The sequence below is a fragment of the cyanobacterium endosymbiont of Rhopalodia gibberula genome, assembly GCF_003574135.1.
In the GTDB taxonomy this organism is placed as follows: Bacteria; Cyanobacteriota; Cyanobacteriia; order Cyanobacteriales; family Microcystaceae; genus Rippkaea.
In genome coordinates, this window is sequence record NZ_AP018341.1 from 2,422,202 (window position 1) to 2,652,887 (window position 230,686).

The 230,686-nt window shown below is 34.2% G+C and carries 164 protein-coding genes, 2 tRNA genes and 3 pseudogenes (1 of these 169 only partly in view); 91 read left to right on the forward strand and 78 right to left on the reverse strand.

Annotated elements, in window-relative coordinates; genetic code table 11:
- The 8 genes from RGRSB_RS07815 to RGRSB_RS07850 form a co-directional block, all read left to right on the forward strand.
- A protein-coding gene (locus RGRSB_RS07815; RefSeq protein ID WP_119260559.1) for a hypothetical protein crosses the window boundary here: on the forward strand, positions 1-72 show its 3' portion. Its footprint begins 141 nt before the window's first position; only the last 72 of its 213 coding nucleotides appear in the window; its start codon lies off the left edge, out of view; the stop codon is at positions 70-72.
- Positions 73-363: 291 nt separating this feature from the next.
- Positions 364-996, forward strand: a complete 633-nt coding sequence (locus RGRSB_RS07820; protein WP_119260560.1) for a FeoB small GTPase domain-containing protein — start codon at positions 364-366, stop codon at positions 994-996.
- Entirely contained in the window at positions 962-2,428 is a 1,467-nt protein-coding gene (locus RGRSB_RS07825) for a nucleoside recognition domain-containing protein (protein WP_119260561.1), read from the forward strand. The genes RGRSB_RS07820 and RGRSB_RS07825 overlap by 35 nt, the downstream gene beginning before the upstream one ends.
- A gap of 1 nt (position 2,429) precedes the next feature.
- Positions 2,430-2,681, forward strand: coding sequence for a FeoA family protein (locus RGRSB_RS07830; RefSeq protein ID WP_119260562.1), 252 nt, complete (start codon positions 2,430-2,432; stop codon positions 2,679-2,681).
- Between the two features lie 85 nt (positions 2,682-2,766).
- The gene (gene modB, locus RGRSB_RS07835; protein WP_119260563.1) at positions 2,767-4,713 is read left to right on the forward strand and encodes a molybdate ABC transporter permease subunit; all 1,947 of its coding nucleotides are present in this window, start codon (positions 2,767-2,769) and stop codon (positions 4,711-4,713) included.
- 14 nt (positions 4,714-4,727) lie between these two features.
- On the forward strand, positions 4,728-5,018 hold the full coding sequence (fdxB, locus tag RGRSB_RS07840; RefSeq protein WP_119260564.1) for a ferredoxin III, nif-specific: 291 nt from the start codon (positions 4,728-4,730) through the stop codon (positions 5,016-5,018).
- 3,304 nt (positions 5,019-8,322) lie between these two features.
- On the forward strand, positions 8,323-8,811 hold the full coding sequence (locus tag RGRSB_RS07845) for a hypothetical protein (protein WP_119260565.1): 489 nt from the start codon (positions 8,323-8,325) through the stop codon (positions 8,809-8,811).
- A gap of 47 nt (positions 8,812-8,858) precedes the next feature.
- Positions 8,859-9,110, forward strand: a complete 252-nt coding sequence (locus tag RGRSB_RS07850) for a hypothetical protein (RefSeq protein WP_119260566.1) — start codon at positions 8,859-8,861, stop codon at positions 9,108-9,110.
- Between the two features lie 2,043 nt (positions 9,111-11,153).
- Here the strand turns inward: RGRSB_RS07850 and RGRSB_RS07855 are convergent.
- Positions 11,154-12,722 (reverse strand): photosystem II high light acclimation radical SAM protein, encoded by a 1,569-nt coding sequence (locus RGRSB_RS07855; RefSeq protein ID WP_119260567.1) that lies wholly within the window; start codon positions 12,720-12,722, stop codon positions 11,154-11,156.
- Positions 12,723-13,189: 467 nt separating this feature from the next.
- On the opposite strand from RGRSB_RS07855, the gene RGRSB_RS07860 reads away from it, so the two are divergent.
- On the forward strand, positions 13,190-13,573 hold the full coding sequence (locus RGRSB_RS07860; RefSeq protein ID WP_119261014.1) for a DUF1830 domain-containing protein: 384 nt from the start codon (positions 13,190-13,192) through the stop codon (positions 13,571-13,573).
- A gap of 582 nt (positions 13,574-14,155) precedes the next feature.
- Here RGRSB_RS07860 and RGRSB_RS07865 read toward each other — a convergent pair.
- The 8 genes from RGRSB_RS07865 to dapF form a co-directional block, all read right to left on the reverse strand.
- On the reverse strand, positions 14,156-14,689 hold the full coding sequence (locus tag RGRSB_RS07865) for an NAD(P)H-quinone oxidoreductase subunit J (protein ID WP_119260568.1): 534 nt from the start codon (positions 14,687-14,689) through the stop codon (positions 14,156-14,158).
- Entirely contained in the window at positions 14,682-15,434 is a 753-nt protein-coding gene (ndhK, locus tag RGRSB_RS07870; RefSeq protein WP_119260569.1) for a photosynthetic/respiratory NAD(P)H-quinone oxidoreductase subunit K, read from the reverse strand. The genes RGRSB_RS07865 and ndhK overlap by 8 nt, the downstream gene beginning before the upstream one ends.
- A 51-nt stretch (positions 15,435-15,485) precedes the next feature.
- Positions 15,486-15,848 (reverse strand): photosynthetic/respiratory NAD(P)H-quinone oxidoreductase subunit C, encoded by a 363-nt coding sequence (gene ndhC, locus RGRSB_RS07875; protein WP_119260570.1) that lies wholly within the window; start codon positions 15,846-15,848, stop codon positions 15,486-15,488.
- A 370-nt stretch (positions 15,849-16,218) separates the two neighbouring features.
- The gene (locus tag RGRSB_RS07880) at positions 16,219-17,631 is read right to left on the reverse strand and encodes an MlaD family protein (RefSeq protein WP_119260571.1); all 1,413 of its coding nucleotides are present in this window, start codon (positions 17,629-17,631) and stop codon (positions 16,219-16,221) included.
- An 80-nt stretch (positions 17,632-17,711) separates the two neighbouring features.
- A complete protein-coding gene (locus tag RGRSB_RS07885; RefSeq protein WP_119260572.1) occupies positions 17,712-18,497 on the reverse strand; it encodes an ABC transporter ATP-binding protein in 786 nt (261 codons plus the stop codon).
- Positions 18,498-19,992: 1,495 nt separating this feature from the next.
- Positions 19,993-20,847, reverse strand: a complete 855-nt coding sequence (locus tag RGRSB_RS07890) for a M56 family metallopeptidase (protein ID WP_119260573.1) — start codon at positions 20,845-20,847, stop codon at positions 19,993-19,995.
- A 4-nt stretch (positions 20,848-20,851) separates the two neighbouring features.
- Entirely contained in the window at positions 20,852-21,271 is a 420-nt protein-coding gene (locus tag RGRSB_RS07895; protein ID WP_044107668.1) for a BlaI/MecI/CopY family transcriptional regulator, read from the reverse strand.
- A gap of 74 nt (positions 21,272-21,345) precedes the next feature.
- Positions 21,346-22,185 (reverse strand): diaminopimelate epimerase, encoded by an 840-nt coding sequence (dapF, locus tag RGRSB_RS07900; RefSeq protein WP_119260574.1) that lies wholly within the window; start codon positions 22,183-22,185, stop codon positions 21,346-21,348.
- A 430-nt stretch (positions 22,186-22,615) separates the two neighbouring features.
- On the opposite strand from dapF, the gene RGRSB_RS07905 reads away from it, so the two are divergent.
- The 3 genes from RGRSB_RS07905 to RGRSB_RS07915 all read left to right on the forward strand — a co-directional run bounded on the left by RGRSB_RS07905 (position 22,616) and on the right by RGRSB_RS07915 (position 24,157).
- Positions 22,616-23,290: a response regulator transcription factor gene (locus RGRSB_RS07905; RefSeq protein WP_119260575.1), complete on the forward strand. Its 675-nt coding sequence runs from the start codon at positions 22,616-22,618 to the stop codon at positions 23,288-23,290.
- Positions 23,291-23,346: 56 nt separating this feature from the next.
- Positions 23,347-23,556, forward strand: a complete 210-nt coding sequence (locus tag RGRSB_RS07910) for a glycogen debranching protein (RefSeq protein WP_119260576.1) — start codon at positions 23,347-23,349, stop codon at positions 23,554-23,556.
- A 127-nt stretch (positions 23,557-23,683) separates the two neighbouring features.
- The gene (locus RGRSB_RS07915) at positions 23,684-24,157 is read left to right on the forward strand and encodes a DUF4079 domain-containing protein (protein WP_119260577.1); all 474 of its coding nucleotides are present in this window, start codon (positions 23,684-23,686) and stop codon (positions 24,155-24,157) included.
- A 101-nt stretch (positions 24,158-24,258) separates the two neighbouring features.
- On the opposite strand, the gene RGRSB_RS07920 is transcribed toward RGRSB_RS07915, so the two are convergent.
- Positions 24,259-25,392 (reverse strand): glycosyltransferase, encoded by a 1,134-nt coding sequence (locus RGRSB_RS07920; protein WP_119260578.1) that lies wholly within the window; start codon positions 25,390-25,392, stop codon positions 24,259-24,261.
- 951 nt (positions 25,393-26,343) lie between these two features.
- Here RGRSB_RS07920 and pyrF point away from each other — a divergent pair.
- From pyrF to RGRSB_RS07935, 3 genes are all read left to right on the forward strand, one after another.
- On the forward strand, positions 26,344-27,045 hold the full coding sequence (gene pyrF, locus RGRSB_RS07925; RefSeq protein WP_119260579.1) for an orotidine-5'-phosphate decarboxylase: 702 nt from the start codon (positions 26,344-26,346) through the stop codon (positions 27,043-27,045).
- On the forward strand, positions 27,009-27,590 hold the full coding sequence (locus tag RGRSB_RS07930) for a hypothetical protein (RefSeq protein ID WP_420822986.1): 582 nt from the start codon (positions 27,009-27,011) through the stop codon (positions 27,588-27,590). Before pyrF ends, RGRSB_RS07930 begins: the two co-directional genes overlap by 37 nt.
- Positions 27,591-29,026: 1,436 nt before the next feature.
- Positions 29,027-30,118 (forward strand): AI-2E family transporter, encoded by a 1,092-nt coding sequence (locus RGRSB_RS07935; protein ID WP_119260581.1) that lies wholly within the window; start codon positions 29,027-29,029, stop codon positions 30,116-30,118.
- Between the two features lie 114 nt (positions 30,119-30,232).
- Here RGRSB_RS07935 and RGRSB_RS07940 read toward each other — a convergent pair whose 3' ends face one another.
- Positions 30,233-32,572 (reverse strand): ATP-dependent helicase, encoded by a 2,340-nt coding sequence (locus tag RGRSB_RS07940; RefSeq protein WP_119260582.1) that lies wholly within the window; start codon positions 32,570-32,572, stop codon positions 30,233-30,235.
- Between the two features lie 1,410 nt (positions 32,573-33,982).
- On the opposite strand from RGRSB_RS07940, the gene RGRSB_RS07945 reads away from it, so the two are divergent.
- Complete coding sequence (locus RGRSB_RS07945; RefSeq protein WP_119260583.1) at positions 33,983-34,654, forward strand: ester cyclase; 672 nt, start codon at positions 33,983-33,985, stop codon at positions 34,652-34,654.
- 1,180 nt (positions 34,655-35,834) lie between these two features.
- Here RGRSB_RS07945 and RGRSB_RS11185 read toward each other — a convergent pair.
- The 4 genes from RGRSB_RS11185 to RGRSB_RS07960 all read right to left on the reverse strand — a co-directional run bounded on the left by RGRSB_RS11185 (position 35,835) and on the right by RGRSB_RS07960 (position 38,594).
- The gene (locus RGRSB_RS11185) at positions 35,835-35,951 is read right to left on the reverse strand and encodes a DUF924 family protein (RefSeq protein ID WP_119260584.1); all 117 of its coding nucleotides are present in this window, start codon (positions 35,949-35,951) and stop codon (positions 35,835-35,837) included.
- Positions 35,952-35,969: 18 nt separating this feature from the next.
- Complete coding sequence (locus tag RGRSB_RS10605; RefSeq protein ID WP_232014499.1) at positions 35,970-36,080, reverse strand: DUF924 domain-containing protein; 111 nt, start codon at positions 36,078-36,080, stop codon at positions 35,970-35,972.
- Positions 36,081-37,117: 1,037 nt separating this feature from the next.
- Positions 37,118-38,062, reverse strand: a complete 945-nt coding sequence (gene era, locus RGRSB_RS07955; protein WP_119260585.1) for a GTPase Era — start codon at positions 38,060-38,062, stop codon at positions 37,118-37,120.
- A gap of 61 nt (positions 38,063-38,123) precedes the next feature.
- On the reverse strand, positions 38,124-38,594 hold the full coding sequence (locus tag RGRSB_RS07960; protein ID WP_119260586.1) for a CYTH domain-containing protein: 471 nt from the start codon (positions 38,592-38,594) through the stop codon (positions 38,124-38,126).
- 1,363 nt (positions 38,595-39,957) lie between these two features.
- On the opposite strand from RGRSB_RS07960, the gene typA reads away from it, so the two are divergent.
- Entirely contained in the window at positions 39,958-41,751 is a 1,794-nt protein-coding gene (typA, locus tag RGRSB_RS07965) for a translational GTPase TypA (protein WP_119260587.1), read from the forward strand.
- Positions 41,752-43,462: 1,711 nt separating this feature from the next.
- Here the strand turns inward: typA and RGRSB_RS10205 are convergent.
- Positions 43,463-43,618, reverse strand: a complete 156-nt coding sequence (locus tag RGRSB_RS10205) for a hypothetical protein (protein WP_172582076.1) — start codon at positions 43,616-43,618, stop codon at positions 43,463-43,465.
- A gap of 245 nt (positions 43,619-43,863) precedes the next feature.
- On the opposite strand from RGRSB_RS10205, the gene RGRSB_RS07970 reads away from it, so the two are divergent.
- Positions 43,864-45,234, forward strand: a complete 1,371-nt coding sequence (locus RGRSB_RS07970; RefSeq protein ID WP_119260588.1) for an AAA-like domain-containing protein — start codon at positions 43,864-43,866, stop codon at positions 45,232-45,234.
- Positions 45,235-45,601: 367 nt separating this feature from the next.
- On the opposite strand, the gene queA is transcribed toward RGRSB_RS07970, so the two are convergent.
- On the reverse strand, positions 45,602-46,687 hold the full coding sequence (gene queA / locus RGRSB_RS07975; RefSeq protein ID WP_119261015.1) for a tRNA preQ1(34) S-adenosylmethionine ribosyltransferase-isomerase QueA: 1,086 nt from the start codon (positions 46,685-46,687) through the stop codon (positions 45,602-45,604).
- 149 nt (positions 46,688-46,836) lie between these two features.
- Here queA and RGRSB_RS07980 point away from each other — a divergent pair, with 149 nt between their 5' ends.
- From RGRSB_RS07980 to RGRSB_RS10210, 3 genes are all read left to right on the forward strand, one after another.
- The gene (locus RGRSB_RS07980) at positions 46,837-47,226 is read left to right on the forward strand and encodes a hypothetical protein (RefSeq protein ID WP_119260589.1); all 390 of its coding nucleotides are present in this window, start codon (positions 46,837-46,839) and stop codon (positions 47,224-47,226) included.
- Between the two features lie 322 nt (positions 47,227-47,548).
- The gene (glmU, locus tag RGRSB_RS07985; RefSeq protein WP_119260590.1) at positions 47,549-48,910 is read left to right on the forward strand and encodes a bifunctional UDP-N-acetylglucosamine diphosphorylase/glucosamine-1-phosphate N-acetyltransferase GlmU; all 1,362 of its coding nucleotides are present in this window, start codon (positions 47,549-47,551) and stop codon (positions 48,908-48,910) included.
- 868 nt (positions 48,911-49,778) lie between these two features.
- A complete protein-coding gene (locus RGRSB_RS10210; protein ID WP_172582077.1) occupies positions 49,779-49,931 on the forward strand; it encodes a hypothetical protein in 153 nt (50 codons plus the stop codon).
- A gap of 1,682 nt (positions 49,932-51,613) precedes the next feature.
- Here RGRSB_RS10210 and RGRSB_RS07990 read toward each other — a convergent pair.
- On the reverse strand, positions 51,614-52,054 hold the full coding sequence (locus tag RGRSB_RS07990; protein ID WP_119260591.1) for a hypothetical protein: 441 nt from the start codon (positions 52,052-52,054) through the stop codon (positions 51,614-51,616).
- A gap of 1,484 nt (positions 52,055-53,538) precedes the next feature.
- Here RGRSB_RS07990 and RGRSB_RS07995 point away from each other — a divergent pair.
- On the forward strand, positions 53,539-54,639 hold the full coding sequence (locus RGRSB_RS07995; RefSeq protein WP_119260592.1) for an NAD(P)/FAD-dependent oxidoreductase: 1,101 nt from the start codon (positions 53,539-53,541) through the stop codon (positions 54,637-54,639).
- Between the two features lie 431 nt (positions 54,640-55,070).
- Here the strand turns inward: RGRSB_RS07995 and RGRSB_RS08000 are convergent, their stop codons facing one another.
- The 3 genes from RGRSB_RS08000 to RGRSB_RS08010 form a co-directional block, all read right to left on the reverse strand.
- On the reverse strand, positions 55,071-55,817 hold the full coding sequence (locus RGRSB_RS08000) for a TIGR00297 family protein (protein ID WP_119260593.1): 747 nt from the start codon (positions 55,815-55,817) through the stop codon (positions 55,071-55,073).
- 1,701 nt (positions 55,818-57,518) lie between these two features.
- Positions 57,519-59,516 carry an ABC1 kinase family protein gene (locus tag RGRSB_RS08005; RefSeq protein WP_119260594.1) on the reverse strand — a complete coding sequence of 666 codons (1,998 nt, stop codon included), beginning with the start codon at positions 59,514-59,516 and terminating at the stop codon, positions 57,519-57,521.
- A 132-nt stretch (positions 59,517-59,648) separates the two neighbouring features.
- Entirely contained in the window at positions 59,649-59,939 is a 291-nt protein-coding gene (locus RGRSB_RS08010) for a YggT family protein (RefSeq protein ID WP_119260595.1), read from the reverse strand.
- Positions 59,940-60,215: 276 nt separating this feature from the next.
- Between RGRSB_RS08010 and RGRSB_RS10970 the strand changes: the two genes are divergently transcribed.
- From RGRSB_RS10970 to RGRSB_RS10980, 3 genes are all read left to right on the forward strand, one after another.
- Complete coding sequence (locus RGRSB_RS10970) at positions 60,216-60,569, forward strand: aldehyde dehydrogenase family protein (protein ID WP_338063331.1); 354 nt, start codon at positions 60,216-60,218, stop codon at positions 60,567-60,569.
- A gap of 245 nt (positions 60,570-60,814) precedes the next feature.
- Entirely contained in the window at positions 60,815-60,928 is a 114-nt protein-coding gene (locus tag RGRSB_RS10975) for an aldehyde dehydrogenase family protein (protein WP_338063332.1), read from the forward strand.
- 285 nt (positions 60,929-61,213) lie between these two features.
- On the forward strand, positions 61,214-61,453 hold the full coding sequence (locus tag RGRSB_RS10980) for an aldehyde dehydrogenase family protein (protein WP_338063333.1): 240 nt from the start codon (positions 61,214-61,216) through the stop codon (positions 61,451-61,453).
- Positions 61,454-62,222: 769 nt separating this feature from the next.
- Here the strand turns inward: RGRSB_RS10980 and RGRSB_RS08020 are convergent.
- Positions 62,223-62,294, reverse strand: a tRNA-Val gene (locus RGRSB_RS08020).
- A gap of 64 nt (positions 62,295-62,358) precedes the next feature.
- Between RGRSB_RS08020 and RGRSB_RS08025 the strand changes: the two genes are divergently transcribed.
- The gene (locus tag RGRSB_RS08025) at positions 62,359-62,943 is read left to right on the forward strand and encodes a metal-binding protein (protein ID WP_119260596.1); all 585 of its coding nucleotides are present in this window, start codon (positions 62,359-62,361) and stop codon (positions 62,941-62,943) included.
- A 9-nt stretch (positions 62,944-62,952) separates the two neighbouring features.
- Here the strand turns inward: RGRSB_RS08025 and nuoK are convergent, their stop codons facing one another.
- From nuoK to nuoH, 4 genes are all read right to left on the reverse strand, one after another.
- Entirely contained in the window at positions 62,953-63,264 is a 312-nt protein-coding gene (gene nuoK / locus RGRSB_RS08030; RefSeq protein ID WP_119260597.1) for an NADH-quinone oxidoreductase subunit NuoK, read from the reverse strand.
- A 31-nt stretch (positions 63,265-63,295) separates the two neighbouring features.
- Positions 63,296-63,922, reverse strand: coding sequence for an NADH-quinone oxidoreductase subunit J (locus RGRSB_RS08035; protein WP_119260598.1), 627 nt, complete (start codon positions 63,920-63,922; stop codon positions 63,296-63,298).
- A gap of 101 nt (positions 63,923-64,023) precedes the next feature.
- Positions 64,024-64,605, reverse strand: coding sequence for an NAD(P)H-quinone oxidoreductase subunit I (gene ndhI, locus RGRSB_RS08040; protein ID WP_119260599.1), 582 nt, complete (start codon positions 64,603-64,605; stop codon positions 64,024-64,026).
- A gap of 38 nt (positions 64,606-64,643) precedes the next feature.
- On the reverse strand, positions 64,644-65,762 hold the full coding sequence (gene nuoH / locus RGRSB_RS08045) for an NADH-quinone oxidoreductase subunit NuoH (RefSeq protein WP_119260600.1): 1,119 nt from the start codon (positions 65,760-65,762) through the stop codon (positions 64,644-64,646).
- Positions 65,763-67,393: 1,631 nt separating this feature from the next.
- On the opposite strand from nuoH, the gene RGRSB_RS08050 reads away from it, so the two are divergent.
- Both RGRSB_RS08050 and RGRSB_RS08055 read left to right on the forward strand, forming a co-directional pair.
- Positions 67,394-67,504: a delta-aminolevulinic acid dehydratase gene (locus RGRSB_RS08050; protein WP_084220210.1), complete on the forward strand. Its 111-nt coding sequence runs from the start codon at positions 67,394-67,396 to the stop codon at positions 67,502-67,504.
- A 150-nt stretch (positions 67,505-67,654) separates the two neighbouring features.
- Positions 67,655-68,470, forward strand: a complete 816-nt coding sequence (locus RGRSB_RS08055; protein ID WP_119260601.1) for a Cof-type HAD-IIB family hydrolase — start codon at positions 67,655-67,657, stop codon at positions 68,468-68,470.
- On the opposite strand, the gene panB is transcribed toward RGRSB_RS08055, so the two are convergent.
- From panB to psaB, 3 genes and pseudogenes are all read right to left on the reverse strand, one after another.
- Positions 68,467-69,240, reverse strand: coding sequence for a 3-methyl-2-oxobutanoate hydroxymethyltransferase (gene panB / locus RGRSB_RS08060; RefSeq protein WP_119260602.1), 774 nt, complete (start codon positions 69,238-69,240; stop codon positions 68,467-68,469). The two genes, RGRSB_RS08055 and panB, sit on opposite strands and share 4 nt — an antisense overlap.
- Before the next feature lie 41 nt (positions 69,241-69,281).
- Complete coding sequence (bchM, locus tag RGRSB_RS08065) at positions 69,282-69,968, reverse strand: magnesium protoporphyrin IX methyltransferase (protein WP_119260603.1); 687 nt, start codon at positions 69,966-69,968, stop codon at positions 69,282-69,284.
- A gap of 177 nt (positions 69,969-70,145) precedes the next feature.
- A pseudogene (psaB, locus tag RGRSB_RS10780) lies at positions 70,146-70,794 on the reverse strand (photosystem I core protein PsaB); the annotation flags it as partial.
- Positions 70,795-71,525: 731 nt separating this feature from the next.
- On the opposite strand from psaB, the gene RGRSB_RS08075 reads away from it, so the two are divergent.
- From RGRSB_RS08075 to RGRSB_RS10610, 3 genes are all read left to right on the forward strand, one after another.
- Positions 71,526-72,071, forward strand: coding sequence for an alpha/beta hydrolase (locus RGRSB_RS08075; protein WP_119260604.1), 546 nt, complete (start codon positions 71,526-71,528; stop codon positions 72,069-72,071).
- A 2,339-nt stretch (positions 72,072-74,410) separates the two neighbouring features.
- Positions 74,411-75,145: a transporter substrate-binding domain-containing protein gene (locus RGRSB_RS08080; protein WP_420822987.1), complete on the forward strand. Its 735-nt coding sequence runs from the start codon at positions 74,411-74,413 to the stop codon at positions 75,143-75,145.
- Positions 75,146-75,197: 52 nt separating this feature from the next.
- Positions 75,198-75,365, forward strand: coding sequence for a hypothetical protein (locus tag RGRSB_RS10610; RefSeq protein WP_232014500.1), 168 nt, complete (start codon positions 75,198-75,200; stop codon positions 75,363-75,365).
- 1,384 nt (positions 75,366-76,749) lie between these two features.
- Here RGRSB_RS10610 and trmB read toward each other — a convergent pair.
- Complete coding sequence (gene trmB, locus RGRSB_RS08090) at positions 76,750-77,406, reverse strand: tRNA (guanosine(46)-N7)-methyltransferase TrmB (protein ID WP_119260606.1); 657 nt, start codon at positions 77,404-77,406, stop codon at positions 76,750-76,752.
- Positions 77,407-77,462: 56 nt separating this feature from the next.
- Here trmB and RGRSB_RS08095 point away from each other — a divergent pair, with 56 nt between their 5' ends.
- The 3 genes from RGRSB_RS08095 to RGRSB_RS10615 all read left to right on the forward strand — a co-directional run bounded on the left by RGRSB_RS08095 (position 77,463) and on the right by RGRSB_RS10615 (position 80,783).
- Positions 77,463-78,557 (forward strand): metallophosphoesterase family protein, encoded by a 1,095-nt coding sequence (locus RGRSB_RS08095; protein ID WP_119260607.1) that lies wholly within the window; start codon positions 77,463-77,465, stop codon positions 78,555-78,557.
- Between the two features lie 256 nt (positions 78,558-78,813).
- Positions 78,814-80,421 (forward strand): glutamine-hydrolyzing GMP synthase, encoded by a 1,608-nt coding sequence (gene guaA, locus RGRSB_RS08100; protein WP_269460812.1) that lies wholly within the window; start codon positions 78,814-78,816, stop codon positions 80,419-80,421.
- Positions 80,422-80,564: 143 nt separating this feature from the next.
- The gene (locus RGRSB_RS10615; protein ID WP_232014501.1) at positions 80,565-80,783 is read left to right on the forward strand and encodes a methyltransferase domain-containing protein; all 219 of its coding nucleotides are present in this window, start codon (positions 80,565-80,567) and stop codon (positions 80,781-80,783) included.
- 940 nt (positions 80,784-81,723) lie between these two features.
- Here the strand turns inward: RGRSB_RS10615 and hisB are convergent.
- Positions 81,724-82,362: an imidazoleglycerol-phosphate dehydratase HisB gene (hisB, locus tag RGRSB_RS08110; protein ID WP_119260609.1), complete on the reverse strand. Its 639-nt coding sequence runs from the start codon at positions 82,360-82,362 to the stop codon at positions 81,724-81,726.
- Positions 82,363-82,580: 218 nt separating this feature from the next.
- Between hisB and RGRSB_RS08115 the strand changes: the two genes are divergently transcribed.
- A complete protein-coding gene (locus RGRSB_RS08115) occupies positions 82,581-83,111 on the forward strand; it encodes a DUF4330 domain-containing protein (protein ID WP_119260610.1) in 531 nt (176 codons plus the stop codon).
- 1,002 nt (positions 83,112-84,113) lie between these two features.
- Here the strand turns inward: RGRSB_RS08115 and RGRSB_RS08120 are convergent.
- From RGRSB_RS08120 to RGRSB_RS11190, 9 genes are all read right to left on the reverse strand, one after another.
- Complete coding sequence (locus RGRSB_RS08120) at positions 84,114-84,782, reverse strand: DUF4079 domain-containing protein (protein WP_119260611.1); 669 nt, start codon at positions 84,780-84,782, stop codon at positions 84,114-84,116.
- Between the two features lie 1,239 nt (positions 84,783-86,021).
- Positions 86,022-87,959 carry an FAD-dependent oxidoreductase gene (locus tag RGRSB_RS08125; protein WP_119260612.1) on the reverse strand — a complete coding sequence of 646 codons (1,938 nt, stop codon included), beginning with the start codon at positions 87,957-87,959 and terminating at the stop codon, positions 86,022-86,024.
- Positions 87,960-90,443: 2,484 nt separating this feature from the next.
- A complete protein-coding gene (locus RGRSB_RS10785; protein ID WP_269460779.1) occupies positions 90,444-90,566 on the reverse strand; it encodes a hypothetical protein in 123 nt (40 codons plus the stop codon).
- Positions 90,563-91,123, reverse strand: a complete 561-nt coding sequence (locus RGRSB_RS08130) for a gamma-glutamylcyclotransferase (RefSeq protein WP_119261016.1) — start codon at positions 91,121-91,123, stop codon at positions 90,563-90,565. The genes RGRSB_RS10785 and RGRSB_RS08130 overlap by 4 nt, the downstream gene beginning before the upstream one ends.
- A gap of 140 nt (positions 91,124-91,263) precedes the next feature.
- Positions 91,264-91,911, reverse strand: a complete 648-nt coding sequence (locus tag RGRSB_RS08135) for a cofactor assembly of complex C subunit B (protein ID WP_119260613.1) — start codon at positions 91,909-91,911, stop codon at positions 91,264-91,266.
- Between the two features lie 1,711 nt (positions 91,912-93,622).
- The gene (locus RGRSB_RS08140) at positions 93,623-99,205 is read right to left on the reverse strand and encodes a translocation/assembly module TamB domain-containing protein (RefSeq protein ID WP_145961893.1); all 5,583 of its coding nucleotides are present in this window, start codon (positions 99,203-99,205) and stop codon (positions 93,623-93,625) included.
- Between the two features lie 39 nt (positions 99,206-99,244).
- The gene (locus RGRSB_RS08145) at positions 99,245-100,810 is read right to left on the reverse strand and encodes an NAD(P)H-hydrate dehydratase (RefSeq protein WP_172582078.1); all 1,566 of its coding nucleotides are present in this window, start codon (positions 100,808-100,810) and stop codon (positions 99,245-99,247) included.
- Positions 100,811-103,228: 2,418 nt separating this feature from the next.
- The gene (locus tag RGRSB_RS10215) at positions 103,229-103,399 is read right to left on the reverse strand and encodes a hypothetical protein (protein WP_172582079.1); all 171 of its coding nucleotides are present in this window, start codon (positions 103,397-103,399) and stop codon (positions 103,229-103,231) included.
- 42 nt (positions 103,400-103,441) lie between these two features.
- A complete protein-coding gene (locus RGRSB_RS11190) occupies positions 103,442-103,576 on the reverse strand; it encodes a HupE/UreJ family protein (RefSeq protein ID WP_420823012.1) in 135 nt (44 codons plus the stop codon).
- A 394-nt stretch (positions 103,577-103,970) separates the two neighbouring features.
- Here RGRSB_RS11190 and RGRSB_RS08155 point away from each other — a divergent pair, with 394 nt between their 5' ends.
- Together RGRSB_RS08155 and sipA are read left to right on the forward strand one after the other, a co-directional pair.
- Positions 103,971-104,942: a cysteine synthase A gene (locus RGRSB_RS08155; protein WP_119260616.1), complete on the forward strand. Its 972-nt coding sequence runs from the start codon at positions 103,971-103,973 to the stop codon at positions 104,940-104,942.
- 384 nt (positions 104,943-105,326) lie between these two features.
- Entirely contained in the window at positions 105,327-105,551 is a 225-nt protein-coding gene (sipA, locus tag RGRSB_RS08165) for a regulatory protein SipA (protein WP_119260617.1), read from the forward strand.
- 78 nt (positions 105,552-105,629) lie between these two features.
- Here the strand turns inward: sipA and metK are convergent, their stop codons facing one another.
- Together metK and RGRSB_RS08175 are read right to left on the reverse strand one after the other, a co-directional pair.
- Positions 105,630-106,898 (reverse strand): methionine adenosyltransferase, encoded by a 1,269-nt coding sequence (gene metK / locus RGRSB_RS08170; protein ID WP_119260618.1) that lies wholly within the window; start codon positions 106,896-106,898, stop codon positions 105,630-105,632.
- 1,062 nt (positions 106,899-107,960) lie between these two features.
- Positions 107,961-108,833 (reverse strand): tRNA (5-methylaminomethyl-2-thiouridine)(34)-methyltransferase MnmD, encoded by an 873-nt coding sequence (locus tag RGRSB_RS08175; protein ID WP_119260619.1) that lies wholly within the window; start codon positions 108,831-108,833, stop codon positions 107,961-107,963.
- Between the two features lie 229 nt (positions 108,834-109,062).
- Here RGRSB_RS08175 and pyrR point away from each other — a divergent pair, with 229 nt between their 5' ends.
- The 4 genes from pyrR (at position 109,063) to RGRSB_RS08195 (ending at position 114,493) form a co-directional block, all read left to right on the forward strand.
- Positions 109,063-109,587: a bifunctional pyr operon transcriptional regulator/uracil phosphoribosyltransferase PyrR gene (pyrR, locus tag RGRSB_RS08180; protein ID WP_119261018.1), complete on the forward strand. Its 525-nt coding sequence runs from the start codon at positions 109,063-109,065 to the stop codon at positions 109,585-109,587.
- A gap of 293 nt (positions 109,588-109,880) precedes the next feature.
- On the forward strand, positions 109,881-111,134 hold the full coding sequence (locus RGRSB_RS08185; protein ID WP_119260620.1) for a competence/damage-inducible protein A: 1,254 nt from the start codon (positions 109,881-109,883) through the stop codon (positions 111,132-111,134).
- 1,209 nt (positions 111,135-112,343) lie between these two features.
- Positions 112,344-113,330, forward strand: coding sequence for a permease (locus RGRSB_RS08190; protein WP_119260621.1), 987 nt, complete (start codon positions 112,344-112,346; stop codon positions 113,328-113,330).
- Between the two features lie 425 nt (positions 113,331-113,755).
- Positions 113,756-114,493 (forward strand): dienelactone hydrolase family protein, encoded by a 738-nt coding sequence (locus tag RGRSB_RS08195; protein WP_119260622.1) that lies wholly within the window; start codon positions 113,756-113,758, stop codon positions 114,491-114,493.
- 1,662 nt (positions 114,494-116,155) lie between these two features.
- Here RGRSB_RS08195 and ligA read toward each other — a convergent pair.
- The 4 genes from ligA to lipA form a co-directional block, all read right to left on the reverse strand.
- Entirely contained in the window at positions 116,156-118,174 is a 2,019-nt protein-coding gene (ligA, locus tag RGRSB_RS08205) for an NAD-dependent DNA ligase LigA (RefSeq protein WP_119260624.1), read from the reverse strand.
- A gap of 2,675 nt (positions 118,175-120,849) precedes the next feature.
- Complete coding sequence (locus RGRSB_RS08210; RefSeq protein WP_119260625.1) at positions 120,850-121,728, reverse strand: lipid kinase; 879 nt, start codon at positions 121,726-121,728, stop codon at positions 120,850-120,852.
- Between the two features lie 306 nt (positions 121,729-122,034).
- Positions 122,035-122,859, reverse strand: a complete 825-nt coding sequence (gene larE, locus RGRSB_RS08215) for an ATP-dependent sacrificial sulfur transferase LarE (RefSeq protein WP_420822988.1) — start codon at positions 122,857-122,859, stop codon at positions 122,035-122,037.
- Positions 122,860-125,067: 2,208 nt separating this feature from the next.
- The gene (lipA, locus tag RGRSB_RS08220) at positions 125,068-125,937 is read right to left on the reverse strand and encodes a lipoyl synthase (RefSeq protein ID WP_119260626.1); all 870 of its coding nucleotides are present in this window, start codon (positions 125,935-125,937) and stop codon (positions 125,068-125,070) included.
- Between the two features lie 85 nt (positions 125,938-126,022).
- Here lipA and RGRSB_RS08225 point away from each other — a divergent pair.
- Together RGRSB_RS08225 and RGRSB_RS08230 are read left to right on the forward strand one after the other, a co-directional pair.
- A tRNA-Pro gene (locus tag RGRSB_RS08225) sits at positions 126,023-126,096 on the forward strand.
- Between the two features lie 803 nt (positions 126,097-126,899).
- On the forward strand, positions 126,900-127,205 hold the full coding sequence (locus tag RGRSB_RS08230) for a hypothetical protein (RefSeq protein ID WP_119260627.1): 306 nt from the start codon (positions 126,900-126,902) through the stop codon (positions 127,203-127,205).
- Between the two features lie 1,032 nt (positions 127,206-128,237).
- Here RGRSB_RS08230 and RGRSB_RS08235 read toward each other — a convergent pair.
- Genes RGRSB_RS08235 through rimK form a run of 3 tightly spaced genes read right to left on the reverse strand, consistent with a single transcriptional unit; the run spans position 128,238 to position 130,883 of the window.
- Entirely contained in the window at positions 128,238-128,951 is a 714-nt protein-coding gene (locus RGRSB_RS08235) for an LmeA family phospholipid-binding protein (protein ID WP_119260628.1), read from the reverse strand.
- Positions 128,952-129,001: 50 nt separating this feature from the next.
- Positions 129,002-129,997 (reverse strand): succinylglutamate desuccinylase/aspartoacylase family protein, encoded by a 996-nt coding sequence (locus RGRSB_RS08240; RefSeq protein ID WP_420822989.1) that lies wholly within the window; start codon positions 129,995-129,997, stop codon positions 129,002-129,004.
- Positions 129,978-130,883 (reverse strand): 30S ribosomal protein S6--L-glutamate ligase, encoded by a 906-nt coding sequence (gene rimK / locus RGRSB_RS08245; protein ID WP_119260629.1) that lies wholly within the window; start codon positions 130,881-130,883, stop codon positions 129,978-129,980. Before rimK ends, RGRSB_RS08240 begins: the two co-directional genes overlap by 20 nt.
- A gap of 1,420 nt (positions 130,884-132,303) precedes the next feature.
- On the opposite strand from rimK, the gene pheT reads away from it, so the two are divergent.
- On the forward strand, positions 132,304-134,742 hold the full coding sequence (pheT, locus tag RGRSB_RS08250; RefSeq protein WP_119260630.1) for a phenylalanine--tRNA ligase subunit beta: 2,439 nt from the start codon (positions 132,304-132,306) through the stop codon (positions 134,740-134,742).
- A gap of 1,032 nt (positions 134,743-135,774) precedes the next feature.
- Here pheT and RGRSB_RS08255 read toward each other — a convergent pair.
- Genes RGRSB_RS08255 through RGRSB_RS08265 form a run of 3 tightly spaced genes read right to left on the reverse strand, consistent with a single transcriptional unit; the run spans position 135,775 to position 138,303 of the window.
- Entirely contained in the window at positions 135,775-136,707 is a 933-nt protein-coding gene (locus RGRSB_RS08255) for an NAD-dependent epimerase/dehydratase family protein (protein ID WP_119260631.1), read from the reverse strand.
- A 2-nt stretch (positions 136,708-136,709) separates the two neighbouring features.
- Entirely contained in the window at positions 136,710-137,474 is a 765-nt protein-coding gene (locus tag RGRSB_RS08260; RefSeq protein ID WP_119260632.1) for an ABC transporter ATP-binding protein, read from the reverse strand.
- A gap of 7 nt (positions 137,475-137,481) precedes the next feature.
- Positions 137,482-138,303 carry an ABC transporter permease gene (locus RGRSB_RS08265; RefSeq protein WP_119260633.1) on the reverse strand — a complete coding sequence of 274 codons (822 nt, stop codon included), beginning with the start codon at positions 138,301-138,303 and terminating at the stop codon, positions 137,482-137,484.
- A gap of 154 nt (positions 138,304-138,457) precedes the next feature.
- Here RGRSB_RS08265 and petP point away from each other — a divergent pair, with 154 nt between their 5' ends.
- The 3 genes from petP (at position 138,458) to chlG (ending at position 140,843) form a co-directional block, all read left to right on the forward strand.
- A complete protein-coding gene (gene petP, locus RGRSB_RS08270) occupies positions 138,458-138,652 on the forward strand; it encodes a cytochrome b6f subunit PetP (protein WP_119260634.1) in 195 nt (64 codons plus the stop codon).
- A 26-nt stretch (positions 138,653-138,678) separates the two neighbouring features.
- Positions 138,679-139,776, forward strand: coding sequence for a Get3/ArsA fold putative tail anchor-mediating ATPase NosAFP (locus tag RGRSB_RS08275; RefSeq protein ID WP_119260635.1), 1,098 nt, complete (start codon positions 138,679-138,681; stop codon positions 139,774-139,776).
- Positions 139,777-139,862: 86 nt separating this feature from the next.
- A complete protein-coding gene (chlG, locus tag RGRSB_RS08280; RefSeq protein WP_119260636.1) occupies positions 139,863-140,843 on the forward strand; it encodes a chlorophyll synthase ChlG in 981 nt (326 codons plus the stop codon).
- 66 nt (positions 140,844-140,909) lie between these two features.
- Here chlG and pgeF read toward each other — a convergent pair whose 3' ends face one another.
- Positions 140,910-141,749, reverse strand: a complete 840-nt coding sequence (pgeF, locus tag RGRSB_RS08285; protein ID WP_420823013.1) for a peptidoglycan editing factor PgeF — start codon at positions 141,747-141,749, stop codon at positions 140,910-140,912.
- An 84-nt stretch (positions 141,750-141,833) separates the two neighbouring features.
- On the opposite strand from pgeF, the gene RGRSB_RS08290 reads away from it, so the two are divergent.
- Positions 141,834-142,652, forward strand: coding sequence for a biotin--[acetyl-CoA-carboxylase] ligase (locus RGRSB_RS08290; protein WP_119260638.1), 819 nt, complete (start codon positions 141,834-141,836; stop codon positions 142,650-142,652).
- Between the two features lie 121 nt (positions 142,653-142,773).
- Here RGRSB_RS08290 and RGRSB_RS08295 read toward each other — a convergent pair whose 3' ends face one another.
- Positions 142,774-143,148 (reverse strand): hypothetical protein, encoded by a 375-nt coding sequence (locus tag RGRSB_RS08295; RefSeq protein WP_119260639.1) that lies wholly within the window; start codon positions 143,146-143,148, stop codon positions 142,774-142,776.
- Between the two features lie 538 nt (positions 143,149-143,686).
- Positions 143,687-143,935: a hypothetical protein gene (locus RGRSB_RS09905; RefSeq protein WP_145961894.1), complete on the reverse strand. Its 249-nt coding sequence runs from the start codon at positions 143,933-143,935 to the stop codon at positions 143,687-143,689.
- A 945-nt stretch (positions 143,936-144,880) separates the two neighbouring features.
- Between RGRSB_RS09905 and RGRSB_RS08300 the strand changes: the two genes are divergently transcribed.
- A complete protein-coding gene (locus RGRSB_RS08300; RefSeq protein ID WP_119260640.1) occupies positions 144,881-145,639 on the forward strand; it encodes a circadian clock KaiB family protein in 759 nt (252 codons plus the stop codon).
- 155 nt (positions 145,640-145,794) lie between these two features.
- Here the strand turns inward: RGRSB_RS08300 and aroF are convergent, their stop codons facing one another.
- Positions 145,795-146,856 carry a 3-deoxy-7-phosphoheptulonate synthase gene (aroF, locus tag RGRSB_RS08305; RefSeq protein WP_119260641.1) on the reverse strand — a complete coding sequence of 354 codons (1,062 nt, stop codon included), beginning with the start codon at positions 146,854-146,856 and terminating at the stop codon, positions 145,795-145,797.
- A 316-nt stretch (positions 146,857-147,172) separates the two neighbouring features.
- Positions 147,173-147,304, reverse strand: a complete 132-nt coding sequence (locus tag RGRSB_RS10985) for a photosystem II biosynthesis protein (protein WP_338063349.1) — start codon at positions 147,302-147,304, stop codon at positions 147,173-147,175.
- On the opposite strand from RGRSB_RS10985, the gene RGRSB_RS10620 reads away from it, so the two are divergent.
- Complete coding sequence (locus tag RGRSB_RS10620) at positions 147,261-147,512, forward strand: hypothetical protein (protein WP_232014503.1); 252 nt, start codon at positions 147,261-147,263, stop codon at positions 147,510-147,512. The two genes, RGRSB_RS10985 and RGRSB_RS10620, sit on opposite strands and share 44 nt — an antisense overlap.
- Positions 147,513-147,671: 159 nt before the next feature.
- On the opposite strand, the gene rpsO is transcribed toward RGRSB_RS10620, so the two are convergent.
- The 4 genes from rpsO to RGRSB_RS08330 form a co-directional block, all read right to left on the reverse strand.
- Complete coding sequence (gene rpsO / locus RGRSB_RS08315) at positions 147,672-147,941, reverse strand: 30S ribosomal protein S15 (protein WP_119260642.1); 270 nt, start codon at positions 147,939-147,941, stop codon at positions 147,672-147,674.
- A 120-nt stretch (positions 147,942-148,061) separates the two neighbouring features.
- Positions 148,062-148,841 (reverse strand): uroporphyrinogen-III C-methyltransferase, encoded by a 780-nt coding sequence (gene cobA / locus RGRSB_RS08320; RefSeq protein WP_119260643.1) that lies wholly within the window; start codon positions 148,839-148,841, stop codon positions 148,062-148,064.
- A 41-nt stretch (positions 148,842-148,882) separates the two neighbouring features.
- Positions 148,883-149,698, reverse strand: a complete 816-nt coding sequence (locus RGRSB_RS08325) for a sirohydrochlorin chelatase (protein WP_119260644.1) — start codon at positions 149,696-149,698, stop codon at positions 148,883-148,885.
- A gap of 112 nt (positions 149,699-149,810) precedes the next feature.
- Complete coding sequence (locus RGRSB_RS08330) at positions 149,811-150,215, reverse strand: NIL domain-containing protein (protein ID WP_119260645.1); 405 nt, start codon at positions 150,213-150,215, stop codon at positions 149,811-149,813.
- A gap of 224 nt (positions 150,216-150,439) precedes the next feature.
- On the opposite strand from RGRSB_RS08330, the gene RGRSB_RS08335 reads away from it, so the two are divergent.
- The 3 genes from RGRSB_RS08335 (at position 150,440) to RGRSB_RS08340 (ending at position 154,449) form a co-directional block, all read left to right on the forward strand.
- A complete protein-coding gene (locus RGRSB_RS08335; RefSeq protein WP_119260646.1) occupies positions 150,440-151,033 on the forward strand; it encodes a thioredoxin family protein in 594 nt (197 codons plus the stop codon).
- 89 nt (positions 151,034-151,122) lie between these two features.
- Positions 151,123-151,251, forward strand: coding sequence for a hypothetical protein (locus tag RGRSB_RS10790; protein WP_269460780.1), 129 nt, complete (start codon positions 151,123-151,125; stop codon positions 151,249-151,251).
- Positions 151,252-152,445: 1,194 nt separating this feature from the next.
- Complete coding sequence (locus tag RGRSB_RS08340; protein WP_420822990.1) at positions 152,446-154,449, forward strand: FAD-dependent oxidoreductase; 2,004 nt, start codon at positions 152,446-152,448, stop codon at positions 154,447-154,449.
- A gap of 462 nt (positions 154,450-154,911) precedes the next feature.
- Here RGRSB_RS08340 and RGRSB_RS10795 read toward each other — a convergent pair whose 3' ends face one another.
- The gene (locus RGRSB_RS10795; protein WP_269460781.1) at positions 154,912-155,037 is read right to left on the reverse strand and encodes a hypothetical protein; all 126 of its coding nucleotides are present in this window, start codon (positions 155,035-155,037) and stop codon (positions 154,912-154,914) included.
- A 430-nt stretch (positions 155,038-155,467) separates the two neighbouring features.
- Between RGRSB_RS10795 and RGRSB_RS11195 the strand changes: the two genes are divergently transcribed.
- The 6 genes and pseudogenes from RGRSB_RS11195 to RGRSB_RS08365 all read left to right on the forward strand — a co-directional run bounded on the left by RGRSB_RS11195 (position 155,468) and on the right by RGRSB_RS08365 (position 158,846).
- The gene (locus RGRSB_RS11195; protein ID WP_420822991.1) at positions 155,468-155,626 is read left to right on the forward strand and encodes a hypothetical protein; all 159 of its coding nucleotides are present in this window, start codon (positions 155,468-155,470) and stop codon (positions 155,624-155,626) included.
- A gap of 67 nt (positions 155,627-155,693) precedes the next feature.
- Positions 155,694-155,774 (forward strand): hypothetical protein, encoded by an 81-nt coding sequence (locus tag RGRSB_RS11200; RefSeq protein ID WP_420823014.1) that lies wholly within the window; start codon positions 155,694-155,696, stop codon positions 155,772-155,774.
- Between the two features lie 625 nt (positions 155,775-156,399).
- Positions 156,400-156,493 (forward strand): annotated as a pseudogene (locus RGRSB_RS08350) (photosystem II reaction center protein T).
- Between the two features lie 188 nt (positions 156,494-156,681).
- Positions 156,682-157,221, forward strand: a complete 540-nt coding sequence (nrdR, locus tag RGRSB_RS08355; protein ID WP_119260648.1) for a transcriptional regulator NrdR — start codon at positions 156,682-156,684, stop codon at positions 157,219-157,221.
- Positions 157,222-157,553: 332 nt separating this feature from the next.
- Positions 157,554-157,829: a hypothetical protein gene (locus RGRSB_RS08360; RefSeq protein ID WP_145961895.1), complete on the forward strand. Its 276-nt coding sequence runs from the start codon at positions 157,554-157,556 to the stop codon at positions 157,827-157,829.
- Between the two features lie 15 nt (positions 157,830-157,844).
- A complete protein-coding gene (locus tag RGRSB_RS08365) occupies positions 157,845-158,846 on the forward strand; it encodes a 30S ribosomal protein S1 (protein WP_119260650.1) in 1,002 nt (333 codons plus the stop codon).
- A gap of 362 nt (positions 158,847-159,208) precedes the next feature.
- On the opposite strand, the pseudogene RGRSB_RS08370 reads toward RGRSB_RS08365, so the two are convergent.
- Positions 159,209-159,594 (reverse strand): annotated as a pseudogene (locus RGRSB_RS08370) (efflux RND transporter permease subunit); the annotation flags it as partial.
- Between the two features lie 475 nt (positions 159,595-160,069).
- Positions 160,070-160,198 (reverse strand): hypothetical protein, encoded by a 129-nt coding sequence (locus tag RGRSB_RS10800; protein ID WP_269460782.1) that lies wholly within the window; start codon positions 160,196-160,198, stop codon positions 160,070-160,072.
- Between the two features lie 2,425 nt (positions 160,199-162,623).
- Here RGRSB_RS10800 and RGRSB_RS08380 point away from each other — a divergent pair.
- The 4 genes from RGRSB_RS08380 (at position 162,624) to RGRSB_RS08395 (ending at position 169,444) form a co-directional block, all read left to right on the forward strand.
- On the forward strand, positions 162,624-164,822 hold the full coding sequence (locus RGRSB_RS08380) for a lytic transglycosylase domain-containing protein (protein ID WP_119260651.1): 2,199 nt from the start codon (positions 162,624-162,626) through the stop codon (positions 164,820-164,822).
- 1,877 nt (positions 164,823-166,699) lie between these two features.
- Complete coding sequence (locus tag RGRSB_RS08385; protein ID WP_119261022.1) at positions 166,700-167,731, forward strand: hypothetical protein; 1,032 nt, start codon at positions 166,700-166,702, stop codon at positions 167,729-167,731.
- A gap of 370 nt (positions 167,732-168,101) precedes the next feature.
- A complete protein-coding gene (locus RGRSB_RS08390) occupies positions 168,102-168,803 on the forward strand; it encodes a helix-turn-helix domain-containing protein (protein ID WP_119260652.1) in 702 nt (233 codons plus the stop codon).
- Positions 168,804-169,030: 227 nt separating this feature from the next.
- The gene (locus RGRSB_RS08395) at positions 169,031-169,444 is read left to right on the forward strand and encodes a hypothetical protein (protein WP_119260653.1); all 414 of its coding nucleotides are present in this window, start codon (positions 169,031-169,033) and stop codon (positions 169,442-169,444) included.
- Between the two features lie 77 nt (positions 169,445-169,521).
- Here the strand turns inward: RGRSB_RS08395 and hypE are convergent, their stop codons facing one another.
- Entirely contained in the window at positions 169,522-170,568 is a 1,047-nt protein-coding gene (gene hypE / locus RGRSB_RS08400) for a hydrogenase expression/formation protein HypE (RefSeq protein WP_119260654.1), read from the reverse strand.
- 3,005 nt (positions 170,569-173,573) lie between these two features.
- Between hypE and rseP the strand changes: the two genes are divergently transcribed.
- The 7 genes from rseP (at position 173,574) to RGRSB_RS08435 (ending at position 178,470) form a co-directional block, all read left to right on the forward strand.
- Positions 173,574-174,632, forward strand: a complete 1,059-nt coding sequence (gene rseP, locus RGRSB_RS08405) for an RIP metalloprotease RseP (RefSeq protein ID WP_119260655.1) — start codon at positions 173,574-173,576, stop codon at positions 174,630-174,632.
- A gap of 43 nt (positions 174,633-174,675) precedes the next feature.
- Positions 174,676-175,332 (forward strand): endonuclease III, encoded by a 657-nt coding sequence (nth, locus tag RGRSB_RS08410; protein ID WP_119260656.1) that lies wholly within the window; start codon positions 174,676-174,678, stop codon positions 175,330-175,332.
- A gap of 379 nt (positions 175,333-175,711) precedes the next feature.
- Positions 175,712-175,849, forward strand: coding sequence for a 50S ribosomal protein L34 (gene rpmH / locus RGRSB_RS08415; protein ID WP_044106898.1), 138 nt, complete (start codon positions 175,712-175,714; stop codon positions 175,847-175,849).
- A gap of 106 nt (positions 175,850-175,955) precedes the next feature.
- Entirely contained in the window at positions 175,956-176,339 is a 384-nt protein-coding gene (gene rnpA, locus RGRSB_RS08420) for a ribonuclease P protein component (RefSeq protein WP_119260657.1), read from the forward strand.
- Positions 176,311-176,703 (forward strand): PH domain-containing protein, encoded by a 393-nt coding sequence (locus RGRSB_RS08425; RefSeq protein ID WP_119260658.1) that lies wholly within the window; start codon positions 176,311-176,313, stop codon positions 176,701-176,703. The genes rnpA and RGRSB_RS08425 overlap by 29 nt, the downstream gene beginning before the upstream one ends.
- A 110-nt stretch (positions 176,704-176,813) precedes the next feature.
- A complete protein-coding gene (yidC, locus tag RGRSB_RS08430; RefSeq protein ID WP_119260659.1) occupies positions 176,814-177,947 on the forward strand; it encodes a membrane protein insertase YidC in 1,134 nt (377 codons plus the stop codon).
- A gap of 34 nt (positions 177,948-177,981) precedes the next feature.
- Positions 177,982-178,470 carry a Jag family protein gene (locus RGRSB_RS08435; RefSeq protein ID WP_119261023.1) on the forward strand — a complete coding sequence of 163 codons (489 nt, stop codon included), beginning with the start codon at positions 177,982-177,984 and terminating at the stop codon, positions 178,468-178,470.
- A gap of 93 nt (positions 178,471-178,563) precedes the next feature.
- Here RGRSB_RS08435 and RGRSB_RS08440 read toward each other — a convergent pair whose 3' ends face one another.
- The 3 genes from RGRSB_RS08440 to RGRSB_RS08450 form a co-directional block, all read right to left on the reverse strand.
- Entirely contained in the window at positions 178,564-179,130 is a 567-nt protein-coding gene (locus tag RGRSB_RS08440; RefSeq protein WP_119260660.1) for an RDD family protein, read from the reverse strand.
- A gap of 32 nt (positions 179,131-179,162) precedes the next feature.
- Positions 179,163-179,834: an N-acetylmannosamine-6-phosphate 2-epimerase gene (locus tag RGRSB_RS08445; RefSeq protein WP_119260661.1), complete on the reverse strand. Its 672-nt coding sequence runs from the start codon at positions 179,832-179,834 to the stop codon at positions 179,163-179,165.
- Between the two features lie 391 nt (positions 179,835-180,225).
- Positions 180,226-182,517, reverse strand: coding sequence for a hybrid sensor histidine kinase/response regulator (locus RGRSB_RS08450; protein WP_119260662.1), 2,292 nt, complete (start codon positions 182,515-182,517; stop codon positions 180,226-180,228).
- Positions 182,518-182,627: 110 nt separating this feature from the next.
- On the opposite strand from RGRSB_RS08450, the gene cobN reads away from it, so the two are divergent.
- A complete protein-coding gene (gene cobN, locus RGRSB_RS08455) occupies positions 182,628-186,401 on the forward strand; it encodes a cobaltochelatase subunit CobN (protein ID WP_119260663.1) in 3,774 nt (1,257 codons plus the stop codon).
- A gap of 158 nt (positions 186,402-186,559) precedes the next feature.
- Here the strand turns inward: cobN and RGRSB_RS10805 are convergent, their stop codons facing one another.
- Positions 186,560-186,694, reverse strand: coding sequence for a hypothetical protein (locus RGRSB_RS10805; protein ID WP_269460783.1), 135 nt, complete (start codon positions 186,692-186,694; stop codon positions 186,560-186,562).
- A 21-nt stretch (positions 186,695-186,715) separates the two neighbouring features.
- Between RGRSB_RS10805 and RGRSB_RS08460 the strand changes: the two genes are divergently transcribed.
- From RGRSB_RS08460 to grxD, 3 genes are all read left to right on the forward strand, one after another.
- The gene (locus RGRSB_RS08460; RefSeq protein ID WP_420822992.1) at positions 186,716-187,009 is read left to right on the forward strand and encodes an SLOG cluster 4 domain-containing protein; all 294 of its coding nucleotides are present in this window, start codon (positions 186,716-186,718) and stop codon (positions 187,007-187,009) included.
- 726 nt (positions 187,010-187,735) lie between these two features.
- Entirely contained in the window at positions 187,736-187,996 is a 261-nt protein-coding gene (locus tag RGRSB_RS08465; protein ID WP_119260665.1) for a BolA family protein, read from the forward strand.
- Between the two features lie 122 nt (positions 187,997-188,118).
- Positions 188,119-188,442, forward strand: coding sequence for a Grx4 family monothiol glutaredoxin (grxD, locus tag RGRSB_RS08470; RefSeq protein WP_119260666.1), 324 nt, complete (start codon positions 188,119-188,121; stop codon positions 188,440-188,442).
- 66 nt (positions 188,443-188,508) lie between these two features.
- On the opposite strand, the gene RGRSB_RS08475 is transcribed toward grxD, so the two are convergent.
- Entirely contained in the window at positions 188,509-188,754 is a 246-nt protein-coding gene (locus RGRSB_RS08475; RefSeq protein ID WP_119260667.1) for a DUF6761 family protein, read from the reverse strand.
- 301 nt (positions 188,755-189,055) lie between these two features.
- Here RGRSB_RS08475 and RGRSB_RS08480 point away from each other — a divergent pair, with 301 nt between their 5' ends.
- On the forward strand, positions 189,056-189,865 hold the full coding sequence (locus tag RGRSB_RS08480; protein WP_119260668.1) for a response regulator transcription factor: 810 nt from the start codon (positions 189,056-189,058) through the stop codon (positions 189,863-189,865).
- Positions 189,866-189,925: 60 nt separating this feature from the next.
- On the opposite strand, the gene crtD is transcribed toward RGRSB_RS08480, so the two are convergent.
- A complete protein-coding gene (crtD, locus tag RGRSB_RS08485; protein ID WP_119260669.1) occupies positions 189,926-191,431 on the reverse strand; it encodes a C-3',4' desaturase CrtD in 1,506 nt (501 codons plus the stop codon).
- A gap of 111 nt (positions 191,432-191,542) precedes the next feature.
- On the opposite strand from crtD, the gene RGRSB_RS08490 reads away from it, so the two are divergent.
- Positions 191,543-192,232, forward strand: coding sequence for a diacylglycerol/polyprenol kinase family protein (locus RGRSB_RS08490; RefSeq protein ID WP_119260670.1), 690 nt, complete (start codon positions 191,543-191,545; stop codon positions 192,230-192,232).
- Between the two features lie 195 nt (positions 192,233-192,427).
- Entirely contained in the window at positions 192,428-192,571 is a 144-nt protein-coding gene (locus tag RGRSB_RS09910) for a YdcF family protein (RefSeq protein WP_145961896.1), read from the forward strand.
- A 320-nt stretch (positions 192,572-192,891) separates the two neighbouring features.
- Here RGRSB_RS09910 and RGRSB_RS08495 read toward each other — a convergent pair whose 3' ends face one another.
- Positions 192,892-194,025, reverse strand: a complete 1,134-nt coding sequence (locus RGRSB_RS08495) for a DegT/DnrJ/EryC1/StrS family aminotransferase (RefSeq protein ID WP_119260671.1) — start codon at positions 194,023-194,025, stop codon at positions 192,892-192,894.
- A gap of 2,097 nt (positions 194,026-196,122) precedes the next feature.
- On the opposite strand from RGRSB_RS08495, the gene RGRSB_RS08500 reads away from it, so the two are divergent.
- The 4 genes from RGRSB_RS08500 to RGRSB_RS08515 all read left to right on the forward strand — a co-directional run bounded on the left by RGRSB_RS08500 (position 196,123) and on the right by RGRSB_RS08515 (position 201,406).
- A complete protein-coding gene (locus tag RGRSB_RS08500) occupies positions 196,123-196,800 on the forward strand; it encodes an ATP-dependent Clp protease proteolytic subunit (protein ID WP_119260672.1) in 678 nt (225 codons plus the stop codon).
- A 38-nt stretch (positions 196,801-196,838) separates the two neighbouring features.
- A complete protein-coding gene (locus RGRSB_RS08505; protein WP_119260673.1) occupies positions 196,839-197,438 on the forward strand; it encodes an ATP-dependent Clp protease proteolytic subunit in 600 nt (199 codons plus the stop codon).
- A gap of 1,870 nt (positions 197,439-199,308) precedes the next feature.
- The gene (locus RGRSB_RS08510; protein ID WP_145961897.1) at positions 199,309-200,691 is read left to right on the forward strand and encodes a hypothetical protein; all 1,383 of its coding nucleotides are present in this window, start codon (positions 199,309-199,311) and stop codon (positions 200,689-200,691) included.
- Positions 200,692-200,842: 151 nt separating this feature from the next.
- Positions 200,843-201,406 (forward strand): hypothetical protein, encoded by a 564-nt coding sequence (locus RGRSB_RS08515; RefSeq protein ID WP_119260675.1) that lies wholly within the window; start codon positions 200,843-200,845, stop codon positions 201,404-201,406.
- Between the two features lie 152 nt (positions 201,407-201,558).
- Here RGRSB_RS08515 and hisD read toward each other — a convergent pair whose 3' ends face one another.
- Complete coding sequence (hisD, locus tag RGRSB_RS08520) at positions 201,559-202,863, reverse strand: histidinol dehydrogenase (protein ID WP_119260676.1); 1,305 nt, start codon at positions 202,861-202,863, stop codon at positions 201,559-201,561.
- A 191-nt stretch (positions 202,864-203,054) separates the two neighbouring features.
- Here hisD and RGRSB_RS10220 point away from each other — a divergent pair, with 191 nt between their 5' ends.
- The 4 genes from RGRSB_RS10220 (at position 203,055) to RGRSB_RS08530 (ending at position 206,077) form a co-directional block, all read left to right on the forward strand.
- Positions 203,055-203,228 carry a hypothetical protein gene (locus RGRSB_RS10220; protein WP_172582080.1) on the forward strand — a complete coding sequence of 58 codons (174 nt, stop codon included), beginning with the start codon at positions 203,055-203,057 and terminating at the stop codon, positions 203,226-203,228.
- A gap of 413 nt (positions 203,229-203,641) precedes the next feature.
- Positions 203,642-203,779: a hypothetical protein gene (locus RGRSB_RS10225; protein ID WP_172582081.1), complete on the forward strand. Its 138-nt coding sequence runs from the start codon at positions 203,642-203,644 to the stop codon at positions 203,777-203,779.
- 53 nt (positions 203,780-203,832) lie between these two features.
- Positions 203,833-204,768 (forward strand): acetyl-CoA carboxylase, carboxyltransferase subunit beta, encoded by a 936-nt coding sequence (gene accD / locus RGRSB_RS08525; protein WP_119260677.1) that lies wholly within the window; start codon positions 203,833-203,835, stop codon positions 204,766-204,768.
- Positions 204,769-204,922: 154 nt separating this feature from the next.
- Positions 204,923-206,077 (forward strand): NAD-dependent epimerase/dehydratase family protein, encoded by a 1,155-nt coding sequence (locus tag RGRSB_RS08530; RefSeq protein WP_119260678.1) that lies wholly within the window; start codon positions 204,923-204,925, stop codon positions 206,075-206,077.
- Between the two features lie 1,054 nt (positions 206,078-207,131).
- On the opposite strand, the gene ychF is transcribed toward RGRSB_RS08530, so the two are convergent.
- Positions 207,132-208,223 (reverse strand): redox-regulated ATPase YchF, encoded by a 1,092-nt coding sequence (gene ychF / locus RGRSB_RS08535; protein ID WP_119260679.1) that lies wholly within the window; start codon positions 208,221-208,223, stop codon positions 207,132-207,134.
- A gap of 817 nt (positions 208,224-209,040) precedes the next feature.
- Here ychF and RGRSB_RS08540 point away from each other — a divergent pair.
- The 4 genes from RGRSB_RS08540 to RGRSB_RS08555 all read left to right on the forward strand — a co-directional run bounded on the left by RGRSB_RS08540 (position 209,041) and on the right by RGRSB_RS08555 (position 215,702).
- The gene (locus RGRSB_RS08540) at positions 209,041-209,958 is read left to right on the forward strand and encodes a PhzF family phenazine biosynthesis protein (RefSeq protein ID WP_119260680.1); all 918 of its coding nucleotides are present in this window, start codon (positions 209,041-209,043) and stop codon (positions 209,956-209,958) included.
- Between the two features lie 1,298 nt (positions 209,959-211,256).
- Positions 211,257-212,792: a SagB/ThcOx family dehydrogenase gene (locus RGRSB_RS08545; RefSeq protein WP_119260681.1), complete on the forward strand. Its 1,536-nt coding sequence runs from the start codon at positions 211,257-211,259 to the stop codon at positions 212,790-212,792.
- 808 nt (positions 212,793-213,600) lie between these two features.
- Positions 213,601-213,813: a transposase gene (locus RGRSB_RS08550; protein WP_119260682.1), complete on the forward strand. Its 213-nt coding sequence runs from the start codon at positions 213,601-213,603 to the stop codon at positions 213,811-213,813.
- Between the two features lie 1,007 nt (positions 213,814-214,820).
- Positions 214,821-215,702, forward strand: a complete 882-nt coding sequence (locus RGRSB_RS08555; RefSeq protein WP_119260683.1) for an N-acetylmuramoyl-L-alanine amidase-like domain-containing protein — start codon at positions 214,821-214,823, stop codon at positions 215,700-215,702.
- A 1,713-nt stretch (positions 215,703-217,415) separates the two neighbouring features.
- Here the strand turns inward: RGRSB_RS08555 and isiD are convergent.
- The 4 genes from isiD to dnaK form a co-directional block, all read right to left on the reverse strand.
- Complete coding sequence (gene isiD / locus RGRSB_RS08560; protein ID WP_044106871.1) at positions 217,416-217,628, reverse strand: protein IsiD; 213 nt, start codon at positions 217,626-217,628, stop codon at positions 217,416-217,418.
- Between the two features lie 3,746 nt (positions 217,629-221,374).
- Positions 221,375-222,568 (reverse strand): 4-hydroxy-3-methylbut-2-enyl diphosphate reductase, encoded by a 1,194-nt coding sequence (locus RGRSB_RS08565; RefSeq protein WP_119260684.1) that lies wholly within the window; start codon positions 222,566-222,568, stop codon positions 221,375-221,377.
- A gap of 178 nt (positions 222,569-222,746) precedes the next feature.
- Positions 222,747-223,640 carry a DnaJ C-terminal domain-containing protein gene (locus RGRSB_RS08570; RefSeq protein WP_119260685.1) on the reverse strand — a complete coding sequence of 298 codons (894 nt, stop codon included), beginning with the start codon at positions 223,638-223,640 and terminating at the stop codon, positions 222,747-222,749.
- An 82-nt stretch (positions 223,641-223,722) separates the two neighbouring features.
- Positions 223,723-225,882, reverse strand: a complete 2,160-nt coding sequence (gene dnaK / locus RGRSB_RS08575) for a molecular chaperone DnaK (RefSeq protein ID WP_119260686.1) — start codon at positions 225,880-225,882, stop codon at positions 223,723-223,725.
- 2,473 nt (positions 225,883-228,355) lie between these two features.
- Here dnaK and prfC point away from each other — a divergent pair.
- Positions 228,356-229,978 carry a peptide chain release factor 3 gene (gene prfC / locus RGRSB_RS08585; protein WP_119260687.1) on the forward strand — a complete coding sequence of 541 codons (1,623 nt, stop codon included), beginning with the start codon at positions 228,356-228,358 and terminating at the stop codon, positions 229,976-229,978.
- 190 nt (positions 229,979-230,168) lie between these two features.
- Positions 230,169-230,486, forward strand: coding sequence for an HU family DNA-binding protein (locus RGRSB_RS08590; protein WP_269460813.1), 318 nt, complete (start codon positions 230,169-230,171; stop codon positions 230,484-230,486).
- Positions 230,487-230,686: the final 200 nt, after the last annotated feature.

The window sequence follows — 230,686 nt, forward strand, 5'->3', positions numbered from 1 at the left end:
GCTATTCTTAAATTGATGCTAAGTATTTGGATTATTTGGTTTTTTAAACCTGGTCAAATAGTAGAAGAATAATTCTAGTTAAATTAGAGATAAAATATCAATGAAATTAACTAACTAAAGTATATTAATCAGTCTTACTAATATAGTGATGCTATAAGTTGAGTGGGTAATGCCCACTTTTTTTTATTTAATTTTTAAATTGGCATAAATTTTATGTCCGATTATTATCCCAATATCTATAAAAATAAATTTTATTTAGCTATGATTTTCTCTTTAAAAGAGATTGGTATTGTGTATCTCAATTGACTGTTTATAAAACAAAAATTAACTATCCTGAGAATAGGCTTCAGTTAAATATAGAAAATGACGTGCAATCACTGTCGGGATTCTTGCCAAATATCCCCAGGTAAATTGACAGCTATCTGGGATCGTTTTTGGACAAGAAATCAGTTCAAGAAATCCTCTGACCCCTTAATTGCTCCTCGAGCTACTATTGCTTTAGTCGGTTCTCCTAATGTTGGAAAAAGTCTTCTATTTAACCTGTTGACAGGTAGTTACACAACTGTTTCTAACTATCCTGGGACGACCGTTGATATTTCCCAAGGTCAGGCAATTATTGCTGGACAGACAGTGTCTATCATTGATACTCCTGGGATGTATTCTTTGATTCCCATGACAGAAGAAGAACAGTGTTCTCGGGATTTTTTATTGACAGAATCAATTGATTTAGTTATTCATGTTATTGATGCTAAACATCTTAGTCGAATGTTAGCTTTGACATTTCAACTTATGGAAATACAACTTCCAGTTTTATTAGCAGTTAATATGCTTGATGAAGCTGAAAAGTTGGGAATTTGGGTCAATGAAAAACAATTAGAAGCCTCTCTTGGTATTCCCGTTGTCACTCTATCAGCCTACCAGAAAAGAGGCATTGAAACGTTAAAGTCCAAGGTCGGTAATTATGTCACCACTCCTGCGCTATCCTACAGCTATTGAAGAAGGGCTGACAAGAATTGAGTCCCTGCTGACACAAGACCATCAAGGATCTTCTAATTCGTGTAAATATCCGATTGCGAAGCGCAGTTTAGCCCTATTACTTATTCAAGGAGATCCCGTTTTTTGGGAAAAGGCTAAAAAACTAGAGCCCCATTTTCCAGAAATTCAAACTGTTATTGATTATGTTAAGTCTCAGTTTAGTGATCCTTTGGTGTTAGTAGTTGCAAAAAGTCGCCATCAATTATCCAGAAAAATAGCGGAATCATCGGTGGTTAATATAAGAAAAAAATCCCAAGAAAGTGAGGAATTTTTTCATCAGCTGACTGTGAATCCCATTACTGGCTTTCCCCTAGCAATAATCATTCTTTATCTTGGAATATATCAGTTTATTGGCAACTTTGGCGTAGGAGTATTGGTCAGTAATCTCGAAGTTTTTTTTACTAAAACTATTAACCCTCTGGTTAATCAGATAACTGCAACTCTTTTACCCTGGACAATTTTGCAGAATTTGATTGCTAATGAGCATGGCATCATTACCTTGGGATTAAGATATGTTATCGCTATTATTTTCCCTATTGTTACTACTTTCTTTTTGATGTTTTCTCTATTGGAAGATAGTGGCTACCTACCTCGACTTTCTCTATTAGCTGATCGCTTGTTGAAAGCTTTAGGTTTATCAGGACGTTCCATTACTCCTCTAGTTTTAGGATTAGGATGTGGAACGATGGCCACTATGGTTACTCGTACCTTAGAAAGTAAACGAGAAAGAGTGATTGCTACCCTATTATTAGCCTTAGTTGTTCCCTGTTCGCCTCAATTAGGAGTCATTTTAGGATTACTATCTCAAAGTCCTACTGCTCTAATTGTTTGGGTGGGAACGATTAGTTTGATCTTTGTTATTGTAGGATTATTGACCGCCAAAATATTACCTGGTGATAGTGCCTGTTTTTATTTAGAAATTCCCCCATTAAGGATGCCTAGAGTTCAGTATGTTTTGAGTAAAACTTATGGAAGAACTCTATGGTATTTAAAAGAAATTATTCACATATTTATTTTAGTATCAGTATTAATTTGGCTAGGAAAACTATCTGGACTTTTTGAAATATTGCTCAAGGGGTTAGAACCAATTATGATTTGGTTAGGACTTCCTCCCGCAACCTCCGCCATTTTTCTCTATGGATTTTTTCGTCGAGACTATGGAGCGGCAGCTATGTTTGACCTTCATCGTTCAGGTATTTTGATTGGTCGTCAATTAATCGTAGCGGCAGTTACCTTAACTTTATTTATTCCCTGTTTAACTCAGTTCAAATTAATTTTGAAACAGCACGGGCTCAAAATCACTTTAGCCATGACAAGTTTTGTTATTGTACTTGCCTTTTTAATGGGGTATTTGCTCAATCAACTCTTATCCATTCTGGAGGTCACGTTCTAAAATGTTTGCCCAAAGTTTCACCGTTGAGTCTTTAGCTCTGAATCTTCTCAAAGAGAAGGATACAGGGATTATTACTCAAGTTAGAAAAAATGATGAGAATCTCTTGCGAAAACTGATCGCTATGGGTATTATGCCTGGACTTAGAATTACCTTGGAACAACGGTTTCCTTCATATGTTATTAAAGTTGGAGAAATGCGAATTGCCATTGATCGTACCTTAGCCCGTGCCATTTATGTAAGACGAACTCGGTAGAAGACGGTTAAGCAACTTCATTCATTATGAGTTGAGAAATGCCCAACTACAGGTAAAAAGTCAAAAGAAAAAGACAAAAATCATGATGCATCTTGACCTCTCCCCAGTATGGATTTCCTTAAAAACAGCCTTAACAGCAACACTAATTGCCTCTTTTTGCGGTGTGATTGCAGCCCGTTGGATGTTCAAATATCGGGGAGTAGGTAAAGGTTTAATTGATGGGTTATTAACTGCTCCTTTGGTACTGCCACCGACGGTAATGGGGTTTGTTTTATTACTCTTATTAGGCAAACAAGGGCCGATTGGACGGTTGTTAGCTCTATTGAATATCAGTGTCATTTTTACCTGGTATGCTACTGTTATTGCCTCAGTTGTTGTTGCCTTTCCATTAATGTATAGAACCATGTTAGGGTCCTTCAGACAAATTGATACTAATTTGTTAGCTAGTGCTAGAACTTTGAGAGCATCGGAAGGGCGAGTTTTCTGGCAAATCTTGCTACCCCTAGCGAAACCTGGTCTTATTGCTGGAATTTTGTTGTCTTTTACCAGAGCGTTGGGAGAATTTGGGGCAACTTTAATGTTGGCTGGTAGTATTCCAGGGAAAACCCAGACAATTCCTATTGCCATCTTTTTTGCTGCCGAAAGTGGAGCAATGGATCAAGCATTGGCTTGGGTTGGAATTATCTTAGTGTTGTCCCTTAGCATTATGAGCATTGTTAATTATTGGTCTGATTGGCAGCCCAAACGAAAAAGTAAAGAAGCAACCTCTTTAAAACAATCCAATTTGTTAAGAGAAAACCTCGATCCTCATGCGTTAGGTTTAACTTGGGACACTACTGATTACCCGGTTCCAAAAGCGAAAATTGAGCTAATTGTTGACATTCAGAAGCAATTACCTGGATTTTTGTTAGATGTGTCTTTTCATACCGATGGACTTCCCTTGGGTTTATTAGGGGCTTCTGGGGCAGGAAAAAGCATGATTTTACGCTGTATAACAGGGTTAGAAACTCCTGATCGTGGACGTATTATCCTGAATGGCCGGGTTTTATTTGATTCTCGTCAGGGGGTTAATATACCCATTCATGAACGTCGCGTGGGTTATCTGTTCCAAAATTATGCCTTGTTTCCCCACCTCACAGTTGCTCAGAATATTGCTTTTGGTTTACCTAAAGGCCTCTCGGCAAGTGCCACTCGCGCTAGGATTAAAAGGCATTTGAGCAGTGTTCAATTGGATGCCTTAGGCAGTCGCTATCCAGCAGAACTTTCAGGAGGACAACAACAAAGAATTGCTCTAGCCCGTGCATTAGCCAGCGAACCGGAAATATTGTTACTTGATGAACCATTTTCTGCTCTGGACACCTACTTACGAGATCAACTCGAAAAACTCCTCAGGACTAGTTTAATTCGTTATCCAGGTGTTACTTTATTTGTCACTCATAACCTAGAGGAAGCATATCGAGTTTGTCCTAATCTTTTGATTCTCGAAGAAGGAAAAATTATTGCTCAAGGACCCAAACAAGCGATTTTCGAACATCCCCAAAGCTTCAGGGTGGCTCAATTGACTGGCTGTAAAAATTTCTCCCGTGTCAGACAAGTTGCCAAACGCAAAATTACGGCCATTGATTGGGGATGCACCCTCGAGGTATTTGATCACATTGCCCCTAATTTAGTACATGTCGGGATTCGTGCCCATCAACTGACTTTTCCCGATATTGAAAGATTTTCTACTCTTCACGACACTAATATTTTTCCCTGTTGGTTAACTACTATTAGTGAAACCCAACATCGGATGACTCTTTATTTAAAGCTGAATTGCGCTCCTACCAGTCCCTACGATTACCACTTACAGGTGGAGGTGTTGAAGGATAAATGGCAGCAACTTAAAGATCGCCCTTTTCCTTGGCGGGTTCAGCTTCATCCGCAGCGTCTGCTGCTATTACAGAATTCAAGTGGATATCATACCCTTGAATACTCGCCTAGTGAACCTTTAAGGTTAACTAGCGAGGATCACTCAAAGCCAAAATCATCTTAAAAAGGAGAACACACATGGCAACTGCAACTGCTTTAACTTTTGGTGGACTCGAATGGATTCCCCAATTTGTTGACTCTATCAACAAAGATACTTGTCTAGGTTGTGGACGTTGTTTCAAAGTCTGTGGTCAGAAAGTATTAGCCTTAATGGGGGTTAATGAAGACGGAGAATTCGTTGACGAAGATGAAGATGAGGACGATATCGAACGTCAAGTTATGACAATTGCTAATAAGGAAAATTGCATTGGTTGTGAAGCTTGCGCTCGTATCTGTCCTAAAAATTGCTACACTCATGCTCCTGCCTAGGACAGTTTTTTGTTTGGTTGCGCCTAGGGCGCAACCCTAACTTTTATATGAAATTAGTTTATTTTTTCAATAGGAAGCTCCACACATTCCTTATTTAAGAAGGCAGGAAAATATATAAAATCATACATTTCATTCAAAGATTTTTGCACTATAGTAGCATCGACCCGAGATACTGAAAAATTAAGTTCTTGATTTAGGAGTTGTGGTGCAAATTTTTAGATAATGAGGAAAAATAATTACCAGGTTCATTTTTAATAAAGTAGAAATCAGCATATTACGATTTTTATATAGATTTACATTATCGTTTTTTTACTACTTTTAATTGTTCACGATAACAGAGTAAATAGCATGTTAGTAAAAATACTTATATTACTCAATGTATCTGATAAAAATTTAAATCTGGTGTGTTGTGACAAAATAACTCCAACTTAAAAGTACTCAAAACTGAAGTCAGTGAACTAATTAATCGAGTATTTACGATATGTCTTGAGAATAGAAATTCTATAGATAAATTTTTCTAATAAGCAATATCTAGAAAAAAACAAATTCTTGATAATTCTGTCATCTCAACCATTATTACTACGACTTATAAGCGTCAATAATTTATATCAGGTTTACTGGGAATAAATATTAATTTATTAATTAACAACTATCACCCCTAATAGAAGACTTTATTGAAATTACCATCTAATTCTGTATTTTCTATTTCCTTAGCAAGTTCCGTTTTTAATACAATAGAATTGTATATATTTTTTACAAATAAAATTTAATCAATTTAATCGCATGAATACCTCCTCTTTATAGATTTTTGTAAAAGGCTATTTGCTAATAAAACATTAAGTAACGTGAGTTTAATAGAAACTTATAGGAAAAAAGAGAAACAGCAGTCTAATACTAGAAGTGACATTTATTGATTTAGGTCCGTTGCTATTGATATTAAATATCATCTCTATTTTACAAAAAAAATTTTGTTGTCTAGATCGTTCGCATCAAAGATTTGAACAGTAATTTTTTCTCGATTAATCGTGTTTTTTTTAAAAAATACTGTTCTTGTTTGAAAACAGGTAAATTTATGATCATCATAATTGCTTTTTGCTGGTCGAGATATAAAGCCTTTAAAAAATTTGGTGTATTATAGATTCTTTCTCATTAGAAAACAGTATTTCTTAGTCTAGTCAACTATAATTGTTTTATGGAGCTTATATCCTAGGAAATGATGTTACTGTACTGTTTTTTACAGACTTGCAAAGAAGAAATTACAGGGATTTGTTTTGCTAACGCTACTCTGACAAGAGTCATTAGAGTCATTCATCATACTTACAGTATAAAACACCGAGTTTTTAAAAAATTAGTTAGATGACTTCAAAATTTTTTAAGTTGACATTAAAGATTCAAACTAAATGCTATTAAGCAGCTTAAAATAAATAATAAAAAAATAGATTGTTTTATATCTATATATTTAAGTAGTTAAAATTAAGTTTACGTTGCTTTAATTGATATTTTTTAGAAAATTTTTTCTAAAAAACTTTATTCAACTGCCTGAGTTAAATCATATTTACTTCAAAGATTATCCTAGCAATTTAATTATTTTTTATTTTACTTTAAATTATTCTCTTGTTATTTAGTTTACCTCCAGGCTATATGTTTATATAACATATAGATATATTTTTTGCATTACTACTATTTTAGTTTAGTTTTAACTAAATTACTTACATACACTAAGTTATTATTAATAATAATTGCTATATTTATTTCTTTATTTCTGTATTTTTTAGCTTTATATCGTGAATCTTTATTTATGATTTTTTAGTTTTTTAGTTCTTTTTTAAAAGATATATATGAATTCTTATCTTCACTTCTTTTTCTCTTAAAAAGAATATATAAAGGATTCTCTACAATAATTAATTTTACTTTTTACTATTTTTCAATACTCATAATTTTTTTTATTCTACTTCCATTTTTCAGAAAAACTCACAATTCTTATATTTATAAGATTATTTATCTAGGAATCATTCTTCTAATTAAATTTTATGAGAGTTTCACTTAGTGATTGCAATTTTAGAGAAAAGAATGACTCAATTCTCTCTATTTAGCTAGAAAAGTAACTTAAAAATATAACTAACCATTTTAAATCATTTTTTTGTAAAAAACTAAAAATATTTTTGCCTAGTAATTAGTTGATTTACCTACTAGTATTTTTCACTACTATTGGTTTTTTAACTTATTAATTTTTATTGATAAATTTATTACTTAATAATATTGGATATATAATTATGACTAATTTTAAAATTATTTATATTTAACTAAATCTCTATTTTTTTATAAAATAGTTTTTTTATATGATTTAATTTAGACTTTAAGGTCTAGCTTATTCACTAATAATAAGACGTTATAAAAAAGAAAAATCAGTGAGATTAAATACAGTAGTTTTTTCTCATAATTATATTCTAAGTTAAATTCTTAATTTAGAATATAATTATTATTTTTAATTTATTTTTTTCTGTAAACCTGAGTTATCATACTTTATGATATAATTTATTTTCAATAATCTAAACATTAGAAATAAATTATTATTTTTTTAGCGTCATTATAAATTTTTACTGCATATAAAATAACTCTTTAAAAGAGCCTACTATTTGTTAGTAACACATTTTGATATACTTGTATATATATTAGATTAATTTGTTTTTAAATATTTTTTAACTGAGGTTAAATCCATCGCCTTATAAATGTATTTTTATAGCTAAAATATTACAGTCTTAATGAGTCTTTTTGTATTATTTTATAGTTAACTATATTTTTATATTTATGATATATCTTCAGTTAAGATCTGAATGAATTATAACAAAAGATAAACACCGCATGTATAACCCTGTCTTATATTGTGTATATTGTATCTAACTCTTTACTTTTATCTAGTAAATCATTCAACTCTGACGGCAAAATATAAATAGTTAACTCTTTAAGAAAATTGTATATTTTAATATCTTATGCACTTTCTTAAAAAGACGAGTATAATTTAACTATATTCCCTGTATTTTATTTATTTTAACTATAAATATCCGTACTAATTTCTTAAAAATTAGTACGGATATTCTATCTAAAGTAGAGAACTAAGACTCCTATTTTCTATATAATTAGGATTACTGAAATCTTGTTATTGAAAAGTTTTTGTGTGTCAAGATAGGATGACACGTCTTACCTTAATTTTAAGATGCACGTTGTAAACAGTCTCAAAATTGGACATGCCAACACTTATTTTAGGTACAAATGCTAAAATTATAATAAAATTTCAGGATGCATTATGGCAGCAAGTCAAGATCAACTATCCTGGTACGACGTATCGGAAGATGTAAAAACTTTATTAATTTTAGCCTCTAACAATTGGGAAAATACAATATTAGCAGAACAATATGTACATGAAGCCATAAGTAAAGCCAAAAATAATCTTGATGTTTTAATAGGAGCTTATCGTTTCTTTTTTTATAAAAAGAAACCTGAAATTGCTCTCAAGATTGCAAAGAAAATCTTAAAAATTATCCGAGAGACAGAAAATCTTCCGCTACAATGGGAGCAACTAAAGCCTATATTAGTAACTCGTCAGTCTGATTCATCTATCCGACTGTATCTGAATGCCTATGCAGCGCAAGGGTTTATTTTAGCTAAACTTGGGCAACTCGAAGAGGCTAAACTAATAACTAAAAGGGTGAAAGAAATTGATAAAAATCGAGAATCTTGTGCTACAACGGTGTTTGAAGTTTTAACAAAATCCCCTGATAAAGACGACGATTAAGTAAGTTAAGTCTAACTCAGGATATTTACCTAAGGAGAACTATTCCCATGACAGAATCTCGTCAACAGCAATATTTTCAACTAATTCAGGATTTAGTCGGTTGTCCTAATGGACAAGAGCCGGAGGTGTTAGATGCTAACAAGAGTTTAATTGATGCAGATTTTGTTCAAACCCTAATGGAAGTTGCCACTGCACAAGCTCATCAAGGAAATCAAGATGGAGCCAAATTTCTAATCTTTCTTGCTCGTCAGTTATCTAAAGAATTAGGATTATATCCTGAAATTGTGACTGGAAGTTAGACATTTAAAGTTACACATCTTTTTAAGAAGTAAGTTGTTCAGAAAATTGGCAGTTTTCTGAACAACTTACTTCTTAGCCGGGCAGTAAGGTAACTTTTCTATCTTGATTTATTTTTCAAAAAAGTTAATTTAATCTAAAATCTATTTTGATCAATTCTTGACCTTAAACGATTCTAGAAAATTGGACAGAGAAGATATTTGGACAAAAAATTAGTTCACACCTACAATGGAGAAAATGATCGTACTAAGTTAATTAGTGATCAGTTACAATAAACAAGTATTTTTATATTAATTAGCTAATTTCAATACTGCTATATACCCAGTCTCAGTCTTTCTCAAAAGATAGTTAAAAGTTAATTTCTTAATCAGTGTTTTTTATAAGTAAACTGGTAATCTTATTTTTGCTATAATCCCTACAATTACTTCTTTGTTTAAGAGAACTAACACTAAATAAGAACTTTATTATCATTGAATAATACTAAATTTAGTAGTAACAATTCACTTATAATAAAAAAAATATGTAGAATAAAGAAGATAATATAGACTTTTAATAATATCTCATAAGTAGTATTTTTGCCAGAAAAATATTTTTTAAAAAAATAGAATAAATTAGTAAAATAGTGGGTTAAAAATTAGTTGTTTAATAATTAAAATAAAATAATTTAAAGAGAATATAAAAAAATTTTTATAAACTGATAAATAACGTTAAAAATCAAAACACAAATTAAAACTAATAGGGAGTTTAGATTAAGTAGTTCATAATCAAAGCAGTAGATAAACCAGCTAATTATTCTTTTATATAAAACTCTAGAATCATAAAATTCTAGAGTTTTATATAAAGTGATTGATTTAGTAACAGACAGTTGTCAATAGAATTAAACATCAAAGAATAAAAGGATAAAAATACGACTTTTGTTTATATAAATTGAATCACTTTTCTAATTTTTTTATACTTTATAAGCCGGTAAATTTTTGATGACTACATAAGCCCTCGTCCATAATTATATTATTAGCACTTCTGTTTCGTTAGTGAGCAAAGCTTCTTTATTTGTCCATTGTTCAAAAGTAAAAGAGGGAAAACCTTCAATGTGTTATCTAAACATTCCCGTCTCGATGTTTGACCTCTGTCTGCGTAAGCTTCCAAGGTGTAAAGTGTTTTTTGGGGATTAACTTTATTTTTTGAACAAAACTACATAAAGTTCTTTAATCTATAATTTTTTACCTAAATTATGAATATTGTTTTTCTTAAGGTAAATATCCAATAGTTAATTTATTATTTTGATAAAATTTTCTAGTTATTTGACTACAATAAAAACTTGTATATATTGAGTATATTTTTTAGATCAATCAAATAATTTCCATTAATAAATGATGCTAAGTATTTCTAAATTTAGAACCTTATTCATTAAACCAAATTGAGAATTTGATCTCATAAAAATGAGTGAAGTAAAGATATCGATCTTAATAGATTTTGATAAGTCTATGATTGATAATCAAACTTTATATCTTTTTTTAAAAAGAGATTTACTATAGTTAATGTTATTAATTTACTGATCATTACCTTTACTAAATAATATCTAAATCTAAGAAAAAATTTTAAGATATCTTCCCCTGATAAGGTTAAAAAATTAACTAGCACTTGTTTTAAACCACAAATTACAGTTATATTAATAGGATTAAAACGTATAGTTGTTTATACTAAAAATATCATATTCAATGATAAAAGCAGTAATAAAAAAGTAATACAATCAAACTTAATAATTAGAAAATAATTGTAATAATCAAGAAATAAAAGATCTTAATCCTAAGTTGAGGGTAATAATATTAGTTTTTAAAACTGTTATCCTAAACCATGTCTGTTTGTCCACTCTAAAAAATAGTTATTTATTTAAATAATGACAGGATTATAGAAGAAATATATAGTTATATTAAAAGTATAATACTAATTATAATAAAATTTGAGCTACTTAATCTATATTGCTTATACTGCCCTTAATGATAATTGATAAAGATTTAGGTATTTCCTCTACATTAAGTTATAAACTAAGCTACTATCAACTGTTTTTTCTTCTTTTCTATAGGAGCAGTTAAAGCCTCTTCTAAATCAGCTTTCCCTAACTTTTTTTCTAAAATTTTCATAACTTCCTGTCCAAAGTTATTAGGATTTTCTTTCCATGCTTGCAGACAAACTTCTCCAAAAAATGATCCCAAGGGTTCAGGATTCCAAAGTAACTTTTTGGCTGTCCAAGGCATTAAACTCATGGGATTATACCCAGGTTTAAGAATTTTATTTTCCAAAGCATATTCTTCGAGATGAGTATGGGGTTGTAACCCAATAAAGAAAATAGCAGGTTCTACTTTATCAACTCCAAAAATATTTTCTAATTCTCGATGATAAGCAATAGTTTGCCGGATGGTATCGAAGGTTTCATCAATTACATTGAAAGAATAATTGACTGATACCATATCATTAAATCCTGCCCTTTTAAGATCACGACAATTTTGTAAAACTGTCCGTAACTTATAGCCCATTCGCATCTTACGAACTAATTCTTGTGAGCCACTAGTGATGCCAATTTCAAAATAATTCATCCCCGTTCTAGCCATCAAATTGCACAAATTTGGAGTTAAATTATCCGCCCGAATATAAGCTGCCCAATGAATATCCGTCATCTCAGAATCAAGAATTTTTTGTAATAATTCTTCGGTATTTTTAATGAATTTACGGGCGGGAATAAACTGGGCGTCAGTAAACCAAAAATTACGAATTCCTCTATCATAAAGTTGGCGCATTTCTTTGACAACTTCATCAGCAGAGTTGATCCTAACTTGTTTTCCTTCTACTACTGTATAAACACAATAGCAACAGTTATGGGGACAACCTCGCTTAGTTTGTACTCCGATGTAAAAGTCATTTTCTTGAAAATAATAGTCAAATTCTTGCCAAATACTCTGAATATATTTGTAATTACAAGCCGTTTTTTCAATAGGTGTTGGGGGTTCATGAATTAATTTTTCGCGAAGATCATTCTCTCCCACAACATAACAACGCTCCTCCGAAAAATCTTTCCCTTGCAACAGTTTTTGAAGCAAAGTTTCTCCTTCACCCACCGAAACAATAGTCCCTTTGGGAAGATCGGATTTTAACTGCTCGTAAAACACACTTATTGCACCACCTCCTACAACCAGACGTGCTTTTGGATTATATTGTTTTGCCCGTTTAAGTCCACGCCGAATTAGCCCTATATTTCGCCATATTTCACCGTAGTAAGCTATAGTAACTTTTAAGCCACCTAATGCTCCTCTTAAACGAATTAGAGGATTTTTAGCGTAATAAAACTCAAAAGCATTTTGTAGGGGATTGCCTCCTCTACCACCAACAGGTGCATAAATTTGGATATCTCGCCAAGAAAAGACTAACAAAGTTGGTTTAAACTCATCGATACAATTATCTAAAGTTTCTCTGAATTCTAATGGTGGAATTGTTCCAAAATCAAGAATTTTTTGCTTAATTTCAGGGAAAAGTTTATGAACGTGATCAGATAAATAAACAACGCCAATAGGAAAAATAGGATTACAGGGGAGACGAACATAGAGAATACGCTGTGTCATTGTAAAATCCGTCTTAAACATTAGTTTAGCAGAGCTAGTCACTTGCAAATGGGGGATTAAGAACAGTTCAGGCTAGGCAACAATAGACGGTATCAGGATTACTTTAGTATCTAATGAACTTTTTAAGGGTGATAATTACTTTGTAACATATCTTTAACCCTAACGAAATTATGAGCAGATAGCAAGGGTGAATTTAAATTTAAAAATAGAGAGTATAAATTTAACTCAGCTAGTCCTAAACAAAATATTTCTTTAAATTAACAAAAATAAAGGATTTTAACGAATAATTCAACAAAATTTAAAGAAAATTTTGTTGAATTTGGAAGTATATTACTTTTTTAATATGTCCTGATTTTAGGATATAAATATTGAATGTAATATTAATTACAGCCGGTCGAGATCGATGAATGTTAGGGTATAGAGGAGGTAATAAATCGGACTTCAACATTGCCTTACTTACCATTATTATGGACCAGATCCTCGATTCCCTTCCAACCGAACAAAGGAAAATTATCCTTTGTTGCTATGTAAACGCGACAAGTCGAATTCAAGTTGTTCGGATTACAAATATTCCGAATTGGCATTTTGAGAGAGTTATCTTTTCTGGACAACAGCTGATGTTTAAAGCTATGCCTCAAGCATTATTAGAAATTCATACTGGAATGATGGCAAGTGCCATTCTCTCAGATACCATTCTTTGTGAACGTTTAAGTGTAAATAAAGAGAATAATAAAAAAATCGACAAGAAACATATTGTTGTTTATGTTCCGACTGTTAGTAACATTACGATAGAAGCAAATGAAAATTATACTCAAAATATATCTTCCTCTTCAAGAATTACTTTAATTTAAAAACCTAGATTGTGAAATCTATGGGCTGTCTAGAAAGATAACTTGTTCTTATTAAGAAATTTATTTTTTTTCTTTAACTTTATAAAAATATGACTTGGTTCATATATTTATCCTTGAAAAGTTCCACTATTTTAGGGATTTTTATAAAATGAATTTTTTATTCTTATCAAAAAAATGTCTTTGTCCTTTGCAGTTAAAATCATTGCATTATACTATTGGCACATCGATAGGATTATGGTGAGTCTAGTACTATTGTCACTAAGTATTAGTTTGGTAAAACCTTTCTTTATTAAAGAAATTTAGGTTATTTATTGTATTGAGTTACTAAAATTTTTGTTGTTATATTAGTCTTTATTTCTGCTATTAGTGCTACGCAAATAGAGTAAAAACAACCTTGAATGTGATCGTTATACGGTTTTAGTAACGAGAAGTCTTATAAGTTTCTTCTCCACTTCTTGTATCTATTTGATAGAGAACATTAGTTTTGATGATATAAAAAGTTAAATTTTTTACAAATTACCCTTCTGATTGTTAGATAAACTGAACAAAACAGAAGGGGATTAACAATCTGTTAATGAGACTTTAATAAGCGTCTTGTAACTCGTAAAAGTCTGGGGAAACGTAATCTTTTCGTAATGGCCAACCTACCCAATCTTCAGGCATTAAAATTCGTTTTAGATCAGGATGTCCTTCATAAATAATGCCATACATATCATAACTCTCTCGTTCCTGCCAATCTGAGGCTTTCCAGATCCAGTAAACTGAAGGAACACGAGGATTATCCCTAGGTAAGAAAACCTTAATCCGAATCTCTTCAGGGCGATCACTATTATCAGCAACCTTAATGAGATGATAGAAACTTACTAACTCTCTTCCTGGTCCTAAATCAAACGCTCCTTGACATTGAAGATAATTAAACCCGTAGGCATAGAGCGCAGTAGCCAGAGGAATCAAGAATTTTGATTCCACCTTGATCAATTCTACACCTAGATGATCTGGCTCAAGGGCTTCATGCTCAAAGCCATTTTCCATTAACCAACTGGAAACTGGACCAGTTTTAACAACAGCTGTTTCTTCAGATTCAGGGGTATTATCTGGCTTATCTTCTTCAACCACGTTCAATTTCCTCCTTTTGTTTCTGGGATGCTAAAGCGGGGGGAATAGGCATACCGATCGCATCAGTTAATTCTTTGGGGGGAGCCTGACGATTCTCAGTTTGTAGATATTTACCCGTTAGAATTGGGTCGACCGCTTTCATATTGTGGGTTGTACTATAGTAGCGGTGAGTTTGCTCCATTAGAGTCGCTCGTTCTTGAATAGTTTCGTTTGAGATTTTTTTACGAAGTTTGATGATTGCATCAAAAATCGCTTCCGGACGAGGAGGACAGCCGGGAATGTATACATCTACAGGAATTAACTTATCAACTCCTCTCACGGCTGTCGTGGAATCACTGCTGAACATTCCTCCTGTAATGGTACAAGCACCCATAGCAATCACATATTTGGGATCAGGCATTTCTTCATAGAGACGCACTAATGCCGGAGCCATTTTCATCGTGATAGTTCCAGCGGTAATAATTAAATCTGCTTGTCTAGGACTAGAACGGGGAACTAGACCAAAACGATCAAAATCGAAGCGAGAGCCAATTAAAGCAGCAAATTCGATAAAACAGCAGGCTGTTCCGTATAATAGTGGCCAAAGACTTGATAAACGCGCCCAGTTATGGAGATCATCTACAGTAGTAAGGATGACATTTTCTGAGAGGTCTTGAGTCACTTGACTGCGAGCAATAGGGTTGAGAATTTTTTCTTTTTGTTGCTGCTCAATAGCAGCTAAATCGAGGGTAGTATTAGGACTCATGGTTTGATAATTATCAATGAACAATGAACAATTCTCAATTGATCGCTGATGCTAGGACCATTCGAGTGCGCCTTTGCGCCAGGCATAAACGAGGGCGATTACTAAAATCGCAATAAAAATCAGGGCTTCCACAAAAGCTAACAGTCCCAATTGACTAAACGCTACTGCCCAGGGGTACAAAAAAACGGTTTCTACGTCGAATACGACAAACACCAACGCAAACATATAATAGCGAATGTTGAATTGAATCCAAGCACCACCGATAGGCTCCATTCCCGACTCATAGGTCGTAACTCTTTCGGGTCCTCCTCCACTAGGACGCAAAAGTTTTGAGGCGGTAAGGGCAAGAATGGGGACTAAACTAGATGCCAGTAAAAATCCGAGTAAATATTCGTAGCCATTGAGGACAAACACTGTTTTTTGGTAACTCCTCTCAATACAAAACAAAATCTGCTAAGGTTAACCAACTTTCATTATAAGGGCAATATTGGGATAGGTTTTCTAAAGTATGGTTAAAAAAAAGGTAAATTGATAGTAATCTCTTTAGGAAACTAAGGAGTTAAATAGCGTTCTTTAACTTTATCTAACCAATTTTCTGTCATTTCAACAGCAATTGAAATCAAAGTCCGTTTTTACTGTCCTTAGAGTCCTTCCATTACTTATTTTAGAAATGGATATGGAGATTAGTTAGGATTCAAGGAGGAATTAAGCAGACAGTTGTCTAAATTCATTAGAATTATCTTGCATCATTATTAATCCTCAAATTTAAGCTAATATTTAAGTTTTATTCTTCTTGGATTTCTTTTGAATTCTTTGCTGGAGACACTATCTCAAGGGAATTATTGAATTGTTTAGCTGATGTTGTAGCGGGAGACATAAGAAAAACTCTAGAGACAGGTTTTCCAGAGAAAAAACTTTTCTCTTGATTAGGGACATCTGAATTAGCTAAACGCCTTTGCACATCTATGTGATGTTCTAACTGTGCTGTTACTGATTCCATTAGTTGAGCAGTGTAGAGTTGTTGTTCAAATTGATTAGTAAAAGAAACCAAGTTACTCAATCCATTCATTAACTTACGCACATTATTTCTAAAGGTAGGATCTCCGGTCAGTTCTTCTACATCTGAGGTAATTTTTTGGGCATTTTCAAAAGTAACTCTTGCTGAATCCAGGGTTTTTTGAACAGTTAAAATGACTTGAGGATCACTAATCGATTTTGAAACATCCCGTAAATTTTCTGACATTTCAGCTGCATTAGCCATTAAAAATTCTAAATCTCTGGCAATTTGTTGGGTGTCTATTGAATCGAGTCCTTGGTTCACTTGATTAACGGCTTTTCCTAGATCAATGGCAACGGTTCGCACTTGGTCACTAGTTTTTCCCAAACTATTTAACGTGTTAATAACATTTTCCCTACTTTCTACCACTAATCCATCTAGATTAGCCACTAAGTTTGCCGTATTATTAATCACTCGATTGAGATCATTACGGTTTTCAGAAACTATTGTATTAACATTACGCATTAATTGAGAGGCATCCCCAGCCGCCTGATTAATCTTTCCAATGGCCTCAGAAGTGCCTCCAACTTCTTGACGGGCAGTTTTGGAAAAAAGACTTATTTCATCAGTTACCTTAGCCACTTTGCTCCCAGCAAGAGAAACACTAGCAAAAGCATCACTGAGATTTTTGACAAATTTGGGATCACTATAAGCATTACTAAGTTTAGTTAACGCCTCTACTAATTGAGAACCGGTTTCTCCTGTAATTTCATCGCTGTCACAAATAATCAGACTTTTGTCGGGACATTCAGCACTGGTAGGATCAATAGCTAAGGCCTGCTCAGACAAGTTTATCGATGGGGTAATATCGACTGAAGCTTCCCCAATCAATCCATAGCGGTTAATCTGTATTTTAGAATTCTTGGGAATCCGTAAGTCAGTAGAAGAAAGTTCAAGCAATACCTTGACCCCATTGCTTCTAGGCTGAAGTCCAGCAATTTTTCCCACTGCCACCCCTCGATAACGCACAGGAGCCCCAATTTGTAGACTACTTACATCTTTGAAAGTCGCCTGAATTTGATAGCTTTTTTGACCTAAGACCCCCCCGCGTAACCAGATTACCAGTCCTCCAAACAAAACTAGTCCCAAGAGAGCAAATAAGCCCACCGAGCCTTCTTGAATGGTTCGCATTCGTAGCATGGTTTCTCCTCACTTTGTCTAAGAATATGAAGGACAATTACTTAGATATGTTTCATTGAATAAATTTCCTCCTATATAGCTTAATCGATGACTCGAATTGGGCCTTGAACACTAGCACTAAAAAATTGTCGCATCAGAGGGTTATCATTACTATCGATCTCGTCAACCCCGCCTTCCCATTGGATTTTGCCGCCATAGAGGAAAATTACGCGATCAGCAGTCCGACGAATGGTACTATCTTGGTGACTGACCATAACATACGTATCACATCCCCCAGGACTTTTTTGAAGACGGCGTACTAAATCTTCAATAATAGTGGAGGAAATCGGGTCTAATCCTGCCGTTGGTTCATCATAGAGAACAATTTCAGGGTTATCAGCTGGATTATCAGGATCAGCGATCAAAGCCCTAGCAAAACTGACTCGCTTACACATTCCTCCAGAAAGTTGAGAAGGGTAGCGATTAGCTATTCCCTGTAATCCCACCATCGCTAATTTTTCTTCAACCAATTGACGAATTCTTTGACGAGGGAGTTTAGAATGTTCGTAAAGGAAAAATCCTACATTCTCATCAACATTAAGGGAATCGAAAAGAGCTGCTTGCTGGAAGACGAGAGCGATTCTCATGGGTTTGTTGCCATCATCGATTAGCCCCTTGCGTAGTTTTCCTTCGATATAAACTTCCCCAGTATCTATCGGGATCAATCCAGCTATAAGCCTCAAAATTGTCGATTTACCAGTTCCTGACGGTCCAATAATCACAAGTGCTTCCCCTCGATAAATAGTCAAGTCAATTTGATCGAGAATAACTTGATCACCAAAGGTTTTACTTACCCCTTTAAGTTCAATTAATGGTTCTTTTGCCATCGGTTAGACACGATACTACGGTTAAATGACTCACTGACCTGTCGTGGAAAAGACTAGGACGTTGACCTTATTATGACTCACCTCATCATTGACTGCTAGAATCTGTCGTCAATCTATAATTAGGTTTGATTGAGATATGCTAAGTTGACTGTGAATTAATAGGGTTGAACTGGACTGGTTATCTCTGTTGCTTAGACCATTATTGCGTCTTCAAAAGAGCAATCACTACATACTGGACCGCCTAAAAATTAGGCTAATAGAATTAGGATAAAAAGAACTATTAAAGTTCACTAGTAATCTAAAAAAATACTCCAGAACAAGAGCAAAAGCAAAAGAATTATGTTAAAGTACGACAAAATAAAATTTTTTAAAAATTATAGATTAGGTAAAAATATCAGCAAATAAAAAATATCATCAAAAAAAAAATGTATAGCTTATTTAAGCAAAAGAAAGATTGTAATATTTTTCTATATTTCGAAAAATAAGAGGTTTTAAAAAAGCTACTAAATATTCTTAAAAGCTTTAAGAAAACAATAAATAATTGTAATAATAAGCAACTATTTAGTAGTTTAAAAAAAAGATAAATAAAATTAACTCTCAGAAGAATTGGTTAAAATAAAAAAATTATACATATCCTAAAAAAATACAATATAAATATCAATTCTAATTTCTTAGAGATAAAGATAAAAACACAAAACAATTTACGATTTTAATATTTATTTAGAGCTGTCTACTATAGCTAACAAAATGCTAAATTATATTTATTTCTATAAATTGAGCTTTTTCTATCTTCAAACTTCTAAAATAAATATAGATACCAAAAAATATTCTGGAATTATCGTTTATGCTTACTTGTTATTTTATTTTTTAAAAATTGAAAATAATCAATTATATTGTAAAAAATTAAGTGGTTTTAGTAGTAAATACTATAGATTTAAATATTTTTAAAAATCTGAAAGTACTTTACACAAATAACAGTGATAGATCGTTAAAATTTTATAAAGTGTTTAAAAACAATAGAGTCTTAATATTATCCCACTTAGGGAATCGTTGATATTGAAAATATTTACATTTTTTCTTTATTTAAAGGATAAAATTCTGCTAAATAAAAAACAAAAGATTTACTCCTAAAACCTAAAAATTTTTAGAAAAAAATACAAAATATATCAGATAAATAATTTTAAATTCTCTACCAATTTGCAATCATGGAAAATTACTATTTGCCAATTTTATAAAAAGTTGGACTCTCAATTAATTAGAGATATAGCAATAAAGTCTATATAGTGTCAATAATATTGTTTATTTTATTAATGTTAATAACAAAAGGTTGCCCAAAAAGTTTTTAATATCTTGACTTTACTTAACTGAAGCTATATTTCTATATTACCGCTAATTTTTTAGAATAAAAAACTAGAACTATAGAGCCATGTGTGTTAAACAGTTTAAATCTTTAAAGATTTTAATAACAAAAAAAATATTTCTGAGATTTATTAATCTAGCCATGAAAAGGAATCAAAATCAACGGAGCTAAAGTTAATAAAATACAACTCAACTTCCAAGAAGTATCAATTGGATTTTTTGATTCACTTAATAAAGCATCAATTCGTTCATTTATACGACCAGAAATAGCTTTATCATGGAAAGCAACTTCCATAATTCCCGTTGTCATATTTTCTGAGATTGTATGTATTTTTTGAGCGACAATTACTAATGATTCGGCAATCAATAAGGGATCGACCTGTTGAGAAGCTCGTCGGTCAGCCCGAATTTCTCGTAACAATAATAAATCTTGCCACAGCTCATCAGTATTGGGCAACCAAGGACTAATATAGCCTAGCCAACCTAATATAAAAAACCAAAAAGTATCCCGGTATTGAGTATGAGCCTCTTCATGGGCAACAACAGCACTTAAATGTTCCTTGTCTAGGGTGTCTAAAAGTCCTTGACTAATGACCAATTTAGAATTCCAAAAACCAACTTGTGCACTGTAGGGGAAAGAAGTCTCAAGAAGTCTTACAGTCTTTCCTTCGATAGTTTTTTGGGGATAATTATTAGTTGTTTGGATAGATTGCCACCCTTGAAAAGCCAATTTTATGATGGAAGTGGCAGTAAAGATAAGAAAGCCTATTGCGAATAAGTAACCATACCAACCGGACTGCCATCCTAACATTTTTCCGTGACATCCCATCACCATGACTGCGATCGCAGTCATTAATAATAACAAAGGAGAAAATACAAAAGAAAATAGTGATCGCTGCCAGCGAGTTGTCCAAGGAATGTGAGATAAGGGAGTACAAAGACGAACACTCCAAGCCAAAATTAAGGCTACTACTATCATCAATAAGTGCATAACTTTAAGTCTCCTCTCGTTGACGACGAATAGTTTGCAAACGAGACGCAATCGCGTCTAACTGTTCTAGACTAGCTGTATCTAAACTATCCGCAAAGGCCGCCACGATATCAGGATTGCTAATGGCTAAGAATTGCTGCAATTGCTCATAAGCCTGAATGGCCCGCGCTTGTTCGCGAGATACAAGGGGATGCCAAGAAAAAGCTCGCCCTTTTTTAGAGTATTCTAACCATCCTTTTTGGGTGAGACGATGTAAAACGGTCGTAACAGAGGCATAAGCTAACTCTCGTTCAGGATCAGATAAAATGCGATCATGAATCTGCTTTACCGTTGCCGTTTCTAAATCCCAGATAATCTCTAAAATTTCGGCTTCGAGATGACCGAGGGAAAGTTTTTGGGGTCGATAGTCAGGTAAGGGAGACATTAGTCTATTTCTTTTTTATAAACAGATTCTCATCTTAACATTTCTGAAATTAATTATATCTTTAAAAATTTCTTTTAATAGCTTCCCGTAAACACCAGTTGAGCTGGGCCCGTCATATAGAGTCGATTATCCGCTTCAGACCATTCAATCATCAGAGAGCCTCCTGGCAGTTCTACTGTAGAGTTGCGATCACAGTTTTTGGTCAATACCCCAGCCACCACGGATGCACAGGCCCCCGTTCCGCAGGCTAAGGTAGCCCCTGCACCTCTTTCCCAAACCCGCATTTTCAGATAATCAGGACGAACTACCTCAATAAATTCGGTATTGATACGCTCAGGAAACATCTGATGGTATTCGAATTGAAGTCCCAAGACAGCTAAATCAATCGCTGATACATCTTCAACAAAAGTAACACAGTGGGGATTACCCATACTCACGCAGGTGACTAACCAGAGTTTTCCGGCTACAGTTAGGGGTTGATTAATCACTATTTCGTTAGGATTTCCTAAAGTGGTGGGAATTTCATGGGCAAATAGATAAGGTGGTCCCATCTCTACTCTCACTTGTCCTTCAGCTTCTAAACGAGGGTAAATCACTCCAGTTGGGGTATTAATAGAATAAATTTTTCCTAAGGTTTCTTCCCCTTCTAGCTGAGCAATGAAACGAGCTAGACAGCGAATCCCATTACCACACATTTGTGGTTCAGAACCATCAGGATTAAAAATACGCATGGTGTAGTCAGTATTGCCTGTTCCTGGGAGAGCAAAAATAACCCCATCTGCCCCGATTCCAAAATGGCGATCACACATTTTAACGGACTGCTCTGGAGACACTAACGGTGAATTACTCAAACGATTGTCAATCAAAATGAAATCGTTACCCAATCCATGATACTTAGTAAATTCAATAGCCATGTTTAATTTCCCATTAATATCAATGATTATGAATCAATCAGGGAACAATCGACAAGGGTTTCCTTAGTTACAACTGAAAAGATTAATTAATTGCTTTTTTACAAAAAAATGACTGAATTGATGTCGGGTTAAATAATGTCGGTCTAGTGACGAAATACCGGTCGATACTGATACTACTTGTTGGATAATATCTCCAGTCTCTCTAACTCATAACGCGAAACAAAGCCTCTTAAATTTTGCTACAAGCCCTTGTTTCGATATAAACCCGAAACCTAAAGTAATCCAATGTTTCTTTGATTCAATCAAAGGTCATGGACCGAGTTCCCTCAAGGCTTTTCTGTAGATTCTCCACCGCCAATGGTAAGATAACTCTATAAGCTGACTACTTCTAGATTGTTAGTAAGAGTAAAGATTAAACTGCTTTGTATCTATGCCATTATTAATCTTAATAGCTGATGATGATCCAGGAGTTCGATTGGCTGTAAAAGATTATTTAGAACTTTACAGTTATTCTGTTATAACTGCCCGAAATGGACAAGAGGCCTTGTCTCTTTTGGGGGCCTATCGTCCTCATTTGTTCATATCTGATATTAAAATGCCGCAAAAGGATGGCTATACTTTGGTTCGCCATCTACGGCAGTTACCAGAGTTCCGTCTTTTACCAGTGATTTTTCTGACTGAACGAGATAGTACAGTAGAACGAATTCAAGGATATGAGGTGGGGTGTGATGTTTATCTTCCTAAACCCTTTGAAATGGAAGAACTCAGGGCGGTAGTCCGCAATCTTTTAGAACGAACTCAAATGATCCAATCTGAATTGGGTTTCTCGAAACAGAAGTCTTTTGGAAAACCCAAAAACGATTATTCTCAAGAAACAGAGGAGAAAAATAAGTCTCTTCCCAATCATCTCCACTTTACTCCACGGGAAATTCAAGTCCTTAACTTACTGACAACTGGGTTATCTAATGGAGACATTGGACAGAAACTACATTTAAGTCCCCGAACAGTAGAAAAATATGTTAGCAGCTTACTTCGAAAAACCGAAACCAATAACCGCGCTGAATTGGTGCGGTTCGCCCTCGATCATCACTTAATTGATTCTTGAAGGGTAATAAACTAATTGATTATAGATATCAATAAACATTGGGATAATTCTTGAATATGACAATTTGGGTTAATGAACAAATCGATCCCTGTGGGATTGTTTATTCTTGTATTGCTTGTTGTGATGAAGCAACAGCAGAGGAATGTCACCAAACTTGGCTTAAGAACTTAAGTGAGCAACAAAAACAAGAAGGTTGGATCGCCATCCTCAGAATCGTAGACTCTTGGGACGAAGTCCCGGTTAATGCTCTCAAGCTAAGTGTTTAATAAACTAAGCGTTTAATTTAGACTGAAAACATTGCCATTAGTTGTACCAACTTTCCGTGCAGATTGTGATAAATTAGGTAGTGAGTTAAATTGTATAAAGTATTTATTTTAGGCAGAAGAACGATCCATGACAGTAGATATTCCAGAACATATTAAAGTCTGGTCGCAGTTTGGACATCCTATTCTAATGTGGTTATTATTCGGATTGACCGTTTATGCTTCATATTTAGGCATTCAATGGCGACGAACTCGGACAGCAGATAAAGATCTTAAAAAAGAATTACTACTAAAAGACTTTAAGACTCGACACTATCAACTAGGATCATTACTATTGGCCTTAATGGTAATAGGTAACATGGGCGGAATGGCCATTACATATATTAATAATGGGAAATTATTTGTCGGTCCCCATTTATTAGTTGGGTTGAGTATAACCACAATGATCGCTGTTTCTGCTTCCCTTTCCCCTCTCATGCAGAAAGGTAATGAATTAGCCCGTTATACCCATATAACCTTTAATATTTTAATTGTTAGTCTGTTTGGTTGGCAAGCAATCAGTGGCATGAATATTTTGATAAAAATTCTTGATAGAATGTCCTAATTAGTTTTTGTAATTTTAATCTTTTTTGTGTTGAATAACCTTTGTAGAGACGTTTGCTCAAACGTCTCTTGCTCAAACTTCTTCATTTACTTAGAGTTTATCTAAGCTGCAGTTGATAAAGACTCTTTATGAAGAATCTTTTGATAATAGTCGCGTAACTGGCGAGTAGCTGCTCCCCAACCCCAACGTTCTGCCTCAAGACGAGCATTTTTTCGTAATTTTTCTCGTTCTTCTTTTGCTGCTAACAAGCGTTGAGTTGCGAAAATAGCTCCATCAGCATCAGCCGGCTCAAATAAATATCCGTTAACTCCATCAGTAATAATATCGGGTATTCCCCCAGAATTAGCAGCTACTACAGGACATCCTGCAGCCATGGCTTCTAATAAGACTAACCCTAGGGTTTCCGTCCTTGAAGGAAAAATAAAGGCATCTGATGAAGCAAACGCGGCAGCTAATTCTAACCCCTGGAGATAACCTACAAAATTTGTCTGAGTCCCTGCAAAATGAGCTTTCAACGCCTCTCGATGAGGTCCATCCCCTACAACAGCTAAACGAGCGTCAGGAATAGCTTCCAGAACAGGTTTAATGTTCTCAATTTGTTTTTCTGGGGAAACTCGCCCGACATACAACAATAAAGGATATTCAGGGTGTCCCTCTGATAACCGTGATCGCATCTGTTGAGAGCCTAAATGGGGTTGAAACATTTCTGTATCTACCCCCCGTTGCCACAAGTCAACTCGCTCAATACCATGGGTGACTAATTCATTCACCATCGCGGTTGAGGTACAGAGGTTTAATTGTGCCTGATTATGTCCTAATTTTAATAATTCCCAGAGTAACCCTTCTAATGATCCTAATCCGTAATGTTGTAGATATTGGGGTAAATGGGTGTGATAAGAGGCAACAAGCGGAATATTCATTGTTTTAGCATAATAAATTCCCCCTAATCCTAAAACAGCAGGATTTACAACATGAACTAAATCGGGTTTAAATCGTTCTATTGCTTTACCGACAGTGGGGGTAGGGATGGCTAATTTTAATTCTGGGTACAGAGGAAGAGACATTCCTTTGACTCCATGAACTTTGGCTCCTTTGTGTTCAGTGACACCTCCATCAGGACAGAAGACTAATACTTGATCGCCGTTACGCTGCAAATGTTCAACGGTATGACGCAGACGGGTGACAATTCCGTCAATTTTAGGTAAAAATGTCTCTGTGAATAAGGCAACTCGCATAAGATTCACTATTCGGGGACAAGTAGTAATATAGGTGATCGCGGTACCTCCAAGTAAGTGAGCTTAAATTAAGTGTAAAATAGAAAAAAGCGATCAAACGATCATTTTAGATGCCAATGTGCATAAAAATTCGGATAGTGCAATTAGAAGAGCAATTACTATCAAAGTTTACTAGCAATCTAAAAATTTTCTCCATGACAAGAGTAGAAATATTGTGTTTAAATCCAAGAAGAAAGAAAGATAAAAAAATTGCAGATTAGATAGAAATACCATCTTCTAGAAATAGAGTTGTAATAACGATTCCTAGATAGATTTCAAAAAAAACTGTATTTTTCAAAAGATGAAATAAAATAAATTAATTCCACAGAATTACAAAAAAAAAGTAAATATAATAATAGAAAAATACAAACAATATAAAAATTTTTTTTATTATGGAATAACAATAAGAATCTAAAATAAAGAAAATTTTGTAAAAGTTTAAAATAAAGAGGTAGATAAAGCTAAAAAATTATGTGAATAGAAAAGAATAGATAAGATAATTATTTTTGATAATGACTCAGTGAATACAGGCAGTAATGAGAAGAAAATGCTGTGTCTATGTTTTTTGACAACTCATAATCTAGGACTAAATGTAATAAAAGAGGAGTGGCACCAAACAAAAGACAAAGAAATCGATGAAAAAATTAAGGAAATTGACGTAAGGATGTTTTAAAAAAAATAGTTAAGGTAGTTAAATTACCTAAAAAAAGTTACCATACAAAATATAGATTAAAGCAATATTAATTTAACTCTAAGTGTTTAAGGTATAGAAATACAAAATAATTAGCTTTTTCGCGTTTATTTATAAACACTTATCTAGGTTAGATTATAAGGAGAGAAAGAGAATAATAAACGACAATTCGCAACTTTTCAGATTCAATATATTAATTACATTGATGTAATCTAAACATAATGTCACCAGCTAATCAGGTTATTGTTCCCCTAGATGTTCCCAATTTAACTGAGGCGATCACGCTTTTAGATAAGTTACCTCAAGTCAGTTTCTGGAAGGTAGGATTAGAATTGTTTGCAGCTACTGGACCAAATATTCTAACTATTCTTAAAGAACGAAAAAAACGTATTTTTCTAGATCTCAAATTTCACGATATTCCTAACACTGTAGCGGGGGCTTGTCGTAGTGCCAGTGAATATGGGGTAGATTTTCTCACCATTCATGCCACAGCCGGACAAACCGCCCTACAAGCGGCTACAAAGGCTATTAATAATACTGCATATCGTCCCCAATTATTAGCCATAACTTTGCTGACCAGTTTAAATTCACGAGAGTTAGCTTTTGACCTTAAAGTTTCCCTTAATTTACCAGAATATATTCTAAAGATGGCTATTTTTGCCCAAAAATTTGGTGCTAATGGAGCAGTTTGTTCTCCTAGAGAAGTGAGTCAACTACGACAGATATGTGGGGATGATTTCTTACTGGTTTGTCCAGGAATACGACCAAGTTGGTTTGATAATGGAGACCAGCGACGGGTAATGACTCCTTCGGAGGCAATGAAAGCAGGGGCAGATTATTTAGTTATTGGCCGTCCTATTACAATGGCAAATGATCCAATAGCAGCATGGGAAAAAATTTGCGAAGAATTAGAAATGGTATGATGAGACGAACATTGATAGGATTGTTAATAACAGTAGGGTGCTTAAGCCAACTATCAGGGGTTCATTCTCAGAACAATCCTCAGTCAACCTCTTGCCCATCCGATCTTCAAAAGTTGACTGAGTTAATGTTGAAGGATTTACCTAGTTACGCTAACAGGGTGATTCAACGAGAAAGATTACGTGATCGCCCTTTTCCTCCATCCCTATATATTTTGGTGGCAGGGAGGCCAGAATTTGAACCGTTACCCTTGACTAAGCTGCAATATCAACCTGTTTTTGAAGATACAGCTCAACAAGTCTTTTTTACCACCTTGGAACGTCAATATGGGGACAAAAATCTGGTTAATCTAGAAAATTATTATTGGCTATTTCTAACTCAAACCGAAAAAGGATGGCGAGCAGTAATGTTATTCTCCCAATTAGCGTCTCTTAATGATGGAGGTCCTCCCTTACCTCCTGAAGACGCCAGTCATGGTCCAATTGGGCAAGGTATTCGTTTATGGTTACGAGATTGCCGTGCAGGAGCTGTAAAAATTGATGATTAATGAGAAGTGACAATTAAAATAAGGAGAAAGATAGAAATATTCAAGTTTAAAATAAGCTTTTTTATCTCATGAAAAAATCCGTCTGTTGAAAAAAATTGTTTCACCGTATAAAATAATTGGGAGTAATCAATATGACTTTAAAGTCTAATGCTTAATTGGAAAAAGTTTACGATGTTTTAATTATTTGGATATGGCCCAGTGAGATTAGTAGCAGATACTAGTTTACAAAATTAGTCATCGATAAAATTAGTGAATTCTATTAAGTAGAAAATCTCAATCTAAAAAAGATACTGGTGTTTGAAAAACCTTCAAGGAGAAATTTTTGGCAAGATTTCTTTGTACTTTGAAACTTATGTAAATTAGTATGAGGAAGGTCTCTTTTCTATTCCTTTGCATCAGTTGCAAACAACCTCAATAAATTTCTTATTGCCAAAATTGATTAAGACAAACAGTCGTTGTGTAAATCTAGAAAAATAGTTCAATTATATCAAGGTTAGTTGTGTTTCAGATATGATTAGAAACTACTTATGGAAAGTTAGAACAGAAAAGAACTTAAAAATTTTAATGGTCTAGAAAATAAAAAGTTTAAAGCAAAGTCAATGGCAGCAGCGGATGGAATTAATTCAACAGTTTTTCAGGTTGTTTATGAGAATAAAAAATTGGATTAATGTACAAAATTTTAATATTCTAGTTGAAAAGGTATTCGTTGCTGTTCCCTTAACAACATTTCTATGTCTATTACAGAAAAATTGAAAACTAAATATTTTCAACATTCAACAATACTCAATAGCAACAGTAACTAATGATAAAATTAACAAAAATATTACATTAAATGATTCACACGAGATTGTTTCAACTTTTTTTAAAACCAACCATACATATCTATTGGTTATTTTTTTATATGTTTTTAACCTTAGACTCTTTGCACCATAAATTATAAAATAATCTGATAACATTAAAGATACAAAAATTAGAAAAAATAGCTTTTCTATTAGTTATTAAACAATTATTCAGTTTATCTAATCTTGAAAACCTGCTAAAGTGTCTTTAATTATGTTTACCCAGCTAATATTGTAAATTATAATCACTCAATTTTGGGTAGGAGAAGAATTGTTTTAGTAAGATATACAGCCTATGGAATGCTTCCTCATTATGGACTAAGAAGCACATCAATGGTTAGAAGAGACTCCTGTTATTACTCCTTTAATTGCTGATGTAGTTCATGCAAAGGGGCTAGATGGTTAAATATTTATCTCTAGATAATAGACTAAATATTAACAAATTTGCCGTCCGTTTATGTAAAAAATTCAAGAGGCAACGATGGAAAACCATCACTGGTTACAAAAACAATAAGATAATTATGGTTGGATGACCCATAGTCGTAGCTTGGAATACCTAACTAGCTCCTTATAAGCCAATTTAAGTTTAATAAAACTATGATACCTAAGCGACTAATTTCTATTTCTCCATCTAGCTTACTACTCCTAGTGGGATCTGGTGTTCTGCTGATCATATTATGGCAATTGCGAAATCTTTTGGTAATTTTGATGATTGCGGTGGTTATTGCTTCGACTCTAGCTCCTTTGGTAAAAAGTGTAGAAAAACGAGGGATTCCTTCCTGGCTAGCTGTGATTCTTGTCTATTTAGGTTTATTAACCTTGATGACTGGAATTAGTTTAATCCTAGGTCCAACAATTATTGCCCAAATTCAACGATTGTTACAGAAATTACCTGGATATTTAGATATTTTAGAGACGGAATTCCAAAACTGGGCTACTAGACGGGGTTTTACTCAACCTGAAGTTCTCGATTTCATTAACCAACTGTTAGATCTTCAGTCTCTGGTGTCTTGGACATTGAGCTACAGTCAAAAATTTCTCATCGGTGTCGGTGGTGTGACGCGGGGCATTCTGGGAGGAGTTTTCAACGTAATTTTAGCCGTTTTGCTCTCTGGTTATATGTTATCAGGATCAAAAAAATTAATTAGGGGCATTGTCAATTTATTTCCTCACCCTTGGGATGAACGTTTAGAAGCTCAGGTAGTTCCCATTAGTCAACGGATGGGAGGTTATATTCAAGGGAGGCTTTTAGTCTCATTCATTTTGGGGTCAGCTATTAGTTTAGCGCTAAGATTCTTAGGTATTTCCGAGTTTGCTTTAGGTTTAGGAACTATTGCTGGAATCACTAATTTAATACCTTTTTTCGGTCCAGTTTTAGGTTCAATCCCCGCCTTGATTGTAGCAATCGCCCAAGGAGGGTGGGTTTTTCTTTGGGTTCTGTTACTATTTTTATTTGTTCAGAATGTAGAAACCTATGTGCTTGATCCTCTGTTAGTGGGATCTTCGGTCAATGTTTCTCCTCTATACCAATTATTGGCGGTGTTGAGTGGAGTTCAAATCTTGGGAATTTTGGGGGCATTGATTGTTCCTCCTTGGGTAGCTGGTGCAGGAGTTTTACTGCACAATCTTTATTTAACTCCTAAATTGCAATCTCAAGGACGAGCGATTGCTATCTCAGAACCTAAATAAATCCTTATAATTTCTGCTTCTCAAAAAATATCTTAACGTATTTATTTAGTGCTATAGACAATTTGATTATTATAATGGTTGACGGATTTAAGGAATTTAAACGGGGTAACTATATTACATAACTGATTCAGGAAATTGTTCTTTTAAAATTGGTATAATGGGGCAGGGAACTTTGGATTGTAAATTGATTGTTTTATTCCCTTGAAAAACATTCCAGCGAAAGGGACCCAGATGAGCAGCAGACATCCATAATAAGCGTTTTGCCCTTGTCATTGCTACATAAAGTAAACGGTATTCTTCGGCTTTCTTCAGTTGTGCCGCTTCTTCCCAAGCTTTCTTAGGTTCAGGTATTTCGCATACTGATCCTTGGGCGATATGTTGTCCGTGGACTGCTGCTCGAATTTGAGTGCGGGCGACTTCTGCAAAAGTAAAATCTCCTAGAAATTTAGCCGCAGTAGGAACCCGAGAATTACCAGGTAAAACATCTTCATGTAGGAAAGGAATAAAGACATAATCCCAATCTAATCCTTTGGCTTTGTGCATAGTAATAATTGTCAATTGATTAGCTTTGGTATAACGATCCTCATTGTCTTCTTCTACTCCTTCAAATCCTTCAACACTAACAATTTCTTGAAGAGTTTTGATAGTTTCTTTTAAAGAATTATTTTCTATAATTTGTCGATTAATACGATCAGAAAGTTTTTGAACTGTAGCTAATTCTGATCCTGTATATTTAAGAGTCATTCCTAAAAATGGAATCAGTTGATGGGATGGTAATTCTAATTTAGCCCGTAAAAGATTACAACAGTAGTGACGGGCCTGCAATACTTCTTGTTTTTGTTTCTTAATTAAGGGATTAGGATAGAGAAAATTTTCTGGATAGGTAACCAATACATTAAGATCTTGGGTCGTAATTAAATCTCGTTTTTCTAAAATTTCTAAGGCTGATTTTAAATATTCCGCAGAATGAGGACGATCAATAAATTGTAATATTTTAAGTATTTCTTCAGGGATTTTAGAAAATCGTTCTACTTCTACTACTTCATATATCTTAATTCCGTGATCTTTGCTTAAATGAGCTAGATTTTCTGCTAAAAATCGACTTTGACGGTTTTCTCTAACTAAAATAGCTGAATTATACTTATGGTTGTTTTTAAAAAGTTTTATAACTCTTTTTTCTATTAATTCGACGGTTGCATATATATCTTTTGGGGTATAAATTTCCAACCCTTTTCCTACAGATTTAGGGTTAAGCTGAAGATCATTTTCTTTTACTGGATAAATATACTGTTGACGAAAAGGGATATGTTCTTTGGTTAAATCTAAAGAGGTTTTATTTGACTCAATTTCCTTACCATCTTTTATTTTATTTATCCATTGACTATTAACCCAACTTAAAGTGAAATTAGCTGCATCAATAATAACTTTACTACTACGTCCAGCTTGATTCATAATGGCTAAATTATTTTGATTTTCACAGCGTTTACAAAACCAATTAAAATAAACAGGATCAGCAGGAGTAAAAGTAGAATTAATCGCTTGATTAGGATCACCCACTCGAATTAAATTGGATTGATTATCAAAATGTTTGGGATCTTGAGCTAATAAGTTAATTAATTTTTCTTGAAGGGGGCTAGAATCTTGAGCTTCATCTTCAAAAACAGCAAAAGTTTCTTGTTGCCAACGATTACGAATATTTGTATTTTCTAAAACACGTAAAGATGCTAAAGTTATGTCATCATAATCAATAAAATTGAGTGACCGCATTACTTTTTCATACTGTTTATATAATCCCGCTCCTATTCCTAAAATATTATAATGATCTGCCGAATATTCACTGAATAGTGCTACCTCTTGGGGAGAAAGTCCTGAACTTTTAGCTTCACGGATAATAATATGAGCTAGTTTAGGTAAAACTTCAGTACGTAATACCGATTGACGACGTAGTTTTTCCGTCTCTTCTCCATCAAATTGGAATCCTTGTAATAAAACTTTATATTGGTAAGGGTTAGCACTAATCCACTCTTCTACGGAAGTACGAATAATATGATGACTAGGGGTAGGAATAACAATAGTAGTAGTGTCTAAGTTAAGCTGAGATAACTGAGGATTGCGACTAGCAATATTGAATGCTAAACCATGTAAAGTTTGTACCGTAAAACCTGTTTGAGATAATCGTAATTTCTTCAAACATTTTTTAATCTTAGCTTTAATGCCAGCTGCCGCAGAACGGGTATAAGTTACGATAATCAGTTGTTTTTTAGAATGTAATTGATAGCGTCCGATAATGATAGTCGCCGCAACTGCCAAACTATAAGATTTACCTGCACCAGGAACTGCAGATATTGCCATTTCTCCTCTTTCCCAATCTGCTAACTGTTTTTGTCCAGGGCGTAAACTATTGCGAAGTTGTTGTAATTCTTCCGAAAGGTCTAAGTCTAATAAAATAGTCATGTTAAAGTTATGAACGATTTACTTGTTAGCCATTATCTATGATTTGTTTTGTATGGTTTTAAAAAATTAAAAATATCCATTTTTATAGATTATATTTAAAATCTATAAAGTCATATTTTCTTTGTTAAGTTAATTTTATTAAATTGAATATATAGCCATTTTAGCTAAGTTTTTCTGAGTTTAAATGGAGAAAAAATTAAAATTTTTAATTTTGTATTTACCTCTCTGTTATTCTGTCATGACACCAAGATTATTTTTGTAAATAAAACTAGTTTCGGGAAGATAAGCTTCGTTAAATAATAAATATTCCGTAATTTCTTAAACATAATTTCAGATACAGTACATTTTATCTCAAATAGAATTAATATGAAGTAACTGTTATTACCAAAGAATGAGAATGTTCTAAGTGGGTTAAACAATAGGAGACTTAAACAATGAAACTTTTTGGCTTGTGTCCTGCTCGAAGTAAAACATTGTTCTGGACAGGTATTGCCTTGACAGTAACCGTTATTTTGTAACCCAGAAACAGACAGAAAATAACTTATCTTCTGACCCTGATGTACTTATATGTCTCTGGTTCCTTCTCAGTGCCAATTTCCAGGCGCAGAGAATGGAGGCAATTGCATTATCTTAGATTCCTAAGTTAGTTTTAGTTGGCTTAAACAGAAAACAAGCTAAGTATTGTTCTTAGCTTGTGAGATTAATTAATTGTTATGATCAGAGGGTTCAAAACTTCACTTGAGTATCTGAGTGGTATTTTAGTAGATGGGCTTAAAAAAGTAAAAAAATTTTAAAAAAAAAACGAGCGCTAGGTACCAGACTGCCTAAAAATATAGCCAACAGAATTGGAAGAGCAAAAAATACTAAATTTTACTATTAACCTCAAAATTCTCTATTTATTAAGCATAATATAGAATAGAAAAAAAAGCTACTAGTAGGGAAATCAAGACTGACCATAACTGATAGAAATAAATACTCAAATGTATAATTTTTATTATATATCTATAACGATTCGTAATTGTTAGTAGTGATTTTCCATGAAGAATCATTACTAGAAAACCATAAGATTCTATAAATTTAAAACTAATACATTTATCAAAAGCTATATGTGTATACGTATCGATTTTACAGATCTCCCGTTCTTAATAGTGATAAAAAAATATATTTCGTAAGGTAGGTTAGTTACAACTTTAATTTTGAGGAGAAATCAATTGTAATTCGTTAAGTAACCCATCAGATTAATTGTTGGAACTAAAAAACTTAGCATTGTAATGCATAATCTAAGAATTAAAAAAATTAATATTTTTTCACATCAAGATCTTAATCTAAAATTAATAGTTACCATAGAGCCTTTCCAATAGACTCTTAGAGGAGAGTTTTAGCTTAAAGTCATACGATAGGAGAAGTTGAATGAATTACGATGATCCAGCTAAATTACCACTTTGGGTACAAAGCCGCGACAGAGTGATTGCTAATGATGAAGGGGTGCAATGGCGCGAGGGCGAACGTCCAGATTATTCCTACACTGATCAATTTCTTGAAGTAGAAAGCCAATTTAATCATCCTGAAGGGTCATTAGAAGCAATCGTTGAAAATTTGGTGAGGACTTTTGAAATGGAAGCCTCCCATAAGACTAATCCTGAACAATGGCTATCAATCGTAACAGATAAATTTCGGATGAGCAGCAATGGCGGACAGTTTTATACAGCCCAAAATGTGTCTGATCAAGGAACTTACAATTTATTTATTAGTGATAACGAAAAGTATAATACCACAGAAGAAACTTTCGAATCTTCCTTTGAACTATTTCATAAGGCTTTTCCTAATGGCTTTCTTTGGGAATTAACCGAAGTGTTATCGGGACCACCTAGTATTACTTTTAAGTGGCGGCATTGGGGAACATTTAATGGTCCATATAAAGATCATCAACCCACAGGACAAACTATCGAAATTGTAGGTTTAAGTATTGCTAGGGTCACAGATGACTTAAAAATCATAGAAGTTGAGCATTATTTTGATAATAGTACTTTTCTCCAGAAATTAACCTCTGGTTGTCCTTTTAATCATGGCAAGGAAAAGTGATGGGAATCTGTCGTCAGTCAAGTCAAATGATAAATATTTACCTTGAGGAGGGATATGTAAAGCTTAATCTAAAACCTTATTCAACTTACCTGTTTTTCCAGTAGTTTCTGATTAGAATAAATTACTGGAAAATAATTTTTTTTCGGCTCTTTGTTAAGATTTTCTTATGTCTAGTGGACTGGATTAGTTATTTAAAGAAATAGAACCCATATTCGATCCTATCGAGGAACCAATTGCTCTCATTTTACTTTCCCAGAGATTAGAAGGGCATGTTCGTCTCTCCACTTTTAAGGACTTAGATCCTTAAGGCATCAGATTTTAACATTCGGGTAGTAAGATTTCCTAATGCAGTTAAAGTGGTCAAAAGTCTAAATTACACTCAGGTAACATCTCTTTGCTGTGAAAAAACTCACACCTCCGACGACATTTTTAAAGTAAAAGCGGTTTCTGGTTCTTTCACTAGTCCTCAATTAACGGAAAATTGCTATATAGTTTGCAGATTCAGTTAATCAAAATCGTTTTTATTACGAACCTCATGGTCATTATAGTCCCATTTTGAAACATTAAATCCCTATTGATAGGGCAATTTCTCCTTGGGAACTAGTATTCTTCATTTATTACCCGTTCTTCAATAACAAAAAAAGATATTAGAACTCTGTCAGTGGCTAAAAACCCAGAGTTATTCTTTCAGCAGTAGCTGCAGGAAGTGTGCAATACGAAGGGGTGTTAACGGTGATATTTAGAATAGGAAGAACGATAGAAGAGTTCCAAGAAATGTTGGCGCGATATAAACTATAAACTCAAATCTTGACTCCTAAACTCAGTTAATCTATAGATTTAGCCTTAGAAAAAAGCAGATTAATGTTTAAATTAAAAGTAACATTAAAGGACAATTAAAGTGTAATTTTTAAAAATTAAAAGAAAACCGTTGTTATTAACTTGAAAGACAAATGCGAACTTTAATGTGTAACTATACTTCAGGAAATTGGATGTAACCAAAAAAGAAGATCTAGGTTATTGTAGAAAGTCTAATTTTTCTATAGAGCAAATTTTTACTATATTAAAAATAGAGATAAATAAACCACCTTTGTACAGAAAATAATTGATGATTAAATTTTTGACAGATAGTATATCTGACTAATTCTAAAAGTTGAGTGTCTGCTACAAATAACTGGGGGTATTAACTAAAGATATTACGAAGAAATTGATCTAGTAAAATGATTAAAACTAGACAACTAAATGGAGATTTATTCCAATTATCTAATTGATGAGAAGAAGCTAATGTATAGGTAGACAAAAACTGAAATCACACAGCTTAGTTAACCTTAATATCTCTAACAAACCACAATTTTTGGGGATTCCCATAATCAATGGAAGTCGGTTGGTCGAACCAAAAATATAAAATATCTTTATAGTTGTTATTCATTAGTAACAATTTACTGTTAATTTCCTAAACTTTTTTATCACAATTTTTCTAAATAGAGGAAGTAAAATAGGGAAATAAATATTGACAAACATATTTGTGCCATCGGAAAAAACACACACCCGACAAACTCACTATTATTTAATCGATTAAAGACTAAACGATAATATTTTACCTCAGGGGCAATACCCCTCAGAAATTACTCTTCTGTTCTGTCCTCATAAACAATATAAATCATTAAAGGGAGATAAAATAGAATCATCTTATTTGGACATTATGATATCTCTTTCCCTAGATATTCTACAAATAGACTAATTGTCTCTTCTACAACATTAGAGCGAAAACCTTGACCTTTTATTGCTTATCCTTCACCGGTGAAATTTAAGTGAAATTCAAGTAAGATTCCCTCTTGCTAAGAAAAATATATTTTTCTCTTTTTAAGATAGCTATCTCTTTATTTTGTGCTTTATAATAGCTTCATAATATATGAGTATCTTGTTCGTTATTTATTTTTTAAAGTTTAATCGACTTAACTGATTTAGGTTTATTTCAATAGAAATTAATGCTATTATTAAGTTGTTTATATCTATCCAATAACTTATACGTCGAGAGTATCACCAACTTCTAAATTTCCTGGTTTATTGAAGCGAAAACGATAAGAACAACGGTTACTCTGGACTAAATCTGATAAATTAGTAGCTAATAACTCCTGAAACTCTTATAAGGGCTAAATTCTTATTTATAAAGACAGTTAAAACTAGTAGAAACAGAGGTTAGATTACTCATGGGTATTCTTCCCTGGGAACTAATTCGATATTGTAACCCTTGAGGAAACTCTAAAATACTGTTAGGTCAATCTTAACCGAATTTCCAAACTCTCTATATACTGATAAGATTTTGTTCACTAGCAACACGAGCACATTAACTTTTAGCAGAAATATATATAATTTCTACGACCATACTCAAACCAGCTAAGAAAAAAACTGTCGGGATAAATATATAATCGTCAACCACTTTTAATTTTTTAAAAAAAACAAGATTTAAGATTCAATGTGATAACCAAATTCTGACAAATATAAACTTGATTGTCGCCATTTTGGTTTTACTTTTACAAAAAGTTTTAAATAAACTTCTCCCATGATTAGTTTCTGTATTTGTTCTCTTGCAGCACTTCCTATAGCTTTAAGCATATTCCCCTTTTTGCCAATAATAATCCCTTTTTGAGAGTCCCTTTCCACATTAATTGCAGCGAAAACACAAGTTAGATTAGAAGTTTCTTCAACTTTTTCAATAAAAATTGCAACAGAATGAGGAATTTCTTGGCTAGTTTGCTTTAAGATTTGTTCTCGAATCAGTTCCCCCATAATGAAGTGTTCAGGTTGATCAGTAACTAGATTTGGCGGGTAATAATAAGGACCAGGAGCAAGGTTATTTATCAATGCCTTTTGTAACAGATCTAATCCTTCTCCAGTTAACGCTGAAAACTTAATAACTGGCCAGTTATAGGGTCGAGCTAGAATTGAATAACTTTTATCTAAAGAATAGTAATCTGAGGGTTGTTGATCCGTTTTATTGAGTCCTAAAATAACTGGATTGGTGGAGGTTCCTAATAGTTCAGAAACATAGTGATCACCTCCTCCTGCTGGAACAGAACTGTCAACAATAAAGAGAACAATATCAACAGAGTTAATTGCAGATTTAGCATTTCGTACTAGAATTTTTCCGAGTTGATGGTGAGGTTTATGAATTCCTGGAGTATCAATTAAAATAATTTGTGCTTCTTCAGTGGTTAGAATTCCTCTTAAGCGGTTACGGGTAGTTTGGGATATAGGAGAAGTAATGGCAATTTTTTGCCCTACTAATTGATTCATTAGGGTTGATTTTCCCACGTTTGGACGACCAATAATCCCGACAAAACCAGACTTAAATCCTGCTGGTGCAGTTGGGACAGTTGATAGAGAAATCAGCTCGGATTCATGACTCATTTGAGAGATAAAAAACGGTAAACAGCTGATAGCATTATAACTAACAATTTATTATTAAAATTTATTTCCAAATTAGATAAGGATATTTAGCTAAATTAACATTATAAAATCTTAAATCTTGGGTTACCTCTTCACCAATCCAAGCTGGCAACTCAAAAGATTGGTCCTCAGAACTTAATTCTACCTCCGCTAAAACTAATCCTTCATTTTCTCCTTGAAATTCATCAACTTCCCAAACTAAATTTCCTAAGTGTATTCGGTATCTTATTTTTTGAATCAAAGGATGATTACATAGATTTTCTAACATTATTTCTGCATCTTCTAAAGGAATAGAATACTCAAATTCTTCTCTAGAAAACCCTTTAGTTTTGCCTTTAAACGTTAAAAAAGCACAATCCCCCACAATTCTTACCCGAACGGTAGTCATTTCATTTTGGGTTAAAATATACCCCTGTCGATATATTTTTCCTTGTCCCCAGGAGCGCCAAGCATCTCCCTTAACTAAAAATTTGCGCTCAATTTCAATAGCCATAAAATTAAAATTTTCTCCTGATATCAATGAGTAAGTAGTGTTTAACAAACGATGATGGCTCCAATAATACTACGTTTCTCATATAGATGAGGTTTATGTTTGTGAGCCGGAGAGAAGATTTAAATCATATTTAATAAATGATTTTGATTATTGCTATATCAGGGTTTATAGAGGTTTTCAATCAGACAGCTCATAATAACAACAGTTGGGCAAACTAGTAGATTATATCTTCATCGTTTGCTAAATTAATCGCTTCATTGATAGCTTTATGAAGACCTATACAATTGTGGTATTTGTTAGTTAACCAATATTTTTTGATTTTTGTAACAACAGTTTTAAATTTAGTTTAAATAAGGAAAATAAAAAGATAAAAATACGATTTATTTTTTCATTTATTCTATTTTTTACAGCCTTTATTTCTTGATAAGATCACAAGTTATTTATGATAATAAAAACTTATGGCTATATTTGTAGCATCATTTTTTTATTTTATCAGTAATTTTTTATTTATCTATAATCTATAAAATTAAATAAATTAAAAAAAATTTATATAAGAAACACTTTGATTAAAGTAATACTTTTCTCTTGATTGTTGAGATGTTTTTTATGAACTCTTTTTCCTTGAGTTGCTTTAGCGACGTAGATAGTTATGGCTAGGCAAACTCCAGTTTTATCAATGAAAACTAAGCCTTATAGTTTGAGTCATCCAAGTCTCGTCGAATATTTATGTATCAAAATTTTAATTTATATGTGTAAACCTCTTAATATATGAAATATTTGTTTTTAATTAAAATTAAGTTATTAGAGTAAACTATATGATTAATTCTTCCAATAATTATATTTTTAACAATAAAACTTGATATTTAAATTGTATTTAAATTTTAATTATGACAGGTTTTGTGGAACTCTGTATTTCTACATGTTTTTAAGTCCATGATAATTTAATATTTTAGTTTTTAAATCAGTGCTTAAAGAAGATTTTTATACTAAAAATTGCTAATAACTATCTAACTATAACTATATTTTTCTAGTTTTTATACAGTATTAAGTTAATATGAGTTCAACAAGATATAAAAACAAAGTTATTGTTTTTAACAACTAATTTAAAATTCAATAAAGTTGACTATTTATTTTAAATAATGGTTACCAACAATCAAGACCGTTATAGTTTTTTTAAAAAAACAGCAGACGAAACAAATCTTTTCCCTAGGGTAGCCATTATTCTCAATGATAAAACCCTACTATTATGTCTCTTCTTCATCCTACTCCTAAAATTTAGCCGACTGCTACTATAATTATGTAAGCTAGAGTCGTTAAGAAATCTATAGTAACATTTCTAAACTTTTTTACCATTTCATTATCTATGTCTCTTCCCATACGCAACGTTGCCATTATCGCCCACGTCGATCACGGTAAAACTACCTTGGTTGATGCCCTTCTAAAACAGTCAGGTATCTTCCGCGAAGGGGAAGAGATCCCAGACTGTGTAATGGACTCCAATACCCTAGAAAGGGAGCGAGGAATCACCATTTTGTCTAAAAACACTGCAGTTCGCTATGAAGATACCCTAATTAACATTGTAGATACCCCTGGTCACGCAGACTTTGGGGGGGAAGTAGAACGGGTTTTGGGGATGGTAGATGGCTGTATTTTAATTGTGGACGCCAATGAGGGTCCAATGCCTCAAACTCGTTTTGTTCTTAAAAAAGCCTTAGAAAAGGGGTTACGTCCCATTGTGGTCGTTAATAAGATCGACCGTCCCCAAGCTGACCCCAATATTGCCGTAGATAAAGTTTTCGATCTGTTCGTGGAACTTGGAGCAGATGATGATCAATGCGATTTCACGACCCTGTTCGCCTCAGGTTTATCCGGTTTTGCGAAAAATAGCTTAGAAGATGAAGGGGTAGACATGAAACCGCTATTTCAAGCAATTTTGAACCATATCCCCCCACCGGCTGGCGATCCAACTAAAACCCTACAATTACAAGTTACTACCCTGGACTATTCTGAGTATCTAGGGCGGATCATTATTGGTCGCATCCATAATGGGGTGATTAAAGCAGGCCAACAAGCGGCTTTAATGAAAGAAGACGGCAGTATGGTTAAAGGAAAAATTAGTAAATTACTTGGGTTTGAAGGACTGCAACGGGTGGAACTTGAAGAGTCAAGTGCTGGTAATCTGGTTGCAGTGGCCGGGTTTGCAGATGCTAATATTGGGGAAACCTTGACCTGTCCTAATGAACCACAGCCTTTACCTTTAATTAAAGTTGACGAACCTACCCTACAAATGACCTTTTCCGTCAACGATTCTCCTTTTGCCGGTCAAGAAGGAACTTATGTTACCTCACGACAAATCCGTGATCGCTTAATGCGAGAATTGGAAACTAATGTTGCTTTACGAGTTGAAGAAAACGAGTCCCCCGATAAATTTGAGGTATCTGGACGGGGAGAATTACATCTCGGTATTTTGATTGAAACCATGCGTCGGGAAGGTTATGAATTCCAAGTCTCCCAACCCCAAGTTATCTATCGGGAAGTGAATGGCCAACCCTGTGAACCCTTTGAATATTTAGTCTTGGATATTCCTGAACAAGCAGTTGGTTCTTGTATTGAACGCTTAGGACAACGTAAAGGGGAAATGAAAGATATGCAAACTGGAATCAACGGACGAACTCAATTAGAGTTCGTGGTTCCAGCCCGAGGTTTAATTGGATTCCGTGGAGATTTCATCCGTATCTCACGGGGTGAGGGAATTATGAACCACAGTTTCTTGGAATATCGTCCTATTTCTGGAGATTTAGGAACTCGTTACAACGGAGTGATTACTTCCTTTGAAGAAGGAGTTGCAACATTCTATGCTTTGAAAAATGCCGAAGATCGCGGTATCTTTTTTATAACCCCTGGAACCAAAGTATATAAGGGAATGATTATTGGAGAAAGTAACCGTCCTCAAGATGTGGAATTAAACGTCTGTAAAACCAAGCAATTGACAAACCATCGTTCTGCGACTGGAGATGAATTAGTCCAATTACAGGCCCCCGAAGAAATGAGTTTAGAACGGGCATTAGAATATATTGGGGCTGATGAATTAGTAGAGGTAACACCTGAATCTATTCGTCTACGGAAGGTAACAACTAAAAAATTAGCCAAACGCTAAATTCCAAACTTGAAATACTCGAAATAATCTAGGGTGGGCAATATCCACCTTTTTTTTACAAAAATTTTAGTGTAGTATTATGCGCAAAATGAGACCGCTTTTTTAAAGGCAATTGTAGATTTTTAGTCCAGTCATCTACTTCGTTAAAGGGCGGCTTTGTGTTTATTTGTTATTATTTTAATTCTAATAATGCTGTGATATGGTGTGCAGTAGTGCAGTGTTAAGGTGTTTGTACTTCGTCTTCAGGTACAGGACAGAACTACATCAAATAGTAAGTTATGTTTTAATAAAAAAATAAGTACAGCTCAGTTCGTCCACAATAGAGTTATTCATTATTGGGTAGATAATCCTGAAGTTAACAGAACAAAATGATTCATATATCATATGAGACTTAAAAAAAAGTTTAAAATTGTTAATGCTCGTAACTCTCATGTTTGCCAGACTTTAGTTGAAAGAAATTTAAGAACAATCCCTTATTTTGATAATTTTTGTAAAAAAAAGGAAAAAAGGATATCTTAAGTTTCAAAAAAATTCTCGCTCAGGAGAGTTTAAATTCTTTAAATCAAAACTATCAGATAATAAATTTTCTATTACTTTAATAGACAAAAAAAGTGTTAATGAATTAAAGTTAAAACATTAATAGTACGACAAAAAATCGTCGTTCATCTAAATCGATAACAGATGTGACATAAACTTCTTTGAGACAATTGCTAAATATTTTTGGGATAAATACAGTACGATAACTATCGTAGTAGGTACTCAAAGTACTTTTCATGATTTTCTAGATTAAAGTCTAAAAGTTTAGAAGTCTTTGTTAACTAGAATCTATAATTGTTCTTCTTGCAGTTATATAAAATATAGAAATTGAAACGTTACCTTAATCATTGTCAAACTCAAGCATTATGGAGAAACTTCCTTGTGGTCAAATAAAAAAATATTACTGATTGATAGAGACTCATTTTGTAAAAATGGTTAAGTAGGTTAGACACAAAATAAAGTGTATAATCTACGAATTTACAAATTAAGTCAAATATTTGTTTACCAGAATAAATAAAGTTATCACTATATATTTGACTAACTAAAAATTGCTTAATACTAACTAGCTATGTTAATAAAAATTTTAGAAAAAGATAACTACCTCTCAGTCTAAAGACTATGGAATTACAATTGATTTAAAGAGATAATCATCTTTGTATTTTATATCAATTATTAATTAATTACTTGACTCTCATTAACTTACACCTATCTATAGGCTTTAAAACGAAAGGTATTCCCTTTTTTTGATTGAGACTTATCGATTTTTAACTATTCCTAATCATGAAATTTAATTTCTGATCACTAGATAAATCGTCAAACGTCTCAAATGAATAACATTAGATATTGGGATTTAAGGATAAAATATTAAATGTAGAGGTTTGAAATGATACTCAGACGTAGATTTCTTCGTAAGAGTTTTAATAGCCATCTTCTATTTTGACAACCTTCTCTATTTTATTAGTTTTCTGTTCTTTATTTTTAGCGACAGTTTAATGTGTTAAGATAAGTCATATTTAAGTTTATCTATCAATGCGTAATTCCCATAAGCAAAACTGGGAAAAAATACCTCATCGAGGTATTGATATTACTTAGACAAATTAGGGAAAAAGCCAGGAATTTGCCTAGCTTTCCGATAAAAATTCTTGAGTAGACACTTCAGGAGTTGCGATGTTCTTTAACATTCATCATCCTTGTCTCCTCCACAATCATTGTTAGTAATTATATTTCCAGGCATAATATGAGGGATAGCGATTGCTATGGTTTCCATGCCAACAATGGTGAGTAAGACGATAGCGGTTCCCAAAGCTAATTGACATTTGATAGGTTTCATCGTTAATTTTCTCCTGGCCGTTCACACCAATTTAGTTAGTTTTAAGGATTTTTAACCCTCCACTTTTAGGATAAAACTCCTTACATTAAATGTCAGTCCCACAATTGAATTTTACGGCTGAGTAACATGGAACTAAAGCGAAAATAGTAGAATTGGGAATAAGTATGTATTAAAAACTACACTTGATACTAACGGACATTGTTGCCAGTATAAATACTAGATTGAATATTCTTAAGGCAATCGCCATGAAACCAAAAGGCTGGGATCAATTCCTCAAAGAAGTGGCCATCGATCAAAATCTAAAAGGAAGACTTCGAGAAATTTTTTTAGTTCGGTTTGCTTATGAAAATTGGCGTAAACCAGATACAGAGGTTTGGGAACTAGCTGAAGCAGCTAGTCATGAGACATATAAGAAACAAATGACCGAACTCTACAGTTGTTTTGCCAATGATCAGCCTAATGGCTGTCCTGAATTGGATCCTCGTAGTAAAGGTCCTGGGAAATTCCAAATTTTACGAGAATGGCTCAAAGATATTAAATATCCTGATTGGAAACAAGCATCAGCAATACCAACGTTTTCGAGTCTTCCGATGATTGATCTCCAAACGCGCATCAAAGTTGACTCTCCCATTTATATTCAACGTCCTCCGGTTGAAGTAGATAGTTGCCAAGAAATTCTTAAACCTGGTGCGTTAATTAGGATTAAAGCCCCTGAAAAAATGGGGAAAACGTCCCTTCTTAATACTATTCTTGTCTATGCTGAAGCTTCTGACTGTCACAAAGTGTATCTTAATCTCCGTGGTGCAGAAGGGGCAATGTTTACCACCTTAGATAAATTTCTTCGCTGGTTTTGTGCGAACATTAGTCGAGAGTTAGGCATTAAACCTAAACTAGATGATTATTGGGATGAAGAATTATTTGGTAGTTTAGTAAGTTGCAAAACTTATTTTCAAAGTTATTTATTAGAACAGATTGACCGCCCTATAGCGTTAGGTTTAGACAATCTTGATCGCATCTTTGAATATCCCGATATTGCTAAAGATTTTTTACCTATGCTTCGCTATTGGCATGAAGAAGCCAACAATTTAGAAATTTGGCAAAATCTTCGTTTAGTGATTGCTAATTCTACAGAGGTTTATATCAAACTTGACGCTAATCAATCTCCTTTTAATGTAGGAAGACAAGTTAAATTACCTGGGTTTAAGCTAGAACAAGTACTAACTTTGGCTAAATATTATGGATTTAGTTGGTCAGAAGATAAAAAACAACAAGAGTTTGCCAAATATTTAATTGAGATGGTAGGGGGACATCCCTATTTAATTCGTCTTGCTTTTGATGCCCTTACTTATAAGAATATTCCTCAAAATAAGCTCTTAGAAGAAGCTTCGACCCAAGGAGGAATTTACGGGTCGCATTTACGCCGTCATTGGAATAATTTACAATCTTCTTCTAAGTTAGCTGAGGCCATGAAACAAGTGGTGAAAACTAAAATAGGAGTACAGTTAGAACCATCTGTAGCTTATAAATTAGAGAGTATGGGACTAATTAATTTAGTAGGAGATGAAGCCCAGCCCAGTTGCAAGCTATATCATAGCTATTTTCTGGATAATCTTTAAACTCTAATTTTACTGAATGGTATAAGTTGATTTTTCTGCTTTTTCTAATGCTAGGCGCAAATACTAACTCTTTCTGAATTTTAAGCCTTTTTAAGACTATTTGTGTTCTCACTTATACTCATAATCTTTAGAAGACATAACATATTTATAGTTTTTTTGTGATTTTAACCACAAAAACTTAAATAATTTAGTAAAAATTTATCTCTAAAAACAACAAAATAGATGTTTCAAAAAATCCTAAATGAATTAAATTGTATAGATGTATAAATTAACTCAAAATAAGATGTTTTAATTTGCAATTTTACTTAAACAATATATGTGTGATCTCAATTGCTAATTGGTGATATTAACCATCAAGTTAAAATTACTAGATTATAATTAGCATCCCATCTCCAAAAGAATAAAATCGATAACGTTGTTCAATCGCTTCTTGATATAAATTCATCAATCTTTCTCGTCCTATTAAAGCACTCACTAACATTAATAAACTTGATCGTGGCAAGTGAAAATTCGTAATCATTCCATCAACCACTTGCCAGGAATACCCAGGATAAATAAATAGATTAGTCTTACCTTGAAATGGTACTAATCCTCGTTTACCTTGAGTTTTAGCTATTTGCACTGCCCCTTCCAAAGATCGAACCACTGTTGTTCCTACTGCAATTACTCGTCCCCCATTCTTTTTTGTCTGAGCAATCATCTCCACAGTAGTTTGGGGGACCTCCACCCATTCCGAATGCATATCATGTTGGGTAATATCTTCCGCCTCCACAGGACGAAATGTTCCTATCCCCACATGGAGAGTGACATAAGCTTGAGCGATTCCCTTATCGGTCAACCTTTGTAGCAACTCTGGGGTAAAGTGTAGTCCTGCTGTGGGAGCCGCCACCGCTCCAGGTTTTTGAGCATAAACGGTTTGATACAGAGCACAGTTATCTTCAAAACCAGTGATATAAGGAGGTAGAGGAATCTTCCCCAGGTGTTTTATCGCTTGCCAAAATAAGTCCGGTGAAGATTTCTCAAACTGTAACAATCTTCCCCCTGTTGCTGAATCAACTTTAAGTACCTTAGCTTTTAAATAAACGGGGCTTTTTATCTTTCCTTCTGGAGAGTCAGGAAACCAAATTTCTGAACCAACTTTAAACCGTTTTCCTGGTTTAACCAAAGCCAACCAACACAACGGGGCTTTTTCTTCTAATAGCAAGATCTCAACAGGTGCGCCTGTCTGTTTATGTCCATAAAGTCTAGCCCGAATAACACGAGTATCATTAAGCACTAATAAGTCTCCTGGCAATAACCACTGAGGTAACTCTCGGAACACACTATGAACTTGAGTCGTCAAGCAATTAACTACCAATAGTCGAGAACTATCTCTAGGGGTAACAGGTTTTTGGGCAATCAACTCAGGTGGCAATTGATAATCGTAACTCGATAATAAACAGTCATCAGTCATAGGGAAAACAAAAATCTGAAGAAATTGGGTAGTTTCCCCCATTGTAAAACGTCTAAAATGGGGGGGAGTCCCCTATGATAATTAGTTAGATTATTGTCACCCTAGAAAACGCAGGATAATTAATTAAGCAGATAACTTAGAGAGAAACAATGGACTATATTTACTTTCTTGGTAACGCAAGCTTAACCCTACGGGCCATCGAATACTTACAATCGACGAACGACTGGCCATCTTGTTCGATGACAGTTGTTCATCAAATTAATGGTTGGATCGTTAGGGTCAAGTTTAAACAGCCTTTAACTCCTTACCAACACGAGAATTTTAGGGCATTTATGAATGAAATCGGTATCCCCTACGAACTTGAAATCCGTCTTCAAATGGTTTTCTGGAGTTTAGAAACGGGACAATCTCCCATTGATGTCATGCGTCGTTATCAAGTGGCTATTGTTTCTCACGGCTCTCCCGATATTAATGACATAGAGGCATTTCGGCAACAGTTCACCAAAGGCTTAGGTTATTGCCCAGAAACTTTAGCTTAATTTGTCAAAAAATTTGGATAGAAATCCTTTCGTAGAACGATAGCCTTGCATCGGAGTATCATGTAGGTTAAGAGATCAATCCAAGATGATTCTTAAGTTAAAACAGCTTTTAGGGTAAAATCCAGTTAACCTAACTAACTGGTAGCGCAGACAATATCAAGTAGAGGCAGTTTTGTTGAAGCAGAAATATAAATTGTGAGGCTCAGGAGTAACTCCTGTTTTACGGCGTGTGAAGATGTTAAAACTATTCCTATTAATTCGGCACAAAAGAGGCCATGACACGGTATACTCCACCCAGGGATATTGATTAACTAGAAAAGTAATGGTAGCCGTAGCAATTCTCGCAGCAGGACGTGGAACACGGATGAAGTCAGACCTTCCTAAGGTACTTCATCAAGTGGGGGGGCGTTCATTGGTAGAACGGGTACTTGAAAGTTGTTACCTGCTCAATCCATCTCGAAAACTCGTCATTGTAGGTTATGAAGCTCAGCCAGTTCAACAGTCATTGCATCAAGTTGGTTTCTTAGAATTTGTTGAGCAAAGGGAACAATTAGGCACAGGCCATGCCATCCAACAATTGTTGCCCTATTTGAAAGACTTTGCCGGAGATTTATTAGTTTTAAATGGAGATGTGCCTTTATTAAGGCCTGAAACATTAGAAAATTTACTTAAGAGTCATCAACTTCATCGTAATGCTGCTACATTACTCACAGCCCATCTACCTAATCCAAAAGGATATGGACGGGTATTTTGTGATGGTGACAATTTAGTCAGACAAATTGTAGAAGATCGTGACTGTAACGCTGCCCAAAAACAAAACCATCGCATTAATGGAGGTATTTATTGTTTCAATTGGCCAAAATTAGCCGAAGTGCTGCCGAAACTCTCTCCTAATAATGATCAAGAAGAATATTATTTAACAGATGTGGTTAAATATCTATCTCCTGTAATGGCAGTAGATGTGGAAGATTATTTTGAGATTAGTGGGATTAATGATCGTAAACAATTGGCTATGGCCAATGATATCCTTCAAAATCGTATTAAAGATTATTGGATGGCTCAAGGGGTAACCATGACTGCTCCTGATAGTATCACTATTGACGACACCGTCGAATTACAACCTGATGTTGTGATCGAACCCCAAAGTCACTTAAGGGGAAATACTGTTATTGGGAAAGGGAGTATCATCGGACCAGGAACTCTAATTGAAAATAGTAAAGTTGGTGAAAACGTAATAGTACTCTATTCGGTCATCATTGATAGTCAAGTAGCTGATGGATGTCGTGTTGGACCCTATACACATTTGCGGGGTCAAGCTCGGGTGGGAGAGTCCTCTCGTATTGGTAATTTTGTAGAAATTAAAAAGTCAATCATCGGACAAAAAACCAATGTGGCTCATCTTTCCTATTTGGGGGATGCAACCTTAGGAGAAGGGGTTAACGTGGGGGCTGGGACCATTACCGCTAACTATGATGGAGTGCAAAAACATTCAACCATTATTGGTAATGGAACAAAAACTGGAGCTAATAGTGTGTTCGTGGCCCCAGTGACGTTAGGGGACAATGTCACTGTAGCTGCGGGGTCTGTTGTCACCGATAATGTCCCCGATCAAGCGTTAGTAATTGCTCGAGAACGGCAGCGAATTATTAAGGATTGGAAAATGAGTATTAAGAAGAAAAATTAGTAGTTTATTCTACTCAACGAGATAGATAATAACTGACGTAAAATTACTTAGGCTAGAAGCCCTACTTTTTAATTATAAGTAGTTGGACGTTAATAAATAACACTATGTCAGTAAATTACAAGAGAGTAGATAGATTGTTAATTTAACTTAAAAAAATCGAAAAGTATCCTAGCGTTAGAATCTAAAACAAAGCTAAAAATCAGTATAATATGGATATTTTTTAGTGTAAGTTTGACAGTTGTTTCTACCTGGTTAAACAAGATTTAGTCTTTTTTATTTTATTTTTAGTTGATCGACTTTTCCAAATTTCTAAGTCTTAATAATAAATCTTTTTACTTCTAAACTATTCGATGCCGAGCATGATTTAATGGACTCTGTCACTGCTGTCGTCAGTTTATATTTATCTTCCAACATCCTACTGGCCAATACATTCTCTTTCATTCTTTGCTATTTTTACTCAATTATGTTCAATTTTAGGGAATAAGCAGGCAAAAATGTATAAATCCTACTTTCTCTGTCTTTTATACTGTACTTTTGTGGCGCTACTAACATAAATAAGTTCATAGCCTTCAACAATCATTTTTTTTTAACAAAAAGTCTTTAATCTTTTTTTTATTTTGTTATCTTGCTAGTTCATTAACTTAATAATATCGAGTAAGTAGCTTTTAATTTTTATTTAAAAAAATTTTTCATCTCTAGACTTAAGCCGTTAAAGTTGAATTTATTGTGTACTACTTTAATTAATTTTTTTATAAAAATATCGATTTTGGTTGTGAAAACCTACTTCTAACAAAAAAGAAACAATCTAGGTAAAAGCAATTACTAGAAAACTTTATTTAGCTTTGCATATTAGTTAACTTAAACTAATATGCAAAGCCAAAATTATGTAGAATTAAGAACATGGTGTTTACTTTTAAGAGTATTTCAGGGATGGAATCTCAAAAATAGTGTTTTTGCTGTAGGAATAAATTATGATGACAGTGGGAGAATTGTCATAAGATATAATGAATCGGGAAAGTAAAAGGAGAAAAAAACCTCTACTAACTGACAAACCACTTCAAAAATTAGTCCACCAATTTAGAATTAAGACCAACCGACGAACGAATATGAACAGGCTCGAAAATCACGTCGAAAAAGTTTAGGAGCAGAAAGAATAAGATTACTTGAAAAAATTAAGATACTCTTGTCGAAATTAGAGACAAAAACATAGAAATAGAAAGTTTATTTAACAAAAAATATTCGTTAAAAATTAACTTGAATAATTTTAAAAGTAATAAAAATATCCAGAAGTTAGAATGAATAGTTAGCTTTCAACTATCAGTTAGCATGAAACGTAAATACAGTCATTTTTCTTACTATTGTTTAAATTTAGCTTTGACTAAATAACTTGTATTCACTGAGTAATTTTTATTAAAAATAATCGCATCTATTCTCTTGTATTTGCAGTATTTTTTAGCTTTATATACATTTTTATATAGGAATTTTACAAACTTTTTCTTTTTTAAGATCCTTATTGATAAAGTCTCATGAGAACTTTTATTTGGTTCCTATATTACTATTTAGTTGTTCACTCTTTTTTTAAACATGGAAGTAACCAATCACTAATAAATTTTCAGTATCCTATTATACTATTTTATTTTTTGCTTAGAACATATAGTTTTTTTCAATTGGGTAGCTCATGATAATAGCAGTGAGTAAACCAGCCAATTATATTTTCATCGATTGCTGAATCAATTGCTTTATTTATAGCTTGATTAAGTCTTCTAGAATTCGTAGATCCTGAGTTAGAAAATATTTTTAATTTTCGATAAATAGTTTTCAATGGGATTAAAACCAGAAAAATATGAAGATAACAACACAAATATTGCCCCTATAGATTTCATTAGTTCTCTAAACTTTTATGGCTTTATGAGATAAAAAATTATCCACGAACCATACAAATTACTGATTAGATTTGTGGTATTAGCACTTCTGTTTCATGAATGAGAAAAGATTCTTTTAATTTTTCCATCGTTCAAAAGCAAAGGAGGATAAAGAATCCGATATAGTGATCGCTTCAATTAAAATAATATTTTTTCCTCAGTATATTAGTCCATTTTTCATAAGCTCGCTTTCTTTTAGTTGCTCTTATTTCTTCAGTAAAAATTAGATCTTTAAAGTTTAAGTTGTTCAAGTATCGTTGAATATTCTCATACCAAAACCTTAACCATATCTATGTAGGATTACAAGGCATGAAATGGTTTTTTGAGTTAAGTTAAGTTCCTAGACTAAATGACATATAATTAAGTATTGTTTCGTATAGGCGAGTCCTTAATCCTTGTAAAGTAGCCTCGTTATCTCATTCTAGCAATTATTCAACAATAATAAGTTTTTATGCTCCAATTTAAGGGGTTCTTCTCAGCAATAAGAGAATAATCATATTTTTTTTGCTGTTTTCTAATGTCTAAGAAGTGATTGACAAAACTACAACTGACTCGAAAACGCCCTGCTAGTTATTGAGTTAATTGATCTTATTTCTCAGTTTCTGTGATTTTAGTAGGAATACCTATGGAGTATGGCCTCACTTTCTAGTGAAACTAGACATCTTTTTGATTCATTTACTTTAATCTATCCAAGCTGTAACACACTGGTGTCGGGGAATTGCTTAAGAGGAGAAAGTCTATAGTTTTTGTGGAGTGTAGGAATTAGTTTTCTTTCAAACAATCATGAAGGCAGAACCCCGCCATTTTGATTAAATAATTCAAAGACTTGACGACAGAAACATTTAAGTCTTTCCCCTACATCTGCGGCTGGTTGATAACTTCCCTCAAATTGCCAATCACACACTGTTGAAAGTCGCCAAGCCTGGCCTTGATAATTAAACGCTGCTGTGTCGACTCCAACTAATTTTTTGGAGTCATCCCCGGGATCTTGATGGAAACGAATTTGTACCAACAAACTACAACTTTGGAAACGAGGACTCCATCCAGGCAAATGAAACCCGATGTCAATGGAATCGGGATCAACTAATTCAAGGGTATCCTGGTCATCATACCAAGGTTTAAGATCTGCTTTGGCATCAGGAAAATGCGACTTAAATAGATGGACAATGACTGCAATCTTAGTAGCCACTTCTAGTCCTTGTGCTTTTTCCGACGCGTTCATAGTGTAATCTCCTCTCACATACAGATAGACCAACAGGTTTTAATTAAATCTTAGATGGTAAACTTAATGAATTTCCTCTGTTCTATGCCACGATTTTAATAAGTTTCTCCATAGATAATGACAACAAAACCAAAAGTTCATGACAGAGCATTTTCTGATCATTGGTTTTCTTAAGTAATTTTATCGGGAGATTCTCCCAATCTAATGAGACTAAAAAACCCTCTGTTATTCTTTAATCCATGGACTACTTTTCTATAGCTATACTTACTTACCGAGAAATAACACCTATCTTAGCGAAAAAAGGTTTTTTAATGATAGCCCCTGATTGAATTGGTTTTGGAAAATCCGTTTAAGATAAAGAAGGATTTACCTATACTTCCCAAGCTTAACAGTTAGAAGTTAGGAGTGTTTATTGAAGTCTTATATCTTAAGCAATCTATACGTCGTCCAAGGTTTTCTAGTCTCAGGGGGAATATAATATGCCTTTGCTCACCTTGGAAAAATTGATTGCCTGATTGTATTTAATACTCCCATGTCACCTGATGTAAAATTCTCATAGAGCACGAAACAGTAGGAAATTTCTCTCATGGCGGATATAATAACTCAAAATATACTAATTATCTATCAAAATATCAATAAAAGAAGTAAGTTTATTTTTTATAATAAAAAAACGGCAATGTGTCTACAACCGTAAAAGTTCAGCTGTGGGACGGTCTTGGCTGTCTACCATAATGATGGCTATTCGAAAAGGAGTTAATACTTGGGGCTATTGTCACCTTAATTGTTTGGAGAATGGCTGTTATCTGACTATTTTTAGAGATTTACTAAGGCTCAGCGGCTATTTTATGAAACCGTAAGATTGCTTAGTGTCGATGAGGATAAACACTATTCCCAAGAACATTGGGTGCAAGAAGTGAGCAATTTAATTGTGAATAGTAGCAATAGAATAACATCAAGTCCTAGGTCGATAATATCGACCTAGGACTTGATGTTCGTGACCGTCTTTTTAGTGAGTTGTAGTGGTTTCCAGGCGTCTATTTTCACCACCTCTTTCTTTGAAAAATTGAGCAACTGTAAGTTTTGATTGGACTGATTGCAGAAGTGTGGAAAAAATGTTAACCTTAAAGTTTAAAGCTTAAATTAATGAATCTTAAAGCACACTTGGGCAACAGATGAATAATTTACACTATTCTCTGCTGCCCAAGGACCAAAAGATAACTTCTAATTTAGTTAAGAAGTTATTTAATCATTTTGAACAGATCAATGCAGCGGCTAGAAATCTCAATAGATTAGCCGTTTACAACTAAAACTATCAGGCTGTTTGGGACTTTGATACCTTCTTATATCTGATTCTTCAATTTAGTTAAGTTAATTAATAGTTAACAGTAGTAGGTTATCCATTTTTAATCATTTTAATCGTTGACATATTAATTACTTTTTTATACCATTTACATTTTAATTTCATCCCTTATTTTTGAGTAAAAATGATTCATATAGCTATTATTGGAGCAGGTGTTATCGGAGCAGCAATTGCTTATGAATTGAGTTTAGTTAAAGGGTTAAGAATTACCTTAATTGATAAACAAATCCCTGCTTCAGGTTCTACGGGAGCAGCATTAGGGGTTTTAATGGGGATTATTAGCCGTAAAACAAAGGGAAGAGGCTGGAAACTTCGTCAAACTAGTCTAGAACGCTACAAAACTCTAATTCCCGAATTGGAAATTCTCACCAAACAAAGTATTCCTGTTAACCATCAAGGAATTTTGATGTTAAGGTTTGCAGAAGAACCGATAGGAGAATGGGAGAACCTAATAGAAATTCGTCAGTCTCAAGGCTATGATTTAGAAATCTGGGATCAAGAAACTCTAAAGAGAAAATGTCCCCAGATTGATAATCACAGGATTATTGGTGGAATTTATTCCCCCCAAGATTTACAAGTTAATCCCCAAAAATTAACGGAAGCTTTAGTTAAAGGAGCTTCTATAAATGGGGTTGACTGTAAGTTTGGAATTGAGGTTAAAAATATTATTTATGATACCTTAAAAGACTCAAATATACGCCAATGTTATGAAATTCAAACTACAGAAGATAATTTAAGAATTGATGAGTTAGTTATAGCTGCTGGGTTGGGATCAACTCCTCTGACCATTACGTCTAGTCAACCTCTAGACATTCGACCTGTTTTAGGTCAAGCATTACAAATTAAGTTGAATAAACTGTCAGGAAATAAAAACTTTCAACCGGTAATCACAGGGAACGATGTTCACATTGTTCCATTAGGAAATGGGGAATATTGGATCGGTGCAACGGTAGAGTTCCCTGACAGAATGGGGGAGATGATTTCACATCCAGAATTATTAGAAAAAGTCAAACAACAAGCGATTAGTTTTTGTCCTACTTTACAAGATGCTAAAGTAATAAAAACTTGGTTTGGGAAACGTCCTCGTCCCCAAGGCGAACCTGCTCCGATTATTCGAAGATTACCTCAATATAACAATGTTTTATTAGCTACGGGGCATTATCGTAATGGGGTTTTATTAGCACCAGCAACTGCATTAGCTATTCGAGAATATTGGTTTAGCTGAAGCTGTCATGTAAAACTAACCCTTTAAAAGAAGCGAATAGAAAGAGAGAAATATTTAATTTTTTAAATCTTTATTTAAAAAAAACTTACCTTAAGAACGTCTATGATTGGAATCATTATCGATGGTTGAGAAAAGGTCTATAATTTACTATTTTTATTTACAAATTAACTAGAATTATACAATTATATTCTATATTTTTAAGTAAAAATATTTTAAAGAAAAATTAAAGAATTATTGTATTAATTAATTTTGTTTCCTACTTGATGAACTTGGAAAATTCTGTGATATTCAATAATTTCAAAAATAGAACTTTATTGTTATAATATTGGGTTAGTAATTTAGACTAATCAATCTAGTATAACCGGTTTTATCATTATCAAAAGTATAGGTGAAACAAGTTGAATACTATAAATAATACTCATGATCACACATTAAATAAACTGAGTCCACCCCCAAGTGACAAAGATAGCGATAAACGCTCCAATAAAAGTATTAAAAATATTAACAATTTCATTAGTCATCCAGTCTAATTTTTCCTGTAAAGTTGCCCCAATTAAACTTTCTAAATTAGTAGCAATAAAAGCAGAGAAAATACACACAAACACCCCCGCTAGATTAATTAAGCCAATACTCCAAGCTAATAAAGCAATTACCCCAGAAGCAATCATTCCTGCCAAAGTTCCCTCAAAACTGACAGCCCCCTCAGTTCCTCGTGGTACAGGTTTTAGGGTAGTGATTAAAAATGTACTTCTTCCATAAGCTTTTCCTACTTCAGAGGCAGTTGTATCAGAAAGTTTAGTACTAAAACTAGCAACATATCCTAAAATCAATAATTGTTGCCAAGAAGAATCAGAAAATAAAGTCATCAAGGCACAAAGTATAGCTATTAATGCTGACCCCCAAACATTTTCTGGACCACGCATTCCTGAACGGTTTTCAGCAATCCCTGCTGCTTCTTTTTCTGATATTCCGATGCGGGTTACTGCTGAACCCATTAAGAAGTAAAACATAACGATGGTGTAACCTTGCCATCCGAGTGTTCCCCAAACCAAAATCCCTAATATCCAAGCATGGAGGTATCCAGCAGTAGTTAATAATTTTTTAGGTACAATGAAGGCGATAACGATTAAAAATGAATTTAGACCATTAGCAATGAACCAAGGGTTTGTAATTTCCATTTTAATTGAGAGTTAATAATTAATAGTTAATTAGTTTAACATAATCTAATTTTGCTTTTTTTTGCTGATAAAGCTTTTTCATAAGCAGCTTCAGTCTGAATAGAAAGTAAGATTAGAATATTTTAATGACCTTCTCTGATTTGCATTTTTTATTTTTAATACCCTCCGGCACAGTACTCACTTGAATTAAAGGAGTTGTCCCAAATTGCTACAGTTTTTGATGACCTAGATTTTCTATTTGAGAGATTGCTTTTAGGGATCCCTATAGAGATTCTACCTTATTATTAGGTTTAAGTTCTAATTTAGTAGTTAAGTCAGGATAATTAATTGAAAAATATTTTCCATATTTTTAATAAACAATAATAGTATAAATTATTGTTTATTTTTAAAAAATTAAGTTACTTTAATTTTAAAATTTTCATTTTTAAAAAAGTTTCTATCGCCTGATTACTTAATAAATATTGTGGCAAAACATCGACTATATTGTGATAGTAGTAATAAAACAAAGACTATATCTTATTTAATGAAAGCGTTATTAGAATTTAGCTAATTAGAGTTAGCTTATATTGGAAACTATTTATAGGAAATAAAGATAATTTACTAACGAGAAAAAAATATTTTTAATTAAAAAATAGAACTTATTATACTAAATACTATAGACATGCTCTTCTAAAAGATCACAGAAAATTTAGCCAAAAATAATAAGTTTAATTGTTAATTATTTTTTTGCTTTAACTGAGAATATTGTAATGATTAAGCAATACTTTTTACATTGTATCAATTATTTAAAAATACTCATTAAATCAAAACTCATAAACTAAATTCAGCCATTTTATATTCCCTCTTAGAATTTTATTTCATAAAGTTGCCCTTTTTAGTAGTTTGACAAATTCATAGACGTATGATCGACCATTTATAGCCCCGCTTCTCATAGCAATTGCTCTTTTCCGAGACTCCATACTTTTTTTTCTGATTGGTTTCAATCCTACTCTAAGTGCATAGAAACACATACCTATCTCAGTTTATAAATATCTTTTTTCTAGTTTTCATATTTTTTAAAGTTAATGTTCAATAAATCTTTCTCTTTTTAAGAGGTTCTCTCTTTCTATGTTGTACTCTCAGACTTTAACAAGAATGGCTAAGCTCTTTCAAGTAATCTCATCCTTTTTGGTCCCAAACTTTTTTAACACAATTTTCTTTGTCTATCTAACGAGCTACTTTCAGTCTTTTCTATATTCACCTATGCACTGGACTTAATTTTAACTAGTGAGCTAGTTTTTTAAGTAGTTTATCAATTAATAGAGATTTTTTTCTTCTCTTGATTTAAAATCCTTATTTTTGAGGTATTAACTATTTATTCTTCTATTTAATTAGATTTATTGCTGTAAGGACTATACTATTTTCGAGAATCTGTCCCTAAGATACTTTTAAAGGTAAATACTATCTTCTCAACTCTACAGAATCCTCACTTATTTAGCTTTATAATTTAGATTGTTTCCCTCTTATTATAACTGAGTTTTTATAGCAGAATTTAGTATAAGTTATGACTCTAGCGAATCTGCTACTCCAAATTTTCAGTTATTTATATGAAAAAAAAATCAAGTTTCATACCTAAATTTAGTCCCAACAAACAACCGAAGTGCGTTAAATCAACTAAACACATCAGGCAGTTATTTTAGAAATTTATTTAACCAAGATTCTCTAAGAGGCTGCAGGTAAAGATTTTTTAGTTGAAGATACAGGATTTTTCCTGTCTTGAGGTTTATCCAACTCTAGAAGCAAATTACGAATTAGACGAGCAACTGCTTTTTGCATTAACCCTTCAACAATTTCTCGTCCCATCTGTTGAATCTCTGGTTTAACTAATAGTTTTGTAGCTATGGGAACTAGGTGTATGGGATCAAATCCTGGGGTGTCCTGAAGGATCTGTAAAATATTTTTTAGATGTTCTGTTGTCTGAGCATTGTTGCTTAAGTCTGAAGGAGTTTCTCGAACGGCTAAACCTACTTGTTTTCTCACTATTGTAGAAGCAGTAAACCAGGTTTGACGACCCAATAAATCGATAGTATGAATTACTTCATCAATGAGATGTTCCCGAATAAATAATCCTCGTTCAGAGAAGATAAACTCAGTAGCTTGCTCGAGAACTTTATCAAAATCATAGTCCTGAGAATCTTTAGCATTTCTCAACAAATTTTCCAAACGATTCCATCGGAAACTTCCATTTTGAAATAATAAGTTTTTGAGAGAAGTTCGTAATTCTTGAGATGGATCAGTCAGGAGTCGTTTTGCAACATAAGGATAAGCTTTGCTGAGGACTTTAAAGTTAGGATCAATGCCAATTGCAATTCCTTCTAATGTTACCATTGATCGAATAATCAAAGCATAATAAGCAGGAACACGAAAAGGAAACTCGTACATCATTGCAGACATCTGATCAGTAATACTCTTGAAGTTTAACTCAGCAACACTTGCTCCCAAAGCATTACCAAAAACTTGACTTAAAGCTGGAATAATTGGAGATAAATCTGTATCGGGTTGGAGAAAATCTAGCTTCACATAATCATAAGCCAATGATTCAAAATCACGATTAACTAGGTGGACAACTGCCTCAATTAGACCATAACGTTGATAGGGCTTGATGTGACTCATCATACCAAAATCTAGATAAGCTAACTGCCCATTATCCATAGCTAATAAGTTCCCTGGATGAGGATCAGCATGGAAGAAACCATGTTCTAATAACTGACGCAAAGAACATTGAACCCCGACTTCTACCAGATGAGTTGCATTAATTCCTTTTGCTTGAACTTTTTGAATATCAGTTAACTTCGTTCCTTCTATCCATTCCATGGTTAAAACGCGTCTTCCCGTATATTTCCAGTAAATTTTAGGTACATAAATTTCAGGTAAATGTCCATAAAATTCGGCAAATTTTTCAGCATTTTTTCCTTCTTGAATGTAATTAATTTCTTCAAAAATACGACTGGCTAATTCGTCTGTAATAGAAACCAAATCTGAACGAATAAATTTGAATGCTTGCTGTGCCAAACTTGCTAGATTTCGCATTAGATAAATATCTAATGTTATGCGTCGAATCAAATCAGGACGCTGTACCTTTATAGCTACTTTTTCTCCATTTTTTAATTTTCCTTTATACACTTGTCCTAAGGAAGCTGCCGCCAAGGGTTTGGAAGAAATTTCTGCGTAAATCACTTCGGGAGATTCCCCTAATTCTTCTTCAATAAAACGGTAGGCGACCTCATTAGGGAAAGAAGGAATGTGATCTTGTAAAGAGGTTAATTCATCAAGATAATTGGGGGGAATTAAATCAGGACGTGTTGACAAAGCCTGTCCAATCTTAATATAAGCAGGTCCTAATCTGGTCAGTATTTCCCTCAACTGAATTGCCCGTTTGCGATTATCTTTAGGGTTGATCCCTCTTAATTTATCCCACCATAAACCTAAAAAAAACCAGGAAGATTGTGAAGCAATACTAATCAACCGATGTAAAACTGCTAAAAAACGTTTACTGTAATACTCCTCAATGCTCTCTGGGTGGTAACTCCAACTTTCAGGGGAAAAATCGCTAATGGGACCTAAATCTTCACCATGATTTTGGGGAATATGAATGGGTTGGGCTTCAATGGGAATCAAATCTGGAGACTCAACAACTGGTGATACAGTAAATTCAGGCATAGGAGCAATAGACTAGTGACGTAAAAAAATTTTTGTAAACTATTGTAATGAGTTTTGTTGGTCTAACTGAACTAGAGAAACCATTTAAAATCAGAGCTTTTAGTCGCCTAATACACGCAAAATACTATTTGTCTAATGAGTTTGTAAAGTCATCGTAATTAATCCTTGCTGTCCTAGTAAAATTTCTCGTAAAAAACTAAAAATCCCTACCCAAATAATCGGGCTAATATCCACACCACCCAAGGGAGGAATCACCTTACGAATAGGAGCTAATAACGGTTCTGTAGGATAAATAATTAATGTCCAAAGAAAATGATTCAATTCTACTTGAGGATACCAAGTTAGAATGATTCTTATGATGAATAAAAAGGTCATTAAAGCAAAAAATATGCCTAACACCCAACTTATGATGGTAATATTCATAGTCACAAATTATAGTTTGTACTTTGAATTATTTAAATATTAGCTTTCAGGACTATTCTCTAACTGAATATAATTTGGCTAAAAAGATAGACGCTAGCATGTACAGATTATATCTTACTTTTTCTAAGTCACCCATTTTTATTGAACTTAACCAGAGATATCATAAGAAAGCTTAACTTTCTCATGATATCTTATGCAGATCAACTTTTTTAGTCGTGTCAGTCAAGTAGTACTATAAATTGATAAAGTTGAATTGCTTTTTCTGAAAAAAAGTTAATGACCATTCAGGCAACAACAATTCCAATTGAGGATATAATCGAACAGCAAAGGGCATTGTTGGGAACTTGCCAGACGAAATCAGTAAACTTTCGTCTGACACAACTGGAAAATTTAAAACAAGGAATCATTGATCATCAAGAGGCAATTGTTGAAGTTACTAAAGATGATTTTGTCCGACCTGAATTTGAGTCCTATTTTGAAATTATAACTCCGGGAAAGATTAATCTAGCTCTTCAAAACCTGAAATTTTGGATTAAACCTCAACAGGTGCCCACCTCTTTTGATCAATTCCTAGCTTTAGCTGGGGTTCGACTAGAACCTATGGGAGTTGTGTTAATTATCGGTCCCTGAAACTATCTTTTCTAACTAATGATTTCTCCTCTAGTGGGAGCGATCACAGCTAGAAACTGTGCTATTCTCAAACTTTTTGAACAAGCTCCTTGCACTTTCTAAGTGGTGGCTAACCTGATTCAGTTCGCCTTCGATTCTTATTATGTCTCTGTTATAGAGGGAGATATTAGGGTTAACAAACAACTACTAGCCCACAAATTTGACCATATTTTTCACTAAAGGAGCATTTGTTGGACGCATTGTTTATGAAAGCGTCCGCTAAATATATGACACCAGTTACCCTAGAATTAGGAGGCAACAGTCCCTGTATTGTCGATGACAATATTAATGCAGATTGCGCTGCAAAGCGAATCGCCTAAGACAAGTTTATCAACGCTAGCCAGAACTAATATTACTCCAAATTATTTATTGGTAAACCGTGATATTCAACCAACTCTTTTAAAGCAACTTAAAAAATTTATTAAGGAATTTTATGGGGATAATCCTACTATTAGCCTTGATTATTGACAGATTGTTAATAAAAGATATTTTTTGCGTCTATCCGCTTTTCTAGAGACTGGAAAAACGGTGATTAGGGGACACCATGACCTTGTTGTTGTATTGATCCTACTGTTCTAGACGAAATGATTTGACATGATCCCATTATGGAGGAGGAAATCTTTGGTCTTATTTTGCTAGTCCTAGAATATGGAAGTTTCGAAGAGGCTATTACTTGGATAAATAAACAATCTAAACCCTTAGTCCTCTACTTTTTCCCTCAAAATCAGCAAAAGCAAAAACAGATTTTGAACTCAACTTCCTCTGGAAGAGTCTACTTCAATGATGCGGTAGTACGGTTTGGAGTTTGGGGCTTCCCTTTAGCGGCATCGGAAAAAGTGGTATGAGTAGCTATCATACAAGAGGGATCTTCTCAAGAAATCTTTCTGGTTCGATTTTCCCGGGTGTTATACTCCTTACAACTCTAAAAAGCTCAATCAAATTAAGCATGTTGTTACTGGTCGTCATTAAGTCGTCATTAATACTAACAAAAGTTAAGTTTTCAAGGAAAATTCTAAAATTAAAGCGCCAAGATATGAGTCAAGATTAGAAATGAAAGTTTAATCTAGATATTCACACTTCCCCATCGCATAATCAGCTTAACAGGAATTTTTTACCTAATAGGTTTTTGAGTAGATCAAAGTAAATAAAACAAGCCGAGTTAAATGCACTTATATAAAATAATTTCAGCAGGTAATTGACGATTTATCCCCCTTTTCTAGATTTAATAATTCGCTTAATGAAATTTATATAAATTCAGACAGTTTACTGCTTTATTCTTGTTTTAACAGAGGGAGTTGGCTGTCCTTGTGTGTTCCATAAGCGTGTCCGATAAGCCATCAGGACTTTTCAACAAATTAGGGAATGTAATAAATGTCTAGAACTTATTGATAGTTTATTTGTTTATATCCTTTCCAACTCTGCTTTTACTTTTGTAAAAACGACGAATTTACCAAGTCTCAGTTACAATTTTCACCGTCTCATTACTCAACCTAAAAACAAACCAGTGAGTTGCTGCTCGAAGTTTGTAGATAACCCGTCCAGACAATATTAGGAGTACATCATGTGTTTTAAAGATTTTTCTCTTCCAGTAAAGAGTCTCACCAGTTAAAGGAATGGGCGATACTGGATTTGAACCAGTGGCAGCCTGCTTGTAAGGCAGGAGCTCTACCGCTGAGCTAATCGCCCCAATTTACTCTTATGGGATGATAACATATCTTTTGACGATTCAACAACAAGAATAGATTTTTTTATGCCTTCTGGCCGTACCCATGATCATATTACGTTTTGGAGTTTACCTCTACTGGTTGGATTTACCTATTTTTTCAGTAGTGATAAAAGACTGACATTATTAATCGCGGGATCTTATCTCTTTAGTGGATTAATGTTTGGTCCTGATCTTGATATTCACTCGATTCAATACAAAAGGTGGGGAATTATTCGAGGGATGTGGCTTCCTTACCGATATCTCATAAAACATCGTTCCCTATTCTCTCACGGATTTCTGATTGGGACCATTTTACGTTTGTTGTATCTTTTTACCATCTTAATATTGGTAGCCATAATTGGAGTAGTGATTGTTCAGTTAATTTGGAGGTTTGACTGGAGTTTGCAACAGTTTATCCACAAGGTCATACAACTAATGACCACTAGATATTCCCAAGAAGTTATCTTCTTGGGAGTAGGATTAGAATTAGGGGCGATGAGTCACACCATTAGTGATTACGTCAGATCAGCGATAAAAAAATATCAGAGGCAAACGCAAAAGCAAACCAAAAACAAAAAAAATTCCCGACGGAGACGTTCATCTAGTTCGGGAAAATCTAAGGTCAAATAAGATAAGTTTTTACCATTTGAGAAGATTAAACTGTTCCATATCAATGGTGTCACGATTACGATAGATAGCCAAAACAATCGCTAACCCAACAGCTGCTTCAGCAGCCGCAACAGTAATCACAAATACCGTAAAAACTTGACCTTTAATTTCCACAGAATCGGAGAAATTTGAAAATCCCATAAGGTTCAAATTAACTGCATTGAGTAATAATTCAATGGACATTAAAACGCGAACTGCATTGCGACTAGTCACTACACCATAAATGCCAATACAGAATAAAGAAGCAGCCAATAGTAAGCAAAATTCTAATTGTAGTTGCATAATTTTTCTTGAAAGATGACTGATGACTAATTTACTGTTTACTTCCTTTAGATAAGGCTAGTTCTCGGGCTTCTAATTCACTAGGACGTTCGAGTAATTCTAGGGCTGTCTCAATTTCTTCTTGAGAGGCTAAGGATTCTGGGATTATATCACGACGAGCTAGAACAATTGCCCCTACCATCGCAATCAAAAGTAACACAGATGCCAATTCAAAAGGAAGCAAAAAATCACTAAAGAAATGCTTACCAATCTCGATAATTGTATTATCAATAACCTGAGAAGAAGGGGGATTAATTGACCATGGAGTAACAAAAATCATGGTTGTTAATAAGATAAAGATTCCCCCACAAACTAAAGCAGTTAAGCCTTTACGAATCCAATATCTGGGCAAAGTAGAAAAGTTTTCTTGCTTGTTAACCAACATAATCGCAAACAAAATTAAGACATTAATAGCCCCAACATAAATTAAGATTTGAGCCACCGCCACAAAATCAGCATTTAGCAGAATATAAATGCCAGAAATACTGATGAAAACTCCTCCCAATAAAAAGGCGGAGTAAACAATATTTGATAGTAAAACAACTCCTAGAGATGTCCCAATAACCATTGTTGCTAAAATAGCAAAGGAAACAATTTGAACGCCTTCCGCTAAATTCACTACTGTTAATTCTCCTTAATTTGGTTCAGTTTAGTTAATAGTTAATAGTTAATAGTTAATAGTTAATAGTGCTATTTTGGTACTATTAACTATCAATTGTTTTACTCGCTCTCTTTTACAATTTCTTCAGGAAGTTTTCCTGCTCGTTGACTTCCTGATGGTAAATCATGAGGGTCAAATACCCCTTTAGGTAGATATCCTAACTCTCGTAAGGGAGTTACCATTGAATCTTGGGTTACTTTATAAGGCAACCGTCCGAGGGCAACATTATCATAATTGAGTTCGTGACGGTCATAGGTCGCTAGTTCATATTCTTCCGTCATGGATAGGCAATTGGAAGGACAATATTCAACACAATTACCGCAAAAAATACAAACCCCAAAATCGATACTGTAGTGTTTGAGTTCTTTCTTCTTAACAGTTTTGTTAAATTCCCAATCTACTACCGGGAGGTTAATTGGACATACCCGAACACAGACTTCACAGGCAATACACTTATCAAATTCAAAGTGAATCCTTCCCCGGAATCGTTCTGAGGGAATAAGTTTTTCATAGGGGTATTGTACTGTAACTGGACGGCGACGCATATGGTCAAAGGTAACAGATAGCCCTTGACCAATATATCTAGCCGCCTCAACACTCCCTTTAGCGTAATCGCTGACTTGTTTGAGTAGGTTAAACATAACACTTGATTAGTGAGTTCTTAACAAAAAAAAAGAGATTAGCCGCCAAAAGCGACAGGAAAGATAAGTTTTAGGGCTGCCGTTAATAAAAGGTTAACCAAAGAAACAGGAAGTAAGAATTTCCACCCTAAATCCAATAATTGGTCAATACGAACCCGGGGAACTGTCCACCGTATTAAAACAGCGAGGAAAATCAAGAAATAGGCTTTAAGTACGGTCATCATGATTCCCAAGGAAGCGGTAATCACCTGTAACCAGGAATTTGTTTCGTTTACTCCAATCCAACCTGCTAGTTTCTCAAGAGGGACTGGAAATTCCCACCCCCCTAAGTAAAGGATGGCAAAAACCAAAGCCGACAACACTAAGTTAACGTATGAGCCTACATAGAATAAACCAAACTTCATCCCTGAATATTCAGTCTGATACCCTGCAACAATTTCCTCTTCTGCTTCAGGAAGGTCAAAAGGAAGTCTTTCACATTCAGCCAACGCCGCAATCCAAAAGATAATAAATCCTACAGGTTGCCGCCAAATATTCCAACCTAAAATGCCATATCCTGACTGTTGCTGCACAATATCAATAGTGCTAAGACTATTGGATATCATGACAACTGCTAAGACAGATAAAGCCAAGGGGATTTCATAACTAATGGACTGCGCTGCTGCTCTTAATCCCCCAAGAAGGGAATATTTGTTATTAGAAGCATATCCCGACATTAGTAAGCCAATGGGAGCAATACTGGCTAAAGCAATCCAGAGAAAAATCCCTACATTTAGGTCTGTAATCACCAAATTTTGTCCAAAGGGAACAATTAGGTAAGAAACAAACACTGGAAGTACCACTAGCACTGGACCTAGGGTAAATAACAAGGGGTCTGCTTTAGCAGGGATGATGTCTTCTTTAAATACCAATTTGATGCCATCAGCCACAGGTTGAAGAACCCCTAAAGGTCCTGCATATTCAGGTCCGATACGTTGTTGGGCTGCGGCAGAGATTTTTCGTTCTAACCATACCACTACCAATACGCCGACGGTAGCTACAATAATCATTAAAAATGAGGGTAAGGGAATCCAAAAGGCTTTGGCGAGCCCATCAGAAAGTCCCATTTGTTTGAGAGATTGAATAAAACTGCCTTGTAGGTCGATTCCTGTGTTCATCTTGATTGATACAAGTTGTAGGTTTAGGTCTATTGATTGATACTTTACGTATCTGATGGTCTTTGTTTGCTGGTTATTCTGTCAAGATTTTCTCTAATACCATTGCCTAGTATATCGCTGTCTGTAATATAGCTTCGGGAATTTTATAACAACTTCTACTTATAGTTGTCATAGACTGAATAGGATGGGGAGCTTGTTATTTAATGCTTACTCAAAATTTAAAGTAAACTAAATGAAAATCTGTAGACCTGCAATATCTATAACAACGGTGATTTAATCATTCTACCTGCAGTAAAAATAACAGCTGTAAAATTTCCTAGTCGAGAAATCACGTATGTTCAAGATTCTAAGTTGACTGGATATTTACTGTCTAGAACCCATAGAAATGGGAAATGTAAAGCAAAATTGCTGCGCGCTGTTGAATCTAATAAAGCACACATCGACATTCCAACTCACGATATTACAGAATTTATACAATCTCAAAAAAGAATATCATGGCTCTATAGTTCATTGCTACAGTGATGACAAAATTTATAAATTTAAATTTATTATGAAAATACAAATAAATCATCAATACCTATAGTAGGATACTGATATCATGAGTTTCAATGAGTAAAATAACAGAATATAAAAAACTACATTAGAATCTGAAGAGATTAGGAAATTATACAAAGATTTTATTGGTCTACAACGATGGTATGAAAAACATACATTCCTGAGATATTTTAAAATAGTTTTTGCAAAAGAAGAATTGTTTAGTGTGCCGTTTTTATTCACTTTGTGCCTAGGTCGTTATTTATTTTTTTTAAAAAAACACAGTGAAATTAACCAAGATAGGACTTGATAAATTAAGATAGTCTAAGTAGGTAAACTTAAAATAAGTGTAAAATATAAGAGTAGTTAAAAAAGAGTAAGCGTTAGATATTAGAATCTCTAAAAGATTTAGTTAACACAATATAGATATTTTTAAAAGAAAGTAAATTTAACTTTTAAGAGATGTTTCTGGAAAGAAATAAAGACAAGTGGCGACGTTGCAGTTGAAGAGTTTGTTAAACATAAACATGCTAGAATAACCTTGTTACACTTATGAAACTGATTTTAGTTCTGCAAACTTAATTATGACCTCATATAGAGGTCAACTTAGTCGAGAACCGCTTCGGTCTGACTATCTGACCAGTTGATTTTAACTTCAGACAGTTTGATAAAATTTTCAGTGGTGATTGGCAAAATGGTTATGATCGTAAAAACGTCGAAGATTACGCAATTTTAGGTATTTGGGAATATTCGGTTAAAGACTATATCTGGATTAGGGAGGACTCAAATATTTTGGGAAAACCAAACAACTCACTCTATCTATCTGAGTTTTATCACATGGAGTATATAAAATACAGCAATTTAGACGTAATTATACCATCTCTTCTCAAACCTTCCCCATGGGTAATTTTACTGTACTAACCTTGCAAGTTGAGTTAGGAAGAACTTAAACAATCGATCAAAACTAGAGAAAATAAGTAACTTGAGAAATATAGTTAAGACAACGGGTATCATAATAAGCAATACAAGGTATCTACACAATAGCTTGAGATGCCCTTTTGGATCGTCTAACCCAAAACACCCCTAAGCTTTTCAAGATGACCCTTATTGACTCTGATGCTTTTCACACCTTCGCTATTACCGTCGGGACATTGGTATTCCTGTCTATTGTCTTATGGGCGGTTTGGTTTGCCTTTAAAATGGACTGACAGCTACAGTCAAGGTTGATAGAATATTAATCTTGGTTTAGTTCAATTGTTATTAATCTATGAACAATCCATAGATTACCTTGCAATGGTTATGTCGACTCTCCAAACAAAATCTTCTTTCAGAAAACAAGAATTAACTGGGAATAATTTGTGAATATTCGCTTATTAATGCTAGATATTGATGGAACAATTGCAGGTGAATCAAATGAGGTTACTGAGCCAGTTAAACAAGCGATCTCTAAAGTTCAAGCTAACGGGGTTCAGGTTGCTATAGCCACAGGTCGTATGTATCATTCTGCGTTGCGTTTTCATCAGGCTATCGGTTCCAAATTACCGATAATCGCCTACAATGGTGCATGGGTTCAGTGTCCCATAACAGGGGCTCGTTATAAGCATTTTCCCGTGTCTACAGCCGTCGCTCTACAACTGTTGGAATATTTCGAGCGACCTCAGTGGAACCAAGAAATCGAGCTTCACTGCTATATTGAAGACTGTTTATACGTGCGTAAGGTTACTCCTCGTACCCGAGCTTATCAACAGCGATCAGGTGTAGAACCTTTGGTAGTAGGAGACTTACGAGATATTCTTGATTCACCAACCACGAAGATTTTAGCTATTGGTCAACCTCAGTTAATAAATACAATTCTCCGAGATTTACAAAAAGTTTACTCCCGTGATCAACTTTATTTAACCCAGTCTACTGAAATTTACTTTGAAGCTACCCATCCTCAAGCAAGTAAGGGTTATGCTACTCGTTTTGTGGCTGAGAAACTGTTGGGATTTGAAGCCAGCCAAATAATGGCTATTGGGGATAACTTCAATGATGCTGAAATGTTAGAATATGTAGGGTTAGGGGTAGCTATGGGGAATGCCCCTATAGAAGTGCAGAAGATGGCTAAATGGGTAGCTCCTACTGTAGAACAAAATGGAGTTGCTATTGCAATTAAAAAATTCTTATTAAATTAGGGAAATTCCCCATCGCGTACTTCCCTAGAAAACTCTTTTACTGCCTCAGTAATAATCTGCCGTAAATTGGTATAGGATTTAGCAAAAGGAGGTTTTTTTTCTGATAGTCCCAGTAAATCAGCAGTAACTAACACTTGACCATCACAGTCAGATCCCGCGCCAATACCGATAGTTGGTATAGGAAGTTTGCTAGTAATAATCTTTGCTAAATTAGACGGAATATGCTCAAGAACAACTGCAAATGCCCCCGCTTCTGATAGGGCGATCGCTTCTGAGATAATTCGTTTTTCATCAGTTTCAGTTTGTCCTTGTTGACGATATCCTAAGCGATGCACCGATTGGGGAGTTAACCCCACATGACCCATCACTGGAATACCAATAGCCGTCAATTGAGCAACTGTTTCTACCGCGGCTGGGTGTCCTCCTTCGAGTTTTACAGCTTGAACTTCTGTTTCTTTCAATACTCGCCCCGCTGTGTGAATAGCTTGGCTAATACTTTCTTGATAACTCAAAAAGGGCAAATCACACACTACGAAAGCCCGTTTTACTCCACGCTTCACTGCCCCTCCATGGTGTAACATCTCCTCAAGGGTAAGGGGTAATGTAGTTTTATGTCCCAAGGCCACCATTGCAAGGGAGTCCCCTACTAAAATAATGTCAACCCCTGCTATGTCCAGAAGTCGAGCAATGGCGTAATCCCAAGCAGTTAGGACAGTTAAGAGACGGCCTTGCCGTTTGGCCTCAATAAGGCATTGAAGGGTAATGGCCATAATAAACAAATATAAGTTAAAAGTTAAGTAAGATCGAGGAATTAACTTCGGGTCGTCTCTAGAATTCGAGAGTAATAAAAACGGGTACTGGTCATGGCTTCGCGTTGAACTCTTAGACCATTGTCTTTTAGAATGGCAATGACATCCTTTTCTCTATGTTGATAAGCACGAGTAGTTTTACTAGGCCCTGGAAAAAATTCGCCAATCTTTTTGAGGATAGTTAGACAAAGGTTTTTAGGAGCAAAGCTAAGAATTAGACGAGACTTTGCCAACGAGGCGAGATGGGCAATCATTTTAGCTGCATCTTCGGTGGGATAATGAATCAAGACATCAATACAAATGACTGTTTGATATTGACCCGACAATCCTTCTAAATCTTGAACCGTAAAGACAACATTGCTGACATCTTCCAGGGATTTTTGGGCTCTTCGGGTGGCTTCTTCTACCATTTTCGGGGAAATATCACTTGCAAGGATTCTAGCCCCTGTCCGAGCTAAGGGAATGCTTAAACTCCCCACACCACACCCCGCGTCACAAATAGACAAACCGCTGATATTTTCTTCAGCCTTTAGCCAGTCTACCACAGTATCAATGGTTTTCTGATGTCCGCGACGAATGTCCTTTTGAACTTTATTCACCTCTCCATCCCCATAAATCTTGCTCCAACGGTCAAACCCAGTAGCACTGAAATAGTCTTTAACAATTGCTTTATCGTTGATAGTGTTCATGGGTGTCAGATAATCGGAAATTATCGAAGACAACTTCTTATTGTACTGGTAAGCGCGGGTATAAACTGCTTTTACTATTCACTATTTAACAAAGTTAAAATTAACCCTTAAAATCTCGATTGAGTTTCTCCTAATTTTTTGTCCGATTCAGATTCTTCACCAATATCCGCCCCCACATATAAAAAAATTATTGTCACTGTTAATAGCGTCTAACCAACCAGGTAAGTAGGATGCACCGGTAAAAGCTAAGCTATCAGGATTAGACAGTAAAACATCAAAGCCATACAGTACTTTGCCAGAAGCTGTTTTAATAAACTGAGCAAACACAGGTTCAATGTAAGATTCGCTTTTCAGTAGTAACGAAAGCAACCACTAAATTGTTGTGAACGTATAGACCTAAGATGTGAAACCCAAGCAATAAAAACACTTAACTCAAATGAGAGATCAAGACCTCTTTGTGTCACAACATCCAAGACAATACGTCATCTTTGTTAGCTTCAGGATCGTAGTTACGAACAAAGAAAATAGCATCATTAGCAAACGTCCCAACTATGTAAGAACCCAGCGATGTACTGGTAATGGCTATAAAAAACAGCTTAGGTAGTATAGTCCTTTAGAGATAAAAGCATAAGATGGTAAGCATATATTATGTCGTGCTACAAAGAAATGATAACCCTTAAACTTGTCAACATTAAACCTAGTTAGAAGTGAAAAAAGTTATTAATGATGTCGTATAGCTCTTTTTGAACAACACTTAGCACACTACCAAAAGAAGTTCCTTTGGGGGATGATGGGTGTTGAGAATCTCTTCAATGCTATGACCTATATCTTTAGTATAAAAATACTATAAGTAATAGTTTATAATACGTGGTCACCCTCCAATCTGTTAGAGATGCTTAAAAAAGATTAAAATGTGCCTAGTTAAGAACTAGGCACATTTTCGGTTTAAATTCATAAACAGTAATGATCTTTTTTTTTGAAAAATAAACACAATAGAGAGAACATTTAATAATGGTATAATTATGATCTAGTGAGATTATTCTGTCAATTAGACTTTATCTTTAGAGACATTAAGCTGGTTTGGTTTTTGTATTTTTTAGAAAAGCAAGCTAATAGATTAGCTGTTTCTTTATAGAGTGTAAATCTATAATCTATACTCATGTACTCGGGAATGGGAAACATCGTCGTGAAATAAGTCAAACAGTAGGAAACCTAGTCACCTTTCTGATAATCTACGTTGGACTAAAAGTCTCATATAATTATTGGTTAGGATAAAGTCTTGATATACTGTAACGGTGGAGGCTAAATTAAGAGACTTAGTTAGATAAGCTATGTTTTTTTTACTAAACAAATAATAAGTTTTGCTAAACTCCTTATGATATTCCATTGAAGGAAATGACTACGACTGGGGATTCTACATAAAGAATATTAAAAGTCAAGGACGAAGGGAAACTTAACATCTCACTGAAATAAGAAGTATCAATGTACTTCTAAATTTTTCTTCTTTTTACCTAGTGTAAAATATATATTGAAAATTATTGAATTTAATTGATAGTGATGAAACAGTTCGTAAAACTTAGTCTAGTCTATCGGTTAAGCTTAAACTTAATCTTAGGAAATTTTGGAGCACTTTATGCTGCTTCGTCAGTCAAAGCAGCTAATAAAATTATATTAGAATATAGCATTTTACGAGAGTCAGTCTATATTTCTGAGTTGAGTACCTTAGCTAAAACAGGGGAAATCTCTTCTTCCCTAAATTCTTATCTCAAAATGGCAAATAAACAACCTGAAGATTTACGCCGTATTCTCAATCAGAATGTGAATGTCGACCCTGTATTTTTGTCCAAAATTCTGAAAAGTTTTGCTGGAGATTTCGTATTAGATAAAGTTAGCCAAGTAATCCATACTCCCTCAAGACGAGCTGATCGGGAATCATTAAGAGGGGCTTTAGTAACTTCTGCACTCTCTGATAGTAATATTCGGGTGATCGAAATCTTAGAAAATTACCCCACTTCTGAAATTCATGTAGATGGCGATCACCTAGCTGATATTTATCAACAAATTGATTCAGTAGTAAGTCATATCCCACATCTTCCCTTTTAACTTAACAATTTTCATACTAGTAATGATAAATGGAGTTTACTATTTAACAAATTAGTTATCTTAGTCTTTAAAAGAAATAATTGACGTCTAAAAATAAACAGAAGAAACTCCAAATGTGCGTTAGCTAGACGATACTCAGTAGAATTTTTAGGCAATTGTTTAAGCTGCCACTTTTTTAGAGATAGATTTTCTACTAAAGACAGTCGCCATTTGGATTGTACTTTACGATTGGAGTTTTTTTTAACCCATTGTAGTATTCATCGGTAGTATCTGTATTTAATTTGTTGTGAGAACATCTCTACGCTATTATCATCTTTACGAAAGAAACGATTTTTGTTGCTTTGTTAGTGCACCGTTGTCCTAATTTGGTTATACTCAATAGCTTGTATTGAATATTGATCGGGTCTTTATTAGTTGGAATATTTTACGGTTAAATTTTACTTGTTTCTAGTTTACAAACATGGTTGATTATGTTCAAATAATAGTTTAAATGCGAAATTAAAACAAGATTATAAATTGTTACTATCCAAAATTTAATATTAATTTTATGTGCAGTTACTCCAAAGTTTCCAATTATAACTAATAAGATATACTGCTATCAATTTATTTTAATTAAAAACTAAAATTAAATTCATAAAATAGATATTTATTTACGATTTTTAGTATGTTAACATCATCGATAGTCGGGGAAATGCGATTCAAGCTTATCCTCAGGTTAACCATAAAAGATTTCTTTTTATGAAAAAAAATTTAATTAGGTTCTCAAATAGTAAAACACGCACTCATTAGCGCTATTACAAAATGACGGGAGTTTACTGTGATAGCGCTGATGACATTCCCCACGGTAGCATTAAAGTACTTATCTTTGGGGGTTATAAGGAATAGCTTGTTGGAATTGTTTATGTTTCTCTTAGATTAAATAAAATTAACGAATCACTCAATAAGGATTTACTCACTTCAAGGGTTAATACTATCTCAATCGATAACAACAATCAGATTATTGCTGATGGTAGAGAAAAATTACAAAATTTAAAATTATTTAATCGAAAAGGCATAAATTCATTAAAAAATTAATAGTAGTAATTGATATAAATTGCTATAAATAGCTACTATAATCTGTTTTTAGTAAGTATTTCCAGGTCAAACAAGTTAACCTTAGATTAGACACTCTTAGTGTCTAATCATTTGTATCTATGCTATTTTATACGTAAAAAAACTAGAAATTATAGCTTTTCTAGTCCGAGTACTATAAATTAGTAGTTAATGATAATTTTAGTCTTTATTTATTAAAAGTTTACCATAGCTAGTCTAGAAAAGTTAAAATTATTTATATTAATAATTTAGCTATTATATTGATAATTATATCAATTTGTTTGCTTATTTAAATATTTTTTAGTAACAACTAAATTTCTGCTCTTTTAAAATTAAATAGGTAGCTATAAATGAACACAAAAAAATAAACCTCTATATTAATTACTTAAATATAAACTTTTATATTTAAGTAATTAATATTATTGTAGTAATTTTCTGATTTTTTTATTGAATGTTATTCCTCTTTTATTGAATCTAGTTGTAGACTATAAGTAAATAATGGTTCTTATTCTTATAATTCTGGTAGCCAAACTTGTGTGTAGGCTGGTATCTTATGCTCACTTTTTAAAAAGTGTTTTTTAGAAATTAAACTGATTTAAGTTAATCTATTTAATTCAACTGAATACTAATTTATCCAACAAAAATATAAGCATCTATTGAACAATAAAAAAATATACTAGAGACTAAGATCTTAGAGTATATAGACGTAGCTGTCCAAAGATGTTCAAGTCTAGTTAAATAGTTAAATTGTTAAATAGTTAAATTGTTGAATGGTGACATAACCTTTTTACAAATAGTTGATTGTTTAGTAAAATTTAGAATAAAATAATTCACAGTTATTGTGCCTAAAAACAATACATAAATAGCTTTACAAGCTGTTAACATATGAACCGTGGTTACATCTAAACCCCTAAAATAGGACAAGATGAGAGTACATTTACCGTTGGTATTAGTATTGCTACTTATACTTCACCAAGTGAAACTGTCGACTCGGTCGACCTGCGAACAGATAAACATCCGTATTATTTTGTACTAAAAATCACAAGCATAATCTATGGTTGCCCTTACTTAAAATTAAATTAACTAGTTATAGGACAATTAAACCGCTATAAAAAAATTCATGCAAAAAATTGAAAGAAACAATTAGCTTGATTAAAATTAAGATGGTAACTTATCTTTATTTTTAATAAATTTTTATGAGAAAAGTTTTCGTAACTTGTCTAATTAGTTTCCTTCTTACCCTTGGAATGAGTCCGGCTCGGACAGTGGAATTAGACGAAATTTTGCGTCGAGGTAAACTAATTATTGCCGTTAAAGATAATGTTCGCCCTTTAGGGTTTTCTCCTCAAAAAGGACAGCTTCAAGGATTTGAAATTGATGTCGCCCGTCAGTTAGCTGAAGAATTACTCGGTGATCGTCAAGCAGTTATCTTACAACCTGTTACTAATCAAGAACGTCTACAAATGATAATTGATGGCAAAGTCGATTTAGTGATTGCTAGGGTGACAGTAACAGCCTCTCGCAACCGTTTAGTTGACTTTAGCCCATATTACTATCTTGATGGGACAGGAATTGTCGCCAAACAATCCTATCTAAAAGGGTTACAGGGATTAGCTAATGGAAAAATAGCCGTTCTTAGAGCCTCTAGTGCCATATCTGTCATTCGTGAGGAATTTCCTCAAGCACAACTGGTTGGAGTAAATTCCTATCAAGAAGCCTTAACATTATTAGAAATTGATGCCGCCGATGCCTTTGCTGGGGACAATAGTGTTTTGGCAGGATGGGTACAAAATTATCCTTCTTATCGTCAGTTTCCTATCCGTCTATCGGCAGAAGCTTTAGGAGTGGTTATGCCCAAAGGTTTACAGTATAGTAGTTTACGCGATCGTGTTAATCAAGCGATCCTTCGTTGGCAAAAGTCGGGTTGGTTACAAAAACGAGCGGCATTTTGGGGACTTCCCTCGATAGTTAATAGTAAATAGTTGATAGTTAGTTTGTTCGTTCCAATGTCCATTATCCGTCACGTTAAGTCTTATGAATGAAATTCTTCTAAGAGTTTATTTATCTGGTATGGTCGCTTTTTTGGCAGGACTAACAATTTTTGTCTTATTTCAGATGGTTAAAACCAGCCATACAGAAAATCGTTTGTCTAAGTATCAAGAGAAGTTGAAAAAAAAGTGGATATCCTCAAAAGTATTATGAATTAGACAGTCTTTGCTTCGATAAAAATTCATATATCCAGTTCGTTAAACTTTTAGAAAAGACATTGAAAAGCAAAAAATAAACTAAACCTGAAAACTTAGTAATTCGTAACTATACTCTAAAAAGGCAATTAAACTTTATGAAGGATATACATTAGCTTTTAATAATTTGACTAATGCTTATGATAACAAGCAACTGATTAGTCAAACAGTGGAAGCCTACGAATAAACCTTATAATATAAAACCAAAAACAATATAGCAAAGTATCGTTCTAAGACATTAAAAAAGCGTTTATTTTGGATAAAACTGTTATGAATTACTTGTACTTATCAGATAATATCTTTATTTTATCCTCTACAAATAGAATCCTTTCAAACTAAAGACTTCATAAATTGTCTCAATAAGATCTTCGACAAGAAAAATAATAGCATGATTGACTAAAAATTAATAAATTTGCCAATTATTTTTCCAATAATTATTATTAATTTTCTATAAAAATATATATTTAATCATACGTTATTGACGCTTAAATCTAATAAAAAAACTAATATAGTTTTAATTAATTATTGTCAATTTATTCATTTTTTTATTACTTCACTTAAAGCGATTTATGCCGAATACACTAAAAACTAAAATAAATTAATATAACTAATTTTTTCTGGAAATAAGCATTATATTTAGGTTAAGTTTATCAGTAAAATGCGGACATTATCTTTCTGATTGAACATAATAACTATTTGACTATTTTTATTTGTATTTATAATCTAAAAAGATTTATTTTTTAACTAAACATACTAACTTAATCCTATTTTTTTACAAATACTTATACAAGAAGATTGAAATTTTCAATTTTTATAAATACAAAAAGAATTTTACAAACTCAAGTGAGTTAGCTTTTCCGAATTAAGTGTTATAATTAGTATGGTAAATACTGGTTTAATCAAACTCTACTTTTAAAAAAGTAAAAGTTAGTTACATAATAAGCTTATCTTCGTAATTAAATTGAAAAGCAGTTTCTAGCCACTCTTTTTAAAAAACTAAATACTCATTATTTGAGTTTTAAAATTTTTCTCATCTCCTCTCTTATTTGATATTTTTTTACCAAAATTGAGGACACTCTTTTAATTCTATCAAAATTTTATATTGACTGATACAATGATAGCTAGCTACTTTTACATTATCAAAATTAATTATCTAAGTAGTAAAATTAAGTAATAGGTTAAATTATATTTTTATTTAATTGCTAATTTTGATTATAAAATTTATTTTTCTTAATCCTATAATAGAATATTTGCTATTTATTCTTTGTAAGTAAGTGTTTCATCTGTTTATATTCGAAAGAATTTAGACTTATATCAATTTCGTTTATATAGTTTTACTACACCTAATAAAGAGAAACTAGTTTAGTTGAAGTTTTCAGCAATAATCGATAAATAGATTTGCCCTTATTAAGAGAAGCAATTTCTCTTTCTGTAGCAATATAAAATGGGTTTTTTACTAACCAATTTTCTGAATGTTGTTTCTTAAAATTAGGATGCTCTAAAAACCGTTCTTTCATTTCCTGAGCAACTATCTCTATATCAGATTGTAAAAAAACTGTTCCTCCATCAGCTAAATATTGTGCTAACGTATTAACCAATTCTGTCTGTACAATACGTCGTTTTAGGTGACGATGTTTAAACCAAGGGTCTGGAAATTGAATTGTCACCCATTGAAGAACATCTGGGTGTAAAGAAGCAAGTAAAGGACTCAAAAATAAGTTAATATTACAGAAGAAGAAGTGAAGATTTGTCAGTCCTAAGCGATCACGGTATTCATTAGCTTCTGTCACTAACGGTTCTCGAATTTCTATTCCTAAGAAATTTGTTTTTGGATACAAAGAAGCCATTTTTAATAAGAACTTTCCCCTTGCACATCCAATATCCAAATGAAGCTGTTGTGCAGAGTTGCCGTAGATACCTTCCCAATGAGGAAGTGTGATTGGTTGGCGATACTTATCACTAAGTGGATTAACGTGTTGACGAACACGGACTCGTCCCAAAATGAATCCCTCCTATACTTTTCTATAAAAAGAAGACTCTACCATCGTTATAGTATATGAAATTTCGCTTTGCCATTATCAGTGATACCCATTTAGCAGTTCCCTACACCATAAATCATGACCCTACCCGCTTTTCTATAGTAGAAATCAGTATTTTAGCTATAGAAAAGGTATTTAGTCATTTAGAACAACTTGATTTGGATTTTCTCTTAATTCCAGGGGATTTAACTCAGGATGGAGAACCTGACAATCATTCTTGGCTGCAACAACGTTTGGCGATCTTACCGTTTCCAGTATATGTCGTTCCTGGTAACCATGATGTTCCTACCCTGTATTCAACACAGAACACCATTGGTTTTCGAGAGTTTCCCAATTACTATCGTTCTCATGGTTACAATGATAGTCATCAATGTTACTATACCCATGAAGTTTTGCCAGGGGTGCAATTGATTGGACTTAATTCCAATCAATTTAATGGAGAGGGGAAACAATTAGGTTGTTTAGATGAAAAACAATTAACCTGGTTAGAAAAATTACTTCCTCAACTTAAAGACCAGTTAATTTTGGTAATGATTCATCATAATGTTGTTGAACATTTACCAAAACAGGCAAATCATCCTCTAGGTAAACGCTATATGTTGGATAATGCCTCTTTGTTATTAGACCTCTTAGAAAATGCAAGTTGTCAGCTTATTTTTACCGGTCATTTGCACGTTCAGGATATCGCTTATCATAATAATATTTACGAAATTACGACGGGTTCTTTGGTTAGTTATCCCCATCCCTATCGGATTATAGAAGTTGAACGAACATATCAAAGAAGTATTAATCTTAATATTAAATCCTATCGAGTCGACAAAGTCACTGGTTGGGAGAATTTAACCAGAATGTCTCGTCAGCTACTTGGAGAACGCTCTTTTCCTTTCATGATCAAATTATTGATTTCTTCACCCTTTGAAATATCTATGAAAGAAGCTGAAAAATTAGTTCCTTATTTAAAATATTTCTGGGCTGATATTGCTGAAGGAGATCACTTATTTGATTTTCCTGAATTTCCTACAGAGATTCGCAATTATTTCCAAAAATTTGGAGCAGTTAAATCTGATGGAACCTCTGCCTTAATCGATAATTACGCACACCTCAAACTATAAAGAAACAAATGATTTTTAATTAGGTAATCGTAATGCATCAACAGAAAGACTATTCTCAATTTTGATTGAGATCAAGATTTGAAACGACTTGCAATGGTAGAATGAACAATTAAAATAGTGCAAACACAACTTTTGATTATCGTCATCTGAAAAAAATAAATTGTTAGCTCACCTTTCAGTCTAATTTTAGCAACTTGCAACTACTTAGTCCTTATTGTATAGAATCGCCTTAAACGTGACTACCCAAACACCTGATATAAACCAACCCACAGAGACTTTGTTAGCAAAGCCTGTCGAAGAAAACATAAATCGCCAAATTATAGTTATTCTGGACTTTGGTTCCCAATATTCAGAATTAATTGCTCGTCGTATTCGTGAAACAGAAGTTTACTCAGAAGTTCTATCTTATCGAACTACAGTTGAACAGATAAGTCAGCTAAATCCCCAAGGAATTATTCTTTCGGGAGGTCCTAATTCTGTCTATGATAACCGCGCTCCTGAATGTGATCCCGAAGTCTTTCATCTAGGTATCCCTATCCTAGGGGTTTGCTATGGAATGCAACTTATGGTTCAAAAATTAGGAGGACAAGTAGAAAGGGCAAAAAAGGGCGAATATGGCAAAGCATCCCTACGTATCGATGATCCCACGGATTTACTCACCAACGTTGAAGAAGGTACAACCATGTGGATGAGTCATAGTGACTCCTGTACTAAACTCCCCGAAGGCTTTGAAATTTTAGCCCACACCGATAATACTCCTTGTGCTGCGATCGCCGATCATCAAAAGAAACTTTTCGGGGTTCAATTTCACCCAGAAGTTGTTCATTCCGTGGGGGGGATTGCCCTAATTCGCAACTTTGTCTATCATATTTGTCGATGTGAACCGACTTGGACAACCGAAGCTTTTATTGACGAATCTATTCGAGAGATTCGTGCTAAGGTCAAAGATAAGCGAGTTTTATTAGCTCTCTCTGGTGGTGTAGATTCTTCTACCTTAGCTTTTCTTCTCCATCGTGCCATCGGAGATCAGCTAACTTGTATGTTCATTGATCAAGGGTTTATGCGAAAAGGAGAACCCGAAAGATTAGTAGACATCTTTAATAAAGAGTTTCATATTAGTGTTGAGTATGTAAATGCCAGAGAACGATTTTTGGTACAACTTAGAGATGTCACTGATCCCGAAACCAAACGACGTCTTATTGGACACGAATTTATTCAAGTTTTCGAAGAAGAGTCAAATCGTCTAGGACCTTTTGATTATCTAGCTCAAGGAACTCTCTATCCTGATGTGATTGAATCTGCTGACAGTAATGTTGATCCGAAAACGGGAGAACGGGTAGCTGTAAAAATTAAAAGCCATCACAATGTAGGAGGACTTCCCAAAAATCTCCGCTTTAAATTGGTAGAACCTCTGCGGAAACTCTTTAAAGATGAAGTTCGCAAACTTGGCCGGGTGATAGGCTTACCTGAAGAAATTGTCCGTCGTCATCCCTTTCCTGGCCCTGGGTTGGCTATTCGTATCCTGGGGGAAGTTACTTCTGAACGTCTTAATTTAATGCGAGATGCAGATTTCATCGTGCGTGATGAAATTACTAAAAATGGAATGTATCATGAGTTGTGGCAAGCATTTGCTGTACTTTTACCGGTACGAAGTGTGGGGGTAATGGGAGATCAACGCACCTATGCACATCCTATTGTTTTACGGTTGATTACCAGTGAAGACGGGATGACCGCTGATTGGGCTAGGGTTCCCTACGACCTACTTGAAAGTATCTCAAACCGCATTGTGAATGAAGTTAAAGGGGTTAATCGTGTCGTTTATGACATTACTTCTAAACCCCCTGGAACCATTGAATGGGAGTAAAATGCTATGTGAAGACAAAGGGTAAACTTCCTTTCACCCCTCCCCCACTCTCTAAAAGACCTATTGGTAATCTCAGAAAAGTTTTGTCGTTCAACTTCTTTATGAGACCTATTCCTTTCTTACTAAACTCTTATTATATTAAGATGAACCGCCACCTGAATATAATTGACTATGAAGTTATGCTGCGACTTACAAGTTTAGGACCGGAACAAAATCTTCTAGACAAGACATTTGTATCTTACGATGCAGGGTGTGGAACAGGGGCAAGAATAAGGTATTTAATTATGCTGACCTCCGATACTGACATTGTGGGAATTGATTTGAGTAAAAAAGCCTTAGAAATTGCCCAGGAACGTTGTTAAAAGTCAGGAGTTGCTGCTAAAGTTGCTGCTAAAAACAAAGTATCCATTAATTTTAACCATATAAAACTAAAAAATGCCGTCTAATTACTAGGAGAATTTAAATTAATTAATTGTGTGGGTGACTTTAGCATTTACTTGATTCCATCACTAAAATTCAAGCACTATCTCAAGGAACTGGACCCAGGAGGAATCTTTCATATTTTTGTTTATACAGAATTGGAACATTGGAAAATTAAATTGATACAATGGGCGATTGCTCTCCTTCAAGGAAACAAACAAAAAAACTACAAGAATAAGATTTTTGTAGTCTAAAAACTTTTTAAGTTAATACCATAAAATAACTGAATTATTAAGTAATAAAAAAGACGATGATTATAAGAAAACCAACAGGTTAGGTTTGTTGTTAAGATATATATTCATACACAATAAATAGATTATGATACTGATATTTTGTTCTAATTAACTAAAGTATTTAGCTTAAATTTTATTAGGTTTTCTAATCTTAGATATTAGGGATTATACAAGTTAATTAAGAATACTGAAAAGTTAAAAAATGGCCAAATAATTTAAGTAATCGCCAACAATATTGATTAGCATAATTACTTGCTCCATAGAATATTACCCATTACATATTTTTCTTAGGAAGGCTATCATTAATAAAATAAAAATGGATTGGAAAAAGAATAAGTTACTATTAACCATAGTTCCTTAACTTCATCTGTATCTCTATGGTTGGCCTCTTCAGAGTTTACTCAATTATGATTATTAGTTCGTCAATTTAACAGGTCTAGAATACTATTCCCTGTAAGAGGGAAATGAAAAGACAACCGTTAAAGAACTATTAATGAATATTTCTTTGGACTTAAGAGCAGTCAGGTTATTACAAAAATGGGGATCACTTATCAAAAATTACTAGTGATTGTTGATAAGTGATGAAATCTTAAACTAACATTCCCTTAGAACTGGGAACAGCATGGGAACGACGGAGATCAATTTCTAAAGCCATTCGCATTGATCGCGCAAATGCTTTAAAAGTTGCCTCGATAATATGGTGAGAATTAATACCATCTAATTGACGAATATGTAGAGTTATTTGGCTATGATTAACCAATGCTACAAAAAATTCACGGACTAGTTGAGTATCATAGGTCCCTACTCGTTGGGTGAGAATTTCTAACCCATAATTTAAATGAGGTCGTCCCGAAAAATCTAAAGCTACTTGAATTAACGCTTCATCTAAAGGGGCGATAAAATGTCCAAAACGAGTTATTCCTTTGCGATCGCCTAATGCTTCAGCTAATGCTTGACCGAGGGTAATACCCACATCTTCATTAGTGTGGTGATCATCAATTCCTAAATCTCCTGTAGCCTTTACCTCTAAATCAATTAACCCATGAGAAGCAATTTGATTAATCATATGGTCTAGAAAAGGAATTCCCGTTGCTGCATGGCAAATTCCCTGACCATCCAAATTTAGGGACACTATCACATCAGTTTCCTTGGTGGTGCGTCTGACGAAAGCACTCCGAGTCGAGAAAGGAATAGAAATGGGAGATTGAGGGGAAGATTGGGGCTGCATAGATTCAAGTTAACAGTTTGATTTTATTGTTTTAGGATATCAATTCTAAGGGAATGTGGGATACTTTCCACCTGCCGATGCGTCTGGCTAGTGAAAGACAGTCAAAGATTATGGTAGAATTGTCGCGATTTGTAACATGTTAGCCTAGATATTCTAGAGCAAGTTTTTATAAAAACTCCCGACTTCTACTTAATTAAACCCTAAATTAAAGATTTATTATGAAGCTATTAGATTCTAAAGGACGTTTATTCGCTAAAGTTAGTATTTTGGATCTTGGTGCGGCCTTGATTATTTTCCTGGTGATTATAGGTATTTTTATCGTTCCTGGAAAATCAGGGGTAAGTACCATCGCGCAAGCATCAAAGAAACCTATCGAAGTTGATGTTATTGTTCGAGGTTTAGGCATACGCAATCCTGAGTCGTTGATACAGCAATTTGAAAATGAAAAAAAAACTAATATTGTTATTCGTAATCAACCAGCAGGAGAAGTTTATGTTAAGGATATTCAGCCTCTTCCACGTACAACAGTAGTTCCTCAACCTGATGGATCTGTTAAAGCACTTCCCGATCCTAGACCAGAAGTCGTATTTTTTAAAGATATGATTTTAACCTTAGGAGGAGAAGCTCAAATTACGAACACAGGAGCAGTGTTAGGGAATCAAAAGGTTAAAATTGGTACGTTAATTGAGTTAGAAGGAAAAGATTATAATTTCAACACTAGTACCATTGATGTACGGATTCTCAATTAAAACAGTTCACTGGCTACAGCCGAGTGGATCTTATAAACATCGCTACTTTTAATTTTTGACTCAACGAATCCACTTAAATTATATACTTGACAGTATGTAATTGTTTCTTATTTGTCCGTGGTGTTTTTTATTTACTTTGGGAAAGAATTTTTTGTCAAAAAAATAGAATACTTTCCAATTTTTTTGTGATTTGCTATTATAAATATAATACAAGGTGTGATCTCATAGGGGAGATTATATTATGCACTATATTTTACACTTAAATTGATTAGCATCGAGAATAAACGGCAAGAGTTCGTGATCACAAATCATTCGGGGTTGTCAGTTGTCATCGCAATTCATAACTATTTCGGACATTTGCAGTTTTATTAAAAAATAACCAGTGGTTATTTTTTCAATGGCACAGAATTTGACAGTGACGAGTTCAAAGTTAAGAAATTATAAGAAAAAATCCACAATATTGATGATAAATAGTCTTTTTTCATGTTCTTGAAACTCTATTTCTACCGTTGACACAATATTAAATACTAAAAAAATAATTGCCAGACTTAGTAAAAATCTAACTAAATAGTAAGTTAAAGTTTCAATAAGAATCTATGCGAAGTCATTAGGTCACAATTCACTTAGAGATTATTCATAAGACAAACTTTTTCTTAACTTTCATGTTGACTCTCAATTCGACGTTTATTTTTTAAGTTAAGGTTAAAATCATGTCGAATCTAGTGAAAACTATTCGACATGATTTTAACCGGAAACAACCTATTTCCCTGGTGAGATGATTTTTAATTCTGGAGACAAAGACTATATTTATGTATGGTGTTATTGAAGATGAGAAAATCATCGAAATAATTCACAAAGTGTGCGATAACTTTATTTTTTACCTCAAAATTTTTTCGCTCTAATCCTAATGCCTTATATCTAAAACTATATCTGAATTTAAAGCCGATTTTCAACTCGTGAAATCATTATACCCTAAATAATTTTTCTAGATTTAGTTTGAAATTATCCTCCGAGTTTATATCTACCAATTTCTAATAAATCTCTAATCCCTGTTATACCTTGTGCCATAAATAATAACAAAGCAAGACAATTTAAAATAATGTGAACACTGCGCCAACGATTAGAGCAATCTTGATAAATATTTTCAATAATAGCCAAAGAAAAAATCATCAGCAAAGCAGCTAAAATACCAAAATAGAAATGAGACATGTACCATTGATTATCTCGACGGAATACCCCATCTTGAAATCCTAAAATCACTAGTCCTATTCCAGTTAAAGTTGCAAAAACTCCTCGCCAGTGCTTATGTCGTGTTTTCTGAAGAATTACCAAAGCAGCAATGGTAACTACAAACATTATTAAAATAAAAATAAAGAGAAATAAATTATTTGACCAAAGTCGATTATCAATAATGTTTTTCTCAATGGGATATGCTAATCCTAACAAGCTAACTATAACTACCGAACCTGATAACAAACGTCCCATCAAAACATGCTCTCGTCCAACTACTAAAAAAATTTTACTTTTTTTTTTGTTTAGATTCTTATTTAAAGTTTGTAAACGTCTTTGACGGGTTTGTACAGCTAAATAAGACACAATACCAATTAAGGGAAAGATAAAAATAACAGCAATTGCTGGATGAATAATCAGGAGAAAATCAACTGGCTTCATAACTTCCTAGAGAAATAATTTGGGTGCACTATAATAATGGATATTCGATATATTAATCTATTCTTACTCTCCCAATTCTAGTACTTAATACTTAAAATTAAATGAGATAATTGAAGTTAAGAATATTAATCATAGAACCAGGATAGAAACTATTCTTGTTATTATCCCTGTTTGGAATGGAGAAGTTACTATAATTGATAGTATTTCCTTTCTACATAGTTTAGGGTCAAAGAACATTCGGATTGTAGCAAATGGTAATAGTAGTCACAGTTCAATTATCACTAAACGAGTATGGAATGAAGTTGTTTTTAAAGCCATATCTGGCTATGGAAAAGAGTATTAGACAGGTTTACACAATTTACCCATAGTATTTTAGCCAGAACGAGATAACTATGATCTTATTTTTGGTACTAGAACTTTTATATAGAAGAGTTCCTAATACAAAGATTCGGAAGTTAACTTGTCAGTTTTTCTATCCAATTAAGATGAGATTATACTTATTCTTATTTAGGTCTTTTGTGCCTAATCTACCGTTTTTATTTAAAAGCCTTTTAAATAAACTATTGTTTCTTCCCATGTATCCGGAGGATGGTGTCTGGTGAGATCCTAGGGAAGGATGCCTACAAACTCTAGAAATTCAGTAGTTGAACACAAAATAAACAACCTATGTTAATAACTATTAATTAAACAGATAAACTATAAACTCGTCCTAAAAAAATTAAAAAAAAGTTGGTACGATATACTCAAATAAAACCGTTAATTAATAGAGACATTAATTAACGGTTTTATTTGATACTAATTTTTAACTTAGTAGAATAATGTTTATATTGCTATACTTAGTTTTCAGTTAATTAACTTTACTTAGTTTTATAATTCTTGATTAGTTTTAATATTAGATAATTATTATCAGTTCAACTAAACTTATCCCACACAATTAATAGCAATAACAATTTTAGTTTTAACTTAAACTGAAATTGTTAGACAGTTTAGTATAGACTATATCTTTTTTTTCTTATTATTTATGCTTGGTATTATCCTTGGATAATTACTTTTCTTTATCCACACAAGATTTTGTAATTAAATTATTAGGTTTATCCAGATTTGTTTGTCTTGAAAAGTCCTAAAGCATTGGGAGAAACAGGCTATATATTAAATTACTAAAAAAAATTACTATTATAAATTCTCTTCTCATTAAAATATTTATAAAAAATATAGAAATAAAAAAAGAAATAAAAAACTCTAGATTTTTAATAATCCTGATGGTGCAACTGTTAGCAATATACGTCTTTGTAATCCTTCTTGATTTAAAATTTCATTAGCCGCTAAAAGTCCACTACTTACTGCACGTTCCATTAAACCACAGGGAAAAGGCATCTTAACCCAATCTCCAGCAAAGTATAAATTTTTGATTTCTGTTTTAGTTTTTGGACGATTATCATAACTATTAGGAGGATAACCTGAAAAATTCTTCTGGTTAACTAATTCCTTATTTAAGCAGTTAGCTCGTTTTAATTCTGGAACAATTTCATATAATTCCTGTTCAAACGCTATCAAGAGAGATTCTTGATTGGGAAAATCCTTTTCTTTATAAGAATAAGCATGTAACTCTATTACACTTCCTCCTGTGTGTTTTGACCACTCAATAAACTGATTTTGAATATGGTGATAAAGAGTAATACTATCAGTTAGTTTATATCCAGAAATAGAGGTAAAATCACTATATTTCCAGTCAAAATCTTGATCAAACCAAAACCGTCCGACAGCAAACGGATCAGCTGTTGTTAAAGTTACTACTTGTTGAGTAACTTTTGGATTGATATCTTCTTCTACCAACTCCCATAACTGTTTAATTCCAGGAACATCAGTAGCCATAACATAATAATCTGCTTTTAGCATTTTATCTTCTTTTGAAGATAAAGTAGGAATACCAATTAACTGAATTGATGTTTCCTTCTGCTGGACTATTTTATAATGGAGTAAATTTTGTTTTGCAGGACCTTTAAATACTTTGCCTTGATCATCATATAGCGTTCCATGACAAGGACATAAGAAAGTTCCATCCGTTTGTCTACTTACCGTACAACCTTGATGAGTACACGTTAAAGAAATTGCTTCTTGATGATTTGAAGTAACAATAAAAACCCGATCACCTGCACCATAGTATGTTATGTGACTATTCGTCAAATAATCATTACGTTCTACCCAAAAAGGAACTCCAGTTTGTGAGTTTCCCTGTTGATAGGTTAAAGAAATAATTTTTTCGCTATTACAGATAATTTGATTGACAATTCCTTCAGAAACAACTTGTCCCCCATTCTTTTGAATTGCTTTAATAAAAGGTTGAACTAAACTGGTTCCCATATCATCTTTAGTTCCACTAAAAGCTAAACCTTCAGGATTTCCAAAGAAATAAAAATGGAAAAATTGCAATAATTCTCCTGTACTTAAAATATCAGGTGCATTTAAAGTGGCCTTAGTAAAGGGAAGAAAATATAAGTTATAAATTCCTTTTGGAAACCCTTGCTTCACCCATTCAGTTACAGAGATTTTATCAAAAATTGTAAAAATTTTAGGAATTTGAACTCCTGTAATAGCTTTAAAAACTTTCCAGTGGGAAGGTTTTAGTAAGTTGATTCCCCATTGAAGACGATTAGAAGACCAAAACCAAAGATCAACAATATTCCAGGGGAAAGTTGAGTGACTTGGATAAAAATTCTCTGGTCTATAAATATTGTCTTTAAAGATAACAGAATAAAACTTTAACGATTGAAAATAATTTGTAATTGACAATTCTTGAGCAATACTATTCAGATTATAATACTGGGGGAAAAACCCGTGAAATCCATGTTCCATTTTGAAAGTTTCATTACCTACTTGAACCGTCCAACTGGCAATTTTACCTCCTAGATTGGGTGATTTCTCTAATAAAGTCACTTGAAACCCTCGTTGACTTAATTGGTAAGCACAAGCTAATCCTGCTAAACCTGCACCAATTATGACCACAGATTTAGGTTGAGTTAGTCGAGAAGGTAGACTTAAGCTATCTTGTTGATAGATAAAAGGTTGGGGTTTACTAAAACGAGAATAGCCTAATATTGCTCCAGGTACTGCAACTCCTAAAAATTTTAAGACAGCACGACGAGAAAGTTTATGGAAGATAAAAGAATTAGAAAGCATAACAATAGGATTTAACTATTTTATTAAATTCCTAGGAAAATGTTTTAAGGACATAATATCATTATTACCCTAAATTAGGATAATTAACTTTACTTAATCCTCCTAATAAACAAAAACAACTTCTTAAGACTTTAATCCTAACTAATTTTACAAAGACTATTTAAGTTTTAGGTCTATTTTCATAGAAATGAAGGACTGTAGTATCTTCGACATAGATAAGCTATTTTGCGTTTAAATCGCTTGTTATAAGTCTGATAAAACCAAGTTAGCTAAATGACTATTAATTCCTCATAGAGATTAATAGTCATTTAACTCCGAAAAATCAATAAAATTAAAGATAAGCTTGATTGTAGTCCCCTAAGGAAACTTTTGCTGTGACGATCACTTCCCCTATTCTAGGAGGAACTTCTTAAAGAAAAGCGCAAAGTTTAGCAATACTTTGTTATTTCATTACAATAGAAGTAGCGATCACTCTTAAAATTAATGTAAGCTCATACTTAACAAAGGCCGTTGTTAGAATTATCGGACCTGAGGAAAGCTGTCTAATAGATCACCTCACTGATAAATTCTGTGGAAGTTAGCTAATGAAACTTATTAACCATATCAAATTCTAAAAAAGGGATAATTCCTAATTCCCCTGAAAAAACTTCCTACTTCAAGAAAGAACTAGCTTAAAGGAATTAATAACTCTCTAATGTGTTATAACTCTCAAAAATTAAGAAAACTTAAAGTTTTCTACAGAATAGTTGTTAAAAAGTAAGTAAAAGGAGATTAGGTGTAAAACCTTTAAATTTTTCATAGAAGACAATCTGTTGTTGGAATGATAAAACCACAGTTTAGCCAGTCCTGCGACAATCGACTGTAGAAAAATACTGACTTAAGATAGTAAATTAATAAAAAAAATATAAACTGTGATTACCTAAGTAAAATTATTAGTTAGAGATTTCTTAATCTGGTTTCCAACAAATAACCAAAATAATCGCCGTAACCACAGGTAATACTAAATCTACTTGTTATGCCATTCTAAAAAATTAGAGAAAATTTAGCCAATTAAAATTTCAATAAAAATGAATTAAATTTATGAGGGTTTTAAAAAAAATAGTTTAGCAAAAAATCATTTCATTTCATCAAAAATTGATGCAAAATACTCATTAAATCGAGACTGATATACTAACTTCTATAATCTTTTTGTTGACCTTAATCTTGGAGAGTAAGCTAAAAAATATTCTCTAATGACTACTACAGGAATTTTTCTATTTTTGCTATGATGCCATCCGCTATGATTTTTTATGATCAAGAAAAATATTTTTTAATATAGCCCTACATCTATCTTTAGCCAAATGTTCGTCAACTAAATTCAGCTATTTTATATTTACTCTTGTAATTTAATTCCATATAATTTTTTCTGTGAGTTCTTTAACAAATTCATTAATTAACTTCGAATAGAATCGAAGTTTATTTTAAAAATATATACTTATTTTAGCTTATGAATATCTTTTTTTAGGGTAGAACTTTTGAATATAAATTTTTAATATTTTCTTATCTAAGAATTTTTTGTCTATATTCCTCAACTTTCTAATCTTAATTTTAATTAGCAGGTTAATTCTTTAAGAAGTTTATCAGTTCAATATAGTTTTATCTCTTCTTTACTTTTAATTTTTATTATTGATATTTTTAACTTCTTCTTTTCTTAATTTATTATTTTCTCTGAAAATCTCCTGATTATTATCATAACCTGTTACTATAGGGGCTTACTATTTTTGAGGAGTCATCCTTGAGATATTTTATAAAGTAAATATCATCTTCTTCCTCCTACATAATTTTGAACTTTTAGGTACTTCCTTTTTAGTTCAAGTGAATGAAGATACGGAGCTAAATAAGATTTAATAGAAATTGTTTTATCTAGATTGTTACTCTCTTATTTATTATTAAGTGAGTTTTTACAATTCGATTTAGTATGATTTCTTTGTAAAAAAGCATAAATTTGGGAGAATTTTTGAAACTAAAAGTATCCTTAACCCAGCATAAAAACAATTAAAAAAGCATAAATTTTAAAATATAGTTCGATAACTAATAAACCAATTTGTTTACCCAAAAGTATATAAAGTGCAAACCGCATATTTGCTCACCGCATAAACCCCACTCATCAAAAGAAACCAATAATTACTCATAAAATCAATGCTAACAATAGGCTACCCTCATCCTTCATATCCCCAACCACTTCACGAGTGCAAATGAACAAAGCCAATACATTCACGTCTATTATTTCTCAATATGCTTCAGTTTCCCAACTAATCAAAGACTCAAAGACTCTTTGTGTCCTAACCCGTAATTATTAGCCAATACATCTACGTCCGGCACTCCAAGTTTTACGGACTTTCTCAAAAAACTGTAAGATATTGACTTTTTGCTTATATAAACCAATTAAAAGAAAAATGAAGCCCCTAAACTTTATAACCCTTTGGCTAATTACCGTAACTTTTCCTAACTACAGGCGCAAATAGCTAAACAATAGCTACCAGTCGCTAAACAATGAGTGATCGCCTTGCCCATGCCACTAGATGAGCTGATTACTAAGGTAACTCTGAGAGATAGTTTTTTACTCATGAACAATTTGCAAGAATAACCTCTTGACTTTGTTGTAACTGGAGTCGGTGCATATGGTTAAATAACCACAAACAATATTCTTCCGATAAACCACAAGTGACCGCCCCTCGTAATACTACATTTAAATACCAATCATTGGGAGCTAATTCTTGAGGTAGTTTGTCAATAACGACATAAGTCCGCACATTTTCATAGAGTTTTCCTTCACTGTGAACATCAACATATTCGTGACGATATCCATTGCTAGGAACCTCTTCTCGAGCATCAAGGCGAGCGCTAAATCGCCAAGGAAGATGATATAAAACTCCTTCTACACGAGAATTGGGCTCACGAACTACATCCAATGCCCCACAATTACGTCGTAAGGAACGACGATAGAACCCTAACCGGTATCCTTTCAAGATAGCGGTTCCCACAACATATTGATAGGTGTTTTCGCCAAAAGTTCGTTTTAAGTCTACAGGACACATACAAGACCCATAGGCAAAATAATAAAATGACGTTTCCGGCAATACTTGAGGTTGGCGATGACTTTCTTGATGATAAGGATGAGTCATTGAACCTTTTATATCTGATAGGGTTCGGACTTGGGATAAGGGGTCAAGAGATAGGTTCATCGGATGTTTTCCTAGAAGGTAAATAGCGGTTGACTTGTCTTTACTGTTCCCTAGCCAAAATGATTGACAAAAATATAGACCTATTGTAAGTGGGTTTGTAAGGTATCTGCTAACTTGTCAGCGATTCCCTTAATCCAATTTTCGTCCTGTTTAGTATAACTTCGGGGGACATTTGCCCCTAAAATCAAAACCCCTTGGTTTCCCATAGGTTGACATATCACTCCCTGAGTATTTTCAGGGAGATAATTAAACTCGACTCGTCCTGGATAAAGGGGCAAATTAACCAGATAAACTGGCTTTTTACTTTCCAAAACTCTTTCTAAAATCTTGCCCGGAATCACTTGAGAGTTAATACCTAAAATCCCTCGTCTCAACACCACCACTCCATGATAGTAAACCACCAAAGATTTGGTAACGGTATTAGTTAATACTAAATAGGAGGCCCAAGCAAGTTCTTTTTTGATTTCTTCTGGTAAATCTGGAGCAAATTCGAAACCTTGTTCTCCAATGAGGGTAACAGCATCAGGTGATCGTGGTTGAACTTGGTGCCAGATTAACCCTACTAAAATCAAGACCCCATTGAGAATAACTCCTACCACATCAGAACGAGACTGGGATTCTGTTAAGGTTAATGTAGTAAAACGGTTAATTAATAAGAGAATGCTGCCAAGTCCTCCCGCAAAAAAGGGCAGTAATCGTAAAATCATATTCGGATCTGATTTTTTCATTAACTAGAACAGAATAAAGATCAAAAAAGAGAATATATTCAGTACTTTCTCATATCTTTTTCTATTAATCCATCTTATTTAGAGATAAATCGCCTCTCCATATAAAGTAATTTTAGCTAATTGTTCTCTTCAATGATGTTTTATATAAAGTAATTTTGTTACGTAGACGATTTTTCCCTATTGACTTGATGAGCTAAATAGGTTTACAATGCATAGTTTATTAAGCCTTGATAGTTTTTAAAAGTTACGCGTTGAGAGATAAGCTTAAATATAACAAGTCTGAAAATATAAAGTTATCGCTAACAATAGCGATAAAGAATTTATAAATATAGAAAATACTTTCAGAATAAAGATGAGTATAAAAAAATAAATCAACAACTAAATGTAATTTATTTTTTTATACTCATCTTTATCGCTAAATTTCAACATTTTGACTGTAATCGTTTATTCAAGAGTTTTAAGATTTATCTTATGGAAAGAAATTAGGTTTGATGATAGAAACAACTAAAAATGGACAAGTATCAATCAAAAAAGAAGATTACCAGTCAATTGCAATCTTAGAGATAGAGAAAAACAGGGCAATCGTTTATTTAAAAGAGTTAAGATAAGTTAAAATCTGGAAAAATAATCAAAAACGATATTGCACTATTTTATATTTTATTTTGCTAAGATAATTAAGACAGAAACGGAATAACTGAAAGTATATTTTTCAAATAAAAGAAACTAATTATGTTAGTAAACATTACTACTAGGGTTTAGATAAAAAATATAAAAATAATAGAATTAAGCTATAAAACATGAGGCGATATTAACTCACCTTCCTGGTGATATTTAGCTCTATATTCAGTTGAACTTGATAATAGCTAAAGATTTTGCTTAACCTAATTATTTAGATAATATAGGGCATAATACCTTTACGCTCACCGCTTTAGTAATTATTTAACTAAGTCTAAGTCAGTGATTATAAATAAGTCTAAAATATAAAAGTAATAAAAAAATAGTGATATTCAGATACTAACAACCTCAAAATTAAACTAACACAATTATAAGAGCAAGAACTATCAAAGTTGACTCGAGACCCAAACATTTACTCCAGAACAAAAACAAAAGTAAAAATATGATATTTAAATACAAGAAGATGGAAAGTCAAATAAATTGCAGATCCGGTTTAGCTCTCGGTAAATACAATTAGAAAGAATAATCTCTAGATAGACTATCTAAGAAAAAATAATTTTTAGGTTTTTAAAGAAGTGAAAAGAAAGAATATATAAATTTTTTAAAAAAATCTCATAAGATTATAAACTCAATTATAGTAACTATTTTTTTTACAAGCTTATAATATATAATTATTTTTAATAAAAGAAGAGAAGAATTTTATTACATTAGAGTTCATAAAATTATCAAAAATATATTTAAGAATAAATGTTATTTAGCTAAATGAGTTAAACAAAGTTCTGCTCAAAATAGTTACTATGAAAAATATCAACTAAAGCAATACGAATATGACTGCAATGACTTAAATACAGAGAGTAAAATAAGTCATTTTTTGACGTTTATTTGGAGCTATATACTAACTTTCATCCAAATACTATAACAACAAAGTTAAAATAGTAAGAAAACTAAAAAGTTTGATTTGACTTTAATTCAGTCACTATTTAGGGAAAATTTATACTGAAAAAGACTGCTATAACCAAGTTTACGCCCTATCCTATCAAAATCGCTGTTCAAATTGAATACTACCGCGACTATCATCAGCAAAATTGCTTGATCCTCGAATCAAAATATTATCGTTAATGCGATAGCGAATTCCCATATGAGAAGGAATATCACTATTCAATATCTTTTGCATGGAAACCGATAATTCATTGGTAATATCAATCCCTGCTTCTGCTACAACCCCAATAGATAGATTATTCAATTGTTCTTTTTCATCAATTAATTGTGTAGGAAAAACACGAAACTCACTTAATCCTAATGCTTTCCCAATCGTTCCTTGAAACGGTCCAAGTACGGCAGTTCCGGCTAGATGAGCTAACCCTAATTGGGTTTCCCATTTTTCTAAGGGACTAAGAAAACTGCCACCTAACAAGGTAATAATCTCAGCAGAATTCCGTTTGGGTTGACTAGTTAATTCAACCCCATTATTTAATTGACTGGCAAAGCCCTTAACGGTTGCTTGAATACGGACAGTTTGTAAACTATCAGCATTTGCACTAAAAGGGTCGTTAATTTCCGAGGAGATAGGATTGACATTCACCCGATTACGGGTTGTTTCTGTAGTAGAGGTAAATAATTGAATGTTTAAATATGGATCAAGACTGTGATTAGGAAAAAACTCGGCTGTATTTTTTTGACTTTCAGCTAAGCGTAATTGACTGGCAAATAAATTAACTAGGCCATTTTGTAGCGTAATAATTCCCTCCAGTCGGGGTTGGTTGACATTTCCATCAACGGTGACACTTCCTGTGGCTAAGAAACTCAGGAGAGGAAGACGAGAAATAGAAATATTTTCCACTAACGTTAATTTGAGCTTAGCAAATTCAAGATAAGTTGGTATTTTTTGCTTTCCTTCTTTCGTATCTCCTAGTAATACTTCTCCCTCAAATAATTCCAAACTCCCCCCAATTTTCGGTCCTAAAACCGTTCCTTCCACTTGAATTGTTCCTTTTGCTCCTCCTTGATAACGTTGAGGTAAATCTAAGGACAAATCATTAAAATTGACAGTTAAGGGTTGTTTCTGCTCGATAGTTTTAAGGATAGGTAATGATCCTTGGACGGCTACTTGACCCCCGCTAAATTTCCCCGTTAGCTTGGCAACGGTCAGGCGATCAAGATCAAACAAAATCTTGCCATTGATATTGGTTAAAGGTGTGTTAGGAAACATTTTAGCCCCAATGGCAGCATTTTCTATCTGGGCCACCCCATTGGCGTTAAGTTGAGTGGGAAGTCCACGTTTTTGATCCACCAATCCTGAGACATTAAGTTTAATATTGCCCTTTCCTCCCAACCAAGCTATCTGTCCTTTGGTGAGAAGATTTAAAATAGTTAAACCTTCGTTTTGAACATCTACCGTTAGGGAAAGGCGATCACTACTTGGTTGCACTTTTGCAAAGAGAAGTCGATAGGGAAAGGTTCCTTTGACAGTTAAGGGTTGAGTTCGCTTACCCAATAGACTACTAGCTGAAAAGTTTATACGTCCTCGATGATAGGTGAATCGACCTTCAGTAGATTGCAAAGTAGTTTTATTAATACTTGCTTTATTAATAGCAATTCTTCCTAAAATTTCGGGATTATCTCGATTTCCTGTTAGGCTAACGTTAGCATTAAGTTGTCCCCCAATATCGAGAATATCAGGTAAGGACCAAAATTTTGAGAACTTATCTAGAGGAATGTTGACCAATTGCAGTTTACCTTCTTGGTTTTTTTTCCCAATATGACCGGTAAAAGCAATTTGACTATTTCTGTCTTGTAAACTGATAGAACTTAAGGTGAGGATACCTTTTTGCCAATTTCCCTTAGAGTTAATTTGAGTGAGGTTAAAATCTCCCCAATTCCAATCCTGACCATTGAGATCAAAATTGGCTTTTAGCCCTAATTTAGGGGTTAATTGAACCGCTATGTTTCCATCAAACACCCCTTGTAATTTCTGTAATTCTGGTAAAGGTGATACTTTTTTACGAGTTTGTCTTTGTTGACTTAACCAGTCATTAATGACTAAGAAATGGAGCAGACGATCGCTAATGCTTGCCTTGTCATTTCCTACTTCTGCTAGAGGGGGTTGAGGAGTAGAGGTAACCAGGGAGGGTTTTGTTATTCCTAACTTATCCAAGACCGTTTCTTGTCCAGCATTTCCTATTGCCTTCATTTCATACAAGTCTTTAGCTTGAGCATATTGAGGAGGAGTTAATCCTCGTCTGATGTCTTTTAGTTCAAAAATTTGTAGGGTTTCAAAAATAGTTTGAATGTTTCCTTGATCGACAGTAACATTAGCGTTTAAATGGGGTCCTTGTGAAGTTGGAGTAAAATTCCCCTCGAAACTATATAAACTATTATTGAGCTTTAATTGACCGTTCCTGAGAGTAAGATTTCTCTTAACGTATTGAATATCCCCCGTAATTTTTTGTCCTTTGACCGTTCCCAGTTGAGGGTTAGTGATCGCTAATTCTTTTCCAGTAATCGCTCCTATATTTAAATCTAAGGTAAATTGTCCTGATAACTTTCCTGAGAGAGGTTGGGTAAGTAGATGAGTATAGAAACGAGAAACAGAGGAATTGGGAAAGGAATTTGTTGCACCTCCTGCTTTCAACATATAGTTTTGCAGTAAACTAATGGGAACTTGCCGAACTTCTAGATTTACCTTTCTCCCTTCGCGTGTTCCTTTTACCTGCATTTGTGTCTGCTTCAGGGAAATAGCCAGGGGTTGAGATTGATTATCGAACTTTAAGTGAAGGTGATCTTTTTGTCCATATAATGCTAATTCAAGCCCTTGTTTGGGATTAACATTTAATTTTCCCTCTAAAAGAGGTTCAAATCTTGAATTATCAATATTAAAGTTAATTAAAGATAATTTACCATCAATGTTTGGAGTTTTAGGCGTTCCCGTGACCACCCCGGTATAATCGACTTTTCCAGTGTAATTTATCCTATTACTCTTGAGGATAGAATTTACGCTTGATGAAATCGGAAGTAAACTTTTTAAATCAAGTCTTTTAGCTGAAATATATAGAGAAAATTCTTTAATTGTCTTTAGTTTGTTTTGAGTTTTTCCTAATGCTAGCCAATTAATCTTACTCCATCCTTTAATAAAAATTCCTGATGCGGTAGCTTTATCAATAGTTAAAGTATCGTCTTTCCAACTTAAGACCGTTTTAAAAGGACGTTTAACTGCCCCCAATCCTTGACTAAAGTTTAACTTGCCTTTAACTTCAATATTTTGAGGAGTAATACTATCTAATCTTCCAGTAATTTCAACTCTTCCGTCAATTTTATTATTTAAATCTGGACTAAAATGACTTAAGTCAACTCCCTTTGTTGAAATTATAGAAATAAATTTCATTTTAGAAAACTTTACTTTTTGTACTTCAATATTTCCTCCGGACAAAGAAAGTTCTGCATTTCCTTCACCAACTAAATTTTCTAAAGAATTATCTAGAGTTCCTGATAGGGTAAAATTACTGTTTAGTTTACCGGTAAACTCATTGGTTATCTTGGAGAATAGTTGATTGATGAAAACATCATTGACTACTAATTGAGTTGACCATTTTCCATTATTTAACTTTAATTTGTTGACATTGATTTTACCTTGGGATAGCTCTAAAGTTGCGTTTCCTTTCCCCTGAATATTATTTAACCCTAACGCTAAATCCCCAGTCAAGTTGAGAGTTCCATTCAATATCCCGTCTAAATTTGGAACATCTTTCAAAGATACGTCTTTTGTTTGGACATCGATAACGACTAAATTGGTATTCCATTTTCCATTATATATTTGTAAATCATTTACTGTTATCTTTCCATTGTTTAGAAAAACTTGGGCATTCCCTACCGCCTTTAATGTTTTCAATAATGGCTTGTTAACATTTCCTGATATTTTAAAAGCTCCCTGTAATATGCCATTATTGAACTCTTTAGGAACAGGTAAAATCAAACTATCTAAATCAATATTCAATGTCTCTATTGTTCCTTGCCAATCTCCTTGATAATAGTTTAAGTGATCAGCATTAACTGTTCCGTTCCCAATCTTTAAATTACTTTTTCCTCGTACCCGTAAAGTTTCAGGTTTATGAACAACTCCTGAAATAATTAATTCGCTAGATAAGTGTCCAATTTTTATGGGAAATTCAGTTTTATAAATTTTAGCCAGAGTTTCAATAGAAAGATTAGAACTTTGTATATCGAAAATAAATTCACCAAGTTCAGCAGAATTTCTTGCAACTATATCGACTTTCCCTTTTCCTGTTATTGATCCACCAAAACTTGGAACTGTTTTAAGTTGTTTAACCAATAAAGTAGATTTATTGACAATCAATTGAGCATAGAGTTCTTTAAACTCGAACTTATCAATTTTACTCAATTTAGTATTGGATACAGTCAAATGAACTTGGGGATCGTTTAACTTTCCTTTTATTTGTAATACTCCTTGAAAAACTCCTGAAATGGAAATAGTAGGTTTTTGTTTTTTAAAAGTTGTAAATATTTGATTAATGGAAGTAGGTTGAGTTTTAGCTGTTAAATTATATCCTGTCTTTAAATCAAGTTCACCTTGGGTCATTCCAGTAATGGAGCCGAAGCGAGTAGCCACCTGGTCAAATTTAATTTGAGTGCCTTGTAACCGAAGTTTTCCCTGAGTTTGTAAAGGATAAGAAAGAGAAGTAATAGAAGTATTAACTTGATGTAAATTGACGATTCCTCTTAATTGAGGAAGTTGATTTGGTTTAATGCTAACTTCTAAGTTAGTGTCAATTCTTCCTTGATTAAAAGTTAGTGGAAGCTCAATTAAATGTTCAATTTTTTTAATATCTAAGCGATGTACCCGGACTAATAAATTTGTTTCTTTGGTTGATACTTTTCTACTGCCAACAACTTTTAATACCCCTCCTTTTGCTAAATAACTATTGATTTTAAAGGTAATTATATCAAAGTTATTAATGACGTTGATTTTACCTGACAAGTCTTTAAATTTAGTAGCGACAGAAATTTTACCTCTAGCTAAATAAGGTAATAAAATTACATTAGCATCTTTAATTTGCAAACATTTTAGTTTAATTAAATTATTCTCTGTAACACTATCAAATTTTGTTAGTAACCAATCTCCCCGTTCCCCTTGTTCAAGATAAATATTTGGTTGAATAGCTGTTACTGTAATTTCTAATTCTCGTTTTAAAATTAATGTGAGAGGATTGTAGGCTACATCCAAAGCAGCCATAGTAACCTGAGCAGGATCAGTAGTAGTTTTAGCAATCTGACTTTTGCCAAAACGCACTCGACCTAATGAAAAATACTTAAGGGGTCCTAAATTGACTGGACGATTTAAAAAATCACTGAGTTCAGTTTCTACCCAAGGAGTTAGGTTTCGCTGCAAGAAAAACCATCCAGAGATTAAACTTGTACCCAGTCCTAGTAAGACAATCCCCCCCCCCCACATCAAGACGCGGTGATGCCAGGGAAGAGTTTTTACATGAAGTTTGGAGGGATAATTTAACTGAGGCTCCCGTGTTGTGTCTGAATGGGAGGGGTCTGTCATCATGACTTTTTTTCTCACACCACCAGTGGCTAACCGCTTTAACGATTTTTTCAACTACACTATAGAGTCTTCTTTATAGAGTTTTGTTTCTTCTCAATTATTCCAATTCACTTGGTGCAGGTAGTTGGACAGGGTAACAGCATCTACCCCTAACTCAGTACGTTCTTTTGCTGCTAAAACGGCTGCTTGAGCGTGCCACAAAGCGGCCGTTGCCACCATTGCTCCTCCGTCTATCTCTTTTTCATGGAAACTAGAAGTAGTTTGCCCTAATAACCCTCCAATCAACCCAGTTAAAATGTCTCCACTACCTCCCCGCGCTAAAGCGGGGGTACTTTCAGGAATTAACCAGACATGACCATGAGGGTCAGCGATCACTGTTTTAGCCCCTTTGAATAAAACGATTGTACCACTTGCTTTAGCCGCAGCTTGAACAGCCGCTATTCTATCTCCGCCAGGAGACTTAATATCAGGAAACAGCCGTTTAAATTCCCCTAGATGAGGGGTTAAAACCGTGAGGCTCTTTTTCTTTAATAAAGTGTCAATAGTTCCTAACTTAGCTAGAATATTTAACCCATCCGCATCCAAAACTAGAGGACACGGTGCTGTTAATACTTGTTCGACTACCGATGTTGCCTCCAAGGTTAACCCCGGTCCACAGGCAATGACATCATAGTTGTCAAAAGCTGTGGCTAGGGGGGGTAATTGAGCGATCGCCCCGGTTTCGGTTTCTGGACACTCAATAATTAACGCATCGGGTAACTGACTGACTAACAAAGGTTTTAGAGACTCAGGAATGGCAATCGATAGCATTCCCACACCACTACTACGCGCACCCAACCCTGTTAAAATACCACCCCCTGCATAGCGACGAGAACCACAAATAAGCAACAAATGCCCCTGCTTGTATTTATGGGTTAATAAGGGACGGCACAAAGGTAAAAATTGTCGTGCTAGCGTTAAAGTCAACTGTTTTACGGGGGCAGGTTTGGGTATAATTGCCCAGATATCTTGAGGAGGAATACCAAAATCAATCCGTTCTGCTTTGCCAATATAGTTTAAGGCTTGATCTTGAAAATAAACTGGCTTCCACAAGCCTAAACAAAAACTATAGGTGGCTTTGATAGCTGTTCCTAAGACTTCTCCTGTATCGGTATGTAAACCAGAGGGAATATCAATACTAATGATGGGAATATGGCCTTGATTAAGAATATCTATAGCCTTGGCAATATTTTCTGGGAGTAATTGTGTTAAACCAAACCCAAATAAGCCATCAATGATCAACTCACATTTTCCTAAACATTTAATGTCTTTATAACAGGTAATCCCTAGATTTTGAGCATAATTTGCATGTTGTAAAGTTAATTTTTTTGACTTAGAAAATGGCTGATATAAACAGATATCATAACCTTGTAAATATAACTCTCTAGCTATAACTAGAGCATCTCCACCATTATGTCCAGGTCCAACTAAAACTCCTATTCGTAAGGTTTGAAACAGGGGATAAAGTTCTTGTATTCGACGAGCTAATAAAATTGCTACTTTTTCCATTAAGGCTGCTACAGGCATTCCATTCTGAAAAATTCGGGCTTCAATTTCCCTCATTTGTTCTGCCGTAACAACAATATTATCTAGTAGTTTTAGTTGATTTATTATGGACATTTAAGTTTTTATGTTGAGATATAATTTCAAGAAAGTCGTTTATACCAAACTTGCAATCTAATGATCAAAGACATAAAGACAGAGTTTGATATCGAAACGATAAGTTTATAAAAAAACATAACTATTATACAGATAATATCATATTCAGATCTTGTATCTAAATTACACCATGTGTACTAAACTATTCGACTATTCGACTATTCGACTGGATTTGTACCTATAACATAAAATATTCGCCTTAGTTAAACAAATAAGATTCTAAGTTTAAGCTCGATCTCCACTACTGATTATCAAAATTTTGATTAGATAGAAGTATCTTTATTAAGATAAAATTACCAAAAGATTCATAAAAATAGTGAATTAAAGAATTGCGAATCTATAAATAATTAAACACTGAATAAATACGTCAGGACATACGTAGTCTACCTTTTATTTTCTTTACCCAAAGCAAATTATTAATTATTAAAAATAAATATCTTTTGAATTTAAAAATATTTATTAATTAACTCTTTATTTTTAATTAAATCCAAAGAGTTTTATATTAAACGGCATCATTTTTTAAAAAAAAATAAGAAAATTTAACTTTAAAACTCTTTTTAATAAACGATTATTTTATTTTTCTCTATCTATAAGATTTTAATCGATTAATGGTCTCTTTTTTTAACTGATACTTATTGGTTTTTGGATATTTTTTTATTAAATAAAATTTATAATCATAAGATATATTGTCAAATATTTTGCATAAATAATTACAACTCCAATGTCATGATTAAGTAAAAATACAGATTTGTATGTTAAAAAAACTTTTTTCATTTCATTAGTAAACTTACTTTTAAGGTTTACAAATTTAAGTTTTTCTGGCAATAACTAACTCTTTAAATTGACTATTATAAATTTGTATTAAGCAAAGAAGGCTATCTATCTCAAGATAAATTGTCGTTAAATAAAATTTAATCAACGTGGAAATAAATTCAAATAAAACTCAAGCTTTCTTAAAAAGAAAAGAATATTTTTTTTAAAGTTTAAGGCAAAAATCATTGAAAAGGTTTTTAATATAGAAATTAACAATGTATCTAAATACAAAAAAATAGACGTTAAGATAGTTGATATTTGATAAAATCACTGTTATTTAACAATAATTAATTATAAAAAAATATAAAAACAAGAAAATAATGGAATATTTATATGTTTTTTAAACAAATTTTTGACAATTTTTAAAAATATTTTTTCCTTAAACCATGTACAAAATTATTGTGAATAGATTAATACTGTAAACTAAAAACATAGAAACTATATCTCATGTAACTTCTATTAAACAAGTAAATAACTATTATTTCGCAACTAAACGAAAAGTATTAAATACTAACATAAAAATAATACAAAAAACTTATAAATAAAAAGCAAAAAAAATAAGATTTATTATTTAATAATAAATAGCAATTCAAGATATTTTAAGACAAAACTTAGATCAGATATTAGGAATATTATAATTAGTTTATTTGTACTAAAAACCTATTTATTAGTCTTGAAAATTTATTAAAAATAATGCATTAAATTTTAAAAAATATTGCCTATTTCTATTAAGTTTTAGTAAAAAATATTGATAATTAATAAAAGTTTATTAAAAGGAGAGTTTATGAGCTCAGAAACTTTGTTAATTTTTAAATCTAAAGTTTCTTAAATTTGTATTTTGTTAGTTAATTCTACATCACCAAGTTTCGTAAAGTCAGTATATATTACAAATAATTTCTTTTCTTGCTCTGAAGCTCACTACTCTTCTGTAGTCATTTATAGAAAATATTTAATATGAAACTATTAAATATTTTCTCAGCTTTTTTTACTGAGATCTTACAACTACTTAAAAATAATCTAAGGAAGAAAAACAAGATGCAAAATAAATAAAGTTTGACGCTTAATCATCTGAATTAGATTATAAATTATTTATCTATTTAATTTTATTGTACTGGTATAATATCTTAATTTTGTAATCTTTTATCTTTTTAAAGCTTGTCAATAGTCTAAACTTGTAAAAAAAATTAAGTTTTAAATATACTAATGATGCAAAAATGCTCTTTAAAATCAATATTGATCTTTTTAAGACAGAAAAAATAAGGAGTATTTATCAAAAATGTTACTCTATTTAATACTTCCTAATAGATCAGAAATGTTATGTAAAAATTTAGTTCGGTGTCCACACTAAGTTATTTGTGCTAATTAATTTCCACTTAAAGTGGTTAGATATAAGCATTAGTAGGTTATAGAATAAATTAGTTTATCATCAGAATTTAACCTGTATCTAACTAACTCTATAAAGAGATTAGAGCTATTTTTAACCAAGTATCGCTGAATTTTAAAAAACTATACCAGTATCAGTTACTTCCATTATGACAACTTGAAGGACAATTCAAGCAGTACTTCTTAATTTTTAAATAAAAACTTTTTTATAAAAAAATCATCTCCAGAAACCAAAAATTGAATCAAGTAAACATTGACTAAATAAGTAAATAAATGAAATATTTCCAAATCAATAATAGCTTCTCTATAAGTAAAATCATAAAAAATGTCTGCAATAACGGCTAAAGTTCCCATCGTGGTAGCTAACAAATAAGAAGCAATTAGGGGATAATTATTTCAAGCTAATAATCCACAAAAAAGAATGACTGAACTGGAGATAACTCTTTTAGGGAAAGGTAGGTCAATACTTCGCAAATGAATTACTATCCCTACCATTGTTACTAGTACAAAAGCAAAATATTTATCTTCTATAGATTATCTTCTATAAAGATACAATCTTAATATGTACCTCACAGACAGAATCAAAGTTTCCTAGTCTTCTAAAAAATTGGCGAATATCCTGACTAAAAAGCATTCTTTTTTGAGAAAATCATTTTTTATGTTATAAGGTTGTGTCTTATCAGAGTTGAGGTAAAATTTTGAACTCATTCCAAACTTTCTTCGTCGCCTTCAGTGGCTGTCTTCCGCTTAAACCAATAACCAAGTGACCGTAACACAGAAAGTCAAAAACTCCTGTAAAACTTAGATTTATCTACTGATTTCCTGATACTATCAAAGATAGTATTGACGATCAGACAAGAAAGAATAACGATTAAATCAACTAAAAGAAATCGCTATCTGCTGTCATTTGGCAAAATAGAGGATTATGGATATTAAAGACGGCTTTGTTGGGACAGTTGGCAATACACCCTTAATTCGGTTAAAGAGTTTTAGCCAAGAAACTGGATGCGAGATTTTAGGAAAAGCCGAATTTCTTAATCCGGGGGGGTCTGTTAAAGATAGAGCCGCCTTATATATTATTAAGAGCGCAGAAGAAGAAGGATTGCTCAAACCTGGGGGTACGGTAGTTGAAGGAACAGCCGGTAATACAGGGATTGGGTTAGCTCATATTTGCAATGCGAAAGGATATAAATGTTTAATTGTGATTCCTGAAACTCAATCCCAGGAAAAGATTAATCTTCTCAGAACCTTGGGAGCTGAAGTTAAAACTGTCCCTGCAGTTCCTTACCGTGATCCCGACAATTATATTAAAGTTTCAGGGAGACTAGCTCAAGAATTGAAGAATGCTATCTGGGCAAATCAGTTCGACAATATAGCAAACCGCCTAGCTCATTACGAAACAACAGGTCCTGAAATTTGGGCGCAAACCGATGGAAAAATAGACGCTTGGGTATCTGCTATCGGAACTGGGGGAACCTATGCAGGGTCTACCTTATTTTTTAAAGAACAGAATCCTAACATTAAATGTGTCGTTGCCGATCCCATGGGCAGCGGACTTTATAGCTATGTAAAGACTGGGGAAATTAAATCTCAAGGAAATTCCATTACCGAAGGAATTGGTAATAGTCGCATAACTGCTAATATGGAGGGAGTTCCCATCGATGATGCTATCCAAATTAATGATCGTGAAGCTCTTCGAGTTGTCTATCAATTATTGGACCAAGATGGTTTATTCATGGGGGGATCAGTTGGTATTAATGTAGGTGCTGCAATCGCTGTAGCCAAAGAGATGGGACCTGGTCACACCATTGTAACAGTGTTGTGTGATGGAGGAGCCAGATATCAATCCCGTTTGTACAATCAAGACTGGTTAAAATCTAAAGGGCTAGTTGATTAAATTTAAGTAGTGGACTCTTGGCGGCTGATGAAATCTTACATCAAGAAGGGTTACAAAGACTTAATATTGTTAGCAGTTGTACCAGATAAAAATTTATTCAGCAAGAGTTGACCTAGTTGGAACAATTCAAATTTAATAAATGACCCGCGAATAATCGTTGCCAGTTAATTTGACAGAAGAATATTCCCTTTACCTAATAGGAAGGTAGCAAATTCTATAATAGAAACCGAAATAATCGTCAGAACTAAAACCTTGGCGGTGGTTATATGTTATAGTTATTACTTCCTCTACTACTAATGATTCTAAATATTTAGTTGACGAATCACATCTTCTGAAGCTAATGTTTTTAGTTAAGTTCGTCTGAAATTTTGATTAGTTATTAATATGAATTCTTCAGAAATTACGGTAGGCTGCCAAGTTCTCTTGAGTGTTAGTCCTCCCTATCTAAAAACGGCTGATCCCATGCCTATGTTGCGCCCGGCTGATATTTTAGAAATTGGGTCCCAAGGCATTGTTATTGATCGCCGTCCGGGGGATTATTGGGGGGTTCGTTTTAGCAAAGGAGTTTTTTTAGTGGAAAGTCAGTACCTCGAAAAACTTGTCCCCTGAGCTAACTAAGTTGGATTAAAAAGAGAAAAGTGTACAATGACTCTTTTCTCCGATCGCCGTTGACGAACTAAACTCAATTTAAATCCCAACTGTCATCCTTGATAAAGGACTAGCAAAAGCATCTTTGAGTAAAGCAACTTTATCAGTCGCTTCCCAGGGCAAATCAAGATCAGTTCGTCCAAAATGTCCATAAACTGCCACATCTTGATAGAAACGACCGCCTCGTTGTGAAGGAAATTCTCGTAGGTTGAAACTTTGAAGAATGCCTGCAGGACGTAATTCAAAATGTTCTTTAACTAAATCAAGAAGTTTATCTTCATCAACTTTAGCTGTGCCAAAAGTGTCCACGAGGATGCTCACAGGGCGAGCTACTCCGATAGCATAACTCACTTGAACTTCGCACTTGTCTGCCAAACCAGCAGCAACGATATTTTTAGCCACATGACGACAAGCATAAGCTGCAGAGCGATCTACTTTGGTCGGATCTTTACCAGAGAAAGCACCGCCGCCGTGACGAGAGTAACCACCGTAGGTATCAACAATAATCTTACGTCCTGTTAATCCAGCATCTCCTTGAGGACCTCCAATAACAAATTTACCCGTCGGGTTGACTAAAAAGTGGAGGTCCTTACTAGGTTTAATCTGAGCATCGTTCAAGACGGGTAGAATGACAGCTTCCCACAGATCTGATTTAATCTTTTTTTGAACTTTATCGTTGTCTGTAATCGAGTCAATAATTTCAGTATGTTGAGTAGAAACAAGAATGGTATCAATCCCCACAGGTTTTCCATTTTCATAGATAATTGATACCTGAGTTTTACCATCAGGACGTAAATAAGGTAGTTCTCTCATTTTACGTACTACGGCCAAGCGACGAGAGATGCGATGGGCTAGACTAATTGGTAAGGGCATTAATTCGGGGGTTTCATTACAAGCAAACCCAAACATTAACCCCTGATCTCCGGCTCCAATGCTATCTAATTCGTCACTACTAAGAGATTGTCTCTGTTCATGAGCTTCCGTTACCCCTTGGGCAATATCAGGAGACTGCTCGTCTACAGCAACCAAAACGGAACAACTATCAGCAGAAAAGCCATTGGTAGCATCAGTATAGCCAATTTCAGTAATTTTCTTACGAGCTAAATCGACAAAATCAACATGAGCTTTGGAGGTGATTTCTCCAGTAATTAAAACTAAGCCTGTGTTAACGACCACTTCTGCCGCGACGCGACTGCGATCATCATGGTTAAGCAAAGCATCTAGAATAGCATCTGAAATCTGGTCGCAGATTTTATCAGGATGACCTTCGGTTACAGATTCGGAAGTAAACAGATAACGACAAGACAATTTTACTTACCCTCTCTTAGCAACGATAATGATAAAGATGACGTTTTATAGTCTACAACTATACATGAGAATTTACGAATTAGTAAAATTGAATTTGATTAAGTTCGAGGATAGTAATATATGCCTTTTTTGAATGACTAGCTTAAGAATTATTCTGAGAGATTCCGATAGTTCCGGCAACTCCTCTTTGCTGGTCTATCGCAATATACCTGTCATAATCTTCTATCATTAAAGTAGAAGTAGGATAAGTTTTCAAACATTGACAAGCTTGGATAAATAATTGGGGATTAGGTTTGGTTTATATTTTATTTGAGCCTAGAATTAGTTAACTATATTCAGACAGTTGATAAACCTTGATAAGGGTTTCCATGTTATAGATAAAATCCAATATTTAAATAAATCTAATATAGAAGTAATAATTATATTGAATGATAATCGCAAACAGTTCAGACCATAACAATTGTTAGAAAATAACAGTAAGAAAATAATTTTTGACCATTTAAATAAAATTATTTTGATGTATTAAATATTTCTTATTAAGAAATATTTTTGATTTTTAACCGTTAAATGCCTCGGCAAAAAATACTTATGTAGTAAAAAAGCTATCAATCAGGTTAATAGCTTTTAGTTTATTTTTTGTTAATTAACATTAATGGAAGTACTCTTTTAAAAGAATCTCTCAAAGAGCTTTTGAACAATATATTCTTGGTTTACAAATAATCTGCAAATTAAATCTTGTGTTAACTAACAAAAAAGTTTACCATATCTGTGTTGCCTGTAGTTAACTTAAAAACTAATATTCACCGCGTTCTTATACTATTAAATTTACTTCAAATATTTAATGTCATTTAATGTTATTTTTCAGAATTTTGTATCTAACTAACTAAGTCTAAGACATTTATACCTTTTAGCCAAATTCAGTATCAAACTAAAACTTAATTTATAATATTCACCATTACCATATCATCTGAATTAACTTTCTAATATCTTTAGAAAGACAATTAACTTTCGTAAGATTTTCCACGGGAACTATGCAGAAATTTGAGAGCGCCATTAATTAAATTACTGTGAATTTCGCACTAATTTTTTCCATCGTTTTTTCCAACGACTTGTAGATTCTAAGTCACTACTGATTTGTTCTGTACGTCGTCGCTGATTAATGACCATAGCAGAATCTCGAAGACTGGGGTCGCGATAGGGAATAGCGGCACGTGTTTTTAAGTGTTCTTGTTCCTGTAAAGACAAAGGACATAAGTCTTGACAATTGAAACTTGCTATAGTTCCAGGTGACCGCCGCCCTACTCCTTTGGTGGGGGACACAGTTAACCCGGCTGACCGTAGAGCAGTTCTCACTGCGGCAGCACTTGAATATGTTCCCAACTTTCCTTGTGGGTGTAAACACCCTGATACAAGTTTAATAAATTCTATAGTCCATAATTGGGGACATTTTGGAGGAGAAAAAGGGTCAAGAAAAATTGCGTCGGCTTTAAAACCAGACTGGTAAAGAGTTTGAATAGTATTTCTGGCATCCCCTATCAATAGGTTAGCTCTTAATCTTGGTATTTGTATCTCATGATTTTGGGCGAGTTGTGTTAGGGAATCTCTAATAAAAGAAGGCCATTGTTTAAGTAAATGGTAAACACCGGCTTGATAAGGGACATCAATGTCAGATTCTAGAGCAATTAATTCAATGTGACACTCCCGATTAATTGACCAAATTCCCTCTAAAGCTGCTGCACTGTTGTAACCGAGTCCATAGCAAACATCGAGAATTTTCAATGACTTGTGACGTTTTGCTTTTTCTTTAAGTTGACAAGGATCGACAAATTTTTGTTCTGCTTCGAGTTTTGCTCCAGAATGGGAATGGAATAGTTCTCCAAATTCCTCAGAAAAGAAGGTGTACGAACCGTCATCAGTAAGTTGGGGGGTGAACATAATTAAGGTAAGAGGTCTGGGGAGATAGGACAACAGTTTGACATTTGACTTTTAACTTTTATGAAGTCGCGCTCGTAGCCAAGCGAAAGCGAGAAACTTCCAACTTAATAAACAGAGATGTAGAATTAAATTCTAACTTCCGTATTAGGTTGATTTAAGATTAAGTTTTTACTGACTTAATGACTTTAAGTGATCTTTTAAAATGGAGGACGAATATAGGGGAGAGGGTATGATCAAAAAAATACTGACTACGGAAAACATACGTCGCATCATCACCCGTTTAGCTTCTCAAGTCATTGAAAAATCGGGAGATCTCTCTGAGTTAGTACTTTTGGGGATTTACACCCGAGGGGTGACTCTAGCTTATCTAATCGCTCAGCAAATTGAGATGTTAGAAGGTGTTAAAGTCTCAGTAGGAGCTGTCGATGTGACATTTTATCGTGATGATCTTGATCGTATAAAAACTCGCACTCCTGCTAAAACTAAAATTCCTTTTGATTTAACGGGAAAAACGGTGGTCTTAGTAGATGATGTCCTTTACAAAGGACGGACAATTCGGGCAGCCTTAAATGCGGTGACGGAATATGGACGACCCGAAGTCATTAGGTTATTAGTTTTAGTAGACCGTGGCCATCGAGAGTTACCTATTCATCCTGATTTTACTGGAAAAAAACTTCCCACAGCTTCCCAAGAACAGGTTAAAGTGTATCTGCAAGAGACTGACGGAAGGGATGCCGTAGAGTTAATTGGGTAATAAACTACCTCACAAACCATACAAAAGCAAAGCATGATAGCTACTTTATTAGTTATTAATAAGTGTAATATTTGTGGCTCTTCTAGACTGAGTATGATAAGTTGGTAGCCAGTAACTCCTAAAACTCTTCTTCTGGGTGTGTCCTGTAACTTAATTTTTTTATAGAGATAAAGTTTTTAAAATATTGAAAACCTTGTAAGACAGTACTTTGAGCTTTTATTCATTAAATTTTCGTGACAGCTAGTCTAGAAGAGTCATATTTATTAAATTTTAGGGACTTGAGTTAAACTATTATGAGTGCAGAAATTATTTGTGTGGGGACAGAATTGTTATTAGGAGATATCCTAAATACTAATGTTCAATTTTTGGCCAAAGAACTTGCCAGTTTAGGAATTCCTCACTTTTATCAAACTGTTGTTGGTGATAATTTGACCCGTTTACAAGATGTTATTGAAATTGCTAGTCAACGGGCTTCTATTTTAGTGTTTACAGGAGGGTTAGGTCCAACACCTGATGATTTAACAACGGAAACCATCGCCCAGATGTTTGAGACTCCCTTAGTAGAACATCCTGAAATTATTAGAGATATTACTCAAAAATTAGCTGCACAGGGGCGAACTATGGCAGATAATAATCGTAAACAAGCTTTACTTCCTAAAGGGGCTGATATTTTGCCCAACCCTTCTGGAACTGCTCCTGGCATTTTGTGGCAACCTCGTCCCAATTTAACTATAATTACCTTTCCTGGGGTCCCTTCGGAAATGAAACGTATGTGGAGAGAAACCGCCGTTTCTTACCTTAAAAGCCAAGGTTGGGGTAAAGAAATTATTTACAGTCGAATGTTATATTTTAGAGGCATTGGCGAGTCAGATTTATCTGCAAAATTAGCTAACTTCTTCGAATTGTCTAATCCTACAGTAGCCCCCTATGCTTCTTTAGGGGAAGTGCGTTTAAGAATATCTGCAAAAACTCAATCAAAAATAGAGGCAATCGCGCTGATCGAACCAATTGCTAAAAAAATCCAGGAAATAGCTGGATCAGACTATTATGGATCAGATGATGATACTTTAGCTTTGGTAGTAGGAAATTTATTGAAGCAAGCAGGAGAAACGGCAAGTGTTGCTGAATCCTGTACAGGAGGCGGTTTAGGTGCGATGTTAACCACAGTTTCAGGAAGTTCAGACTATTTTCTCGGAGGAATTATTGCCTATAATAATCAGGTAAAAATAGATTTATTAGGAGTTAATTCCAACGATTTAGAACAATATGGAGCTGTTAGCGAGCTAATAGCACAACAAATGGCCCTAGGGGTTAAAAAACGGTTAGGGACTTCCTGGGGAATAAGTATTACAGGAATTGCCGGTCCTGGAGGAGGGACAGAAATTAAACCTGTAGGATTAGTTTATGTTGGATTAGCTGATAATCAAGGAAGAGTGGAGAGTTTTAAGTGTCAGTTTGGGGTAATGCATGATCGTGATACCATACGATTTTTAAGTAGTTATGCTGCTTTGGATCAATTACGTCGTAAATTGTTACTTAGAAAGTAGTATAGAAAACAAGAAAAGGGAGTGTTTAAAGCACTTTCTATAACAGTCAAATTTTTGATGAAATAAAAGCTTAAAAATTGACAAACCTGAGTATTTGTAACTGTCTTTATGTTATACAGACGAGTTTAAAATAAAGGCAAATCCCAATGAATCAAGTCAAGAAACAATTTACAGTTAAAATTTTACGAAGGTTGGCATCATTGTAATATTTGTGTTTTTTAGTAAAATACAACTATTACCAAAATAAACAGCTTTTTGTTTATCCACATTCACAGATTGATTCTTGGTTAACTCACAAATAAGTTATACCATCCAGATCTATAGAAAAGTTGTTTTAACATATATAGACAGGAGATAAACAGGAGTTGAAATAAGTCCTACGGCAGACAAAAACATTGTAAATATACGTCAAATTGAGCTCTAAATACCATTAGAAGTAATGCCAGCAACAACATTCACTAGCATCTCCACCCATTCCAGGTAAGGCTGGAATGGGTGGAGATGCTATCGCATCAATAGCAAACAAGGCAAAGACTTAAAGAATTACTAGACCAATATTGTTCATTTATTCAAGAATCATGATACAAGTGCGCTTATAGATTACATTTGCTAAAGAAGAATAATGCCGCCGCTAACATCAAGGTACTGATCCCTAATGGAGGTCGTTATTGATTAACCAAAGCCCCTTTTTCTAAAAAATGATCTAGATATTAGGCAATCGCCTCGCTGCGCCCCGCATACATTAATACATCCGTCAGACGAAAATCAGTAGTATTGACTCATGCGCTTTGAGTAAGTAAGACCTTAACATCGTTCAAATTAGCTTGACGAGCCGCACTTACCAACTAAAAATCTAAGGACAAAACCATAGTATTTTTCTAAACTTATTCCTTTATTATGCTCAGATTACATTAAAACGTAAACACTAAACAAGAGTCTTATCGGTAAGAATCGATTAATGGGTGACGAATCAAAGTAGATTGACTATTAATAATTTTTTTCATGATTTAAAGCAACATGCCATAAATGCCAAAAGAGAAAAAGTTCTTAGGTTACTTGTTTGAGTTACGTCTTTATATTTTTTCATATAAAACTATATAGTCACAAGCACCCATTCGAACAAAAATAAGTCTGATAATGTTAGGTACGGAGTAGATTGTCTGTGAACGATCTACATTATTACTCAAAATCAATTAGAGATATATTGCTATGTCCGAACTTAGTTATGATGTTACCCTATTTATCAGTCATGTTCTCAAATCCTTGCCTTTTCTTCTGTGGGGAATTATTGTTTCGAGTAGTTTATTGGCTTTTCTTGATGAACATCAATTCGTAGCCAAGTTACCGCAAAATCGAATTTTAGGGGCTATTGTCGGCAGTAGTTTGGGGATAATGATTCCTGTAGGACAATACGGTAATATTCCTGTAACACGGAGATTATTGTTACAAGGTGCTTCTATTCCCCTGTCTATCAGTTTTTTGATAGCTTCCCCGACGATTAATCCTTTTGTAATTTGGGTTAGTTGGGGAGTGCTTGGCAATTATCCAAGACTTCTTTTTTTACGAATTTTAGGGGCTTGGCTTATTGGTATTATTCTAGGATTAATTTTTAGTGCTTATGCTGATAAACCGTCTGGAAAATCCAGAAATCTATCTACCTTGGCAATTTACTCAACTTTACTTCACTCAGGTACTTTATTACGTTCCCGTAATACTCCCCAAACCCTCCATAGGACAGGGAGTTTAATTTATGAGTATAAAGCTAATTCAGCGATTCCTGACCATTTGTGGGGGCGATGCCTGTTGTTTTTGGATAATCTCATTAAAGAATTTCTTGAACTCGGTAGTATCCTCTTGTTGGGATGTGCGATAACTACCGTGGCTCAAGTTTTTCTACCTCAAGCACAGTTGCTAACATGGGGGCAAACTCCTGTAACTCAAATCCTAGTAATGTCCCTTTTGAGCTTGGTTCTATCCTTTAATTCTTTGTGTACTCCCTATTTTATTAATCCTCTGACTAATAAGTTTCTGTATGGGTCAAACTTGGTTTTTTTGTTATTAAGTTCTCTAATTAATCTTAAAAGTCTTAGCTTACTTTTCATGACGATACGCCCTAAAGCAGCAATGTATATATTGATTTTAACCGCACAATTAATGATTTTATTGTGTTTTGCCCTTAATTTTTATTTAAGCTAGAGTCAAAAAACTACATAAATTTTTAAATCAAAATATAAAATTTTCTTAATATCATAGATATATAATTTAGTATTTAAAACTAATTTTTTGTTGATCAAAATATTATATCAATAATTAAAGTTAGAAAAAAGCTTCTTTGATAGACAGCTTGTAAGGTTAACAAAAAGTTAAAAAAAGAACATTCTCCACCAGTTTATATCTGTATCGTTAACTCACAATAGCAGTAGCCAATCTAGATGCTTTAAAGTAAGTAAAAGATAGCCAGGCATCTAAATTAAAATTCAGTGCAACTCTAGACAATTTTGAGCAAAATGGTAATTTTTTGAACTACTAGAATTAGGTTACTATTATTATTTAGGTTTTTTAATCATTAAAGATAAAATAAACCGCTAAAATAGTAATGGCAAAATCTAATTATTAGAAGTATGCAAGTAAAACGTCAGAACGTTAGCCTTCTTGTAGAAGATAATGCAATGAGGGTCTATATTGCTCGTCCGGATCAGGAAGGAACTTTCCCGGGGATTCTATTCTATAGTGATATTTATCAGTTAGGAAGTCCTATCACTCGACTAGCCGACCATTTAGCTGGTTATGGTTTTGTCGTGGCTGCTCCAGAGATTTATTACCGTCAGTTATCTCTAGGGACTATCATTGAACCAACAGATCTTGGACGTATTCAAGGAAATGAGGCAGCCCGAAAAACCTCAATGAGTGAGTTTGACTGCGATATTTCCGCTCTTATTGATTTCTTAAGTAATTACGAAGCCGTTTCCTCGCAACAAATTGGGACGATGGGTTTTTGTATTGGTGGACATCTGGCTTGTCGTGCAGCGTTTAACCCCTTGGTTAAGGCATCGGTTTATGTTTACCCTACTGGAATTCACAATGGTAAGTTGGGACGAGAAAAGGCAAATACCCTTGCAAGGATAGGAGAGATTCAAGGAGAAGCCTTACTAATTTTTGGAACTTTAGATTCTCATATTCCAGAAGATGGCAGAGTTATCATTAAGCAAACCTTAAAAAAACAGAACATCCGCCATAAAATTTTGGAGTATCAAGCCAATCATACCTTTATGCGAGATGATGGTTATCGGTTTGATCCAGTGGCAACGGATGAAGTTTGGAAAGAGGTTATCACATTTTTCCAGCCTATTCTGTCCTGAATCCTGATATCAGGTTTTTTTTGAAATCAGCACGAAAAAAACTAACAAAAAGAATTAAGATAATCAGTCTTCAAATCTATAACATCACACATTATGGTTAGAGAACTGATAGGATGACAAGAATTTATATGCCGATATGCTGCCCATCCGACTCATATATAAATTAGATTCAGGAGTAGTTTTTTTATTTGCTATGCTAATTCAGAATGATAATAACCTATTTCCAATAGAATTCTAATACTATTTATCTTCTCTAAAAGATTTGGATATTTGGAAAAATTTAGAGGCTACTGATAGTTGTAAAGGATGATTATTATTTTTTATATAAGAAGTACGTTCGTAATCGATTATGATAAAGTCGATCAGCATTGGTTTATGCTCTCTTATAAGATTGTCTCTTCTACAGAAGACACAAATAGTTTTCTCGAACTCTTAAACACAGTAATCAAAAACAAGTATTTTTTGATTATAAAACGTCGAGATAAAGAGAAAGTTACTTTTATTACGGAATCTGAAATTATAAATGAGTCTAGTAGAAAACCTATGTCTTTTGAACTTCTTTCCTAAGGTCTGTTATTAACTGGATGCTCTTGAATAATTAAAGATTGGTAAAACTTCTCTCCATACATTTAATGAGCGGCTTCGGTAGTTAAGACTTGGGCAAAAAAGAAAAAATAATAAAGAAGCTATTTTGTTAGTTGTTTAATGATTTCTTGATTTCAGTTTAAATAAAATTAGGCATAGGTAGTTTTAATTAGTACTGAAAATAGTTAAAAAAATTTAAATTTACTAACAAAATCAATAAAAAAAATTACTATTTATTGGTAATAGAAAATAATTTAAATATATAAGTTATTATTATTTATCAACGAACAATTAATTGGTCTCAAATTTTATTTGATTTGGTCTCTAACTAAGACGTGAGTTTATTTTATATACTGTCACTTTTATTATGATTAATATTGAATATAAATTCGAGCATGAGTAGATGAGTTTCAAGAAGTGCAAAATAGCAAATCAGTTTTAAAAAAGTAATCATATGAATATCAGGGTGTCTAAAAATTCATCTAATAGTATTAGAAGTTCAAGAACTATCAAAGTTAAAAATTTGACTCGCGATCTAACTTCAAACAATTACTTGTCATTAGCAGAATTTAAAGTAAAAGTTAGTAGAACTGACTAGTAAAATTTTACTTTGTAAGCATTCTTTGATTGAAACGATTAACAACTCACTTAATGATATTTTTTATATCGAATATTTGAGATATAAAACTGTTTTATCCACTTTTTTTGTTCGACTAAGAGCTTAATACCTAGGTACCTAAAAAACTTTCTTTCGATTTAAGCTGGCAAGGTAAACTTACCTTGCCTCCTGTTTTCTTAAAAAGATTGTAATACTGATTGTAGCAGTTACTATTTCAGATAGACATAAACTTCTTCAAATTTTGACTTAGACATTAAAAATAATACATATGTTCTTTGAACCTGTCGAATTTATGTTTACTAAAACAGTTAGAATAGAAAACACTAATTAATGTAACATTAATAAAACTCTAATTATTTAATAAAAATAAAAAAATGATTTCATATTTTTTCATAAATTTATTTGAAGATAAATATTTAGAATAAATTGTTTGTTCACTTTTTTAATTATCAATAATTTTATTTAAGTAAATTTAATAATTCTTTTTCAGTCAATAAACTAACTCCTAGAATTAGAGCTTTTTTTAGTTTTATTCCTCCGTTTTTTCCAACAACTAAATAATCAGTTTTACGACTCACTGAACCTGTGACTTTCCCTCCTTCCTTCTCAATCAAATCCTTTGCTTCACTCCGTGTTAAAGTTTGTAATTTCCCCGTAATAACAAATATTTTATCTAAAACTTTGTTTTGTGTTGATTCTGTCTTTACTACTGAATGATAAGAAGTTTGTAACTGTAGTCCTGTGTCTTCTAACCTTTTAATTAAAGTTACATTTTCAGGGATATTAAACCAATCATAAATAGATTTAGCGATTTCTTTTCCTACTCCATAAACTGAATTTAAAGAGGCTACTGATGCTTGGGCTAATTGTTCTACAGTATGAAAATTATTAGCTAATAATTTAGCCGTAACATTACCAACATGGCGGATGCCCAACCCATAAAGAACTCGTGCCCAAGGTTGCTTTTTACTATTGTTAATAGCGGCAACCAAATTATAAGCAGATTTTAGACCTATGCGGTCTAAAATAGTTAGATTTTCAGGTGTTAAATCATACAAGTCGGCAATAGATTTAACTAACCCATTATTAACTAATAAAATAACAATTTTTTCCCCCAACCCTCGAATATCTAAGGCATCACGGGAAGCCCAATGAACTAAACTTCCCCGTAAAATAGCTGGACAGGAAATATGAATACACCGTGTTACGGCTTCTCCCAAAGGATGGACTAACATTGAACCACATTCAGGACAATGACTAGGCATTTCATAGGGTTCGCTATAAGGGGGGTGTAATTCCGGTAAAACTCGTAGGACTTCAGGAATAATTTCTCCCGCTTTACGAATAATAACTGTGTCCCCCACACGAATATTCAACTCAGTCAGGCGATCACGATTATGTAACGTTGCACGTTGAACAATGGTTCCTCCCAAATGGACGGGCTCCATAATTGCTATAGGAGTAACAGCCCCTGTCCTTCCCACATTAACAATAATATCCTTAACCATCGTGAGTGCTTCTTCGGCGGGATATTTGAGGGCGATTGCCCATCTGGGAAATTTTTTGGTAAATCCCAATTGTTTTTGTAGTCTAAAATTATTCAGTTTAACCACCACACCGTCAGTCATATAGGGTAAGTAGTGTCTGGCAGTTTCCCAATGACGAAAGTACTTAACAACGGCTTCTAAAGAGGGGCATAATTGGCGGTGAGGGTTAACTAAAAACCCCTGATTTTTTAACCATTCTAAAGACTCCCATTGACTATTTAACGGGTTGTTTTGAGGCAGATGTAAAGTATAAGCAAAAAATTGCAACCGTCGTTGATTCACTACGTTTGGATCTAACTGTCTGAGGGTTCCGGCGACAGCATTACGGGGGTTAGCAAAGGGGGTTTCTTTTACTTCTTCTCGCTCCATATTTAAGCGCTCAAATTCATCGAGAGGTAAAAAAGCTTCGCCACGAATTTCAACTATAGCAGAGGAATCATTGAAAGCTAATTTTAGTGGAATAGACCGAATAGTCCGTACATTTTGGGTAATATCCTCTCCTATTTTTCCATCACCTCTGGTAATTCCTTTAATTAACTGTCCATTTTTATAGGTTAAAGCTAATGCTGCTCCATCAATTTTTAATTCGCAAACATAGTCGATCTTTTCATTATTTCTGACTTCATAACGACTTTGCCAGCGTTCTTGCCACTTCCTTAATTCATCGAGGTTAAACGCATTGTCTAGACTATAAAGGGGTATATCATGGGGAATAGAAATAAATTGAGAAGTCGGTTTCTCTCCCACTCGTTGGGTAGGACTGTCGGGGGTAATGAGTGACGGATGTTGACTTTCAATATTTTGTAGTTCTCGATAGAGTTGATCATAAATTGAGTCCTCTATAATGGGTTTATCGAGGACATAATAAGCATAATTAGCTTTTTGTAATTCTTGTCGTAATTTCGTAACTCTCTGTTGTATTTCCGGCATTACCACCTTAATTATACCTCAAAATACTAAGACAAATAATTCTTCTAGACCAAGAATAATAACTCAGTAGCTAATAACTTCTAAAACTTTTATCATAACCGTATTCTATAATCACAAAAACTTAGTCTTTATAAAAATTAAGTTTTTGTGATTATTAGGAACCTTGCAAAGTAAGATTTTTAGCTTTTTTTTATAAAAATTTCGTGATAACCAGTCTGCAAAAACCACTGAATAAACAAAGGTTGCGTAAACAACCTTTGTTTATTCAGTGGTAAATAATAAAGTATTCCTTAACTACTAACTAACCCCGCGCAATTGCCAGTTGTTTGTCTTGTTTCATAACAATACATATCCGTCTAGGCTTTTTAATGGACATATTTCATATTCTACTCAAAAAGACAACAAATGACTAATTTAGTGATTATTTTCCCATTTTCTCTAATTAAGAAATGAAAGTCTGGACCAAGGCAACGCTTTAGGAGGCATCAAAGACTTATCAGTAGTAAGTGGGATTATTTATATCATTGTTCAGCCATCACCAGAACACAGATACTGCCTTGGGCGGAGGAAAACAAAGCAGTTATTGAAGAAGTAAATAACCGCTTTATTATTGAAAATTTTTATTTAAAAAGTCAATTGTTTCTTGGTAAGATTTGCTTTTATAACTTCAACATCCTATTATCTACCAATTATTTACTGAGACTGATGCATAAGTAATCTGTACTGCCATCATAACCGATACTCAGTAGTGGTTTTATAAGTTAACCTCAGTTTTGCTGATCCTTCAACCGGTACTAAACAAGCTTCGAAGCAATCACTCATCAGCGATTAATTCATTTCCCCTGAGCAGACTTGTATTTTATAATCTATCTTTACCTTCTGATTCAGGTCAAGTTAGGTGGGGAATTAATTATTAATTGAGGTTTTTTAGTTTGCAATATAAGGAATAAGGATATTGGGAGGTAATTAACAACTTACTCGATAAACCGGTCTAAAATAGCCTATAAGCAAAACAGTTCCCTAATTATTGTTACCAACAAACTAATAAAGAACAAATCCTCGTTGAACTGCCTTTTGTAGTTTTCGGTAACTTTTCAATAATTTTTAAAATCGGCTCGAAAATATTTGAACTCTACCGTGGATAATTTCGAGGACGGGATAATTTTGATAAACTTCTTGAGCATTGGTATATTTTAAACAGAAAGAAATGAGTATGATAACCATAACTAATCCAATTGATTTCTTTTTTAAAGGTTTATACACAGTTTTAATCAAATTTAAAACCATTGTGATTTTTAATAAATTCAACGAGAGTTAAAGGAAAAGTTTTGGTAGTAGAGAAAATTGTAATCACTTGTTTTATATCAATCTATAATGATGATGGATGTTAAATAATTTAAGTATCGACAGTTTAAGTATCGACGAGATTTAAAATTATAGTCGTTACTTCTAACGTCTAAGTCAAAATACTACAAAGTAGACAATTGTATAAATAATAACTTCTAATAATCAAGACTACAATAGTTATTTAAAAACAGTAGAAAATAGAACCAGTCTACTTCCTGATCTTCAATCGAGAGAAGTTTTTTCTAGATAACTAAGTATAACTATATTTACTAACTTTTAATTTATATTCTGTTGATGGCAAGTTCTTGTTTATCAATATTTTCAAAGAGTTTGTTAGCAATGTGTTCTTGGTCCCTAAATAATTTGCCAATCAAATCTTGCCATAACTAATCACAAACAGGTTGATAGTCGTCTACGTCTGGAGCTAATTTAAAAGTCAATATTCACCGCGGTCGTTTATGATTTAATTGAGTTTAAATCCCTAATGCCACACCACAGGACTTTGGAGCTATCTAAACTAGGCATCCAAAAACTTAGTTTATCCTACTGCGAATCTGATTTTACTCCTATAGGAGTAAAATCAGTCAAGCTAATCCCTGTAATTTATTCTTTGTGAGTTCATAAAAAATAGTACATTGATATTGCTGAAAAGAGCATAAGCTCAGCAAGCTAATTATAGCAATAATAGCTAATTAAACCAGAAAATACTTTTTTGCAAGGGGGAAGAACCTGTAATATATAAAATTTTTTAAAAGTTTAGTATTCAGACCCAGAAAAAACTATTTTTATATTTATATTTCTGCCTCTTCTCAAAAGAGAATGTAATCTTTTTTCTCTTTCATGTAGCCCATTTTTATGGATAAAACCTACAACTTTTTAAGGAAACAAATTGATATAATATTTGAGTTCATACCTAGCAGATTAATTTCCCACTAGAATACGAGGGTATCTATACTAACTTTAGCTAGTAAGGAATCTAATTCTTCAACAATTTGATTGCTAGTCCGGAAATAAGTACTGTGAGTATTCTAGACATGTCCCGCTCGAGCATGAATAAAAACTCGTCTCAATCCAGCCAATTCATTCATCGGTAAATAGCCTTTCAATCCCCCTAAACTAGGGTCTAAAAGATAATTATACTTCCCATCTTATCACTCAACAATGTAGTGAAACTTACATATATTAATCAATTTACCAGGTATAAATCTCGTTCTTTTAATCAACAAGCTATCCTCTGATAAAAAGCCGTATAAATAAAGCTATTACAAATTATCGGTTAACAAAAATATTTGACAGGTGTCTGTTTATAGTTTTTATCAAAGAAAACCCTAAATTGATGAAGGAACCAAGACTCCTAAAGCGTGCGGGATCACCCGAAATGCAGCCGGAGTTTTGCTAGTAATTTCTCCATCGGTATTAATGGAATGGGATTTACGAGTATAAATTTCCATTGTTTCTCCTTCAATAGTTCGTACCCACGGTAATACACCATGTTGTCCTTGAGGAAGTCGCCATAGCAGAGGGAATATTTGCCACCAATAGTTCAGTTCCAGACTATAGAGATCTAATCTTTGGTCATCGATAGTTGCATCCTTGGCGATGGCCATCCCGCCTCCATAAAATCGCCCGTTACCTACCGCAATCTGAATGGTTTTCACACGGACCGATTTGTCATTAACCACAATTTCAGCATTAAAAGGACGAGTTTGTCCAATCACTTGCAACGCAGTCATGGCGTAAGCCAAAACGCCCCAACGGCGTTTCGCGCCTTTCGATAACTTGCCAGTTATCTCTACACTTAGCCCTAGACTTGCTACGTTAAAAAAATGTTTCCCATTGACGCAACCGAGATCAATATACTTAAGTTGACCTTGAGCGATTACCCGGCACGCCGGCTCAACTGCTAGGGGAATTCTCAGGGTACGAGCTAGATCATTAGCAGTTCCTAAAGGTAAAATTCCCAAAGGCAGTTTCATCTCCACTAAACTATCCACTATTGCATTTAAGGTTCCATCTCCTCCCCCTACAATCACCAAATCTATGGTATCTCTGTAACGGCGCACTAATTGAGGCATATACTCAGGACTTTTAACTGGAACAGTAATTAACTCAAAACCTAGGTCATTTAAGACATCCACTGCATGAGCGAAGCTGTTTCGACCTTTGCGAGCATGGCGATTAATTAGTAGTAATGCCCGTTTTGTCATGAGTTAGGGCTGAGTTAGTGAATTATTAATAGTTTATAGTAATTCTATTCCCAGACGAATGTCTAAATCAGACAATGTATATTCAAAAACAGAAATTACACTCCATTACAACACTGTTGAGTAGACAGTAATTTACACTACAATCCGGTAAATCATCATTTTTACATCAATTACCTAGCGATATTTTCTCGACAAAAAATCACTTATTTTTTATACTTTACTTATGAAAGAGTAACTCCTGTTATAAGCAAAATACGGAACTAGTTGAAAAGTTACCGTACTGATTTTTTGAAAAGTTGAGAATTTTTATTTAAGTGTCATTGCGGTTAAAACTTGATTTAATTTTCCACTGCGATAACCTTCCAGGTCTAGGGTAACATACGTAAAACCATAGTTCTGAAATTGAGTGACTAATTGAGATAAATTAGCAGTAAGAACAAATTCTTTGATTTGGTCTGGGAATAATTCAATTTTAGCCGTATCTCCTTGGGAACGGACCCGAAAATTTTTGTAGCCCAACTTGCGTAAGTAAATCTCTGCCCGTCCGACCCGTTGTAGTTTACTAACCGTAATTTCTTCTCCATAAGGAAAGCGGGAACTTAAGCAAGGTTGAGCGGGTTTGTCCCACCAAGGAAGCCCTAATTCTTTGGATAATTGCCGAACATCAGCTTTAGTGATACCCACTTCTGCAAGAGGTGATCGCGCTCCTCGTTCTTTAGCTGCTTTAATCCCAGGACGATAATCGTAAATATCATCAGCATTTACTCCATCGACTACGTAGGGATATCCTCTCTGTAAAGCTAGGGGTTTCAAAGTATTGAAGAGTTCACTTTTACAGAAATAGCAACGGTCAATGAGGTTGGTAGTATAATTAGGATTGTTCATTTCGTGAGTTTCTACCCACTCATGAGCGATGCCGATGACAGCTGCTTGAATTTTGGCATCTTCTAACTCTTCAGGGAGTAAAGAAGGAGAGACTGCCGTTATCGCCAAAGTACATTCACCTAACACATCATAGGCCACTTTAGCGACTAAAGTACTATCAACACCTCCAGAATAGGCAATTAATACTCGTTCCATCTGACTAAAAATGCTTTTAATTTGTCTTAATTTTGCTTCAATTATCGCCATGATATTTTTACTGTTAAACTATTGTCTATTTTCTAGGTTAATTGGTAACTAGATAGTAGGACAACTTTCTTTTTCGATTTCAGAAGTTAAGTATAAGATCTCCTTCATAAAAATTGAGCCAAATTACATTACACGATACCTTGTTTATTTATGATGACGACTCGGGTAACTTTGAATTGATTGGAAGGGTTAAAATAGCTTTCTTATATCTTCTCTTTATAATAAGAATATCTGTATCAATATACAAGTTAATATAGTTTAGGCTAGACTTCACTTTCATAAGTATTTACTTTTTCGGTAAGTTTAACAGCATTAATATTACACAGCAGATTTAGAAAATTTGTTTAATTTAACGCTGAGCTACCATACGAAAACTGGTACTATCCCCAATATCAACAATTAAGGATAGTCAATATTGCCAAGACTAATACGTAAAGAGTACAAATTTTAATTCTCAATTATCGCCTTATCTTAATAAGGAACAATAATTATTGTATAGAAATACACTATTTTTTTTACTTAAGTTAAAATGTAATAATTTCAACATTTCTATTTAATTTATCCCTATAGCGTAAAATACTTAACTTAGTTTAATGAATAAGATTCTAGATTTAGAAAACCTCATTATTACCAGTTGTCAGATCTTAAATTAGATAGGAATAATTTTATTAAGCAAAAAACTAGACTTAACAACAATTTATATTGACTACAGTTTAACCAGAAAAAATCTTTATTGAAATAGTCAATTAATTATCAGAAATTTGCATTGAGCAGATAAAGCCGTCTATCTCAAGATAGATCGTCGTTAAATGAGATTTAATCAATATGTTTCCACTTTAACATAAGAGTCAGCTTTGTTAAAAATAAAAAGGAATATAGGGAATATTGAATGGGATTTTTATTTAAATTTTAAAAAAATAAATACCTTAATAATCTAATTATAAATAAACAAATATCAGGATTAAATACAAAATATATTGTTATTTATTTTGATACTAAAAAAGTAAAAAATAAAAGATTATAGAGAATAAATCAACTAATCAGGTTTAACTAACTTGTTAGTTGTATCTAAATAGCTGTGTATTTTAGGGCTTTAAACTAGAAAAGTAATTATCTATTTAAGCTAATTAGAAGGAAAGATTATTAATTAAGAAATTTCGTAAATTTATGAATTTTAAATTTCTTAAATCTGTATTTAACTAGTTGATTATACCTCACCAACTATGTATAAATAGATAATGTTGTACTTTAACTATAGAATATAAATATACTTAGCTCTTATATACTGAGTTTAATAAGTTAGCAGGGGAAATACTAGTTTAATAAAACTAGTATTTTAAAATTATCAAAGTTAGTTAGTCTATAAACTTGTCTTTTTTTTAAAAATTATTTTTTAAGTAATTTTTCTACTACTTCTTGGAGATTATATTGTTAAAATAAGCTACAGTTTTGTTAATTTATCCACTTATTTTATTGATTTTTTTTAAAAAATATTGATAAGCAGTTTATGTTTTTTATAAAAATATATAGAAAGTTTTATTACTCGTTATTCTAGCCATAGAATGTCTACTCTTTACTAAAAGAATACCTTATTTATATTTTAGCTTTTTTCTTGGGCAAAGAATATTTACCATGAGTTGCACCAGCTAGTTATTTCTCTTTCTTATTATTAATTTTTTTTTACTGCTCTTTTTTTAGATTTTTTTAGCAGACTTTTATTTTATCTATTTTAGATTAGAAAATCTTACTGCTACTATTTGACGAGAGTTTGGAAGCATCTCTTTGATTACATTTTTATATGATATCCACAATCTATACCAACTTATTCCATTTTACTCAACTACTCTAAACCTAAACTAAAAAAATATTCTGACCATCACTTCTTTATCTATTTTGTCTCAAAAGGCAATTAGTTTTTAACTTTAAAGATATACTAAAATTGCCGCATAATTTACTTTTTTTATCTAACTTGTGCCCATAGTTGTGACAAAAATTATCTAGATACTATTCCGTATTTTATAAAAAAAAATCACTAAATTAGTCAGTTTAACAAACTTATATAAACTCTCAACAATTAAAAATAAATAGTAAGTCATGGGGATTGATTCTAGTGTTACTAATGCTAATTACCTGCATTAGTTTAACCAGATGGCAAACTCAGGGGTGAAGATTTAAATCTTTTGGCAGAAATTTGATAGAAATTCATTTTTAGCGGGGATATCGTTTCATTAACTCTCGGACTTGTTCAGCATGGTAAGAACTGCGGGTCAAAGGAGAAGACACCACTTGTAAAAATCCGATAGATTCGCCAAATTTGCGCCATTCATCAAATTGAGTTGGGTTAATAAAAGTGTAAATGTCTAAATGTCTAGGAGAAGGTTGTAGATACTGTCCAAGAGTAAGAATATCACAGTCAACCTGGCGTAAATCTACCATAACTTGACGAATTTCTTCATCGGTTTCCCCGAAACCTACCATGAGGCCAGATTTTGTATAAATTCGGGGGGTCAATTTTTTAGTCTGTTGCAAAAGTTGGAGTGATCGTTGATAATCTCCTTGGGGGCGAACCCGTCGATATAAACGGGGGATAGTTTCTGTATTATGGTTAAGCACTTCCGGTTGAGCTTTTAGAATGATGGCTAAACTTTTCCAATCACCACATAGATCAGGGATAAGTACTTCAATAGTTGTCCTTGGAGAAATCTTCCGAATTTCTTCGACACAGCGTACAAATTGAGAAGCACCTCCATCAGGCAAATCATCTCGGTCAACTGAGGTTATTACCACATGATTAAGGTTAAGACGTTTTACCGCTTCAGCCAAGTTTATGGGTTCAAGGGGATCTAAAGCTTTAGGTTCTTTCTCAAAGTCAATGTTACAATAAGGGCAAGCACGGGTACAAGTTTGCCCCATGATCAAAAAAGTGGCGGTAAATGCATTGAAACACTCCCCGATATTAGGACAAGATGCTTCTTCACAAACAGTATTAAGTTCTAGATCTCGTAATATTTCCTTGACACTGCCAACTCGTTGCCATTGAGGAGCTTTCACTCTTAACCATTCTGGTTTAGCCTTCACGTCCTATTTACTCCTGTGATAGTATTATCCATATTCAGTGTATCCCAAAGAATATGGTAGTATAGGTCAAGAGATCTATCGCCTACGGGATGTAGCGCAGCTTGGTAGCGCACTTCGTTCGGGACGAAGAAGCCGCTGGTTCGAATCCAGTCATCCCGATTTGTTGTATGTATTGATGCATTTTTAGATTAAATGTCATGATTCATAATTTGTTGTCTATCTTTAATACTTTAGTGTTGTTACTTGTACGGAAGTTTTACATGTACAGAAAACATTAGTAAAACAACTGAAGTTCTTTTACTTGAGACTTAGATTATTCATATAATTGTGTCAAGGCTCGGCGATAGGATTTTATTTTCCTATAAATGGAATCTAATTCTTTAGAATCAAAACAATTTCAATTAATAAATTATGATTTATCATATCGAAAAATTACATAGTAACGACAACTTCTGTTACTTTATAGTTTTTTAAAAAACTTCTCTGATAAGATTCAAATCTTCTTAAGTTTCTCTGAACAAATATTTTAATTCATATTTTTTTCTGAGTAAGGGTTTATTGGTACTTTGACGATAAATCTTTAAATACTCAGCAAAAAGTAAAAAAATATATACTTTAATTCTCATAGTAGATAATGCTTCTATTTATTCAGGCTAAATTTGGTTATTGGAGGTTTACTCTGAATGATTACGATTTTTCTCCTTGTTATAGAAATCATAACATTTTTGTTTTAAAGTTTCGTCACAAGAATAACAACCACAATTTTGTATCAATGCTACCTTAAAGAAGGACTCAACAAATGATTAGTTTAATCTAATGGTTATCTCGAAGTTGAGGAGCTTTAATCTTGATAGAGCGCTAATAGAGCGGTCTTTTAAGATAATTTCCACCGACGTTGTCATAGACAGCACTGAAGGAAAAAGATAATTGCAAGCGTCGTTTCATCTATATTATGAGGATTTATGAACAATTCCCATCCGTCTTTTAATTGTACAAGTGCAGAATTAGAAAAAGTAGCTATCAATCGATTGCGCAAATTGATTAGATTATTACCTTATCAATGCCGGATTTTTCGAGAATCTTGGGAGTCTTCGACAGTTATATGTCTAGATTGTGGTCAATGTCCTGATTTCCTCAACGAATTGTCTTCCTCTGAAGAGAAGATTATTCAAGCGATTAAACAATTAGGATTAGCTAACACAGTCTTATTTCGTATGGGAAATAAGTTAATCGGATGGAAAACAATCACCTCGTCACAATCAACTTAAAAGTTTTAGGAATATGAAATGAGGGAAGATTTTAATCACTATCAACATGAAGTTGAAAAGTACTTCAACTTTTTCATTGGAGAAGCGCGAGCCGCTTGGGATTTCTTTACGTCCAAGCCACTATAGGTGTATTAGGAAATTTCGTTAGAATCGGTATAGGGAAAAGTTCCATTATCGGCGCGTTTCATTTATAGATTTAATAAAACTGTTGTTCTTGTCGACATTGACAAAACAATAAATGCTAAACAGATGATCAAAATTTTTAGAAGGCTCTGAAGTAACAAAGTTTATCGGCAAATCTTGCTGGTTTCCTCAATCTAAAATTTTTGCGAATATGTTTATTGTGCACTAATTCAGTATTGATGGCGATCACTCTTACTTTTTTACAAGAACAGATTTAGAGATTCCAACAAAAATGCTCGGTAAATGGAGATTGCTTTACCTAGATTATTTTTAAAATCAATAGTCTTCATATTTGGCTACATCAATTTACCGTTTCCTTTTATCTTCTATACAGTCGATCATACTTTGTATCAAGATTTAGTTTAATCTGCAAATACTTGCCGACCTATATGAAGTCACTTAAAATATCAGTTACGTTTACAAAAACATCTGATGCAAACGGTTTTGATTGTGGTGATAATATTAATTATGTTGTTTTTAATCTCTATAAACTTTGTGATATGTTGAAATAATTTGTTTAAAACGTTTAGAATAAAGCCTTTCTATACTTGCTACCAATTATTAATTAATAATTTTATTAAAATAAATAAATCTATTTTTTAAAACTAAAAACACAAAAAAATATTAAACCTAAGTTGGTGTTTAAATAAATAGATTTTTTATGTTTATAAAAAATCTATTTATTGGTAGTAAACCTGCCAAAAGTAATTTTCTTAAAATAAAAAGATATAGAAAAATAGTGGTTTAAATTAGATTTAATTTTACTTTTTTTACCTAAAAACACGGAAGATAACAAAATAAATAATTACAATTAATATTGTGTTTAATGGCAAAAATAATTTTTGATTATTAAGGTCTAATTAATAATTGTGCTCGACAAAATAACTGACTATCTCCTAAACTCAAGGACTCAATTACCACATCTGGTCCTAAATCTAATTCTAATTTATCTAAAGAATCATCAATTAATTCCGATAGTCCTTCCATCTTAAGGACGATTAACCGTAAACTTTGTGAGGAAATTAATTCTAATTTTCCATCAATAATAATCCGTGTAGATGCCTCATTTTTAGCAACTAAGCCTTGCAGCGAAAAATTTAACTTACTTAAGGTTACCCCCTGCCAGGTAATTTCATAATGATCTAAAATCTGCCGAGGATCACTAACCCCTTGATGTGCTAGTAAAGCAACCAATAATTCTTGAAAAGCATTACCCAATAAAGAAGAAGTTAAAGATGCTTGTAAATCGTTTTCAGTTAATTTAACTTCCCCCAAAATTTGGATTGGTTCAAGTAATTTCAAAGGTTTTCCTTTAATCATTTGACCAATATTGATGCGGATATTTTTACCTGTAATATCTGCTTGTCCTAAATGTAATCCTTGATAAATCACATCCTTAGTATTAAGAATAATTCCTGGAATATACCCTCCTAAAATTTGAGCATCACTTCCTTGAATCTTCATTTGTAGGGTATCTACGTGGTTGACTTGGGAACGCAACCATAATTGAACTGCAGGAGAGAGAACTTTACTGATAATATTGCTGGGTTGACGAATCCACATAATAACCGATTAAATCTCTTAGTACCGATTTCTTGTTATAACGCAATAACTCAGTTAAGGATAGCTAAATGAACAATTCCATCACCCTGATTAACCAAAGGATTCTGAGTATATCCAATCACGATCCCATTAACACTGGCACGAACCTTGATGCTACTTTCACCAAAAGCGTCGGCAATAATTCCCAACTTCTGCTTTTTCAGCACTTTTTCCCCTAACGTTACCTCTAAGCGAAAAATCCCACTACGGGATGCTCGTATCCACTTAGATTTATCTACTTCTATTGACTTGACTGGATTTTTGTGCACAAAAAACTGATACATTTCCAAATACTCCATAACTCGCTCAATTCCTTCGACTCCCATCCGAATAGCCTCTTTATCAAATCGTAAAGCTTCACCTCCTTCGTAGAGTAGGATCGGGATACCTCTTTTCGTTGCTGCTTGTCTTAGGGAACCATCACGAGTCATCGCGTGTACGAGTAAGGGTGCGCCAAATGCCTGAGCGCAGCGACGGGTTTCTGAATCTTGGAGGTTAGCGCGAATCTGAGGGAGATTAGTCCTGTGCATAGAAGCAGTATGTAAATCGATACCGTATGTACTGCGGCTAACAATCTCTTTCATAAATAAGTATGCTAAGCGTGAAGCAAGAGAACCATTTTTAGAGCCGGGAAATGAGCGATTTAGATCTCTTCTGTCGGGTAAATACCGAGACTGTCCAATTAAACCGAAGACATTAACAATAGGTACAGCAATTAAGGTGCCGCTTAATAGTTTTGGCTCAACATTTTCAACTACCTGACGGATAATTTCTACCCCATTGAGTTCATCTCCATGAATAGCCGCACTGAGCCAAAGTTTAGGTCCTGAGTTTAAGCCATTGATTACTGTAATAGGGAGAGAAACCCAAGTTTGGGTAGGTAAGCGAGCAATAGGAAGTTCTAGACGACGACATTCTCCCGGTGTGATCGCCTCTCCTGCAATTTCAATAAGTTCTGACTTCAAATTTTCTGTCAATTTTGACCTCTTAATATTGGATGCGACCACGGTTTTTTCCCGAGGTGGTATTTTTTGCCAAAAATTCTATAATTTTTCCTGCTACGTCTATCTCTGTTGCCTTTTCAATTCCTTCTAACCCTGGGGAAGAGTTGACTTCCATTACCACCGGACCTCGATTAGAATTAATCATATCTACCCCAGCAATTCTCAACCCCATTGCTCTAGCAGACCGTACGGCAGTACCCCGTTCTTCTGGGGTTAATTTAATTTTCTCGGCCTTCCCTCCTCGGTGTAGGTTTGAGCGAAATTCCCCATCTGCGCCTTGTCGTTTCATCGACGCAACTACTTTGTCTGCGATAACAAAACAGCGAGTATCTGCGCCCCCAGCTTCCTTAATAAATTCTTGTACTAAGATATTGGCATCCAATTTCCGGAACGCTTCAATAACTGACTTAGCAGCTTGGTGGGTTTCAGCCAATACCACGCCAATTCCTTGGGTGCCTTCTAGCAATTTAATTACCAGAGGTGCGCCGCCGACAATCTCAATTAAGCCATCAACATCTGTGGTAGCATGAGCGAAACCAGTAACAGGTAATCTAACTCCTTCGCGAGCAAGAATTTGTAAGCAACGGAGTTTATCCCTAGAGCGGGCAATGGACTGGGATTCGTTGGCACTAAAGACTCCCATCAACTCAAACTGTCTTACCACTGCAGTTCCATAGAATGTCCTTGATGCACCAATGCGGGGAATAATTGCGTCAAAGTTTTCCAGAGGTTGACCTTGATAAACTACTGAAGGTTTGTGAGATGCAATGTTCATGTAACAACTTAGGTAATTGACAACATGCATTTCGTGTCCCCTCTCTTCTCCAGCTTCTATAAGACGCTTGGTAGAATAAAGAGAGGCATCTTGAGATAAAATAGCTATTCTCATCTTGTTTTCCTCAGAAACTTTGCATAAATAATCTTTCTGCGTTCACTATAAGGCGTCTTCACATTGACTGACAGCTCAACAGCATCCGAAAACTCATCACATCTCAATTAGTTAAGGTCAGTTCAATAAGCCATTGCTAATCCCCCAATTTCACTATTGTCTCAATTACGACCCGTGATTGAGGATGTCCTGTCGAACTTCTGACTTTTCTATGTTCTAACAGTTAAACTCAACTTCGGCACTGACAGTTCATATGGACTTTGAATTAACCCATTTCTCTTTAATTTTGAGTAAAAGTTGTAATAGCAAAAGTATGTGGGGTAGAAAACCAGGGTTTTGTAAATTTTTACCTTAATTGTCCTAATTATCAGCGATTGGTGTCCTTGATAAACCATTAATATTTCTCCTCGATAATCTGGTTTGCTCAATCTGTAATTCTTAATTGTGAGAATGATAATGGTTTTAGATGTCATTTTTCAAGAAATCTGATAGTGGTTTATGCCCAAACTAGTTTTCTAGATCTAACAACAGCTTAATCTTCCCTTAGATCGAGGATTAGATAATGACAGAAAACAGTCTAGAGCGCCATCAACTCTATAATAGAGAGGTTATTGTTATTTAGGTACGTTCAGAACTCCATAGTGTGATCGCTAGTAACTCAATTGATTTATTTAGTATGTTTGCTCAAAGATATAGATTTTTATTTGTATAAAAGTGATTTTCGAGTTGTGATTGAGGAATATCAATGTAAGACTTATGCTGATTTAATTGTTGTTAACAACTTCCCAGATATAAATAGTAATTACAATAATAAAATTAATAATTTTATGTTCGTTGTTGAATTTTTATCACCCTTTGCTGAGGCTTATAATTAAGGTAAAAGTTTAGACAATATAGCTCTTTACTTATTTTTTGTGAATATCTGTTAGCTGTCCAAACGATTACCTTAAATGCTCTTATAACCCTGCTATTTATAGTAAAATTCACTAAAAATTACACTTTAATTCCCTACTTAAATAGGGAATTTTTAACTTAAACAGATCACCGCATTTATTTTTTAATTTTTCTTTTCAAGATTTTCTAAAACTTGATAGAATAGAATTCTAGAAATTAATAGTAAAATATTTTAAATTTGTTTTAGGTAACACAAACTAAAAAATATCTTTATATTGAACAATAAGGTGCAGATATTCAATATTCTAGTATTTTTTAAATAAAATTCCTTTTTCTACAAGAAATGTAATTAGAAGTCAAAAGGATAATGTGTGTAAACTAATTTGTGTTTATGACTAAAAATAAGTTTTCTCAGATTAAATACACCTAGTTATAAACGATCATCTCTTTAGCTACAAGATAAACCGCAGAGAAGGTAAACTAAGAACTGGTCACGATTATAGACAACAGAGAAAATTAAAACACCATGAAAATTTCGGTCAACTGGTTAAGGGAATTAGTAAATATTACCCTCACCCCTGAAGCATTAGCAGATATTTTAACCACAGCAGGATTAGAGGTCGATCAAATAGAAGATCGTCGTAAATGGGCAGATGGAGTAGTGATTGGAAAAATCATCGATTGCCAACCTCATCCCAACGCAGATAAATTAAGTATCTGTAAAGTAGATATTGGTAAGGAAACTTATTTAAATATTGTCTGCGGTGCACCTAATGTAGCATCTGATAGTATTGTTGCAGTGGCTACCATAGGGACCTATTTACCCAAAATTGACCTGAAAATTAAACCCGCAAAACTTCGAGGAGTAAAGTCTGAGGGAATGATATGTTCCCTTGCTGAAGTTGGTTTATCGAAGAAATCCGCTGGAATTCATATTTTTGAGGATGATATACCAGAATTAGGAACTGATGCTCGTCCTTTGTTAGGATTAGATGATATTATCTTTGATATTAGTCCTACTGCAAACCGTGCAGATGCGTTGAGTATGGTGGGGATTGCGCGAGAAGTTGCAGCATTAACAGGTGGAAAATTAAACTTGCCAAAATCTCCAAAAGTTTCTTTATCTAAAAAGTCCTCCTATTCCCTCAAAGTTAAGGTATCAGACGGAAATGTTTGTTCTGCATATATAGGAACCGTAATTGAAAATGTAAGAATTGCACAGTCTCCTAAATGGTTGCAAAACAGACTTGAAGTAGCAGGAGTCCGTCCCATTAATAATGTGGTGGATGTAACAAATTTAATTTTGTTGGAATGGGGACAACCTCTCCACGCATTTGATCTAGATAAACTGGAAACCGTCGCAAAAAAAACACCATTAACGTTAGGGGTACGATTTGCAACAGAAAAAGAAACATTAAAAACACTAGATGAGCAAGAGAGAAATTTAAAATCTGTTAATTTAATTATTACTGCTAATGACCAACCTGTTGCTTTAGCAGGAGTTATGGGAGGATACGAAACCAACGTGGACGAAACCACTAAAAATGTCGTCCTTGAAGCGGCTTTGTTCGATCAAGTGACAATTCGTCGCTCCTCTCGTTGCCAGAGTCTACGTAGCGAGTCTTCTGCAAGATATGAAAGGGGAATTAATCAATCTGAGTTGGAAATAGCGTGTAATCTTGCGCTCACTCTAATTGCAAATTTAGCAGAAGGAAACCCCGTTACTCAAGTTATAGAAGACAATCGCCCCGATTTGTCAACCGAGTCCATTATTCTAAGATTAGAACGAATACATCAGATTTTAGGTCCAATTAAAAAAGATGGTACAACTGCTAATATGGCAGGAATAGATGTAGAACGCATTCTAATCAATCTAGGATGTGATGTGACTACGGTCAAAGACAGAAATAATGTTTGGAAAGTTTCGGTTCCTTCCTATCGTTATCAGGATTTAAAACGGGAAATCGACTTAATTGAAGAGGTAGCACGCCTGTATGGTTACGAGCATTTCTGTGATGAACTTCCTGATAAAACCGAACCTGGGGGACTCTCTTTTGACTATCAGGTTCAACGTAAGGTTCGGGAAGTGTTCCGCGCGGTAGGGTTAACAGAAGTTGTTCAATATTCATTAGTTAAACCAGAAAAAGCGGAGATTATCATTGTTAACCCCTTATTTGCTGAATATGCAGCGTTAAGAACCAATCTACTTGATGGTTTAATTGATGCGTTTGCTTATAACCAGTCTCAAGGAAATGGTGCATTAAATGCTTTTGAAATTGGGCGAACTTTCCGTATAATCGATGGAAAATATCGAGAATTGGACGAAGTTGTGGGAATTATGGGTGGTGATATGTTCCCTCAAGGACGGTGGATTCACAGCGGAAAGTCAGTTCTCATGAGGTGGTATGAAGCCAAGGGTATACTCGAAAGTATTTTTGTCAGATTAGGGTTAGATGTAACCTACCAACCCTATGATAGCGATGAAAGGTTACATCCTGGCCGGACTGCATCTTTATGGGTTGGTAAAAAACAATTAGGAATTTTTGGACAATTGCATCCTCAATTACGACAAGAAAAAAATTTAATTGATGCGGTATATGCTTTCACTCTGAATTTCAACGTGTTGTTAGAAACGTTAAGACAAGAGGAATTAATGAACCCTATTTTAAGTCCCTATTCTACCTATCCTGCAGTAGAAAGAGATTTAGCCTTTTTTGCGTCTTTAAAAGTTTCTGTTGCAGACTTAACTCAAGTGATGAACAAAGCAGGAGGGAAGTTACTTGTAGGGATTGAATTATTTGATCAATATCAAGGCGAAAATGTTCCTAAAGGAGAACGTAGTCTAGCCTTTAGTCTAATTTATCGTGCATGTAATCGCACTTTAACTGATAGGGATATTGAACCGGTTCACGACGAAATTCGCAGAGCTTTAGTGAAAAAATTTGAGGTAACACTTCGGAGTTAAATGAATCTAAATGTTGGGGCTCAACTATAGTTGACCCTATTTAAGTCTTCGGTTAACCCTATTAAAGACCAAAAATAATTACGATTCCCAATAAAAGGGGGATTGATACTACTATGTTTTAGTTAGAATAAAAGTATAAAAAAATAACATCATAATAAACTGCTAACATTACTTAATGATTGAAACTTTAAATATCGAATACTGTTAGTTTTTGAATAGGATTTAGATCCTGAGCTATAAAAATAGCTGTATTAATTTAATAGCTATATTGGTTTTTTTTAGAGAAAATTAAGGGTATTATTAATATTTGTTTACCATTGCTAATTATCAGAAACTATTTTGTTTTTAGTGACCTACTAGCAACAGACCATAACGATAATTTTCGTATTAACTTTTCCATTGAATTATGAGCAATTTTTATCTAAAAATAAAGATTCCTAGTTTACTAGGTTAATAACTTTAAATACCAATTTAATACAAAAATATTATTAAATAACTTATAACTATCACTTTATTTGCTCATATTTCTTGTTTTTTAGATTAAAAATAAAATGAAGACTCTGAGAACTATTATAATATATAGTTTTTATTTTAAAAATAATTTATTTATATGCCTCTAAAAAGAGGTTTATCAATACTTCTAAATTAGGCTAATTATTTATATAAAAGTATTAAATCAATAGTGGTATTAGATGCAAGCAATAATTTTAATGTCTATAAGTAATAGACTATTTATGTCAATAAATATATTGATTTAATCCTATTAAATCTTATTTAAATAAAGTCTATCAGCCAATTTATTGAAGATTTAGTGTGACTCTAAGGAATCAAAATTTAGATACTTTTTATCAATGGTGATGTATAAATAAACAACACAAATTAGAGTCTATTGAAGAGTCAAAATCTATAAATAAAAAATAGTAAAAAAGAATCACGCCATAATTTTGATACTTTCTTGAAATAAATTCTAAGAATTTGCTATCAAAATTAAAAAAATAAAAAAGGGAGTTGTTATCAACTCCCGCTTAAGCTCTAAACGTTAGAATAGAGAGTATTTCGCAAAATTGTATAACCTTTAATTAATTCTTTAATTCCTCGTCCTAAAGACCAATCTGTTTCAAATCCCGTATTAAGAATACGAGCATTGGAAACGATGTAATCTCGTTTGTCAGGATCTTCCCCGATAGGGGCTTCTAAATAAACAAACTCAGGCAAATACTTTTGGATTTCTGCGCACAACTCTAACTTTGATAAGTTAGCATCATCAAGTCCTACATTGTAGGATTTGCCCTTCATCGACTCAAAATTTTCAATCCCATGGACAAATACCTTCGCCACATCTCGAATATGGATATAATTTCGCTTAAAATGCCCTTCGAAAATTACCACAGCACGATCATAAAAAGCACGGTAAACAAAATCATTGACCAGGAGATCTACTCGCATTCGAGGAGACATCCCAAATACCGTAGCTAAACGAAAAGTTATACTATTTCCCCTCTCTAAAACTATCTTTTCTGCATTCACTTTAGTGGTGCCATAGAGAGAAATAGGACGCAAAGGAGATTCTTCGGTACAATACTTGCCTGATATCCCAATACCGTAACCGCTATTAGTAACAGGCATCAAAATACGTTGTTCTGGACTTGCTAAATCACAGATTAGCTTAACTGCCTCATAATTAATGGTTTGGGTTCCTATCTGATCTCGACCACACAGAGGCGCACCTACCAAAGCAGCTAAAGGAATGATAACATCGGTGTCCCGAAGCAACTCCTTGATGGTGGATTCATTACGACAATCGCCACGGACTATATTAAATGCATCGTATTGACAACAATCAGCCAGACTATTTTGCCGGAACATAAAATTGTCCAAAACTGTTACTTCATAGCCTTTTGCCAATAGAGTTGGGGTCAGAACTGACCCAATATAACCCGCGCCTCCAGTGATTAATATTTTCATAGCTATTGATGTAATCCTATCTCTTGATTTTGTTGAACTGACGTTAGATAACAGTCAATTGTCTCATCGGTGTTACCAGCAAAGCGAATTTGACCGCGATCTAACCAAATGGCACGATCACAAGACTGTTTAATAAACTCCAATCCATGAGAAACTACCAAAATAGTAGTGTTATGGCCCCATAATTTATCCATCCGTCTTTGACATTTGTGCTTAAAGCTTTCATCTCCTACTGAAAGGACTTCATCAAGGATTAACACATCTGGTTCAATATCAGTGGCAATGGCAAACCCCAAACGAGCTGTCATCCCTGATGAAAGGGCTTTGACAGGAGCCCATGCATATTCTTCTAACTCAGCAAAGTTTAAAATGGATGCGACCCGCTTCTTCATATTTTGGCGAGAAAATCCTAACATAACTCCATAAAGAATGACATTATCAGTGACGGATAATTCCGCATCAAAGCCGGCTCCTAACTCAATTAGGGGAGCAATTTCTCCCTTAACTCTGACCTGCCCTATAGACGGCTGCAAAATACCACAGATAACTTTGAGCAAGGTGGATTTTCCTGAACCATTAGCTCCAATAATGCCAACTTTCTCCCCCACTTTCACTGTTAAGCTAATTTGGTCGAGAATCAACTTTCTTGAGGGTTGGCGATACTTCCCTTCTAATACAGAGAGAACAGTTCTCTTCAAATCATAAGAGAACTCCTCTTGGGTTCTACGGGATAAAGAAACTTGATCGAGTCTAATTACTTCCGTCATGTAACTTCTAGAGCAAGTCCATAAATTGATTTTGCCAGGCGCGAAAACAAGTCCACCCTAGCATTAAAAGAATAATTCCATTGAGAAATGAATGCCCAATTAACATCAAATCAGGCAAAGTTCCTGATAAGGAAATTTGACGAATACTTTCAATAATAGGAATTAAAGGATTCAGTAGTAAAAATGATTTTACCTTAGCGGGAACAATTTCGGCTGGATAGAATACAGGCGAGCTTATCCAAAGTACAAAACAAATTAACTCATAAAAATAAGGCAAATCTCGAAAGAACACAAATAAAGCACTTACTAAAAATCCTACCCCTGTACAAACCAGACTTAAAGCAATTAAGGGAAATACTAACGCCACCACACTAACAGGATTTCCATTAATCAGTAAAGTGACTATCGCTAATAAGGGCAATGGACCCATCACAAATTGAAAAATATTAGCCACAATCATTGAAACAGGAAAAATAGAGACAGGAAGTCTTATTTTATTAAGTAAAGGACCATTTCCGACCACACTGCCTAGAGCTTGACTGGTAGCTGCTGAGAAAAAGTTAATCACAATTAGTCCTGTAAACGCCGCCAGAACATAGTTTAAGGTAGAATTGTTATAGTATCTAGCGAAAGCTGTCCCAAAAATTGCGGCATAAAGCCCTGTCATGATTAAGGGGTTGAGCAACGACCAGTAGACCCCTAAAAACGAACCTCGATAGCGTCCTTTTAAATTGCGTTCAACCAAAATATGGAGCAGTTCTAGATATCGCCTCAAAGGCGACCATTTCGGTCCAGCTTGTTCATAATGGGAATCGGAATGATGAATCATGATTTAAAGGAGTATTGTATTCAATGTCAGGCACCTTTGTCGAGTCGTTTATTAGTAGACGCCTAGATTTTAACTGATTTTTTAGGATGAACATAGGGCCGGATTCAGCTACACTAAGAAATGTTTCATTACTTTGATTAAAATTTAAGTGAACATGAAAATCGGGCAGAAAGTTCAAATTTACCGTCTTCGGGATCGAGTATCCAAAGATATCGTTAATAAACTAGGTCAACAAGGTACCATTAAGGACTTCAAAATGACTGATGGTAGCGGCATTGGGGCAATTGTTCAGTTTGCCGATAAAACTGCGGTTTGGTTCTTTGAAGATGAACTAAAATCGGTTGAATAACCAAAGAAGATTAATTAGGAATTCCCATGACTTTGATTTTGACTTTTCTAGGTAAAGGCGATAGTCATCAAAGTTCAGTGTCGATCGCAACTGCCCAAAAACTATCCGGTTTAGGGTCACGGGTTCTCTTGGTGGGACAAAACCCCGGACCTACTTTGAGCACTTTACTTGGAACCCCTGTGAATACTTCTCCAACAGAAGTGTCGCCTAATTTGATGGCAGTTAAGTTGTCCTCAACTTTTATGTTAGAGAAAGGATGGGAAAAAGTTAAAGAATTAGAATCCCAATATTTGCGGTCGCCGACTCTGAAAAATGTCTATGGTCAAGAACTGGGTATTTTGCCAGGAATGGATAGAGCTTTGTCCCTCAATGCCTTATGGGAATATTACCAAAGTGGCAAGTACGATGTTATTATCTACGACGGTGACAGCCCTCTAAGTACCTTACAGATGTTTGGAATCCCAGAAATACTCAGTTGGTATCTGCGGCGATTTGGTCAGGTATTGAGAGAATCAGATGTGGGCAAAACACTTTCTCCCTTTATTCAACCCATCACTAATGCCATTTTAAATGTCTCTTGGACATTAGATTATCTTGCCCAAGAACCTACTAATCACGCCAATGATATTTTAGGGAAATGGAAAAAGACTTTGGCTAATCCTAGCCATGTGGCAACCTATTTAGTGACCACTGATGACGAATTGGCAATTGCTGAGACCAAATATTATTGGGGTTGTGCTCAACAGGTGGGGTTAATGGTTAAAGGGGTTTTGGTTAATCAAGGTCAACTTAGTGATTCTCTGTCTCAAGAATTTTCTCCTTTATCAGTGACAGCTATTCCCCGACCAACAGGAACAGATTGGCAATCCTTACAGTATGCTTTACCAGATTTCCTCGCTGATTTTATGCCCCCTCAACCTATTACGGTCGATGCAGTTTCTAGAGAGGTTCGGGTATTTTTGCCAGGATTCGAAAAAAATCAAGTTAAACTAACTCAATATGGTCCAGGAATTACCATTGAGGCAGGAGATCAACGGCGAAATATTGACCTGCCTGTGCCTTTACGAAGACAACCTGTTAGAGGTGCAAAATTCCAAAATCACTATTTGATTATTTCTTTCTAATTCCATGGGCGTATCTGGAATACGCCCATGGTTCAGTTTCTTAGGAATTCATCATTGAATGCCATTGTATTAATTCATAATTGCTTATGTGTGAATTTTCTACATCTAAGACTAAAGATGGGAGAAAGACTACCCGTCAACTACTAGGGATGAAGGGGGCTGCTCCCGGAGAAACATCGATTTGGAAATTACGACTGCAATTGATGAAACCCATCACCTGGATCCCCCTGATGTGGGGTATAGTCTGTGGCGCAGCCTCATCAGGAGAATATGTCTGGACGCTCGAAAATGCTCTGAAAATAGCTGCTTGCATGTTGCTTTCAGGTCCATTGATGGCTGGCTACACTCAAACTACCAATGACTTTTATGACCGCGAAATTGATGTCATTAATGAACCCTATCGTCCCATTCCGTCAGGAGCAATTTCTGTTCCTCAAGTAGTTATTCAAATTCTAGTGCTATTAGGGCTAGGACTAGCCCTAGGATACGCTTTAGATATCTGGGCAAATCATGAGTTCCCCATAATGTTCTTTCTGACCCTAGGGGGTGCACTTGTGGCTTATATCTACTCAGCCCCTCCCTTTAAATTGAAACAAAATGGCTGGTTAGGAAATTATACTCTTGGTGCAAGTTACATTGCTTTACCTTGGTGGGCTGGTCACGCTTTATTTGGAGAATTAAATTGGAAAATTGTGGACCTAACCCTGTTCTATAGTTTTACAGGTTTGGGCATTGCGATCGTTAACGATTTTAAGAGTGTCGAGGGCGATCATCAGCTAGGGCTAAAGTCCCTTCCGGTTATGTTTGGAATCAATAGGGCAGCTTGGATTTGTGTGATTATGATTGATTTTTTTCAAGTCGGGGTTGCCGGCTATCTGCTCTATATTCATCAAAACCTCTATGCAGCCATTTTATTATCGTTAGTGATACCTCAAGTTACCCTCCAAAATGTGCATTTTCTAAAAGCTCCTCTGCAAAATGATATCAAATATCAATCTAGGGCACAACCATTTCTGGTTTTAGGAATGTTGGTTACAGGGTTAGCATTAGGTCGTGCAGGGATCTAAGTGACTATAATCTTTTTGACTTACCTTTGATAACATACGAAGTCATACAAGAAAGTCTTCGCAATTTTATTGTTTCAGGTAGTCCCCACAAACAATTCCTGACCATTGGACTTTCTTTTGTTTAGTCCGTCGGTAGGAAAAGAAATCATCGGGTTCTTGATAGGTACAATGAGGGGCGATCGCTATTTGGTTTGTCTTAATCCCTAATTTGTATAACTGCAACTCGTTAACCCGTCGTACATCCAGTCGTACCCGGCCAGGTTTTGGATCGGGTAAGATTGGAGAGTTAAACATAGTGCGTAAAGCTTCTAAAATCTCCTGGGGACTACTTGTTTCTTCTTTTTGGAATAGACTTGACCCCACTTCGGCTGCTACCTGTTCCGAGACTTGATAAACTTCCCCTGAGATGGCTGGACCCATGGCAATGCGGAGATTATCTAAGGTACTCCCAAAATGTTGAAAACAGGCAATAGCTTCAGGAACAATGCGCTGTGCAGTGCCTCGCCATCCTGCATGAATAGCTGCTACTCGGTAAGTCTTAATATCTCCGACTAACACGGGGGTACAATCAGCACTAGCCACCCAAATAGCTTGATTCCTATCATCAGTGATTAATCCGTCAGCAGGAGGAAAAGTATCTTTTAGAGTCTCCGTTGTTATTTGTGTCTCAACTTCTGTTGGAGTTAACACCCTACGACCATGAACCTGCTTAACCCTATAGGTTGTTGCCTTTGGGTGTAAAACTTCTGTTAAATCTTCAGGAAGACGGGGGGAAAACTGTTGGGTTAAAAAGCCATGTTTCCAATCTTGGAGCAAGGTACAAGTTAAGTAGGGAAGTCCATCCCATTCTTGCCATTGCCAAATGGGGGTTTGGTTTTGACGATTTAAGGAAGAAGCCACAGCTATTACCTCAATTTTTGATCTTAGGTCAATTTTATCAAATGACAAATGACAGAAGTTAGAACTGTTATATTCAGACCGGACATTTTCATGGCTATCAATCAAGACAAACTACACAAAGAACTAATACAACTATCAAGTACTTCTCATTTTTTACCTCAGAATCTCTATTGTTTCAAAAAAATCTCTTCTACCAATGAAATTCTTTGGGAATTTCTAGATCTGGAAGACAATCTACCAGTTGTGGCTATTGCCTCTGAGCAAACTGCAGGACGTGGACAATGGGGACGTATTTGGCAATCTACTCCTGGAGGACTCTATCTGTCTGTTGCTATTACTCCCCAAATTTTGGTTAAGGATGCTTTCCATCTAACCCTATTGAGTGCCTGGGGTATTGCTAACCTTTTACAAAAACATCAGATCCCCGTCAAATTAAAGTGGCCGAATGATCTCCTTCTCGAAGGTAGAAAATTAGGGGGGATCAAAACCGAGATTCGTATCCGCAACGGATATATTACCCATGCAGTGATCGGAGTAGGAATCAATTGGTCCAACACTGTCCCCCCGACGGGGATTACTTTACAATCTTGGAGTAAAACTCAAGAGTTTTGTTCTATTTCCTGTTTGGAAAAACTTGCGGCTATTACCCTCACCGGAATCTTTAATGGTTATCAAGACTATCTTGAGCAAGGCTGTGATCACCTGTTAAACAACTATCTTGAATTGCTTGATAGCTTAGGGCATTCTATAAAAGTTGAAGGTATTAAGGGAACAATCGTTGGTGTAACCTCCCAAGGAGAATTACAGGTACGTTTACAATCTTCAGGAGCTAAAACACAGATAAACTTACCCCCCAAGAGTATTTCTTTAGGGTATAAGGACATGCTATCTAGTGGTAACGATAGTTAGGCTAATAAATCTTGAAAAAGACACCGACAAACTAGTCCCCGCGCCCGGCCTAACTGACGTATTTATCATACGTCGGTTAGGCTAATTACTATCTAAAACTATCTGATTAGGATTTTAATCCTTAGTGAACAACATTACAGGTTAAAGGACAAGAAGCATAAACTGAACTATGGGACGGTTTGGCTTCGCCATGCAGCCATCTGAGCCAACTGACTTCTTGAGGATGAACCCCTTTTAATGTCAACATGGCTGCGGCTAAAAGAATAGCCAATAGATTAGCTCCAATCAGAGAACCAGCTACCAGTAAAACCGCACTAACAGGTAACACAGACTGTAAAATTACCGACCCTAGTGCTCCTACAGTTGCCATTAAGACAATTAAAGGGAATCCTACAACCAATAAACAAACTGTTAGAGTAAAACTCCATATCAAAAAACTTTTAACAAAAGTTAACGAATAATGTCTTCCAAAACCTGACTTTTGTGTGATTTCCATAAGACTCTCCTCCAAAGTAAATTAGTAAAACTATTTGAAATATAGTGCTTGAGACTTAGTATAGATAAATTGGAGAAAAAATGAGCATCTTGAAAAGAAAATTTACATTTTTAGGGGATTTTATGTGGTAAGTATTGAGATTTATTGCAGAAAAACAATCTTGGAGTTTCAAAATATATAATTGCTCTCGACCTTTTAACTCAGACAGAATCAGTATAGAAGTCGATCTGTACTCTAAGTGATTGATCTTTCCCACAAAGAATCGACTCACTCGAGAGTTCCCTAAAGAAAAGTTAATAAAAAATTCATACAATGTTTATATTTCTTAATGTGATCTAGTATTTTTCTAAGAAACTAGAAAAATACTAAAGTCAACAGAGTGTCTGTTACAAGTTTAAAATGATCGCCATAAACAAACCCCAAACTGTGTTAACGGATTCAGCAATAAGGACTCTGATTTACTAATGTCATCTATTCGTTCAGGGGTGTTCTTGCAGTTGTGGCAGTAAAGGATTTGATTTGAGTTGAGTAAAGTTCTTTAAAGAAGAAAAGATAAAGCTAGTGTGATTGGACGATCAATAAGAGTGTGAATAAAATTGCCATCCATACCATCTACAATGAACTTTCTCAAGAGTGTGTACAACAACTTATCATAGGATAATGGGGTATTCCATGAAACTGTAGGAAAAATCTGTTGAGAATGTCTAGATAAATTAGGTTTTAATCTTCGGTCAACAGTCACTTTTAGTTGATACATAAGGGGAACAAAAAAGAATTGAGTAGACATAAAGAAAAGGAGTAGGCTTAATAGATGCGATTTATTGAAAATAAAAAAATAGTTTGAATATAAACTAGCTTGGAAGAGTTTAAAAGATGAAAATTATATTTTTATTTCCTAGAATTGATAACGAATGATCAAAAATAAAATAGGATGAATATAAATTAGCAATGGTAGTTATAGAAGTAGTTTAATTGCGCTTATAACGAAATTATTTAGAGGCGAATATATTTCTTTCTAAGAGTCAGAAAACAAAAAAAATTCATTAACTATAAACTAAATATAAAAATCTAAATTTTATTCATCTAGATTAAAACTTGTGTTATATTCATACCAACTAATAAGTACATTATAGTTATTAATATAGTATCGTCTATTGGTCTCCGAATACTTAGATCTAGCAGTGTTAATTTAATACTCAATTTGATAGCTATGTCACATAAACAAATAGAAAATATAGCCAATGATAATAAGTTATACTTTTTATTTATTTATCTAATCGAAGATATCACTTACTATTTAGTAAGACTTATTCAAATTTATTAATTGTTGTTAAATACTCATTAATTTAAGGCTTATTTACCTAATATCTATAATTTTTTTTAAAGTTTTTATAAACGTAAACTGTTAAAGACTACATCATTTAAAGGAAACATGATGAAATTACAGAATTAATGAATAATAGATGATATGATGACACGACTGGCAGTAATTAGTTTTTGTTTAATTTCTATCAAGAAAAGTTAATCACTGAAGATATAGCCTTAGAGGACACTTCCATTACTAATTAAATAGTCATAATGTTACGAGTTAAAATGTTGAGTAAGTATTACTTAACAAAGTAAAGATAAAAAATTATCTATCCGTATAAAATAGAGTTGTTAATCTACTAACATCTTTATCCTTACTTTGTTGTCAAAACTTAACAATTTTGACCCAGGAACTTCTGAATTTATGATGACTCCTGTGATTCCAATAGAATTTTTTAAAGGCATTGCTCTTTTCACCCCCGGCGGAGATCTAGTTTATTGTTGTGATCGCACAAAGCGAGTTAAGTGGCACGCTCATTTATGTGTAGCTTTACAGGAATTATTACATTTACCTGAACCTCCTCATTTTTTAATTCCTGGTTATACAGCTACCATTGATAGTTGGTTTTCCAAGACAGATGATAAGGTTCAAACCGTTGCTGAACTTTATCCACCCCTAAGACGATATCAACCCCTATTGAATTCCGTCTTTGGGATGACTGACCTAACTTGGCAGACAGCAACCTGGCAAGAGGAAGTTTGTAATCCAATTATCTTAGAAACTTATCGAGACGAATTTCCTCAATTGTGGGACAATCATGATTTGATTGTGTCTTGGGACCATTATTGCAACCAAGAGTCCCAACATCAGTTAGTTTTTTCTGTATCAGATGAAACAGATCATACAAAAATTCATCAAGGATATATTTTGCGTCTTTTTGTAGCGGGAAATAGTACCACGACAAAACAAACCTTAGAAATTATTCATAGGTTGCTTGAAAAAGAGTTGGAACATCCCTACACTCTTAAAGTTATTGATATTTCTAAACACCCAGACCAAGCGGAAACTCATCATATCTCAGCCACACCAACTCTTATTCGTGTTTGGCCTAAACCAGTAAGGCGCATTATTGGAGAGTTAGAAGATCCCTCTAGAATATTACAACTTGTTTCAAGTATTTAATACTCAACTATTTTTATACAAACTATCCCACTGTATAGGAGTATGAGGGTTTTCGTAGCGCTATACTCTCAATTGAAGGCAAAGTAGAGGCTGATGGTCGTCAGCCTCTACTTTGCCTTCATGAAAATGGATAATTAATCCATGAGTTATTCAAGTTATTGGGCAAAAACGACTTTAGGTTGACTCCAACGGCCCACCGTATTGCCTATTACGGACAACTCCTTCATCAAACGGTCAAATATTTCTGGGGTTAAAGATTGGGGACCATCAGATAAAGCCTTAGCCGGGTTAGGATGAACTTCAATCATCAAAGAATCCGTCCCTGCCGCAATCGCCGCGGCCGCCATAGACGGCACATAGTCTGATTTTCCAGTTCCATGACTCGGATCAATCATTATCGGTAAATGGGTTAAAGACCGTAACACCGGAATAGATGATAAATCTAAAGTATTACGGGTATATTTCTGATCAAAAGTACGAATTCCTCGTTCACAGAGAATAATATTACTATTTCCTGCTGCTAAGACATACTCGGCTGCCATTAACCAATCATCGATGGTAGCTGCCATTCCCCGCTTCAATAACACAGGTTTATTCTGAGAGCCAACTTTTTTTAGGAGAGCGAAGTTCTGCATATTTCTAGCTCCAACTTGCACAACATCAGCGACTTCGGCTACCTTATCCACATCGGCAGTATCCATGACTTCAGTAATAATTCCGAGTCCACTAGCTTCTCGCGCGGCTGCCAATAATTCTAGGGCACTTTCTCCATGACCTTGAAAGGCATAAGGAGAAGTACGAGGTTTATAAGCTCCTCCTCGCAAAAACTTCGCTCCTGCGCTCTTAACTTGCATGGCAGTTCCGATGATCATTTCCTCATTTTCCACAGAACATGGACCAGCAACCACCACTACAGGATGATTTTTACCAAAGGCTACTACTTCATTAGGAGTACTAACCAACACTTCACTATGATGTCCATGGCGAAATTCGAGACTCGCCCGTTTGAAAGGTTTACCGACTCGTAACACCTGTTGAATCCAAAGACTTAATTCTTCAATGCGAGAAAGTTCAAGAGTAGCTGTTTCTCCAACCAAGCCAATCACAACTTGTTGAGCACCTGTAATTTTTTCAGGAGTCAAGTTTATCTGTTTGACTTCTTCAATAATGCGTTCAATTTCAGCTTCTGGAGAACCTGATTTCATAATAATAATCATTGTTTTATTCCTCTGAATGTCAGTAAATATTTCCTTTTTGGTGCTTTAATCAATGTTAGTTTAGTAAATTTATCGCATCACACAAAGTATATTTATGCTCTCATGCTAAAGGCAAAAGGAGCCTAATCACTTCGGTGATAACTATGACACTATAGAATGTGTCACAATCCGTCAAGGTTTTGCCATCGTCGAACGATAACTACCTCATTTAGCATCAATTTAAATACAACTATATTTCTCACGCTAAGCATTGACAGTGCCGTTAAAATTAGTTGTCAACTCTTGCCATCTCCACTAACTATCCACTTTCTATGGTTTATTTTAAGAAGTAGATAAAGATGCCGTAGCTTAATTCCAAGACCCTTAACCCAAAGAAACCTAAACTCACTGCACTAACGACTGCGGTGAGAATATCGAGCCGGTTATGGCTGACAAGCCAATCAAAAATTAAAAATGAGGAAAATCATAAAGCTGTAGAAATTTTAGAAAAAAGCCGTTCGTTACATCATTCGTCGACTGAATCAAGAATTGCCTTGAAGCTGGCATCTTTTGGATTTCATGGAGAGTTAGTGGAATATCTGGGAAAAGAAGTTCGACTCAAAGTTAAGGTAGTTTCAAAAAGTTTCTTCTGTTTTTTGACGAGATTCAAAGGGTAAAGAATTTTAGGAAAATTTAGAAGCCATAGGTCTTTTTGAGATTTAATAAAGTCGTTCGACGAGAAGTCATGAGGTATGTCCTTAAAACAGTTTAAGGACATACCTCATTGTCCTTTAGTCTTCTAGAAGATGCTTGATAAGTCATAAAGAGAGCTTAATCTAGCGACGAATTCCTAAGCTTTTAATTAGAGCTTGATAACGGTTTGTATCTTTGCTGTTGATGTAGGCAAGCAACCGTCTACGACGACCAATCATTTTTAGTAGTCCTCGACGGGAAGCATGATCCTTAGGATTTTTTTGTAGATGTCCGGTTAATTGACTAATTCGCTTCGTTAGTAAAGCAACTTGTAAATCAGGAGAACCTGTATCAGTCTCATGGACCTGGTAGGAGCTCATCAGCTCCTGTTTTTCACTAGCTGTTAAACTCATCGCACAGAAATATTTATGAAGGTTGTATTTGCAGTCTATTATAATACCATTTATTTCCTGAATTCCGTAAATTTACAACGACTGAGATCGTGGAAAAGACTTAGATATCTTTAACAATTACTATAAATAACTAGGACGGGAATGGGATAAAACTGAATGAAGATTAACGATTTTACCAATGAGAGCGATTGCTGGAGCTCCGATTTTTGTTCGTTGAATCTGCTCGATAATGGTTCCTAATGTCCCGATTAATTCTGTTTGTTCTGGTTGAGTCCCCCAACGGATCAAGGCAATTGGCGTGTCAGAACCTAAGCCTCCTGCTTGTAATCGCGCTACAATCTGGGGCAAATTATGGATGCCCATATAGATTACGATTGTGTCTGAACCTTGAGCAATAGCGGACCAATTCACTTGAGGGCGATACTTTCCAACCGCTTCATGTCCAGTAACAAAGGTGACTGAAGAACTATACTCCCGATGAGTCACAGGAATTCCCCCATAAGCCGGTGCAGCGACCCCTGCGGTGATCCCTGGGACTACCTCAACAGGAACCCCACCTTGAATTAAATCTTCCATTTCTTCCCCTCCCCGACCAAAAATAAAAGGATCGCCCCCTTTTAGTCTCACTACAACTGCATGAGTATAGGCTTTTTCAATTAATAGACGGGTCGTTTCTTCTTGTAATTTTGAGTGACGACCCCGCCGTTTTCCCGCATGGATTTTCTCAGCGTGATCGCTAATCATAGCCAGGATCGGAGGACTGACCAGTGCATCATAAACAACAACATCAGCTTGTTCAAGGAGGGCTTTTCCTTTAAGGGTTATTAGTCCGGGATCACCAGGACCCGCTCCTACTAAGTACACTTTTCCTAAACAAGGTTGGCGAGGGCTGTTAGTCATTCTTTTAAATTATTGTGTATTTAAACAAAATATTCGGAAAATTAACCTAGATTTGCCTGGATTATCTCTATAATTAATCTAGCTAATTCAGGGGTAGCTCCCAAAGGACTTCCCATCTTAAGTTTGATCTGAGGTACAGTTAACTGTAATTGTTTAACCTGTTGGGCAATGGCTGTGGTGATTCTTCCTGCAAAAAGAAAATAAGGTACGATAGTGATACTCTTCTTTCCTTCCCTAACTAGAATGTTAACCGGGTTAATTAAACTCGGCGAGATAGACCAATAGGCTGGCAGTGCTTGTAAATGATGAGCGATAGACTCAATAGGTTGATTACCTCCTCCATAGCGACTTCCATGAGCTATCAGAATTTTCCCAACGGTGGCAGCTTCCTCGAATTGACGGGATAAAAAGAAGGTCAACCTACAATGGCTACCGAGATAGGGCATCAGTTCTAAGTTCATGGTTTTCCCTAAATGCTGTCTGGCGATCGCCACTTCCTCAGGTATATCTTCCCTAACGTGGACCCCTGGCAATAAAAACAATGGGATAATCTTAAGATTTTGAATGCCTTGGATTTTAGCCTTCTCTCCCAATTGTTGAATCCTCTGACTTAAGGACACGGAAGTTAGTTCTAAAGAAGCAGTTTCGATAAGCGGGGAGGGGACAGATTGTAGTAGAGCCGTTGATCCTCTCACAGAGGTTTCGACTGTCCCATTTTTAGTCGAGAGAGACCGAGAAATCCTCATTAGTTGTCTTAGACTTAACTGTTGTTTAACAATATAAGCTAGTCGTTCTGCAGCAATCTGAGGACGAAGAGCTCGGCTACCGTGAATAACGAGAAGGTAAGCTGAGGTCATTATCGATTTATATAAACTAAGAAACTTCCCGTAATTATCTTGAACGATCGCAGCAGTTAATCTTTTAATTAAAATCAACAGTTTGTAAATAAATCTTAATTATTAAGCGTAACTAAAAATTTATAGAAATGGCTTGAACTGGACAGGCAGGGAGACATTGTTCACAAACGACACAGCGTGATCGTTTAAAAGTTAAATGGAATGTCTGAGGCTCGAGAGTTAAAGCTTGGGTAGGACAGACCCCAGTACACAATCCGCAGTCTACACAACTGTCTTCATCAATAATAATTTCCCTACTGGCTAAAGAAACTCCGATTTCTTGTGCTTTCATCCACTCGAGCGCTGCTTCAATCGCATCAATATCCCCTAACAATTCTAAAACTAATTTTCCTACTTGATTAGGGGCAACTTGAGCGCGAATAATGTTAGCCGCAATGTTAAAATCTTTAGCGAGACGGTAAGTCACTGGCATCTGGACTGTTCGCCGGGGAAATGTCAGGGTCACTCGTTTTTTCATTATATATTTGGATACTTTTATAGATTTACTTAATTTATAATCTTATTTTCTCTAGTATAGATAGCCTTTAATTAAGTTTTTGGGCTATCCGGGTCTGTCTTGAATTCATATTTATTCGCGTAATCTCATCATAGCTCGTTATCTTATTCTACCCTCGTAGAATAAGATAACAAGCTATTTAGAAAAAAAAGAATCATTCATCAGTTAGGTTATCTAGGAAAACTATGTTTGAAATAAATAATGTCGGTCGAGTTAAAAATTTCTTAATTGCTTTTGTTGGGATTGCTCTTGGTACAGCTATTTTTTTCGGATTTCAAACTCAAACCAATTCTGTGTCTTTAGAAACGCAAGCTGAACAGTCTATTCCTCTAACAGTAGCTTATAACAATGGAAAGCCTACACTGACCGAGTTTTATGCTAACTGGTGTGCCAGTTGTCAAGCTATGGCGCCAGATTTAGCAGAAATTAAACAAAAATACGCTGATTCTGTCAATTTTGTTATGCTTAATGTAGATAATAACAAATGGTTACCTGAAATTCTACGCTATCGGGTTAATGGAATTCCCCATTTTGTTTTCCTCAATGGTAAAGGAGAAGCGATTGCTCAAACCGTTGGAGAACAACCGTTATCAGTGATGAAAGATAATTTAGACGCTCTTCTTGCTCACCAGAGCTTACCCTATGCCGCCTCTACCGGTCGAACATCAATATTCAATGCTCCTGTTAATACCCGCTCATCAAGTCAAAGTGATTCCCGTAATCATGGAGCACAGGTCAACCAAGAAGTCGTAAACCAAGAATTTAACAGTCGAATATGACAATTGTTATTGAATATACTATGACGGAAAATTATTATCTTTTGTAGGCAACAGGAAGACGGACGGCTATCAAAAATTTATTACCGGTGATGATGACTGTATGTGACTACAATGATATCATTCTTAAATTTTTGGACACTGAAGCAGTAGTAACAGCAATTGACGATCAACCACTATTTAAGCTCTTGTTGAAACCTCAAAGTTATCCTTTTCCCTGATGAAGTTAAAGAAAAACAAGTAACATCAGAGACACAAGTAAATAGTTAACGAAGAATGGATTTGATCGATAGAATCACAAATATAAAAAGATTAATTTAAAAATTGCTTAAAAAATAATTTAAAAAGATATTTCTAAAAATTTTAAAAAATTGACAATAGTATATCTATTTTGATAATTATATATTGCCAAAAGTTAGCCTAACCTGCCACAAGTATAGAATTAGTTTAGAAACAAAACTTGTAATGTGAACTTTAGCCTTCAAAAAAGGATAATACCAATTCAGGCATAAGTATAATCGTGTTTTATTTAAATTTATCCAAGAATTTAAGAAATTTTTTAGTTGATTCTCTATCCACATCTTTTTTTTCTAAAAGAGAAGAATATTTATTAGGCAAATCGATAAGTTAAATTAAGTAAAATGATAGATTGGACTTAACTTAGTTGACTACATACTTAACAACATTGTTGTTTTAACTTAGGTTAAAAAAAAATTAAAAATTAATACCTTACAAAAATATTCTAATAATTCTGGCTCTTCTAGCCTAGCTGTGACAAAATAACAATCAATAAAAACTAAAAGTTTTGCCTTGCCAGGTTCTGAGTATTTTAAGAACTTAACTTTTATAAAAATTAAGTTCTTGTTCTTATAGAATAAATTTACAATAAGTTCTTTAGAAGTTGTTAACCGCCATCTTATAAAACTAAATCTAAAAGGGACATAATTATAACAAAGCAATGTATTTTGACTTTGGACTTTGATCTAAATAACAATAATTCCCTTTAGGTATAGTTCGGGTTTTCTGCACAAACTTGATAATTATAACCTCGCAACATCTAAAGCAATAAGCCTTTATTTTAAAAAGTAGTTTGCTCAGTAACTTAAAAAAGAATAAAAGTCAATAAAGTCAATATGGAAACTGGAGTTGGCATACAAATTTTTTAATACATATATTAATCCATCTTAGGTTCAACCAAAATCTAGAAAAAACATTAAAGATCTCGAGATTTTCTGTTACTTTTTCTAGACTCAAGGGACAGTAATGCATAGAAATTACTGTTATTTCACTCCTTCTCAAACTCCTTAAATAAGTAGCAGCATCTAATGATGGGGAAAAGTAACCGAACGCAATCACTAAGGTCAAGATGTTTTCAGCGAGGAAAAGACAGCAAAAATAAAAGACTACAGGGTATTATGGTGTTTTTATCCTTAAGTGTTCTCTGTGGACAATCAATTTTATCAACTGTACCAGCACTCGCTGCATCACCTCGTGACCCCGATGAAACCATAAGCTGTGATTTACTGATTATTGGAGGAGGACTCGCAGGGGCAGCCACCGCTTATGAATCCTTATTAGGAGGACGGACAGTATGTTTGACGGATATTTCCGACTGGGTAGGAGGACAGATATCATCTCAGGGAAACTCCGCCCTCGATGAAGGCAAAAAACAGCGCTCATTACAGCTTTTTCCTAGGGGATATCAACAGCTACGAAACACGATCACTAGTGGTTACGGAACTCTCAACCCTGGAGACTGTTGGGTAAGTGAAAGCTGTTTTCTCCCCAAGGATGGACATAACATAGTGTACCGACAGTTAAAAGAAGCTGAACGCCGAGGGAGAGGACACCTCAGATGGTTCCCCGCAACGGTTATTAAAGACTTAGCATTGAGTAAAGATGGAAAACAGATTCAAGAAGCGGTCGCTATTCAACACAACAATGCGGTCGGAACTCCTCCCCTCAACCATGAACCCCTATCTGCTATTATAGACGACGCTTATAGCTATCAAAATTCCCAACGGTTAACTAAAAAGATTGTTCGTTTTATCCCTAAATCTCAGAATCTATCTCAAAAAGCTAATTGGTTTGTCATCGAAGCCACAGAAACAGGAGAAATTGTTGCCTTAGCAGACGTTCCCTATCGGGTTGGGTTAGATCCTCGTTCCCATCTCAACCCTTCAGCTCCTAACGAGAAAGGTGATCCCTATTGCACACAAGGGTTTACTTATACCTTTGCTATGGAACATACTAAGGAACCCCAACCTCAATATAAACCAAACTTTTATGAGCAGTATGCTCCCTATTATGGTTACGATTCCAATCGAAAATTAGCTTACTTCGATTTAATCTTCACCTATCGACGCATTTGGAGCCCTGAAAAAGGAAAACCCATTCGCGCTGGACGGATGACTGTTAACCGTCCTACTCCAGGAGATATATCCATGCAAAATTGGTTATGGGGTAATGATTATCGCCCTGGGACTCGTCACGATAACTTAGTTTATACTCGTAATCAATTACAAGACAGTGGACAACTACAACCTGGGGAATGGAAAGGGGGGTTACGCCAAGAAACTTTGAGAAAAGGGGAAGAATTAGCCAAAGGTTTTTACTACTGGTTGGTAGCAGGAACTACTGACTCACGCCTCGGATATGGAGTCAAAAAACCACATCCTAACCATCGATTTTTAAAAGGGTTAGATTCCCCTATGGGAACTGTCCATGGGTTGTCTAAATACCCTTATATTCGGGAAGGAAGACGCATTATCGGGCGACCTTCTGTTGATCACAAAGAGGGATTTAGTATTAACGAAATTGATATTTCTACAAAAGATTATTGGCAAGATTTTTACCGAACTAATTTACCTCGTCCCATGTATAAAAATGTTAGGGACACCATTGCCAAGCTAGAATCAAAAATAGCAAATATTAGTATTATTCCTTCCTATTCAGTTACTCAGCGTACTCATGCCACTGTTTATGACGATTCAGTAGGAATTGTTAACTATATGATTGATTTTCATCCTTGTATGGCATTTTATCCCCCCGAAAGACCTAGTAACCGCGAGCGCCAAGATGTACGCATTGCCCACGGAGGATCTCATCCCGCTCAAATCCCCCTAAGATCCATGATTCCTCAAAGAATAGATAATTTGATTGTGGCTGGAAAAAGTATTGCTACGAGCCATATTGCGGCAGCAGCTTATCGGGTACATGGGTTTGAATGGTCTGTAGGAGCAGCTGCTGGAAATTTGGCAGATTTGGCTTTAGAACGCAATACTTTACCTTATGAGTTTGTAGACAATTTACCTAATCATGAACCTTTATTACAGGAATTGCGCCAAAGACTTGAAATGAAAGGAAATCCTACTACTTTTCCTCAGACTTTGTTATCTGATGCTCATCAAAATAGATAGTTAGCTTCTTAGTCTTTTGGTTGGCAATGCCAACCAAAAGACTAAAATTAAATTTTTTAAAATTAAATTAATTGTTAGGACTTTTTACTACAATGTTGATGTTTTAAGTTTTTTGAGTTTAATTGAAAGATACTGAAAAATAGAGTGGCAATATTACTATGCTGTCGTGTTGTTTTTTGTTGGAAAAAGTTTATCCTACCACTAACTTGCTATTATTCAGTAGGAGATGATAAAAAATCTAATTATTCTCTCAGATGGAAGATAATTATCAGAAAATAGAGTAATTCAGATTAAAAGAGAACAGACTTTCTATAATTGAAGTATAATATTTGGGGCTAAATATATTAGGATTAATTTCCTAATAACTCGTGAAAAAGCAATATTTCCATGTACTTATTCCTGAACTCGTAGCCTTCTTTAATATATACAATCGAGTCTAAACAATAATTTAATTGTCTTTTTTTAAGTGATTTTTACTTTCTCAGAATAATAAAAACTAGCCTGCTCTTGAGCCGAGACATCTACTTTAGGAACGATTACGGACTTGAGAATAGTTAAATAACCCAAGACAACTCGTACAAAAAGCATCGAAGCGGATATATCCTCAATAGGAAGAGCCTAGTCAATGGGACTATCTTGCTTAGTATCGAATTCACATAGTCGTTCTGAGTATCTAGGCTACTCGTCTCCATTCATCCCATGAATACCTCTCTTGGAGCAGATTGGGCATATTCTATTGCTCTTTATAAGCTAGCTATTTTTGAGTTGGGTGATGGTTTTTTCAACTTAATATGGTGACAAGGGATGTTTGTGCTTCTTTTTCTTTATAGCTTGTTAAAACGTTGCTAGCTTCTAGGATGACTGTAGTGTCACTGGAAAAACTAGTATAGATTCTGGTTTTTGATCTTTCGGAGGAGTGACTGCAGCCTACATCGCGATTATCTAGTTTACCGAGTCTAGCTGCTATGCTATTTAGCACTGGGTTTTCTAGGACCTGAATTATTTGCCAATATAGATATTGACAAATTCACCGTCTCAAACTTACTCAAGATGTTTAAGGTTCACTCATTCTTATCTAAGTTACTTTTTTTTCGCCCGCTTCGTTGTAGAGGGAACCATGTGGTATTGCAACGCCACCACCTCAATTGAATTTTTTGGACTTACCCGTCATCAATGAGATGAGGGTTGCTTCTCAAGAAGAAGGAGATAGTCTAGAAGAAGCTTAATCAAAAATCCCTAAAAAACTGGCGTTTTATGATTACGTTAGAAACAGTTTTACTAAAGGCGGTTTATTCGGTACTGGGGCTATGAATAGTGGAAAATGAAATTGCTCAAGCTTGGCTCTTATACTCCGTATTCACAGACAAAGAAGGTCGGGAAGTGAACGTTTGTCGGATACCTAACTTCTTTAAAATCTTTCCAATTGTTTTTTCTTACTAACGTGGAAGGAATTGTCTGTGTTGACATTCCCTTCCGCTGTGCAGAATCGGAGTTAAGTATTCAACAAACTGACTAAATGACTACTTTCTACAGATGTAGAGTTAGAAAGCTTCATTAACCTTGCTTAACTTAAGTGAAATAACTTGCCTGCAAAGCTCTCAGTTCCGATATTTTTTTAAGCCATCGGGTTGATTTTCCTCTGCCCATGCAGTATTTGCACTTCCATCCTTCTTTAGTCACATTTGGTATGGTTCTTGTAACTTTGTACTAAAACGTTGTTTTTGCGGGAATCGATCCTGATCTCGAAAAATAAGTGGGATAGGAGTTATTTTCTAAAGTGAGTGACTCGAGTATAAGAACTATAAAATAAAGTACTGAAGATTTTATCTTAAGAAGTAAACTTTAATAATCACTAAACTTTTAAAAGTTGAGGTCAAGAGAAATATATTTCTCTTGACCTCAACTTTTTTGATACACTGGGAACGCAAGCAATTTTAGGAAATCAATCAAATGGAAAGCGCTGCTTATTATGGTTCTTGCTATGGCTTTAGCTATATTGTTTTTCACTATCGCCTTTCGGGAACCCCATCACATTGAAAAATAAATTTCGATTATCTATTCTATTAGAATCAACTGCTGTTAATATACCCCTGAGTCCCTGTTTTCTTTTTTCCCTTCTACAGAAGACATATAAATAGATCAGCATAGCTCGTTCTGCTCGAATTGTTCATTTGTTACTGTACTGTTGGCTAGCTTATTGTTAATTCAATATCCGTTATTACGGACAGTTCCATGCAATGTCCTTACTGTCAACATATCAATAGTCGTGTTTTAGAATCTCGCTCCTCTGAAGGGGGACAAAGTATTCGTCGTCGTCGTGAGTGTTTGAGTTGCAAACATCGTTTTACAACTTACGAACGAGTAGAATTCGTCCCCATCATTGTTATTAAACACGACGGGAAAAAAGAGTCCTTTGATCATTCTAAATTGTTGCGAGGGATGGTGCGGGCTTGTGAGAAGACAGGAATCTCCCATCAGAGACTAGAGTCAATTGTTGACGAGATTGAGGCTCAATTGCAGCAGCGTCCCCGACGGGAAGTAACTAGCCAAGAAGTTGGCCAATTAGTGTTGGATTATCTTCGTCAAGAAAATGAAGTAGCATATATTCGCTTTGCATCTGTTTATGGTCGCTTTCAAGGCATTAAAGATTTTGTGGCTACTCTAAAACAATTTCGGGAACAAAAAACCCAGTCAGAAACCCTTTGGGCAGAAAATAATCATAACACTTCCGATCAAGAAACCTCCTCATCTTCCATTATGACTCCCTCTTAGAAGCCGGTTAAATAAAAACAATGCTAAGATTGGAAATGTACCGTAGGAAGTGCGGGAACTTACGCTCATGGGAGGTGCTCATTCAGGGGCGGCTAGATAAAAAATAGTACGTCGAGCATGACATCACTTTGTTAAATGGTGAGTTATATCAAACCATCACGAGGTGAGCCTGAGAAGCTTCAGACACAGCGTCCGTATTGCGGAGCGGCTGTGCTAACTCTGGAGCACTTCAGAATCAGGAGTCTATTTCTGTAAACATTGATGGATTAGACCGACTCCATCGTCTAATCGTTCTCAAGGCATAAGTCTAAGAAGTCCGTATTGGCAGAAAGGTGTCCCGTCGGAGCCATTTTTTCCCCACTCAATCCATAAGGTATAGTGGTGATCTGGTCAGTGTAGACTTTCGTGACTCTTTGAAAATTATGATGAAAGCAATCCCTAATGGCTCAATATTCGGGGTTAAGGGTGTTATAGTTCATCCTGTTCGGGTAAAACCGACAAAACAAAAGCATCTCATATTCGATGATGTTTTTATTAACTATAAATCCCTAAAAGTTAGAAACTGTACACTAAAACAAAAACTAACATTTATTGGAGATCAGGTATAGGATAACCTAAGGTACATGGTAACTCAGAAAACAACAGCTACTCAAGATATTGGCTTCACCCACGAGGATTTTGCGGCACTTCTCGATAAGTACGACTACCATTTTAATCCCGGGGACATTGTTCCTGGGACAGTTTTCAGTATGGAACCGAGAGGCGCGCTTATCGATATTGGTGCGAAAACTGCTGCTTACATCCCCATTCAAGAAATGTCGATCAACCGAGTTGACGATCCTGAAGACGTTCTTCAATCGAATGAAACACGGGAATTTTTCATCCTGACCGATGAAAATGAAGATGGACAATTAACTCTTTCTATACGTCGGATTGAGTATATGCGAGCCTGGGAAAGGGTTCGTCAACTACAAGCCGAAGATGCTACCGTGCGCTCTAATGTTTTTGCTACAAACCGAGGGGGCGCGTTAGTACGCATTGAGGGATTACGAGGATTTATCCCAGGCTCTCACATCAGTACCCGCGAAGCTAAGGAAGATTTGGTTGGTGAAGACCTGCCATTAAAGTTTTTAGAAGTCGATGAAGAACGCAACCGTCTGGTATTGAGCCATCGTCGTGCGCTGGTTGAGCGTAAGATGAACGGTTTAGAAGTGGGTCAAGTAGTAGTTGGCTCAGTTCGTGGAATCAAACCCTATGGAGCATTTATCGACATTGGGGGAGTCAGTGGGCTGCTGCACATTTCTGAAATTTCTCATGATCATATCGATACCCCCCACAGCGTCTTTGGGGTCAATGATTCACTCAAAGTCATGATCATTGACTTAGATGCAGAAAGGGGTCGAATTTCTTTATCGACCAAACAACTTGAGCCCGAACCTGGTGATATGCTGAAAGACCGGGATTTAGTTTTTGAAAAAGCAGAAGAAATGGCTGAGAAATATCGCCAAAAACTCATAGCTGAAGCGGAGGGAAAAATACAACCTGAGGCTCAAGAGGAGAATTTGGATATTCCGTCAGCTTCAGAATCAGAAGAGGAATTAACCCCTACTGCAAGTGAGCAGTAATTAGAATTATAATTTAGCTCAAAACAACGGTGAACGAGGGGTAATCCCCTCTTTTTTTGGTCAAAATCTTATATTTTAAATCCTAAAATATAAGATTTTGGGATTTTAAGTATGGAATTTTGGAAAAAAGAACGCTCAAACAGAAAAGTGTTTCCACTAGGGACGTAAATTTGATGAGATTGAAACACACTATTGTTATTCTCAATTTTAGTTAACGACAAATCAGTATATTATTTTAGTCTGACAAAAAAGGGTTAAATTCAATTGGGAAGCACTACTTACTTGGCATTTATTGTTTGTGAGATAATAACCCCCTAATTCCCATCTTGATAAGAGATATAGAGAATAGTAACTAAAAATCAACTCAAAAAAGAAGCAATCAACATTTCGCTAAAAACTGCCGTTCCTAAAGATTGACGACTACCAGGACCTGCTCCTGAGCAACTACTAGAGGAAAAATTACTAATAAAGTTAAACAAGCTGTCATTAAAATCGGTCTTAATCGCGCTTTTGCTACTTCAACTGCTGCTTTGACAATAGATAATCCTTGATCGCGTAATCGGTTAGTAAATTCTACAATCAAGATTACATTTTTACTGGCTAATCCAATCAACATCACTAATCCAATTTAACAGTAAACATTATTAGAAAGTCTCCGTAACCCTTGAGCTATTAATGCTACCAATATTGCAAAATAAACGGATAAGATAATAATCAAAGTATCGATGTAATTTTTGTATAGTGCTGCTTATTTATATCCAACTATTTAGCCATTATTAAAATTTTCAAGGTAAACTTCTATCTGTATCCTTAGTTGTTCATCATCTCAATAACTAGTTAAGACTGTTTCATAAGAAAGAAACGGACTTGGTCCGTGAGTTTGGAAAAATGGGAGAAAAGGCGTTTACATTCGTCCCGTAACTTTGAAATAAGTAGTTTAAATTCATTACAACTTACTCCCCATGTTCTTTCTTTGGACAATTTGGCTGAATTTAACTTATTTAAAATCAACAATTAAACAAGATTGATGGCTAAATTTTTCAATAGAAACCTGTTGTTTGTTTAAGGGTACTCTATTTCTAATTAACCGTCCAAAAGGGTTATCTTAGCCATCTCTGTATGATGCTAAGACAATTCCATAAAAAACTGCGTAGAATAAAAGCTACTTTCATTAAAATCGTCAGGGTTAAATTCCATGGGCAACCAACTCTTCGAATCTAAAACTAGAGTTGAATATGATTGTGATTGGGTGCTGAGGGGAGATTGCGAGTTAGACGATAAGCTAAACACTTATAATGTCCCACCGTACGACAGGCAATTTCATCGAGTCGGAACAATACAAGTAAACGCATATTTACCGCCTGGACTTAGTCCCCATATCAGGGTTGTCAATATATAGGGTTTAATGCCATAAAAAAAGTAATCGTAGACATAGTTGCGAGTATTGTAAACTTTTCGGGGGAGATTAGTTTTTCGTTAAACCGTCCCAGCAGTAGCCCTTTTGATCATAATTGGTCTCCATGGGTAACTCGTCATCATCAATAAGATAGCTTCACCATAGTCTAGAAGAAGTTCTTGTATATTCTCACAGTTTTGGGCAGACATTTGACACTGAATACTTCCACTATCACTTTCCAGCCAAAAATACAACGAGTATGTTCCGTGAAGATATCAAACTTAAATACCGCCACCTGTTGCCCATTTTCCACTACTTCTGTGAACTAGACTCCGACCGCTTAGGACTGTCTGACTTTTTGGTGATGGGTTTCAGCAGGGAAAGCAATGCGTCATTCTAAACTAGTTAACTTAATGGGATCAAAGGAGCTGATTCCTCGATATAAGATATTTTTATCAGATAACCATTAGACATAGCGCAGTGATTTCCTGTTTACTCCTGAAAATAGATGGAATAAATAAAGCTTTGACTACGATAGAGAAGTTGGTAGTTGGAACCAGCGTTAGGATTATCATGAACATTAGAGTTTATATGATTAACGTAAGCCAAATATTAGGATATCTTCTCCTTTCTCTTGGTTCTGGTAAAATCCTAAATTCGTAAGGGTTTCAAAGGAAATCAAAAGCGTAAAAATGATATTCTCTTTAGTCCAATCAAACCAGTAAACAGTCTGTTCGAGAGTATCAATTACCCATAACTCCTCCTCTCTAATCGTTAAATTTTCTATACTAATTCCTGAAACATATAAACGGGTAATCCTCTTCTAGGTTTTCCGATTGAAAATTAAGATCTATCCGGTTTTTGAACAAAAATATGAACTGTCAATTCCCAAACTGCTATCCCATTGGCTAAATAATCTAATCGAGTAAACAATTTGGGGGTAAAGTTTTTTTTGCCAAACGAACGATGATGTAAAGTTTGCCCTGAGGTGACCAGAGAGTGTCGCTAGCGATTACTATCCCTGTTACACCAACAAAATCTTCCTAGTGATAGGGATTAAGAATTTTAGCATTTTGTATAATCCGATTAATTTCTCATAGATGCTCATTGCAAGTGTTGATCACAATCACAACATCCCCAGTAAATATTATTTCATTAATCTCTAATGCAGCAATTGGAAGTATTGTCTAGATAATATCCTTTGTAGGCGAGAAATTAACGTGAAAAGTATTACGCATTATGTCTACAGATCAGGGACTCGGGAGAGTTTATAATTATTTACATTTTTTCAGGCAATTGTTCTTATAAAACTTTTCAAAGAAAACAAAACTTTTTTTTCTATAAATGCTAATTTTAAATGAATTGCTAAATTACAAGTAGGAGTTAACCTATATTATCCACTAAAGTAAATCGAAAACCAGAAGTTTGTCTAAACGTTATGAACATGAGTTCAACGAAAATTTACAGAGAGACAAGGAAACAGCAGCTCTATGCTAGGAGCAGTATTTATTTAGGTCTGGTGCTATGGATATAAAATTTTCTCTCGATACTCACTAGTAACTTAAAATTGCTCAATAAAGATATTATTCATTAATAAATAAGGTAGATTTTGTTTAAATGCTCTAGAATGAAGCGGTTTTAAACTCTTTAGATTCAGTAGTTGTAATATTAATGTTGAAATTTAGCGATTAAACACTAAATATAGAGTCCAAATGAATCTTAGCTGTTTATTTCTTTGTAGTAATTTTTATGACTGTCTTTTATTCTAAAAATGCACTCGCTCCTATCAGGTTTCTACATTTTTAGCGATCACTTTATGTTTTTATACAGCTTGTAAAAGTTAAGGTAAATTTAAGCAACAAAGTCAACTATTACCTCTTATAACTAAATTCAGAGCATCTTCACTGATAACTGTGAAAATTAAAACGCTATTCCCACTTAACTCACTTCATTACCCTAGAATTTATCATATAAAATCCCAAAGTAAAGTCTGGATCGAATTTCAGTATGAGCAAACTGTAAGGATTAGTCTTCAATAACATTGCACTAAAAGTAGAAATTTTTAACTCTAACAGTTTAGTGAAAATGTACGTTACAATCGCCAAATTTACTTTTAAAACCTAGAAAATATTTTGCACAACTTTGATCGCAAACGCAGATAAAGAGCCTGTTGATAACTAATAACAGTTCGTTCTTAACCCACCATTACCAGTAACTGACTGAAATCGGTTACTGGTAATGGTGGGTCTTTAGATAAACAAGACTCGGTGATCTCATTGAGAGATACACAGCAACAATAGAGAGATAATCTCTATGCAAACGTCCCCAAATAAACCAAGAAGAGTTAATAATATATATTTAACTGTTGTTCGGGGAATGGAATGCTCAAGTCACTCAAACAAAAAAACTTCCTCTTTGTTGGTTTAGGAATTCTAGGAATCACCATTGTTGGAACCATTCTCCTGGTCCCTAAAACAGTAGAATGGTTCGAGCAGAGGCAAAAAACACAGATTGAAGAAGCTCTCAAAGAAGATCCTAATAAACCATCTATTGTCTTGACTTTAGCCGAGATCTCCCCAGAACAAAGACAGCAAAAACTGCAAGAAATTGCTGAGTCTGATATTCTCTCTTTAGAACGCAGTCGCGGTCGTTATTTATTGGCGATTGATTTACTCCGAAAGTATGAAGGTGGCCCGGCTTTACGTAAACTTGAAGGATTAGACAAAGAATATCCTGTCCTAATTCCTTATATCCTCCTCAAACGGGGACGGGGTTATGAACTCACCAATGAAATAGATAAAGCTCAAAAAACCTGGAAAATGCTGGTTAAAACCTATCCCGATGTTTTAGTTACCGCAGAAGCACTCTACAAATTAGGAAAATATGATTCCCAATATTGGGAGCAGGCAATTAAAAAATTTCCTCAACATCCTAGTACTCAAAAAATCATCCGTCAGCGTTTTCAAGAAAACCCAGAACAACCTCAATTGTTGATTCTATTAGCTAAGTATGATGCCAATACTCCTAAAACTAACCAGATCCGTGATCGCCTAGTTCAAGACTATGCTAGTCAATTAACTCCCGAAAACTGGCAAGTGATCGCTGATGGCTATTGGACAACTAACGACTATAATAAAGCCGCCCAAGCTTACAAGAAAGCACCGGCTACTCCTCAAAATCTCTATCGCATTGCTAGGGGACAACAGATTCAACCCAATAGTGATAGTAAAAATGAGGTAAAGGCAGGCTATCAACGCTTATTATTAGAATTTCCTAAAGCTCCGGAAACAGCAACAGCCCTGAAACGACTCGCCAGACTATCCCAATCTGAAACCGCTGTTGGCTACTTTGACCAGATTATTAAACAATTTCCTGGTGAAGCGGGCGATGCCTTAGTAGAAAAGGCTAAATTATTAGATGGGATAGGGCGCAAAGCTGAGGCAGCTAAAAGTCGAGAAACCTTACTAGTTCAATACCCCAAGTCCGACGCAACCGCTAAATATCGTTGGAATGTGGCCAAAACAGCTGCTGAGCAAGGAGACGTCCTTAAAGCCTGGACTTGGGCACAACCTATCACGAGTAATAATCCTCACAGTCCCCTCGCTCCCAAAGCGGCCTTTTGGGTCGGTAAATGGGCGCAACAGTTAGGGCGATCACAGGATGCTAAAACGGCTTTTGAACATACCGTTTCCCATTATCCTCAATCTTACTATGCTTGGCGAGCAGCAGTTCAGTTAGGCTGGAATGTAGGAAATTTTAATACCATACGTCAAACCTTACCCACTGTCGTTAAACCTGATATCCGTTCGGTTCCTCCAGCAGGATCGGACATGTTCAAAGAACTATATCGTCTAGGACAAGACGAAGATGCTATCACTTTATTTAAAGCGGAAATGAATAATTGCTCTCAATTAAGTGTTGATGAATCTTTTACTGATGCTTTACTGAAACTCATACAAGGAAAAAACCTACAAGGAATTAATCAAGTTTGGAATCTTCAAAATAAAGACGGACCTGAATCAAAAACCCAATTGCAAAAACTTAGAGAAACTCCAGAATATTGGCACGCACTTTTTCCTTTTCCTTTCTATAAAACTATCATTGATTGGTCTCAAAAACGTAAAATAAATCCTTTGTTAGTAACCTCTTTAATCCGTCAAGAATCCCGTTTTGAACCAGAAATTGCTTCGCCAGCGGGAGCAAAAGGGTTAATGCAAGTGATGCCAACAACAGGTGAGTGGGTGGCTAATAAAATAGCTCTAAAAGACTATTCTTTGAGCAATTATAATGACAATATTAATTTAGGAACTTGGTATTTAAACTACACCCATGAGACCTATAGTAATAATTCGTTATTAGCTATTGCTAGTTACAATGCAGGACCTGGTAATGTTTCAAAATGGAGAAGAAGATATCAGATTAGTGATCCTGATGTATTTGTAGAAAAAATACCCTTCCAAGAAACAAAAAGTTATGTGGAATCTGTATTTGGAAATTACTGGAATTATCTTCGAATTTATAATCCTGAAATTTCTAAATTATTGGCTCAGAAAACTCAGAGAAAGTTTCTTGGAAAATAAAAAACGTTTTTTATTTTCCAAGAAACTTTCTCTGAGTTAATCTTCAAATATTGAGTTTAGTATTCCAGTATAGAAATACACCTAACTTTTTCGAATTTTAATGTGTTATTTCCACAGCACATCTTCTAAAATAAGTCCAATACATTAGTAGCTAATAACTTTCAAAACTTTTGTTATTAATAAGTAGTATTGTTACTACTACTTATTTGTTAAATATTCCATAGTTTTATTCTGAAATACTAGTTATATAAAGTTATTTTTAATCCCTTTTAATATATATTTATAATACTTTATATGACAATTTATTTAAATCAGATAAATTGATTAATTCAATTTATCTGATTTAGTTCTTAGTAACAACCAAAACTTATTTGGGATGATTATAAAATTCTTTAGCTATTATTACTAATGGTTTGACATATTTTTGTTTTTAACAATTACAATAATTAGTTATTGGTTTAATTTTCTTGTATCTAAAATTTTCTGTATTTGGATCATAATAATAAAACCATGCTAATAACTGCTAAAAACCGATACTTTTTAACAGTTATTAGTGAGAAAATATAGGTGAAATAATCATTCTTCAAGTAAAGTTTATTTTTTAAACGATTAGAAAAATAAACTTTATTCAGTTTTCATCTCTAAATTTTAATATTCAAGCCATAATCGTTTATTCTATATCTTTTATGATTTATCTTATGACTAAAGATTAGGTTTGAAAAGAGAAATAGCAAAAAATTGATTAACCTCAATATAAAAAAGTACCCATAAGTTAAAAACTTATATATAAAAAAAATAAGACAATAATTTTAAAAAACTTAGGAAATGTAAAGTAAAAAAATATTTTTTTACTTTACATTTTATTTAACCATAATAGTCATAATTTAAACAAAGTAAAGAAAAGTTTATTTTTTGAATTAAAAACAACTAATTTGAGAATTTAACGTCATTACTGAGTATTGGAAAAATTATGTGGAGTCAGTAAATTCATAGTCAGAAATAATAAAAAAATCTAGACTCAATTTTAATGCTTTAAGAGTTTTTATAAAGTTAGATTTAATCCTCGTTTTTTTGCAAAACTTGTGATCAAAACAATATTATTGTTTTGCTGTTTTCTACAAACTCACAAAGGATAAATTACAAAAAATAGTTTCATTAATTCTACTCTAATAGAAATTATCTATCTATTTTAGAGTAAAGCATACTAATTTTTTAAAAACTTAGTTATATGGATTAAAAGTTATCTTAAATATACTAGTAACTTAGACTGTATGTAATTACATATAACTGTGGTCACTTATGGGCTTTTAAGTTAATTAAAGGCAACAGAAATATGTTTAAATTTACATCAATAAGAACTTTAATTGATCAATTATAGTCCTTGTTTATTTAAGATAAAGCAAGATTTAGTTAAACTAGTTAACAACATAAGTGCTTTTTTATTGAGACAACTAACGACTAGCGCAGAAATATCTCTAAGATTAGACATCCAATAACTCAAAATATTTAACCTTATTTTATTGACTTTTTTAGCAACTAAGAAATTTTACTTGTTTTAAACAAACTTCTCTTTACCTACATTTTAAAGATGTAAGTAATTTTTTACCTTTTCTGTTTTGAAAAAAAATTTCAGCCTTGATTGTTGGCGGTTACCATTTTAGATAATTATCAACTTTATACTATTTATATAGTATTTATTATTAAATATTGGAAATAACAACCATGTTTTTAAATCTCGTCAAATTTACATTACAATTAATCAACAACTTAACGAAATGCCAATAACTCTCAACTCAGATGATATGATAGAAAACTCTAAAACTCAGTTATCATGATTCCACTAATAAACAACTGAATCAGTGACCCCTAAAATCGATATGATCGCCGTTCCTTCTTCTCCTGATGAAATTATTGATGCCCTCGAAACCCCTATAGAATTCAACTTCCAGCTCCCCAATCCTGAAGACGAAGCTATTCAGGAGACGGACTTTCAGCAACAGCTAGATACTGTCTGGAAGGTTTGTGATCGTTTTGATTTACAAACTGATATTTGGAGAGGGCGTATTTTACGGGCTATCCGTGATCGTGAAAAAAAAGGTGGAGACGGCCGAGGGACGGGATTTCTAAATTGGCTTAAGCAAAGAGAAATCACTAAAAGTCAAGCTTATGCTCTTATCCAACTTGCTAATAGTGCAGATGCCCTGTTGGCAGAAGGACAGCTGAATCCCAACTCCATCAACAATTTTAGTAAACGGGCATTTATCGAAACAGCTAAATCCGATCCTGAAGTGCAAAAATTAGTTAGTGAAGCTGCACAGAATGGTGATCACATCACCCGACGAGAAGTTAAACAACTCTCTGATCAGTGGACAACTATGAGTTCGGAATTACTTCCAGATAAAGTCAAAGAGAAAGCTTCTGAGGGAATTCTACTAGCCCGTAATTTAGTTCCTTTAGTTAAAGAGATGGAAAAGTTACCCGAGAGCCACCTCAACGTAATTCAAAAGGAAATTGCCGAAAGTCCTGATATTGATACTGTTAAACTTCTCACTTCGGAAGCACGAAATTTGGCAAAATATCTCGATGCAGGAGCCAAAGTACAAACCCTTAAGAATCGCTCGATTGACTTAGAGATGGCGTTAGAAGAGGCGTTAAGATTGGATTGTTTGAGTACAACTGCTGATCTGCTTAAACAAGCAACCCAACTTGAACAAACCGTAGCGAAGCTTTATTCTACTTGGAAGCGGGTGGGGAGTCTAGCTGATCGGCTGTATGTGGATACAGGAGCGAGTAATCCTAACTTACGAGCAATGTTAACTTGCCTGGAATCTTTAAACGGCGAAGTCATTGAGGTGCAACTGGATGATGCGGGGGAAAAAATAGTCCGTTTAAAAATGATGACTGAATGATATCGGTTAACCGTCATATTTTTTCCTATGAGTCACATAAGCGTATATAAAACCTAAAAAACTGGGTTTTCAGTATTTCTGTGACAGAAATTAAAGATATTTCGTAGGATAGTTGAGGCAAACAACTGATTTCGGTAAAAAAAAACTCAATTTATATTAGAATTGTAACTTGCTAACATGAATTTTGTGACTAATAATACGGTTTATCCAAAAATATTACGAGTCAAAACCTAATGATCTAGAGACAAGACACATAGACAAAGTTAGGGTAAACTCAAAATGGTCGTTATTCAAGGAATTAGTTGATGCGGTGAGACAATACTTAGCGTAGCGAAAAAAAACGTTATTTATTAAAAAATCCTAATCTTTTATGAAACAATCAACAACTTATCAAGCCAATTATCAAAATTTGTTGCAGTTAATGCAGCGAGCACAAATATCTAATTTTAGCCAACTGACTAAAATTTCCGGAGTCTCCCAATGGCAGTTAAATCGCCTCCTAGTGGGTTTACTGCCAAAAATGACTATTGAAAATTTATTAAGATTATCTAAAGTGTTAAAAGTTCCCATCGAACAATTACTAAGTGAATTTTGTAAAGATCAGTCTTTGTTGGACTCCTCAGGACTTTCTCAACTTGAAACTCAAGATATTGATCTATCAGATTTGGAGAAAGTTAGACAAGAATATCAACAATTACAACAGCAATTAAACGAACAAAAAGAAATCCTAGAAAAAGACTTTCAAAAATCTAGTTTAGAAGCCCTAGAATCTTGGCTTTTACAATGGCCAACAGCAGCGATGATTGCTCACAAAAATCCTCAACTCTCGGCTGTGAAACTATTACCTCTAGTTAAACCGATCATCGAGTTACTTAAACAATGGAACGTTGAAACAATTGCAGTAGCAGGAGAAAAAGTCCCCTATGATCCTCTGTGTCATCAATTATTAGAAGGAAGTGATTATGTTGAACCAGGAGAAACTGTCATCATCCGTTATATTGGCTATCGTCACGGGGAAAATTTGCTGTATAAGGCAAAAGTGAGTCCGGTCAAGAAAATACCAGCTAGTTAAAAAACATTAGCAATTTAAGATTTTTGTAACAAAAAGTAATCAACTACATTTATTGAATCTTAACAGAGAATAATTTTATCAAATTTACATGACATTGAAATACAAAATGGTGATTCCGTCACATTTGATACTAACCTTAGTGGACAAATTTTTCTATCCTTATGGTCAAGAAGTAGTGTGAGCATCGTTGTGATCGCTCTTCTGAGTTAAATTAGTGATATTAATCTATGGCTTCCCAAGCAATCCTCCGTCTCCTCGAACAATATCCGCAACTCGGACCGTTCATTGAAGAAGGTCGTTTTTTGATTGGTTATACCAATGGTAGTGCTAATGGGAAGCAAGTTCCTGTTTTTCTTTTGCGCTCTCCCTGGACTCAGTTCTGTATTCAGGCAACCGCTTGTGATTCACTGATTTCTGGAGCAGTTTTAGTAGTGACAGAGGACTCTCAATGGAGTCCTGAAAGCAACTGGAAAGCCTATAACTTCACCATAAACAGCCCATCGCCGAAGAGTTCTCGTAGAAACCTTAGACAAAAACGCAGTTCCTCTGCCCAGTCTGTACCTCCATTGGCAGCAATGGCCGCAGAAATAGCAACCGAAGAAACGAAAAAATCTCCTGTCTTATGCCAGGGCGTTCGTTAGTGCATCAAAGGGTTTGGGGCAGATAATCGTAGACTTTGACACTCTTCGAGAACGCCCCTGCTCGCATGCTCGAAATATTAACAAATTCTGGGCAATTGCTCCCCGCTTAACATATCAACAATACGACTGGCTCCAATTTTACTCTCTAAAGTGACTAACCCCATGCCTGGTCCTCTTCCTGTAACTTGACCAATAATGCAGGGATCTTGTTGATGTGCTCTCATAATTTTCATAGCAGTATCTACAGAGTCTTGAGGAATAAACGCTACAAACCGACCTTCATTAGCCACATAGAGAGGATCAAACCCTAATATTTCGCACGCCCCCTGGACATCTTCACGTACAGGAATAGCGTTCTCTTGAATATTAAGAATAACCCCTGCACCCATTGCAATTTCATTTAGGGCGCTGGCTAGGCCGCCACGGGTAAGATCTCGTAGGCAATGAATGTTTGTCTTGGCCTCTAACATAGCTAAAACAACAGAATTTATAGGAGCGCAGTCACTTTCAATGGTCGTTTCAAATTCCAGCCCCTCTCGTACTGCCATAATCGCGATACCATGGCGGCCTAAATCTCCACTGATCAAGATAGCATCTCCTGGTTGAACACTTTGAGCTGCAATTATTTGATCATGTTCGATTATACCGATTCCTGTGGTATTGATAAATACCCCGTCTCCTTTCCCTCGATCAACTACTTTGGTGTCTCCAGTGATAATTTGAACTTGAGCAATTTGAGCAGAATGTTGTAGGGACTGAACAACATTCCAAAGGATTTCCATCGACAGTCCTTCTTCTAAGATAAAACCCACGCTAAGATAAAGAGGACGTGCCCCACTCATAGCTAAATCATTGACAGTTCCGTTAATAGCTAAACTACCAATATCTCCCCCAGGAAAAAATAGAGGATGAATAACGTAAGAGTCGGTAGTAAAAGCAATTTTCTTAGCGTTTAAATTCAAAATAGCAGAGTCATGTGGGGGAGTATTTTGAGTCGTATTAAAGACAGGAAAAATCATCTTTTCAAGCAACTGCCGCATCAATTTCCCCCCTCCTCCATGAGCAAGTAATACTTGAGGATATTGATCCAAGGGTATCGGACAAGTTAGGTTCAAATCAGTCATAAGTGATTGAGAAATCAGTAATCAGAGATTAAGACAAAATGTCAAATATAACGTACTACTTTGCAAGTAAATTTATTACCCAAATTAAGCTATAAAAAGTAACTCTCAATTTTAGCGAAGGTTAGACAGATTAGCGCTTCACTCAATTGACTAGACTCTTTCAGTCTAGCTGTGACAACATTGCAATAGACAAAGTTATAATAAGAGTTTTGCGAGTTATTAGCTACTAATTTAGCAGACCTAGTTTAAAGTATAGCACTACGCAAAAAGGTTAGGACAGTTTTTCAGTTAGAAAAAAAGTAATAAAATAGCAAAATCAATGCGATACTCTATGCGTGCACCTTATATTTAAGATCTACACAAGAAAGTGATTTAAGAGGTACAAAGAGGATATAAAACACAGGCTATATTTTTTATTTCAAATTAGTTTTTATACTATAAATATATGCTTAAAACAGCAACTAAAAAGGAGATTAAGAAGAACTCTAATAAACTAGAACAATAAATTTTCTAAAAAAATTATGAAAATATCAATAGTAGAAAACTTTGATAGATAAAGTTAGATATATTTATGAAATAAATTATCTACATTGTAATGATATTACATTAGAAAGACTTTACGTTATAAGACATAAAAATAAAAGGGTAATACTGGACAAATCAGTCTATAATAAAGAGAAAATAGATTTTACTATTTAAAGTATTAATGGGTTACAGTAGGAATTTATATGAAATTTGATTATCTCAAAATCTAACTACTCAATAGGAACCAGAAGATATTTTTTTTTAATAAAAAACTAATTTTTATAGGAATAAACTATTATAGAAATAGTCTAATAAACTAGACGTAAACCACGATATTTTTAACCTGACTCTCCAGATTCAAATAAAATTAAGAATTAATAATTTGTTGTAAAAACTTAAATCAAAAAATATTATCTAAAATTAAAGCCGTTAGAGAATATGTAGACACTATTTTTAGTTCAGATCCTACTTAACGTTTTTACGTCGTGCTATAGTTGGACACAAATAAGTAGCATTATGCTGATGTATATTTTAGGTTTAAAAGTGATAACCACAAACATAGTTAGTTATAAGAACTCTAATTCACTAATGTCATCTTGTCGTTTAAGGGTCTTTCTTAAATCTAGGCAAGAAATGGCTTGACTTGAATAAAAAGAAAAAGTTAAATGTATGTAGTTTTTTAGAAATAAAAAAATGGCTTAAATATAAATTAATTTCAAAGTAGTTGTAAAGGTAATACTTGTATTCTCATTTCCCAGACTTTATTTCTTCTTAAGAAAAAATAATAAATAACAAAATACGATGAATATAAATTAGCTACATCAGTAATAAAACCAGTATAATTACGCTTATAATAAAATAGTTTACAAGTCAAAAGATTGCTTATTAAGCATAATAAACCTAAGGTATTAATCAACTAAATACAAAAAAAATCTAAAGATTATTAGCATATATTGAAACCTAGTATTAGGTATATAATAACTATGCACTAACTCATTTATCTATTAATTTTGAACTTTATTTGAGTTTTTTACAATAAGTTGAAAGCTTATTTTTCTCTTTAATAATTATAAACATAGTGGTGTTCATCTCTATTTTACTATTTAAAATAGTCATTTACTAATATTAAAATTCTATAAAATTTTAAAAGAATATCAAATCTAGAACAAGCCTATTAAAAATAAGCAAAAAATGCTTTGTAAAAAATATCTAAGAAGAGATTAGATGATTTTTTCACAGAATTTATTGAAAAATTAAGTAAATAACTATCAATAAATGATAAAAAATATTATATAGATATGAATTGTTTAATACGTTAACTAAAACCTCTTCTTTATAAGAACTTTAACTTAAATTTGTATTCTTTTATGAATGAATTAAGATCCAAGAGTATACTTTTTTGTAGGGTATGGACTAATTATAATATTAACTTTTATTAATTTACATTTATAATTTTTGTCTTAAGTACTCTTTCGGGAGTTAATTTTACTTTACTCTCTTTTTTTAAAAGTTTAGATAATTGTTGACTATCTTTTTCTTTTACAAACTGATGTTTACTCTAATCCTTATCTTTTTCAAGACTAGTTTTTTTGTAATCATACTTGCTAAAAAATTTTACTAAATTTACAATTTATTTTACTTTCTATCTATTCTTTAAAATTTTAAGATGTTTTCTATTGCCAGTGAAATTTTATATTTTTTAAAATTTTAATCATGTTAGTTTAATTTCTAAAATAGCTATTATCTAGTAATTGCTATTTTCTAACTGCTTTCCTATTTTGAATATATTTATTTGAATGTACTTAGAGTACAATTAAATAAACTTAACTATTTTTATAATCTATCAATTAGATTGCTTTTATCTCACTGATGTCCTTGAATTATGTGAAAGAGTTAAATTGATATTTAAGATCTAGTATGGTATTTTTTCTATTAAAACCTCTCAAGTATGTAATAACCTTATATGGTGACAAACTCAATAATAATCAATATCAACAATAATTTATCTATTTAAATTTTTAGAAAAAGCAACTAATTTGAATTAAATTGATAGTTTATCAAATATTTATTGCTTTCACTAATAAATACATAAAAACTTATATTTTAAGTTATATAAGTATAATTAACTTGATTAATAATAACTTTTATATTAAATATTCAACAACCAATATATATAGAAAGTTCTATTACTAAGTGTCAAAGATAAAATTAATAATTGTTTAGGACTTCCTTTATTTTAAAAATGTAATTTTTTGTGATTACTAGAATAAAGCAACAAATTGGATTACTACATCGAATCAATATTAAAGTTCAATCTTAATTGAGCTTAATCTTATAAGATGGGAATTATTTTGATTGTCCGCTCTTAACACTATGCTTTACCAACCCTACTATCGTTACTTCCTTCGTTCGAGTGTTCCCCACCACACCAAGTACACTACAATAAGAAAAGTTAATATTATCCGTTTAGTCTAGAAACTATGTCAGTATTGGCAGCGATTGCAGTTTTAGCGTTATTAATTGTCGTTCATGAATTAGGTCATTTTGCCGCCGCAAGATTGCAAGGAATCAGAGTTAACCGCTTTTCTATCGGTTTTGGTCCAAGTCTCGTAAAATATAAGGGGACCGAAACTGAATACGCTATCCGTGCTTTTCCTTTAGGGGGATATGTAGGATTTCCCGATGATGATCTCGATGGTGAAATTCCCTTAGATGATCCCAATTTACTTCGTAATCGTCCTGTATTTGATCGGGCTATTGTCATCAGTGCAGGAGTGATTGCTAATCTTGTTTTGGCTTATTTTCTTTTAGTGGTGCAGGTCGCTACTGTTGGTATCCAAGATATTCAATCTGGATTAGCTGTTCCTACTATTGAACCCGCATCCGCAGCAATGGAAGCAGGAATGAAATCAGGAGACATTATCCTTAAAGTTAATAATACTCCCTTAGATAACTTTCCCGAAGCGACTGACTTCTTTATCGAAAAAATCCAAAACTCTCCTAATCAACCTCTTTATTTTACAATTGAACGAAATAACGAAACTTTATCTGTTACCGTTACTCCAAAATCTAATGACCAAGGTCAAGGTAAAATTGGGGTAGGACTAGTCCCTAATATACACTTGAAAAAGTCTCAAGGACTTGTTGATGCGTTTACTTACAGTGCGGATGCTTTTCAAAATTTAGTGACTCTAACTGCTAAAGGATTTTGGCAACTTGTGAGTAATTTTCAAGAAAACGCTAAACAGATAGCAGGTCCAGTCAAAATTGTCGAATACGGTGCTAATATTGCTCAAAATAATGCGGGAAACCTCTTCCAATTTGGCGCGCTAATTAGCATTAACTTAGCTATTATCAATATCCTACCTTTACCCGCTCTTGATGGCGGTCAATTAATCTTTTTAATGGTAGAAGGACTACGAGGAAAACCCTTACCCAATAGATTACAAGAAGGCATTATGCAAACAGGGTTAGTGTTACTCCTTAGTTTAGGACTATTCCTTGTTGTCCGCGATACAGTTAACTTAGCCTTTTTCTAAGAGTAATTTCAACAAGTTTGATTGTAATTATTTAGATAAAAATATGAGCATTGAGCACAGGGGGAAAAACACAAAACAGCGAGCATTAGTGATATTAAATCTTCTGAAACAGCTGTATCCTGATGCTACTTGTAGTTTAGTTTATAATTCCCCTGTGCAGCTTTTGGTTGCCACGATTTTATCGGCACAATGTACTGACAAAAGAGTTAATAAAGTTACCCCCAATTTGTTTTTTAAGTTTCCTGATGCATCATCCTTAGCTCAGGCAGATCTAGAAGAATTAGAAGAATTGATCCGTTCGACAGGATTTTATCGAAATAAAGCCAAAAATATTCAAGGTTCCTGTCAGAAAATTGTTAGAGAATTTGACGGAGAAGTTCCTCAAGAAATGGACAAATTACTGAGTCTACCAGGAGTTGCTCGCAAAACTGCAAACGTAGTTTTAGCACACGGGTTTGGACTTAATCAAGGAGTTACAGTAGATACCCATGTTAAGCGTTTAAGTAGACGTTTAAAACTAACAAAAGAGACTAATCCTGTAAAAATTGAAAGAGATTTAATGAAAGTATTGCCTCAACCTGATTGGGAAAACTTTTCAATTCGCATAATTTATCATGGTCGGGCAATCTGTCATGCTAGAAAACCAAATTGTCCTGATTGTAGATTGGCCCATTTATGTCCTTCTGTCGTAGATGGATAGATTTAATTGAAATTAAATGTTACCATAGCTGATGTTCAATACTTATTGAAGTAAATCGTCAAATTTTCCGGTGTACAATCATAATTTTGCTCTTACTACAACTAGACTAAATTAGTCAAAAGTCCTGATGGTTTATTGTAAAAATAAATTCTTTTCTAAAAAAGGTTAATCACTCCATAAATTCATTAGGAGAACAGATGAATTTTAAGGTGAAGCATAAGATTTTCATCGCACCTCACCCATGTTAAATAATTAAGCTGATTGCAGCTTAAAAAATTACTTCTCAAGCCTTTACTTATCTAGCTTTTAAGGGTAAAATGGTAATCCCTGTCTTTACAAGACGTCAAGTAAACGGTAGCGTTGTCGGAGGAATAAATTTGTGACTCAGCGTACCCTGGGAGGAACCAATCGAAAGCAAAAGAGAAAATCAGGCTTTCGTGTACGGATGCGAACTCAAAACGGTCGTAATGTGATTCAAGCTAGAAGAAAAAAAGGACGATACCGCTTATCTGTTTAACCCTTGTCACTCTTATTCCCAAACAAGTGTTCAACGTTAGATCAAAATTAAACGTTATGGGTTATCGTGTAAGTCATTTCTAACCCAATTCTAACCAGGTAACATAGTGGGATTACCTAAAGTCCATCGGCTAAAGAAACCCAAAGACTTCCAAGCTGTTTATAAACGGGGCCAACATTATAAGAGTTCTCGTCTTTTGATACGAGTACTTTTAAAAAAACATGAAACTATGACCTCGCTTCCAACTCAGTTTGGTATCTCCGTGAGCCAAAAAATTAGTAAAAAAGCGGTAGTTCGCAATCGTCTTAAACGACAGATTAAAGCAGCAATTCGCTCCTTACTTCCCATAATTTCTCCCGGATTAAAAGTAGTGATTACAGTGCGGCATAGTCAGAGTGAGTGCAATTATGACCACTTTTTGCGAGAATTAAAGCAGTTGTTCATCAAATCTAATATCGTCTATGGACATACGAGAGAATATCTTTTATGAAGGAAGTCCTCATATTGGGGGCTTGGTCATTAATATTTTATTAGGATTTGCAGTTATTTGCTTACCTCTAACGGTTGGGTCCGTAGTCAGAGCAATTTGGTTGCTTTACTGCATTACAAATCATCAGATTTCCATCACAGATGGTCGGATGAGATACGATTATACCGACACTGTCTATGACGAGATCACCAAAATGGTTAAAATTCCACAGGGAACAATTGGACTATGGAATGACATTGCTGTTACACTCCAAGATAAGAGTCGTCTGGAGTTGAGAGCAGTTCCTGACTTCCGTAAAGCTTATGACTATATGGCTGAAAAAACTGAGACAGAAACCCCTGTTAGAGCAATTATCAGCAGGTAGATTTTAAAATTAGACCAGGTCAGAGGCTTTTTAACCTCTTCCTTTATTACCAATATTCGGTAAAGTAAACTACAGATAACCCTACAGCGAGACCGCTTGGATTAAGACGAATGGACTTTGGTGTCGGATTTATTTCCACAAACATTATGCTGCCAATCCTGGATTTCTTCTACGGGATTGTGCCTAGCTACGGTTTTGCGATTATTGCCTTAACCCTAGTAATTCGCTTTGGACTGTACCCCTTGAGTGCGGGGCAAATTCGCAATATGCGAAAAATGAAGATTACCCAGCCCCTAATGAAAGAGCGACAAGAAGAAATTCAGCAACGCTACAAAGACGATCCTACGAAACAACAAGAAGAAATGGGAAAGGTGATGCAGGAGTTTGGCAACCCTTTAGCGGGTTGTTTACCCCTGTTGCTACAAATGCCCATTCTCTTTGCTCTATTTGCTACTTTACGGGGATCGCCCTTTGCCGACATTAACTATACAGTTGATCTTCAGATTCTCCCTAGCGAACAAATTGAACGTGTTGTACCTCAACCTTTTGCGACAAAACCTAGCAATATCTACATTAGCGATGGTCTTCATTACCCCATTGTGGCTTTACTACCTGGAGGGACTAAATTAGCAGTTGGGGAAAAAACTAGAGTTCAATTTCAAACTACTGAAGGTCAGTCCCTTATGAAATTGGTCGCTGAAACCCCTGAAAGCAATATTGAGCCAACTTTTGGAGTTATAAAAGGCTCAGAACGAGTTAAAATAAGTGAAGATGGAACGATAGAGGCCTTAGTCCCTGGGGAAGTAACTATCGAAGCCACTATTCCGGGGATTGCTGCAAAGACAGGTTTTTTATTTATTGAAGCCTTAGGACGAGTTGGTGTTATGGGGGATGATGGAACTATCAACTTGGATATCCTAGCCATGGTTTTGTTCTTTGGTGTTAGTATTTATCTAAATCAAGAATTATCCGGTTCTTCAGGCGGAGGAGCACAACAGCAACAGGCAGTGAATAAAATTACTCCCATAATTTTTAGTGGAATGTTTCTCTTCTTTCCTTTGCCGGCAGGGGTGTTGATGTATATTGTTGTGGCCAATGTTTTCCAGACCCTACAAACGGTCATTTTGATGCGGGAACCTCTACCAGAGAACCTACAAAAATTGGTTGCACAGCAAGAAAAGGCTGAAAAAATTCAAGAAGCTCTTCCCTTCGAGAAAAAAAGATCTAAAAAGAAAACGTCTTAATTTGCTAGTTAACGATAGGTTACAAGTTGTCAAGATGGAGCGAGAAGTCCACTCAGGTAAAGCTTGGCTCGAAACCCTATTAACTTTAATGGGGTTAACAGCACAAGTTAAGGTTCAAGACAAGAAGAGTCACTCTGATGAGTCCCCTGAATCCTGGCTGACGATTGATAAAACTCAGCTGACTCCCCAACAGACTGATATCCTCTTAAGGGAACAAGGAGCAGGGATAGATGCGATTCAATATCTAGCTAATACTCTCATTAATTTGAGTGTGGAACCCAGAGAACAACGGAGATATACAGTTGAACTTAATGGCTATCGTCTTAAGCGTCAGGAGGAACTTGTTACCTGGGCACGAGAGGTGGTTCAAAAAGTACGACAGACGGGACGGGAGGTAGAAATGTCCCCCCTCTCATCGGCAGAACGCCGTCAAATTCACACTTTGTTGAAGGATGTCGAAGATGTGGAAACAGAAAGTCGTGGACAAGAACCTGATAGGCGATTAGTAGTCAAACTTCGATAAGCTGTTTATTAGTTAATGATCTTATAGATTCATCAGTCCGCTTTTGCGGACTTTATTTTTGATTATATTTGTCTACTGCTGTATTTTCTGTCTTTAATCATCTCTATACTTATCTCTATCCCGAAAACTTCTGATTTTACATTTGATGATAAACTGGAGTCTTTTCAACCGTAAATCTAGAGAAAATCCTCGATTGGCTGGTACTACAATAGTACCAGCTATACGATCATGAAATGCTTGATTTAACTCCTGATCTCCAAGAACTATTCCACAGTCTACTAATAGGGGCATTGTTAATAACAACATTGATAAACCGTTACGGAAACTTATCCTCAATCCTATCATTGCTAATAAAGCTACCACGCCTAAAATACCTTCTCGTTTAGCTAATTCAATTAACCCCGGAATTTTACTGAACTGGACATCAATCACTTTTATGTCAAACGCCCAACTTCCTAAACTTTGTCCCTGATTTTTTTCTACTAAAATAACCCGTAATGTTAGCCAGCAAATAATAAAAATTAGTCCTTGTAAAATTCCTCTAAAAAATGAACTGACAAACCAAATAGTTACAAAATCTAGGACAAAAGCATAAGTCCTACGATCAAGAGGAACTTTAGGAAACCTTCGATAAATAGCTGATTCATTATCGGGATACATAATTTAAAATCAGTTGAAAACTTGATATTTAATCAATCAATGAAAACAGAATTAAAGGCTTTAACTTTTAAATCTATTCCTGTAATAGCTGTCCCTACAACAACACTATGAGCTCCATATTCTAAAGCTTTTTTTGCGTCTTTAGGGTTGCTAACTCCTCCTTCACAAATAATAGGAATATCTAATTGTTTAACCATTTCTTGCAATAAAGAATACCCAGGAGGAGACAAACTTTCTGTCTCTTTAGTATATCCATAAAGTGTAGTTCCTACATAATCTGCCCCTGCTTTACTCGAAGCGAGCGCATTTTCAATAGTATCTACATCAGCCATAACTAATGTCCCTAATTCCTGATGAATTTGCTTGATTAAATTCACCATGGTTCCCCCTTGAGGACGGTTTCGGAGGGTTGCATCAATAGCAATAATATCAGCCCCTGCGTTAGCAATTTCTACTGCATCGGAAAAACAAGGAGTAATGTAGACATCATACCCTTGATAGTAGCGTTTCCACAAACCAATAATTGGAATATTAGGCAATAATTTTCGAACAGCATTAACATGGGATGGAGTATCAACTCTAATGCCTTTTGCTCCTTGATTAATAGAAGCCTTAGCTATAGCTGCTATAATTTCTGGGTCGTGTAAGGGAGAATCTATAGGAGACTGACAGGAGACAATAAGACTAGATTGCGGTATTTTCATAGTTTGTTTTCTAGATCAGATTAATTTGATTAGCTCAGACTTCTCTCAGTTAGAAGTATTATTTTTTTCTGGTTAACTTAAATTTTTTTAGTTATTTAATATATTTATATTACTTAATAAATTTTAAAATTTATTAAGTAATATAACGACACTTACTAATTCTGAATTGATAAATAAAATTATTGATTTACAAAAATCAACTTTCAGAGAAATTTTAATTTTTATAAAATCAAGTTAACAGTTACTAATCAGACATTATACAGGGTATCTTTAGAAAAAGATAACAATGACTAAAACAGAAAAAAAAAGAAGCTATATTGTTTATTTATTGCTTTGAGCAAGGATAATAGTCACTAAATCTTTTTAAGAAATTTTAACTAAAAATAACAACTTACATTGACTCATCTTCCTCATTATTTTCAGTAGACATTAAAGCATTAATTCTTTTTAACAAAAGATTAGGTTGAATAGGTTTTAATAGATAATCATCAATTCCCCTTTGAGAAATATCTGTCCAATCTGTTGAAGATATTTGATGGCTCAGTAAGAGGACTTTGATTGATTTAGTATTGGGTAACTGTTTAAGAGTGTCACTAATTTGATAAGCATCGGTCAAATCTTGATCTAAGATAACAGCAGTTGGCTCTAAAAGTTCAATAGTCTTAACTGCAGTAGCACTATCTATCAACCAAATAAATTGGTAATTAGCTGCCGTTAATAGTTCTCCTACTAAAGTAGCAATTTCTTCATTGCTTTCAATCAAAACAATACTTCTATTACCTTTAAAAAATAATTGATCACGCTTTAAATTTCCTAATGGTTTGAGTTGGCGTTGGGGTTGATTAGGCAGCCTGACCGTAAAGATTGATCCTTTTTCTAAAATAGATTCCACCTCAATCGTTCCTCCATGAAGTTCAACTAATTGTTTAGTTAAGGCTAATCCTAGTCCAGTTCCTCCATAAGTACGTTGCCGAGAGGTTTCCAACTGTTGAAATGATTCGAATAAGAGAGAAATTTGGTTTTCAGCAATTCCAATTCCCGTATCTTCTACTTGAAAACTCCCTTGAGTTCCTTCTCGCCAAATCCTCAAAGTAACCGTTCCTCCCTCCGATGTGAATTTTAAAGCATTATTTAATAAATGACAGAGAATTTGTTGTAGTCTTTCAGGATCGACAAAAAACTGATTTTCTTCTTGACCTTCTACTTTGAACTCTAATACTAATTTAATATTTCTTTGGTCAGCTTCTTTTTTGAATTTTTGATAGGCAGTTTTAGCTATATTTTTTAAGTTAGATTCTTGAATAGATAAAACATATTTCCCAGCTTCTAGCTTAGAAAATTCTAGTATTTCATTAATTATTTCTAACAAATGTTTTCCACTATCTTGGATAGTCCGAAGATATTGTCTTTGTTTGTGTAAAGGGAAAGATTTATTTTCTCCTGACCAATATAACAATGTTCCTGACAATCCAATGATACAGGTTAAAGGGGTCCGTAATTCATGGCTCATATTTCCTAAAAATTCACTTTTAGAGTGGTTCGCTGCTTGGGATGCTAACAAAGCATCTCGAAGTTCTTTTGTTCTTTCAATAACTCGCTGTTCAAAAGTTTTCTTTTGTTCTTGAACTTGGACATATAATTGAGCTTGATAAATAGCGATCGCTAAATGTTCTCCAATTTGTCCTACAAAGTTTTTTTCACTATCAAACCACTGTCTTTTTTCAAAACATTGATGAGCGATTAGTAGTCCCCAAAGTGTCTCTTCAACAATAATAGGGGCAATTAATTCAGACTTTATCCAATATTTTTCAAAAAATTGTGTTAGACAAAATGATGAGTAGCAAGTTTTATCTACGTCTTCTATAGCTATAATCGAACCTCGACAATATTTTTCCCGATAACTAAGGATATAGAAAAAACAATTATCTTCAGCAGTAACATTTAAAAGAGAGGGAATTTTAGTAGAAAGCTTAGATTCATAGGTAACATATCCACAATTTTGATTGGACTTAATATCTGACGAATAATCGGATTTGTCATGACAAAATTTATAAATTACTGACCGATCAACTTGAAGAAAACTTCTGAGTTCTCTAACTGCCGTTTCTAGAATACTTGACAAATCTAAATTTTGGCGAATTTGGGTAATAATTTGGCTTATTAATCTTTCTTGTCCAATTTTCTGCCGCAGAGTATCCTCTAGTCTATAAAAACTAAGATCTCTATAAATTTTTTGAGAATCATTGATGGAATCTGGAGCTAAAATGTCGAATAATTGAGTGATAAAAATCTTTTCTAGGAAACTTGATGAAATTTGTTTACTCAAAGAATATTGCGTGAGAAGCTCCCATAAAATAAATGAAGGGGCAAGATTTTGTTTGAGATCATTAATAAAATCTGCAATCATCTGTTGATCCCAAATAATACTTGCCTGATAACATAAGGCGGTAGTATCAAAAGTTCCCCGCAATAAAAGACTTAATTCAGAAGACAGTAATAAGGAAAAATGTTCTTCCGCTAAACTCCTGTCAGGATTAGGAATTTCTGCTAAGATCATCTCCTGTGTAATTAATGTTCCATTAATTTCCTCCATTGCTGCAAGTTGTCGCCAGAGAGAACCTAATTCCTCGAACACTCTAATGGATAGGGTTCGGCATAACATAGAGTCTTGAAAACGAGTCATTAATCTTGGAGACAGTTAGAGACAACGCAGGTAAAACCCTTGCTCTAGGATCTACCTAATCCACTACGCCATACCTGAAACCTAATAATTTTTAAAGATAAGGAGTTTCAATGCATCGAATTGCTGCTACCCCAGGAGGCTGGAATTCTGATAACGAAGGTGTAATCTTTGTTGAACAAAATCCAGCTCCGATTATTTTCCTTAGTGCAGCCGATACAGATATTCAAACCTTAGCCTATGCAATTAACCATTTACCGCCTAACTTTCCTGCAATACGGGCTGTTAATCTTCTACAATTGCAACAACAACTGAGTATTGATAGCTATGCCGACACAGTATTGTCCCAAGCTAAGGTTATTGTTTTACGATTATTAGGGGGTCGATCCTATTGGTCTTATGGATTAGAAGTCGTTAAAGAAATAGCAATTTCTCTAAAGATTCATCTCTTTATTCTACCAGGTGATGATCACCCTGATCCTGATTTAATGAGTCATTCGACAGTTTCTTTAAGTCACAGTAATCAATTATGGCGGTATTTAACTGAAGGGGGCATAGAAAACTGGGTAAATGCTTTAAAATTTATCTGTGATATTTATCAAAAAACATCCTATCATCCTCTCACTCCCCAACCCGTTCCTAAGTTTGGTCTATACTCTTGGCAGTTTCCAGATAAGACTTCTCTTAGTTCTTATCCTAATCTTGTCTTACTTTTTTATCGTTCTAATTATTTAGCAGGTAATTTACTGGTTATTAATAACCTTTGTCAAGCTTTAGCAGAAAGGGGCTTACATCCTTGGCCAATCTTTGTCTCTTCTCTACGAGATCTGGAAGTTCAAGGAAAAATAATTGACTATTTTAAACAATTTAAAAATAACCCAATTCAATTAATTCTTAACACTACCAGTTTCTCTTTAGCTAAGATAAACTATGACTTAGAAAATATTGACAATTTAAATTTCTGGAAAAATTTGAATCTTCCCGTCTTACAGGTAATTTTAAGTGGAGGTACTTTTGAACAGTGGCAATCTAGTTATCAAGGGTTAAACCCCCGTGATGTTGCGATGAATGTTGCCCTTCCTGAAATGGATGGTAAAATCATAACCCGTGCAGTTTCTTTTAAATCAGTTCAAGCTTGGAATAAAGACTTAGAAACCGATGTTGTGATTTATCGACCTGTCGATGATCGGATTAATTTTGTCGCTGATTTAACTCAGAATTGGATACGGTTAAAAACTACTCCTATTGCTGAAAGAAAAATCGCCTTAATTCTCGCTAATTATCCCAATAAAGATGGTAGAATTGCCAACGGAGTAGGGTTAGATACTCCAGCAAGTTGTATTGAAACTTTGAAGGCATTAAAAAAAGCTGGATATCAAGTTACAGATATACCAGAAACAGGGGATAAATTAATCGAATGGTTAACCGCTGGGATTACTAATGATCCCGAGGGAAAAGAATTAAGACCTATTTATCAGTCCCTTTCTCAATCAGACTATTGTACTTATTTTGAAACCTTGCCTCATCCAATTCAAACCCAGATAGAGCAACGTTGGAAAACTCTTTATCAATCCCAATCTATCTCATCTTTTCATATTCCTGGTATTCAATTGGGAAACATCTTTGTTGGCATTCAACCTTCAAGGGGGTACGATTTAGACCCTAGTTTAAACTATCACGCTCCTGACTTAGAACCTACGCCTCATTATTTGGCCTATTATCATTGGTTAAAACATCATTTTAATGCCTCAGCCATTATTCATTTTGGCAAACATGGTAACCTGGAATGGCTACCTGGAAAGAGTCTAGCTCTTTCTGCTAATTGTTATCCTGAAATAACTCTAGGAACGCTTCCTAACTTTTATCCGTTTATCGTTAATGATCCAGGGGAAGGGTCTCAAGCAAAACGTCGTTCTCAGGCTGTTATTTTAGATCATTTAACACCCCCTTTAACCCGCGCTGAACTCTATGGAGACTTAGAAAAACTTGAAACTCTAATTGATGAATATTATGAGGCTCAAACCCTCGATCCCTCTCGCCTAAAAATTATCAGTGATCGCATCACCCAACTGATTAACGAAACTCATCTCAATCAAGATCTAGGCATTGATTTAACCACCAACACCTTAAGCCAATTTTTAACCCTTGCTGATGGCTATTTATGTGAATTAAAAGAAGCCCAAATTCGAGATGGTCTACACATTTTTGGACAATGCCCTCAACACCCTCAACTCACAGAATTAACCCTAGCTATTGCCCGTTTTCCTGACCTTAATCGTCTAGGACTAACTACCGCTATCGCTCAAGACTTAGAGCTCAATTTCTTCCCCTTAACCACTTCTCCCACAACCCCATTTTATTCCCCCCTTTTTTCTCCCTCTGCGCCTCCAAATCTGTGCCTGAAACTAAAACAATGTCGTACTACTGGACAAGCTACAGAAGCTCTAGAAACCTATGCCGGCGAAATCATTGAATCTCTTATTCTCACTCCCCAAATGTCCATTGATTGTCCCCTCAACGCCACTCGAACCGAACTCCAATGGATACAAACCCATCTCCTGCCATCCCTTCATCAAACCCACCAAGAAATTACTAATCTTCTTAAAGGACTCAACGGCGAATACATTCCTAGTGGAGCTGCTGGCGCGCCGACCAGAGGACGGACAGACGTTCTCCCCACCGGTCGTAACTTTTACTCAGTCGATATCCGTGCTATTCCTACTGAAACTGCTTACAATGTTGGAAGAAAAGCTGCAGAAGCAGTTATTGAACGCTACACTCAAGAAAATGGAGAATATCCCAAAACTTTAGCTATTTCTATCTGGGGGACTTCTACTATGCGAACCGGAGGAGATGATGTAGCGCAAGTATTTGCTTTATTGGGTGTTCAACCGATTTGGGATGGGTTATCTCGTCGAGTTGTAGGCTATGAAATCCTTAGTCCATCAGTGTTAGGACGACCACGTGTAGACGTAACGGTTCGAGTATCGGGCTTTTTCAGAGATAGCTTCCCAAACCTGCTACAACTGATGTACAATGCAGTAAGCAAGGTGTCGGACCTAGAAGAAGAAAAAGACATAAATCCCTTAGCTGCCCAAGTTAAAGAAGATAGAGTTTTTTGGGAAAAAGAAGGGTTAACTAAAGATAAAGCTAAACTAAATGCTCAATATCGAATATTTAGCTCAAAACCTGGAGCATATGGGGCAGGGTTACAGGGATTGATTGAGGCTCAGAATTGGAAAGACGACGCAGATTTAGCAAAAGCTTATTTAAATTGGAGTTGCTATGGTTATGATAAGGATGGCATCGGTCATGGGGTTCCAGCAGTTTTTGAAAAACGCTTAAAACAGTTACAGATTGTCTTACATAATCAGGATAATCGGGAACATGACTTATTAGACTCTGATGATTATTATCAATTTCAAGGAGGACTAACTGTTACTGTTAGAGCATTAACCAATAAAAATCCTGAGACGTATTTTGGAGATAATTCTATCCCATCTAATCCTAAAGTTAGGTTATTAAAGGAAGAAATAGCTAGAGTTTACCGTTCCCGTGTTATCAATCCTAAATGGATTGCCGGTGTGATGCGTCATGGCTACAAAGGGGCATTTGAAATGGCAGCGACGGTTGACTATTTATTTGCTTATGACGCCACGGCTAGGTGTGTAGAAGATTTTATGTATGAAGGGGTTACCCAAGCTTATTTATTAAATGAAACGGTTCAACAGTTTGTTTATACAAAAAACCCTTGGGCTTTACGGGACATGGCCGAAAGGTTATTAGAAGCAAATTTAAGGGGATTATGGCAACCCCTTGAAGGAGAAACTTTAAAAAAATTACGGGATATTGTCCATCACGCAGAAGGAGCGATTGAGCAAATCTAGGGACAATTAAAATTTTGAAAATTCTCTTAACCCTTACGTTTTTTTATGCATTTATTCTGTATTTATTCGTTTAACTACATCCATCTACTTAATCAACTCTTGTGTAGACATAAGAAAAATCATAATTAGTCTCATGGGACCTGGGGAGAAGACAACCTCTATTGATGTAAAAAATATCTATCAATTAGGAAAATTAGTTGCTCAATAGGTATAGGTTTATTGACAGGAGAAATAAACGTCATGGTCATAAATATAGTTAATAAAGAAACCAAAGGACTGGGCAGTTTAACCATCGGAATTATTCATTGCAAATAATGCCAATAATATTGCAGTTACAGTTGGTTGATATCACAATTATGACTAACTCAGGAAATACTCCGAATAATATTAATGTTCTTTCTTCGGATGTAGTGATTACCTGTAGCCTGAAATTAGGAATAACTTCTGAGATAGTGTTAGCCCCAAGAAAGAGAAAATACGTAATCTCATTGAGTGATCGTCTTCTAAGTCAGCAATTTTTTACTGGTTTATCCGAGGAAATTGTTTTGATTGCCTCGAGTCCTAAACGAGATTCTCAATTAACTAGTGAATTAATTGAGAATCTATAACAAAGTTCTGGAGAAGTAAACCCAATCTTATTAGAGATTATCCTTAAATTAGGGCGCAAAAAAGATATCTGAACGTGAGTTTAGCAGATGTCTCCTATGTATCCTAAAAAAATACAAGAGACTGGGATTTTCTTTGTCAGTCAATCTCAACTATATATGACATCATACACAGTATGTAAAATAAAAATCAAATAAATTATACTCAATTGATGATGCTGTCAGTTAGCAATCAAAGTCTTCACCAATTTATTGTAAACTTTTCCAAACCTACTTCTTGTTTACTTTTGAGCTCACTAGTGTAGCTTATATCATTCAGTCCTCTCCCTAGAGTCTATAGTTTAATCAAAATGGGGGATTTCTGTAAGATTTTTAAATTTTTGTGTCGAAAAAATTTCATATTAGCCAGTTCTAATCGTATCAGAAACTTTCCTACCCTGATTCTTTTTGATCAAGTATGGACTTTGTATCATTTTAGTAAATTTCGTAGGCGAAACGATATTCTTAAAACTTTACAAACAATTCAACTCAATTAATTAGCAAAAACTATTTAACTGGTCGGTTCACTTTTGATAACTAATAAGGGAACGATAATCATGTGCTCGCAATCTCCACTTTGTTCTGAACCTATTAATTAAGAAAACATGATATTCAGCCACAGATAAAACAGTAAGAATTAAGTCACTATAATGATAGTGTCGGTAATAAATAATCGTTAAGGAATTCTCAATGATTGGACTTGAACAGATTGAAGCTATGATTAAAGAGCGACTCCCCGATGCTCAAGTAGTAATTAGAGATGTAAAAGGGGGAGGAGATCATTTAGAAGCCTTGGTTGTTTCGGCTGAATTTGAAGGAAAAACCAGAGTCAAGCAACATCAATTGGTGTACAGCGCGCTCCAAGAGGCTCTAGACTCAGAAGCTATTCATGCCCTAGCCTTAAAAACTTATACTCCTCAAACTTGGGAAACAGTACAATCAGTTGTCTAAATTAGAGTCTAAGTTAGAATAAACGGCAATTAGGATTAACTTCTATTGTTTCATCTCATCATTGATTGGTTTACTATCTATATCTTCACCGTCAAAATCTGTCATTTATTTTTGGAGTGTTTATGACACCAGAACTTAAGAATCGTCTTAATCAATTAATCAATAGCCACAAAATCTTAGTTTTTATGAAGGGAGCTAAGTTGATGCCCCAGTGCGGATTTTCTAACAATGTTGTTCAAATTCTTAATACCCTAGGGGTTTCGTATGAGACGGTTGATGTTCTAGCAGACCATGACATTCGCCAAGGAATTAAAGAATATTCTAATTGGCCAACTATTCCTCAAGTTTATATCAATGGGGAATTTGTTGGCGGTTGTGACATTTTGATTGAAATGTATCACAATGGTGAATTGCAGCAAATGGTTGAATCAGCATTAGCTTCTTAAATCAAAAACTAAGGAGAAAAAGATTGTTATAAATTTTCTTTTTCCCTTAGTTTTTGATTTATGGGATTAATAGTAATCGGGTTTGGTTTGTAGTGACATTTCAAAGTTAGAAGGATCGCGTAAAAAACGCCATGTCTCTTCCTCCAAACGGTAAACTAAGTGAGCTTCGAGGATACTAGAATGACGTAGACAGGCTAGATATCCATCCATGTAAGACTGGACTTCGTCAAAGCGACGACCTCGATGCCATAAGTCCACCATACTGTCAGTTAGCTTTTGATAATAACGAATTGCTTGAGTATCTTGAAGCATGAGGAAATGACATAGAGAGGGTTTATAGGAGTTTAGTAAACATCGGAGAAAGCCCCATTAATTGTTATTAGTATTATCGGAGACTTTCTTCAATTAATCGTTGATCTCATTGTAACCGCTTTATTTTTTTAATTTCGCTGTTAGTTAAATATGTGATGTATCCTGAAATAAAAAAAATAATCTTGAGTAATTCTTAAGAGTTTCTTAGGGACCGGGTGAAGGTGTCGTAACAGATGTTATATATTCTTGACATTGGCTCTGTTAGCCTAATGGTGTTTATTTTATAGGGAATCAAACTAAGGTGAATCTGATTTATATTGCTATCGTTGAGGGAAATCCTCATCTGCGATCGCTTTTGGGTTGGCACTTACAGCAAGCGGGTTATATGGCTCAGCAATGCGCAAATCTCCAACAAGCTCGTAATGCTTTTGCCCATCGCTTGCCGTCCTTAGTTATCCTCGACTCCGATTTGCCTGATGGAGATGGCATGGAATTGTGTCAATGGTTACATAATCAGCGACAATCTTTCATTTTAATTCTATCTGCTCGTACTAATGAAAAAGATATTGTTAAAGGACTTAACGCCGGAGCCGATGATTATCTGACTAAGCCCTTTGGTATGCAAGAGTTTATGGCACGGGTTGAAGCCCTAATCAGACGTTTGCGGGTGGCTTCTGCTCCCCTGTATCTTGACTATGGGGATTTAAAAATTGATTTAGTTCAGCGTCGAGTCCAGTACCGAGGAGATTTTGTTGACCTAACTCCCCAGGAATTCAGTTTGTTGTATGTTTTAGCTCAAGCAGAAGGAAATCCCTTGAGTCGTTCGGAACTGCTACAACGAGCTTGGCCTGAAGCTATTGATAATCCGCGAACAATTGATACCCATGTTCTTTCCCTACGAAAGAAAATTGAAACTGACCCTCGACAACCGAGTCTCATTCAAACGGTTCGTAACGTTGGCTATCGATTCAATCCAGAGGCACTTCACGAATCTTCGTCAACGTCCCCGGCGGCACCACCAATTGGCACACAAGTAAATTTCCACAGTCATAACTCGACAAGTTCTAATCAAACCAATCCTCGTCTATCCAATACATCTTCAATGAAGTAAGACAAGAGACAAAAGTTTTTCCTTTATTTCCTTTGTATCCCTACACTTCTCTACAGGGAATTACTGACTCATCTCGATTTGTCGGACAACGGTTGAAGCTGAATAGCTAACCCCTGCGGTTCCTTCCCCCGGATGAGTAGAATCTCCCACTAACCAAAGATTATTTAACGGAGTTCGGGTTGCGATGCCAAAAGGTCCAAAAGTAGAGACACGCTGACCAACACCCCCAACAATACCTTTAGCTCTAGCAGTAAATCGAGCAAATGTGCAAGGCGTCGCGGCTTCTTGATGAATAAGAGTATCTGGAGTAAGACAAAAATAGGAACTTAAACGAGCAATCGCCTCGGAAGTATATCGTCGTTTTAGAGCCCGATAGGCTTTTGGGGTCTTATCAAACCAAATTTGAGGGTCAGTAAAGGATGAAGCAATGATGGTGGCTTGTCCATTGGGGGCACGTCCATCCCCCGGTTCACTGACTGAAATAAACAGAGAATTATTTTCACTAATGGGTTTATTATCATCATAAAGAAATTGTAAATGTGGGAAATATTTATCTGGAATAGCCTGACGATAAACCCCTAAATAAACCACAAATGCCCCTGATGGTCGAGGTAATTTTTCTACACGATTTTGATAAAGTGTCCAGAAGAAAGATGGAGAAACATCTAATAATTTGATTAGGTTTTGAACCGTAACATTAGCAACGACATGATCAGCAGTTTCTGTCCTGGTTTCTCCAGTTTTATGATGACGTATAGTGACCTGTTCAACGTGATTATTCTGGGGGTGAATTTGTTCTATACTGTAGCCAAGTTTAAGTTTGCCACCATGTTTTTCTAATGCTTTTACTAGGCAATCACTTAACACTTGCATACTACCATGAAAATGATACAAGCCTTGCGGAGCTTGAGAAACCGCTAAGGCAGTGGCTGCATATAACAAAGCAGTTTCATCAGCATTCACCTGGGAATAAAGCTTTAATTGCAAGTTCAGAAAAGTTTTAAGACGTTGATCATTGGCTAACCCATACAAGCGTAAAGCATCCCCCACTGTCATCAAAGCAAAGGGAACAGTGGCAAAAGTATCTAACCGCAGTGCAGAAATTAACTGCCAGAGGTCCCAGATGTTGCGAGGAGGTAGCACTGGCTCTCGCCCTTGAAAATTCCAACTAGCACGAAATAATTTAGCCATCAATTGCCAAAAAGGTTCACTCCCTGGGAATTGTTTTTGTCTTTCTACTTGCCATTTCTCAGAATTTCGCCATACCCGAATTGGGTCGGTTTCCCGTGGCAAAAACACGGCACAAGCTGGATCGCATGGAGTAGCGGGGGGAATATCTATCCCTAATTCAGCAAAAATTCGTTGATGAATGCCTCCAGGTTCCAACCCTGCCACTTGAGTCGCCCCTACATCAAAGTTAAACCCCCGCCGTCTGAAGGTGGATGCGCACCCCCCAGGAACACCTGCTTGTTCATAGACGGTTACATCGTAACCCCGACAGGCGAGTAATGCCCCTGCGGTTAATCCTCCAATTCCAGCACCGATAACAATAATGGAGTGCGGCATGGTTACTTAATTCATATTTCTTAAAATTCTTTCTTGATTATTGTAGCGTTTTCATCTGATGGACAAACTATAATTAATTGATGCATTGAATATCGAATTTATCTCACGTCTTTGTCTAAATTACTACCTAAATTGGAACTTCTTTTATCTGTCTTGCATCCTCTAAGTTTAGTCCTAATTTATCTAGGAACTATAATTGGTCTAGCTGAAGGAATGAACCGTTTAACGAGTGCTGATGCCGAGTTTACCCGTAAATTTGTTCACATTGGTTCTGGTAATGTTATTTTAATTGCTTGGTGGTTTAAACTGCCGCTATGGGTATTGTTAGTTGCCTCATTCATTGCTAGCTTCGTTGCGCTGATTTCCTATTTTTTTCCGATTCTTCCTAGCATTAATAGTGTGGAGCGTAAAAGCTTAGGAACATTTTTCTATGCAGTCAGTATCGGTATTTTAACTTATTGGTTTTGGATGATAAATAAACCTCAATATGCTGTTATTGGCATTTTAATAATGGCCTGGGGAGATGGAATGGCAGCAATTATTGGTAAAAGAGTTGGTCGACACCCTTATCAAATTTTGGGAATTAAAAAAAGTTGGGAAGGCTCACTAACTATAATGGGCGTTAGTTTTTTGATTACCAGTATTATCTTATTTTTTACAGGAGAGTCTATTAATTTAATCCTTATAACTTCTTTACTAGTTTCTGTTATAGCGACAGGATTAGAATTATTTTCTAAATGGGGAATTGATAATTTGACAGTTCCTTTAAGTAGTGCTATTGTTGCTTTTTATTTAACGTGAGTTCGAAGATTGTTAAAAACACAGTTGTTACTCTCAATATTTTAGTCAAAATACAACGAAGTTGACGATTATATTAAATAATAACCGCCAAAAATTAAGACTACAATAGTTATCAAAAAACAGTCTGAAAAGAGGCTAACCTATTTTGACCATAAATCGAAAGAATATTTTTGAGATACTTGAGATAGGTTAGGTATGGGCAATCAATCGGGCAGAGTAGCTCGATCAGATAATGGTTGGTCTAGGTATAAAGAAATAACAGAATTATTACAGATGTTAGGAGTCCCTACCTCAGCAATTTTTCAAAAACCAGATTCTTCCAATACTTACCAAAATTAGATTAATATGTAAGCGAATTTTATAGCAATTAAAGACTTAGTAATTTTCGTTAATTACTTATTGCTTTCATATATAAAGCAAGGTCTTTATATATGAAAAATAGAGAGCTGACATAATAGTAGCACCAATAGCAACATCTACAGCTCCTTTTATCACTACAATTATTATTGTTAGTGATAAAAGGAGCTTAGGAGAATTCATTTTAGATGTGTTGCCTAGTACTTAATAATAAGACAACAACTACTAGGAGATGGGTTAGGAAAAAGACTGATACTTTTCTCCGTACCGTAACCCATCCTACCTAGATTAATTATAAACTACTAAATCAACTGTTTGACTAACGCTTTTCCTACAATTTCAGCTTCTTGTTCTGTCATTCCCGACGTTAACGGGGGACAAATATGCTTAGGACACCAATATTCAGCACGAGGGAAACTTTGACCATCACAAATTCCTTTAAAAATTGGTTGTAAATGACAGGGAATTTCGTAAACTGTTCCCCCTAAAAATATATTTTCCTGGGCTAATGCGTCTTTAATTTTCTGAGCTGTTTTTCCATCAGGAACATGAACAATTAATTTATATTGACTAGCATTATCCATGTGATCTGTAGACACAAATTTGAGTCCTGCTTCCCGTAAAGATGCAGTAATTAACTGATAACATTTTTGCCGTTTAGCTAACATTTGGGGCAGTTTGTCCAGGTGAATTCGACCTAAAACTGCGTGAATTTCTGTCATACGGGTACTATTGCCAAAATCTGTGTGTAATCCTCCAAAGTCCATTCCCCGTTTCCCTTGATTTCTTAGTGATCGCGCAATATAATCTTCCTCCTCATCATTGAGGGTGATCATCCCCCCTTCAAAAGTTGTCATTACTTTCGTAGGAAAAAACGAAAACGCCGCGCCATCTCCTAAATTTCCTGCCTTCACCCCATTAATTTGACTTCCATGAGCGTGGGCTGTATCTTCAAGAACGAAAAGTCCTTCTTGACGACAATATTCAATAATTTGAGGAAATTCTGGAGAAATAACTCCACCAATATGCACCCAAAGTACCCCAGAAATCTTAGTAGTTGCCCCTTTTTTAACAGCTTCTTGTACCATCTGTAAAGATGGGGCAAAGGTTGTTTCATCCATATCAAGGTATTGAACCTGTCCTCCTATACGAAGGACCGCAGCGACAGTAGCAAAATTAGTGTTGGTCGGAACTAATAATGTAGTGTTTTCAGCTTTTTTAAGACGCAGGAGAATTTCTAATCCTGAAGAACCACTATTAACAGCAATCGCGTATTTTGTTCCTACATATCTAGCAAAAGCTTTTTCAAATTCTAAGGTATTCTCCCCTAAGACTAGTCTAGCGGATTTAAGAATTATTTTAGATTGTTCGGCAAAGAACTCAATTTCGTCTTCTGTAATATCAAAATAAAAGGGTTTAATGGGTTGTTTTGTCATGTTGCTAATAAAAATTACACTAACTCAATTAATTCTAAACCCAAGATTAGGAATTGGAAGAGAGAAAAATGTAAAAATTAAGAAGAAATTTTAACTTCTAACTTAGCTACTTCTCAAAAGACTGCCCCAGATCTTCGATCATAGTTAAAGACATAAGACAAAGCAATAGTTAAGATAACAATTTTAGAAGTTATTAAATAATGAATTATCACACTAAGTCCAGAAAAACTAAGATTTTTTATAAAATTTATTAAGTTATCTTGAATAAGCATAACAAGCTTCTACTGCTATTTTATCAAGTTTGTGTCTACTGTATTTTTTACTAGTATTGCACTTAGTTTCCATTGTTATTTCGTATGGTTATGGACCAGACATAACTTCTGTAATCATAACATGGCAAATTTTTTCTTGAAATAGTCTACACATACAATGTATTTCATAGAATTTTTTATTTAGATAGATATTACTAAAGAAACCTGACAAATAAAGCTACACTTAATGATTAATTTTTAATAAAAAAATAAAAATTAACAATAAAACCAATTAATTAATCTAGTAAATAAAAAAAATCAAGGTAATTATAGTTTTATTAATATTTTTTTTTTGACATTAGAAAAAAATAGAAAGCATAGAACTATTCCCTTGTGACCGAAGAAGCTCTCTTTGAATTAAAGCAGAACAATTTAGGTTAAGATAACTATACTACTCTACAAGAATTAAATACTTACTTGCACGAATAAATAGACGTTAAAGTTATTAGAACTAATATATTTTGTTAAGTCCAAAGACTTAAGTTAATCAAAGAAAAAATACTTCATGCTCTGAAAGTATACATACATAGGAATCAGATTTTGAGATAGAAATATAGAATAACACAGGGACAACTCAAACTTCCAGATCTAAGTTTTTACTGACAAAACCAGAGTCCATCTAGCCATGACTTGTCCCTGTGCCAGAGCGACCAAAGAAAAACGGGCTTATAAAAAATGTCCTAATAATAGAGTAAAAAATATTATGTCAATTGTAGCGCTCTCTACATCGAGTTTTTTGTCCGCTTTTACTTTTAAAAGTTGTATAAATAAAAAAGATTTTTTTATTTATGCAACAGAAATGCTGATCCTATAACTGTGGTTAGCTAGAGGCTTGTGTAGTCATATCATAAAGTAACAAAAATATAAAGAACGAATGAACTATATACAGAATAAAAAGTTGTATTTATATTCTTATTTTCCTGATTTAAATTACATTAAAAACTTTTTTTGAAAACAAATAATATCTGTGACTTCAAGAATATTATAATTTTATATGTCTCAATAATACTATCAATAGAGCAACGGATTTAGTGATTAATAAAGACATAATTGACTGATTGACTTACTACTGTTAGTGTGAGCTGCCAAATCGAAACCAGCTATCAAATAAGATAAGTGTAAAATTTTTTAGTAAATGGCTCTAAACAAACTTTTAACAAAACGATTTCGTACTCTACATCTAGGGAGTTAGAATTGAATTTATATTGCTTTCAATCTACAATCTTTTTAATTTTCTATTCTCTTAGATTGAAGAATAACATTTCTGCTCTTATTCTCGTTCTAGAAGAGATTGTTAGACAAGCTGGTGCCTCTGACATCTATTGATAACTTTTTTTTAGCTACTTCTATTTACTTAGATATTACTTATCTTATCACTATTAATAGTTTTTTCTGATTTTTTAAAAATTAGCTGCCAACTTTTGAGCAGTAATTGTTCTCTGGATTAGGATTTGAAACAAAAATCAATATTCTATTTTAAGTCTAAATTCCAGACAAAAATAATCCATAAAAATTTATGTAGATGATAGAAATCATTATCTATATTTTTGGGGACTCATTATGTTTCAAGCTAATATTTCAAAAATAAGGTGAGTTCAACGACGGTCTATCCTTGAAGTAAGTTAGAATCAGAGGCAGAAGCCATAATACCACTACAGGTCAGGCAAAGGGCAAAAGGCCTGGATATATACAAGTCTATTACTTTTAGCTACTCCCTAATCTTCATACGTGGTGTTATGTATCCCAAGCAATGGGACTATCAACATACAAAACTAACAATCGACCAATGGAGATCAAAGCCGTTCAATCTGCTTACTACGGAGACACTAACTTCCGAACACCTCCCCCAGATTTAGAATCCTTAATACTAAAAGAACGTATTATTTATCTGGGAATGCCTCTATTTTCCTCTGATGACGTAAAACAACAAGTCGGAATTGATGTTACTCAATTGATTGTCGCTCAACTGTTGTATTTACAGTTTGATGATCCAGATAAGCCCATTTACTTTTACATCAACTCTACGGGGACTTCTTGGTATACCGGAGACGCTATTGGTTTTGAGACAGAAGCCTTTGCCATTTGCGATACTATGAATTATGTTAAACCTCCCATCCATACTATTTGTATTGGCCAGGCCATGGGGACGGCAGCGATGATCCTCTCATCAGGAACTAAAGGTTGTCGAGCAAGTCTCCCCCACTCTACTATTGTTCTCAATCAAAACCGATCAGGAGCTAGGGGTCAAGCTACCGATATTCAAATTCGGGCGAAAGAAGTGTTGTCTAACAAACAAACCATGTTAGAGATTTTTTCTAAAAATACGGGGCGACCTGTAGAGAAAATTAGCAAAGATACTGATCGCACTTTCTATTTAACCCCTGAGGCCGCGAAAGAATATGGCTTAATTGACCGAGTCTTAGAAAGTTCCAAAGAATTGCCTAAACCTTTAACTACTGTTTAGTCAATTGTTGTTCACCTTTACCTTTGAATTAATCGCTTATGCCCCTTGGTGTTCCTAGTGTTCCATATCGTCTTCCTGGTAGTCAATACGAACGATGGATTGACATTTATACCCGTTTGAGTCAGGAAAGAATTATTTTTCTCGGTCAGGAAGTGACCGACAGTTTAGCGAATCGCATCGTCGCCTTTTTGTTATACCTCGATTCAGAAGATTCTGGTAAACCAATTTATTTGTATATCAACTCTCCTGGGGGTTCCGTTACCGCAGGCATGGCTATCTACGACACAATGAAATACATTAAATCTGATGTGATTACCATTTGTGTTGGGTTAGCCGCTTCGATGGGAGCGTTTTTATTGGCTTCCGGAACTTCAGGAAAACGTTTAGCCCTCCCCCATGCTCGTATTATGATACATCAACCCATGGGAGGAACAGGAAGACGACAAGCTACAGATATTGAAATTGAAGCCAATGAAATCCTGCGAATTCGTCGTCAACTTAATCAAATTTTAGCAGATGAAACTCAACAAACTCTTGAGAAAATAGAGAAAGACACAGACCGAGATTATTATATGTCAGCAGAAGAAGCTAAAGAATATGGTCTGATTGATAAGGTCATTGATGAACGTGCGGTTTAGTTAATTGGTTACGTTTGTCATTATTCTGTTCCCTCATGATAGTTACTATTTTGGGGGACATTGAAATTTAAGAATGCTGTTATTATCCTCAATATCTAGGTAAAAATACAACCAAGTTTGTTTCTGATTAGATGAGATTGAATAAGTGCGAAATAGAAAAGTAGTTAAAAAAGATCGATTCAAGAATGCTCTTTAGAAAAAAAGCAGAAATATTATGTTTAAATGCCTGAGGATAGAAAATTAAAGAAGTTACAGATTGGGTAAATCTTTCAGAAAATATACTTAGAAAAGTATTTTTATAGATGGATTATTTAGGTAAGAAACAGAAAGATGGTGAGATTATTCAAGAAGTGAAAATAAAAAAACTTGAAAGAATATATAAAATATTTTGAATAGCTCTTAGAAAATGATTAAATCATTTATAATAGCCAACAATTATCTAATTTTTTTAAAAAAAAGAGAGAAAAATTAAGTTAATTCTAGGAGAAGTTTTTAATTCTTTTTGTGAAAAGGTCTGGAGATCGAAATGAATAAAAATAAAGGCGATAATTAACCAATATCTTAATAGAGATTTATAGAAAAAGAAGCCAGAAAATTAAATCTATTTATTTATATAAATAGATAAAACTATAAAAAATTACGAATATAAAGAAATATATATAGTAGTTATTATTGATTATAACTTAGTACATAAATAGATAGTTTTGAATCATTGTTTTAAAAATTATGTATTCCTTTATTTAAGTAGTTAAAGTTAAATTGATGTTACTTTAGTTTATGTGTTTTATATATTTTTTTGGAAAAGACTTTTTGTTACCGCTTTGACTAAGTTATTTGAACTATCAGATCGTTGAAGGATAACATCAAAAATTGAACTAAAGAATTTGACAATAAAATTCTATCAAGACTTGTAATTTTTAACTAAGCATATATTAATTATGAATTAATACGTTATTTCTTTTTTTAAAAGAGAAGGGTACTCAAGTATAAGTAAAAATCAACCAAATAAAATATGATCCGACTCTGTCACTCTTTTAAGTAGAAAAATGTGTATCTTTTAAACAGAGAGCTATTTTTTTTGAGAACGATGATAAATAATAGTGATCCATTCTCTGATTACGCTCATTTTCTTCTTTTTTTTGTTACCGAAATAATTATATAAAGTAGTAAGAGGCTACTTATTTTTGTTCGACTTGAACTATAATTTCTATTTTCAGTAGATATTTTTAAGAGTGTTATTCTAGTTTTGTAGATGTATCATTATCTACTGTGATTATTAATATTTAAAACCCTAAATAACGAAAATACCTCAAATCTTTATTCACTGCATAAGAAAGAATATAAAATAAACTATTTTTATTCTTTTTATTAATTTTATAAAAAGAATAAATACTTTGTTTAAAACTTAAATATATATCAAATATTCTATCAAGTTTAAGAGTTTTTTAAACAACAATTAGGTTGAGACATACAATCTATCTTGTGACAGCTTGAGCAACTAAATTATGGTTCAATAATAAGAAATATATTTTTTATATAGGTTAATTAAAACATACAATAATATCATAAAATCTTTAATTGTGGACCTTAAAATAGCTATCCTACTTCTTTATTGAAGCATTGCAAAGTACTTAATTCCCTATTCCTGTTAACTATTAATGTTCTCGAATAGAATTTAAGCTTAAACTCTGCTATGTAGCAAATAGAGTGCCATGGCTAGATTACCTATTCTAAGTAAAAATCACGACATCCATAGGACCGGCAACAACTTGTATTAATATCAAACTTCAGGTTTAAGATTGAAACCGAGTTATCATTCACTCATTAATGTAATACAGATAAACTGCTACAGTCTAAGGAGGAAATCCTTGTGTTTTGGTTTAACATGCGATCACAACTCATCAAGTCCCTTTGTCTATCGTTCCTTATACTCTTCCTTAGTTGGGGATTGATCGGCTGTAAAGATCGCCTAGAAACATCCCAATCTTTATTGGAACCGCTTTCTGAAGCTATTGTTACCAATAAACTGGTAGAAGTAGCTCCTCCACCGGTTATCCAAGAATTATACAAAACTCTGGAGCAATATCAGCCTCAAGTTGACATTATTAGTCCTGAAAATGATCGCGTTTTTTCTGAGCTTAGCATCGTTGTCAAACTCGATGTGAAAGACTATCCCCTGTTCAAAGACCCTGACTTAGGACTTGGACCCCATCTTCATCTAATTCTCGACAATGAACCTTATCAAGCGATTTACAGTCTCGATGAACCGATTATTTTGGAAAACTTAACTCCAGGAACCCATACACTGCGGGTGTTTGCATCAAGGCCTTGGCATGAAAGTTTCAAAAACGATGGAGCCTATGACCAGACTACATTCTATATTTTAACCAAGACAGGAGAAAACGCTCCGGATATGTCTCTTCCCCTCCTCACCTACAATCGTCCTAGGGGAATTTATGGAGCCCAGCCAATTATGTTAGATTTTTACCTAACCAATGCCCCGTTACATTTAATAGCACAAGAAAATGCCGATGATAACGTTGTTGACTGGCGTATTAGAGTAACTATTAACGGGGAAAGTTTTTTAGTTGATACATGGAAAGCTATTTATATTCAAGGGTTTGAGGAAGGCACGAACTGGGTCCAATTAGAATTCCTTGATGAACAAGGAAATTTAGTTGATAATGCCTTCAATAATACAGTTCGACTCATTACCTATAAACCTAACGGTCAAGATACTCTGTCTAAATTAATTCGAGGAGAACTCTCAGCTGAACTTGTCCGATCTATTGTTGATACTAATTATCAGGTGAAAATCCCTCCTATACCTCTAGTTGAAGAAGCTATTGTACAAGATCAAGCTATTACACAGGATGTGGAACCTTCTAACAAAGAAACCACACCTTCAGACGAAAAGCCTTCATCAACCCTAGAAGAAATGAGGACAATCTCAGACTACTCTATTGCTATTCCTGAAGCACCGGGAGAGTTTTCTGAAGTTTCTCTTGGAGAGAGGAAGCTATCACGTAGTCAAGAAGTAACTATTGAAGAGGAAAAAATAGAATCCAACACAAAAACTGATGAAAACAAATTATTGAACTCTCGAAAGAAAATCACTCAGATGTCCTCCGATAGTGTGTTTTCTCTAAAGAAAATATCTCAATGGCGTAACATCGCTTCAACTTTCTTCGGACAAGTGAACAATCATATCTCTCAATGTTTGGAAATCTTCAGAACCAGACTAAATTCTTAAAGATTAGACAAACTTTCCAGTAATCCCAGGATTGATACCAAAGACTTATAAATTTATCTTTAAATTTTAAGGTCTATCCTAAGGAACTGAATTATGCTGATAGGCGTCTACGGATAATTTGCCCATAAAGTTCAGTTGGAGTGAGGTTATCATGTTTTTTAAACAGTCCCATTTATTAGCAGGATTAGCAGTAGCTGCCATGTCAGCTTTGTCTATTGCTCCTGTGCAAGCAGAACCCACTAAGGGCGAAATTTTGATTAGTCAGTTGCGCGGTCATGAACTAGAAGATCCTATCGAAGTTTATCAACAAGACTGGGTTAAGTTTAAGTTTGAAGACTATGCTATTGGACGTATCCGGGGTGTGACTGGTGATGTAGCTCAAGTACAAACTATATCTCCTCCCTATGTTCAAATTGGGGATGATGAGGTGTGGCGTATCACTACTCGTCTTCCTAAACGCTGGCCAACCTTGGTAGCTGGATCCGACGTAATCATGAAAATAGTTGACAACAAATGGGTTATCCTCAGTGATGATGTAGAGGAATTCGAATTGCTCTATGATTATGCCATGCCCGCATGGGTTTCTCGTTTAGACTTAAGAGAAGTAGCCCTCATTGAAAGGACCGACATCGATTGGGATCGCCCTGATGTTAGTTTACCTCCCTTGGCGCCTAACACTGAAGTTGAAACAGCTCCTATTCGGGGTATGTGGTAGGGGCTTGTCCTGACGGAAGTTAGAGTATTTGGTGACAAGAGCAAAACATAACCACAATCAATAGCGTTACTCTATTAGATCGGGTAACGTTATGATTTTGTTGACGGTTCGAGTTAACTTTAAGTTTCCTAGCTGTTCTGGGACTTGAAGACTTATAAAAGATTCTTTCTTTCTTCAACCGCCATTCTGTGGGCTGGAAACTCTTCGTAACTAGCTAAAGTTTGAGCGGTTTGTTTGATTTTTTCGAAGCCTTCAGCCGTTAAATAAGCTACTGTCGAGCGTTTGACAAAATCAAACACGGACACCGCCGAATAAGACCGGGCAAAGCCTCCCGTGGGCAATACAGCATTAACGCCAATGGCATAGGTAGCCGCCGAAGAGGGAGTATATTTCCCTAATAAAATTTCTCCAGCATTATTGATTTTTCCTAGTAAACTGAGAGGATCTGCCACCAATACTTCTAGATGTTCGGGAGCATAATCATTAATAAACTGAATTGATTCTTCTAGACTTGAAGTTAATACAATTCCCCCATAGGAAGCTAATCCATTTTTACAAAATTCTCTGCGCCATTGAGGAAGTTTTTTGAGATATTCTAAGGCAAATTTCTGGGCTTTTTGAGCAACCGTTTCACTGTGGGTAACTAATAATGCGGCCGAGTCCGAACCATGTTCAGCTTCAATTAATAAGTCCACAGCAGCTAATTGAGGATCAGTAGTTTCGTCAGCTAAGATGATACTTTCACTCGGTCCTGCGGGAAGTCCCACATCTACTTTACCGACCAAAATTCGTTTAGCGGCCGCTCCGTAAATACTGCAAGGTCCGATAAGTTTATCGACTTTAGGGACAGTTTCAGTACCTAAGGCAATTGCCCCCAATGCTTGAATTCCACCGAGTTTATAGACATCCTTAACCCCAGCCATTTCGGCCACCAATAAGGAAATAGGTTCCACGTTCCCCTGTTTATCCGGGGGAGTACAAACTACAATCTTTTTTACCCCTGCTACCATCGCTGGAATAGTCAACATCAACATAATTGAGGGAAACGCTCCACGACCCCTAGGAACATATAATCCTACCCGAGGAATAGGGGTAATTTTTTCTCCCGCGAAAATGCCGTTATCAATTTCAGCTAGATGTATCGGTTCTGGCATCTGTCCTTGATGAACAGTTTGGATGTTGCGAAATGACTGTTCAACAGCAGTTTTAACGTCTGGTTCAACTAACTTCCGTGCTTGGGCAAATTCCGCTTCTGTCACCTTAATGTTGTCTACCGATGCCTCTGGATAGTCGAACTCACGGGCATATTTAATCACCCCGGCGTCTCCAGTTTGGACAATCTCATCGATTACCTGCTTAGCAATAGGCAGCATCTGATCGACATCAACTTCTGCTCGTCGGTGCAAGGCAGCAAGTTCTTCGGAGGTTAATTGAGCAAGTTTAAGAATTCTGACCATGATCGCTACTCCTAAATGCTGCGTCATCTCTCTATTATAAGCTCTGATTATATCTAGTGTTGAGAGATAATATTAGGGTTTCTTCCATACAAACTCTAGATAAGTGACAGATTAAGCTACCCGACAAACTTAAGAAATTTAATTATAGTTAACCCTCTCATAAACTTATTAATCGCCGCTATTATTTATTGTTGTGTCGTTTCTCTCAGCTTGTAGAACTTCGAATTAGTAGTTGTTTCATCAACGTTATCATTTATCTTTCGCTAGAAAGACTTTCCTTCCTAGATTTTCTATACAGTTGTCGAAAATATCATGATCGTCGTCGTCAACTAGGAAAAACTAAAAATGTTCCAGTGTTAGAATGATTATAATTATCAGGGCCTTGTAGTTGGTTTCGGACTTTATATACGTTGGCAGAAATAGTAACCAGACTAGCGTTTTTTTATATTTCTTGGCAGTTTTGTTCAACCAATGTGGTTGACTAGATCTTAAGTGGTTAGTTAATTACTCCTCCTTAATTGATCGAGTGCCATGATCGTATCTAGAATAATAACGGAATTAAGGTTAGTGTTGGGGTTAAGATTTGAGGTTATTTGGGGTTGATAAGCTGCAAATATTCTCTACTGAAGGGCGGAAATTGGTAGAGCTGTGTTGAAAATTTGGATTGTGCTGAACTGATGATTTAGGATTAACTAGTGGAGTGTCAACTCCAAAGTTTTCTGAATTAAAATCTGTATCTTGAATTACAGTAAGGACTGTTAGTTATCATTGGAAAGTCGTGTATGATATATCGAGCTGTGTAATTGAAATTGGTATTGGGGTCTATTGTGGCCAGGGTTCTCAAGCTAACCTACAAGTTCGTCCTCCTAGTCAGTGGACGGCTTTGTTATTATTAAGTTTACCTGAAGAAGGTTAAATCTACGGTAGATCACAACTTTATTATTAGTTCATTTAATTACTGAAATTTATATGTCTATATTAGACTGGTTCGCTAACCGAGAAAAATCTGAACCCACTATTCAAAAAACACAAGAACGGGAAATTGCTGATGGATTATGGACTAAATGTGTTGCTTGTGATGTTCTTACTTATACGAAAGATCTTCAAGCCAATCAACTCGTTTGTGCTGAGTGTGGTCATCATATGCAGGTAGACAGTGACGAACGGATTGCTCAGTTAATCGATGATGGGACCTGGAAACCCCTTAATGAACATCTAAAACCCACTGATCCCCTGAAGTTCTTTGATCGCAAACCCTATAGTGATCGACTCAAAGATACTCAGGAAAAAACAGGACTGATTGATGCAGTACAAACAGGAACAGGATTAGTCGATGGTTTACCCATAGCTCTCGGTGTAATGGATTTTCGATTTATGGGGGGGAGTATGGGATCAGTGGTTGGGGAGAAACTTTGTCGTTTAGTTGAATATGCTACCCAAAAACGATTACCCGTTGTTATTGTCTGTGCTTCAGGAGGGGCACGGATGCAAGAAGGAATGTTAAGTTTAATGCAGATGGCGAAAATTTCTGGAGCCCTAGCATTACATCGGGACAAACAATTACTGTACATTCCTGTGTTAACCCATCCTACCACTGGGGGAGTAACAGCCAGTTTTGCTATGTTAGGGGATGTTATTTTAGCTGAACCCAAAGCAACTATTGGCTTTGCTGGACGACGGGTTATTGAACAAACCTTACGAGAAAAACTCCCTGAAGGCTTCCAAACCTCTGAGTATTTGCTCAAACATGGCTTTGTTGATGCTATTGTTCCCCGTACTCAATTAAAGAAAATCTTAGCTCAGTTAATTAGTCTTCATCAGCCTTTTTTCCCTGTCCTTCCTCCATTGAAGGAGGAAACATTCCAACCAGAATCGGAGCTGTCACTCAAAGTTGACAGACAATAAATTTTCTAAGAGATGAACATAATCTATAAGAACACTCTTCAAAGAAGATGGTAAACTGTTGTATCAGGCACAAATTATCAAGATCAAATGGTTTAGAAAGCATCAAGATCTGGTATTTTTACCGAAAATTGGCAAAATAATTTATTGAGTCAGTATGAAAGTTCTGGTTATTGGCGGCGACGGTTACTGCGGTTGGGCAACCGCGTTATATCTTTCCAAAAAAGGATATGAGGTTGGGATTCTCGATAATTTAAGTCGGCGATATTGGGATAGTAAGTTAGGGGTGGATACTTTGACTCCCATTGCCCCAATTCAAAAACGTATCCAACGCTGGAAGGATTTGACTGGGAATGGTATCGATCTGTTTGTGGGCGACATTACTGATTATGGTTTCCTGAGTAAAACTCTACGCCAGTTTGAACCAGAGGCGATCGTTCATTTTGGAGAACAGCGGTCAGCCCCTTATTCGATGATTGATCGTGAACATGCGGTTTTCACTCAAGTGAACAATGTAGTAGGAACTTTAAATATTCTCTACGCAATCAAAGAAGACTTTCCCGAATGTCACCTCGTCAAACTGGGAACCATGGGAGAATATGGAACCCCAAACATTGATATCGAAGAAGGGTATATTACCGTCGAACATAATGGACGCAAGGATACACTACCTTATCCCAAACAACCTGGTAGTTTCTATCATTTAAGTAAAGTCCACGATAGCCACAATATTCACTTTGCCTGTAAAATTTGGGGCTTAAGAGCGACTGATTTAAACCAAGGGGTTGTTTACGGCGTTCTTACCGATGAGACAAGGATAAATGAGACGTTCATCAACCGCCTTGATTACGATGGAGTGTTTGGGACAGCGTTGAACCGTTTCTGTATTCAAGCAGCTATTGGTCACCCTTTAACGGTTTATGGAAAGGGAGGACAAACTAGAGGATTTTTAGATATTCGAGACACAGTACGTTGTGTAGAGATTGCGATTGCCAATCCAGCTGATGCTGGTCAATTCCGAGTATTTAATCAGTTTACTGAATTATTCAGTATTATGGACTTAGCTCTAATGGTTAAAAAAGCGGGGAACTCCTTAGGATTAAATGTAGAGATTAATAACTTAGAAAACCCCAGGGTCGAATTAGAAGAACACTATTTCAACGCTAAAAACACTAATTTACTTGATCTCGGATTGCAACCCCATTATTTGTCTGATTCTCTCCTAGATTCTTTGCTGAACTTCGCTCAGAAGTATAAAGGTCGGGTTGATGAAGAACAAATCCTACCCAGGGTATCTTGGCATAGAAAATAAGAGCAATCTATTAAATAAGCTATATAAGGTGGGCAATGCCTACCTTATATGGGTTGCCAAGAAAATAAGGGCAATCTATTAGACTTCTTCAATCACACGATGTAACATCTTATTTTCAACTGCTACTTCTTCTTCCACCACTTGATTAATCATTTTTTCATGAACGTTATTCATATGTGATATATTTCTTGTCTATCAGTTCTTTAACTTTAATCTTCGGTTCTCATAATTTACTTCACCCCATCGTTGTATTAACTCAGCTACTGGTAGTGCGACATATTTCTAGAGACTTCGTAGCACAGTCTATAGAAAAGTTTAGGAATTTGAGGTACTTCAGCTCTCGATGGTACTTCTGGTGAATTATAAAATTGATTCTGTTGCAAAAAGTAGTCTATCGATAATCACTAAGGAAGTGATCTTAAACAAACATAAAATAGAAAAGCAGTCGAAAAAGAGCGATCACTAAATACTAGCTTTCTTAGGAATTTAGCCAACACAATTAGAAAAACAAGCATCATAAAAATTGACTTGCAATCCGGAAATTTTCTTCAGAACGAGAATAAAAGCAAAAATTTCGTGTTTAAATACAAGAGAATTAAAAATCAAGGAAACTGCATATTGGGTAGAATCATTATAGAAACAATTCCCAGATACATTGTTCAAGGAACGGAAGAAAAGAACTTAATAATAAGCAACAACTATCTAAAATTTAGAAAAAAGAGGGAAGAGTAAAATTAACTTACGGAAGAATCTATAGTTTTAAAAAAAAGAGCCCAGAGAAACACACTCTGGTAACCTTGAGTACCAAACTACAAAATCTTCTGTTTCTGAATCTTTGAAAAAATTATACACTGCTTACTTATATTGTTCATTCTCTACTAATTGAGAAGTCTATGTTTTGGTCATATTGCGACCCCTTCCCCGTACGGTGCATTACTAGTCTATAGTCCCCTAAATTATTGTCGTTGTTCAAACCTAATGTCCGGCGGATTATGCGATCACTAATTTAGTATAAAATAATATAAGTGATTATTACCTTTCTGCAATATCACAATTAAACATTAAATCTAAATAACAAAACATCTCCTTCCTTAACCTCATACTCTTTTCCTTCACTGCGAACTAACCCTTTTTCTTTGGCTGCTGTCATGGTTCCACAGGTGACTAAATCATCATAAGCGACTGTTTCAGCCCTAATAAATCCTTTTTCAAAATCAGTATGAATGATTCCTGCTGCTTGGGGTGCTTTCATCCCAGCATGAATTGTCCAAGCGCGAGTTTCTTGAGGTCCCGTAGTTAAATAGGTTCGTAATCTTAATAACTCATAGGTAGCTTTAATTAAAGATTGCAATCCCCCTTCTGTTACTCCTAATGATTCTAAATAGTCGGCTTTTTCTTCATCAGAAATCTCTACTAATTCTGATTCTACTTGAGCAGAAACAACAACAACTTTGGCATTTTGCTCTTTCGCTGTTTTTTCAACTTGTTTAACCCATTCATTCCCCGTAGCTAGGTCATCCTCAGAAACATTAGCTACATAAATAATAGGTTTTCTTGTTAGTAATCCCAAGGATTTAATCAACTCTTCTTCTTCTTCCGTTAAGTCTACGTGACGTGCCCCAACTTCTTTATTAAGTGCGGCGATAATCCTCTCTAATACGGGTATTTCTTCTTGTCCCTCTCTCTTCCCTTTAACTTGTTTTCGAACTCGTTCTAATCGTTTTTCCGTCTGGTATAAGTCTGCTAAAGCTAACTCCAAGTTGATGACTTCGATATCTCTAGTAGGTTCAACTGAACCAGATATATGAATAATATCATTATCATCAAAACAACGAACTACATGGATAATAGCATCTACTTCTCGTATATTGGCTAAGAATTGATTTCCAAGACCTTCACCCTGACTAGCCCCTTTGACTAAACCAGCAATATCCACAAATTCAATTCGGGTGGGAACAATTTTTTCAGATTTAGATAACTTGCCTAATACTTCTAAACGTTCATCGGGAACCGCGACAACTCCTACATTCGGTTCAATAGTACAAAAGGGGAAGTTGGCTGCGTCGGCTTTAGCATTAGTAACTAAGGCGTTAAACAGGGTTGACTTACCAACATTAGGAAGTCCAACAATTCCAGCTTTTAGCATAAATTAATTATATAATGAACAACAATTTATTGAGTAGTCATATATGTTTATAACATAAAAAACGATCACTATAGTATCTTAAGGTCTTCCTTCTTGTCTAGAAGGTCAAACACATAAATGAGTCATTCATGTGTTTGCTTATTATTTTGATACCTTCTTTAGACTAGCTGTAAAATATAATAATCAACATAAATTTAAAAGCTTATTTTGCAAAGCTCTTAAGAAGTAAAAAACAGTGATTATATGTTTTTGATTTATAGAGTATAGTAAAAGCAAATTTTCTATAAATTATTAACTACTTTTAACTTTAAAAAGCTATTTAAATTAGTTTTTATTTTGGTAAAAACTAATTTAAAAATCCAATATATTACTCTAAATTATTTACAGATTATGACTTGTTTAATTCCTAAAAAATTTTTTAGGAATTAAACAGTAATTATAGATTTAACTTCATTTAGATAAATTAACAGAAGCAAATTTGGAAAATTTAGATTTTATAAAGTTAGTTATTTCTGGAACAAGCGATTTTCAATCAATTCCTAGGTTACTTAATTTAATTTTTAAAATTAACCGAATATATTTGGATTCGAAATTGGGATAACTATCGTAAACTTTTTTAAAAAATAGGACAATAAATAACCAAATGTAAAAAAAAGTTTTAAATGACATTAAGTTAAATCTATAGGAGTTCAACTGCTTTATTAAGATTTGAAGTATAGTGGAGGGAGATTTGGAAGAGTTGATAAATAAATTGGAAAATATTATCTATTTAATGAATAAAATTGAGTTTAATCAATCCAAAAATAATTAAGCAAAAATGAAGTATAAGTTCTATACAGCTGATGTGTTTACTGATCAAATCTTTGGAGGAAATCAGTTAGCTGTTTTTCCATATTCTCAAGGGTTAACCACTCAGAAAATGCAAAAAATTGCTGCCGAATTCAACTTTTCGGAAACGGTCTTTGTTTTTCCGCCCCAAACTTCCCAAGGAATCAGAAAACTCAGGATCTTTACTCCTACAACTGAACTCCCTTTTGCTGGACATCCTACCATAGGAACTGCCTATGTTTTAAGCTTTATTGGAGAGATTTCTATTTCTGAAGAAAAGCAGACTCTTCTTTTAGAAGAAGGGATAGGATTAGTACCTGTTTCAATAAAAATTGAAAGGGGAAAACCAGTTTATACAGAATTGAAAGCTGTCCAACTTCCAACGTTTAATAACAATTCCCCCTCGGTAATGGAATTAGCCTCAATTTTAGGGTTGAAAATCGCTGATTTTCGAGACGATAAATATTTTATCCAAGGAGTCTCTTGTGGAGTTCCTTTTCTATTTGTTCCCCTTCATAACCGAGAAGCATTAGGACATATTCAATTTAACCGTGATTGCTGGCAATATATTTTGGCGAATCATTGGGCCCCTTCTGTCTACGTTTTTTGTTTTGAGCCTGAAAGGGAAGGGTCGGATCTACGAGCACGGATGTTTGCTCCTTCCATGGGAATTCTGGAAGATCCCGCAACCGGATCAGCAGCAACAGCGTTAGGAGGCTATTTAGCTATCCGAGAGGAGATTTCTAATGCAACTTTAAACTGGAGAGTTGAACAGGGTTTTGAGATGGGAAGACCAAGTATTTTAGAGGTAATTGCAAAAAAAAAACAAGGAAAAGTCAAAGAAATTTGTGTTGGAGGAGTGTCGGTTTTAGTGAGTGAAGGCTCCATGGAAATTCCTGATCTATAAAGTGTGATTTTATAGCAAACAATACTTATTTTAATTTACATTTAAGATTTAAAAACTTCATTTTCAACACCTATTTGCTACTTTCCTAAATTTATTAAGACTTGATGTAATTCAGCGAATTTATTGTGATATGTTTGAGATATTAACTGAGTTTTCTTTTTTATAAGTAGGTGAGCTCAAATAAACATAAAACGCAAATATTTTTAAAAGATAGTGATCATTTAGTGCTAGTTTAAATAAAAATTAGGCTAATATAATCAGAGACAAAATTTTATCTATATCATAAATAAAAATAAACCGAAAAAATAAAAAACCGCACCTTAGTCTATATGTAGAATCTAGTGAGTTGTATTTATATACAAGTCGAAAAAGATAAAGTAATTCCACAAAGTAAAAATGATTCTCTATTATAGAATCTAATATTAGAACTGAATAAAAAGTTAAATTTTACTTTCTTATAAATACAACTTAAAAAAAAAAAATTGTAAAAATTTAATATAGGGAGCTAGATAAAGCTGAAAAACACTGTAACTATAACCGTTTATGAATGAAACACTAAGTTAGTCTCCGTTAAGCAAACTACGTTTTTTTGTAAATTTTCTTTGTTCCTATGGAAAACATATTTTAAATTTCTAATTTTTTGATAGGACTAGTAATTATTAGATTTTTCTCTCTTAATAAGGTAAAAATTATTTCTATCTTTTTCCCCGAACATAATCTTACCCTTTTATATAAAATCAAACAAATTCCATTATTCATTAACTTAACCTTACACTAGATCCATAAATCTAATATATTTAGATCTCAATATTATCTCTGTATATTTTTGAACTTAAACTATACGAGATAGTTTTTTGAGAAAGAATTGTGATTACGTATTAATATACTTGGGTAATATCTATGTTTCATTCTTCAAATAATTTAATATTTATAATCATTATTATATGATAGTTCTATCTTAACTGTTTCCCATTCCTTGTTCCTAATTTCTAACTGTTAGTCTACCATTCTATACATTGGATATAATCAGTTTTATTAAGGCAAACAGAGATAATAAAAAATGATCTCTCTTTAATTTCACATCTAAATAGTCCAAATACACAAGATTATTTATAGTATCAGGATTTTGTCAATGAGGTTAATATAGAATCATTGTGGTCATCGTTACTGATTGATTATCTCTCGTCGAGACCATTAAGTGTCCTGCCAGATGACTAAATTCTAATATAGAGTGAGACTTAAAGAAATAAGGCTTAAAATTAAACTTGAAATGCTATTCATTATAATAACTTTATTTTATGTCAGATCAGCTAACTTCGATCGCTACCCATTATCACGAACGAACCAAGTACCATCCTGAAACCATTGCTACTAAAAACAAAGGACTAGATTGGTCAAAACAACCCTCGGTTTTTAAACAATATAAAGTTGGTCACTCGTACGATCTTACGACCTATTTATCAGAAAAATACTCTCAAGATGAACTAGCCCAACAATGGCGACGTCTATCTCGTTTACTCATTTGTAGTTATGGCTTGACGGCTAAAGTTTCTACTATGGGAACTCCTTTATATTTAAGAACTGCACCTTCAGCTGGAGGACTCTATCCTGCGGAAGTTTATATGATTTCTCGGGGAACCTCTTTGTTACCTTCAGGTTTGTATAATTACCAATCCAACACCCACTCCCTCATTCATTTCTGGGAAAGTGATGTCTGGTCTGATTTACAAGAAGCCTGTTTTAAAAATTTAATCTTAGAAGATACCCAACTAGCTATAATCACAACAGCAGTCTTTGAGCGGTCAGCTTGGCGATATGAAGATCGAGCTTATCGCAGAATAATGCTAGATACAGGACATTTATTAGGTAATATCGAATTAGGCTGTGCTATCAACCAATATCGTCCTCATTTGATTGGGGGATTTGTAGATCAGATGATCAGCCGCATATTATATCTTGATCCTAATCAAGAAGCTGCCATTACAGTTATTTCCCTTCAGGATGTATCCAACGGTAATCAAATTTCCTTTAATCCTCCAAAAACAACTATTTTTCCCTCAGAGATTCACACCGATTACCCTCCTATTGATGACGGGGAATTACTTTCTTATTTCCATCAAGCAACCGAAATTAGAGACCCAGAACCGTCTCTATTTTCGATTTCAACCTCGGACCCATCTTCTTTAGAAGATAAATATAATTTTCCGTTTTGTTTGAAAGTTTCTACCGAAACATCACCTCTTGACTGGAATAACGACCTAATTGACTTAGAAAACACCATTTTAAAACGGCGATCCACTCGTGCCTATACAGGAGAAAATCTAACCTTAGATGAACTTAAATCCCTACTAAATTTTACCTATCAATCTCAAGATTATGAAAAAACAGATTTAGATCCTAATCCTGATTATTTTGATTTGGAGTTGATCGAAACGTTTATCGCTGTTTCTGGGGTTACGAGTTTGGAAGAAGGATGTTATTATTATGCGCCAAAAGCACAAGAATTAAGACAAATTCGCTTTAAAAACTTCCGGCAAGAACTACATTATTTATGTTTAGGGCAGAACCTAGGACGGGATGCGGGGGCCTTAGTTTTTCATACAGCCGATCTTCAAAAAGCTGTTGCTAAATATGGTGATCGCGCTTATCGTTATTTACATTTAGATGCAGGGCATCTTGGACAAAAGCTAAACTTAGCCGCTATTTATCTAGATTTAGGGGTAAGTGGAATAGGAGGATTTTTTGACGATCAAGTCAATGAAGTCTTAGGAATTCCTCCCGAGGAAGCGGTTCTTTATATTACTACTTTAGGACGGCCACAACGGAGGAACTAATCTTAAAAGGAAAAAGTAGACACAAGTTAGAATAATTTCTTTCTTGTCTTCCTGTCTCTACTTCAATCCTAAATTAGGGATTTAGATTACGGACAGTATATCCCCTACTGACAGGAGGGATAAAAATAATTTCATATCCATCTTTGAGTAGAAGTAAATTGATTTAAAATTAACGCAAAATTCAACTTAATCATTTTATTTATCTAACTTAAGATGTTTTTAAATTAATCTTTTCAAGACCTTTTTTATTGTTGTTTACTCGGAGAAATCACGTCTTAACTCAAAAACTCTATCGGCCTATTATTTGTTTTTAACAAAAGCTTACCTTCTTTGATGTGGCAAGCTTTTTGTTTGAGGTTATCTATTTAAAGATTCGTAAGTCTTGGATTAAAATAGACAGAAATAAAAAATATAAAATCAAATGTAAATGTCAGTTTTTCTTATACTTGATTATATTTCTAATATGTTAGAGTTATTTTAATCATCTCTGCACTTAGCAAAACTTAACTAAAGTCAATTAACAATTTGTTATTTTGTTCAAAGGCAACTCTCTGGGATTAATGATTTACTGGCTTATGGTAAAACACCGAATCGTTTAGGAATTTATTCTCAAGCAATAGTGCAGTTAGACAAGAAACAAGTCCAAGAAAGTATAGAAGAACGAAAGGCTGGGTTAAAAAGATTTATCAAGCAAGCTAAACATGAAGGTTTAGATGCATAAGCCGATGACAGTTATAGGAATAGCCGATAAATTTGTTTAATAAAAAGCTTTTCTCACTGATAAAACAGAAATGTTGATACCACAACTATGCCCAGAAGCCTGTGTATTCACGGAAAATTTACCGCTCACAAAGCCACAAAAGTTAAAGAACTGATAGAATCCACAGAAGTAGAACTCATATTTTTATCTCCTTATTCCCCTGGTTTCAACCCCATTGAAAACTGTTGGTTGAAAATCAAGAAATATTTGCAAACTCAAAAATCCCTAAATTCTAGAGGACTTAATACAAGCTATCAATAAAACAAGCGAATTGATTTAGCAACCTGTGAAAATACAATTAGTTAGTTTACCAACTATTTTCAGTGTAATCTACTCAATTTAAAATTGTTACTAATAGCTAACATTAAGGTAGAGTTTAAGTATTTAAATTTCTTTAAACAAGATTAACTATTTTATTACTTCAACACTTCTATTTTTATCGATTAAGTAAAGACGATAAATCATCATAGATTTTTACACAACAAAGATTGTTACTTATGTAAACCAAACTAAGTTAACTTTATCTTTATAAAGAAATATTTATTATAAATTTAATAATATTAACCTATAAAATAAGCTCAATTGCTTTACTAAAATCTCTTCTTGCTTAAAAAGCAGTGACTAACACTAGTATAAATATTATCTGAAAATTAAGTGTCATTAATGAATACCTTGGATAAATTTTTTATAAACTCTCTTTAATCTTTAAATAAAAAATAAATACAATACATATTTTAATAAATTATTAATAATTAAAATTAGTAAATAATACTACCAATAAAAACAGATATTGATTAATCACCTTTTATTTATAGAAATCAAGAAAATGTGTAGATTTTTTTTAAGAAAAGTTTATAATTGCTTTTATCATCCCCCAATCTTAATTAATTTTATTTTTAATTTTTATTTTAAATGTTAGTATATTGTCAACTGTTGTTGAGATTTTACGAATAAAAAATATAAATATTTCAAAAGTTTGCATACAACAATAGCATAAATAGTTAATGAAGCTGATTATTAGTTGAAAACTTATGGAAAGTATGTTAATTATACAATAATATAAATTACTCTTAAATAAGTTACAGATAGTTAATTTAAATTGACCTAACTGTGAAAAACAATGTCACAGCAAATTCTTTTATTTTATCGATTATAATGCATTTGTTAATAATCGGTGATCCTTAATTAAAAACTGTTATCATTCTACTGATGCTATTTTTTTATAGTATCAGTACTAAAAAATACGAATTAATAATAAATTGAATAATATGATAGCTCAATTATATAAAAGAAAATTTTATGAGATTGAATTAGAAAAACAATTTAAAAGCATTGTTGATTCAGTGAATAATCATGATTCATCCAAGTTATCAATGGGAGAAATAATGCAAAAAGTTGCAAAACAATTTCTGGGAGCAACTTATAAAGCAGGTTTATTAGAAACATTTGAAAAAGAACAATTATTTATCTCCTTCAAAGAATTTGATTGTGTTTTATTTGTGGAAACTGTTTTAGCTATTACTCGTAGTATTACTCTAAATAATAGTAGATATAAAACTTTTACTAAACATCTACAAGAACAACGTTATATTAATGGTTTTATAAATGGTTATTGTAGTCGATTACATTATTTTTCAGATTGGATCAATGATAATCAAAAGCGAGGAATTGTTAAAAATATAACGGCCGAGTTAGGGGGAATTAAATTTAATAAAAAACTTTATTTTATGAGTAAAAATAGAACCTTATATGCTAAGTTAACAACTAATAAAATTAACTATGAATGTATAGTAAAAAGGGAAAATGAAATCAACAATATTGTTTTAAAGTACATTCCCAATGATAAAGTAGAGCAAATTTATTATAAACTAAAACCGGGAGATATTATTAGTGTTGCCACTAATATTGATGGTTTAGATGTTACCCATACAGGTTTAATTTATCAAGCTATAGAAAGAAATATCAGTTTTATTCATGCTTCTCCTGCCGGACAAGTTACCATTGCTAGAGATTTACAAAACTATGTGATAAACGTCAAAAATTCTGTTGGAATTATAGTTACTAGACCTGTTGATATTCGATTAAACACTAAAAAAAGTGAAAATTTTCTAGTTAACTTTCTTTCTAAATTTACACCAATTTCTGGCTAACATAGCTTACTCAATCTTTTCAGACTTAAAGTTACCATTACAAAATACAATCCTTTCCCTTTCTAGCTAAGCAATTACAACCAAAAATTATTACCAATGGGTTGATGTTTATTATGATAATAATCACTTTTATTTTATTTTTTCTACCCTTCTTATAATTAAGTTAACAATTCACCAGATACAAGAATGATAAAAGTTGAGTTGAAGTTGTTATTATTGTCAATATAATTATTAACTTTATCTTAAAAGATTTAAAATTTATTATCTCAGTTAATATCAGGGTTGTTTCAATTATTTTATTCATGACAGTTGAGTATAAGCAGTCCCTAAGAACATTAAAGCGATAATAGAAAAAAGATTTTCGTTTTAATGTATTAAAATTTATTTTTTAGTAAAAAATTTATTGTTGCTGACATGTAATGTAATATAACAAATATTTTATGACAATAAAGAGTCAATCATATTAATGATAACTTTTTTAAAATATCTGTGATTATTTTTTAATAAAAAAAGAATAAGTAGTTCGCTTTGCAAGATTTCTAGGTAATTAAAAATTAATTTTTAATTAGATTTTGAAGTCAAAAAATATAGTAATAATAATAATTTTTGAGGTTATTAGCTACTATTTAATTAGACTCAGTCTAGAAGAGCCTAAATTCTTAACTAAGATACTCAATTGTTCATATTAGATTTTAATTTACTTCAGTTAACAGTTTTAAGTTTTAGATATTTTCTGTTTTAGAGATATTTGTTATTCTTAGTTTATTTTATAATTATTGTAAACTTCTGACTGGGTCTTGAATAAAATGATGAAGGTTAAAAATTTAAGCTTGACAGAGATCTTCTCCAATTTTTGTTAATTCAAGATCACACTTCAAACTACTCAGAGTAATTTTATTTTCCACTTCTAGGAGTTGATGATTTATTTTCTAAATAGAAAATAGTAATTTAATTTAGAAAAAATTTGACTAATTTCATTCTTTTTTAAGAAGTTAGTATGACAAATTTATAAACTATCTGTATAGCAATTATAAAGTTTAAATAAACCTAACTTTTTCTAAAAATTTTATTTATTTATTCTCGTAAAGTTTATATTTTTTAACTGAGTTATTTCAATTCTTCAAGTTTTTGGTTTAACTATCTCTTAAAGATTTCTTATGGCTCAGGTTCCCTAGATTTTAATCTTGTTGCTAAAAACATAGTAATCATCACTGAACTAGAAATTATTAGAAAAGGAAACCCAATAACTAAAGTAATTATACTGGTATAAGAAAATAATTAGGTAATAAAGAAGATTAGTTATTTTAACTATAGAATACTTATTTAAATTTCTTAAATATTAAAACTCTAACTGTAGGTTAGATATTAAAATTATGATGTTTTAAATTTTTCAACAAAACCTAATTAATTTATTTGATTCACTTTTAAATAATTAGATTAAAGCCGTTTATTCAAAAAATTAATATCAAATAAAATAAATTTTTAGCTAGAGATAAAGCCACTTTTTTGTAACTAATCTTGAGCTTCCAAAACTAGATTATAGAAGGATATCCCTTCTTCTAGTTTATTTGAAAAATTAATAATTTGCTTAAAATTAAGTGGAAAGAACTTAGAAATAGTAACAAAAAAAGAGAAGAGAAAAAAAACCACACTACGATTGTAGTGCGGGTGCTGCCTGATGCCTACTAAATTAAGTGTTAGCACCTAAAATGATTAGGCTTCATCATAGGCTTCAATGTCGAGTAGATATAGATATGGTTCAGCTAATTCTTGGCATTGAAAAGCGATCGCCCTCAGTAAATGCCAATCATTGAGGGCGTCAAATGGGTTACTATAATCATCTTGTTCTAACCGCTTAGCTAAATCTGCGACCTCCTCTTTCGTCAACGCCGAAATGTCTGGCCGCCTTGCACTTAAAACTGTCATTCCGCACCTCCTGATCAATCCGCACTCTGAATTTTATAGCAGTCGAAGTGTAGGTTAGGATAGACTCTTTGTTCTAAACTCCAACAACAAGTAGAGTTCCATCTGTGAACTTGGTATAGGGGTCTAAATAATCCTTGACTTTAATGACTTTTGCTATGCTTTCTCTCTCATTCTACTGTGATCTGAGAAATCTTCCCATAAATTCAATTAAGAAATTTTGATATTTTGATTAAAGTCAAATCTCATTTTTTTCTCAAGGTCCTTATTTAACTAAGGTTTTAGAGGTTTATAGAGATCCATTTTTATTTAAGGCATCGGAAAATATTTTAATATTTTTTAATAATTACTGTCAGGCAATTGACACTATAGAACCAACTAAGTTTAACTTGAAAACACTAAATATTTAAGGTTGAAGGTTCGATATAATTTGTGATAACAAAATTTAAATAAAATTTTGTTATCACAAACAGACTTCTCAAAAGTACTTGATTATATAAATGATGTTATGGCAGATTTTGTTGACAATAAAAATATACAATACTTAGTATATTTACATAGTTTATACTGATGGTATCAAATGTTTAATTTAGTTTAACAGATAAAATTATTAATGTTTAAAAAACTATTTATGTTATTAATTTCTGGAACAGAAAATAAATTAAAAAGATTAAATATAAACTTATAATTACTATTATTTAGTGTAGTTTTACGACCAATAAACCTCGTTAAAATAATGAATAAACTATAAAAGATTTACCTTGTATAGCAACTGTTTCTTTTAAAAGAAACAGTTGCTATACAAAATCTAATCAATGTAGAAACAAAATAAATAAGTAGAAATAAGTAGTTAAGTTTACTTAAATCTAAAAAAATAGATACTAGGATACTTAAGCTCAAGATTGTTAAAGAGGTCTTAAATAATGAAATAAAGAATATAGATAAAAAGAATGAAGTAGGTAACAAAAAATAGAGATAATTCTCAAAAATATAAGTTAATCATTATAAATAGAAAAACTTCAGATATTGGAACGGTTAGCAATCGATATAATTACTGTGCTTACAAGACAAATAAGTTATTATATAGTGTTGGTATATCTAAAAAAAAAAGTAAGCGTAGAAATCATAAAAACAAGATTTTATAAATAAATGGTAAAATAGTCGTAAATATAGAAAAAAAAGGTTTTAAGTAGGCTAGTTTACTTTTTAAAAAATCATGTAATAATGTTGTGAATTAATTGCCACAGACGTGAGTAGCCGCAAATAATATAATACTAAATTTTATTAAACGCTCATAATAAGAGGTAAAAAATATGGTACACCAGGGCTATAAATGATAATACGTCTATGTATTTATCAATCTATCAACAGGAAAAAACTTATGAAATTAAACTAAAAAAGTGAATAAAAAATAGCTAGATTTAGTTATAAAACATTTGAATAAAAACATAAAATTTTAAAAAAATTCTTATAATTAAGATTATAATGGCTAGTTTTTAGTAAAAAAATAAATATTATTTCAGTAATTATTTAAAAAATATTTGTCAACTTATTCTCTAAAATTAGAGCTATCATGGAAATGATAGACGTTAGTATATAGGCTTTTAGTTCATGATCATAATGAAAGGGGTCTTACTAAAAGATTGAGATTTTCTCAGCGAAATTAAATAAATAATTAAACTTTAAATTATTATTTTTGGTTAAACTTCTTATTCTCTTTTCAGAGAGTATAGTTATCGGATTTAATCCTATCTGATGAAACAATTTAATGTTTCATCAGATGATTAGAGAAAAATCCTTAAATTATAAGCTAAAGAACTTAAAAATTTCAGTTAACAAAAATTTTTTTTCAGCATTAAATATGAGTTAATATGTTTTGTATAAAAATAAATAAAATAAAAATAGAGAACAAAAAGCTAAATTAAATCAGGTATATAAAAACTTATTAGTATTCTTCAAAAAAACCTAATAAAAAAGTAATTTAAAAATCTTATTTTAGATCTAAAATAAGATTTTTAATATTAAAATTAATTAACTACGCTCAAAAAAATTACTTAATTTGCCACAATTTAAATTATTTAAACCATGTTATTATCTCTTTTAAGAGAGTAACAATTTGAAAAAAAATATTAACTACTTTTTCTTTACTTATTGTGTTTTCTTTTAATTTTACTTAATTTTTTTAAAAATTTTTTTAATTACATCAAAACTCTCTATATTGACTATTGACTAAACCATAATAATAAATTTTATAAAATTAACTCAGTTTATGTTGTTTTCAATTATATAAAAAAAGCTCATCAATTAATTATTTTAGTAATCTTTATTAAGTTGTACCAATAATTAATAAGACATCAATATTTTCTTGTGATAATTTTTCTGCAGAAACCGTAACTTATCTACCAACGGAAGAGTTCCCCTAAAAAAGCAATATTTTTAATCTTAAACGTAGTTAATAAATCTCCTACCTAACCTATTTTATCTCCTGATTCAATAGATTGAAGATCCACGAATACCAAACTATAAGTTGTACTTAAGGGAATCTTTAGTAAAAAGTTTTTATATCACTTAATTAAGAATTTAGAGTTACTGTTAATAATTTAAGCAAATTGTTAAATAATTTATATTAAACTTTGCTAGCATTTAATTTTTGTTAAAAAAGCATAAATTTTCAACCTCTGTAACTTAGATAGAGCAGATTTAAGAGCAATATTTTTTTATTAAAATTTTACAATCAACTAATTTCTATAACTTCAACTAATTTCGTTTTATTTAATTAATTAGATACTCTCTCTATGAGGTTAAGGTGATGACTTTATCGTAAATATATTTTTGATATTAATTGCATAATATTAATTATTTTGAGATACTTTAAATTAAAATATAAAAAATAAACTAGATTTTTTGTAAAAAACCTAGTTTTTATAAATTAAAGTAAATAATTAATCAGAAGTTCATAAAACTAATTTCTAGCCTAATAATAATTTTTATCATAGCAACTTTAATTCTAAAAATATATTTTAGAATATGTAATTTTCAGACATTAATAGGACAATCTAATCTATGTATAGAGTTTGCATTGTTTAAGAAAAGCTAGGCAATCACTGTAATAAACGGCTAAATTAATTTCATGTAAAAAATATAATGCAAAACGATAATTATGATTAAGTTGCAGTCACGTTGAAGTCTTTTGAGTAATTCTAATAATCGAGACTTATAGTGGATACCCAAATAAATAGTAGATTCATCTAAATAATTAGACCAGTGATTTTATGCCTATGTTAAAGATAAAATATCTATTCTTCTTTTCTTGATAACTTAATGATAGAAGAATCACGATATTTTTTTAATTAAGTTTCCTGAATTATTTTGTTTACTATTTATCAATCTTTTGTATTCAATTTCCATTGTCATCAAGGTTGACAGAAAGTTTATTCCAAATTAATTAATTGCGGCACTGTTAAACTAGTAAAAATTAGATTCCAATCTTTACTGAGTCCGCAAGTAAGCAACTAATTAGTTTGAAAAAGCTCTATTTTCTGAGCCATTTGATCCTACTCAACTTAGCTATTCTCTCTCTTGAGAGTCTAATTCATGTAACCAATTACTGATTTTAATTCATAAGCTATTAGTTAAGATATCGGAGTATTAATTTGTATTATTTGAAGTGTCAGTTACCAGCGAAAACTGATAACTGAGAAGACGTTAGTCGAAGATAATGAAAGCAATCACTAGTTTTAAGTAAGTATTTAATTTTTAGTGGCACAGATCTTCTTAATAACAGCCTCTACAACAATATCGGGAGTAGATGCTCCAGAGGTAACACCAACGATAATAGAACCGTCCTGGAGCCAGTTTTCTTTCAGTTCTAAATCTCTACCTAAAGGTTTATGTTCAATGGTATTGTTCAGTTTTATACGAGTGGCATTATCAATATGATATGATGGAATTCGTTGTTCGATAGCAATTTCTTGCAAATGAGTGGTATTAGAAGAATTAAAGCCTCCAATAACTACCATTAAGTCTAACTTTTGCTTAACTAATTTTAACATAGCATCTTGACGTTCTTGAGTGGCGTCACAGATTGTATTAAAACTCATAAAATGGTCATTTAAAGTAGCTAGTCCATATTTTTTAATAATCGTTTTTTCAAAAATTTCACTTATTTGTTCTGTTTCACTTTTCAACATAGTCGTCTGATTAGCAATCCCCAACTTTTCTAAATCATGATCAGGATTAAATCCTGGTGAATAGGCATTCTTGAACTTATCTAAAAAATCTTCTTTGTTTCCCCCATTAAGGATATAATTGCAAATATAGTTGGCTTGTTCTAAATTTAAGACGACTAAATAATTCCCTGCAAATGAACTGGTAGCAACAGTTTCTTCGTGAAGATATTTGCCATGAATAATGGAAGTATAATGACGTTTTTTGTGCTTTTCTACAGAATTCCAAACCTTAGAAACCCAAGGACAAGTAGTATCTACAATGGTGCAACCTTTATCACTTAAAAGTTGCATTTCGGTAACACTTGCTCCAAAAGCTGGCAAGATAACTACATCTCCTTTTTTAACTATAGAAAAGTCTTTATGATTATTAATCACTTCGATAAAACCTACGTTCATTTCTAGAAGTCGTTGATTAACAGAAGGATTATGAATAATCTCATTAGTAATCCAAATACGTTTATTAGGAAAATGTTGACGGGTCTCATAAGCCATCGCAACAGCCCGTTCAACCCCCCAACAAAACCCGAATGTTTTTGCTAGGTGAATCGTTACTTTTCCCTCTTGCCATCGATAGTTACTTTGACGAATTTGCTGAATCAAAGAACTTTGATACTCTGCACTCAGAACTCTCATGATTTCTGACCGATGGCCAAATCCTTTACGATGGTAATGTTCGGACTGTTGCAATGAACGTTTAAAGATTTTAGTATCCATAAGGCTTGATCTATATGTCTTGACAGGAAGTGTGATTTTAGTTTAAGCGGATATTTACAAAATAGCTTGATTGTCTTTTATAGATGCCTCAACAACTACAATAAATCTAATATAAGTGATGATTATTAATTATTTTGGATTTAAACTGGCTAATTAATGAGCAATTTTTATAATTCGTTTAAAAAAAATTCTGGCGCGGATTAAACGTTTCTCTTTCGCGAATTTTTTGATAGAGTTCTAACTCTTCTTCATTAATTTCTGAGGGAATAGCAATCTGAATTTCTACTAATTGGTCTCCTCGACTACCATTGCCATCAGGATATCCTTTATTAGCTAAACGTAAGCGTTGACCTGAACGAACTCCTTTAGGAACCGTCATTTTAACTAACCCATCAATGGTGGGAATTTCGATGGACTCTCCAAGAATAGCTTCACTAGGAGTAACGGGAATACGACAAAAAATATCCGTTCCTTGCAACTTAAAATACGGATGAGTTGCTAGAGAAATTTTTAAATAAAGATCTCCCCCATCAAGTCCCTGTCCTTTGAGGCGAATTTTTTGCCCATCAATCATTCCTGAGGGCATTTCTACTTCTAACGATCGCCCATCTTCAAGGCGAATACGTTCGCGTCCACCCTGATAAGCCTTTTCTAAAGGTAAATTTAACTTAGCTTCTACATCCCGTCGTCCTGAATGAGAAGGCTTAACGATTTTGATCCTTTTGCTGTTTCCTGGGCTAAAATTTTTAAACTTCCAGAAATCGGAATCTTGACGATAATAATTATTACTACCATCACCATTACCATTACGGGGGATTGTATCCCGTCCACGACTAGAACGACGTTTCTCTTTGCCAAAAAGTTGTAAATCGTATTCAGCGCGCTTGGTCTGATCCGAGAGGGTATTATAAGCTTCATTAATATCTTTAAACTTTTCCTCAGCAGTCTTATCCCCTGGATTGACATCAGGATGGTACTGTCGTGCCAATTTCCGAAAGGACTTCTTCACCTCCTCGCTAGTAGCATTTTTGGGGACTCCTAGAATGGCATAGTGGTTGCGGACTTGCTGCATATAATCAGTTATCAATAAACACGGTAGACATTAAACAGTTAGGTTCAAAAAAAACTCAGTAGCAAATGACTTATCAACTAATTTAGAGCCAATCATCGTCCTCTTCATCCCAATCATTCTCAGCAGGAATAAGACGAGACTTATCGCGGGCATAATATCTTTCGGACTCAGTTTCAGGATATCGTTTATCTGACGGGGATGGCTTACGACTCGATAGAGAACGATGGGAACGATTTGCTCCCCAATTTTCATAATCGTCATAGTTATCGTAGCGGGGTGATCGATAGTCTTGACGCTCATCATAACGGGAAGAAGCATAATCGTCTCGATAGGTGGTTCGACGACGGGGAGTATAGGGAAGATCATCTTCAGGTTTGCCCGTTAATGTCTTACGAATGGAGTTAAAAAAGCCCTCATCTTCCTCGTCATATTGTAGACGAACTTCTCGGTTAAGTTCGTAGAGGACATCTTGCATATCAGCTTGAGCGCGATCAATACGGCGTTCATCGTCTTTATCAAGACTATCAATAATTTCAGCATTCAAAGACTCGATTTGACGGCGATAGGGACTGGTGAATTGAGTCCCAAAATCAAGAGTAACTTCCTTAAGTCGCCGTAATGCTTGATCTGTTAGGGCTTTAGCACGATTACGTTTTTCCACTCGTTCCCTTCGTTGGCGATCACCTTCAGCAAATTGGGCTGCTTCTTGAATCATTCTATTAACTTCTGCATCATTGAGGGTGGAAGTTCCTTGAACGGTAATGGTTTGCTCTCGTCCAGTGGTACGATCACGAGCCATCACCTGTAAAATTCCATTAGCATCAATATCAAACGCCACTTGAATTTGGGGAATTCCTCTAGCGGCTGGCGGAATTCCGCTTAATTTAAACCTTCCCAAAGATTTATTATCCTTAGCCATTTCCCGTTCTCCTTGAACCACATGGATTTCCACCATGGTCTGATTATTTTCTCCAGTAGAAAATGTATCCGAACGTCTGACCGGAATTGTAGTGTTACGAGGAATTAATTTTTTAGTAACACCGCCGATGGTTTCTAACCCTAAAGATAGAGGAGTCACATCAAGTAGCAAGATGTTCTTAACTTGCCCTTCCAAAATGCCTGATTGAATGGCTGCTCCTACTGCCACCACTTCATCAGGGTTAACATTTTCGTTAGGTTCTTTATCAATAAAACTTCGTACCAACCCTTTGATCATGGGCATTCGAGTTGCGCCCCCAACTAATACTACCTCATCGATTTGAACGGGGGTCAACTGTGCATCATTGAGGGCACGTTTAATAGGACGACGGAGGCGACTTACTAAGTCTCCACAAAGATCTTCAAATTCAGAGCGAGTCAAACGGGTTTCGATATGTTTAGGACCATCTTCAGTCGCGGTGATAAAGGGTAGATTAATGTCGGTTGTACTAACCCCTGAAAGTTCAATTTTGGCCTTTTCTGCGGCTTCTGTTAGGCGTTGTAATGCCTGTCTATCTTTGCAGAGGTCCACCCCTTCCTGTTCAACAAATTTCTCGGACAACCAGTCTACAATACGTTTATCAAAGTCATTGCCTCCTAATTGGGTATCCCCACTTGTTGCTCTAACTTCGAGGATTCCATCCCCCACTTCGAGCACAGAGACATCAAAGGTTCCTCCTCCTAAATCAAAGACTAAGATTTTTTGCGAGCGCTGTTTATCTAACCCGTAGGCTAAAGAAGCCGCCGTAGGTTCATTGAGGATACGGTGAACTTCTAAGCCAGCAATGCGCCCAGCATTTTTAGTCGCTTGACGTTGAGAATCATTAAAATAGGCAGGAACGGTAATTACTGCTCCTGTGACCAGTTCTCCTAAATAACGTTCAGCTTCCTCTGCCAATTTCCGTAGAATCATCGCAGAGATTTCTTCGGGGGCAAATTCTTTTCTGAGACGAGGACAGCGAATTTTTATATTATCGTTGTCGTCTCGACGAATAGTATAGGGAACTTGTTTCGATTCAGGTTCAAGCTCGTCATATCGACGACCCATAAACCGTTTTACCCCAAAAAAGGTGTTTTGAGGGTTGAGAACAGCCTGTCTTCTAGCCAATTGCCCAACGACCAATTCTCCATCTTTATTAAACCCCACTACTGAAGGGGTTGTCCGCATCCCTTCTGAACTGGCTATCACTACTGGCTTTCCGCCTTCCATGACGGCTACCACAGAGTTAGTTGTCCCCAGGTCAATGCCGACTACTTTTCCCATGCCTCTGTTTTTCTCCAGCTACTCCAAGTTAAGTCTTGAGTCTTTGTTTCTTCGAGAGTTGACCGAGTACGCTGAAAGCGTGCCACCGGCCACCGTGTCTCACTGACAATATTCTATCCTAATGTTGTGAGAGGTCTTCCGTTAAACCGTCTGAGGAGTTTAAGGGAATCGGTAACGGTTAACGGGAGATATTCTAGAACGTTTCTTCTAGAAGTCAAAGACCTATGTAAAACTTCACATATCTTGACATCAATTTCTAGTAGTTATTCCTAAATCTTAGATTACTAAATCTAGGTGCTTATAAGTAGACAAAGAATAGAGAAAAGTCTCACCAAGGAAACAGAAAGATTAAAAGGACAAAGTTGGCAATGCTCACCGTACTCTTAGAGAGAATAAATTTGGTTATTTAAAAACTATATCTTTCACAAAATTCAACTCTTCATTCAGAGGAACTAAATTGAACTAAATTTGGTTTCTTGTATCGCTTTTAGAGCAGCTGTAACAAAAGTTTAATAAATAAAAGTTGACAGTCCTGCTTTTAAATCTTGGAACATAGTCAGAAGTAAAAATTATTGCTCGAGTAAAATAAAAGAATATCGTTGTAGAAAAACGGTGGAATATTACGCTTTCCATTTACCTTCATCGGTTAGATATAAATTTAGTATCAGAAAATTTTTTGCAATCTTGTTTTTGCAAACTTTACAAATAAAATCGCATAATTCTCCACATTATTTTAAATACTAATACTCTTATAAAGACAAGATTTACTTCTTTAGAAAACTGGTAGTTTTTTTAAAAAAAAGTGATAAATTATAATTTCTATATGTGTAGACAGTCAAAAATGATCATAAATATAGAAGTTGTTTAGTATTTTTTAGACTTATAATTACCCTAAGACAAAGTAATTTTTAACAAAATAAATACAGTCTATCTGACAGTAAATTATTGCATAATCAAGTACTCTTAAATAAGAAATAACTTTAGAACAGTAATTACTAAATTATAGTTTAGTTCAAAAAAAGTTAACTAAATGAAAAAATAAAGTTATTTCACATTTAAAATTTTTCTTTATGGCAGAGAAAATTAAATTTGATTATTGGGTTTTGAAAAACAATAAATATATAACTACTTAAAAAACAAAAAATAACTTAAGTTTCAAATTTAATAAAGTATTTAAAAATACTTTTCTAAAAGAAAAAATAATAAAGTAGCCAATAATTATCTAAAATCCTAACAAAAACTCCAAATAAAAGTTAACAAGTAAGTATAATAATTGATTTTTTTAAAAAAAGTAAAAAATCTCAAATATTCAAATAAATACACAGATAAAACTAAAAAATACTGCAAGAATAGATACAGGAGTTGTTATTAACAACGACTTGGTGCATACAGGTAGTCTAGTTAAAGTCAAACTAAAATAGTAGGAATAGGAAGAAAAAAAATATATTTCCTAGTATTTTAGGGTCTATTATTAGGCGTAATACAAGTTAAATAATTTTAAATAAAAACTTATTTAAGTTATTAAAAGTTTATTAAAAAATAAATGTACCTTATCCAAAGTAGCCAAATAAAGTTTGGCTACTTTGGATAAGGCTACTCTAAAAAATAGTGATTTAAACAAGATAAGTTAAACTTTAATTACTTAAATATAGAAATATAGAATAATTCGCGTTTTTGACGTTTAGTAATAAGTAAGCATAACCAATTGCCAAGTTTATTTTTGGTTGTTAGTTACGCTTTTTGTTTAAAATTTTCCTAAAAAAGCTAAAATTTCCTATGTTAGGCAGTTAAATTTATTAAAATAAAAAGTATTTCGCTTAAATTTAACTAGTATTTAATACTAGTTAAATAACTTCAATTAGTTCAATAGTAACTTGAATGCTTTAATGATGTTCTGATTTGTTTAAGTAGTCACTTATAACCCAAAAGAAAAATATTTAAAAATAAGCCCATAATATAATTTACAGTAATTAATCTTAAAAACTAGTAGTAAACACTAATTTTATTTCTTAATAATAAGCTTCTTTGATTAACTTTATTCCCAACTGTAACGATATTTATATGTCGTAGGATAATTGTTTGTGACAATTAATTTTTACTCCCTAAAAACAAAGGATTAACAGAGTTAAATTTTTAGTTAAATCGGAGCGACACTGTGGAAAATTTTCTGGACAAAGACTTTAACCAATACAAATCTAAATTAATCTCAGAAAAAATCCGATTAAAAGCTACTCTATGAGCATCTCTTTCAAATTATGCTAAAGTTCCATCAACATCAAAAATTAATACCTTAAGTTAAGTAATTTACGCATTTTAGATATAACAAATTATGGCTAATAATAATCCTGTTAAGTTGCCCGGTTAATTGGCTAGATAAGTCAATAACCGTTGACCTTGACTATCGGCTTCTTAGGGGAGGTTATATCATGAGGGATGAAGATTAATATTCTTAGCTCAAGAGACTCCCTAAAGAATGTCCAATGAAATTCAGACAGAAATCCAAAAAGCCGTAGAAAAACGACGTAACTTTGCTATTATTTCCCACCCTGATGCAGGCAAAACTACCCTAACCGAAAAACTTCTACTGTACGGAGGAGCAATTCACCAAGCAGGAGCAGTCAAAGCTAGACGAGACCAACGTAAAGCTACCTCTGATTGGATGGAAATGGAAAAACAGAGAGGAATTTCAATTACCTCTACCGTCTTACAATTTGAGTATGGAGACTTTCAGATTAATTTACTAGATACTCCAGGTCATCAAGATTTTAGTGAAGATACCTATCGTACCCTAGCGGCAGCCGATAATGCTGTCATGTTGATTGACGCAGCAAAAGGGTTAGAACCCCAAACCCGTAAACTATTTGAAGTCTGTCGTTTGCGCAGACTTCCCATTTTTACTTTTATCAATAAACTTGATCGTCCCACAAGAGACCCGTTGGAATTGCTCGATGAGATTGAACAGGAATTAGGGCTGCAAACCTATGCCGTGAACTGGCCGATTGGAACCGGCGATCGCTTCCGAGGTATCTTTGACCGTCGCCAACAAATTATACACCTGTTTCAACGTCGCGCACACGGTAGCCAACGTGCTCAGGAAACCGCCATTAGGCTTAGTGACCCTAAAATTGAAGAATACCTTGACCAGGAGCTTTATTATCAGCTCAAAGAAGAATTAGAAATACTCGAAGAATTAGGAGCCGATCTCGACTTGGAAACGCTCCACTCTGGCCAAATGACTTCTGTATTTTTTGGCTCAGCTATGACTAACTTTGGAGTGCAATTATTTCTTGAAGCGTTCCTAGAATACGCCCTAAAACCTGAAGGACGGAATTCTTCTGTAGGAGTGGTAGAGCCCACCCATCCTGAATTTAGCGGTTTTGTATTTAAATTACAAGCCAATTTGGACCCAAAACACCGTGATCGTGTGGCCTTTGTACGAGTCTGTACAGGAAAATTTCAAAAAGACATGACTGTCAGCCATGCTAGGACGGGAAAAACTGTGCGTCTGTCCCGTCCTCAGAAATTATTTGCACAAGATCGATCTTCCATCGAAGAAGCTTATAGTGGAGATGTTATTGGGTTGAATAATCCAGGAGTATTTGCTATCGGGGACACAATTTATAACGGCAAAAAACTAGAATATGAAGGAATACCTTGTTTCTCTCCCGAAATATTCGCCTATCTAAAAAATCCTAACCCCTCCAAATTTAAGCAATTTCAAAAAGGTATTCAAGAATTACGCGAAGAAGGGGCGATCCAAATTATGTATTCCACCGATGACTTTAAGCGAGATCCGATCTTGGCTGCCGTAGGACAATTACAATTTGAAGTCGTCCAATTTCGGATGCTCAGTGAATATGGGGTAGAAACTCAATTAGAACCTCTTCCCTATAGTGTAGCTCGTTGGGTAACTGAAGGCTGGAAAGCCCTAGAAAAAGCTGGGAGGATTTTTAATACTATTGTTGTCAAAGATAATTGGAATCGTCCCGTATTACTTTTTAAAAACGAGTGGAATTTACAACAAGTTCAAGAGAATAAGCCAGAATTGGGATTGACTACTATTGCTCCTGTAGGAGTAGGTATTCAACCGAGTTAAAGGCTAAAATTTCGAGAAAAATCATGATTTATGACAGTCAAGTAAAAACATTTCACTAGAGTGTTTAATAGGATATAAAACTATAAATAAACCATAAACCGAGGTAACTAGGGAAAGAAAAGAACGTTGTTTTTATCCTTTATATTGTGATCTCAGAGCAATTATTCAGTTATAATCAGCCTCAGTCAGAATTGTCAATAAAGTAACGATGAATAAAGAAGATCTAGTCAACATGATCGCCGCCAAGACTCGCATGACAAAAAAAGATACGAGTCACATTCTGGATGCGCTCACAGAAACCATAATGGAAACCGTCGCTTCAGGAGATAAAGTTGTCCTAGTTGGGTTTGGAACCTTTGAACCAAGAGATCGCAAAGAACGCAAAGGAATGAATCCTCAAACTGGACAATCTATCACCATTCCTGCTACCACCGTTCCTGCTTTCTCTGCGGGGAAAGTGTTTAAAGAACAGGTTGTCAATCCCGAACAAGCGACTGACTTTTGTTAAGTATAAGACTAACAGACCCAATGTATCGATCTAAAGTGATGTTCTTGGGTCTTATTCCGTCTAGTTCTACATCCTTACATGCCGTAAACATAGTGATTTGTAAATCTCACGGTTTAGGCTTCCACTTATTTAGCAACTGTCTTTGCCCTCAATTTAATTTGTTGAAGTCGGGGATATTGTCACTACAACCTATACCCCAC

Coding starts and splice junctions, on each gene's coding strand:
- RGRSB_RS07820 (WP_119260560.1), top strand. CDS start 364: ATGACGTGCAATCACTGTCGGGATTCTTGCCAAATATCCCCAGGTAAA.
- RGRSB_RS07825 (WP_119260561.1), top strand. CDS start 962: ATGTCACCACTCCTGCGCTATCCTACAGCTATTGAAGAAGGGCTGACA.
- RGRSB_RS07830 (WP_119260562.1), top strand. CDS start 2,430: ATGTTTGCCCAAAGTTTCACCGTTGAGTCTTTAGCTCTGAATCTTCTC.
- modB (WP_119260563.1), top strand. CDS start 2,767: ATGCATCTTGACCTCTCCCCAGTATGGATTTCCTTAAAAACAGCCTTA.
- fdxB (WP_119260564.1), top strand. CDS start 4,728: ATGGCAACTGCAACTGCTTTAACTTTTGGTGGACTCGAATGGATTCCC.
- RGRSB_RS07845 (WP_119260565.1), top strand. CDS start 8,323: ATGGCAGCAAGTCAAGATCAACTATCCTGGTACGACGTATCGGAAGAT.
- RGRSB_RS07850 (WP_119260566.1), top strand. CDS start 8,859: ATGACAGAATCTCGTCAACAGCAATATTTTCAACTAATTCAGGATTTA.
- RGRSB_RS07855 (WP_119260567.1), bottom strand. CDS start 12,722: ATGACACAGCGTATTCTCTATGTTCGTCTCCCCTGTAATCCTATTTTT.
- RGRSB_RS07860 (WP_119261014.1), top strand. CDS start 13,190: ATGGACCAGATCCTCGATTCCCTTCCAACCGAACAAAGGAAAATTATC.
- ndhK (WP_119260569.1), bottom strand. CDS start 15,434: ATGAGTCCTAATACTACCCTCGATTTAGCTGCTATTGAGCAGCAACAA.
- RGRSB_RS07880 (WP_119260571.1), bottom strand. CDS start 17,631: ATGCTACGAATGCGAACCATTCAAGAAGGCTCGGTGGGCTTATTTGCT.
- RGRSB_RS07885 (WP_119260572.1), bottom strand. CDS start 18,497: ATGGCAAAAGAACCATTAATTGAACTTAAAGGGGTAAGTAAAACCTTT.
- RGRSB_RS07890 (WP_119260573.1), bottom strand. CDS start 20,847: ATGCACTTATTGATGATAGTAGTAGCCTTAATTTTGGCTTGGAGTGTT.
- RGRSB_RS07895 (WP_044107668.1), bottom strand. CDS start 21,271: ATGTCTCCCTTACCTGACTATCGACCCCAAAAACTTTCCCTCGGTCAT.
- dapF (WP_119260574.1), bottom strand. CDS start 22,185: ATGGCTATTGAATTTACTAAGTATCATGGATTGGGTAACGATTTCATT.
- RGRSB_RS07905 (WP_119260575.1), top strand. CDS start 22,616: ATGCCATTATTAATCTTAATAGCTGATGATGATCCAGGAGTTCGATTG.
- RGRSB_RS07910 (WP_119260576.1), top strand. CDS start 23,347: ATGACAATTTGGGTTAATGAACAAATCGATCCCTGTGGGATTGTTTAT.
- RGRSB_RS07915 (WP_119260577.1), top strand. CDS start 23,684: ATGACAGTAGATATTCCAGAACATATTAAAGTCTGGTCGCAGTTTGGA.
- RGRSB_RS07920 (WP_119260578.1), bottom strand. CDS start 25,392: ATGCGAGTTGCCTTATTCACAGAGACATTTTTACCTAAAATTGACGGA.
- pyrF (WP_119260579.1), top strand. CDS start 26,344: ATGTCACCAGCTAATCAGGTTATTGTTCCCCTAGATGTTCCCAATTTA.
- RGRSB_RS07930 (WP_420822986.1), top strand. CDS start 27,009: ATGGGAAAAAATTTGCGAAGAATTAGAAATGGTATGATGAGACGAACA.
- RGRSB_RS07935 (WP_119260581.1), top strand. CDS start 29,027: ATGATACCTAAGCGACTAATTTCTATTTCTCCATCTAGCTTACTACTC.
- RGRSB_RS07940 (WP_119260582.1), bottom strand. CDS start 32,572: ATGACTATTTTATTAGACTTAGACCTTTCGGAAGAATTACAACAACTT.
- RGRSB_RS07945 (WP_119260583.1), top strand. CDS start 33,983: ATGAATTACGATGATCCAGCTAAATTACCACTTTGGGTACAAAGCCGC.
- RGRSB_RS10605 (WP_232014499.1), bottom strand. CDS start 36,080: ATGAATAACAACTATAAAGATATTTTATATTTTTGGTTCGACCAACCG.
- era (WP_119260585.1), bottom strand. CDS start 38,062: ATGAGTCATGAATCCGAGCTGATTTCTCTATCAACTGTCCCAACTGCA.
- RGRSB_RS07960 (WP_119260586.1), bottom strand. CDS start 38,594: ATGGCTATTGAAATTGAGCGCAAATTTTTAGTTAAGGGAGATGCTTGG.
- typA (WP_119260587.1), top strand. CDS start 39,958: ATGTCTCTTCCCATACGCAACGTTGCCATTATCGCCCACGTCGATCAC.
- RGRSB_RS10205 (WP_172582076.1), bottom strand. CDS start 43,618: ATGAAACCTATCAAATGTCAATTAGCTTTGGGAACCGCTATCGTCTTA.
- RGRSB_RS07970 (WP_119260588.1), top strand. CDS start 43,864: ATGAAACCAAAAGGCTGGGATCAATTCCTCAAAGAAGTGGCCATCGAT.
- queA (WP_119261015.1), bottom strand. CDS start 46,687: ATGACTGATGACTGTTTATTATCGAGTTACGATTATCAATTGCCACCT.
- RGRSB_RS07980 (WP_119260589.1), top strand. CDS start 46,837: ATGGACTATATTTACTTTCTTGGTAACGCAAGCTTAACCCTACGGGCC.
- glmU (WP_119260590.1), top strand. CDS start 47,549: ATGGTAGCCGTAGCAATTCTCGCAGCAGGACGTGGAACACGGATGAAG.
- RGRSB_RS10210 (WP_172582077.1), top strand. CDS start 49,779: ATGCAAAGCCAAAATTATGTAGAATTAAGAACATGGTGTTTACTTTTA.
- RGRSB_RS07990 (WP_119260591.1), bottom strand. CDS start 52,054: ATGAACGCGTCGGAAAAAGCACAAGGACTAGAAGTGGCTACTAAGATT.
- RGRSB_RS07995 (WP_119260592.1), top strand. CDS start 53,539: ATGATTCATATAGCTATTATTGGAGCAGGTGTTATCGGAGCAGCAATT.
- RGRSB_RS08000 (WP_119260593.1), bottom strand. CDS start 55,817: ATGGAAATTACAAACCCTTGGTTCATTGCTAATGGTCTAAATTCATTT.
- RGRSB_RS08005 (WP_119260594.1), bottom strand. CDS start 59,516: ATGCCTGAATTTACTGTATCACCAGTTGTTGAGTCTCCAGATTTGATT.
- RGRSB_RS08010 (WP_119260595.1), bottom strand. CDS start 59,939: ATGAATATTACCATCATAAGTTGGGTGTTAGGCATATTTTTTGCTTTA.
- RGRSB_RS10970 (WP_338063331.1), top strand. CDS start 60,216: ATGACCATTCAGGCAACAACAATTCCAATTGAGGATATAATCGAACAG.
- RGRSB_RS10975 (WP_338063332.1), top strand. CDS start 60,815: ATGAAAGCGTCCGCTAAATATATGACACCAGTTACCCTAGAATTAGGA.
- RGRSB_RS10980 (WP_338063333.1), top strand. CDS start 61,214: ATGGAGGAGGAAATCTTTGGTCTTATTTTGCTAGTCCTAGAATATGGA.
- RGRSB_RS08025 (WP_119260596.1), top strand. CDS start 62,359: ATGCCTTCTGGCCGTACCCATGATCATATTACGTTTTGGAGTTTACCT.
- nuoK (WP_119260597.1), bottom strand. CDS start 63,264: ATGCAACTACAATTAGAATTTTGCTTACTATTGGCTGCTTCTTTATTC.
- ndhI (WP_119260599.1), bottom strand. CDS start 64,605: ATGTTTAACCTACTCAAACAAGTCAGCGATTACGCTAAAGGGAGTGTT.
- nuoH (WP_119260600.1), bottom strand. CDS start 65,762: ATGAACACAGGAATCGACCTACAAGGCAGTTTTATTCAATCTCTCAAA.
- RGRSB_RS08050 (WP_084220210.1), top strand. CDS start 67,394: ATGACCCTTATTGACTCTGATGCTTTTCACACCTTCGCTATTACCGTC.
- panB (WP_119260602.1), bottom strand. CDS start 69,240: ATGGCCATTACCCTTCAATGCCTTATTGAGGCCAAACGGCAAGGCCGT.
- bchM (WP_119260603.1), bottom strand. CDS start 69,968: ATGAACACTATCAACGATAAAGCAATTGTTAAAGACTATTTCAGTGCT.
- RGRSB_RS08075 (WP_119260604.1), top strand. CDS start 71,526: ATGAAACAGTTCGTAAAACTTAGTCTAGTCTATCGGTTAAGCTTAAAC.
- RGRSB_RS08080 (WP_420822987.1), top strand. CDS start 74,411: ATGAGTCCGGCTCGGACAGTGGAATTAGACGAAATTTTGCGTCGAGGT.
- RGRSB_RS10610 (WP_232014500.1), top strand. CDS start 75,198: ATGAATGAAATTCTTCTAAGAGTTTATTTATCTGGTATGGTCGCTTTT.
- RGRSB_RS08095 (WP_119260607.1), top strand. CDS start 77,463: ATGAAATTTCGCTTTGCCATTATCAGTGATACCCATTTAGCAGTTCCC.
- RGRSB_RS10615 (WP_232014501.1), top strand. CDS start 80,565: ATGAACCGCCACCTGAATATAATTGACTATGAAGTTATGCTGCGACTT.
- hisB (WP_119260609.1), bottom strand. CDS start 82,362: ATGCAGCCCCAATCTTCCCCTCAATCTCCCATTTCTATTCCTTTCTCG.
- RGRSB_RS08115 (WP_119260610.1), top strand. CDS start 82,581: ATGAAGCTATTAGATTCTAAAGGACGTTTATTCGCTAAAGTTAGTATT.
- RGRSB_RS08120 (WP_119260611.1), bottom strand. CDS start 84,782: ATGAAGCCAGTTGATTTTCTCCTGATTATTCATCCAGCAATTGCTGTT.
- RGRSB_RS08125 (WP_119260612.1), bottom strand. CDS start 87,959: ATGCTTTCTAATTCTTTTATCTTCCATAAACTTTCTCGTCGTGCTGTC.
- RGRSB_RS10785 (WP_269460779.1), bottom strand. CDS start 90,566: ATGAGTAAAAAACTATCTCTCAGAGTTACCTTAGTAATCAGCTCATCT.
- RGRSB_RS08130 (WP_119261016.1), bottom strand. CDS start 91,123: ATGACTCATCCTTATCATCAAGAAAGTCATCGCCAACCTCAAGTATTG.
- RGRSB_RS08135 (WP_119260613.1), bottom strand. CDS start 91,911: ATGAAAAAATCAGATCCGAATATGATTTTACGATTACTGCCCTTTTTT.
- RGRSB_RS08145 (WP_172582078.1), bottom strand. CDS start 100,810: ATGTCCATAATAAATCAACTAAAACTACTAGATAATATTGTTGTTACG.
- RGRSB_RS10215 (WP_172582079.1), bottom strand. CDS start 103,399: ATGGGAACTTTAGCCGTTATTGCAGACATTTTTTATGATTTTACTTAT.
- RGRSB_RS08155 (WP_119260616.1), top strand. CDS start 103,971: ATGGATATTAAAGACGGCTTTGTTGGGACAGTTGGCAATACACCCTTA.
- sipA (WP_119260617.1), top strand. CDS start 105,327: ATGAATTCTTCAGAAATTACGGTAGGCTGCCAAGTTCTCTTGAGTGTT.
- RGRSB_RS08175 (WP_119260619.1), bottom strand. CDS start 108,833: ATGTTCACCCCCCAACTTACTGATGACGGTTCGTACACCTTCTTTTCT.
- pyrR (WP_119261018.1), top strand. CDS start 109,063: ATGATCAAAAAAATACTGACTACGGAAAACATACGTCGCATCATCACC.
- RGRSB_RS08185 (WP_119260620.1), top strand. CDS start 109,881: ATGAGTGCAGAAATTATTTGTGTGGGGACAGAATTGTTATTAGGAGAT.
- RGRSB_RS08190 (WP_119260621.1), top strand. CDS start 112,344: ATGTCCGAACTTAGTTATGATGTTACCCTATTTATCAGTCATGTTCTC.
- RGRSB_RS08195 (WP_119260622.1), top strand. CDS start 113,756: ATGCAAGTAAAACGTCAGAACGTTAGCCTTCTTGTAGAAGATAATGCA.
- ligA (WP_119260624.1), bottom strand. CDS start 118,174: ATGCCGGAAATACAACAGAGAGTTACGAAATTACGACAAGAATTACAA.
- RGRSB_RS08210 (WP_119260625.1), bottom strand. CDS start 121,728: ATGACAAAACGGGCATTACTACTAATTAATCGCCATGCTCGCAAAGGT.
- larE (WP_420822988.1), bottom strand. CDS start 122,859: ATGGCGATAATTGAAGCAAAATTAAGACAAATTAAAAGCATTTTTAGT.
- RGRSB_RS08230 (WP_119260627.1), top strand. CDS start 126,900: ATGAACAATTCCCATCCGTCTTTTAATTGTACAAGTGCAGAATTAGAA.
- RGRSB_RS08235 (WP_119260628.1), bottom strand. CDS start 128,951: ATGTGGATTCGTCAACCCAGCAATATTATCAGTAAAGTTCTCTCTCCT.
- rimK (WP_119260629.1), bottom strand. CDS start 130,883: ATGAGAATAGCTATTTTATCTCAAGATGCCTCTCTTTATTCTACCAAG.
- pheT (WP_119260630.1), top strand. CDS start 132,304: ATGAAAATTTCGGTCAACTGGTTAAGGGAATTAGTAAATATTACCCTC.
- RGRSB_RS08255 (WP_119260631.1), bottom strand. CDS start 136,707: ATGAAAATATTAATCACTGGAGGCGCGGGTTATATTGGGTCAGTTCTG.
- RGRSB_RS08260 (WP_119260632.1), bottom strand. CDS start 137,474: ATGACGGAAGTAATTAGACTCGATCAAGTTTCTTTATCCCGTAGAACC.
- RGRSB_RS08265 (WP_119260633.1), bottom strand. CDS start 138,303: ATGATTCATCATTCCGATTCCCATTATGAACAAGCTGGACCGAAATGG.
- petP (WP_119260634.1), top strand. CDS start 138,458: ATGAAAATCGGGCAGAAAGTTCAAATTTACCGTCTTCGGGATCGAGTA.
- RGRSB_RS08275 (WP_119260635.1), top strand. CDS start 138,679: ATGACTTTGATTTTGACTTTTCTAGGTAAAGGCGATAGTCATCAAAGT.
- chlG (WP_119260636.1), top strand. CDS start 139,863: ATGTGTGAATTTTCTACATCTAAGACTAAAGATGGGAGAAAGACTACC.
- RGRSB_RS08290 (WP_119260638.1), top strand. CDS start 141,834: ATGGCTATCAATCAAGACAAACTACACAAAGAACTAATACAACTATCA.
- RGRSB_RS08295 (WP_119260639.1), bottom strand. CDS start 143,148: ATGGAAATCACACAAAAGTCAGGTTTTGGAAGACATTATTCGTTAACT.
- RGRSB_RS09905 (WP_145961894.1), bottom strand. CDS start 143,935: ATGTCTACTCAATTCTTTTTTGTTCCCCTTATGTATCAACTAAAAGTG.
- RGRSB_RS08300 (WP_119260640.1), top strand. CDS start 144,881: ATGATGACTCCTGTGATTCCAATAGAATTTTTTAAAGGCATTGCTCTT.
- aroF (WP_119260641.1), bottom strand. CDS start 146,856: ATGATTATTATTATGAAATCAGGTTCTCCAGAAGCTGAAATTGAACGC.
- rpsO (WP_119260642.1), bottom strand. CDS start 147,941: ATGAGTTTAACAGCTAGTGAAAAACAGGAGCTGATGAGCTCCTACCAG.
- cobA (WP_119260643.1), bottom strand. CDS start 148,841: ATGACTAACAGCCCTCGCCAACCTTGTTTAGGAAAAGTGTACTTAGTA.
- RGRSB_RS08325 (WP_119260644.1), bottom strand. CDS start 149,698: ATGACCTCAGCTTACCTTCTCGTTATTCACGGTAGCCGAGCTCTTCGT.
- RGRSB_RS08330 (WP_119260645.1), bottom strand. CDS start 150,215: ATGAAAAAACGAGTGACCCTGACATTTCCCCGGCGAACAGTCCAGATG.
- RGRSB_RS08335 (WP_119260646.1), top strand. CDS start 150,440: ATGTTTGAAATAAATAATGTCGGTCGAGTTAAAAATTTCTTAATTGCT.
- RGRSB_RS10790 (WP_269460780.1), top strand. CDS start 151,123: ATGATGACTGTATGTGACTACAATGATATCATTCTTAAATTTTTGGAC.
- RGRSB_RS08340 (WP_420822990.1), top strand. CDS start 152,446: ATGGTGTTTTTATCCTTAAGTGTTCTCTGTGGACAATCAATTTTATCA.
- RGRSB_RS10795 (WP_269460781.1), bottom strand. CDS start 155,037: ATGCTTTTTGTACGAGTTGTCTTGGGTTATTTAACTATTCTCAAGTCC.
- nrdR (WP_119260648.1), top strand. CDS start 156,682: ATGCAATGTCCTTACTGTCAACATATCAATAGTCGTGTTTTAGAATCT.
- RGRSB_RS08365 (WP_119260650.1), top strand. CDS start 157,845: ATGGTAACTCAGAAAACAACAGCTACTCAAGATATTGGCTTCACCCAC.
- RGRSB_RS10800 (WP_269460782.1), bottom strand. CDS start 160,198: ATGCGTTTACTTGTATTGTTCCGACTCGATGAAATTGCCTGTCGTACG.
- RGRSB_RS08380 (WP_119260651.1), top strand. CDS start 162,624: ATGCTCAAGTCACTCAAACAAAAAAACTTCCTCTTTGTTGGTTTAGGA.
- RGRSB_RS08385 (WP_119261022.1), top strand. CDS start 166,700: ATGATCGCCGTTCCTTCTTCTCCTGATGAAATTATTGATGCCCTCGAA.
- RGRSB_RS08390 (WP_119260652.1), top strand. CDS start 168,102: ATGAAACAATCAACAACTTATCAAGCCAATTATCAAAATTTGTTGCAG.
- RGRSB_RS08395 (WP_119260653.1), top strand. CDS start 169,031: ATGGCTTCCCAAGCAATCCTCCGTCTCCTCGAACAATATCCGCAACTC.
- hypE (WP_119260654.1), bottom strand. CDS start 170,568: ATGACTGATTTGAACCTAACTTGTCCGATACCCTTGGATCAATATCCT.
- rseP (WP_119260655.1), top strand. CDS start 173,574: ATGTCAGTATTGGCAGCGATTGCAGTTTTAGCGTTATTAATTGTCGTT.
- nth (WP_119260656.1), top strand. CDS start 174,676: ATGAGCATTGAGCACAGGGGGAAAAACACAAAACAGCGAGCATTAGTG.
- RGRSB_RS08425 (WP_119260658.1), top strand. CDS start 176,311: ATGGACATACGAGAGAATATCTTTTATGAAGGAAGTCCTCATATTGGG.
- yidC (WP_119260659.1), top strand. CDS start 176,814: ATGGACTTTGGTGTCGGATTTATTTCCACAAACATTATGCTGCCAATC.
- RGRSB_RS08435 (WP_119261023.1), top strand. CDS start 177,982: ATGGAGCGAGAAGTCCACTCAGGTAAAGCTTGGCTCGAAACCCTATTA.
- RGRSB_RS08440 (WP_119260660.1), bottom strand. CDS start 179,130: ATGTATCCCGATAATGAATCAGCTATTTATCGAAGGTTTCCTAAAGTT.
- RGRSB_RS08445 (WP_119260661.1), bottom strand. CDS start 179,834: ATGAAAATACCGCAATCTAGTCTTATTGTCTCCTGTCAGTCTCCTATA.
- RGRSB_RS08450 (WP_119260662.1), bottom strand. CDS start 182,517: ATGACTCGTTTTCAAGACTCTATGTTATGCCGAACCCTATCCATTAGA.
- cobN (WP_119260663.1), top strand. CDS start 182,628: ATGCATCGAATTGCTGCTACCCCAGGAGGCTGGAATTCTGATAACGAA.
- RGRSB_RS10805 (WP_269460783.1), bottom strand. CDS start 186,694: ATGGTTAAACTGCCCAGTCCTTTGGTTTCTTTATTAACTATATTTATG.
- RGRSB_RS08460 (WP_420822992.1), top strand. CDS start 186,716: ATGCCAATAATATTGCAGTTACAGTTGGTTGATATCACAATTATGACT.
- RGRSB_RS08465 (WP_119260665.1), top strand. CDS start 187,736: ATGATTGGACTTGAACAGATTGAAGCTATGATTAAAGAGCGACTCCCC.
- grxD (WP_119260666.1), top strand. CDS start 188,119: ATGACACCAGAACTTAAGAATCGTCTTAATCAATTAATCAATAGCCAC.
- RGRSB_RS08475 (WP_119260667.1), bottom strand. CDS start 188,754: ATGCTTCAAGATACTCAAGCAATTCGTTATTATCAAAAGCTAACTGAC.
- crtD (WP_119260669.1), bottom strand. CDS start 191,431: ATGCCGCACTCCATTATTGTTATCGGTGCTGGAATTGGAGGATTAACC.
- RGRSB_RS09910 (WP_145961896.1), top strand. CDS start 192,428: ATGGGCAATCAATCGGGCAGAGTAGCTCGATCAGATAATGGTTGGTCT.
- RGRSB_RS08495 (WP_119260671.1), bottom strand. CDS start 194,025: ATGACAAAACAACCCATTAAACCCTTTTATTTTGATATTACAGAAGAC.
- RGRSB_RS08500 (WP_119260672.1), top strand. CDS start 196,123: ATGGAGATCAAAGCCGTTCAATCTGCTTACTACGGAGACACTAACTTC.
- RGRSB_RS08505 (WP_119260673.1), top strand. CDS start 196,839: ATGCCCCTTGGTGTTCCTAGTGTTCCATATCGTCTTCCTGGTAGTCAA.
- RGRSB_RS08515 (WP_119260675.1), top strand. CDS start 200,843: ATGTTTTTTAAACAGTCCCATTTATTAGCAGGATTAGCAGTAGCTGCC.
- hisD (WP_119260676.1), bottom strand. CDS start 202,863: ATGGTCAGAATTCTTAAACTTGCTCAATTAACCTCCGAAGAACTTGCT.
- accD (WP_119260677.1), top strand. CDS start 203,833: ATGTCTATATTAGACTGGTTCGCTAACCGAGAAAAATCTGAACCCACT.
- RGRSB_RS08530 (WP_119260678.1), top strand. CDS start 204,923: ATGAAAGTTCTGGTTATTGGCGGCGACGGTTACTGCGGTTGGGCAACC.
- ychF (WP_119260679.1), bottom strand. CDS start 208,223: ATGCTAAAAGCTGGAATTGTTGGACTTCCTAATGTTGGTAAGTCAACC.
- RGRSB_RS08540 (WP_119260680.1), top strand. CDS start 209,041: ATGAAGTATAAGTTCTATACAGCTGATGTGTTTACTGATCAAATCTTT.
- RGRSB_RS08545 (WP_119260681.1), top strand. CDS start 211,257: ATGTCAGATCAGCTAACTTCGATCGCTACCCATTATCACGAACGAACC.
- RGRSB_RS08550 (WP_119260682.1), top strand. CDS start 213,601: ATGCCCAGAAGCCTGTGTATTCACGGAAAATTTACCGCTCACAAAGCC.
- RGRSB_RS08555 (WP_119260683.1), top strand. CDS start 214,821: ATGATAGCTCAATTATATAAAAGAAAATTTTATGAGATTGAATTAGAA.
- isiD (WP_044106871.1), bottom strand. CDS start 217,628: ATGACAGTTTTAAGTGCAAGGCGGCCAGACATTTCGGCGTTGACGAAA.
- RGRSB_RS08565 (WP_119260684.1), bottom strand. CDS start 222,568: ATGGATACTAAAATCTTTAAACGTTCATTGCAACAGTCCGAACATTAC.
- RGRSB_RS08570 (WP_119260685.1), bottom strand. CDS start 223,640: ATGCAGCAAGTCCGCAACCACTATGCCATTCTAGGAGTCCCCAAAAAT.
- dnaK (WP_119260686.1), bottom strand. CDS start 225,882: ATGGGAAAAGTAGTCGGCATTGACCTGGGGACAACTAACTCTGTGGTA.
- prfC (WP_119260687.1), top strand. CDS start 228,356: ATGTCCAATGAAATTCAGACAGAAATCCAAAAAGCCGTAGAAAAACGA.